The 211,603-nt window shown below is 68.2% G+C and carries 239 protein-coding genes, 8 tRNA genes and 1 pseudogene (1 of these 248 only partly in view); 167 read left to right on the forward strand and 81 right to left on the reverse strand.

Going from position 1 to position 211,603, the window contains the following annotated elements; translation table 11 throughout:
* On the forward strand, positions 1–2,119 hold the 3' portion of the coding sequence (locus tag ABFX45_RS12735; RefSeq protein ID WP_346129839.1) for a S8 family peptidase. Its footprint begins 248 nt before the window's first position; 2,119 of the gene's 2,367 nt are visible here — the last part of the coding sequence; its start codon lies off the left edge, out of view; its stop codon occupies positions 2,117–2,119.
* A 29-nt stretch (positions 2,120–2,148) separates the two neighbouring features.
* On the opposite strand, the gene ABFX45_RS12740 is transcribed toward ABFX45_RS12735, so the two are convergent.
* From ABFX45_RS12740 to ABFX45_RS12750, 3 genes are read right to left on the reverse strand one after another with little or no spacing between them, the layout of a single operon-like run.
* Entirely contained in the window at positions 2,149–2,622 is a 474-nt protein-coding gene (locus tag ABFX45_RS12740; RefSeq protein WP_346129841.1) for an NUDIX hydrolase, read from the reverse strand.
* 58 nt (positions 2,623–2,680) lie between these two features.
* A complete protein-coding gene (locus ABFX45_RS12745) occupies positions 2,681–3,385 on the reverse strand; it encodes an HAD family hydrolase (RefSeq protein ID WP_346129843.1) in 705 nt (234 codons plus the stop codon).
* Positions 3,382–4,224, reverse strand: a complete 843-nt coding sequence (locus ABFX45_RS12750; protein ID WP_346129845.1) for a GntR family transcriptional regulator — start codon at positions 4,222–4,224, stop codon at positions 3,382–3,384. The genes ABFX45_RS12745 and ABFX45_RS12750 overlap by 4 nt, the downstream gene beginning before the upstream one ends.
* Positions 4,225–4,418: 194 nt before the next feature.
* Between ABFX45_RS12750 and ABFX45_RS12755 the strand changes: the two genes are divergently transcribed.
* The 9 genes from ABFX45_RS12755 to ABFX45_RS12795 all read left to right on the forward strand — a co-directional run bounded on the left by ABFX45_RS12755 (position 4,419) and on the right by ABFX45_RS12795 (position 11,210).
* Complete coding sequence (locus ABFX45_RS12755; RefSeq protein WP_346129847.1) at positions 4,419–4,895, forward strand: hypothetical protein; 477 nt, start codon at positions 4,419–4,421, stop codon at positions 4,893–4,895.
* Positions 4,896–4,897: 2 nt separating this feature from the next.
* On the forward strand, positions 4,898–5,164 hold the full coding sequence (locus ABFX45_RS12760; protein ID WP_346129849.1) for a hypothetical protein: 267 nt from the start codon (positions 4,898–4,900) through the stop codon (positions 5,162–5,164).
* On the forward strand, positions 5,164–5,439 hold the full coding sequence (locus tag ABFX45_RS12765; protein WP_346129851.1) for a hypothetical protein: 276 nt from the start codon (positions 5,164–5,166) through the stop codon (positions 5,437–5,439). The genes ABFX45_RS12760 and ABFX45_RS12765 overlap by 1 nt, the downstream gene beginning before the upstream one ends.
* Positions 5,440–5,441: 2 nt before the next feature.
* Positions 5,442–5,906: a hypothetical protein gene (locus ABFX45_RS12770; RefSeq protein WP_346129853.1), complete on the forward strand. Its 465-nt coding sequence runs from the start codon at positions 5,442–5,444 to the stop codon at positions 5,904–5,906.
* Positions 5,907–6,436: 530 nt separating this feature from the next.
* Complete coding sequence (locus tag ABFX45_RS12775; protein WP_346129855.1) at positions 6,437–6,727, forward strand: hypothetical protein; 291 nt, start codon at positions 6,437–6,439, stop codon at positions 6,725–6,727.
* The gene (locus ABFX45_RS12780; protein WP_346129857.1) at positions 6,724–8,187 is read left to right on the forward strand and encodes an FtsK/SpoIIIE domain-containing protein; all 1,464 of its coding nucleotides are present in this window, start codon (positions 6,724–6,726) and stop codon (positions 8,185–8,187) included. Before ABFX45_RS12775 ends, ABFX45_RS12780 begins: the two co-directional genes overlap by 4 nt.
* Entirely contained in the window at positions 8,184–9,788 is a 1,605-nt protein-coding gene (locus tag ABFX45_RS12785) for a replication initiator (RefSeq protein WP_346129859.1), read from the forward strand. The genes ABFX45_RS12780 and ABFX45_RS12785 overlap by 4 nt, the downstream gene beginning before the upstream one ends.
* 16 nt (positions 9,789–9,804) lie before the next feature.
* Positions 9,805–9,999 carry a helix-turn-helix domain-containing protein gene (locus ABFX45_RS12790; protein ID WP_346129861.1) on the forward strand — a complete coding sequence of 65 codons (195 nt, stop codon included), beginning with the start codon at positions 9,805–9,807 and terminating at the stop codon, positions 9,997–9,999.
* Positions 9,999–11,210: a tyrosine-type recombinase/integrase gene (locus ABFX45_RS12795; protein ID WP_346129863.1), complete on the forward strand. Its 1,212-nt coding sequence runs from the start codon at positions 9,999–10,001 to the stop codon at positions 11,208–11,210. Before ABFX45_RS12790 ends, ABFX45_RS12795 begins: the two co-directional genes overlap by 1 nt.
* An 82-nt stretch (positions 11,211–11,292) precedes the next feature.
* On the opposite strand, the gene ABFX45_RS12800 is transcribed toward ABFX45_RS12795, so the two are convergent.
* A tRNA-Lys gene (locus tag ABFX45_RS12800) sits at positions 11,293–11,365 on the reverse strand.
* A 204-nt stretch (positions 11,366–11,569) separates the two neighbouring features.
* Here ABFX45_RS12800 and ABFX45_RS12805 point away from each other — a divergent pair.
* The 3 genes from ABFX45_RS12805 (at position 11,570) to ABFX45_RS12815 (ending at position 14,879) form a co-directional block, all read left to right on the forward strand.
* A complete protein-coding gene (locus tag ABFX45_RS12805) occupies positions 11,570–12,643 on the forward strand; it encodes an aldo/keto reductase (protein ID WP_346129865.1) in 1,074 nt (357 codons plus the stop codon).
* 98 nt (positions 12,644–12,741) lie between these two features.
* Positions 12,742–13,860: a serine hydrolase domain-containing protein gene (locus ABFX45_RS12810; protein WP_346129868.1), complete on the forward strand. Its 1,119-nt coding sequence runs from the start codon at positions 12,742–12,744 to the stop codon at positions 13,858–13,860.
* A complete protein-coding gene (locus tag ABFX45_RS12815) occupies positions 13,857–14,879 on the forward strand; it encodes a serine hydrolase domain-containing protein (protein WP_346129870.1) in 1,023 nt (340 codons plus the stop codon). Before ABFX45_RS12810 ends, ABFX45_RS12815 begins: the two co-directional genes overlap by 4 nt.
* Here ABFX45_RS12815 and ABFX45_RS12820 read toward each other — a convergent pair whose 3' ends face one another.
* Both ABFX45_RS12820 and ABFX45_RS12825 read right to left on the reverse strand, forming a co-directional pair.
* Positions 14,880–15,791, reverse strand: coding sequence for a CobW family GTP-binding protein (locus ABFX45_RS12820; RefSeq protein ID WP_346129872.1), 912 nt, complete (start codon positions 15,789–15,791; stop codon positions 14,880–14,882).
* 15 nt (positions 15,792–15,806) lie between these two features.
* Positions 15,807–16,601, reverse strand: a complete 795-nt coding sequence (locus ABFX45_RS12825; protein ID WP_346129874.1) for an LLM class F420-dependent oxidoreductase — start codon at positions 16,599–16,601, stop codon at positions 15,807–15,809.
* Between the two features lie 116 nt (positions 16,602–16,717).
* Here ABFX45_RS12825 and ABFX45_RS12830 point away from each other — a divergent pair, with 116 nt between their 5' ends.
* The 3 genes from ABFX45_RS12830 to ABFX45_RS12840 are packed head-to-tail and all read left to right on the forward strand — an operon-like array spanning position 16,718 to position 23,584.
* Positions 16,718–17,248 (forward strand): hypothetical protein, encoded by a 531-nt coding sequence (locus ABFX45_RS12830; RefSeq protein WP_346129876.1) that lies wholly within the window; start codon positions 16,718–16,720, stop codon positions 17,246–17,248.
* A 1-nt stretch (position 17,249) separates the two neighbouring features.
* Entirely contained in the window at positions 17,250–19,175 is a 1,926-nt protein-coding gene (locus tag ABFX45_RS12835; RefSeq protein ID WP_233439098.1) for a flotillin family protein, read from the forward strand.
* Entirely contained in the window at positions 19,172–23,584 is a 4,413-nt protein-coding gene (locus ABFX45_RS12840; protein WP_346129878.1) for a DNA repair ATPase, read from the forward strand. The genes ABFX45_RS12835 and ABFX45_RS12840 overlap by 4 nt, the downstream gene beginning before the upstream one ends.
* Here the strand turns inward: ABFX45_RS12840 and ABFX45_RS12845 are convergent.
* Both ABFX45_RS12845 and ABFX45_RS12850 read right to left on the reverse strand, forming a co-directional pair.
* On the reverse strand, positions 23,581–24,042 hold the full coding sequence (locus tag ABFX45_RS12845; RefSeq protein ID WP_346129880.1) for a hypothetical protein: 462 nt from the start codon (positions 24,040–24,042) through the stop codon (positions 23,581–23,583). The genes ABFX45_RS12840 and ABFX45_RS12845 overlap by 4 nt on opposite strands.
* 85 nt (positions 24,043–24,127) lie before the next feature.
* Entirely contained in the window at positions 24,128–24,574 is a 447-nt protein-coding gene (locus tag ABFX45_RS12850; protein ID WP_233442037.1) for a PPOX class F420-dependent oxidoreductase, read from the reverse strand.
* Between ABFX45_RS12850 and ABFX45_RS12855 the strand changes: the two genes are divergently transcribed.
* Both ABFX45_RS12855 and ABFX45_RS12860 read left to right on the forward strand, forming a co-directional pair.
* A complete protein-coding gene (locus ABFX45_RS12855; RefSeq protein WP_346129883.1) occupies positions 24,573–25,394 on the forward strand; it encodes an oxygenase MpaB family protein in 822 nt (273 codons plus the stop codon). The two genes, ABFX45_RS12850 and ABFX45_RS12855, sit on opposite strands and share 2 nt — an antisense overlap.
* Before the next feature lie 84 nt (positions 25,395–25,478).
* Positions 25,479–26,294, forward strand: a complete 816-nt coding sequence (locus ABFX45_RS12860; protein WP_109632850.1) for a glutamate ABC transporter substrate-binding protein — start codon at positions 25,479–25,481, stop codon at positions 26,292–26,294.
* Here the strand turns inward: ABFX45_RS12860 and ABFX45_RS12865 are convergent.
* A complete protein-coding gene (locus ABFX45_RS12865; RefSeq protein WP_346129885.1) occupies positions 26,291–27,433 on the reverse strand; it encodes a L,D-transpeptidase in 1,143 nt (380 codons plus the stop codon). The genes ABFX45_RS12860 and ABFX45_RS12865 overlap by 4 nt on opposite strands.
* Before the next feature lie 323 nt (positions 27,434–27,756).
* Here ABFX45_RS12865 and ABFX45_RS12870 point away from each other — a divergent pair, with 323 nt between their 5' ends.
* Positions 27,757–27,960, forward strand: coding sequence for a cold-shock protein (locus ABFX45_RS12870; protein ID WP_030473173.1), 204 nt, complete (start codon positions 27,757–27,759; stop codon positions 27,958–27,960).
* A 78-nt stretch (positions 27,961–28,038) separates the two neighbouring features.
* Here the strand turns inward: ABFX45_RS12870 and ABFX45_RS12875 are convergent, their stop codons facing one another.
* From ABFX45_RS12875 to ABFX45_RS12890, 4 genes are all read right to left on the reverse strand, one after another.
* Positions 28,039–28,338, reverse strand: coding sequence for a hypothetical protein (locus tag ABFX45_RS12875; RefSeq protein ID WP_109629158.1), 300 nt, complete (start codon positions 28,336–28,338; stop codon positions 28,039–28,041).
* A gap of 318 nt (positions 28,339–28,656) precedes the next feature.
* Positions 28,657–30,834, reverse strand: a complete 2,178-nt coding sequence (locus ABFX45_RS12880; RefSeq protein WP_109629156.1) for a heavy metal translocating P-type ATPase — start codon at positions 30,832–30,834, stop codon at positions 28,657–28,659.
* Positions 30,834–31,040, reverse strand: a complete 207-nt coding sequence (locus tag ABFX45_RS12885) for a heavy-metal-associated domain-containing protein (RefSeq protein ID WP_109629154.1) — start codon at positions 31,038–31,040, stop codon at positions 30,834–30,836. Before ABFX45_RS12885 ends, ABFX45_RS12880 begins: the two co-directional genes overlap by 1 nt.
* Positions 31,041–31,094: 54 nt before the next feature.
* Positions 31,095–31,355: a hypothetical protein gene (locus ABFX45_RS12890; protein ID WP_109629151.1), complete on the reverse strand. Its 261-nt coding sequence runs from the start codon at positions 31,353–31,355 to the stop codon at positions 31,095–31,097.
* A 154-nt stretch (positions 31,356–31,509) separates the two neighbouring features.
* Between ABFX45_RS12890 and ABFX45_RS12895 the strand changes: the two genes are divergently transcribed.
* The 5 genes from ABFX45_RS12895 (at position 31,510) to ABFX45_RS12915 (ending at position 32,916) form a co-directional block, all read left to right on the forward strand.
* The gene (locus tag ABFX45_RS12895) at positions 31,510–31,755 is read left to right on the forward strand and encodes a hypothetical protein (protein ID WP_109629149.1); all 246 of its coding nucleotides are present in this window, start codon (positions 31,510–31,512) and stop codon (positions 31,753–31,755) included.
* A 125-nt stretch (positions 31,756–31,880) separates the two neighbouring features.
* The gene (locus ABFX45_RS12900; protein ID WP_346129890.1) at positions 31,881–32,519 is read left to right on the forward strand and encodes a ScbR family autoregulator-binding transcription factor; all 639 of its coding nucleotides are present in this window, start codon (positions 31,881–31,883) and stop codon (positions 32,517–32,519) included.
* Positions 32,520–32,649: 130 nt separating this feature from the next.
* Positions 32,650–32,722 (forward strand) — tRNA-Glu (locus tag ABFX45_RS12905).
* 28 nt (positions 32,723–32,750) lie between these two features.
* A tRNA-Asp gene (locus ABFX45_RS12910) sits at positions 32,751–32,824 on the forward strand.
* Between the two features lie 18 nt (positions 32,825–32,842).
* Positions 32,843–32,916: transfer RNA gene (locus ABFX45_RS12915), tRNA-Phe, on the forward strand.
* 68 nt (positions 32,917–32,984) lie between these two features.
* On the opposite strand, the gene ABFX45_RS12920 is transcribed toward ABFX45_RS12915, so the two are convergent.
* The 15 genes from ABFX45_RS12920 to ABFX45_RS12990 form a co-directional block, all read right to left on the reverse strand.
* Positions 32,985–34,313 carry a tyrosine-type recombinase/integrase gene (locus ABFX45_RS12920; protein WP_346129892.1) on the reverse strand — a complete coding sequence of 443 codons (1,329 nt, stop codon included), beginning with the start codon at positions 34,311–34,313 and terminating at the stop codon, positions 32,985–32,987.
* A gap of 20 nt (positions 34,314–34,333) precedes the next feature.
* Positions 34,334–34,642 carry a helix-turn-helix domain-containing protein gene (locus ABFX45_RS12925; protein WP_346129894.1) on the reverse strand — a complete coding sequence of 103 codons (309 nt, stop codon included), beginning with the start codon at positions 34,640–34,642 and terminating at the stop codon, positions 34,334–34,336.
* Positions 34,643–34,787: 145 nt separating this feature from the next.
* Positions 34,788–35,753 (reverse strand): AAA family ATPase, encoded by a 966-nt coding sequence (locus ABFX45_RS12930; protein ID WP_346129896.1) that lies wholly within the window; start codon positions 35,751–35,753, stop codon positions 34,788–34,790.
* Positions 35,750–36,121, reverse strand: a complete 372-nt coding sequence (locus tag ABFX45_RS12935) for a DUF2493 domain-containing protein (RefSeq protein ID WP_346129898.1) — start codon at positions 36,119–36,121, stop codon at positions 35,750–35,752. The genes ABFX45_RS12930 and ABFX45_RS12935 overlap by 4 nt, the downstream gene beginning before the upstream one ends.
* Positions 36,118–37,068 (reverse strand): DNA cytosine methyltransferase, encoded by a 951-nt coding sequence (locus ABFX45_RS12940; RefSeq protein ID WP_346129900.1) that lies wholly within the window; start codon positions 37,066–37,068, stop codon positions 36,118–36,120. The genes ABFX45_RS12935 and ABFX45_RS12940 overlap by 4 nt, the downstream gene beginning before the upstream one ends.
* Complete coding sequence (locus ABFX45_RS12945; RefSeq protein ID WP_346129901.1) at positions 37,065–37,949, reverse strand: bifunctional DNA primase/polymerase; 885 nt, start codon at positions 37,947–37,949, stop codon at positions 37,065–37,067. The genes ABFX45_RS12940 and ABFX45_RS12945 overlap by 4 nt, the downstream gene beginning before the upstream one ends.
* A gap of 22 nt (positions 37,950–37,971) precedes the next feature.
* Entirely contained in the window at positions 37,972–38,283 is a 312-nt protein-coding gene (locus tag ABFX45_RS12950) for a hypothetical protein (RefSeq protein ID WP_346129903.1), read from the reverse strand.
* Positions 38,284–38,422: 139 nt separating this feature from the next.
* Complete coding sequence (locus tag ABFX45_RS12955) at positions 38,423–40,663, reverse strand: FtsK/SpoIIIE domain-containing protein (RefSeq protein ID WP_346129905.1); 2,241 nt, start codon at positions 40,661–40,663, stop codon at positions 38,423–38,425.
* Positions 40,663–41,556, reverse strand: coding sequence for a hypothetical protein (locus ABFX45_RS12960; RefSeq protein WP_346129907.1), 894 nt, complete (start codon positions 41,554–41,556; stop codon positions 40,663–40,665). The genes ABFX45_RS12955 and ABFX45_RS12960 overlap by 1 nt, the downstream gene beginning before the upstream one ends.
* Positions 41,553–41,828 (reverse strand): hypothetical protein, encoded by a 276-nt coding sequence (locus tag ABFX45_RS12965; RefSeq protein WP_346129909.1) that lies wholly within the window; start codon positions 41,826–41,828, stop codon positions 41,553–41,555. Before ABFX45_RS12965 ends, ABFX45_RS12960 begins: the two co-directional genes overlap by 4 nt.
* Positions 41,825–42,109: a hypothetical protein gene (locus ABFX45_RS12970; protein WP_346129911.1), complete on the reverse strand. Its 285-nt coding sequence runs from the start codon at positions 42,107–42,109 to the stop codon at positions 41,825–41,827. Before ABFX45_RS12970 ends, ABFX45_RS12965 begins: the two co-directional genes overlap by 4 nt.
* Positions 42,106–42,360: a hypothetical protein gene (locus tag ABFX45_RS12975; RefSeq protein ID WP_346129913.1), complete on the reverse strand. Its 255-nt coding sequence runs from the start codon at positions 42,358–42,360 to the stop codon at positions 42,106–42,108. The genes ABFX45_RS12970 and ABFX45_RS12975 overlap by 4 nt, the downstream gene beginning before the upstream one ends.
* Before the next feature lie 92 nt (positions 42,361–42,452).
* Positions 42,453–42,872 carry an RRQRL motif-containing zinc-binding protein gene (locus tag ABFX45_RS12980; protein ID WP_346129915.1) on the reverse strand — a complete coding sequence of 140 codons (420 nt, stop codon included), beginning with the start codon at positions 42,870–42,872 and terminating at the stop codon, positions 42,453–42,455.
* A complete protein-coding gene (locus tag ABFX45_RS12985; RefSeq protein WP_346129917.1) occupies positions 42,872–43,102 on the reverse strand; it encodes a hypothetical protein in 231 nt (76 codons plus the stop codon). The genes ABFX45_RS12980 and ABFX45_RS12985 overlap by 1 nt, the downstream gene beginning before the upstream one ends.
* Positions 43,102–43,332: a hypothetical protein gene (locus ABFX45_RS12990; RefSeq protein ID WP_346129919.1), complete on the reverse strand. Its 231-nt coding sequence runs from the start codon at positions 43,330–43,332 to the stop codon at positions 43,102–43,104. The genes ABFX45_RS12985 and ABFX45_RS12990 overlap by 1 nt, the downstream gene beginning before the upstream one ends.
* A 162-nt stretch (positions 43,333–43,494) precedes the next feature.
* On the opposite strand from ABFX45_RS12990, the gene ABFX45_RS12995 reads away from it, so the two are divergent.
* The 3 genes from ABFX45_RS12995 to ABFX45_RS13005 all read left to right on the forward strand — a co-directional run bounded on the left by ABFX45_RS12995 (position 43,495) and on the right by ABFX45_RS13005 (position 45,907).
* Positions 43,495–43,836: an XRE family transcriptional regulator gene (locus ABFX45_RS12995; RefSeq protein ID WP_346129921.1), complete on the forward strand. Its 342-nt coding sequence runs from the start codon at positions 43,495–43,497 to the stop codon at positions 43,834–43,836.
* A gap of 135 nt (positions 43,837–43,971) precedes the next feature.
* Positions 43,972–45,198 carry an NsdA family TPR-like regulatory protein gene (locus tag ABFX45_RS13000; protein WP_346129923.1) on the forward strand — a complete coding sequence of 409 codons (1,227 nt, stop codon included), beginning with the start codon at positions 43,972–43,974 and terminating at the stop codon, positions 45,196–45,198.
* Positions 45,199–45,214: 16 nt separating this feature from the next.
* Positions 45,215–45,907, forward strand: a complete 693-nt coding sequence (locus ABFX45_RS13005) for a hypothetical protein (RefSeq protein WP_346129925.1) — start codon at positions 45,215–45,217, stop codon at positions 45,905–45,907.
* Between the two features lie 521 nt (positions 45,908–46,428).
* Here ABFX45_RS13005 and ABFX45_RS13010 read toward each other — a convergent pair.
* A complete protein-coding gene (locus ABFX45_RS13010; RefSeq protein WP_325051007.1) occupies positions 46,429–47,133 on the reverse strand; it encodes a protein phosphatase 2C domain-containing protein in 705 nt (234 codons plus the stop codon).
* Positions 47,134–47,194: 61 nt separating this feature from the next.
* Between ABFX45_RS13010 and ABFX45_RS13015 the strand changes: the two genes are divergently transcribed.
* Both ABFX45_RS13015 and ABFX45_RS13020 read left to right on the forward strand, forming a co-directional pair.
* Positions 47,195–47,404 (forward strand): helix-turn-helix domain-containing protein, encoded by a 210-nt coding sequence (locus tag ABFX45_RS13015; protein WP_030473166.1) that lies wholly within the window; start codon positions 47,195–47,197, stop codon positions 47,402–47,404.
* Positions 47,401–47,928, forward strand: coding sequence for a Clp protease N-terminal domain-containing protein (locus ABFX45_RS13020; RefSeq protein WP_233442038.1), 528 nt, complete (start codon positions 47,401–47,403; stop codon positions 47,926–47,928). Before ABFX45_RS13015 ends, ABFX45_RS13020 begins: the two co-directional genes overlap by 4 nt.
* Here the strand turns inward: ABFX45_RS13020 and yczE are convergent.
* Positions 47,894–48,532 (reverse strand): membrane protein YczE, encoded by a 639-nt coding sequence (gene yczE, locus ABFX45_RS13025; protein ID WP_215732287.1) that lies wholly within the window; start codon positions 48,530–48,532, stop codon positions 47,894–47,896. The two genes, ABFX45_RS13020 and yczE, sit on opposite strands and share 35 nt — an antisense overlap.
* 61 nt (positions 48,533–48,593) lie before the next feature.
* Here yczE and yczR point away from each other — a divergent pair, with 61 nt between their 5' ends.
* Positions 48,594–50,030, forward strand: coding sequence for a MocR-like transcription factor YczR (gene yczR, locus ABFX45_RS13030; RefSeq protein WP_346129928.1), 1,437 nt, complete (start codon positions 48,594–48,596; stop codon positions 50,028–50,030).
* Between the two features lie 296 nt (positions 50,031–50,326).
* Here the strand turns inward: yczR and ABFX45_RS13035 are convergent, their stop codons facing one another.
* Positions 50,327–51,223 carry a hypothetical protein gene (locus ABFX45_RS13035; RefSeq protein WP_346129930.1) on the reverse strand — a complete coding sequence of 299 codons (897 nt, stop codon included), beginning with the start codon at positions 51,221–51,223 and terminating at the stop codon, positions 50,327–50,329.
* A 404-nt stretch (positions 51,224–51,627) separates the two neighbouring features.
* Between ABFX45_RS13035 and ABFX45_RS13040 the strand changes: the two genes are divergently transcribed.
* On the forward strand, positions 51,628–52,314 hold the full coding sequence (locus ABFX45_RS13040) for a S8/S53 family peptidase (RefSeq protein ID WP_146231341.1): 687 nt from the start codon (positions 51,628–51,630) through the stop codon (positions 52,312–52,314).
* Here ABFX45_RS13040 and ABFX45_RS13045 read toward each other — a convergent pair.
* The 4 genes from ABFX45_RS13045 to ABFX45_RS13060 form a co-directional block, all read right to left on the reverse strand.
* Positions 52,311–54,317, reverse strand: coding sequence for a CHAT domain-containing protein (locus ABFX45_RS13045; RefSeq protein ID WP_346129933.1), 2,007 nt, complete (start codon positions 54,315–54,317; stop codon positions 52,311–52,313). The two genes, ABFX45_RS13040 and ABFX45_RS13045, sit on opposite strands and share 4 nt — an antisense overlap.
* The gene (locus ABFX45_RS13050) at positions 54,314–54,685 is read right to left on the reverse strand and encodes a hypothetical protein (RefSeq protein ID WP_109629131.1); all 372 of its coding nucleotides are present in this window, start codon (positions 54,683–54,685) and stop codon (positions 54,314–54,316) included. Before ABFX45_RS13050 ends, ABFX45_RS13045 begins: the two co-directional genes overlap by 4 nt.
* Positions 54,682–55,170 carry an RNA polymerase sigma factor gene (locus ABFX45_RS13055; protein WP_170154681.1) on the reverse strand — a complete coding sequence of 163 codons (489 nt, stop codon included), beginning with the start codon at positions 55,168–55,170 and terminating at the stop codon, positions 54,682–54,684. The genes ABFX45_RS13050 and ABFX45_RS13055 overlap by 4 nt, the downstream gene beginning before the upstream one ends.
* 138 nt (positions 55,171–55,308) lie before the next feature.
* Positions 55,309–56,472: a pyridoxal phosphate-dependent aminotransferase gene (locus ABFX45_RS13060; RefSeq protein ID WP_346129936.1), complete on the reverse strand. Its 1,164-nt coding sequence runs from the start codon at positions 56,470–56,472 to the stop codon at positions 55,309–55,311.
* Between the two features lie 371 nt (positions 56,473–56,843).
* Here ABFX45_RS13060 and ABFX45_RS46435 point away from each other — a divergent pair, with 371 nt between their 5' ends.
* Both ABFX45_RS46435 and ABFX45_RS13070 read left to right on the forward strand, forming a co-directional pair.
* Positions 56,844–57,395 carry an RNA-guided endonuclease TnpB family protein gene (locus ABFX45_RS46435; protein WP_428834134.1) on the forward strand — a complete coding sequence of 184 codons (552 nt, stop codon included), beginning with the start codon at positions 56,844–56,846 and terminating at the stop codon, positions 57,393–57,395.
* A 158-nt stretch (positions 57,396–57,553) separates the two neighbouring features.
* Positions 57,554–58,750, forward strand: a complete 1,197-nt coding sequence (locus ABFX45_RS13070; protein WP_233439232.1) for a DUF445 domain-containing protein — start codon at positions 57,554–57,556, stop codon at positions 58,748–58,750.
* Here the strand turns inward: ABFX45_RS13070 and ABFX45_RS13075 are convergent.
* Entirely contained in the window at positions 58,723–59,220 is a 498-nt protein-coding gene (locus ABFX45_RS13075) for a CGNR zinc finger domain-containing protein (RefSeq protein WP_233439096.1), read from the reverse strand. The two genes, ABFX45_RS13070 and ABFX45_RS13075, sit on opposite strands and share 28 nt — an antisense overlap.
* 86 nt (positions 59,221–59,306) lie before the next feature.
* On the opposite strand from ABFX45_RS13075, the gene ABFX45_RS13080 reads away from it, so the two are divergent.
* The 3 genes from ABFX45_RS13080 to ABFX45_RS13090 are packed head-to-tail and all read left to right on the forward strand — an operon-like array spanning position 59,307 to position 62,748.
* A complete protein-coding gene (locus ABFX45_RS13080; RefSeq protein WP_346129941.1) occupies positions 59,307–59,831 on the forward strand; it encodes a PadR family transcriptional regulator in 525 nt (174 codons plus the stop codon).
* The gene (locus ABFX45_RS13085) at positions 59,828–60,502 is read left to right on the forward strand and encodes an ABC transporter ATP-binding protein (RefSeq protein WP_346129943.1); all 675 of its coding nucleotides are present in this window, start codon (positions 59,828–59,830) and stop codon (positions 60,500–60,502) included. The genes ABFX45_RS13080 and ABFX45_RS13085 overlap by 4 nt, the downstream gene beginning before the upstream one ends.
* A complete protein-coding gene (locus ABFX45_RS13090) occupies positions 60,499–62,748 on the forward strand; it encodes an ABC transporter permease (protein ID WP_346129945.1) in 2,250 nt (749 codons plus the stop codon). Before ABFX45_RS13085 ends, ABFX45_RS13090 begins: the two co-directional genes overlap by 4 nt.
* On the opposite strand, the gene ABFX45_RS13095 is transcribed toward ABFX45_RS13090, so the two are convergent.
* Together ABFX45_RS13095 and ABFX45_RS13100 are read right to left on the reverse strand one after the other, a co-directional pair.
* A complete protein-coding gene (locus ABFX45_RS13095) occupies positions 62,684–64,702 on the reverse strand; it encodes an NACHT domain-containing protein (protein WP_346129947.1) in 2,019 nt (672 codons plus the stop codon). The two genes, ABFX45_RS13090 and ABFX45_RS13095, sit on opposite strands and share 65 nt — an antisense overlap.
* 71 nt (positions 64,703–64,773) lie before the next feature.
* Positions 64,774–65,841, reverse strand: coding sequence for a methyltransferase domain-containing protein (locus ABFX45_RS13100; RefSeq protein ID WP_346129949.1), 1,068 nt, complete (start codon positions 65,839–65,841; stop codon positions 64,774–64,776).
* Positions 65,842–65,959: 118 nt separating this feature from the next.
* On the opposite strand from ABFX45_RS13100, the gene ABFX45_RS13105 reads away from it, so the two are divergent.
* The 5 genes from ABFX45_RS13105 to ABFX45_RS13125 all read left to right on the forward strand — a co-directional run bounded on the left by ABFX45_RS13105 (position 65,960) and on the right by ABFX45_RS13125 (position 68,609).
* Positions 65,960–66,337, forward strand: a complete 378-nt coding sequence (locus tag ABFX45_RS13105) for a helix-turn-helix domain-containing protein (protein WP_109629119.1) — start codon at positions 65,960–65,962, stop codon at positions 66,335–66,337.
* 5 nt (positions 66,338–66,342) lie between these two features.
* The gene (locus tag ABFX45_RS13110; RefSeq protein WP_325051006.1) at positions 66,343–67,002 is read left to right on the forward strand and encodes a hypothetical protein; all 660 of its coding nucleotides are present in this window, start codon (positions 66,343–66,345) and stop codon (positions 67,000–67,002) included.
* A gap of 120 nt (positions 67,003–67,122) precedes the next feature.
* A complete protein-coding gene (locus tag ABFX45_RS13115) occupies positions 67,123–67,398 on the forward strand; it encodes a DUF2516 family protein (RefSeq protein ID WP_346130139.1) in 276 nt (91 codons plus the stop codon).
* A complete protein-coding gene (locus ABFX45_RS13120) occupies positions 67,395–68,051 on the forward strand; it encodes an alpha/beta fold hydrolase (protein ID WP_346129952.1) in 657 nt (218 codons plus the stop codon). Before ABFX45_RS13115 ends, ABFX45_RS13120 begins: the two co-directional genes overlap by 4 nt.
* Positions 68,052–68,060: 9 nt before the next feature.
* Entirely contained in the window at positions 68,061–68,609 is a 549-nt protein-coding gene (locus ABFX45_RS13125) for a type 1 glutamine amidotransferase domain-containing protein (RefSeq protein WP_346129954.1), read from the forward strand.
* 27 nt (positions 68,610–68,636) lie between these two features.
* Here the strand turns inward: ABFX45_RS13125 and ABFX45_RS13130 are convergent, their stop codons facing one another.
* A complete protein-coding gene (locus ABFX45_RS13130; protein WP_346129956.1) occupies positions 68,637–69,395 on the reverse strand; it encodes a MerR family transcriptional regulator in 759 nt (252 codons plus the stop codon).
* 75 nt (positions 69,396–69,470) lie between these two features.
* Between ABFX45_RS13130 and ABFX45_RS13135 the strand changes: the two genes are divergently transcribed.
* Both ABFX45_RS13135 and ABFX45_RS13140 read left to right on the forward strand, forming a co-directional pair.
* The gene (locus ABFX45_RS13135) at positions 69,471–70,019 is read left to right on the forward strand and encodes a YbaK/EbsC family protein (protein ID WP_346129958.1); all 549 of its coding nucleotides are present in this window, start codon (positions 69,471–69,473) and stop codon (positions 70,017–70,019) included.
* A 189-nt stretch (positions 70,020–70,208) separates the two neighbouring features.
* Positions 70,209–70,382 carry a hypothetical protein gene (locus ABFX45_RS13140; protein WP_346129960.1) on the forward strand — a complete coding sequence of 58 codons (174 nt, stop codon included), beginning with the start codon at positions 70,209–70,211 and terminating at the stop codon, positions 70,380–70,382.
* On the opposite strand, the gene ABFX45_RS13145 is transcribed toward ABFX45_RS13140, so the two are convergent.
* Entirely contained in the window at positions 70,379–71,446 is a 1,068-nt protein-coding gene (locus ABFX45_RS13145; RefSeq protein WP_346129962.1) for an LOG family protein, read from the reverse strand. The genes ABFX45_RS13140 and ABFX45_RS13145 overlap by 4 nt on opposite strands.
* Positions 71,447–71,569: 123 nt before the next feature.
* Between ABFX45_RS13145 and ABFX45_RS13150 the strand changes: the two genes are divergently transcribed.
* The 8 genes from ABFX45_RS13150 (at position 71,570) to ABFX45_RS13185 (ending at position 77,061) form a co-directional block, all read left to right on the forward strand.
* Positions 71,570–72,544, forward strand: a complete 975-nt coding sequence (locus tag ABFX45_RS13150) for an aminotransferase class III-fold pyridoxal phosphate-dependent enzyme (protein ID WP_109629108.1) — start codon at positions 71,570–71,572, stop codon at positions 72,542–72,544.
* A gap of 54 nt (positions 72,545–72,598) precedes the next feature.
* Positions 72,599–73,042 (forward strand): hypothetical protein, encoded by a 444-nt coding sequence (locus ABFX45_RS13155; RefSeq protein WP_109629106.1) that lies wholly within the window; start codon positions 72,599–72,601, stop codon positions 73,040–73,042.
* Complete coding sequence (locus ABFX45_RS13160) at positions 73,039–73,443, forward strand: hypothetical protein (RefSeq protein ID WP_109629104.1); 405 nt, start codon at positions 73,039–73,041, stop codon at positions 73,441–73,443. Before ABFX45_RS13155 ends, ABFX45_RS13160 begins: the two co-directional genes overlap by 4 nt.
* 67 nt (positions 73,444–73,510) lie before the next feature.
* Positions 73,511–74,047, forward strand: coding sequence for a putative T7SS-secreted protein (locus ABFX45_RS13165; protein ID WP_346129965.1), 537 nt, complete (start codon positions 73,511–73,513; stop codon positions 74,045–74,047).
* Complete coding sequence (locus ABFX45_RS13170; protein WP_109629102.1) at positions 74,044–74,841, forward strand: ESX secretion-associated protein EspG; 798 nt, start codon at positions 74,044–74,046, stop codon at positions 74,839–74,841. The genes ABFX45_RS13165 and ABFX45_RS13170 overlap by 4 nt, the downstream gene beginning before the upstream one ends.
* 23 nt (positions 74,842–74,864) lie before the next feature.
* Entirely contained in the window at positions 74,865–76,235 is a 1,371-nt protein-coding gene (locus ABFX45_RS13175) for a PGAP1-like alpha/beta domain-containing protein (protein ID WP_346129968.1), read from the forward strand.
* Positions 76,232–76,654 carry a hypothetical protein gene (locus tag ABFX45_RS13180; protein WP_109629098.1) on the forward strand — a complete coding sequence of 141 codons (423 nt, stop codon included), beginning with the start codon at positions 76,232–76,234 and terminating at the stop codon, positions 76,652–76,654. The genes ABFX45_RS13175 and ABFX45_RS13180 overlap by 4 nt, the downstream gene beginning before the upstream one ends.
* An 8-nt stretch (positions 76,655–76,662) precedes the next feature.
* On the forward strand, positions 76,663–77,061 hold the full coding sequence (locus ABFX45_RS13185) for a YbaB/EbfC family nucleoid-associated protein (RefSeq protein ID WP_346129970.1): 399 nt from the start codon (positions 76,663–76,665) through the stop codon (positions 77,059–77,061).
* A gap of 4 nt (positions 77,062–77,065) precedes the next feature.
* Here ABFX45_RS13185 and purU read toward each other — a convergent pair whose 3' ends face one another.
* Genes purU through ABFX45_RS13205 form a run of 4 tightly spaced genes read right to left on the reverse strand, consistent with a single transcriptional unit; the run spans position 77,066 to position 79,963 of the window.
* Positions 77,066–77,917 (reverse strand): formyltetrahydrofolate deformylase, encoded by an 852-nt coding sequence (purU, locus tag ABFX45_RS13190; RefSeq protein WP_346129972.1) that lies wholly within the window; start codon positions 77,915–77,917, stop codon positions 77,066–77,068.
* 37 nt (positions 77,918–77,954) lie between these two features.
* Positions 77,955–78,680 carry a maleylpyruvate isomerase family mycothiol-dependent enzyme gene (locus ABFX45_RS13195; protein ID WP_233439092.1) on the reverse strand — a complete coding sequence of 242 codons (726 nt, stop codon included), beginning with the start codon at positions 78,678–78,680 and terminating at the stop codon, positions 77,955–77,957.
* Between the two features lie 9 nt (positions 78,681–78,689).
* Complete coding sequence (locus tag ABFX45_RS13200; protein WP_346129975.1) at positions 78,690–79,496, reverse strand: class I SAM-dependent methyltransferase; 807 nt, start codon at positions 79,494–79,496, stop codon at positions 78,690–78,692.
* Entirely contained in the window at positions 79,475–79,963 is a 489-nt protein-coding gene (locus ABFX45_RS13205) for a DUF2505 domain-containing protein (protein ID WP_211337100.1), read from the reverse strand. The genes ABFX45_RS13200 and ABFX45_RS13205 overlap by 22 nt, the downstream gene beginning before the upstream one ends.
* Between ABFX45_RS13205 and ABFX45_RS13210 the strand changes: the two genes are divergently transcribed.
* Both ABFX45_RS13210 and ABFX45_RS13215 read left to right on the forward strand, forming a co-directional pair.
* Positions 79,962–81,062: a UDP-N-acetylmuramate dehydrogenase gene (locus ABFX45_RS13210; RefSeq protein ID WP_233439091.1), complete on the forward strand. Its 1,101-nt coding sequence runs from the start codon at positions 79,962–79,964 to the stop codon at positions 81,060–81,062. The genes ABFX45_RS13205 and ABFX45_RS13210 overlap by 2 nt on opposite strands.
* A 76-nt stretch (positions 81,063–81,138) precedes the next feature.
* Positions 81,139–82,152 (forward strand): chymotrypsin family serine protease, encoded by a 1,014-nt coding sequence (locus tag ABFX45_RS13215; protein WP_109632821.1) that lies wholly within the window; start codon positions 81,139–81,141, stop codon positions 82,150–82,152.
* Here the strand turns inward: ABFX45_RS13215 and ABFX45_RS13220 are convergent.
* On the reverse strand, positions 82,106–82,837 hold the full coding sequence (locus tag ABFX45_RS13220; RefSeq protein WP_346129978.1) for an SDR family NAD(P)-dependent oxidoreductase: 732 nt from the start codon (positions 82,835–82,837) through the stop codon (positions 82,106–82,108). The genes ABFX45_RS13215 and ABFX45_RS13220 overlap by 47 nt on opposite strands.
* Positions 82,838–82,930: 93 nt before the next feature.
* On the opposite strand from ABFX45_RS13220, the gene ABFX45_RS13225 reads away from it, so the two are divergent.
* The 6 genes from ABFX45_RS13225 (at position 82,931) to ABFX45_RS13250 (ending at position 89,469) form a co-directional block, all read left to right on the forward strand.
* Positions 82,931–84,070, forward strand: a complete 1,140-nt coding sequence (locus ABFX45_RS13225; protein WP_109629085.1) for a L,D-transpeptidase — start codon at positions 82,931–82,933, stop codon at positions 84,068–84,070.
* A 43-nt stretch (positions 84,071–84,113) separates the two neighbouring features.
* Positions 84,114–84,878, forward strand: a complete 765-nt coding sequence (locus tag ABFX45_RS13230) for an alpha/beta fold hydrolase (RefSeq protein WP_346129981.1) — start codon at positions 84,114–84,116, stop codon at positions 84,876–84,878.
* Positions 84,875–86,122: a D-inositol-3-phosphate glycosyltransferase gene (gene mshA, locus ABFX45_RS13235; RefSeq protein WP_346129983.1), complete on the forward strand. Its 1,248-nt coding sequence runs from the start codon at positions 84,875–84,877 to the stop codon at positions 86,120–86,122. Before ABFX45_RS13230 ends, mshA begins: the two co-directional genes overlap by 4 nt.
* A 5-nt stretch (positions 86,123–86,127) precedes the next feature.
* On the forward strand, positions 86,128–86,607 hold the full coding sequence (locus tag ABFX45_RS13240; protein ID WP_346129985.1) for a type III secretion system chaperone family protein: 480 nt from the start codon (positions 86,128–86,130) through the stop codon (positions 86,605–86,607).
* Positions 86,608–86,645: 38 nt separating this feature from the next.
* Positions 86,646–87,506 carry a DUF4349 domain-containing protein gene (locus tag ABFX45_RS13245; protein ID WP_109629078.1) on the forward strand — a complete coding sequence of 287 codons (861 nt, stop codon included), beginning with the start codon at positions 86,646–86,648 and terminating at the stop codon, positions 87,504–87,506.
* Positions 87,507–87,903: 397 nt separating this feature from the next.
* Complete coding sequence (locus ABFX45_RS13250; protein WP_109629076.1) at positions 87,904–89,469, forward strand: 4-coumarate--CoA ligase family protein; 1,566 nt, start codon at positions 87,904–87,906, stop codon at positions 89,467–89,469.
* Between the two features lie 65 nt (positions 89,470–89,534).
* Here the strand turns inward: ABFX45_RS13250 and ABFX45_RS13255 are convergent, their stop codons facing one another.
* From ABFX45_RS13255 to ABFX45_RS13265, 3 genes are read right to left on the reverse strand one after another with little or no spacing between them, the layout of a single operon-like run.
* A complete protein-coding gene (locus ABFX45_RS13255; RefSeq protein ID WP_346129988.1) occupies positions 89,535–90,710 on the reverse strand; it encodes a hypothetical protein in 1,176 nt (391 codons plus the stop codon).
* Entirely contained in the window at positions 90,710–91,009 is a 300-nt protein-coding gene (locus tag ABFX45_RS13260) for a hypothetical protein (RefSeq protein WP_346129990.1), read from the reverse strand. Before ABFX45_RS13260 ends, ABFX45_RS13255 begins: the two co-directional genes overlap by 1 nt.
* A gap of 56 nt (positions 91,010–91,065) precedes the next feature.
* Entirely contained in the window at positions 91,066–91,698 is a 633-nt protein-coding gene (locus ABFX45_RS13265) for a TetR/AcrR family transcriptional regulator (protein ID WP_346129992.1), read from the reverse strand.
* A 60-nt stretch (positions 91,699–91,758) separates the two neighbouring features.
* Here ABFX45_RS13265 and ABFX45_RS13270 point away from each other — a divergent pair, with 60 nt between their 5' ends.
* From ABFX45_RS13270 to ABFX45_RS13335, 14 genes are all read left to right on the forward strand, one after another.
* Positions 91,759–92,202 carry a VOC family protein gene (locus tag ABFX45_RS13270; RefSeq protein ID WP_346129994.1) on the forward strand — a complete coding sequence of 148 codons (444 nt, stop codon included), beginning with the start codon at positions 91,759–91,761 and terminating at the stop codon, positions 92,200–92,202.
* A 5-nt stretch (positions 92,203–92,207) separates the two neighbouring features.
* On the forward strand, positions 92,208–92,954 hold the full coding sequence (locus ABFX45_RS13275) for a phosphoglyceromutase (protein WP_109629065.1): 747 nt from the start codon (positions 92,208–92,210) through the stop codon (positions 92,952–92,954).
* A gap of 176 nt (positions 92,955–93,130) precedes the next feature.
* The gene (locus ABFX45_RS13280; protein WP_109629063.1) at positions 93,131–94,303 is read left to right on the forward strand and encodes a sensor histidine kinase; all 1,173 of its coding nucleotides are present in this window, start codon (positions 93,131–93,133) and stop codon (positions 94,301–94,303) included.
* Positions 94,300–94,980: a response regulator transcription factor gene (locus ABFX45_RS13285; RefSeq protein WP_109629061.1), complete on the forward strand. Its 681-nt coding sequence runs from the start codon at positions 94,300–94,302 to the stop codon at positions 94,978–94,980. Before ABFX45_RS13280 ends, ABFX45_RS13285 begins: the two co-directional genes overlap by 4 nt.
* A gap of 27 nt (positions 94,981–95,007) precedes the next feature.
* Positions 95,008–95,988 carry a Ppx/GppA family phosphatase gene (locus ABFX45_RS13290; protein ID WP_109629059.1) on the forward strand — a complete coding sequence of 327 codons (981 nt, stop codon included), beginning with the start codon at positions 95,008–95,010 and terminating at the stop codon, positions 95,986–95,988.
* Positions 95,988–97,280, forward strand: coding sequence for a hypothetical protein (locus tag ABFX45_RS13295; RefSeq protein ID WP_346129998.1), 1,293 nt, complete (start codon positions 95,988–95,990; stop codon positions 97,278–97,280). Before ABFX45_RS13290 ends, ABFX45_RS13295 begins: the two co-directional genes overlap by 1 nt.
* Entirely contained in the window at positions 97,277–98,119 is an 843-nt protein-coding gene (locus ABFX45_RS13300) for a sugar phosphate isomerase/epimerase family protein (protein ID WP_109629056.1), read from the forward strand. Before ABFX45_RS13295 ends, ABFX45_RS13300 begins: the two co-directional genes overlap by 4 nt.
* Positions 98,120–98,152: 33 nt before the next feature.
* Positions 98,153–99,049, forward strand: a complete 897-nt coding sequence (locus tag ABFX45_RS13305) for a proline dehydrogenase family protein (RefSeq protein ID WP_109629054.1) — start codon at positions 98,153–98,155, stop codon at positions 99,047–99,049.
* Positions 99,046–99,828 (forward strand): thioesterase family protein, encoded by a 783-nt coding sequence (locus ABFX45_RS13310; protein WP_109629052.1) that lies wholly within the window; start codon positions 99,046–99,048, stop codon positions 99,826–99,828. Before ABFX45_RS13305 ends, ABFX45_RS13310 begins: the two co-directional genes overlap by 4 nt.
* Positions 99,829–99,851: 23 nt before the next feature.
* The gene (gene proC / locus ABFX45_RS13315) at positions 99,852–100,661 is read left to right on the forward strand and encodes a pyrroline-5-carboxylate reductase (RefSeq protein ID WP_346130002.1); all 810 of its coding nucleotides are present in this window, start codon (positions 99,852–99,854) and stop codon (positions 100,659–100,661) included.
* 117 nt (positions 100,662–100,778) lie between these two features.
* The gene (locus tag ABFX45_RS13320) at positions 100,779–100,991 is read left to right on the forward strand and encodes a helix-turn-helix domain-containing protein (protein ID WP_030477960.1); all 213 of its coding nucleotides are present in this window, start codon (positions 100,779–100,781) and stop codon (positions 100,989–100,991) included.
* Between the two features lie 120 nt (positions 100,992–101,111).
* Positions 101,112–101,213: a 30S ribosomal protein bS22 gene (locus tag ABFX45_RS13325; RefSeq protein ID WP_015105422.1), complete on the forward strand. Its 102-nt coding sequence runs from the start codon at positions 101,112–101,114 to the stop codon at positions 101,211–101,213.
* A gap of 267 nt (positions 101,214–101,480) precedes the next feature.
* Positions 101,481–102,518 carry an NAD-dependent epimerase/dehydratase family protein gene (locus ABFX45_RS13330; RefSeq protein ID WP_109629048.1) on the forward strand — a complete coding sequence of 346 codons (1,038 nt, stop codon included), beginning with the start codon at positions 101,481–101,483 and terminating at the stop codon, positions 102,516–102,518.
* 15 nt (positions 102,519–102,533) lie between these two features.
* Positions 102,534–103,493, forward strand: a complete 960-nt coding sequence (locus ABFX45_RS13335; protein ID WP_109629046.1) for a lysophospholipid acyltransferase family protein — start codon at positions 102,534–102,536, stop codon at positions 103,491–103,493.
* On the opposite strand, the gene ABFX45_RS13340 is transcribed toward ABFX45_RS13335, so the two are convergent.
* Complete coding sequence (locus ABFX45_RS13340) at positions 103,462–104,736, reverse strand: isocitrate lyase/PEP mutase family protein (RefSeq protein WP_346130007.1); 1,275 nt, start codon at positions 104,734–104,736, stop codon at positions 103,462–103,464. The two genes, ABFX45_RS13335 and ABFX45_RS13340, sit on opposite strands and share 32 nt — an antisense overlap.
* Positions 104,737–104,801: 65 nt before the next feature.
* On the opposite strand from ABFX45_RS13340, the gene ABFX45_RS13345 reads away from it, so the two are divergent.
* Positions 104,802–105,452, forward strand: coding sequence for an ArsR/SmtB family transcription factor (locus ABFX45_RS13345; protein ID WP_346130009.1), 651 nt, complete (start codon positions 104,802–104,804; stop codon positions 105,450–105,452).
* 1 nt (position 105,453) lies between these two features.
* On the opposite strand, the gene ABFX45_RS13350 is transcribed toward ABFX45_RS13345, so the two are convergent.
* Together ABFX45_RS13350 and ABFX45_RS13355 are read right to left on the reverse strand one after the other, a co-directional pair.
* Positions 105,454–105,690: a glutaredoxin family protein gene (locus ABFX45_RS13350; protein WP_109629040.1), complete on the reverse strand. Its 237-nt coding sequence runs from the start codon at positions 105,688–105,690 to the stop codon at positions 105,454–105,456.
* 3 nt (positions 105,691–105,693) lie between these two features.
* Positions 105,694–107,169, reverse strand: a complete 1,476-nt coding sequence (locus ABFX45_RS13355; RefSeq protein ID WP_346130011.1) for an AMP-binding protein — start codon at positions 107,167–107,169, stop codon at positions 105,694–105,696.
* A gap of 210 nt (positions 107,170–107,379) precedes the next feature.
* On the opposite strand from ABFX45_RS13355, the gene ABFX45_RS13360 reads away from it, so the two are divergent.
* The 3 genes from ABFX45_RS13360 to ABFX45_RS13370 are packed head-to-tail and all read left to right on the forward strand — an operon-like array spanning position 107,380 to position 110,018.
* Positions 107,380–107,952 carry a sigma-70 family RNA polymerase sigma factor gene (locus tag ABFX45_RS13360; RefSeq protein WP_233439087.1) on the forward strand — a complete coding sequence of 191 codons (573 nt, stop codon included), beginning with the start codon at positions 107,380–107,382 and terminating at the stop codon, positions 107,950–107,952.
* Between the two features lie 54 nt (positions 107,953–108,006).
* Complete coding sequence (locus tag ABFX45_RS13365; protein WP_346130014.1) at positions 108,007–109,080, forward strand: DUF5667 domain-containing protein; 1,074 nt, start codon at positions 108,007–108,009, stop codon at positions 109,078–109,080.
* A gap of 41 nt (positions 109,081–109,121) precedes the next feature.
* A complete protein-coding gene (locus ABFX45_RS13370; protein ID WP_109629031.1) occupies positions 109,122–110,018 on the forward strand; it encodes an HAD family hydrolase in 897 nt (298 codons plus the stop codon).
* Between the two features lie 4 nt (positions 110,019–110,022).
* On the opposite strand, the gene ABFX45_RS13375 is transcribed toward ABFX45_RS13370, so the two are convergent.
* A complete protein-coding gene (locus tag ABFX45_RS13375) occupies positions 110,023–110,385 on the reverse strand; it encodes a hypothetical protein (RefSeq protein ID WP_211337097.1) in 363 nt (120 codons plus the stop codon).
* 66 nt (positions 110,386–110,451) lie between these two features.
* Here ABFX45_RS13375 and ABFX45_RS13380 point away from each other — a divergent pair, with 66 nt between their 5' ends.
* The 16 genes from ABFX45_RS13380 (at position 110,452) to ABFX45_RS13455 (ending at position 123,750) form a co-directional block, all read left to right on the forward strand.
* Positions 110,452–111,921 (forward strand): molybdopterin-dependent oxidoreductase, encoded by a 1,470-nt coding sequence (locus ABFX45_RS13380; protein WP_346130017.1) that lies wholly within the window; start codon positions 110,452–110,454, stop codon positions 111,919–111,921.
* Positions 111,922–112,050: 129 nt separating this feature from the next.
* Positions 112,051–112,593: a fasciclin domain-containing protein gene (locus ABFX45_RS13385; protein ID WP_109629026.1), complete on the forward strand. Its 543-nt coding sequence runs from the start codon at positions 112,051–112,053 to the stop codon at positions 112,591–112,593.
* 165 nt (positions 112,594–112,758) lie between these two features.
* Positions 112,759–113,511: a redox-sensing transcriptional repressor Rex gene (locus ABFX45_RS13390; RefSeq protein WP_233439086.1), complete on the forward strand. Its 753-nt coding sequence runs from the start codon at positions 112,759–112,761 to the stop codon at positions 113,509–113,511.
* Positions 113,512–113,548: 37 nt separating this feature from the next.
* On the forward strand, positions 113,549–114,865 hold the full coding sequence (locus ABFX45_RS13395; protein ID WP_109629022.1) for a glutamyl-tRNA reductase: 1,317 nt from the start codon (positions 113,549–113,551) through the stop codon (positions 114,863–114,865).
* Positions 114,862–115,797: a hydroxymethylbilane synthase gene (gene hemC, locus ABFX45_RS13400; RefSeq protein ID WP_109629020.1), complete on the forward strand. Its 936-nt coding sequence runs from the start codon at positions 114,862–114,864 to the stop codon at positions 115,795–115,797. Before ABFX45_RS13395 ends, hemC begins: the two co-directional genes overlap by 4 nt.
* Before the next feature lie 18 nt (positions 115,798–115,815).
* Positions 115,816–117,348 carry a bifunctional uroporphyrinogen-III C-methyltransferase/uroporphyrinogen-III synthase gene (locus ABFX45_RS13405; protein ID WP_109629018.1) on the forward strand — a complete coding sequence of 511 codons (1,533 nt, stop codon included), beginning with the start codon at positions 115,816–115,818 and terminating at the stop codon, positions 117,346–117,348.
* A 71-nt stretch (positions 117,349–117,419) separates the two neighbouring features.
* Positions 117,420–118,394, forward strand: a complete 975-nt coding sequence (gene hemB / locus ABFX45_RS13410; protein ID WP_109629016.1) for a porphobilinogen synthase — start codon at positions 117,420–117,422, stop codon at positions 118,392–118,394.
* Positions 118,379–118,891 (forward strand): hypothetical protein, encoded by a 513-nt coding sequence (locus ABFX45_RS13415; protein ID WP_109629014.1) that lies wholly within the window; start codon positions 118,379–118,381, stop codon positions 118,889–118,891. The genes hemB and ABFX45_RS13415 overlap by 16 nt, the downstream gene beginning before the upstream one ends.
* A gap of 9 nt (positions 118,892–118,900) precedes the next feature.
* On the forward strand, positions 118,901–119,344 hold the full coding sequence (locus ABFX45_RS13420; RefSeq protein ID WP_109629012.1) for a hypothetical protein: 444 nt from the start codon (positions 118,901–118,903) through the stop codon (positions 119,342–119,344).
* Positions 119,341–119,739 (forward strand): hypothetical protein, encoded by a 399-nt coding sequence (locus ABFX45_RS13425; RefSeq protein WP_109629010.1) that lies wholly within the window; start codon positions 119,341–119,343, stop codon positions 119,737–119,739. Before ABFX45_RS13420 ends, ABFX45_RS13425 begins: the two co-directional genes overlap by 4 nt.
* On the forward strand, positions 119,736–120,482 hold the full coding sequence (locus tag ABFX45_RS13430; RefSeq protein WP_109629008.1) for a hypothetical protein: 747 nt from the start codon (positions 119,736–119,738) through the stop codon (positions 120,480–120,482). Before ABFX45_RS13425 ends, ABFX45_RS13430 begins: the two co-directional genes overlap by 4 nt.
* Positions 120,482–120,901 carry a DUF3093 family protein gene (locus tag ABFX45_RS13435; protein WP_109629006.1) on the forward strand — a complete coding sequence of 140 codons (420 nt, stop codon included), beginning with the start codon at positions 120,482–120,484 and terminating at the stop codon, positions 120,899–120,901. The genes ABFX45_RS13430 and ABFX45_RS13435 overlap by 1 nt, the downstream gene beginning before the upstream one ends.
* A gap of 5 nt (positions 120,902–120,906) precedes the next feature.
* Positions 120,907–121,263: a hypothetical protein gene (locus ABFX45_RS13440; protein ID WP_146231337.1), complete on the forward strand. Its 357-nt coding sequence runs from the start codon at positions 120,907–120,909 to the stop codon at positions 121,261–121,263.
* 11 nt (positions 121,264–121,274) lie between these two features.
* Positions 121,275–122,570 carry a glutamate-1-semialdehyde 2,1-aminomutase gene (hemL, locus tag ABFX45_RS13445; protein ID WP_346130024.1) on the forward strand — a complete coding sequence of 432 codons (1,296 nt, stop codon included), beginning with the start codon at positions 121,275–121,277 and terminating at the stop codon, positions 122,568–122,570.
* Complete coding sequence (locus ABFX45_RS13450) at positions 122,567–123,196, forward strand: histidine phosphatase family protein (RefSeq protein ID WP_109629000.1); 630 nt, start codon at positions 122,567–122,569, stop codon at positions 123,194–123,196. The genes hemL and ABFX45_RS13450 overlap by 4 nt, the downstream gene beginning before the upstream one ends.
* A 167-nt stretch (positions 123,197–123,363) precedes the next feature.
* The gene (locus tag ABFX45_RS13455) at positions 123,364–123,750 is read left to right on the forward strand and encodes a TlpA disulfide reductase family protein (protein WP_407656803.1); all 387 of its coding nucleotides are present in this window, start codon (positions 123,364–123,366) and stop codon (positions 123,748–123,750) included.
* A gap of 129 nt (positions 123,751–123,879) precedes the next feature.
* Here the strand turns inward: ABFX45_RS13455 and ABFX45_RS13460 are convergent, their stop codons facing one another.
* A complete protein-coding gene (locus ABFX45_RS13460; protein ID WP_346130027.1) occupies positions 123,880–124,869 on the reverse strand; it encodes a M64 family metallopeptidase in 990 nt (329 codons plus the stop codon).
* A gap of 140 nt (positions 124,870–125,009) precedes the next feature.
* On the opposite strand from ABFX45_RS13460, the gene ABFX45_RS13465 reads away from it, so the two are divergent.
* From ABFX45_RS13465 to ABFX45_RS13480, 4 genes are all read left to right on the forward strand, one after another.
* On the forward strand, positions 125,010–125,786 hold the full coding sequence (locus ABFX45_RS13465) for a cytochrome c biogenesis CcdA family protein (protein ID WP_112226688.1): 777 nt from the start codon (positions 125,010–125,012) through the stop codon (positions 125,784–125,786).
* Positions 125,787–125,827: 41 nt separating this feature from the next.
* A complete protein-coding gene (gene resB / locus ABFX45_RS13470) occupies positions 125,828–127,303 on the forward strand; it encodes a cytochrome c biogenesis protein ResB (RefSeq protein ID WP_109632813.1) in 1,476 nt (491 codons plus the stop codon).
* Positions 127,303–128,226, forward strand: coding sequence for a c-type cytochrome biogenesis protein CcsB (gene ccsB / locus ABFX45_RS13475; RefSeq protein ID WP_112226689.1), 924 nt, complete (start codon positions 127,303–127,305; stop codon positions 128,224–128,226). The genes resB and ccsB overlap by 1 nt, the downstream gene beginning before the upstream one ends.
* Before the next feature lie 103 nt (positions 128,227–128,329).
* Positions 128,330–129,652 carry a MinD/ParA family ATP-binding protein gene (locus ABFX45_RS13480; protein ID WP_428834140.1) on the forward strand — a complete coding sequence of 441 codons (1,323 nt, stop codon included), beginning with the start codon at positions 128,330–128,332 and terminating at the stop codon, positions 129,650–129,652.
* A 56-nt stretch (positions 129,653–129,708) separates the two neighbouring features.
* Here ABFX45_RS13480 and ABFX45_RS13485 read toward each other — a convergent pair whose 3' ends face one another.
* Both ABFX45_RS13485 and ABFX45_RS13490 read right to left on the reverse strand, forming a co-directional pair.
* Positions 129,709–129,876 (reverse strand): hypothetical protein, encoded by a 168-nt coding sequence (locus tag ABFX45_RS13485; RefSeq protein WP_086667950.1) that lies wholly within the window; start codon positions 129,874–129,876, stop codon positions 129,709–129,711.
* Positions 129,877–129,933: 57 nt separating this feature from the next.
* Positions 129,934–130,140, reverse strand: coding sequence for a BldC family transcriptional regulator (locus ABFX45_RS13490; RefSeq protein ID WP_030473853.1), 207 nt, complete (start codon positions 130,138–130,140; stop codon positions 129,934–129,936).
* 301 nt (positions 130,141–130,441) lie between these two features.
* On the opposite strand from ABFX45_RS13490, the gene ABFX45_RS13495 reads away from it, so the two are divergent.
* From ABFX45_RS13495 to ABFX45_RS13535, 9 genes are read left to right on the forward strand one after another with little or no spacing between them, the layout of a single operon-like run.
* Entirely contained in the window at positions 130,442–130,906 is a 465-nt protein-coding gene (locus ABFX45_RS13495; protein ID WP_109628987.1) for an Lrp/AsnC family transcriptional regulator, read from the forward strand.
* Between the two features lie 4 nt (positions 130,907–130,910).
* A complete protein-coding gene (locus ABFX45_RS13500; RefSeq protein WP_233439085.1) occupies positions 130,911–131,180 on the forward strand; it encodes a DUF4229 domain-containing protein in 270 nt (89 codons plus the stop codon).
* A 26-nt stretch (positions 131,181–131,206) separates the two neighbouring features.
* Positions 131,207–132,295 carry an L-cysteine desulfhydrase Cds1 gene (gene cds1 / locus ABFX45_RS13505; protein ID WP_109628983.1) on the forward strand — a complete coding sequence of 363 codons (1,089 nt, stop codon included), beginning with the start codon at positions 131,207–131,209 and terminating at the stop codon, positions 132,293–132,295.
* A gap of 55 nt (positions 132,296–132,350) precedes the next feature.
* Positions 132,351–132,656, forward strand: a complete 306-nt coding sequence (locus ABFX45_RS13510; protein WP_109628981.1) for a hypothetical protein — start codon at positions 132,351–132,353, stop codon at positions 132,654–132,656.
* Positions 132,653–136,036: a phage tail family protein gene (locus ABFX45_RS13515; protein WP_346130033.1), complete on the forward strand. Its 3,384-nt coding sequence runs from the start codon at positions 132,653–132,655 to the stop codon at positions 136,034–136,036. The genes ABFX45_RS13510 and ABFX45_RS13515 overlap by 4 nt, the downstream gene beginning before the upstream one ends.
* Positions 136,036–136,455 (forward strand): hypothetical protein, encoded by a 420-nt coding sequence (locus tag ABFX45_RS13520; protein ID WP_109628977.1) that lies wholly within the window; start codon positions 136,036–136,038, stop codon positions 136,453–136,455. The genes ABFX45_RS13515 and ABFX45_RS13520 overlap by 1 nt, the downstream gene beginning before the upstream one ends.
* Positions 136,452–137,426: a hypothetical protein gene (locus ABFX45_RS13525; RefSeq protein WP_109628974.1), complete on the forward strand. Its 975-nt coding sequence runs from the start codon at positions 136,452–136,454 to the stop codon at positions 137,424–137,426. The genes ABFX45_RS13520 and ABFX45_RS13525 overlap by 4 nt, the downstream gene beginning before the upstream one ends.
* Positions 137,423–137,872, forward strand: coding sequence for a hypothetical protein (locus ABFX45_RS13530; protein ID WP_109628972.1), 450 nt, complete (start codon positions 137,423–137,425; stop codon positions 137,870–137,872). The genes ABFX45_RS13525 and ABFX45_RS13530 overlap by 4 nt, the downstream gene beginning before the upstream one ends.
* The gene (locus ABFX45_RS13535; protein ID WP_346130036.1) at positions 137,872–138,273 is read left to right on the forward strand and encodes a hypothetical protein; all 402 of its coding nucleotides are present in this window, start codon (positions 137,872–137,874) and stop codon (positions 138,271–138,273) included. Before ABFX45_RS13530 ends, ABFX45_RS13535 begins: the two co-directional genes overlap by 1 nt.
* A gap of 3 nt (positions 138,274–138,276) precedes the next feature.
* On the opposite strand, the gene ABFX45_RS13540 is transcribed toward ABFX45_RS13535, so the two are convergent.
* From ABFX45_RS13540 to ABFX45_RS13555, 4 genes are all read right to left on the reverse strand, one after another.
* A complete protein-coding gene (locus tag ABFX45_RS13540; protein WP_109628970.1) occupies positions 138,277–139,149 on the reverse strand; it encodes a 1,4-dihydroxy-2-naphthoate polyprenyltransferase in 873 nt (290 codons plus the stop codon).
* A gap of 46 nt (positions 139,150–139,195) precedes the next feature.
* Positions 139,196–140,281 carry a hypothetical protein gene (locus ABFX45_RS13545; RefSeq protein ID WP_346130039.1) on the reverse strand — a complete coding sequence of 362 codons (1,086 nt, stop codon included), beginning with the start codon at positions 140,279–140,281 and terminating at the stop codon, positions 139,196–139,198.
* A 77-nt stretch (positions 140,282–140,358) separates the two neighbouring features.
* Positions 140,359–141,390 (reverse strand): o-succinylbenzoate--CoA ligase, encoded by a 1,032-nt coding sequence (gene menE / locus ABFX45_RS13550; protein ID WP_346130041.1) that lies wholly within the window; start codon positions 141,388–141,390, stop codon positions 140,359–140,361.
* The gene (locus tag ABFX45_RS13555; protein ID WP_428834142.1) at positions 141,390–142,292 is read right to left on the reverse strand and encodes a 1,4-dihydroxy-2-naphthoyl-CoA synthase; all 903 of its coding nucleotides are present in this window, start codon (positions 142,290–142,292) and stop codon (positions 141,390–141,392) included. Before ABFX45_RS13555 ends, menE begins: the two co-directional genes overlap by 1 nt.
* Before the next feature lie 19 nt (positions 142,293–142,311).
* On the opposite strand from ABFX45_RS13555, the gene menD reads away from it, so the two are divergent.
* The 5 genes from menD (at position 142,312) to ABFX45_RS13580 (ending at position 146,866) form a co-directional block, all read left to right on the forward strand.
* Positions 142,312–143,883, forward strand: coding sequence for a 2-succinyl-5-enolpyruvyl-6-hydroxy-3-cyclohexene-1-carboxylic-acid synthase (gene menD / locus ABFX45_RS13560; protein WP_346130043.1), 1,572 nt, complete (start codon positions 142,312–142,314; stop codon positions 143,881–143,883).
* Positions 143,884–143,938: 55 nt separating this feature from the next.
* Complete coding sequence (locus tag ABFX45_RS13565; protein WP_346130045.1) at positions 143,939–145,441, forward strand: M1 family metallopeptidase; 1,503 nt, start codon at positions 143,939–143,941, stop codon at positions 145,439–145,441.
* An 82-nt stretch (positions 145,442–145,523) separates the two neighbouring features.
* Positions 145,524–146,348: a YwqG family protein gene (locus ABFX45_RS13570; protein WP_346130047.1), complete on the forward strand. Its 825-nt coding sequence runs from the start codon at positions 145,524–145,526 to the stop codon at positions 146,346–146,348.
* 117 nt (positions 146,349–146,465) lie between these two features.
* Positions 146,466–146,597 (forward strand): hypothetical protein, encoded by a 132-nt coding sequence (locus ABFX45_RS13575; protein ID WP_346130049.1) that lies wholly within the window; start codon positions 146,466–146,468, stop codon positions 146,595–146,597.
* Between the two features lie 23 nt (positions 146,598–146,620).
* Positions 146,621–146,866: an SDR family oxidoreductase gene (locus ABFX45_RS13580; protein ID WP_346130051.1), complete on the forward strand. Its 246-nt coding sequence runs from the start codon at positions 146,621–146,623 to the stop codon at positions 146,864–146,866.
* Here ABFX45_RS13580 and ABFX45_RS13585 read toward each other — a convergent pair.
* Complete coding sequence (locus ABFX45_RS13585) at positions 146,863–148,095, reverse strand: isochorismate synthase (protein ID WP_109628954.1); 1,233 nt, start codon at positions 148,093–148,095, stop codon at positions 146,863–146,865. The genes ABFX45_RS13580 and ABFX45_RS13585 overlap by 4 nt on opposite strands.
* A gap of 78 nt (positions 148,096–148,173) precedes the next feature.
* Between ABFX45_RS13585 and ABFX45_RS13590 the strand changes: the two genes are divergently transcribed.
* The 7 genes from ABFX45_RS13590 to ABFX45_RS13620 are packed head-to-tail and all read left to right on the forward strand — an operon-like array spanning position 148,174 to position 152,920.
* The gene (locus ABFX45_RS13590; protein WP_233439084.1) at positions 148,174–148,605 is read left to right on the forward strand and encodes a DUF3592 domain-containing protein; all 432 of its coding nucleotides are present in this window, start codon (positions 148,174–148,176) and stop codon (positions 148,603–148,605) included.
* Positions 148,606–148,614: 9 nt separating this feature from the next.
* A complete protein-coding gene (gene paaA / locus ABFX45_RS13595; RefSeq protein ID WP_109628949.1) occupies positions 148,615–149,565 on the forward strand; it encodes a 1,2-phenylacetyl-CoA epoxidase subunit PaaA in 951 nt (316 codons plus the stop codon).
* Positions 149,562–149,846 carry a 1,2-phenylacetyl-CoA epoxidase subunit PaaB gene (gene paaB / locus ABFX45_RS13600; RefSeq protein ID WP_109628947.1) on the forward strand — a complete coding sequence of 95 codons (285 nt, stop codon included), beginning with the start codon at positions 149,562–149,564 and terminating at the stop codon, positions 149,844–149,846. The genes paaA and paaB overlap by 4 nt, the downstream gene beginning before the upstream one ends.
* On the forward strand, positions 149,843–150,727 hold the full coding sequence (gene paaC, locus ABFX45_RS13605; protein ID WP_346130055.1) for a 1,2-phenylacetyl-CoA epoxidase subunit PaaC: 885 nt from the start codon (positions 149,843–149,845) through the stop codon (positions 150,725–150,727). Before paaB ends, paaC begins: the two co-directional genes overlap by 4 nt.
* Positions 150,724–151,215, forward strand: a complete 492-nt coding sequence (paaD, locus tag ABFX45_RS13610) for a 1,2-phenylacetyl-CoA epoxidase subunit PaaD (RefSeq protein ID WP_109628943.1) — start codon at positions 150,724–150,726, stop codon at positions 151,213–151,215. Before paaC ends, paaD begins: the two co-directional genes overlap by 4 nt.
* Positions 151,216–152,256: a 1,2-phenylacetyl-CoA epoxidase subunit PaaE gene (paaE, locus tag ABFX45_RS13615; protein WP_346130058.1), complete on the forward strand. Its 1,041-nt coding sequence runs from the start codon at positions 151,216–151,218 to the stop codon at positions 152,254–152,256.
* Positions 152,257–152,299: 43 nt separating this feature from the next.
* The gene (locus ABFX45_RS13620) at positions 152,300–152,920 is read left to right on the forward strand and encodes a hypothetical protein (RefSeq protein ID WP_346130060.1); all 621 of its coding nucleotides are present in this window, start codon (positions 152,300–152,302) and stop codon (positions 152,918–152,920) included.
* On the opposite strand, the gene ABFX45_RS13625 is transcribed toward ABFX45_RS13620, so the two are convergent.
* The gene (locus ABFX45_RS13625; RefSeq protein WP_346130062.1) at positions 152,905–153,738 is read right to left on the reverse strand and encodes an inositol monophosphatase family protein; all 834 of its coding nucleotides are present in this window, start codon (positions 153,736–153,738) and stop codon (positions 152,905–152,907) included. The two genes, ABFX45_RS13620 and ABFX45_RS13625, sit on opposite strands and share 16 nt — an antisense overlap.
* A 145-nt stretch (positions 153,739–153,883) precedes the next feature.
* Between ABFX45_RS13625 and ABFX45_RS13630 the strand changes: the two genes are divergently transcribed.
* The 19 genes from ABFX45_RS13630 to ABFX45_RS13720 all read left to right on the forward strand — a co-directional run bounded on the left by ABFX45_RS13630 (position 153,884) and on the right by ABFX45_RS13720 (position 174,997).
* The gene (locus tag ABFX45_RS13630; protein WP_211337096.1) at positions 153,884–154,957 is read left to right on the forward strand and encodes a glycosyltransferase family 4 protein; all 1,074 of its coding nucleotides are present in this window, start codon (positions 153,884–153,886) and stop codon (positions 154,955–154,957) included.
* Complete coding sequence (locus ABFX45_RS13635) at positions 154,954–156,051, forward strand: glycosyltransferase (RefSeq protein WP_346130065.1); 1,098 nt, start codon at positions 154,954–154,956, stop codon at positions 156,049–156,051. The genes ABFX45_RS13630 and ABFX45_RS13635 overlap by 4 nt, the downstream gene beginning before the upstream one ends.
* A gap of 36 nt (positions 156,052–156,087) precedes the next feature.
* The gene (locus ABFX45_RS13640) at positions 156,088–156,798 is read left to right on the forward strand and encodes a demethylmenaquinone methyltransferase (RefSeq protein ID WP_109628931.1); all 711 of its coding nucleotides are present in this window, start codon (positions 156,088–156,090) and stop codon (positions 156,796–156,798) included.
* Positions 156,799–156,904: 106 nt separating this feature from the next.
* Positions 156,905–158,170, forward strand: a complete 1,266-nt coding sequence (locus ABFX45_RS13645; protein WP_211337095.1) for a geranylgeranyl reductase family protein — start codon at positions 156,905–156,907, stop codon at positions 158,168–158,170.
* A gap of 265 nt (positions 158,171–158,435) precedes the next feature.
* Positions 158,436–158,801: an NADH-quinone oxidoreductase subunit A gene (locus ABFX45_RS13650; protein ID WP_109628929.1), complete on the forward strand. Its 366-nt coding sequence runs from the start codon at positions 158,436–158,438 to the stop codon at positions 158,799–158,801.
* A gap of 7 nt (positions 158,802–158,808) precedes the next feature.
* A complete protein-coding gene (locus ABFX45_RS13655; protein ID WP_065915907.1) occupies positions 158,809–159,360 on the forward strand; it encodes a NuoB/complex I 20 kDa subunit family protein in 552 nt (183 codons plus the stop codon).
* Positions 159,357–160,100: an NADH-quinone oxidoreductase subunit C gene (locus tag ABFX45_RS13660; RefSeq protein WP_109628927.1), complete on the forward strand. Its 744-nt coding sequence runs from the start codon at positions 159,357–159,359 to the stop codon at positions 160,098–160,100. The genes ABFX45_RS13655 and ABFX45_RS13660 overlap by 4 nt, the downstream gene beginning before the upstream one ends.
* A complete protein-coding gene (locus ABFX45_RS13665; protein ID WP_109628925.1) occupies positions 160,097–161,470 on the forward strand; it encodes an NADH-quinone oxidoreductase subunit D in 1,374 nt (457 codons plus the stop codon). The genes ABFX45_RS13660 and ABFX45_RS13665 overlap by 4 nt, the downstream gene beginning before the upstream one ends.
* On the forward strand, positions 161,467–162,186 hold the full coding sequence (gene nuoE / locus ABFX45_RS13670; RefSeq protein WP_109628923.1) for an NADH-quinone oxidoreductase subunit NuoE: 720 nt from the start codon (positions 161,467–161,469) through the stop codon (positions 162,184–162,186). The genes ABFX45_RS13665 and nuoE overlap by 4 nt, the downstream gene beginning before the upstream one ends.
* Before the next feature lie 7 nt (positions 162,187–162,193).
* Positions 162,194–163,474: an NADH-quinone oxidoreductase subunit NuoF gene (gene nuoF / locus ABFX45_RS13675; protein ID WP_109628921.1), complete on the forward strand. Its 1,281-nt coding sequence runs from the start codon at positions 162,194–162,196 to the stop codon at positions 163,472–163,474.
* Complete coding sequence (locus ABFX45_RS13680) at positions 163,471–165,918, forward strand: NADH-quinone oxidoreductase subunit G (RefSeq protein WP_109628919.1); 2,448 nt, start codon at positions 163,471–163,473, stop codon at positions 165,916–165,918. The genes nuoF and ABFX45_RS13680 overlap by 4 nt, the downstream gene beginning before the upstream one ends.
* Positions 165,915–167,234, forward strand: a complete 1,320-nt coding sequence (nuoH, locus tag ABFX45_RS13685; protein ID WP_407656802.1) for an NADH-quinone oxidoreductase subunit NuoH — start codon at positions 165,915–165,917, stop codon at positions 167,232–167,234. Before ABFX45_RS13680 ends, nuoH begins: the two co-directional genes overlap by 4 nt.
* Positions 167,235–167,236: 2 nt before the next feature.
* Complete coding sequence (nuoI, locus tag ABFX45_RS13690) at positions 167,237–167,752, forward strand: NADH-quinone oxidoreductase subunit NuoI (protein WP_109628917.1); 516 nt, start codon at positions 167,237–167,239, stop codon at positions 167,750–167,752.
* Positions 167,749–168,597, forward strand: a complete 849-nt coding sequence (locus tag ABFX45_RS13695; RefSeq protein WP_428834146.1) for an NADH-quinone oxidoreductase subunit J — start codon at positions 167,749–167,751, stop codon at positions 168,595–168,597. Before nuoI ends, ABFX45_RS13695 begins: the two co-directional genes overlap by 4 nt.
* Positions 168,594–168,893 carry an NADH-quinone oxidoreductase subunit NuoK gene (gene nuoK, locus ABFX45_RS13700; RefSeq protein ID WP_109628915.1) on the forward strand — a complete coding sequence of 100 codons (300 nt, stop codon included), beginning with the start codon at positions 168,594–168,596 and terminating at the stop codon, positions 168,891–168,893. The genes ABFX45_RS13695 and nuoK overlap by 4 nt, the downstream gene beginning before the upstream one ends.
* A gap of 10 nt (positions 168,894–168,903) precedes the next feature.
* The gene (nuoL, locus tag ABFX45_RS13705; RefSeq protein WP_233439082.1) at positions 168,904–170,838 is read left to right on the forward strand and encodes an NADH-quinone oxidoreductase subunit L; all 1,935 of its coding nucleotides are present in this window, start codon (positions 168,904–168,906) and stop codon (positions 170,836–170,838) included.
* Positions 170,835–172,403 (forward strand): NADH-quinone oxidoreductase subunit M, encoded by a 1,569-nt coding sequence (locus tag ABFX45_RS13710; protein ID WP_346130072.1) that lies wholly within the window; start codon positions 170,835–170,837, stop codon positions 172,401–172,403. The genes nuoL and ABFX45_RS13710 overlap by 4 nt, the downstream gene beginning before the upstream one ends.
* Position 172,404: 1 nt before the next feature.
* On the forward strand, positions 172,405–173,976 hold the full coding sequence (gene nuoN / locus ABFX45_RS13715) for an NADH-quinone oxidoreductase subunit NuoN (protein ID WP_109628911.1): 1,572 nt from the start codon (positions 172,405–172,407) through the stop codon (positions 173,974–173,976).
* 55 nt (positions 173,977–174,031) lie between these two features.
* Positions 174,032–174,997, forward strand: a complete 966-nt coding sequence (locus ABFX45_RS13720; protein ID WP_233439230.1) for a polyprenyl synthetase family protein — start codon at positions 174,032–174,034, stop codon at positions 174,995–174,997.
* Positions 174,998–175,000: 3 nt separating this feature from the next.
* Here ABFX45_RS13720 and ABFX45_RS13725 read toward each other — a convergent pair whose 3' ends face one another.
* The 4 genes from ABFX45_RS13725 to rarD all read right to left on the reverse strand — a co-directional run bounded on the left by ABFX45_RS13725 (position 175,001) and on the right by rarD (position 177,256).
* Positions 175,001–175,123 carry a hypothetical protein gene (locus ABFX45_RS13725; protein ID WP_346130075.1) on the reverse strand — a complete coding sequence of 41 codons (123 nt, stop codon included), beginning with the start codon at positions 175,121–175,123 and terminating at the stop codon, positions 175,001–175,003.
* 45 nt (positions 175,124–175,168) lie between these two features.
* Entirely contained in the window at positions 175,169–176,068 is a 900-nt protein-coding gene (locus ABFX45_RS13730; protein ID WP_346130077.1) for an IS3 family transposase, read from the reverse strand.
* Positions 176,068–176,391 (reverse strand): transposase, encoded by a 324-nt coding sequence (locus ABFX45_RS13735; RefSeq protein ID WP_346130079.1) that lies wholly within the window; start codon positions 176,389–176,391, stop codon positions 176,068–176,070. Before ABFX45_RS13735 ends, ABFX45_RS13730 begins: the two co-directional genes overlap by 1 nt.
* A 64-nt stretch (positions 176,392–176,455) precedes the next feature.
* The gene (gene rarD / locus ABFX45_RS13740; RefSeq protein ID WP_346130081.1) at positions 176,456–177,256 is read right to left on the reverse strand and encodes an EamA family transporter RarD; all 801 of its coding nucleotides are present in this window, start codon (positions 177,254–177,256) and stop codon (positions 176,456–176,458) included.
* A gap of 145 nt (positions 177,257–177,401) precedes the next feature.
* Here rarD and ABFX45_RS13745 point away from each other — a divergent pair, with 145 nt between their 5' ends.
* Positions 177,402–179,672, forward strand: a complete 2,271-nt coding sequence (locus tag ABFX45_RS13745; RefSeq protein WP_346130083.1) for a LapA family protein — start codon at positions 177,402–177,404, stop codon at positions 179,670–179,672.
* A gap of 61 nt (positions 179,673–179,733) precedes the next feature.
* On the opposite strand, the gene ABFX45_RS13750 is transcribed toward ABFX45_RS13745, so the two are convergent.
* The 4 genes from ABFX45_RS13750 to ABFX45_RS13765 all read right to left on the reverse strand — a co-directional run bounded on the left by ABFX45_RS13750 (position 179,734) and on the right by ABFX45_RS13765 (position 184,163).
* A complete protein-coding gene (locus tag ABFX45_RS13750; protein WP_109628904.1) occupies positions 179,734–180,783 on the reverse strand; it encodes a 2-oxoacid:ferredoxin oxidoreductase subunit beta in 1,050 nt (349 codons plus the stop codon).
* 76 nt (positions 180,784–180,859) lie between these two features.
* A complete protein-coding gene (locus ABFX45_RS13755; RefSeq protein ID WP_109628902.1) occupies positions 180,860–182,698 on the reverse strand; it encodes a 2-oxoacid:acceptor oxidoreductase subunit alpha in 1,839 nt (612 codons plus the stop codon).
* Positions 182,699–182,909: 211 nt separating this feature from the next.
* Complete coding sequence (locus tag ABFX45_RS13760) at positions 182,910–183,650, reverse strand: enoyl-CoA hydratase (protein ID WP_109628900.1); 741 nt, start codon at positions 183,648–183,650, stop codon at positions 182,910–182,912.
* Positions 183,651–183,722: 72 nt separating this feature from the next.
* On the reverse strand, positions 183,723–184,163 hold the full coding sequence (locus tag ABFX45_RS13765; RefSeq protein WP_109628898.1) for an Lrp/AsnC family transcriptional regulator: 441 nt from the start codon (positions 184,161–184,163) through the stop codon (positions 183,723–183,725).
* Positions 184,164–184,310: 147 nt separating this feature from the next.
* Here ABFX45_RS13765 and ddaH point away from each other — a divergent pair, with 147 nt between their 5' ends.
* Complete coding sequence (gene ddaH, locus ABFX45_RS13770; protein ID WP_211337172.1) at positions 184,311–185,123, forward strand: dimethylargininase; 813 nt, start codon at positions 184,311–184,313, stop codon at positions 185,121–185,123.
* A gap of 274 nt (positions 185,124–185,397) precedes the next feature.
* Here ddaH and ABFX45_RS13775 read toward each other — a convergent pair whose 3' ends face one another.
* Both ABFX45_RS13775 and ABFX45_RS13780 read right to left on the reverse strand, forming a co-directional pair.
* Positions 185,398–185,688 carry a hypothetical protein gene (locus tag ABFX45_RS13775; RefSeq protein WP_346130086.1) on the reverse strand — a complete coding sequence of 97 codons (291 nt, stop codon included), beginning with the start codon at positions 185,686–185,688 and terminating at the stop codon, positions 185,398–185,400.
* A 79-nt stretch (positions 185,689–185,767) separates the two neighbouring features.
* Entirely contained in the window at positions 185,768–185,995 is a 228-nt protein-coding gene (locus ABFX45_RS13780) for a hypothetical protein (RefSeq protein WP_346130088.1), read from the reverse strand.
* Here ABFX45_RS13780 and ABFX45_RS13785 point away from each other — a divergent pair.
* The gene (locus ABFX45_RS13785; RefSeq protein ID WP_346130090.1) at positions 185,985–186,359 is read left to right on the forward strand and encodes a hypothetical protein; all 375 of its coding nucleotides are present in this window, start codon (positions 185,985–185,987) and stop codon (positions 186,357–186,359) included. The two genes, ABFX45_RS13780 and ABFX45_RS13785, sit on opposite strands and share 11 nt — an antisense overlap.
* Here the strand turns inward: ABFX45_RS13785 and ABFX45_RS13790 are convergent.
* Complete coding sequence (locus ABFX45_RS13790) at positions 186,356–186,766, reverse strand: hypothetical protein (RefSeq protein WP_346130092.1); 411 nt, start codon at positions 186,764–186,766, stop codon at positions 186,356–186,358. The two genes, ABFX45_RS13785 and ABFX45_RS13790, sit on opposite strands and share 4 nt — an antisense overlap.
* Before the next feature lie 8 nt (positions 186,767–186,774).
* Positions 186,775–187,287: an AAC(3) family N-acetyltransferase gene (locus ABFX45_RS13795; protein ID WP_487047086.1), complete on the reverse strand. Its 513-nt coding sequence runs from the start codon at positions 187,285–187,287 to the stop codon at positions 186,775–186,777.
* Positions 187,288–188,249: 962 nt separating this feature from the next.
* On the opposite strand from ABFX45_RS13795, the pseudogene ABFX45_RS46440 reads away from it, so the two are divergent.
* A pseudogene (locus ABFX45_RS46440) lies at positions 188,250–188,600 on the forward strand (transglycosylase SLT domain-containing protein); the annotation flags it as partial.
* Positions 188,601–188,747: 147 nt separating this feature from the next.
* The gene (locus ABFX45_RS13805) at positions 188,748–188,897 is read left to right on the forward strand and encodes a hypothetical protein (protein WP_156094437.1); all 150 of its coding nucleotides are present in this window, start codon (positions 188,748–188,750) and stop codon (positions 188,895–188,897) included.
* Between the two features lie 29 nt (positions 188,898–188,926).
* On the opposite strand, the gene ABFX45_RS13810 is transcribed toward ABFX45_RS13805, so the two are convergent.
* Positions 188,927–189,958, reverse strand: coding sequence for a LysR family transcriptional regulator (locus ABFX45_RS13810; RefSeq protein ID WP_109628879.1), 1,032 nt, complete (start codon positions 189,956–189,958; stop codon positions 188,927–188,929).
* A 225-nt stretch (positions 189,959–190,183) separates the two neighbouring features.
* Between ABFX45_RS13810 and ABFX45_RS13815 the strand changes: the two genes are divergently transcribed.
* The 4 genes from ABFX45_RS13815 to htpX are packed head-to-tail and all read left to right on the forward strand — an operon-like array spanning position 190,184 to position 192,447.
* A complete protein-coding gene (locus ABFX45_RS13815) occupies positions 190,184–190,594 on the forward strand; it encodes an NADH-quinone oxidoreductase subunit B (RefSeq protein WP_211337094.1) in 411 nt (136 codons plus the stop codon).
* Positions 190,591–191,118 carry an NADH-quinone oxidoreductase subunit C gene (locus ABFX45_RS13820; RefSeq protein WP_346130098.1) on the forward strand — a complete coding sequence of 176 codons (528 nt, stop codon included), beginning with the start codon at positions 190,591–190,593 and terminating at the stop codon, positions 191,116–191,118. The genes ABFX45_RS13815 and ABFX45_RS13820 overlap by 4 nt, the downstream gene beginning before the upstream one ends.
* The gene (locus tag ABFX45_RS13825; protein WP_112226727.1) at positions 191,115–191,567 is read left to right on the forward strand and encodes a 4Fe-4S binding protein; all 453 of its coding nucleotides are present in this window, start codon (positions 191,115–191,117) and stop codon (positions 191,565–191,567) included. Before ABFX45_RS13820 ends, ABFX45_RS13825 begins: the two co-directional genes overlap by 4 nt.
* A 19-nt stretch (positions 191,568–191,586) precedes the next feature.
* Entirely contained in the window at positions 191,587–192,447 is an 861-nt protein-coding gene (gene htpX / locus ABFX45_RS13830) for a zinc metalloprotease HtpX (RefSeq protein WP_109628873.1), read from the forward strand.
* Here htpX and rfbA read toward each other — a convergent pair.
* Both rfbA and ABFX45_RS13840 read right to left on the reverse strand, forming a co-directional pair.
* Entirely contained in the window at positions 192,444–193,316 is an 873-nt protein-coding gene (rfbA, locus tag ABFX45_RS13835) for a glucose-1-phosphate thymidylyltransferase RfbA (protein WP_109628871.1), read from the reverse strand. The two genes, htpX and rfbA, sit on opposite strands and share 4 nt — an antisense overlap.
* The gene (locus ABFX45_RS13840; protein WP_109628869.1) at positions 193,313–193,804 is read right to left on the reverse strand and encodes a YajQ family cyclic di-GMP-binding protein; all 492 of its coding nucleotides are present in this window, start codon (positions 193,802–193,804) and stop codon (positions 193,313–193,315) included. The genes rfbA and ABFX45_RS13840 overlap by 4 nt, the downstream gene beginning before the upstream one ends.
* A 119-nt stretch (positions 193,805–193,923) precedes the next feature.
* Between ABFX45_RS13840 and ABFX45_RS13845 the strand changes: the two genes are divergently transcribed.
* The 6 genes from ABFX45_RS13845 (at position 193,924) to ABFX45_RS13870 (ending at position 197,336) form a co-directional block, all read left to right on the forward strand.
* A tRNA-Tyr gene (locus ABFX45_RS13845) sits at positions 193,924–194,004 on the forward strand.
* Positions 194,005–194,165: 161 nt separating this feature from the next.
* The gene (locus ABFX45_RS13850; RefSeq protein ID WP_346130102.1) at positions 194,166–194,759 is read left to right on the forward strand and encodes a protein phosphatase 2C domain-containing protein; all 594 of its coding nucleotides are present in this window, start codon (positions 194,166–194,168) and stop codon (positions 194,757–194,759) included.
* Between the two features lie 10 nt (positions 194,760–194,769).
* Entirely contained in the window at positions 194,770–195,225 is a 456-nt protein-coding gene (locus tag ABFX45_RS13855; protein ID WP_346130104.1) for a hypothetical protein, read from the forward strand.
* 15 nt (positions 195,226–195,240) lie between these two features.
* Positions 195,241–196,095, forward strand: a complete 855-nt coding sequence (locus ABFX45_RS13860) for an NAD(P)-dependent oxidoreductase (protein ID WP_267900038.1) — start codon at positions 195,241–195,243, stop codon at positions 196,093–196,095.
* Positions 196,092–196,826 (forward strand): SDR family NAD(P)-dependent oxidoreductase, encoded by a 735-nt coding sequence (locus ABFX45_RS13865; protein WP_346130107.1) that lies wholly within the window; start codon positions 196,092–196,094, stop codon positions 196,824–196,826. Before ABFX45_RS13860 ends, ABFX45_RS13865 begins: the two co-directional genes overlap by 4 nt.
* An 84-nt stretch (positions 196,827–196,910) precedes the next feature.
* Positions 196,911–197,336 (forward strand): carboxymuconolactone decarboxylase family protein, encoded by a 426-nt coding sequence (locus ABFX45_RS13870; RefSeq protein WP_109628861.1) that lies wholly within the window; start codon positions 196,911–196,913, stop codon positions 197,334–197,336.
* Positions 197,337–197,453: 117 nt separating this feature from the next.
* On the opposite strand, the gene ABFX45_RS13875 is transcribed toward ABFX45_RS13870, so the two are convergent.
* Complete coding sequence (locus ABFX45_RS13875) at positions 197,454–197,663, reverse strand: hypothetical protein (RefSeq protein ID WP_233439080.1); 210 nt, start codon at positions 197,661–197,663, stop codon at positions 197,454–197,456.
* A gap of 165 nt (positions 197,664–197,828) precedes the next feature.
* A complete protein-coding gene (locus ABFX45_RS13880; RefSeq protein ID WP_346130110.1) occupies positions 197,829–198,623 on the reverse strand; it encodes a GNAT family N-acetyltransferase in 795 nt (264 codons plus the stop codon).
* Positions 198,624–198,654: 31 nt separating this feature from the next.
* Here ABFX45_RS13880 and ABFX45_RS13885 point away from each other — a divergent pair, with 31 nt between their 5' ends.
* The 12 genes from ABFX45_RS13885 (at position 198,655) to rplA (ending at position 206,647) form a co-directional block, all read left to right on the forward strand.
* On the forward strand, positions 198,655–199,407 hold the full coding sequence (locus ABFX45_RS13885; RefSeq protein WP_346130112.1) for a PhzF family phenazine biosynthesis protein: 753 nt from the start codon (positions 198,655–198,657) through the stop codon (positions 199,405–199,407).
* Positions 199,408–199,565: 158 nt separating this feature from the next.
* Entirely contained in the window at positions 199,566–202,172 is a 2,607-nt protein-coding gene (locus ABFX45_RS13890) for a putative bifunctional diguanylate cyclase/phosphodiesterase (RefSeq protein ID WP_109628853.1), read from the forward strand.
* A 74-nt stretch (positions 202,173–202,246) separates the two neighbouring features.
* A tRNA-Thr gene (locus ABFX45_RS13895) sits at positions 202,247–202,322 on the forward strand.
* 42 nt (positions 202,323–202,364) lie between these two features.
* Positions 202,365–202,437 (forward strand) — tRNA-Met (locus ABFX45_RS13900).
* A gap of 218 nt (positions 202,438–202,655) precedes the next feature.
* The gene (gene rpmG / locus ABFX45_RS13905) at positions 202,656–202,820 is read left to right on the forward strand and encodes a 50S ribosomal protein L33 (protein WP_015105301.1); all 165 of its coding nucleotides are present in this window, start codon (positions 202,656–202,658) and stop codon (positions 202,818–202,820) included.
* 71 nt (positions 202,821–202,891) lie between these two features.
* Entirely contained in the window at positions 202,892–203,341 is a 450-nt protein-coding gene (locus ABFX45_RS13910; protein ID WP_109628850.1) for a MaoC family dehydratase N-terminal domain-containing protein, read from the forward strand.
* A complete protein-coding gene (locus ABFX45_RS13915) occupies positions 203,338–203,757 on the forward strand; it encodes a MaoC/PaaZ C-terminal domain-containing protein (RefSeq protein ID WP_109628848.1) in 420 nt (139 codons plus the stop codon). The genes ABFX45_RS13910 and ABFX45_RS13915 overlap by 4 nt, the downstream gene beginning before the upstream one ends.
* Positions 203,758–203,996: 239 nt before the next feature.
* Positions 203,997–204,069: transfer RNA gene (locus ABFX45_RS13920), tRNA-Trp, on the forward strand.
* A 34-nt stretch (positions 204,070–204,103) separates the two neighbouring features.
* Complete coding sequence (secE, locus tag ABFX45_RS13925; protein WP_170154677.1) at positions 204,104–204,517, forward strand: preprotein translocase subunit SecE; 414 nt, start codon at positions 204,104–204,106, stop codon at positions 204,515–204,517.
* A 40-nt stretch (positions 204,518–204,557) separates the two neighbouring features.
* Positions 204,558–205,334 (forward strand): transcription termination/antitermination protein NusG, encoded by a 777-nt coding sequence (nusG, locus tag ABFX45_RS13930; RefSeq protein ID WP_109628844.1) that lies wholly within the window; start codon positions 204,558–204,560, stop codon positions 205,332–205,334.
* 88 nt (positions 205,335–205,422) lie between these two features.
* Positions 205,423–205,857, forward strand: coding sequence for a 50S ribosomal protein L11 (gene rplK, locus ABFX45_RS13935; RefSeq protein WP_109628841.1), 435 nt, complete (start codon positions 205,423–205,425; stop codon positions 205,855–205,857).
* Between the two features lie 79 nt (positions 205,858–205,936).
* Positions 205,937–206,647 carry a 50S ribosomal protein L1 gene (gene rplA / locus ABFX45_RS13940; protein WP_109628839.1) on the forward strand — a complete coding sequence of 237 codons (711 nt, stop codon included), beginning with the start codon at positions 205,937–205,939 and terminating at the stop codon, positions 206,645–206,647.
* A gap of 58 nt (positions 206,648–206,705) precedes the next feature.
* On the opposite strand, the gene ABFX45_RS13945 is transcribed toward rplA, so the two are convergent.
* Positions 206,706–207,680 carry a GlxA family transcriptional regulator gene (locus ABFX45_RS13945; RefSeq protein ID WP_109628838.1) on the reverse strand — a complete coding sequence of 325 codons (975 nt, stop codon included), beginning with the start codon at positions 207,678–207,680 and terminating at the stop codon, positions 206,706–206,708.
* An 84-nt stretch (positions 207,681–207,764) separates the two neighbouring features.
* On the opposite strand from ABFX45_RS13945, the gene ABFX45_RS13950 reads away from it, so the two are divergent.
* The gene (locus tag ABFX45_RS13950) at positions 207,765–208,637 is read left to right on the forward strand and encodes an NAD(P)-dependent oxidoreductase (protein ID WP_346130118.1); all 873 of its coding nucleotides are present in this window, start codon (positions 207,765–207,767) and stop codon (positions 208,635–208,637) included.
* On the opposite strand, the gene ABFX45_RS13955 is transcribed toward ABFX45_RS13950, so the two are convergent.
* Complete coding sequence (locus tag ABFX45_RS13955; RefSeq protein WP_346130120.1) at positions 208,617–209,381, reverse strand: methyltransferase domain-containing protein; 765 nt, start codon at positions 209,379–209,381, stop codon at positions 208,617–208,619. The two genes, ABFX45_RS13950 and ABFX45_RS13955, sit on opposite strands and share 21 nt — an antisense overlap.
* A gap of 16 nt (positions 209,382–209,397) precedes the next feature.
* On the reverse strand, positions 209,398–210,120 hold the full coding sequence (locus ABFX45_RS13960) for a hypothetical protein (RefSeq protein WP_346130122.1): 723 nt from the start codon (positions 210,118–210,120) through the stop codon (positions 209,398–209,400).
* Positions 210,121–210,362: 242 nt separating this feature from the next.
* Here ABFX45_RS13960 and rplJ point away from each other — a divergent pair, with 242 nt between their 5' ends.
* Positions 210,363–210,917, forward strand: coding sequence for a 50S ribosomal protein L10 (rplJ, locus tag ABFX45_RS13965; RefSeq protein ID WP_109628830.1), 555 nt, complete (start codon positions 210,363–210,365; stop codon positions 210,915–210,917).
* 56 nt (positions 210,918–210,973) lie between these two features.
* Complete coding sequence (rplL, locus tag ABFX45_RS13970) at positions 210,974–211,360, forward strand: 50S ribosomal protein L7/L12 (RefSeq protein WP_109628828.1); 387 nt, start codon at positions 210,974–210,976, stop codon at positions 211,358–211,360.
* Positions 211,361–211,603 lie beyond the last annotated feature (243 nt).

Below are 211,603 nucleotides of genomic sequence, written 5' to 3' on the forward strand. Positions count from 1 at the left end.
CGACAAGCGGTCAGAAGCGGTCCTGGTTGCTGTCAACGAGGGGCAAGCCCTTGTCCACCTACGCAGCGACTCTCGGGCGCTGCGTAGGAAGATCGAGCGGTACAGGGACACCAACACGAAGTATGGCGCGCCGGCAAATCAGCCGCTGATCGCGCGTATCGAAGACTTGCGGGTTCCGACACTGTCCGACCTGAGCCTTCGAGAGTTCAGCGAGGAAGACATTGAGGCTGGCCAGGTCTATTGGGTCGAGTTGTGGGCGCGCGGTGGGCGTCTTGAGTCTGATGAGGACCGTGCTCGGGTAGAGGACGAGATTCACTGGTTGGCACAGTTGGGCGGTCACCACGGTGTGCCCGCTCGATTTGAAGGTGTCGAGCGCGACATCTTCCTTACTCGGCTGTCCGGTGACGTGCTTTCAGAGCTACCTGGTCTGGTACCCGAGGTCTACGAGGTGCACCTCGCGCCAAGGGTGCGTTTGGTTGAAGCGCTGTTGCAAGGTGAGGAAACCGCTGCCCCACCTGTCGCCGTGGGAGAGGTCTCCGACGATGCGGCCGTCGTCGCCGTCCACGACACCGGCATCAGCTCGGGCCACCCGTACCTGCGTCCGGTCGTTTGCGGAGCGGCCAGTGTTATACCGGATGAACCGGACGTAGCTGACCGACATGGCCATGGAACCGAGATGGCCGGCATTGCGGTGTATCCGGACTATCTGCAAGGCGTTGCCTCTGGGCTGTTGCAACCGCAGAACCGAGTCGTCGGTGTTCGTCTGATTGCGACGCCCGGTCAAGGTCCTCAGGATGACGATCCAGGCTTGTGGGCAGCACGAACTGAGAACGCAGTGTTGGCTGCCGAAGAGCTAGCAGGTGACGCCACAGTTGTGCATAGCTTGAGCGTTGGCGCGGACAACCCAACTGGTGTGCGCACTGCGTGGTCGGTTGGTGTAGATCAGCTAGCTTGGAACGGTGGCGTCGGCAGATTGATCGTTGTTGCCGCAGGCAATCTCGGCGATGAGCGGATAGCTACACACGCTGATGACTATCCGGTGGCAAACCTCGGTGAGCCGATGGACCAGCCTGCACAGGCGTGGAACGTACTGACTGTCGGTGGTTACACCGCGCTGACCGGGCAACCGGCTACTGGAACAGGTAACTACCCGCCGGCACTTGCGCCGCCTGGTGGGCTTAGTCCTTATAGCAGCACAGATGTAGGTGGTGCGGGGCGTCCGATCAAGCCAGAGATCGTTAAGGAAGCTGGAAACACTGCGCCGGGTGGTGGTCTGCCGAACGTTGGTGCCGAGCACCTGTCGTTGTGGACAACTAGTCACCGCCATGCGAGCGGTAGGTTGAGCACACAGACTTGGGCAACCAGTCCAGCAGCAGCATCCGCAGCGGCCGATCTTGCTGTGCTCGCCCGCAAGCAACCCTCGATCGGCTTGTCCGCACTTCGCGCTCTGTACGTCCACAGTGCAAAGTGGACTTCGGCGATGATCAGCCAGTTCGCTGATCGGAGAGACCGATTTCGCGCAGTCGGCTACGGATTGCCGAATCTAAGGACAGCAAGCGGCGCGGACAGCAACCGTCCGGTGTTTGTGTATGAAGGTGAGCTTGCGCCCGCTGGTAGGCAGGTTCAGCTGCTTCAGATCCCCTTGCCTGAGCAAGTTCTAGCTGATCACGCGGAAAGTGGTGTGCGGCTGACGGTCACGCTTTCCTGCTTCGTTGAGGCGACGGAAAACCTTGACGGACGGCGCTACGCGGGTGGTCGGATCAAGTGGGAGATGCAGGGGCCAGCTGAGAATGAGGGGCAATTTAGGCGCAGGATCAACTCTCTTGCCCAGAAGCCCGAAGGAAGTCATCACAAGACCAGTGGGTACAACTGGAGCGTGGGGCCGCTGCTCCGAAGTCGTGGGACCGTGCAGCACGACTATGTCGAGCTATCGGCAAGCGAGCTGGCTGGCGACAGGTTGCTTGCGGTGTACCCAGTACTCGGGTGGTGGGAAGATCGCGAAGTAACCCGGAATCTGAAGATCCCGTACGCAGTAGTCGTCAGTGTCGATTTTGGCTCTGAGGATGTGGACATCTACGCGGCCATTGAGGCTGGTGTTGCGGCCTCCGTTAGTACCTGAGTGGGCAAAGCATGATGAACAGGAACCCGTCACACCGCGAAGTAGGGTGCTGATCGCGTCTCGAAGCCGTGCTGGATTCGGAGTCGGATCGATGGGTGGATGTTGAGCGCGTCGAGGTCCCCGCGGTTGACCCAGTGCACTTCGCTTGACTCGGTGCTCGTCCGCAGTTCCCCGCCGGTCGGTTGTGCTCGGAAGCAGATGGAGAACTGCTGCCGAACCTCGCCGTCGGTGTACGCGATGATGTGCTTGGGGTCTGAGTACACGCCGACTATGTCGACGGGTTCGACGTCAATCCCGGTCTCTTCCTTGACTTCGCGGATGACGGTCTGGCCGATGGTCTCGCCGACATCCTGCGCCCCGCCAGGTATCGAGTACAGGTCATTGTCGGTACGCCGGATCATCAACAGCCGGCCGTGCTCGTCCCGCACGAACGCGGTCACCGCCACGACGATGTTGGTCGCCTTGGGGGCGTTCGGGTCGTTGTAGTGATCAGTGCGCGCCATACCAATCTGCCTACCAGCTCTGCGGCTGCTTGCCGTCGCCCTACTGGTGGACCTGCGGTCAAAGCGCGTCCTTGAGCAGAGTCATGTCCGTGACGATGACCTGTGGACCCTTAGTTGTGAACAAGTCGGCCTTGCCGGGCCTGTTGGCGTAACCGATGACAGTTGTCCCGGCGGCATGGGCTGCCTGGATGTCGGTAAGCGAGTCGCCGACGAGCACGCACCGCGAGGGAGTGATCGTTAGCTGGTCGGTCGCCTGCCGCAGGAGGAACGGGTCTGGCTTCAGGCGCGCAGGATCCGAATCAGCGCGCGCAGACACGTAGTCGACGTACGTGCTCAGCTCGTGCAGGTGGAGGTACGTCTCGACGGCTGCGACGCTGTTGTTGCTGACGACGGCCACTTTGCGGCCGAGGTCGTGCGACGCCCGGATGAACTCGTGGGTGCCCAATGTGGGCTCGGCGCTGGCGACGGCCTCGACCTCGTGGGCGCGCATTGCGGCCTCGACATACTCGGCTTCATCGTCGCCAAGTGTTGCGGCGTAATAGAGAACTTCGAACGGGTCCTCGGTTTTCTCGATCTCGGCAGGCAGCTCGTCGTATCCACCCTCGGCCAGAACGCGGCGAAGCTGGTCCGCGACGAGGTGCGCGGGGAAGCCAGCGAAGACACCGCAGATCGGGCCGTCGAAGTCCAAGAGCAGGGCATCGGCATTGGCCAGGACGCCCCGCAGAACCTCGGGATCGTTGACCGGAACCCGTTCGGGGCTCACCGCTTGTACTCCGTGCTGATCGTGTTCCACATGCTTTCGAACCACGTGCGAGCCTGGTCGACGTACTGACTGCCGGTGCTGGTGTCATCGTCGGTGATCGAGTGCTGGAAGAGGATGGCGTCCTTGCCCATCAGGTCGTAGATCGCCTGCGGCTCACCGCCAAGAGACAGCACGTGCTCGCGAACCGGGTAGAAGCCGAAGAACGCTTCCTCGTTGTTGATCAGGTAGAGCTTGAACAGTGGAGCGGTCGGGTGGACGCGTACTTCCGCCGTTGCATCTTTGACGAGTCCAAGCGCTCCCAGCTCGGTGACGTTGTCGACGATCGCGAGCGTGTGCCGACGCATGATCTCCTCGGCGCGCTTGCGGAACGCCGGGCTGTCAGCGCGTTCGTCCACGGTGACTGGAACGGACCACGGCACGCCAGGGTCTGGAACGAGGATGCGCACGTGAATCGAGGCGGGGGTGAGTCGGCCGATGCGGATCTTGTCCAGCGGCTCTTGCATGATGCCGTGCAGCGTTTCGCCGGAGAAACCGGCGAAATCGATCGTCACGTGCTCGGCGTCGAACGCGCGCTCGATGTGAGGCCGGAGTCCAACCGGTCGTTCGGTGCGCTCACGGACGAACACACCGCTGCCTTGCCTGGACACGATCAGGCCTTCGTCGCGCAGTTCGCGCAGCGCGTTCTGCACGGTCATCGGCGCGACTTCGTACTTCTTCGCAAGTTCGGCGCGTGAGGGCAGCTTGTCACCAGGCTTGAAAACCTTGGTCAAGATCGCAGCGCGAAGGGCGTTCGCTACCTGCACATACGGCGGTCGTGGGTCATCTGGATCCAGTGCCATGTGAGAGCCGCTCCTTCATAACTTCGTCCCGATACGCGGACAAAGTTATGAGACATCGCGACACCTTGTCTAGCCCGCCTAGAGAGCTAGCTCACCTGCGCAAACGCCAACTTGCTTGACTTGGCTAGACAGGCTAGCTACGTTGTGACTTGTCTAACCCGGATAGCCGGGCTAGCAGAGCAGCGGAGGCAGTGATGGCGATTCCCTACGGCACGCGGTTCGAGACCTCGTTTGACCAGGTCTTTCCAATGGGCGCGCTGATGGTTGGGGAGGTTGTGGCGGACCTGGAGTACATGAGTCAGGAGGACCGGGCTCGTGGTCGACAGGCCAAGCAGAAGGTTGATGAGCGGTCAGGCAAGCGTCAGTGGAAGGTCGTGGTCACCGATCCGTCTGCGGAGAAGGAACGCGATGCGTCGCTAACGGTGACGGTGCTGGCCGAGGTGCAGCCCGTGCCACCGCACTCGGTGCAGGTCATGCCCGGCGTTGAGGTGCGGCCGATCGCGTTCGAGGGGCTGACGGTTGAGCCGCGCGTCATGGGCGACCGGTTCAAGTACCAGGGCTTCACGATCCGAGCGACGGGCATCACTGCGCCGCAGACGGGTGCGGCTCCCAAGCGGGAGAGCAAGCCCGCGGGTCATCAGAGCCAGACCGAGCAGAAGCCGGCGGCCTAACTGTGGCGCGGCCGTCCCGTGAGGCGGTCGCCCGGTGGAACACCGCGTATGCCGAGCAGACAGCTGCCCTGTTCGAGGCGTCCAGCACGGGCGACAAGAACGCGCTGATCCGCCTTGCTCTCGGCTACTCGGCTGTGGCGCAGGCGTGGCGAATCTTGGCCGCTGACTTGGCGGTGCCGCTTTGGGCTCGTCACGCCTGCTCCATCGCTGCCGAGGAGTTCGAGCGCCGCGCGCGGCTTGAACAGTCCCGTTTCGGGGAGGAGTCGTGATGTTGAAGCTCTTGGTCTCGCCGGGGCCGGAGGCGTCGGCGGACATCGTGCCGTGGCCTGATTTGACCGCTGCGGCTTACTGCCTGCGGTTGAACCTCGATCCGGCGCAGATCGCTATTCACATGCCGGACGGGCCAGATGGTCGGGAGCAGTTGGCGGCCTTCCTGCGGAAGTTGTCGCAGCACGCCGGCTTGTTGGCCGCGGTGCTGGACCCGGCGAACGGTGCTGGCTGGGTGGGCAACATGCCTGAGCAGCTCAAGAAAGAGCGGGGCTAGCCATGCTCGAAGAGGTCGATGAGCGGTTCGGCATCGTGCCCTACGAGATCGCCCGCGACACGACGTCGCAGCTCGTGCTTGTGGCCATGCTCGACGAGCCGTGGGGCAGGTGGAACGTGGCCACGCTGGCGGCGAAGCTCAAGCTGCCCATGCCGGACGTGCGGGAGAGCTTGAACGCCCTCGTTCAAGTTGCCGTGGTCGAGCGCATGTCGTTCGAGCTGGTGCGGACTGAGTACAAGGGGCGGGCGTTCTGCGTGGCTCCGTTCGGGCTGCGGGCGGCGCGCTGGATGATCCGGGCCAACTTCGACGCCCTGCACCCGCTTGCTGCGCAGCTCGGGTTGTCAGTGCGCAGGGCGCTGGGGTTCGGCTCGGTCCTCGACGGGCGCAGTTGTGACTGCGGTCGTTGCTGCTGCGGGCTTCCCGGCCCGTCCACGGTCGAAAGCGTGTCGCTTCGTCTGAAGCGGTGAGGCGATGTCTCCGCGTCCCCTGGCTCGGTTGATGTATGCGATGAACCTGACGGCCAAGCACCCGGTGACCGGGCGGGTCCGGATGGAGTGGCGGGACTGCTCGCGCTGCCTTGGCGGCGGTTGGTTCCGCAAGACAGAAAGGCGGCCGCTCTGCTCCTGGTGCAGGGCGCTCGCGAAGAAGCTCGCAGAGCACTGATCGACAACTGAACAACAAGTGTTGGTGTGTCGCACGGGAAACAGTCCAAGTCTTGGCGGGCCTCGACTGTTCCCCGGCGACTTACACCGACTCGATCAACCTTGCTTTCTTTGCGCCACAAGGAGATTCGAGCCATGCAAAGCGTATCGCCACACGTATGTGGCACGTCAAGTCGGGGTGGCCGTCCGTCTGAGTGGAAACTCCGGAACGGTCGTCAGTGCCAGTTCTGTCACCGGTTCGGTGTGTTCGCACCCGGACAGGTCAAGTGCTGCCGCTGCCTCGGATGGCTGCCGCTGATCTTCATCGTTCTCGTCGTAGACGGCGGTGACGCGCGATGAACACCGCAGAGAAGTACGCACGCTTCGTCGCGATGATCGCGGCCAAGCAGGACGTCGACCGGTACCGCGTCGTGCTCGACAACGGGCACGTGGAAGGGATGCTGCTGACCCTCGCTCAGGCTGAGGGCTTCGAGTGCCTGTCTTGCAAAGTGTTGTGCGGCACGGGAACCAAGGCGTTTCGTCCGGTCGGTCACGCCGAACCGCTTGGCTTCGATGCTCCGGGCGTCGGCAGGGTGTTCCGGTGCGTGGACTGTCTCGACGGTGTTCGGGGCGGTGAGGTGCGATGAAGGCGCACAGGTGGGTTGATCCGGCTCCGTTCGAGGGCTACCGGCCGCGCGTGCCCTGGTGGGCATACCTGCCGTGGTGGCTGAACCTCGTCATGCTGCCGTTCGCGCTCGCGTGGCTGTCGGTTCGGCTGGTTGTGCGGCTCGGACTTGTCGCGGTGCGCTACCCGGTGTCCGTGGTCGGTCTGCTGACGGGATGCTTGTTCTACGTCTACGTCGGATGGTGGGGAGTCGCCTTTCTCGTCCTCTCACTCGCCGGTGGCTTGACGATCTGGGCGGGCCTTCACCGCTCTTCTTTCCTTCGACACGGCTGGTACCGGCTGTTGACGGAGTGGCGGCGGCTCACGGTCTACGTGCCGCAGTGGCGCACTGTTATGCGTTTGGCTGAGCTGACGAAGGACAGCCGCGGGAGGGAGTACAGGCCGAAGCTGCGTCGCGTCCGTTCGGAGGGCTGGCGGGACAAGGTCCGCGTGCGAATGACCCCTGCACAGTCTCCGGAGCAGTGGGAAGCACGGCGAGACAACCTCGCGCACTCGTTCAACGCGCAGTCATGCCGAGTGCGTGTGATCCGGCCGAGCGTGCTTGAGCTCGACTTCATCCACTCTGACCCGCTGTCGCGTCCGGTCTCAGTTCCGCCGCTCGCCCAAGCAGGCGAAGTCGACCTCAAGCGCGTGGTCGTCGGTCGCACGGAGACCGGTAAGTCCTGGCGGCTGAAGCTGCTGGGCTCGCAGGTTCTCGTGGTCGGCGTGCCGGGTGCGGGCAAGGGCTCGGTGCTGTGGTCGATCGTCTGGCAGCTCGCCCCGGCCATCAAAGCCGGCCTGGTTCGCCTCGTCGGTATCGACCCGAAGGGCGGCATGGAGCTGGGCCAGTGCCCGGACGCATTCGAGAAGGTCGTCTACGACAACGGGCCGGAAGCCGTTGCCCTGCTTGAAGAAATCGCCGCAGAGGTCAAGGAGAGGGCCTCTCGCTATCGGGGCATCCGGCGGCTCTGGGCGCGTAGTACGGGTGAGCCGTTCACGGTTCTCATCGTGGATGAGCTGGCTGATTTGGTCGCTTACCAGTCGGACCGAAACCTCCGTGAGCGGGCGACGCGTGCCGTTCAGACGATCACTTCCCAGGGACGTGCACCCGGCTACGCAGTTGTCGGTCTGGTCCAGGACCCGCGCAAGGAGATCGTGGGCTTCCGGCATCTGTTCACGACCCGTGTGGCGCTTCGGCTCGATGAGCCGGTGCAGGTGGACATGGTCCTGGGCGATGGCGTTCGGCAACGTGGTGCGGCTGCTCACGAGATCAGCGAGAACACGCCCGGTGTCGCCTGGGGCAAGGAAGACGGGCAGCGCGAACCGGAGCGGGCGCGGGCCTTCAACGTCACGGACGCGGACTTGGTCGAGCTGGGCGTCTACCTCGCCCCGGCCACCGTGCACGAGTTCCCGGAGCGGTCTGAGGGGAGTGCGGCGGCATGACCGAGTACCTGAACCGCTCGGAGCGGATGAAGCAGCCGGCCGCGCTCGATGTCGCTCGGGCCGTTGCCACGGAGCACGGAGTCTGCGTGCGGCCGCTGGCCAAGGAACGGATCGACCTCGACACCGGACGCGTGGACATCGTGCCCGTGCCGTGTGGCTCGACGGTCGCGAGTGTGTGCCCGACCTGCGCTGAGAAGAACCGGCGCCTGCGGATGGCGCAGTGCCGTGAGGGATGGCACCTGACCGAGGAACCGGACTTCACACCGGACGCTCCGAACGAGGATCAACAGGAGTTGACCGCCTACCGGGCGGACCTGGTCAAGGCCTTCCGCCTGGCCCTCGATGAGGGTGACGAGGTCGGAGCGGAAGAGGTGCGTGACGAGGTCGCAGAGGTTGACGCAGAACTTCGGCAACTCGGAGTCCGCGGTTCGCTCCCGTCTCTGGAGATCCCGCTCAAGGCGGCTCGGAAGCGATCGACCAAGCGTCGCCAGGACGCTGCGAACCTGCCTCGCCGACCGGTCAGCAAGCGCACGGTGGGCAAGGTCTTCGGCGGCAAGTACCAGCCCTCGACGTTCCTCACGCTGACGCTCGACACCTACGGCAAGGTCCGAAACGACGGCACCCCGGTTGATCCAGTGACGTACGACTACCGGCGTGCTGCTCGGGACGCGGTGCACTTCGCGGCACTGCTCGACCGGTTCATGCAGAACCTTCGGCGCTGTGTGGGCTGGGACGTCCAGTACTTCTCTACGGTCGAACCCCAGCGGCGCCTTGCTCCGCACTGGCACGCGGCGGTCCGCGGAAGCATCTCCCGTGCTGAGCTGCGGGCGGTTGCTGAGGCCACGTACCACCAGGTCTGGTGGCCTGCGCATGACGAGATCAAGTACAGCGGCGACAACATGCCGTTCTGGGACGTGCGGGCCAAGTCCTTTGTCGATCCGCAGACGCGTAGGGCCTTGCCTAGTTGGGAAGACGCGCTTGATGAGGTCGAGCGTCCAGCTCACGTCGCCCGGTTCGGGGTGCAGGTGCACTCCAAGGGCATCCTCGGCGGCACGGAAGAGGCCGGCCGTCACATCGGCTACCTGACGAAGTACCTCACCAAGAGCATTGATGAGTGCTTCGAGGCCCAGACAGCTCGCCAGGAGGACCACGCCGAACGGCTGTGCGCTGAGCTGGCCGTGACGCCCTGCTCTCCGCAGTGCGCGGTGTGGCTGCTCCATGGCGTGCAGCCTCGCGGGGCTCGGCTGTCCACGGTGCCGGGCAAATGCAAGGGCAAGGCGCACAAGCGGACCACGCTCGGTGTTGCTGGGCGGCGGGTCCTGGTCTCGCGGAAGTGGTCGGGCAAGTCGCTGGCGGATCACAAGCACGACCGCAAGGCGTTCGTTCGGCAACTGCTCGCGGACGTCGGGATCAAGCCCGAGGACGAACCGCAACGGCTGGTCTGGAACAACCTCCAGCCTGGTGACCCAAACGTGCCTCCGCGGTCGCACCTGCTGTTGAGCGCTGTCGCGGAACGTCGCAGGTGGAAGGCCGAATACACGGCCGCACTGCTCGCATCCGCCGGACCGCCAGAAAGTTCGGCAACTCCGCAAGCTGCTTGATCTAGGGGGAGAAATCATGGAAGCACGCGAGTTTGAGCCACTGTGGACAGTCAGCGACGTTGCGGCCTACCTGAACGTCCCGGTTCACACGCTCTACGGCTGGCGAACGAAGAACTACGGCCCGCCTGCACGGCGGTTGGGCAAGCACTTGCGGTACCTGCCGTCCGAGGTGCGGAGCTGGTTCGAGCACCTGCTTGAGGAGGCTGCCTGATGGGACGGCCACCTCTCGACATCGGCACCTACGGTGCGATCCGTTGCTACCAATCGGAAAGCGGTTGGCGTGCCCAGACGAACTATCGCGACTACGACGGCCACACACGGCCGGTGCAGCGGCGCGGGAAGACCAAAGCTGAGGCTGAGCGGAAGCTCAAGAAGGCGTTGGCTGAGAGGAAGGCCCCTGTGGGTGATGGGCTTACGCCTGACAGCCGGTTCAAAGAAGCTGCCGCTCTGTGGTTCGGCAAGTTTCAGGCGCTCGCAGACGCCGGCAAGCGGTCGCCTGGCAGCGTCGACACGTACCGGAGCATTCTTGATCGGCACGTGCTGCCTGGCCTCGGTGAGCTGCGGATTCGTGAGATGACCGTGGCGCGGATCGACGCGTTCCTTCAGGCGTTGTGGCGGTCGGTCAGCGTCGACACTGCTAAGACGGCTCGATCGGTGCTCTCCGGGGCGCTGCGCATCGCGGTGAGGGACAAGGCGCTCGACACCAACCCGGTCCGCGAGACGGATCGGCTGGAGGCTGGGCGCAAGAAGAGTCCGCGGGCGCTCACTCTGGAAGAACGGATCTTGTGGCTCGAAATGCTGGAGTCGGATGAGCAGGCGGTGAAGTGGGACCTTCCTGACCTGTCGCGCTTCATGATGGCGACCGGTGTCCGGATCGGTGAGGCGTTGGCGGTCTACTGGGAGGACGTCGACTTCGAGGCCGGCACGGTGGCGGTGAACTACACCGTGATCCGGGCCAAGGGCATCGGGCTCATCCGGAAGTCCACGAAGACGGAGGCTGGAGAGCGCACGCTTCCGCTGCCTCGGTGGGCGCTGGACATGTTGAAGCGGCGGTATGCGGTGACCCTCTTCCCGAACGGGCCGGTCTTCCCCAGCAGCCTCGGCGGTCTGCGTGATCCGTCTAACGCTCGGAGGGACCTCCGCAAGGCTCGCGGCGGGGAAGAGTTCGCGTGGGTCACCTCGCACGTCTTCCGGAAGACGGCGGCCACCATCCTCGATGAGGCGGGGCTCTCCGCTCGACTGGTCGCGGATCAGCTCGGCCACGCCCGGCCCTCGATGACACAGGACGTCTACTTCGCTCGCAAGGTGGTGGACAAGAGGGCTGCCGACGCTCTTGAGGGCGCGCTCGACAAGCCGAAGGAAGACGCTGTCGAGGGCGAAGAAGACCAGGTCGAGGACGGTCCGCCTGATGCCGCAGCTTGAGAGTCAGAGGCGTAAAGCGTGCCAAAGGTGTGCCAGCGCTCCGGGCATGAGAAACGCCCAGGCCGTTGACCTGGGCGTTCAGTGGGCCGCCAGGGACTCGAACCCTGAACCCGAAGATTAAAAGTCTCCTGCTCTGCCAATTGAGCTAGCAGCCCTCGCCGCGACAGCCTACCGATCGTGGTCGGCGGGTGTCGCACGGGTTGCCAACCTCACGGTTGACGGATCTCGCCAACCCAAACGATCACGAGAGCGGCAGTGGGAGGATTAGGCAAGAACGAGAGCGGATGCAAGTACCGCTGACCACTCAGAACCGGCTTCCATTGGAGTACGCCAGCACACCGACTCCGAGGAGCCAGCACATGCCGCTCAACCACTACGTCACCCTGGGCCGATCCGGCCTCCGAGTGAGCCCGCTCGCACTGGGCGCCATGACCTTCGGCGAGGACCCGGGATCAGCCGGCTGCAGCGTCGAGGAGTCAGGGAAGATCCTCACCGCCTACCTCGACCGCGGCGGAAACTTCATCGACACCGCCAACTTCTACACCAACGGCCACTCCGAGAAGATCCTCGGCGACTACTTCCGCAGCCGCGGCAACCGCAACCGGGTCGTGCTCGCCTCCAAGTTCTTCTTCAACATGCACCCCGGTGACCCCAACGGCGGCGGGGCCGGGCGGAGTGCCATCCGCAAGCAGCTCGACGAGACGTTGCGGCGGCTGCGGACGGACTACCTGGACCTCTACTGGCTGCACAACTGGGACCGGAACACCCCGATCGAGGAGACCATGAGGGCCCTCGACGATCTGGTGGGATCGGGCAAGGTGCGGTACCTCGGGTTCTCCAACGTGCCGGCCTGGGTGACGGCCAGGGCGCAGACGATGGCCGAGCTGAACCGGTGGACGCCGTTGATCGCGTTGCAGGTGGAGTACTCGTTGCTGGCGCGGACGGTGGAGGGCGAGATTGCGCCGATGGCACGGGACACGGGGATGGCGCTGGTGCCGTGGAGTCCGCTCAAGAACGGGTTCCTCAGCGGCAAGTACAAGAGGAACGTGCAGGTCAGCGACTCGGCGAGGGTCAAGTTCGTCAATGCGCCCACCGAGGACGACTTCAAGGTCATCGATGTGGTCACCGCGATCGCCGAGCAGCACGGCACCACTGAAGCGGCTGTGTCGCTGGCCTGGCTCCGGGCGCGGGAGGGCACTGTGGTGCCGATCATCGGCGCGCGCAAGCTCGAGCACCTGGAGAGCAACCTCGAGGAGGTCACGCTCAGCCAGGAGCAGATCGACGTGCTCAACGACGTCTCCGCGCCTGACCTCAACTACCCCGCGCCGCTGCACGGCGAGCTCAGGGCCATGTTGCAGTTCGGCGGCACGACGGTGGACGGCGAGGCGTCGGGCGTCTACCCGCCGTTGCTCCAGAGCAGCGTTCGCTACTGAGGTAGAGCCTGCTCCACCTGATCAACGGCAGCGCACGTGACTGTGCGAGAAGCCCGCAGTTGGAAACCTGTGTTCAAGCCGAAAAGGGGAGGCACAGGATGAAGAAGACGCTGGTAGGAGTGCTGGCAGCGGCCATGCTGTTCACGGGAACGGCCATGGCCGCGCCTGCGACCACGGTGCAGAAGCAGCTTGACGGGCTCACCAAGCAGCACGAGTTTCCGGCCGCGCTCGCGACCACCACCGAAGGCAACGGCAGGACGACCGCGTACACGTCGGGCACGGCCGAGCTGGGCAAGAACGTGCCGGTGCCCAGGAACGGGCAGGTGCGGGTCGGGTCCAACACCAAGGCGTTCGTCGCCGCCGTGGTCATGCAGCTCGTCGCGGAGAAGAAGGTCGAGCTGGACGCGCCGGTCACGAAGTACTTGCCCGGCGCGATCAAGGACGAGCGGATCACCGTCCGGCAGCTGCTCAACCACACCAGCGGGCTCGCGAACTACACGCAGTACATGGGGCTCGACAAGTTCGAGGAGCTTCGGCACCGGTACTTCGAGCCGCGCGAGTTGCTGGACATCGGCAACGCGCACCCGCCCACCCACGAACCCGGTGCGAAGTTCAAGTACAGCAACACGAACTACGTGCTGCTGGGCTTGCTCATCCAGAAGGTCACCGGCCGGCCGGTGGCGGAGAACGTCGACCAGCGGATCGTCAGGAAGCTCAACCTCCGCGACACCTACTGGCCCGGCGTCGGCGAGCAGGACATCAACGGCAAGCACCCGCACGGGTATGCCAAGACCGGTAACGGTGTCGAGGACGTCACCGAGCTCGACCCCTCGTGGGGCTGGGCGGCCGGGCAGATCATCTCGACGACCAAGGACCTCAACGCCTTCTACCGCGGCCTGCTCAAGGGTGATCTGTTGCCGCAGAAGGAACTCGACGAGATGCGCAAGACCGTCGACACCGCGGGAGAGATGTGGCCGGGTGTCAGGTACGGGCTCGGCATCGCCAGCTTCTCGCTCACGTGCGGTGGCCAGTACTGGGGTCACGGCGGCGACATCCACGGGTACGAGACGCGGGGTGGTGTGACTGAGCAGGGCAGGGCGTTCGCCGTTGCCGTCACGGCATTGCCCGGCACGTTCTCGGACACGCCGGAAGAAGCGGCGAAGGCGCACGATGCGGTCCTGGCCACTGTGGACAGTGCTCTGTGCGGTGCGAAATGATGTTCGTAGCGGCACTGACAGCTCTGTCGCTGGCGATTCCCCAGCAGCTGGACCAGATCGTCCAGGAGGGCACGCCCGGCGTGGAGGCGCACGCCAACGGCCGCAACTTCGCCGCGGGCAACGCGCCGGTCAACGGCAGGGTGCGGATCGGCAGCATCACCAAGTCGTTCGTGGCGGTGGCGACGCTGCAGCTCGTGGCCGACGGCAAGGTCGAACTCGACGGGCCGGTCAACAAGTACGTGCCGCAGGTCAAGGACAGTCGCGTCACCGTGCGCCAGGTTCTGCAGCACACCAGCGGATTACCGGACTACACGCGAGCCCTTGGTGTCGCCAAGATCGGTGACGTGCGGAACGTGCACTTCGAGCCGCACGAACTGCTGGACGCGGGGCTGAAGCAACAACCGTCGTTCCAGCCCGGCGAGAAGTACGAGTACAGCAACACGAACTACGTCGTCGCCGGCCTCCTGATCCAGAAGGCGAGCGGGCGGCCGGTCGGCGAGGCGATCCAGGCCGTCATCAGCAAGGCCGGACTCGACCACACGTACTGGCCGAACCAGGGCGAGCAACGGATCCGGGGCAGGCACGCCCGCGCGTACGCGTTGAGCGACCTGCAGGACCCGAAGTCGGAAGTCGTCGACGCCACCGAGTTCGACCCGTCCGTCGCCTGGGCGTCCGGTGCGATGGTCTCCACGCCCGCCGATGTCGCCAAGTTCTACAAGACGCTGCTCAAGGGTGGTCTGCTGCCTGCGAAGCAGCTCGACGAGATGCGCAGGACCGTCGCCGTCGACGAGAAGAGCGCCTACGGGCTCGGCCTGGAGAGCACCAAGCTGAGCTGCGGCGGGGTCTCGTGGGGGCACGGCGGAGCGATCCACGGCTGGGCGTCGCTCGGTGCGGCCACCGACAACGGACGCAGTGCCGCGGTCACGCTCACCGCGCTGCCCGGCACGTTCGGCAAGGATCCGGCCAGGACGTACCAGCAGATCGTCCAGGTCATGGACACCGCGCTCTGCAAGAAGTGATCACTCGCGGGCGTACCGGAGCACCCAGAGCATGTCCTGCTCGGTGACCGGTTCGTCCGCGATGCACGCCCAAAGCCAGTCCGTCAGCGAGTCCGGATCGATGCCCGCCCCGATCAGCACCAGCTGAGTCGGGGCGTCGTCGACTCGGGTGAACGAGATGTACCCGCCGACGACGTGCAGCATGAACGTGCCGTGCTCGAACCGGGCGAAGCCCTTGGCGCGGAACAACCCCTCGGGCCGCGCCTGCAGGAAGTCCATGAACAGCTTGGGATGCAGGAACTCCGAGGACTCGAACGTCACGCTGTCGTAGGAAGCGTGCGCGTGCGTCGAGTGGTCGTCCAGATCGTCGAACGACAGCTGGCGCGGGCCCATGTCCGGTGGCCGCACCTCGAACAGCAACGCAGGGTCGATCCGCCCGTACGACACGGGCAGCACCGGCGCCTCGCAAGGCAGCGACGGCAACGAGTCGACCCGGTCGACCTTGTTCAGCACCACCAGATCTGCCAGCGCGAGGTCGCGGTCCAGATGCGGCACGGCGCCGAGCTCGACGGCGTCGACCACGTAGATCAGCCCGCCGTACTCGACGCCTGGCGCCTGCAGCACCATCCTGATCAGCGTCGACGGCTCGGCAAGGCCGGACGCCTCGATCACGATGACGTCGAGGTCCGCCGAGGCCAGCTTCACCAGCATGGCGTCCAGCTCGGTGCCGTCCACCGCGCAGCACAGGCAGCCGTTCGACAGCGACACCATCGAGTCGACCTGCGCCGACACCGCGAACGCGTCGATGTTGATCCGCCCGAAGTCGTTCACCACGACGCCGATCCGCGTGCCGCCTGACGTGCGCAGCAGGTGGTTGAGCAGGGTGGTCTTGCCGGAGCCGAGGAAGCCGGCGAGCACTACGACGGGGATCACGGCCGTCCAGGCTACCTACCGCAGCGCGATCAGCTTCGCCAGTGCCTCGTCCAGCGGCATGTCGGTCGCCGCGGGGAACACGATCAGCTGGTCCACGCCGAGGTCCTCGTACTGCCGCACCACCGACGCGTCCAGCGGAGCCGTCGCGACGATGTTGATGGCCAGTGCGCCGAGTTCGTCCGGTCGTTCGGTGACCGCGGAGAGCCGGCGGATGCGCTTCAGGTTCGCCGCGGTCTCCTCGGGGGTGCCGATGCCGATCCACGCGTTTCCGCGCGTCAGTGCACGTCGCAAGGCCCCGTCGGAAGCTCCGCCGACGGCGATCCTGACGTTGGAGGGCCGCGGGTGGGCGTCGATGCCGCTGAACGACACGTGTTTGCCCTCGAAGGACGGCTCGGGTGAGTGCCACAACGCCCGCATCGCGTCGATGTACTCGTCGGTGCGCTGGCCGCGGCCCGCGAACGGCACGCCGACCGCGGCGAACTCCTGGGGCAGGTAGCCCGCGCCGACGCCGAGCGTGAACCGGCCGTTGCTCAGCACGTCGAGCGACGCCACCTGCTTCGCGAGCACCACAGGGTTGCGCTGCGGGAGGATCACGATGCCGGTGCCCAGCTCGAGCCGGGTCGTGGCCGCGGCCACGAAACCCAGGCTGACCAGCGGGTCGAGCAGCGGCGTGTCCGGCTCCGACGGCGACGGGTCGACCCGCGGGCTCGGCAGCACGACGTGCTCGGACGTCCACCAAGACCGGTAGCCGAGCTGTTCCACCAGCTCCGCCAGGCGGAGCGTTTCGGCGGGGGCGATCGTGTCGCCCATGTTCAGTCCCTGAACCCCCATGTCCATGATCACTTCAACGCGATGGTGGCGTCGGTCATTCCCCCGGACTCAACAAATCCGCCTCACGAGGCATTGAGTCAGCAAGAAGGGGGGCGATGATGACCGAGTTCGTGGCTGCCGCGCTGGCTTTTCCGACGGTGTTGTTCAGCTTGCTGGTGCTCGTGGTGCTGGCGTACTGGCTCACGGTCGCGTTGGTGGGCCTGGACTTCGACGCCCCGGTGCTGCCGATCTCGATCTCGGTCTTCGTCGTGATCACGTGGTTCGCCGCGCTGGTCGGCACGGTGCTGACGCCGGAGGGCAAGCTCCGCTACGCCGTCCTCGCCGGCGCGCTCCTGGTGGGCGCGTTCCTCACCAAGATCGTCCTGATCCCGGTCAGGAACTGGGCGAAGCCGGAGAAACCCGCCTCCCGCAACGACTTCGTGGGCCGCACGGCGATCGTGAAGACGACGCGGGTCACCGAGAACTACGGCCAGGCAGAGGTCACCGCCGACGACGGCGGAACGGCTGTTGTGCAGGTGCGAGCCGCGAGCAGCACCGAACTGAAAGCGGGTGAAACCGCGCTGATCTTCGACTACGACGCGGAAGGCGAGTTCTTCTGGGTCGTGGACATCACCACAGGGGGCTGACATGGGTGCGATTTCAACGGGGCTGCTCGTGCTGATCGCGGTGATCGTCGTCGTGCTGATCTTGGCGATGATCACGCTGAGCAGGCTGTTCAAGAAGTGTGAGCAGGGCAAGGCGCTGATCGTCTCGAAGATGCGCAAGGTCGACGTGACCTTCACCGGCACGGTCGTGCTACCGGTGCTGCACAGATGCGAGACGATGGACATCTCGGTGAAGACCATCGAGATCCGCAGGGCCGGCAACGAGGGCCTGATCTGCCGCGACAACATCCGCGCGGACATCCGCATCACGTTCTTCGTGCGGGTCAACAAGACCGTCGAGGACGTCATCAAGGTCGCGCAGGCGATCGGCACCGAACGCGCGAGCCACGAGGCGACACTGCAGGAGCTGTTCAACGCCAAGTTCTCCGAGGCGCTCAAGACCGTCGGCAAGCAGCTCGACTTCGTGGACCTCTACACCCACCGCGACGAGTTCCGCGACCGGATCGTCCAGGTCATCGGCACCGACCTCAACGGCTACAGCCTGGAGGACGCGGCCATCGACTACCTGGAGCAGACGCCGCTCAAGCAGCTGGACCCGGCGAACATCCTGGACGCGCAGGGCATTCGCAAGATCACCGAGCTGACCGCGATCGAGCACGTCAAGACCAACGAGTTCACCCGCAACGAGGAGAAGGAGATCACGCGTCAGAACGTCAGCGCGCGTGAGGCGATCCTCGAGCTCGAACGGCGCCAGGCGGACGCGGAGATCAGGCAGAAGCGCGAGATCGAAACCGCCCGCGCGCAGCAGGAGGCGGAGACCCAGAAGGTCCAGGCAGAGGAACGCCTCAAGGCCAACACGGCGTTCATCCGCACGGAGGAGCAGCTCGGCATCCAGGCCGAGAACAAGGCACGCGAGATCGCCGTGGCGGAGAAGAACCGCGAGCGCGTGATCGCCGTCGAGACCGAGCGCATCGAGAAGGACCGCCTGCTGGAGGTCATCGCGCGTGAACGCGAGACGTCGCTGCGCATGATCGAGAAGGACAAGGAGCTCGAGCACGAGCGCCGCGCCATCGCCGACCTGGTGCGCGAGCGGGTCGCGGTCGAGAAGACCGTGGCCGAGCAGGAGGAGAACATCAAGCGGCTGCGCGCGGTCGAGGAGGCCGAGCGCGAGCGGCAGCAGATCGTGATCATGGCGGAGGCCGAGGCGCAGCAGTCGCTGGTCAAGGACATCAAGGCCGCAGAGGCCGCGGAACAGGCCGCGCAGCACAAGGCTCGCGAGGTCGTCGTGCTCGCCGAGTCCCGCCAGCAGGCCGCGGATCTAGACGCCCGCGCCAAGATCCGGCTCGCCGAGGGCATCCAGGCCGAGACCGCCGCGGCCGGCCTCGCGAACGTCCAGGTCAGGGAACGCGACGCCGAAGCCATCGAGAAGGTCGGCCGCGCCGAGGCCGTCGTCGACCGCGAGAAGGCCCTGGCCGACGCCGAGGGCATCAAGGAACGCCTCAAGGGCGAGGCGGAAGGCCTGTCGCACAAGGCGGAGGCGATGGCCGCGCTCGACACCGCGACCCGCGAGCACGAGGAGTACCGCCTGCGCCTGGAGGCCGAGAAGGAGATCAGGCTCAGGGGCATCGACGTGCAGCGCCAGATCGCCGAGGCGCAGGCGATGGTGCTGGCCGCCGGGCTGGAGAAGGCCGACATCGACATCGTCGGCGGCGACACGATGTTCTTCGACAAGATCGCCAGTGCGATCACCGCCGGCAAGCAGGTCGACGGGTTCGTCGGCAGCTCGGACGTCGTGCAGGCGCTCGGTGCCAAGTGGATGGACGGGTCGCAGAGCTTCCCCGAGGACCTGACCAGGATCCTCAGCTCGTTCACCACCGGTGACGCGCAGAACCTCGCGGCCGCGCTGGCCCTGACCCAGATGGCCAAGGTCAACGGGCAGAACGCATGACGCAACTCGACGCCGGCACCTACGAGGTGCTGCGGGCCCGGCTGGCCGAGCAGGCCACCGGGCTCGCCAGGAGCACCGAGGCGCTGAACGACCGGCGCGTCGAGACGTTCGGCAGCACAGCGCTCGAACTCGTTGCCACCGAACGGATTCGCACCGAGAACAACTGCGTACCGCGCGACATCGTGCCGCTCGGCGACCTGATGCTGTTCGGCTACAACGTGTTCATGGGTCTCAAGCCCGAGACGACGGTCAACGACGTCTTCGCGGTCCACGGCAAGGACTTCGGCGCGGTCGAAGCGGAGTTCCTGAACGATCATAGGTTCCGCAACGACTTCGCCGAGCTCTACCGGTACTACCGCGACACGCGGCTGCTCCAGCTGCGGATCGTCGAGTCACGGCTGCTCGCGGTGTTCCAGACCGGTGCGCGGATCGAGGACATCCGCGTGCTGCGGTGGGACATCGCGGTCGACGGCACGGTCACCTATCTCGACAACCGCGGCGACCGCGACCACGTGTTCCCGCCGTCGCACGACGTCACGTGGGTCGAGACCACCCGTGAGCAGCACGTGCTCGGCCGCCACCCGCACATCGCGATCGAGAACGAGGTCTTCGTCGAGACGGTCGGCGGCACGCTGACCGTCAAGATCGAGAACAACACCGAAACCGGCGAGGGCGTCTACGAGGAGCCCGTCGACGAGCCGCTGCAGAGCCTCGCGGACGCGGACGTGCACTACGCCCGCGTCGGTCCCCTGATCCTGCTGCGCATCCGCCCGTACAACGAGACGGTGTGGCGGCACCTGGTCTTCAACACCCGCACCAAGGCGGTGGCGCGGCTCGATGGCATCGGCCAGGCGTGCCAGCGGCTGCCGGAGGACCAGGGGATCATCTTCCCCGGCGGCTACTACCTCGTCACTGGCGCGGACAAAACGTTCGACATCGACACGAACGACCTGGAGTTCGAGCGGGTCATCCGGTCGGCGAACGGCGAGGACGTGCTGTTCGTCTACCACGCCCGCCGCGAGGGTCGCAGCTTGTTGTTGCCCTACAACGTGATCCGCAAGGAGGTCGCCACCCCGTTGGTGTGCCACGGCTACTCGCTCTTCGCCGACGGCACGCTGGTGATCTTCCGCGAGACCGGCTCCGAACCCGTGCGCGTGCACCCGATGCAGGTCTGGCGCACGCCGTTCCTGCAGGACGAGGTGCTGCCCGAGCAGAAAGGCCCCCTCGCCCGCATCGGCAACGCCGAACTCGTCCGCGGCATCTCGGACTGCCTGAGCATCACGCGCATGGCCGCCGAGATGACCCCGAACGCGCCGGTGTTCGAGGGCCTGATCGCCCTGTGCACCAGGGTGATCGACAGCGTCCACTGGCTGGCCGATTTGGGGCTGAGGGAAGACGTCCTGGCCGTCCGCGCCACCGCGGAACAGGTGCTGGACGAGTTCGAGGCCGTCCGCAAGCTCACCGAGCACGCCGCCGAGCAGCTCCGCACCGCTTCCGAGAAGCTCGCCTCGCTGGTCCGGCTGGCCAGGTCTGCGGCGCCGAGGAGTGCCGACGAGTGGGTCCGGCTGCTGGCCGACCTGCGGTCCGCCCAGGGCCGCCTGATCACCCTCAAGGACCTCAGGTACGTCGACCTCGGCGAGATCGACCGCCGCGAAGCCGAGCTCGTCGAGGAACTGGGCGCGTCAGCACGCCGCGCCGTCGCGTTCCTCAGCGGTGAGGGCGCGTTCACCCAGTACCACGAGGAGATCGACCAGATCGCGGCCGCGGAGCTGAAAACCGCCGCCGAGGCGAAGCCGTTGCACGAACGGCTCGCGCAGCAGCAGGCCGGCCTGGAGGTGCTGACCGAGGTCGTCAGCACGCTCGACGCCGCCGACACGACCACCCGCACGACGATCCTCGCGAGCATCGGCGAGGTCCTGGCCGCGGTGAACCGCGCACGCGCCACAGTGGACGGTCGCAGGGCTCAGCTCGCCTCGGCGGAGGGCCGGGCGGAGTTCGCCGCCGAGTTCGCACTGCTCGGCCAGGCCATCACCGGTGCGCTCGCGGCCGCGGACAGCCCGCAGCGCTGCGACGACCAGCTCGGCCGGTTGCTGCTGCAGCTGGAGAACCTGGAGTCGCGATTCGGCGAGTTCGACGACTTCCTCGCCCAGATCGGCTCCAGGCGCACGGACGTCTACGAGGCCTTCTCCGCCCGCAAGCAGACGCTGCTCGACGAACGGGCGCGCAAGGCCGACAGACTCGTGCAGTCGGCCGAACGCGTGCTCGGTACGATCCGCCGTCGCGTCGGGAAGCTCACCTCGACCGACGAGATCAACACGTACTTCGCCGGTGATCCCATGGTCGCCAAGGTCCGCAACGTCGCGAACGAGCTGCGCCGGCTCGGCGACGTGCGGGCGGACGAGCTCGACGCGAGTCTGCGCGATGCCCGGCAAGAGGGAGGCCGGGCACTGCGGGACCGGGCCGATCTGTACGACGGCGCGTCGATCGTGCTCGGTCGTCACCGCTTCCCGGTGACGACCGAGCCGATGAACCTCACCCTGGTGCCGCGCGACGGCCGGCTGTTCTACGCGGTCACCGGCACCGACTACCGCAGCGAGGTCACCGACCCGGAGTTCGCAGGGACGAAGAGGTTCTGGGACCAGCTGCTGGTCTCGGAAACGCAGGACGTCTACCGGTCCGAGCACCTCGCCGCCTGCCTGCTCGCCGAAGGCCGCACCGACGTCGCCAACGCCGCTGCCGAACGCTACGACGAGGGTTACGAGAAGGGCGTCCACGACCACGACGCCGCGAAGATTCTCGCGGTCCTGCAACGACTTCACGCCGGTGCCGGACTCCTGAGGTATCCGCCGGCGACCCGTGCGGCAGCGCAGATCTTCTGGTCCGAACAGCCGGAAGGCCAGCGGGCGGTGTGGGCGCGCAAGGCCGAGTCACTGGCGCGTGCGCGTACGATTTTCGGTGGCACCCATGGCATTCCGGAGCTGACAAGGCAGTTCGGCCTGGACGAACTGGCTTCCGAGTACCTGTTCGAGGAACTCGCCTGCGAGCCGAAGGGATTCGTCACCAGCAAGGCCGCCCGCGCGGTGATCGACAGATTCCGCGCGGTGGTGACCGAGGACCTGTCCGATCGCGACCTGATCGAGGCGTGGCTGCGGGCGTTCCTCGGAGACGAGGACTGCCCGGAGTTCCCCGAGGTCGTCGCCGTCCTCCTCACCGACCTGCCGCGCTACGACTCCAGCGCCGCGCTGACCGAGCCGGTCACCGGCCTGCTCGGCACGCATCCCAGGATCGAAGGTCAGTCGATGGAGCTCCGCCTGGACGAGACCCTGACCAGGCTGCGCCACTTCCACCGCGAACAGGTCCCCGCGTTCCGCGCCTACCAGCGGCAACGCGACGAGCTCATCGCACAGGAACGCCGCCGGCTCCGTCTCGACGACTACCGCCCGGCGGTGCTGAACACGTTCGTGCGCAACCGGTTGCTGAACGAGGTCTACCTGCCGTTGATCGGCGACAACCTCGCCAAGCAGCTGAACGACGGCACGGGCCTGCTGATGCTGATCTCCCCGCCCGGCTACGGCAAGACGACGCTGATGGAGTACGTCGCGAACCGCCTGGGCATGGTGTTCGTCAAGGTCAACGGCCCCGCGCTGGGCAGCGGCGTCACGTCACTCGACCCGGAGGAGGCACCGAATGCCACGGCCCGTCAGGAGGTCGAGCGGATCAACTTCGCGTTCGCCCTGGGCAGCAACGTTCTGCTGCACCTCGACGACATCCAGCACACATCGCCTGAGCTGCTGCAGAAGTTCATCTCGTTGTGCGACGCACAACGACGCGTTGACGGCGTGTGGGACGGCGAGGCACGCACGTTCGACCTGCGGGGCAAGCGGTTCGCGGTGTCGATGGCAGGGAACCCGTACACCGAGACGGGCCGCGCCTTCCGCGTTCCGGACATGCTCGCGAACCGCGCGGACGTGTGGAACCTCGGCGACGTGCTGTCCGGTCGCGACGCCCTGTTTGCGTTGAGCTACCTGGAGAACGCGTCCGCCGCCAACCCGACGCTGAACGGCGTCGACGTGGAACCGTTGGTGCGACTGGTGAACGGCGAGAGCGTCCGCCACGAGCACGAGACCGTCGAGCTGGAACGGATGCTGTCCGTGGTGCGGAAGCTGCAGAGGATCCAGGAGGTCGTGCTCAAGGTCAACCAGGAGTACATCGCGTCGGCGGCGAGCGGTGGCTCGTTCCTGTTGCAGGGCAGCTATCGCAACATGAACCGGATGGCGGCCAGGATCGTCCCGGCGATGAACGACGACGAGGTCGAGGCGTTGATCGACGACCACTACCTCGGCGAGGCCCAGCTGCTCGGCACCCGAGCGGAGGAGAACCTCCGCCGACTGGCCGAGTTGAAGAGCTAATCGCAGTCGAAGTCCAGCTCGTCGAGCTCGCGGCCCTTGTGGTCGCGAAAATCGATCAGGTGGTGGTTCTCGACGTACTCGCACAGCTCCTTCGGCGTGAGTGGCCACGGCAGGCAGCGCTCGAAGTACTTGTAGTCGCACCGCAGCAGGTCGAGGACGTCATGTGGCCGCGACGTCGTCGTCGGCACCGACGAGGTGGGCGCCGGCTTCTGCCGGGGAAGCGGTTTGGCGGCCACCGGAGGAGGTGGCGGTGTGGTGGTGGTGACCACCACAGGACCGACGGCGGAGACGGTCGTGGTGGCGGTGGCGGTGATGGTCTCCGGCGGCAGGGGTGGCGGAGCCACCAGCCGGATGTCCACCGGTTTGTCCGGAGGGGCCGCGAACAACGCCGCGACCAGGGCAGCGCCCATCACCGCCACCGCGGCTGCCAAGTAGCCGCGGCGTCTGACACGAGTCATCGCTTTCGCTCCCCAGGTTCCGCCTGCCCGGTAGCCGCCGTCCCCGTGGAATCGTTGCGCCCGCTAACGGTGTTACGGGTTTGGCTCAACCTGTCTTGTCCGGCCCCGCGCCGGTCAGCGAAATGCGCAGGATCACCCGTTGCTCGCGTTCCATCGCGGCCCGGTAGTCGTTCCAGTCGTCGTGCTCGCCGGAGACCGTCCGGTAGTACTTCACCAGCAGATCCATCGCCTCCGGCAGCGGAATGATCGTCGCCGTCCCGTTGATCTGGATCCACCGCCCGAAGAAGCTGTCCGGCAGCACGCACAGCGCGACGTTCGGATCGCGCTGGACCTGCTTGGTCTTGTAGGCCGTTGCTCGCGTGGAGACGAGCACATCACCGTTGTCGTCCAGCGCGACGAGCACCGGTGACATCGCCGGCGTGCCGTCCGACTTCAACGCGCAGAACACCGCGCGGTGCTGACTGCGGAGCACTTCCCGTGCCTGGTCCAGGTCCATGGCCATCATCTTCGCGAGACGGGACGATGTTCGCATGCTCGCGCCGAACGACCCGAACTCCGTGAGCTGGCAGATGTACGCCGACCCGATGATGTGGGTCGCGGGAATCTCCAGCCTCTATCTGCAGTCGCTGCACCCGAAAGCGGTCGCGGGCGTCGTGCAGAACTCCAACTTCAAGACCGACCCGTTCGGACGGCTGCGGCGCACGGCGGACTTCGTGGGACTCGGCGTGTACGGCACCGACGAGGCCATTTCCGCTGCTGCGGCGCGGGTGCGCGCCACGCACCGCGAGCTGCGCGGGGTCGTGGACGGCAGGACGTTCCGGGTGGACGAGCCCGAGTTGCTGCTCTGGGTGCATTGCTCGGAGGTCTACAGCTTCGAGACCGTTCTCGACCGTGCCGGTTATGGGTTAACGGACCGGCAGAAGGACCGGTACTACGCAGAGCAACGGTTCGCGGCGACGCTCGTCGGCCTGCACGCCGACGAGGTACCTGGTTCGCGCCGCGAGATGGCGGAGTACTTCGAGGAAGTCCGGCCTGCTCTCGCCAGGACGCAGGACTCCGAGCTGATCTACAACTTCCTGCACGGCCCGGCCACGCAGGGTGTTCTCCGCCACGGCATGCCGATCTACAGGGTGCTGGTGGGGCACCTGGCGTACTCGGTGCTGCCCGATTGGGCAATAGATCTGCACGGTCACGCCCCGTACCGGAACGCGACCCTTCGGCTGCGGATGCTGCGCCGAACAGCCCTGCTCATCCCGCCTGGCCTGCGCCGTTTGGTTCCCCCTGGACACATCCGCCGAGCCATTGCGCGTGAGGGCCGGCATGTGACACCAAGTAAGGCTCGCCTGCCGTAGTTGTCACACATCACAGTCGATCATCGCCACAGGTACGTAGCATTGCGCACGAATATCGAACAACCCTCCGGAAGGCCTGTCGTGATCCGTCGTGCTGCGCTCCTGACCGCCGTAGCGGTGCTTGCCACCGCCTGTGGGAGCGGTGACACGAGCACAGTCATCGGACGTGCCGAGTCCGGCAAGCTGACCATCGGCATCCGCTACGACCAGCCGGGCATGAGTCAGAGGCGCCTCGACGGGCGGTATGTCGGCTTCGACGTCGACGTCGCCAAGTACGTCGCGAACGAGCTCGGCGTGCCGGAAAGCGGTATCACGTTCAAGGAGGCCCGCGGCGCCGCCCGCGAGTCGATGCTCGAGAACCGCGAGGCCGACCTGATCGTCGCCTCCTACTCGATCACCGACGCCCGCAAGGAGAAGGTCGCGTTCGCCGGGCCGTACTTCGAGACCGGCCAGGGCATGCTGGTCCGCTTCACCGAGCAGTCCATCCAGGGTCCGGAGACCCTGAACGGCCGCAAGCTGTGCTCGGTCAAGGGTTCCACGTCCGCGCAGAAGGTGAAGACCGACTACGCCCAGGGCGTGCAGATCGTCGAGTACGGCCAGTACTCCGACTGCGTCATCGCGCTGATGGCCGGCAACGTCGACGCCGTCACGACCGACGAGGTCATCCTGGCCGGGTTCGCCGCGGAGAACCCCGAGCTGCTGAAGCTCGTCGGCAAGACGTTCTCCAAGGAGCGCTACGGCATCGGCGTGGCCAAGGGTGACAACAAGTCGCGTGACGCCGTCAACGAGGCCATCGAGAAGATGATTTCGAGCGGTGAGTGGAAGCGGGCGCTGGAACGCAACGTCGGCCCGTCGGGCTACGAGATCCCAGCGCCGCCCCAGATCACGGAGAAGTCCTAGCCCCGGACCGCGGACTTGGCGGTCCAGGCCGCCCAGTCCAGCGTCCAGTCCCAGTAGTCGAGGTCCTGCTGCCCGAGCGGGATCGAGGACCCGACGACCTCGACCGGGTCGCCCGCGATCGTGAGATCGTAGAAGATCTTCGCGTTGGGGCCGGACAGGTTCGCGCAGCCGTGCGAGACGTTCTCCTTGCCCTGCGAGGGGATCGTCTTGTTGTTCTCGTGCACGAACTCGCCGTTCCCGGAGATCTGCACCGCCCACGTGACCCGGACGTTGTACCCGAAGACCTGGCTCACCATCGGCCGCTCGGCCCACTTCGCCTGCACCACGTGGATGCCGGACCGGCTGATCGTGCGCTGGTCGTTCTCCGCGCCGTACGACGCCGGGAAGTCGTGCAGCAGCACGTTGTCGCGGTAGATCTGGAACCGGTGCGTCTGCGTGTTGGCCTTCGCGACCAGCGCGCGATCCGCGATCTTGAACTTCACGTGCAGGTCGGCAGCACCGTAGGCGCCGCCCCCGAACGGCACCCCGTACACGTTGACGTCAACGGAAACCTCGGTGTTCGGCTTCCAGTACTCGCGCGGCCGCCAGTGCGCCTCGGTGTCGGACAGCCACGCCCACGCACCCTCGGTGGGCACCGAAGTCGTGACGGTCATGGCTTTCTGCACGGCGGCCTTGTCCTGCACCGGCGCGCTGAACGTCATCTTGATCGGCATCGCGATGCCGTAGGTCTCGTTGTCACCGACGTTCGCCGACACGTTCGTGAGCCGCTGCGGCTTGAGCGTGCGGAACGACCCGCTGACGGGCACCTCCGCGCCGTCCTCGCCCTTCGCCGACCCGGACCACGTGTAAACCTTGTCGTAGCCCAGGTCCTCGGTGGCGACCCACTTGCCGGCGGTCAGCTCCCCCTTGACCACCGTGCCGTTCGCGCCCGTGAGCTTGACGGCGGTCAGCGAACCTCCGGTCACGCCAACCTCGAACGGACCGGCCGGGCTGATCCCCTCGCCCGACGCGGGCGTCACGGTCAGCACCGCCTTCGCCTTGTTCTCCACGACCTGTGCAGCGGGCGACGCCGGAACGTCAGGCGTGGTGCTGCAGGCGGTCAACCCCAGTAGTAAAGCCAAAGCCAGTGGCCGGAACACGCTCTCTCCCCAAGATCCCCTCGGTCAACGCACAAGAGACGCGCAGGGGTACAGACACGTTGCATGGGAGAACGCGATCACCCACCCGGACCAGCGGTTTCCCCCTATTGAGGCACCGAACTGGCCAGTAATGACCTGTAGTGCTATGACGCATCACACGTTAGGCTGACCCGCGCAGGCCGTGGTTTCTGTGTTCGTGCTTCACACGCTCGCGGAACGACACGCGGGCGTGCTGTGCGCTCTCACCGAGCGAGCTGAACGCCCCCGGGACGGCCGGGGTTGCACGGTGCAGCCCCAAGCTTTCCTGCGATGGAGGCAGGTACATGGCACAGGGCACTGTCAAGTGGTTCAACTCCGAGAAGGGCTTCGGCTTCATCGCCCAGGACAACGGCGGCGCAGACGTCTTCGTCCACTACTCGGAGATCCAGGGTCAGGGCTTCCGCACCCTGGAAGAGAACCAGCGCGTGGAGTTCGAGGTCGGACAGGGCACCAAGGGTCCGCAGGCTCAGAACGTCCGTGCGATCTGATTCGCCGCAAATCTAGTCGCACGTGAGAAGGACCCTCGGCCGGGCTCGGCCGAGGGTCCTTCTTGGTTCACGGGCTTTCTAGTGGCCGCGCTGACGCGCTTCCCACTCCAGTCGCTGCATGACCCACTCCGTGGCGAGCGCCTGCGGGGACGTCTGGCGCTCCGCAGCGAGCTCCTTGAGCTGTTCGTTCGCCATGAGCTGCAGTCGCAGCTGGTAAACCTGCGCGTTGCCGAAGCCGGAGGCGGTGGTCTCGTTGTCCGAGTCCGGGGCCAGCGCTGCGAGGTAAGAGGTCAGCTCCTCGTCGGGCAACGTCTCCTGCGGTTCGTCCGCTGGGCGGTGACGGCCGGACTTGGAGCGTCCGAGGGATCCGATAGGCACCGGGACACGATAACGGTTCGGACACGGAAGCCAAACACCTGTGACCTGAGTCACCCCAACGTGTACCTGCGGCGCAACGTGGTGTCCGGGGGCTTGCCCCCGGCTGGGGTCTGGGGGCTCGGCCCCAGGAGACACCCGCAGCGTCAGGCGGCGAGGCGTCAGCCGAGCAGGCTGACGCAGAGCTGCGGAGGCCCCCGCGCCAGGGGGAGGAACGCGGGGGCCGGAGGGGATCTCCACAGGCGCTGACCGGGGGTGTGTCAGCTACTTCGGATTGTTGCACGCGCACAAGGCAATTGGGGAGAGGTCCCAGGGAGATTCTTAAGCTGCCGATGGACGGAATCCCCGTAGTCGCAAGCTGTTGGTAACAACGAACACGCTGCTGAAGGCCATCGCGGCCCCCGCGATCATGGGGTTCAGCAGCCCCAGCGCCGCGAGTGGAAGTCCAGCGACGTTGTAGGCGAACGCCCAGAAGAGATTCCCCTTGATCGTGCCCAAAGTCTTGCGGGACAAGCGAATTGCATCCGCTGCCACGCGCAGGTCGCCGCGCACGAGCGTCAGGTCGCTCGCCTCGATGGCGACGTCGGTGCCGGTTCCCATGGCCAGCCCCAGATCCGCGGCGGCGAGCGCCGGCGCGTCGTTCACGCCGTCGCCGACCATCGCGACAACTCGGCCCTGCGCCTGAAGATTCCGGATGGCGTCGACTTTGCCGGCCGGCAGGACGTCGGCGATGACCTCGTCGATGCCGACCTCGGCGGCCACGGAGGCGGCCACTTCGGCGTTGTCGCCGGTCAGCAGCACCGGACGCAGCCCCAGTTCGCGCAGCGAGCGAATCGCTTGTGCCGACGTGGGTTTCACGACGTCCGACACGACGACGAGTCCGACAACCTTGTCATCAAAGGAAACTGCGACGACCGTGCCCTGTGCAACCGCGGCCTCGGTCAATTCCATCGGAAGAGAAACGTTCCGCAACCGGCCGACGACAACGCGTCGACCTTCGACCACACCGCTGACGCCAACACCGTCCGTGGAAACGAAGTCCGACACCGGCAGGAGTTCCGGAACCTCGCGGACGATCGCCGCGGCGATCGGGTGCTCGGACGCGTTCTCGACGGCCGCAGCGAACCGCAGCACCTCCTCCCGCGACACGCCGTCCGCGGGGATCACGTCGACCAGCGTCAACCGGCCGGTCGTCACGGTGCCCGTCTTGTCCAGCACGACGGTGTCCACGCGCCGCGTCGACTCCAGCACCTCAGGACCCTTCACCAGGATCCCGAGCTGGGCGCCGCGCCCGGTGCCCACGAGCAACGCCGTCGGCGTCGCCAGCCCCAGCGCGCACGGGCACGCGATCACGAGCACGGCCACCGCCGTCGTCACCGCGAACTCCAGCGGCCGCCCGGCGAGCAGCCAGGCCCCGAACGCCACCAGTGCGATCACCACGACGACCGGGACGAAGACGGACGACACCCGGTCGGCCAGGCGCTGCACCTCGGCCTTGCCCGCCTGGGCCTGCTCCACGAGCCGCGCCATGCGGGCGAGCTGGGTGTCCGCGCCGACGGAGGTGGCGGAGACGACCAGCCGGCCGCCCGCGTTGACCGTGCCGCCGACGACCTGGTCGCCGGCGCCGACCTCGACCGGGACGGACTCGCCCGTGACCATCGAGCGGTCCACGGCCGAGCTGCCCTCGACCACTAGGCCGTCAGTGGCGATCCGCTCACCCGGACGGACCACGAACTGTTCGCCGACCTGGAGTGCCGCCACCGGGATCCGCGTCTCCACGCCGTCCCGCAGCACGGAGACGTCCTTGGCACCCAGAGCGAGCAGTGAGCGCAGGGCGGCACCCGCGCTGCGCTTCGACCTGGCCTCCAGCCAGCGCCCGAGCAGCAGGAACACGGTCACGCCGACCGCGACCTCCAGGTAGATGTCACCGGAGGTGGTGGGACGCGGCAGCAGGCTGAACTCGTGCCGCATGCCGATCATCCCGGCCTCGCCGAACACCAGCGCGTAGAGCGACCACAGGTACGAGACCGTGACGCCCATCGACACGAGGGTGTCCATCGTGCTGGCGCCGTGCCGTGCGTTGATGGCGGCCGCACGGTGGAACGGCCAGCCGCACACCCACACGACCACGCTGGCCAGCGCCAGCGACACCCACTGCCAGGTGGGGAACTGCAGTGCCGGGATCATCGAGAACGCGATCACCGGCACGCCGAGCGCCGCGGCGAGGCCGAACCTCAGCCGCAGCTCACCTGCCTCGTCATCATCGGGAGCCTCGGGTGCGGGCTCCTCGGCGTCGTAACCGGCCGCGCGCACGGTCGACACCAGGTCGTCCACGCGCAGGTTGTCCGGGAACTGGACGCTGGCCTTCTCGGTCGCGTAGTTCACCGTGGCGGAGACGCCGTCGAGCTTGTTCAGCTTGCGTTCGATGCGCCGCGCACACGAGGCGCAGGTCATGCCGCTGATGCTGAGCTCGACGTGGCGAGGCTCGGTCGTGGTCATCAGGCGACCTGGTACCCGGCCTCGGTGACGGCGGCGACGACCTCGGCGCGGTCCAGTTCGCGGTCGCTGGTCACGGTCACCGCGCCGGTCTCCAGGGTGACGTCGACGCCGGTGACGCCGGCGACCTCGCCCAGCTCCTCCTTGACCGAGCTGACGCAGTGGCCACAGGTCATGCCGGTGACGGTGTAGGTGGCAGTGACGGACATCGGGGTCCCTTCCTCTCTACGGGACACCGATCATACCCCCCTGGGGTAAAGCGTCTACTGAGGACCGTCGGGTTTCGGCTGGTCCAGGTTCTGGATGTCCTGTTCGATCTTGTTGACCAGGTCGTCGAGGCCTTCGAGCATCTTGTCGAGCTCGGCCATCCTGGAGCCGAACGCGGACTCGATGTCGGCGTCGATGGTGTCCAGGTTGATGCCGCTGATGGCCTTCAGGATCTCCTGCGGGTCGACCGCGGGCGGTATCTGTTCCGCGTTTTGGCCCTCTGCATCGGGGGAAGGCTCCGGCGTGGGATCAGTCATCGGTCCATCTTCCCTTGGCGAGATCCCCACGCGACAAGCACCGCACCTGTACGGAAAGTAACGCTCGGTGGCGGTTGAATCACTCTGCGGGGGGCTGCGGTCGTTGTCCCAGGTCGCTTAGCCTCGCGCCAACCTCAAGTCGGGGAGGGCACTCATGAGCGGGTCGCTGGAAGTACGGAAGTTCCTGTTCACACAAGACGACGGCATGTCGAGGCAGGGTGGGCCGAACGTGCCGGCCCAGCGCAGCGGAGAACCCTCGCGGATCTCCGACGATCAGGTCCACCGGGCCAGGCTCGCCGTCGCACGGAGCGCCCTCGGTACCGAGGATTGCAGGATGCTGCTTGACATGCTGGGCCTGTCACCGGGCGAGGACGGCGGTGCGCCTCCCGTGCAGCGGTGACGTGATGCGAACGCGGTTGCGGCCCTGACTCCAGACGCGCACCCCCCGGAGCGCGTCTGCAGAACAGGGCCGCATCTCGAAACATACCCACGGGTCTCTTTACCGGCAACGGCTAACCTTCACCCATGCCCCAGCAGGACCGGGCGTATGCGACCCGCGAGGCGATACTCCACGCCGCGGCGGAGGAGTTCGACCGGCTCGGCTACGAGCGCACGTCGCTGACCGCCGTGCTCGCTCGCGCCGGGCTCACCAAGGGCGCCTTCTACTTCCACTTCGCTTCCAAGGAAGCGGTCGCCAGTGCGTTGATCGACCGCCAGAGCGAGCTGTGGACGCAGGTCAGGGAGACGTGGCGGGCACGCGGTGTCGACCCGCTGAGCGCTCTGCACGGCATGTTCGCCGAGTCCGCCGACCGGATGGCGGCCGACGTCGTGCTGCGCGCGGGCGTCCGGCTCGCCGCCGATCGCGAGATCGGCTATCCGGGCGTGCCCTCCACGCACATCATGTGGGAGAAGCTGATCGCTTCGTACGTAGTGGAGGCGGGTGAGCGCGGGGATCTGCGTCCCGGCGTCGATCCTGACGCGGTGGCACGGACGTTGTGCGGTGCCGCCCTCGGTGCCCGGCTGATCTCGTCGGCGACGACGGCGTGTGCGGACTTCCCGGCTCGGATCCGCGAGGTTCTGGGCTACGTGCTGCCGTGCGTCGCGGCTCCCGAGTGGAAGTTGTCTGGATCACAAAACACCGCTGACGGGGTCACGGAGGCGTGAACAGGCATTTGTCGATCTGACCGCATCGGGACCGGAGGTGGTTTGGGCAGGTCAGGGCATAAGTGGGACCCCCGTTTTGGAGGTGCGTGGACCTATGCCATATGCTTACGATGCTTCCAGAGACCAGCTAGTCCCCATCATCTAGCGGCCTAGGATCCCGCCCTTTCAAGGCGGTCGCGCGGGTTCGAATCCCGTTGGGGGCACGTAGTACAGTAAGATCTGCAAGAGCAAGGCCCAGTGGCGCAGTTGGTTAGCGCGTCGCCCTGTCACGGCGAAGGTCGCGGGTTCGAGTCCCGTCTGGGTCGCTTCACTTTAAGTTTCATGGCCAGGTAGCTCAGTTGGTACGAGCGACCGCCTGAAAAGCGGTAGGTCGGCGGTTCGACCCCGCCCCTGGCCATCCCTTCTTAGCAGGAAAAACAGAAGGCCCCCGGTTCGCCGGGGGCCTTCTGGGTCTCAAACGGGGTCTCAGTTGTTGCCCCAGAGCAGTCCGCCAAGTTGGTCCGCGACAGTCCTCCGCAGCCCTGCCGTGATGTGCTGGTACCGCTTGGCCATCGAAGAGTTGGACCAGCCCATGAGGTCCATCACGATCCTTTCCGGTACACCGAGGACGAGAAGCACTGTCGCTGCCGTGTGGCGCGCGTCATGCAGGCGAGCTTCCCGGATTCCGGCCTCCTGCAACGCTTCCTTCCACTCTTCGAGGTCTGCGCGCGGGTCAATCGGCTTGCCGTTCGGCTGCGCGAACATCCACCCTTCGTCGTGCCACATGTCGCCGGCCGCTTCGCGTTCGGCTTGCTGCGCCTTCTCGTGTTCCAACAGCATGTTGTAGACCTGATCGACCAGCGCGAGGCCACGACGTCCAGCGCGTGACTTCACATCGACTTCCACCAAGCCGCCGCCGTGGCGCTGTGGGCACCACCGGGCGTGGCTCTTGCAGTCGGACGGGCAGGGCGGCGGACACGGCTTTCGCTTGTGGCGCTTACAGGTTTCCTTGCAGGGCGACACCTTGTGGTACTTCGCGCCGCACTCGGTGGGGCTCTCGCATCCGTGCTTCCATGTGTGCCGCTGAAGTCCCTTCCTGATCCGGAGAGCCTTCGCCTTGCGGTCCAGTCGCGTCCACTTGAGACCGATCGTTTCGCCCTGCCGGGTGCCGTGCACAAGCGCGATGATGAACCGCACACCGTTGCGCCGCTTGAGGCACGTCTTGATGAGTAGCTGCACCTCGTCTACTTCGAAAGGCTCTACCTCCTCCTCTTCCACGCGGGGAGGTGTCGCCAGTGCGGCAGCGTTCCGTTTGATGATGCCGCCACGGCGTTCGGCCTGTCCCCAAGCACGGCGGGCCGTCCGGTGGACCTGGTGAGCCGTAGCGGGTTTCCTGCCGTTCGCGATGATCCGCGCGTACAGCCGCTCGAAATGATCGGGCTCTACGTTGTCCATCCACTGACCACCCAGCGCGGGAATCAGGTGGTAGTACACGGCCGTTTCGTAGGCCTTGTAAGCCTTGTACTTGAGGGACGGTTTGGCGATGTTTTCCAACCAGTGAACCAACCAGGCTTCAACTCGCCAACGCTCGCCGGGCTTCCGAACGTTGCCGCTGTCCCGCTCGTTTTCGAGTTCGCGAACGCGGTCAATGACAGCACTCTCTGACTTCCGCTTGACGTGGCGTCGATCCGGCTTGCCGTTGTCGAGCGTGCCCATCGTGACGCGCCCGTGCCAGTAGCCGTCAGCCTCGCTGTAGTAGATGCTGGACGCGCCGTTGGGTGCGCGCGTTCCTTCCTTGCGCGGTTTGCGCGGCATTTGGATCTCCTGGGTTTGAATCAAGCGGCGTTCTGGCTACGGACAAGGCGTGCGGCGTAGGCGTCGACATGGTCTACGTGGACGCGGCGCAGCCGTCCGATTTGGACGGACTCGACTTCGCCGTCTCCGATGAGTGCGTACATGCGGGTCCGGCTGATGCCGAGGCGTTTGGCGGCCTCTTCGACCTTGAGCAACTTCGGTTCGGGCATCGCACGCCGCGTCGGCACCTGCGGAGGTTCCTCGTCTGGCCGCTCCGCGATCAGTTCGGCGAGTCGGCCAAGAAGCGCGTGGATTTCAGCGGCGCGCAGGGGCTGCCTCTCCCAAGCCATGACTAGTTCCTCCCCGTTGGTGCCGGACAGGTGGGACAGGAATTCATGAGGCTGTCCCGCCTTGTTTGCACTGGTCAGGTGGTGTGTGCGGACAGGTGGGACAGGTGGGACAGCTCCGATGAGGTGGCCGCTGTCCCACCTGGGGTCATAGCGGCGCGAAGTAGCGGCCGGTGGCGTCCTTGGTGAGCTGGCCGGCCTCGTTCATGCGGGCGCAGGTGCGGCGGACGAGACCCGCGTCGATGCCAGTTGCGGCGGCGATGTCGCGCGGCTGCGTGCCTGCGTGGTCTCGCAGGTAGCGCAGGATGGTGGCTCGCGTGTCGCCGATGGTGTGGTCGATCGCGGGGCCGTCGAGGATCGACCAGGCGCCGCAGCTCGGATCGAACGCGAGCGCGTGGTCTGCCTCTTCGACGTCGCGGCCGGTCACGTGAAGGACGCCGTCCGCGTTGTTGCGCGCGCGTTCGAGCACAAGCACGGCGTCCGCCGCACCGGCGATGCCGTTGGTGCCGGAAACGGTGGCCAGGAAGTCCTCATGCACGGCCTTGCGGACGTGGTGCACCAACACGACCGCGATGCCGTAGTGATCGGCGATGCGCTTCGCGCGGCCAACGGCGAGGTAGTCCGCGTCGTACTGCTGGACGTTGCCCGGTTCGCTGCCCCGGACCTTGGCGAACACGTCGATCACCACTAGCCGCGCTTTGCGGTTGCGGTCCAGCCACCGGGCGATAGCCGTGTCCCCGCCCTGCGGAAGCGGCGGGCAGCTCGTAGCGAGCGTGAGCGCGGGTGGCGCGGCACCGAGGCCGAGCATCTTTCCCATGCGGGTCTTGAGTCGACGCGGCGTGTCTTCCAACGCGAGGTAGAGCACCGGACCGGCGGCGACCTCGATCGAGCCGAACGCCGGACGCCCGGACGCGATCGACAACCCGAGGCCCAGCGACATCCACGACTTTCCGACCTTGGGCGGACCGGCGAGCAGCGTCACGCCCTCGCAGAGGACACCGGGTACGGCCCACTTCGGGTCTGGGAACTCTGCGGCCATGAGGCGGTCAGCGGTCCAGACCTCGCCGAACGGGTCGACCTCGACCGCCGCCGGCTGTTGCTGCGGCTCAGTCATGACGCGCTACCTCCTTGGTGGATGCGGATGGTGCGGATGCCGGCGCGTTCGGCGAGCTGTGCGCAGTGGACGGAGCCGCGCGAGTCCGGCCGCAGGAACGCCACACACAGGACGGCACCGAGGCGGACCATGTGCCTGTTGCGGATCGGACCGGCGGCCCTCTTGTGGCGGTCCCAGTCAGCGGGGTGTGCCTCGGTGGGCAGGCCCCACGACCGCCAGATGCCAGCAGCAATGCGGTCAGCACCACGGCAGTTGCCGTGTACGAGCACGGCAGTCGGGTAGAGCGCGCGGACCACGGCGAGCATCCGCCGAACGCGGTTGACGTCGGTCCAGCGTCGACTACCGGTGATGAGGATGCGGTGGCTCACGCGGCCCACCCACCAACGTGGGCATCCGGCGCGTGAAGAGTCGTGATGGCGGCTGCGCCCTGCTGTGGAACGACTCCGTTGCCGAGCAACCGCAACTGCTGGCTCCGGGAGAGGCCAGGTACGTCGGTGATCCAGCCGGGCGGAAGGCCCATCAGCCACTCAACGAAGCGTGGGCTCAGGACTCGATTGCTGGTGCGGCCGGACTCGGTGGGTTCAGGAGCCGGCTGTCCAAGAACCTGCTCCCACCGCCGGATGGCTGCCTCGAACGGTCCCCAGGCCGTTCCTGCACTAGCGCCCCGTGGAGACAGGTCGTGTCGCCACGCTGGTTCGGTCCCTTGCCGTCCCTCGCCGTTGGGGTTGGCAACAGATGCTCGACCTCGTCCGCCAAGGTCGGACCGTGCCCACCCGCTTTCCGCTTGTCCGGGTGCTGCGAGCCACCGTTCACCGCGAGCTGAGCAGTTGGCGTCTTCAGCAACGCCAAACCATCGCTCCCTGCGGTGGGGCGCACCGACATCCGAAGCGCGTATGCACGTCCACCGCAGGTCATACCTGACCTCGGCCAGGTCGGCGGCGACTCGGTCAAGTCCTCGAACAAGGAGGGCTGAGACGTTCTCCAACACGACGAGTCGAGGTCGAAGTACGCGAAGGGCGTCAACGACGTGCGACCAGAGTCCACTACGTGCTCCCGTGATTCCGGCACGCCGACCGGCGTGGCTGATGTCCTGGCAGGGGAAGCCAGCAGCCAACACGTCCACCGGACGCACGGCGGACCAGTCGATCTCACTGACGCTCCCGAGGTTCGGCACGTCGGCGTGATGGTGAGCGAGAACCCGGCAGGCCCCAGGGTCGATCTCGCTGTACCAGGCCAGCTCGCCTCCTATCGCGGACTGGACCGCCATCGTGAGTCCGCCGTAGCCCTCGAACAGGCCACCGATGCGCGCGTTCACGCGGCCACCTGCCGAGGCCGCTTCGCGCCTGCCTTGAGGCCGGACGTGATGGTGGCGTCCACCTTGTACTGACGGCGGCCAGGATCAACGGCGATATAGCCAGCCGCAGCGCGGGTCAGCGTCCCCCGGACCTCGTCCTCAGTGAGGCAGCCGCCGGCGGCGAGCTGGCCGAGGGCAACCGCGGCGAGGTACAGCGCTTCGTTGCGCGCACCGGCGGTGGCACCTTCGACGCGAGCGACCTCCGCAGCGATCGCGGCGTCTAGGTACTTGCTCCGTCGATCCCCGCTCGGCAGCCGGATCGGTGCGGCTGGCGCTGGTGGCGGAGCTGGCCGCAACCGGTCTGCGATCCACGCGAACAGTTCGACCACGGGCGCGGCCTCGGTGACCTCGTACGGTTTGCCGTTGACGATCGAGCCAGGCGCGACCACGTAGCCGCCGTGAGCGCGGGTGTCGATGTGCCAACCGAGGCGGCCAGCGGTGTTGCGGTACTCGACATCGGCCGGTGCGGTGAAGTACAGGTGCAAGCCGCCGGACGGCGTCGCCACGGTGAAGGTCTCGGTGGGCAGCGGTTGGCCTGCGTCCTCGGCGAGCAGCGCCAGCACTTCGAGCCCGTGCCGGATGCCCGCGAGGTCCTGTCCGTCCGGCGCCTGCTCGCCGGGCTTCACGACGTCCAGGTCGATCACGACCAGACCGGCGGGGCCAGTGGCGAGGCCGATGTTGTACGGGCCTGCGGTCCAGCCCCGGCGGATGCGTTCAGGGTCGGTGGTGGCGCGCTGCTCCCAGTTCTTCACTGCTGGAGCCTTGCCGCCGATGACGAGGGGGAAGACAGGCCAGCCGTGTCCGGCGACGTCCAGCGCGGCGGCGAGCATGAGGTTCGACATGGGTGTCTCCTGTGGATGGTGGTCAGCGGGAGCGGCGTGAGCGGTGGCGGTTGATCGCGTTCCACACGTGACGGCCTGCGCGCAGCTGAAGACCGTTGCCGTCGCAGCGCTTGCAGAGCCGAATGCCGCCGAACACGCCGGACGTGTGCCGCCCCATGCCCCTGCAGGCGCGGCACTTCCGGTAGGGGAACGCGGCGCAGCCGAGGACGTAGCCGCCCGCGACCAGCGCGAGCAGCCCACCGGCGAGCGGCGAGGCCTGCGGCCAGACGTCACTGAATGTGACGATCGTGAGAAGTCCGACGATGACGCGAGCGGGAGTGACGATGGGGGTCACGAGTGCCCTCCGAGGCGATTTCAGGGTGTGCGAGGCCAACGCCGCTAGGTACTAGGGCGCTGATCAGCGGGTATGTGAGTCGCTAGCGGGGGCGCTAGGTCTAGCGGGGTGGGGTGCTAGACCTAGCGCCGATCGGCGGCTAGCTCACCGACCGATCACGGTTACGCTCCGCAAGCATTTCGGTGATGTGGGCACGTTCGATGCCGCGCCGGTTTGCTCCCTTGGTGGCGCCGGGGGCAGTGCCCCAGACCTGTCCGGTGCTGATGCCGTAGGGCTTGAGCGCGGCGGACAGTGCAGTGGCCTTGCCGGTGCCGTCCAGCTCTGCCCACTGGCCGTAGACGGCCGGCCGCAGCTCCACCAGCCTGTCCACCACGGTCTCGGACCAGATCTTGGGTTCGTCGGCACCGATGACGCCCGCGATGTCGGCGAGCAGCGTGTCCGCCTGGCCGCCGCCGGACGGCGTGGCCTCCTCACCAGCGGCGTGACCGGTGATGGTTCCCGCAGCCTCGCGCAGCGCACGGGCACGGTCGGCCACACGGTCCGAGGCTGGTCCGTCCAGGTAGGACGAACGAACGATCTGCGGATCGTCCGCCGCGCCCACGAGGTAGCCGATCCCCTTGTCAGACTGGGTAAACATCGTCGCGCGGACACCGTTGCGGTAGGCGGACGTGCCCAACACCATGTCGTTCTCCACCTGTCCCATCACCCGCAGGCAGAACCGGATGCCAACGTTCGCGGACACGCCGGTGGGCAGGCTGTCCTTGTCCGGGCGCTGCGTGGCCAGGATGAGGATGATGCCCATGGCCGGGCCGCGCTTGATGATGGCCGTGGCCAGCTCGCCGGCCTCCTTGCCCAACGTGGGGTGGGAGAACAACTCCTGACACTCGTCAATGGAGAACGCCATCGGGTGCAGACCGAGCTTGCGGTTGCCCGCGAGCTGCGGCGTGACCTTGTTCTCCGGGCAGATGTCCTTGGGCAGCTTGGAAATCGTCTTGGCGCGACGCTCCAGTTCCTTGTAGACCTCGCGCAGCGACTCCACGCACGCGGTGATCGTGGCGTCATCGGCACCCGAGGCGTAGTGGTGCGCGACCTTCTCCAACGGCGACAGGTCACCGGTGCCCTTGAGCTCGAACACGCGCATCTCCACGCGCGGGTCCAGCGCGAGGGCCAGGAGCAGCACGCGCAGTGCGAACGTCTTGCCGTAGCGAGGCATCGCGCCGATGAGGATGTTCGCGAACATCAGCAGGATGGACACCTGACGGCCGCGCTGGTCGTTGCCGAACGGCAGCGGCTTGAACACGTCCGCCTCACCGCCCTTGAGCAGCGGCCATGCTGGCTGCTTGGCCTTGCTCATCGGCTGGTCGCCGACCCACAGCACAAGTCGACCAGCGTGTTCCTCGTTCGCGGGTTCGGGCCACACACAGCCCAGCGGGCGACGCAGACCCGAGGCGAGCCGGTCACGACGTTCGATGATGTCCGTGACCGTGACGCCGTAAGGGAGATCCACATCGGACCGCCAGCCGGGGCCATCGCGAACGATGGGGGCAGGGAAGGTGATCGCGGTGCCGCGCGTGGGGTTCATGGCGGCGATGCCCAGCGAGGACAGTGCCCTGACCACGATGTCGCTGGTGAGCTTGCTGACCTGCGTGGACACCACGGCCTGCGACATGAACGGCTTGTCCGCACGTCGACCGGTGACACCGAGCGCGGCCGTACCGACGGCCACGAGTGCCCACAGCGCCCAGCGTGCCCACGACGGCACTGGGTCGGGGAGCAGGAACCAGCCGATGAGCACACCGAGCAGGGCGGACCCGAGCAGCCCCCAGCGGACGCGGATGCGGGCGTTGCGCTCGTTCACGAGACGCAGGTACCCGGTGGCGTCCTCGTCCCGGACGGCGGCTGCACGCAGCGGACGCCCTTCCGAGTCGGTGAGCCAAGCCCACGCGCTGCTGATGAACCGTGCCAGACCACGCGGTGCCTGCGCGAGCAGCCGCCAGCCGTAGAGCGGCATCCGCAGTGTGTGGAACGCGGCGGTGTGCGCGTAGTGCTTGCAGGTCCACGCGGCGGTGGCGTTGAACTCGTCCCACGAACGCAGCCAGGGGGCGATCAGCGGACGGCGCTTCGCGCCGCGCAACCCTTCCCAGACCGGGAGACTGCGGCCGGTGTCCGGCTGGTCCACCATCACGATTTCGCCTTCGAGTACTTCACCGGCGGGTTCGTGAACGGGCAGGCGGCGCAGCGGGACGACGTTCGTGGGCGCCGGTGCGGGCGTGGTTTCGTGAACGGTGTCCCCGTCGGTGGGGGTGGTGTTCATGAACGGGTCCTCGGGTCCGTCGCCGTCCGGCGTGCCGACAAGGGTGGTGGTCGTGGTCTCGGACATCAGGCGGCCTCGCTTTCGGGCGCGACGTGCGGGGTGGTGTCGAGTTCGGCCTTGAGTTCGGCGGCGACCTTCGAGGACAGGCCACGCGAGCAGTTGGTGACCTCACGGACCCACGCTGGCGTTACTGTCACGTCCGGTGTCCATGCGGCACGCGCCTCGGCGAGGAAGTCAGCGGCCAACTTGCGCGCCTGCGGCTTGCGCCGGCGAGCCGGGGCCTTGCGCGCCGGGCGGCGCGGTGCCGCCTCGGCGGCGGTCACCGCGTGCAGAGCGGTGGCTTCCTCGTTTGCGATGGCAGGTGCTGCCTCGGTGTTCGCCGGCGTGTTCACCGCTGGCGCCTCGTTGATGGGCGTCGCTGGCACGACGGACGATGCGCGGATGAACGCGCGCTCCACGGCCTCGGTGAGCTTGTCGCGCAGGTCGGTCACGGCCTCGGCGGCGACGAACACCACGACCGGTGGAACGGAGTGGAGCAGAATGAGCGCGGCGTCCAGTGCGCCCCAGGCTGTCCAGGTGTTCATGAGGTAGGTGGCGGTGAGGGTGGTCCACTTCGCGCGGCGCACCCACACGCCGGTGTGGACCTGGTAGCGGGCGGTGATCTGCTCCGCGCGGAGGATGGCGATCAGGACCAGCGAAACCATCGGGTCCAGCAGCCACGCGGCGGTCCAGGGCAGCGACCACGGCGCGGCGTCGCGGGCGGCGAAGTGCTGGACGTTGGTCATCGTGAACGCCAACCCGAGGATGATGCCGGTCCAGGTCAGCCGGTCCACCTGGGTGCGGATGCGCTCCACACGCAGCGCCACGACGTCGGGGTGGGTCTGGTAGGCGCGCAGCTGCGCGGCCTCGGACGCGTCGCGGACCAGTCGGTCCGCCTTGCTCACGGTCGGGGTGCTCACTGGTGGACCTCCTTGCGCCCGGCCGAACCGGTAGTGGCCGGCGCGGTGCGGTGGCCGTTGACAGGCAGCACCTTCGAGACGGCGTAGGCGGCGAGCAGCGCCGGGACCGCCAGGGCGACGAACTGAGTGGTCGTGTCCTCGGTGCTGGTGATTAGCACCCACTCAAGGCCGATGATCGCTCCGGCGGTGAGCAGCAGCTTCCACAGTGCGAGCACGGCGAGCACGGCGAGCGCCAGGCCGATCAGCAGGACGGGGGTGGGAACGGCGGTCATCGCTGCACCTCCCCGAGCGGCACGGGACGGAGGCCGGACGGCCACGGCGCGTTCCTGATCGCCTCTCCAGACTTCGTGCACCACTCCTGCGCGGCCTCGATGGCCTCCGGGGTGTTGGGCTCCACGTTGAAAGCGACGTCGTTCTCGTCGCAGCTCGCGGAGAACTCCACTACCGGTCCCGGTTCAGTGCCGTCCTCCGGAAGCGGTTCGCAGCCCGCGAGCAGCACGGCGGCCAGCGTGGCCACGGCGGCACGGCGAATCGTTGAGGCGTTCGTGGTCATCGCTGGTTCTCCTTGTCTCGCAAGGCGTTGGCGTTCTGCTTCGCGGTGCGCGCGAACGCGCGCGCCTGGTCGCGGTCGGGGTGGTTCGGGTCGTGGATGATCGGCTGGAGGAGGTCGACCTTGAGGTCGAACCACGCGATCAGCTCCGGGACGGGCGCGCCGGCGGATGGCGTCCGCTCCGCCCAATCGGCAAGCACTTCCGGCAACGACGGCCGGGCGGCCGTGTCGTCACGGTCAGGGGTGGTGGACACTGGTGTGGCCTTTCGGTCTGTTGATCGTTGGGTGGGTGAACCCGGACCGGTGGGGTGTCTGGCCGGACGGCCACCGGTTCGGGGCGCGGTCATCACGCGGCCTCCGCTGACTCGGCCTCCAAGCACGTCCAGCACTGCCGAGTGCTGGTCGGCACGACGTAGAGGCGGTCACGACCGCAGTCGACACAGATGCGGCGCGCGAGGTTGGCTTTCGCCAGCGCGGTCCACTTGGCCGGGGTCATCGGCCGGACCGGAGCGGCCGTCTCGATCAGGTACAGGGACGCGAACGAGACCTTCTTGGACGAGTTGTGCCGCACGTACAGCACGGCAACCGGGTCATTTCCGTTGGGGCGCAAGCCCATTGCCCGCAACTGTCGGAACGTGGCCAGCTTGTCGCGCGGCGCACAGCCGTATGACAGCAGCGGCAAACCGTCGTGCAATCCACGTGTCCACTGCGGACCGTCCGCCCACGGCACGGGCGTGAGCACCCACGGGAACGTCTTGCCAGCCATCACGCCACCGCCTCACGGGCGATGCGGCATGCCTCCGCGATGGCCTCACATGCCAACTCGCGTGCACGACGTGATTCGACGGCTTGAGCGTCGCTCGCGTCCGCAACGTCGATCAGCAATTCGGAGTGGTCGAACCACCACTCACACCGATCGGCAGCGGGCGCTGACGGCGACGGTTGCGTCATCTGGTGTGCCATCGCGGCCGACAACGCGGCGAAGTAGGTACTCATCAGGCTGCCTCCGTCCTGGCCGGAACGGAGACGGCGTGAACGCGCAGAACGCGCACGGTGCCGACCAGCGTGCGGCGCGTGGTCCGACGCCTACGGCGCTTGACCGCAGGCTCACCACCCAGCAGCTCCGGTGCCACTCCCAACTCGCCGGCGACCTCGTTGATCAACGCCTCAATCGCGGCCTCGTCCAGGCCGTCGGGGTAGTTCGGCGCTTCGTCGTGCGGTCCCATCGGGACTCCCTTCGGATCGGATGCGCTCAAGTGAACGCTCAAACGAGTGCTCACGCAAGAGGGTGTTGGGAACGCGGGGCAACCCGCGAGCGTTGGGGAAACTGGATGTAGGGCCAGATCGCGGTAGGATTTCCGCAGGTGAGAGGCCTACTAGGAGGTCAGGTGCCGAAGGACTGGCAAGCCGTCGCCGATGCCATCAACACCCGAATGGAGGAGTTGAAGATCTCGCAGAGGGGGCTAGCCGACGCAGCGCGCGTGGGCGTTGCCACGGTGCGGAGATTGCAGAAGGGGGAGCCAGCGGAGCGCGGCGCCGCGCTGCTGGCTGCGGTGTCCGCCGCGCTTCACTGGCCGCCCGGCCACCTTGAGTCGGTAGCCGCTGGCCAGCCAGTTCCGGTGGATCCCACGGCCGCGCTGCGGGACGAGGTGGCGCAGCTGCGAGACGAGGTTGCAGAGCTGCGCAGGTTGGTCGAAGAGGTGCGGTCCGGCGTACCGGCTGGCGGGTGATCCGTTCGCGTTCATGCCTAAACCATCGGGCCTGGAATCGTCGGCGAACAGGTGTCGCCCTGGTGTCACCGGCGCATCACCACCCGTGTCACCACCGAGTGTCAGACTGGACCTACCTGGTGAGGGGAGCGGCGCATGACGACGGAGCGACCTGACTGGGCCCGGCGTATCCGTGCCGAACGGGATGCGCGTGGCTGGTCGCAGAGCGAGGCGGTCCGCGCGCTTCGCGCTCACGCGCAGGAGGAACTACCGAGCGATTCGAGCTTGCTCCGGCGTTGGAAGGCGTGGGAGGCCGGCGACAACGCTCCCGATGACTTCTACAAGCCGTTGATCGCCAAGACGTTCGGCACGGTCACGCACGCGTTCTTCCCGAAGCCAGGTCGGCGTGATGGCGGAGCTGAAATCCTTGCTGTGACGGGGATGGACACGCTGGACATCTTGAGCCGGCTCCAACGGTCCGACGTCGACACGGCCACCCTGGACGCGCTGCGCATCACTGTTGATCGGCTCTGCTCCGAATACGCCTACATGCCGTCTGAACAGCTCGTTCAAGAGGGCCGAACCTGGCTGCGGCGCGTTGCAGAGTTGCAAGGCGGCCGGCTGACGCTGAGTCAGCACCGAGAAGTGCTCACCCTTGCCGGGATGCTTGCGCTGCTGGTCGGTTGCGTCGAGTACGACATGGGAGACCGGCGAGCGGCAGAAGCAACGCGGCGTGCTGCGTTGAACCTCGGTACTGAGGCGGGGAACGCCGATGTCATGGGTTGGGCATACGAAATGCGCGCCTGGTTTGGTCTGACCACCGGTGACCTTAAGGGGGTCATCGCAGCCGGTGAGGCAGGCACATTGGTGGCGAGTAACCATAGCGTCGCTGTGCAACTCGCTGCACAAGAGGCGAAAGCGTGGGCGAGGATTGGTGACCGGCGACAGACGGAACTAGCGCTCGAACGCGGGCGGCAATTGCTTGAGTCGCTTCCGTATCCGGAAAACCTCGATAATCATTTCGTGGTTGATCCGTCCAAATATGACTTCTATGTCATGGACTGCTACCGGAAGCTGGGTGAGCAGCGCATGGCGGAGACACTTGCCAACGAGGTTATTCGCGCGAGCACTGACTTTGACGGTACCGAACGCGCACCGATGCGTATTGCGGAGGCGCGGATCACCTTGGGTGTGGTGGCCGCACGCAACGGCGACTTGGAAGGTGCGATTGCGCAAGGAAACCTTGCGATCACTGGAGAGCGAAAGTCTCTGCCGTCTCTTCGCATGGTCTCGCAAGATCTCGGAGCGATCCTGTCCACGGATTTTGCGGGTGAGGCGGCTGCGCAAGAGTACGTTGAACGGCTGCGTCGGCTGTCTGAGTAGCTAAAGGTAAGGTGTCATGGCGTCCAATGGGACTGATCCGCACGAGGACTTCGACGTTGTCGAGTACGCGGATAGAGTTTCTCTTGTGGTTGTTCCTGCTGATTCGCAACTGGACCTAGAAAGTGAAACAGAGTGGCAGGTGACGAGCCTTGGGGCGGTGCGACTTGATTCTGTCTGGCTCGAAAGGCAGATACATGAGTTTGTGAGAGATATCCCTGCCGAGGGTCGTGGTTGTTCCGGCTCTCATGTCCCGTACTACACGAAGATAACTCGGGGTAGTTCTGATTGGGGCGCTTCAGGGGCGGTTATTGATGCGCTGCTCTTTATCGGTGTTGCGGGAGGCGGGGCCGCAGCTGCTGGGGTTGTGGGTAATGCGGCATATGACCTGCTGAAAGCCTTCGCTGGGCGCATAGCTGAGAGGGTTCGTCACCAAGGCTTTGGCAATCCCATCTCTGAAGAAGAGGCTTCGCGCGTAGTCGAACAGTTTATTTACAATCGGTACTCAGTGTCGCCGCACTTGCTTAAAGCGCGTCGCGTAAGTTCTGATCTTACTGCCGGAACTGTTGATATCGAGTATGTCGACGATCGAGGCGTGATTTACTCGTGTCAGGTTTACAGTCCGCCTGAAGGTACAGTGGCTGTTACACGAGTTTCGCGAGCCGCTGAAGATGGAAGTCAGCTTAAGATCCGGCGCTTGACAGACTCTTAGTTACGGTGGGAATCGTAACAACCGGCTAGGTCCTGTCTCACCTGTCCCGCCTGTCCGGCCACGCCGCGTGACCTGCGGGTTTCGGTGAGACAGTCGTGAGGGAACCTGTCCCGGCTGTCTCACCTTGAGGGGAAAGACGCTGGAACGGTAGGGGGTCCGGCTACTCGTGTCGGCGCCGGTCACGTCGCAGAAAGCCACACAGCGCGGCCTGAGTTGGCTGTAGAGCCGCGTTCCTTTGGTCGGTGGGGTAATGAGACCCTGGAACACTCTCACCCCCTACCGTTACAGCTGTTTGTACAGGTGAGGCGCGCGGAACGAGGGCTCAGTTTGGGTCTCAGTTCCACTCCGTTCCGTTCAGTTCAGGGCGGATGGAAACAGGCTCTGACCTGGCGGCGTGAACTGTACGAACGGCCCGGAACGCACACCCTGAGAACTGAAAAGCGGTAGGTCGGCGGTTCGACCCCGCCCCTGGCCATCCCTCTTCGAAAGAAGCCCCGCAGAACGCTGCGGGGCTTTTTTCGTCATGTGGTGAGCCGGGTGATGGCCTGGTCGTCATGCGTTTTGAAGCGCGGCCAACGCTTGCGTTCCGAATCACCGCGTTCGGCTTCACGGATTAGGTCGAGCGCTTCGCCCAACGGCATTTGTGCGAGCTCCTCCCACGTGAAGAGCTCGTACTCGGACACTCCACATGAGACGCCGTCCGTGGCCACGATCACTTTGCCGATCTCCGCCCGTGGCCAGCTCGCGGTCAGGGCCTGGTGTGCCGCAACGGGTTCGGCCTCGGCGACCCAGTAGCCGCCCGGCCTGTTCTTCCACCTGAGGATGTCCGGGTCCGGTCGCAGATCTTCGAGCCGGGTGTCTTCGAGCACGTGCGTCGAGTGTCCGAACGCGACCACCGGGGTGTCGCAGAGGACGAGTGCGTCGATCGTGTCCTCGGTCCACCGCACGATCGCGGCGGTCGAGGACGGGGAGTCGCCCGGCACGAGGTCGTGCTGCCGCACGAGGTTTGCGATGGCCAGGGCGAGCAGGTCCGCGAGCGGATCCGTGTCGTTGATCAACCGGGCGAGCTCGTCTGCGAGCTGTGTGGCGTACCAGCCGCCGTTGCGATTCGGTGGCCTGGTTCGTGAGGTGACGCCGTCGAGCACCACGACGGCGTTCGGCAGCACGCGGATCCGATCCTCGGTGACTCGCCCGGGAGCCCCCTGCTCAGCGGTCTCGATCTTCACGATCTCACCGTACGTGTCAACTTGCGTTGACATCCTCATGTTGTCAACGTACGTTGACAACATGACTGAAGCGACGGATCTCGCCACGGCGGCTGGAGACCGCGACCCGAAGGTCGGGTTGCGGGCCGTCAGCGCGCTGCGGCGACTTTTGGAACATCTGGAGGCCGCCCAGGTCCGCAGTGCGCGGGCTCAGGGCTGGTCGTGGCAGGACATCGCGGCGGAGCTCGGAGTGTCTCGCCAGGCGGTGCACAAGAAGCACGGGGGACGATGATGATCGCGGAACGGTTCACCAAGGAGGCCCGCGAGGCCGTGAAGGCTGCGGTGCGGGACGCGGAACGGGTCCACGCGGGTGAGGTCGGCGTGGAGTACCTGCTGCTGGCGTTGCTCGACGCGCCGGTGCTGGCCGGGTTCGACCTGCCGCGCGAGGAGCTGGAGGCGGCGTTCCGCGACTACCGGCGCAAGGGCGGGCTGACCAAGGCCGACGCGGAGGCGTTGCGGGGCTTGGGCATCGACGTCGACCAGGTGATCGACTCGGTGGAGCAGTCGCTCGGGTCCGGCGTGCTGCGGCCGGGACCGCGCCGGCGGTGGTTCGGCCTGCCGTTGGAGCCGGCGTTCAAGAAGACGCTGGAGAACTCGTTGCGTGAAGCCCGCGACCTCGGCCACAGCTACCTCGGCAACGAGCACATCGTGCTGGCTTTGTTGCAGAGCAAGGGAATCGTGGCCGAGGTGCTCAACGAACGCGGGGTCACCTACGGCGAGATCAGGAAGCGGGCTGCGAGCGCTCGCGCCAGGTGAGTGCTGGCAGGAACAGCTGCGCGAGCGGGCCGATGCTCACGGCGTAGAGGATCGTGCCGATGCCGACCGTGCCGCCGAGGAGCCAGCCGGTGCCGAGCACGAGGAGTTCGACGACGGTGCGGGTGAGGCGCAGGGAAACACCCGTGCGGCGGCAGAACCCGGTGACCATGCCGTCGCGCGGGCCCGGTCCGAGGCGTGACCCGACGTACGCGGCGAACGCGACCGCGTTCAGCACGATGCCCAGCACGAGCAGCACGATTCTGGGCAGAAGTTCCTGCGGTGCGGGGATGATCGCGAGCGTCACGTCGACGCTGATCGCGATCACCACCACGTTGGCGATGGTGCCGACGCCGGGCTTCTGCTTCAGCGGGATCCACACGAGCAGCACCAGCACGCCGGTGATCGCGGTGATCAGGCCGAAGCTCAGGCCGGTGCGTCTGGCCAGGCCCTCGTGGAGCACGTCCCAGGGATCGAGGCCGAGCGTCGAGCGGATGTGCATGCCCATGCTCGCGCCGTAGAGCCACAGACCCGCGAAGAGCTGGGAGAGACGACGGATGGGAGCGATCCTCACGGGGACCTGGTGGAGTGCGGTCAATGTGGCCATGTGGCCATACTGGGTTGTGATTGGCCTGGCAATCCATAGCCAATTCAGGATAATTGGCTTCATGCTCCCACCAGGTGGACGTATATCGGGACCTCGGCTGGCCCGGCTGCTCGGGTCGTGGCGCCGGGGTGGTGCGCGGCAGAGCTCGGCTGATCTCGCGGCTGCTCTGAAACTGCTGGTCATGGACGGCCGGCTGCCCGTCGGCACCCGGCTGCCGTCCGAGCGCGAGCTCACCGACTCGCTGCCGGTGAGCCGGACGACGATCACCGCGGCCCTCGACCAGCTGCGTACCGAGGGGGTGGTGGAGTCGCGGCGCGGGGCCGGGTCGTGGATCAACGGACCGGTCGGTACCGGTGGTGGCATCACCGGGTTCGACGACACGTTGATCGACCTGTCCCGGGCCGCGCCGCCCGCGTTGCCGTCGGTGCGGGCGGCGATGGAGGTCGCTCTCACCCAAATGCCGGAGCACCTGGCGTCGCACGGGTACGACGAGCGCGGGTTGTTGTTGCTGCGGCAGCGGATCGCGGATCGGTACGCGGCGCGCGGGCTGCCGACGTCACCTGACCAGATCGTGGTGACCTCGGGGGCGCAGCACGCGTGGGCGTTGGTGCTGCGGCTGTTCGTCGGCCCCGGTGACCGTGTCCTCGTGGAGCAGCCGAGCTATCCCAACGCGTTGGAGGCCGTGCGGGCGTCGTTCGGAATTCCCGTGCCGGTGCCGATGCTGGGCGATGGCTGGGACGTGGACGGGTACGAGGCCGCGTTGCGTCAGGCGGGCCCCCGTTTGGCCTATCTGATCCCGGACTTCCAGAACCCGACCGGGTTGCTGATGACTTCATCGCAACGGGAAACGCTTTCCACGGTGCTGCGCAAGGCCCGCACGCCCGTGGTCGTCGACGAGACGTTGGTGGAGCTCGGGCTGGACGTTCCCGCGCCGCCGTTGCCGATGGCCGCGTTCGGCGGGGATTCCGTGGTGACGCTGGGCTCCGCGAGCAAGTCGCACTGGGGCGGTCTGCGGATCGGGTGGATCAGGGCGTCTCTCGACATCGTGCACCGGCTCCTGTCGACGCGGGCGGCGATCGACCTGGGCACGCCGGTGTTCGAGCAGCTGGTGCTCGCGTCGTTGCTGGAGAATCCGGAAGCCGTTCTGCGGCAACGACGTGCGGAAGCTCTGGAGCAGCGGGACGTGGCCGTCGAGGCTCTGCGCGCGCACTGTCCACAGTGGAGCTTCTCGGTGCCTTCCGGCGGGCTCGGCGTGTGGTGCGCGCTCGACGGGCCGGTGAGCACACGAATCGCCGTCGTGGCGCAGAACCACGGCCTCCGGCTCGTGCCGGGCCCTCGGTTCGCGGTGCACGGAGGGTGTGAGCAGATGCTCCGAGTGCCGTACACGCAGTCGTCCGAAGTGCTGCGCGAAGCGATCGGCCGTTTGGGTGTGGTGGCTGCATCCGTTGCAGGAACAGGGTTTCCGGCGGATGCCGACGTCTCGGTGCCGGTCGCGTGAGACACGTCGGCCCGGTCTCCCACAGCGGTGGAGACCGGGCCGACGAACTTGCCACCGGATGGCCTGCGGCCGGGGAACGTCCCAGGGATTGACGTCCCCCGTCCGCAGGTTTCCCGTGCGGTCCGAGGCTGCGGGGGCAGCGCGGCACTCGGACCAGACCCGACCTGCCAGGGCGCGGTTGGCAGGTCAGGAAGACTGGGTTCCTTGCGTACAACGGGAAATGCGAGGAGGAGTTATGCGCGCGACGGAACTAGAGGGTCACAAATCGCGCAGAGGGCAGAGCTGTCCCGTCTGACTCAGTCGGGTGACGTGCTCGGCAGACCGGGAAGACTGCCCGGCGAACGACCGTCGCGGCGTTCCCCCACCGACCACGTGGAGGGCGGGAACAGCGAGTTGTGCGACGTCAGGACGGCGAGCACGCCGCGCGTGCCGCCTGAGTTGTCGGAGTGACCGGACGACGCTGAGGCCGTCGCGACCACGGGAGCCTGCTGCGGTGCGGGCAGCGGCATGTCAGGTCCGGGTGCGGTCCAGTTGTAGTCGCTCGTCGGCGCCGGCTCGGTCTTGACGGGGGCCGGTACGGGCAAATCGTGCAGTTGCGGCACGACCTTCTTGACCGGAACGACGGGCGGCGCGGGAGGAGGGGGAGGCGGGGGAGGCGGCGGCGGTGCTTGCGCTGCGGCCCTCGCGGCCTTGGCGGCGGCGCGGGCCTGAGCCTTCGCCTGCATCACCTCGGGCGGCGCCTGGTTCGTCACCGTGCCGGAACGCGTGTTGGTCTGCGAGCCACCGGTGAAGTCGAGCACCGGACCTTCGTCCTCGGGCTCTTCTTCCGGTTCCTGCGGCTTCGTCACCGCGGGCGGGGGCATGACCCTGGCCGGCTGGTGCCGTTCGAGCACGGTGTTCGTGAGCGCCTTCGCCCAGCCCGCCGGGTCTTCGAGCAGGCGGGGGTCTTCGAGCAGGCGGGGGTCTTCGAGCAGGCGGGAGGCTTCGAGCAGGCGGGAGGCTTCGAGCAGGCGGGAGGCTTCGAGCGGGCGGGAGGCTTCGAGCGGGCGGGGGGCCTCGATCGTGATCTCGGCGGCCGGCGGTTCCTCCGGGCTGGCGGACGCGTCGGTCCCGCCCAGCAACCAGGCGGCGGCGGTCAGCCCGCCGAGCGCAGCGGCCCGCAGCAGCAGTGCACCAGCTCCACCACCAGCCACAGGATCACCACCGTCCACCGTTCAGGTCACCGCCAACGCACAGCGCCGTCGGAGGTCGACGTTGAGCTATGTCTAGCACTGGTGAGTGAGTTTGCGAACCAACTCGGCACAAAACACTCGGAAGGGCGTTCGCGTGCGGCTGTCCGGGTTGCCCTGATCAGGCATGAACACCGTCTGTGTCGTCATCGGATCGAGTGACATTGCGCCTCGCTCCCCTGTGGACCGTGTCGCGCCGGGGGATGGTGTCCGATGTGGACGCGCCAAAGCAGGTCAACAGCCTTTCTGAGCTGGTCGATCACGCCTCCGCGGCCCTGGGTCCGGTGCATGCCCACGACCCGGAGGGCCCAAACGAGTGCTTGGTCCGTTCGGGGGAACTGATCGTCCTCCCGGCAGACGCACCCACTGTGCGCAAACGCTTGCGAGGCGTCTACTCCCACGAGGAGATCGCCACCGGAGCCATCCGGATGTACACGAAAGCTCCAGATCGCCTCCGTGTCGTTGACATCGCCCGCGAGGTCGGCGCCACCCCGAACCACGTGCACCTCGCCTGCCCGATCATGATCGGCACCTCCCGCCCGGTGGTGGGCGGCCACATCCCCGACCTCCTCGGCGAGGGCACCGTCGCGTTGCTCGACACCCCGCTGGACGCCCCGCACGGCGCGCTGGTGGCCGGCGTCCTGCGCCACCACGGCGCCCTGGTGCGCCCGTTCCCCGTGCTGACCGCCTCGGGCTTCGGCGACGACCTGACCCTCGCCGCCGCATTGCGCGCCACCCGTTCGCTGCCCGTCGTGCTGGTCGCGTCCGGCGCCTACTCGTTCAACGACGAATGCCCACCGGTCCTGGCCGCCGCCGGTCGCAACGTGGTGGCGTCGGCGGGCAACGGTGCCTCCTCACGCCCCTGGTGGCCGGCCGCCCTGCCCGCGGTGATCGCGGTGGGTGCCTCGGCTTCCTTCTCGGGTCGCGGCTCGTGGGTGAACGTCGTGGTCGATGGTGTGGACGTGCCTGCCACGGTGGGCTCAAGACAGGCGCTGTGCACCGGTACCTCGTTCGCCGCGGCCCTGCACGCAGCCACTTTGGTCCCGGTGCCTTAGCCGGCGCATGCGGGTGTGCCGTTGCCGTAGCAGCTGAAACCGAGGTGTGCGACGGCCGCCGCGGCCTCGGCAGGGTGGTCGAGGAGGCGGTGAACCTCGGCCATGGCCTCGCTCACCTGCGCATCCGGCACGGGCAACACGCTGGCGATCACGGCTCTGGTTCCGGCGTCGAGGAACGCGCGGGCCAGTCCTGACTCGCAGGCCGACAGGACCACGATCTCCGGTGGGTTCTCGATGCGGGCGATGTCGTAGCCGTAGAGCGGACCGTCTGCCAGTTCCAGGTAGGAGAACAACGGGTTGTCCACGTTCACCTCGCCGTGCGCGGCGATGTGCACGATGTGGGCGCCTTCCATCGCGATCAGCACGTCGTCGGCGACCGGTCTGACGCGGCGGCCACCGTGTTCTTGTTGCAGGGCGGGCACTTCATCGCGAAGAAGCCTTGGTCCCGTGATCCACACCCGCCCTCTCCCCCTGCCCGGTGTGCGCCAATGCCTGAGCGACGGGATGACGTGCACCCGGCCTCCGAAAGCCGCCCACGGCATGGAGTGCAGCACTCCGTCGGGTATCACGACCACTTCATCTGCGGCCGGAACGAGCTGCTCTCGTCCCGGAAGTTCCTTGCCCGCGGCAACAGCAAGCCGGGCCGACTGCACCAGGCAGGCGGCATCCCTGACCTCCCTCCTGCGAGCGCGGCCGTCGATGACCGTGACGGCGAGCATTCGTCCGTTGTGGAAGGTGAAGCTGACCAGCGGAAGATCGGGAAGTGCCGACCCGGCGCGCTGAGATCGCGGCGGAGTGGCCAGCGTCAGCCTGCGCACGTCCCGCTCCAGCGCGTCCAACGGCAGCCCGAACGCCCTGGCCCGCCTCAGTCGCGCGAGTGCCTGCGCGAGCTCAGGTTCCTTGGGAGGCAAGGGAACCGATGCGCGATGCTGCTCCGACCAGTGCAACACCTCGCGCGCTGTCCTGGCGAGCCCCAGTGCGTGCCCGGTCAGCTCGCGACGTGGCCAGTCGCCGAGGTGCTCGTCGAGAACCTTGAGCCCGGCCCGGCAAGCCGCCAGCGCGCCACGCCGGTCCGACCGGCGTGCCTGCGCGAGCCAGCCGAGCGCCCGCGTCTGCGCCGGTCCGCGAAACCGGTGCGCGGCAACAGCATCCAGCTTTCCAGCGGCGAGCATGAACTCGACGTCCGAGCCGCCCACTCGCAAGGCGGGCGCCGGATCCCCGTCGCGCAGCGCGCAGCGCGCACTCAGCACCGCCAGTTCCGGCACGTGCCGGTTGCACCTCCGCAGCAGCTCCAACGCCGGAGCCAGCACTCGCCGCGCCTCCGCCGTGAGCCCGGCGGCGAGCAGGGCCTCAGCCCGGTCGACCAGGGCCTCCGGCCGGCTCGTCGAGTCGAGGCCGGCCTTCGCCGCGTCCTCGTACCGCCGCAGAGCCAGCGGCAGATCACCGGCGAGCATCGCCACGAACCCCCGGTTGTGCAGGCACATCGCCGCACGTCCAGGTTCGCCGATGGCGTGCAGCAACGTTTGCGCGGACGTGAAGTCGGCATCCGCTTTGGCCAGCTGAGTGGCGTTGCACCGGGCAATCCCGCGGCCGACGAGCGCGTTGGCGAGCCACCGCTGATCGCCGTACCGCCGCAACTCCCTGATGACCGCGGTCAGCTCCGCGATCGCCAGCCGCGGTTCGGCCGAGTGGCAGAGGTGGAGCCCACGCAGGCATCGCGCCCTCGCCAGCTCCCGGCCCCGCAGGTGCGGCGTCGCGAGGTCGAGATGCTGCAGGCTCTGCTTCCGGCGCCCCCGGTCCAGGTCGATCCACGCGAGCGTCAGGTGAAACCGGGCCTCACCGGTGAGCCGCCACCCGCGCCGGGCGAACCGGGCGGCGACGTCGAGGCGCCCGAGCTCGACGTGGGCGATGCTGAGGTCGTGCAGGGCATCGGCACGCTGGGCCTTGGTGCCGCGCACCTCGGTGCTGTCGATGGTGGCCCGTGGATCGGCGCTCGCGCTCATGCGACGAACCACCCCGTCGTCAGCCCCAGCTCGGGGACGGTCACGCACAACGGGCCAGGCGCGACGTCGGCGCGGAACCAGCCCTCGGCGTCGGGGCGGAGCGCCTGAGCGGAGTCGGGCGACCGGACCTCGACGGAGACGCCCTTGTCGTCCAGCACACCGGTCAGCCGGAGCCCGGCCTGAGCAGCGTCGAGCTGCAGGTACATCCGACCGGCCCCGACGTGGAACACGAGCTGGCGGGAAGGGCCCCTGACCGGCTCGTCCACGGCCTTCATCGGTGCCAGACCGGTCGGGCGCGGCGTCAGGGCGGGCGGCGGCACGTCCGCGCTGAACAGGTCGGCGATCTCGTCGAGCAGCGGATCCCTCATCGCAGCGCCTCCAGCTTCCGGCGCAGCGCCGTCAGGCACCGGGCGCGGGTCCGCCCCACGCTCGACACCTTCATCCCCAGGGCTTCGGCAACCTGTGCACAACTCAGCTCAGGGCTGTGGGCAACGATCCACAGCAACCGCTGGCACCGCTCGTTCAAGGTCATCAACGCCGTCCACAACCGCCGCTGGCGATCGTTGGCGACAGCGACCTCGTCCGGCGTCGGCAGCGAAGACTCCGGCTCCCACCGGTCGAGCGAAACCTCACGCCCGCGGGTACGGAGCACCGCGATCGACTGGTGGGTGGCGGTACGGACCAGCCACACCCCGAGCGCCTCGGGTTGGCGGATGCGTGTCAGGTGTTCCGCCAGGCAGAGCCAGGTGCACTGGTAGACGTCGGCAGCGTCGGCGTGGCTCAGGCGGAACGATCTGGGCACCGACCAGACCAGGCGCGAATAGCGTTCGACCAAGGCGTCCCAGCCGCACACACCGGAACGCCATCCCGCGAGAACCTCAGTGTTCGAGTCCATGCCATTTGGAGTCGAACCCGCGCGTCAAGGCTCCACGCCTCACCCGAAAGAGGGTTGTCCACAGGTGTGGAGAAACTCATCCACACCTGTGGACAACTACAGCTTGTGGAGGCGCTCCACCGCTTCGTCGATCACCGCGTCCTGCTTGCAGAAGGCGAAACGGATCAGGTGCTGCCAGTCCGCCGGGTGGTCCGTGAACACCTGCACCGGCACCGCGGCGACACCGATCCGGGCCGGGAGGTCGCGGCACAACGCCCAGCCGTCGGTGTAACCGAGCGGGCGGACGTCAGCGCAGATGAAGTACGTGCCCTCCGACGACCGCACCTCGAAACCAGCCGCACGCAGCCCCTCGGCCAGACGCGCGCGCTTCGAGGCCAACGAGTCCCGCAACGACGTGACCCAGTCCAGCTCGGCGGTCAGCGCGTGCGCGACGGCGGGCTGGAACGGTGCCCCGCCCACGAAGGTCATGAACTGCTTGGCCGCCCGCACCGCGGAGACCAGCTCGGCGGGCCCGCACACCCAGCCGATCTTCCAGCCCGTGCAGTTGAACGTCTTGCCCGCGCCCGAGATCGACAACGTCCGCGCGGCCATCCCGGGCAGCGAGGCCAGCGGGATGTGCATCAGACCGTCGAACACCAGATGCTCGTACACCTCGTCGGTGATCGCGAGCAGGTCGTGCTCGACGCAGAGCGAGGCGATGGCCTGCAGCTCCTCCAACCGGAAGACGGTCCCGGTCGGATTGTGCGGCGAGTTGACCAAGATGGCACGAGTCTGCGGCGTGACCGCGGCGCGCAGAGCGTCGACGTCCAGAGCCAGCCGTCCGGAAGCGTCCTCGCGGAGGCCCACGGTCACGCGCGTGGCCCCGGCCATTGCCACGGAGGCGGCGTAGGAGTCGTAGTAGGGCTCGATGAGGATCACTTCGTCGCCGGCTTCGACCAGCGCCAGCAGCGAAGCCGCGATGGCCTCGGTGGCGCCGACCGTCACCAGGATCTCGGTGTCCGGGTCGTACGACATCCCGTACCGCGAGCGGTGCGCGGCGATCGCCCTGCGCAGCACCGGCATGCCGGGGCCGGGCGGGTACTGGTTCACACCCGACGAGATCGCCGAACGCGCGGCTTCCAGCATCGACTCGGGGCCGTCGGTGTCTGGGAAGCCCTGACCGAGGTTGACGGCGTCGTGCTGCACGGCCAGCGCCGTCATCTCCGCGAAGATGGTCGACGTGAACGGCTGCAACCGGGGGACTAGCGCTGGTACCCGCACAAGGCAGGATCTTCACCTGAATCTCGTGTCTAGGGAAGTCTGATCCTTCAGAGCTCGCGCAAGTCCACGTCGTCGGGTGCCCGGCGAGCCTTGAATCGAACGCATGTTCTACCGTGACCGTGGTGAAGGTCGTTCGACCTGCAGAAGTTGGTCTACGGCGAGATGCGGGAATCTGGGCTGGGGGCTCAGGCCGCAGTGCGCACGGTGAAGAAGGTCGTTGACGCTTACGCCAGCCTGCGGGCGAGTGTCCGAACCGGGAACCTGACCGGGCTGCGGCGAGCCAAGGCTGAAGGCAAACCGATCAGGTTCCGGGAGAACGCGGCGCAGCCTTTTGACGATCGCATGCTCTCGTGGCAGTACGACGCCGCGGGATGAACTTCCAGGGCGGCAGGTTGCGACGCTGTCGGCGTTGGCAGGCTCGAAAGCGCGCCGAGCTGAAGGCTCGGCATACCAAATCGGCAACCCGTCGTCTTCGCAGGCGTGTTCGTCGAGAACATCGCCATGCGACCCAGGTCAACCACATGATCGCCAAGAACCTGGTGGCTGTTGCGCAACGCACCGGACGCGGTATCGCCCTCGAGGATTTGAGCGGCATTCGTGGCCGGGTACGGCCTCGCCGCAACCAGCGAGCTGTCCACGCTTCTTGGTCGTTCCATCAGCTCGGCGCGTTCATCGAGTACAAGGCCAGGCGCGCCGGAGTGAGGGTGATCACTGTGGATGCTCGCTTCACGTCACAGTTGTGCCCAGATTGTGGGTACACAGCGCGCAACAACAGATTCAGTCGCGACGGCTTTGGTTGTCGCATGTGCGGCCTCGCTGGGCCAGCCGACCACGTCGCTGGGATCAACGTGCGCAACCGCGCACGGCTCAGTGTGGGTACCTGTCAACGTGCCCGGACCTGTCGCCTGAAGGCGGACGGTTGATGCGGCCTGTCCGCCAAGCCAGTGGCGTGCGGAGAACGCGCCCCGGCTTGAAGGAGTTTGAGCTGCGACTCAACCTCAAGGTCGAGAAGTTGACGGACAATGGCTGTGTGGAGCAACTCACCGCCGCTGACCAGCAGAAGCGCACAGACCTGCGCAAGATGAAGCTCGTCGCGGCGAGCTTCCTCGTCGGCGCGACGGTCATCTTCTTCGCCACACACGCGTTCGAGGGGCCCTGGGTCGGCTACGTCAGAGCCGCCGCCGAGGCCGGCATGGTCGGCGCGCTCGCCGACTGGTTCGCCGTGACGGCCCTGTTCCGGCGACCGTTGGGGCTGCCGATCCCGCACACGGCGATCATCCCCACCCGCAAGAACATGTTCGGTAAGACGCTCGGCGACTTCGTGGGCGTCAACTTCCTGAGTCCCGCGGTGGTTCAGGACAAGCTGCGGCGGGCGGGCATCGCGGAGCGGGCGGGTGCCTGGATCAAGGAGCCGGAGAACGCCCAGCGCGTCACCAACGAGCTCGCGAACGTCATCAAGGGCGCGATCACGGTCCTGAAGGACGAAGAGGTCCAGGCCGTCCTGGAGCACGCGATCGTCAAACGGCTCACCGACCAGCCCTGGGGACCGCCGCTGGGCAAGCTGCTCAACCAGGTGCTCACGGACGGCGCGCACCACAAGCTCGTCGACCTGATGTGCGACCGGGCCTACGAGTGGGTGCGGGACAACTACGACAAGGTGACCCTGATCGTCACGGACCGCGCGCCCACGTGGTCGCCCAAGTTCGTCGACTCTCTGCTCGGTGACAAGGTCTACACCGAGCTGGTCAACTTCGCGTGGGCGGTCAAGACCGACGTCAACCACCCCATGCGCCTCGCGGTGGACCAGTTCCTGCTCGAGTTCTCCAGTGACATGCAGACCGACCCGGCCACGATGCAGCGGGCCGAGCAGGTCAAGCAGCAGATGATCAACCACCCGGACGTGCAGAAGCTCATCAGCAGCGCGTGGGGCACGGCGAAGAAGATGCTCATCGACGCGGCCGAGGATCCGTCCAGCGAGCTGCGCAAGCGCGTCACCCAGGGGCTGATCACGCTCGGCACGAACCTGACGAGCGACGAGTCGCTGCGCGCCAAGGTCGACGGCTGGCTGGAGCAGGCCGCCGGGTACGTCGTGCAGAACTACCGCGCGGAGATCACCACGCTGATCACGGACACGGTCGAGCGCTGGGACGCCGAGGAGACCTCGCGCAAGATCGAGCTGCAGGTCGGCAGGGACCTGCAGTTCATCCGCATCAACGGCACGGTGGTCGGCGCGCTCGCCGGCCTCGTGATCTACACGGTGGCCAACGTGCTGTTCTGAAGCGTGTTCTGGGCCCGCGTTCGTTTTCGGAACGTGCGGGCCTTCTCCCGGTTGCCGCACACCTGCATCGAGCACCACGTGCGCGAGCGGTTGCGCGATCGGTCGAAGAACGCACGCAGGCAGTCGTCGGCCGGACAGATCTTGAAGCGTTCCCAGGAACCCAGCACGGCGAGCCGAGCGGAGGCCGCCAGCACCGCGCCGAGCGCGTCTGAGCTGGCCAGCATCGGAACGCCGTCGGTCAGCTCGATGTGGACGACGCCCGCAGCTGTCTGAGGGCCGGACGATCCTTCGATCGACGACCGCAGTGCCGCCCGCGCGGCGCGCGCCTGTGCGATTTCCCCGCTCCGCCCGAGGCCGCGTTCGGTCACCCACGCGCGCCAGGAGGCTTCACTGTCCAGTACGTGTCGAGTGTTCAGGAAGTCGAGCAGCAGCTCGACGTCGTGATCCCAGCCGACAGTCAGACCAGTCACCCCACCACTGTAGGCGCCACGGCGGTTGTGCGTCAGGACATCCGACGAATACACCGGGTGTATACACGGTGTGTATAGTGCCTCTCATGTCGATCGGACACGCACTGTTGGGCCTGCTAGAGGGCGGTCCACGGCACGGATACGACCTGAAGCGCGCCTACGACGAGCGATTTGGTCACGACCGGCCGTTGCACTACGGACAGGTGTATTCGACCCTGTCGAGGTTGCTGAAGAACGGCCTCGTGACCGAGGCGGGCGTGGAGGCGGGTGACGGTCCCGAGCGCAAGCGGTACGCGATCACGGACGCCGGGGTCACCGATGTGGAGCGCTGGCTCGCCACTCCGGAGAAGCCGGAGCCGTACCTGCAGAACACGCTCTACTCGAAGGTGGTGCTGGCCCTGCTGTCCGGCCGCAGCGCCACGGAGGTGCTCGACACGCAACGTGCCGCGCACCTCACCACGATGCGCGAGCTGACCAGGCGGAAGACCGACGGCGACCTCGCCGACCAGCTCATCTGCGACTTCGCGCTGTTTCACCTCGAAGCCGACCTGCGGTGGCTCGAACTCACCGCCGCCCGTGTCGACCAGCTGGCCGTGGAGGTCACGCGATGACCCTGTTGAGGGCCGAGGGCCTGGCCAAGTCGTTCGGCAAGACGCACGCGCTCGACGACGCCGGCATCACGATCCGTGCGGGCGAGGTCGTGGCGGTGATGGGGCCGTCGGGTTCCGGCAAGTCCACCCTGCTGCACTGCCTCGCCGGGATCCTGCCGCCCGACAGCGGCACGGTGCACTACCGCGACCGCGAGCTGACCTCGATGAACGACAGCGAGCGCAGCGAGCTCAGGCGCACCGAGTTCGGGTTCGTCTTCCAGTTCGGTCAGCTCGTGCCAGAGCTGACCTGCCTGGAGAACGTCGCGCTGCCGCTGAGGCTGAGCGGCATGAAGCGCAAGGATGCCGAACGCGCCGCGCGGGACTGGCTGGGCCGACTGGAGGTCGACGGCGTCGCGGACCAGCGCCCCGGTGAGACCTCGGGTGGTCAGGGCCAACGCGTCGCCGTCGCCCGCGCGCTCGTCACCGGGCCGACGGTGATCTTCGCCGACGAACCGACCGGCGCACTCGACTCGCTCAACGGCGAGCGCGTGATGCACCTGCTCACGACGGCGGCCCGCGAAACGGGTGCCGCCGTCGTGCTCGTCACGCACGAACCCCGTGTCGCCGCCTACTCGGACCGTGAGGTCGTGGTGCGCGACGGTCGTTCGCGTGACGTGGAGTTCGCCCGGTGAAGCGCCAACGTTTGGTCTGCGCAGCCAGTGACCTCGCCCTGGGAGTCCGGCTGGCCGTCGGGGGCAGCCGGAAGTCCTGGGCGAGGCTCGCGCTCCAAGGTGTCGGCATCGGCCTCGGCGTCGCGTTGCTGCTGTTCGCCGCGTCGCTGCCGAACGTGATCGACGCACGAGACGACCGTGAGTCCGCGCGCAGCATGGCGACCAAGGGCAACGGTCCGGCACCGCTGCTGGTGGAGGAGCAGGGCCACGCCTACCGCTCTGACTACGTCCGCGGCCTCTACCTCAAGGCGCGCACACCGGACGCCCCGGTGCCGCCGGGAATCGACCGGCTACCTGGCGACGGCGAGATCTTCGTGTCGCCCGCGCTCGGCAGGCTGCTCGAGTCGCCGGCGGGTGAGCTGCTCAGGCCGCGCTTCCCGCAGAAGGTCGTCGGCACGATCGGTCAGGCGGGCCTGCAGAACCCGAACGAGTTCCAGTACTACGCCGGTGACTCCTCGATCAAGGAGGGCGAGAACGCCGTCTACGGCTGGGGTGCCGTGCAGCACAGCCGTGGGATCAACTCTCTGCTGTGGCTGCTCAGCGTCGTCGGCCTGGTGGTGCTGCTGTTCCCCGTGCTGGTGTTCGTCGGGGTCGCCACGAGGCTCGCCGCGGCGCAGCGCGACCGCAGGCTCGCGGCGTTGCGGCTGGTCGGCGCGGCCGCGAGCCGGGTGCGGCTGATCGCGTCCGGTGAGTCGCTGGCCGGGGCGCTCGCCGGGCTCGTGGTCGGGTTCGGGATCTTCTTCGCGGTCCGGCCGTTCGTGGATCGGATCCCCATCTCCGAGCTGTCGGCCTTCCCGAGCGACGTCATGCCGACGCCGGCGCTGACGCTCACCGTGATCGTGGCGGTGCCGGTGCTCGCGGTGTTCACGTCGCTCCTGGCGATGCGCCGCACGATCATCGAGCCGCTGGGCGTGGTGCGGGACCAGAAGCCGGTCCGCCGCCGGGTGTGGTGGCGGCTCGTGCCGGTGGTCGCCGGTGCCGCACTGCTCCTCAGCCAGGTCGGCAAGCTCACCCCGACGGAGAAGCCGAACCAGGTTCCCGTCGTGCTCGGCATCGTGTTGCTGATGCTCGGCATCCCCGTGCTGCTGCCGTGGCTGGTGGAACGGGTCGTGTTCCTGATGAAGGGCGGCACACCGGCGTTGCAACTCGCCGTGCGCCGGTTGCAGCTCGACAGCGGCACGGCGGCTCGTGTCGTCGGTGGCGTGGCGGTCGTGCTCGCGGGCACCGTGACGCTGCAGATGATGCTCGCCGGCGTCGAGCAGGAGGTGCAGGGCAACGAGAAGAGGCAGGCGGCCTTCAACTACCTGAGCGTCAAACCGCGGCAGAGCGCCGACCTGAACGGAATCGCCGCGTCGCTGGAGAAGGCCAGGGGTGTCACCGGCCTGCACCGGATCGAGCAGGCCTGGGGTGAGCTGGACAGAGGTGGCTACGCGGTCATCAACATCGCCCCGTGTACGGCGCTGACCAAGCAGGCATCCATCCCGAACTGCACCGACGGCAAGGCGTACGCCGCACGGGAGTCCACCGGGCTGCCGGCCGCTCAGTCCGGTGACGTCGTGACGTTCCAGGAGTCCGGCGAGAAGTGGGCCGTGCCGCCGGTGGAGGTGATCGACGGACCGGGCAACATCCCCGGCCTCCTCGTCACCCCGGCCGCCGCACGTGGCCTGGTGCCGCTCAACGTGGAGTTCCTCGCCGAGCTCGACCCCGCGGTGCCCGATGCGGCGGAGCACGCCCGCAACGCCATGGCGAGCTACTCCTGGCAGCTGCACACCTACTTCGGCGGCCAGGACGACACCAACGAGGCGGAACGGGTGTTCGGCGTGATCCGCCGCGCACTGCTGGCCGGCTCACTGCTCACTTTGCTGGTCGCCGCCGCGTCACTGCTGGTCGTGGCGCTGGAGCAGGTCAGGGAACGCCGCCGCCCGCTCGCCGTGATGGCCGCGAGCGGGGTGCCGCGCGGCACGCTCGCCCGGTCGTTGCTGTGGCAGAACGCCCTGCCGCTCGCGATCTCCACCGCGGTGTCGCTGGCCACGGGCATCGGCCTGGGAGTGCTGGTGATGCGTGTGTTCGGTGCCGAGGTCGCCTACGACTGGGCGGGCATCGGCCTCGTCACCGGGATCGTGGTGGGCCTGACGTTCGCGGTCACCGCTCTGACGTTGCCTTCGCTGAGAAGGGCAACCGGAGCACTTGGGTTGCGGACCGAGTAGTCACCTCGTGCTCTGCCAGGCGGTCCTGCACCAGTCCGTGCCGGAACTGGTAGCAGGCTCCCGCCCGGCAGAGCACGCCCAGCTTGCGCGAGTCCTCGAGGAAGGCCATCAGCTCCCACGGCAGCTTTCCTCGCAACGCCAACCAGATCCGCGCGACGGTGAACCACCACCAGCGCAGGTGCAGCACCGCGAGCGCGAACCCGAGCATCAGCCCGGACGCGAGCCCCAGTCCGACCATGCCGGTCTGGCCGGGGCCGAACACCAGTGCGGCCGCCGAACCGAAGACCACCGCCAGCACGAGAGATCCGGTCCACACCGCGATCCGGTCGCGCGCCATCGTCCACTGAGGACTGGAAGCCTGCGACAGCTCGGTCGCGCTGGACAACGCGAACCGCAGGGCGACCGCGACGGCGAGCCCGAGACCGACGACCAGCCCGGCGGCAAGCCCGTACAGCGCACCGAAAACCAGTCCGGCGGCCAGCCCGAGCACACCGGGCACGAGCAGGAGACTGCGCCAGATCCCCAGGCGCGGCTTGGCCTTGCGCTCCTGCGACGCGGTCAGCGCGGTCGCCCCGACACCGATGCCCGCGACCAGGCCCGTGACCGGCGCGAGCGACGGCGTGATCGAGTACGCCATCAGCCACGCGACGCCGAACCCGCCGATCGCGCCCAGCACCAGCGCACCGAGAATCGCGAGCCAGGTGTTGCCGACGGATCGGCGCAGCTCCCACCAGGCCAGCTCGCGGATGCCGCGGTCGCGCATCTCGTGGGCGAGGAATTCCAGCCACCGGCGTGCCCTGTCCCGCGGCCAGACCTGCGTGGTCCTGGCGTGGTGCGCGAACGCCCTGTTGCCGAACGCCCGAGACACCAGCTCGTCGCAGAGGTGGTCGGAGATCGCCCGCGCGTCCGGGAAGCGGCCGCGGTCGAGCAGTTCGGTCGGCTCCGCCTCGCTGTCCGCGTAGACCATGCTGGCGAGCCACATCGTGAGCGGCGTCGACAACGCGTCCGCGAGCCTGCCGTCCGGTTCCTCGCGCAGCTGGATGAACACCGGCTCCCACCGCGCCGCGCCCACGGTGTCCGCGCTGGCTCGCAGGTAGGCGGCGACCTCGTCCAGGTCGAGCGGGGCCATCTCGACGACGTCCGCGCCCGGCAGCGGGCCGGCCAGGTGCACGGCCTGCTCGTACTCGGTGGTGCGGCAGGTCAGCACCAACGGCCGGCTCGCCGGGAACGCCTTCGCGATGCGCGAGAGAGCGTCCGCGCGCTGGTGGCCGGGGATGTCGTCCAGGCCGTCCAGCACGGGCAGCAAGCGATGCTGCTCGACCAGCAGGTCGCCGGCGTAGCTGCCGTACAGCTCGGTGTTGCGCAACGCCGGGTGGTCCTCGTACAGCCTGCGGGTGAGCCACGTACGGATGTCCTCGGCCGCCGGGTTCCACGTCGACAGCGGCAGCAGGACCGGGACCATGCCGCCGTCGTAGCGGTCCAGCAGGCCGCACGTCAGCAGCATCGCGACCGTCGTCTTGCCGGTGCCGGCCTCGCCGAGGAGGACCATCCTGTGGTTGATCTGCCGCTCGAGCGCGCCGACGACCGCGTCGCTGCGTCCTGGCGGCGCGTCCGGCTCGTCGCTCACGTCCAGCTCGGGCGCGGTCCAGTGCAGGTCGAGCACGTCCGGGTCGGTGAGCCCGCGCGAGCGGACCTCCTCGTTCCACTGCGCCTGCAGGCCGATCGCCAGCGCCCGGCACGCGGCGTCGAGGTGCTCGTCGCTGCTGAGCGCGGCGTTGTGCCTGCGCCGGACCCACGGGTCGAGTAAAGCCAGCAAGCCCAGGAACGCCAGCGCGAGGACGATCAGCCACACGTGCGGGTTGATGCCGTACTCGGTCACGAAGAGACCGGCCGCGGTGAGCAACGCGGTCAGCACGCAGCCGGCCAGCAGCGCCTGCTGACGGAATCTGGACATGCGTCGCATCATGACGCACCGCATCCGCCCGGTGTCGATTCAGTGACCCGTGTCGTGACGTTCGTTCTTGATCACAGCTGCCACCTCAGGTCGTCCAGCGTCAGGAACTGGCCGTCGCGCCCGACCGTGATCCCGAACTGGTGCCTGCGCGGTCTGCCCAGGTCGTGCCACTCGACCACCGCCTGCTCCGCGATGTCCCACAGGTGCCGCGGGCCTCCCTGGTCGACGTGCGTGCCGTGGTGGTGCAACCAGGAACCGTCCGGATGGGCCAACCAGTCCTGGCCCGCGACGACGCCGGGCAGCGCGATGCCGGCGAAGAACTCGAACGGGCTGGCCGGGTCGACCACGGTGTTCAGCGGCAACGTGGTGGCGCGGCGCTCGAACGCGCCGGAGCCCGCGTGTGTGGGCGGGTGGGCGTGCGCGCGCAACGGCATGAAACGGCCGTCCTCGACGAGCACGCGGCCCTCGCCGGTGCCGTCGCCGTTCGACACGATCTTGACCAGCCCGGCGCCGATGGGGCGGTGCAGCGTGGTGACGACCAGGCCGCCCGGCCGGACCTGCTCCAGCCAGGCGGGCGGGATGGTCGAGACGGAGCACGTGGCCAGCAAGCGGTCGTACGGCGCGCGCTCCGGATGGCCGAGCGCGCCGTCGCCCGCCACGCACGTCGGGTAGAAGCCGTTGTGGTGCAGGCGTTCCTGCGCTCGCCGGGAGATGCTCGGGTCGACGTCGATCGTCGTCACGTTCTCCGCACCCACGACGTGGCAGAGAAGAGCCGCGTTGTAACCCGTGCCGGTACCCACCTCGAGCACTGACTGTCCTCTGTGGACGTCCAGCGCCTCCAGCATGATCGCCATGATCGTGGGCATGCTCGACGAACACGTCGGTGTGCCCCCGGTCACCGTGTCGTCGCCGTTGAACTGGGTAACCCACACACGGTCGGCGTAGACGAGTTTCAGCCAGTCCGGGTGCTTCGCGGTGACCGGTTCCCAGTCACCGCTGTGCAGCTGGCGGTAGAAGCGCGGCAGGAACTCGTGCCTCGGGACTTCCCGGAAAGCCTTGAGCCACTTGGAATCGCGCAGCACGCCGTCACCGAGCAGGTGGTCCGCCAGCTCGGTGCGAAGGGCCCCGGCGTCGTTCATGTCACCCACAACGGTATCCCTGTGGCGGAGCACACGCAGCGATTGCTAGCAGGGTGCTTGCAAGAGTTAGCACCCGGGGCTAACGTAGTTGGTGGCACGAGGAACGGGAGCGGGAACAGTGGACAAGTCCATCGACAAAGCAGTCGCGGACCTCGGCCGCAACATCGGTGAGTACATCCGCGAGCAGCGCAACCACGCGAAGATCTCCTTGCGTGAGCTGGCAAAGCAGGCGGGTGTCTCCAACCCCTACCTCAGCCAGATCGAGCGAGGACTGCGCAAGCCGTCCGCGGAGATCCTTCAGCAGATCGCCAAGGGCCTGCGCATCTCGGCCGAGGTGCTGTACGTCGAGGCCGGGATCCTCCAGCAACGCGAAGGCGGTGCGTTGGCGGACGCCATCGTCGCCGCGACCGATCTGACCGAGCGGCAGAAGCAGGTGCTGCTCGATGTTTACGAATCTTTCAGGCGGGAGAACTCCGCCAAGAACAAGGAGGACTGATCTCCATGCCGAAGCTCACCCAGGACGACGTTCGCAAGGCCGCCGAGCAGGGCGCCCACGCCGCACGCCAGGCGCTGCTCGCCGCCCTCGGCGCCGGTGACCTCGCCGCCAAGGCCGTGGTCGAGGCGCTGAACAAGGCCAAGGTCCGCGCCGAAGAGGCCGGCACCAAGGCCCAGGACCTGCCGGCCGAGCTCAAGGACCTGCGCGAGAAGCTGCAGCCCGCCGAGCTCAAGAAGCTGGTCGACGCCTACACCGCCTCCGCGGTGAACCTGTACACCTACCTCGCAGAGCAGGGCGAGCAGACGCTGGAGCAGATCAAGGCCCAGCCGCAGGTCAAGCAGGCCGTCGAGCAGGTCGAGCACGCCGTCGAGGCCGCGCAGAAGCGCGCCGGGTCCGCAGCCTCCGACGCCCGCGAACTCGCGGACGACGTGCTCGGCAAGGTGACCCGCCGCACCCGCTCGGTCGGCGAGAAGGTCGCCCACGAGGTCGAGGAAGGCGCCGAGAAGCTGGCCGAGGAGATCGTCGAGGCCGGTGGCGAGGCCGCGCACGAGGTCCGCAGCACCACCCGCAAGGCCGCGAACCGCACCGCGCCGCGCAAGCCGGCGACGACCACCCGCAGCACCACCGCGGCCAAGAAGACGACCACGACGAACACCACCAAGTGAGTCGCTGAAGTTCAGTGAGAGGGGAGCAGCCCGCTGGGGCTGCTCCCCTCTCGTCGTACCGGCACGTAGTCTGGGGGCGTGTTCTACGTGCCGATCTTCAGCTTCTGGAACCTCGACGGCATCGTGTACTTCTTCGCCGACCTGGGGTTCACCATCGTCGGTCTGTTCGCGTTCTTCCACGCGCTGGCTCAGCGTGTCGACGCGTACACGGCCGCAGAGCGCATGACGAAGCCGGCATGGCTCGGCATCACCGGTGGTGGAGCGGCGGCGATGCTGCTGTTCTCGCCGGGCGGCTTCGGCTCGATCTTCTGGCTGGCAGGCCTCGTCGCGGTGCTCGTGTACATGGTGGACGTGCGCCCGAAACTGATCGAGGTCCAGCGCGGCCCCCGCTGGTGATCACGCACTCCCACGGCTCCGGCTCGCCCGTCACGTTGGTGGCGCACGGGCTCGGTGCCACGCCCGGTGAGGCGCGGATTCCCGCCTCCGGGCTGCCCGGTACCCGCGTCGTCGTGACGTTGCCCTCGCACGGGGACGCCCCGGACGCACCTGCGGGGTACTGGGACTACGGCCGGATCGCCGCCGATCTCGCGACTGTTCCCGCTGATCACGCCGTTGGTGTCTCGCTGGGCGCCGGGGCGTTGGTCCGGCTGCTCTCGCTCGAACCCGATCGTTTCCGGCGGGTGGCGCTGCTGCTGCCCGCGGTGCTGGACCAGCCGCGGCAGCCGTTCACGCTGCAGCAGCTGTCCGATCTGACCGTCGGGCCGCCCAACTACGTCGCTGAGCGTCGCGCCGCGTTGACCCGCCTGGAAGCCGCCGCTGAGCAGCTGCCGGGCCAGGTTGCTGTTCCCGATGCCTCGATGTTGGCTTCCGTGTCGGCTCCGGTGCTGGTCATCGGGGCTGTGGGCGATCCGCTGCACCCCGAGGACGTGGCCAAGGCGACCGCGGCGGCGTTCCCCGGCGGTGAGCTGTGGCTGATCGACTCACCGGCGCCGATGATCACGCACCGCGCCGAGGTGCGGCACAGATTGGTCGACTTCTTCGCTGGGTAGCCGAAGTGCATGGCTGAACAGAAGAAGATCGCATTCCTGGTCGACACGGAGGGCATCGAGCAGGTCGAGCTCACCGACCCGTGGACGCACGTCGAGAAGGCCGGCGGAGTGCCGCGCCTGATCGCGCCGAAACTCGGTGAGGTCCGCGGCTTCAACCACCTCACGCCTGCCGACTCGTTCCCGGTCGACACCACCTACGCCGATGCCTCCGTCGACGACTACGACGGCGCGGTCATTCCCGGTGGTGTGGCCAACGCGGACTTCCTGCGAATGGACTCCGACGCCGTTCAGCTGGTGAAGGCGCTGGTAGCGGCCGGGAAGCCGATCGCGGCGATCTGCCACGGGCCGTGGCTGCTGGTCGAGGCCGACGTTGTGCGCGGCAAGATGCTGACCTCGTTCCCGAGCCTGCGGACCGACATCCGCAACTCGGGCGGCGACTGGGCCGACCAGGAGGTCCGGGTCTGCGACATGAACGGGTGGACGCTCGTGACGTCGCGCAATCCCGACGACCTGCCGGCGTTCAACCGCGAGGCCCTGAAGGCCTTCGGCCTGGACTGAACGGGGTCTGCAGCCCCCGTTCAGTTTTTAGAGACGCGTCTGGGCGTAGTGCGCCATGGCGTCACGAACCCACTCGGCCATGTTGTCGCCGTTGACCTCGAAGTTCACCCGGAACTCGTCCGAGTCGACGTAGAGGTTGCCGAGGCCCGTGTAGGACTCCCGGTTCGGCGTCCAGCTGAGGCAGATCCAGCGGTAGTGGCGGTCGATGACCTCCTGCGTCTGCGGAGCGTCGATCGCCGTGCCCCCCGTGAACAGCGCACCGAGATCACGCGCGATGTCCTGCCACTGCTGCATGAAGTCGTCCGCGTCGGCACGCGTCCAGTTCTTCATCTTCTGCTTGCTCTCGGCGATGTGCTCCTTGGCACCCTCGCCGTAGCGCTCGACCAGCTCGGCCTCGTAGCGCTCCTGCTTCGACGCGTCGAAGCCGTCGAACAGCTCTTCCAGCTTCACCTCGTCCCCTCCTTCCAGTTCGGCAATCGTCCGCGCGACGGTTCCGGCGAGCCGGTCCAGCCTCTTGCGTTCCTCCTGCAGCCACCGGTGGTGGTTGCGCAGGACGGTCAGCTGGTCGTGCTTGCCGTTCAGCAGCTCCGCGACCGTGTCGAGGCCCAGGCCCATGTCGCGCAGCAGCAGGATCTGCTGCAGGCGGTGGACTTGCTCCTTCTCGTAGTAGCGGTAGCCGTTGTCACCGACCCAGGCCGGCGGCAGCAACCCGATCGAGTCGTAGTGCCGCAGCGTCCTGGACGTCACCTTCGACATCCGGGCCACTTGGGCGATCGACCAGGCCATTTCCGGTTCCCCCTTCGCGCTTGATTTCGAAGGTAAGGGTTGACGTAACGTCAAGGTCAAACCGAGTTTGGCAGGATGGTCGACGTGTGGACCATCGCTGGATCGTTGGAACCCGTACCCGTGCTCTCCCGCTTCCACCTGCTGGCCGAACCCGTCGCCGCCGCGGTGAAGGCGCTGCCTGATCCCGAACGCCTCGCGGTCGCCGAGATCGACCCGACGCTCGCGGACACCGCCGAGTTCTGCGCGCACTACGGCTCGCCGCTCGACGCCTCCGCCAACTGCGTCGTCGTCGCCGGCAAGCGCGGCGGTGAGCTCCGTTATGCGGCCTGCATGGTCATGGCGACCATGCGCGCGGACGTCAACGGTGTGATCCGCAAGCGCCTCGACGCGCGCAAGGCGTCGTTCGCGCCGATGGACGACGCCGTGTCGTTGACCGGCATGGAGTACGGCGGCATCACACCGATCGGACTGCCCGCAGGTTGGCCGATCCTGCTGTCGCCGGAGGTCGCCGCGGCACCGGAACTGGTGGTCGGCAGCGGCATCCGCGGCAGCAAGATCCTCGTGCCCGGCGACGTGCTGGCGAAGCTTCCGGGCGCCGAGATCATCGAGGACATGGCGCGCTGAGCCTGCTGATCACCAGCTCCGGGTCGAGCTCCCCACCTGATCACCCGCGGGTCCGGGCCGGACGACGTGAGGTCGCCGTCGGCGTCGAACAGCACGGTGTTCACCGGACCGGAGTGAGCGGTCGGCAGGGGGCGGCCCGCTGCTCGGACATGAGGTCCCACACCACGACGGCCGCGTCCTTGCAAGCTGATGCTTGCTCTGACCATGGCCATCACGGCCGCCATGAGCGTGCTGGTGCCGGGCACGGCTTTCGCCGCGCCCGACTGGGAGATCAACGAGGCGGTCAAGGGCACGCCGCCGTCGAACGCAGGCCCCAGCGGCAGCCCCAGGACCTACGACCGCGAGCACCCGTTCCAGAGCTAGGACTGGTACTTCACCAGTAGTTCCACCGCTTCATCGACATCGTCGGTGACGAGGATCCACTGTTCCGCCTCCCGGCCCGCCGCGAGCTTCTGCACCAGCGGTGCGGCCGGGACCTCGTCGGTCCAGAACGCCTTGCCCAGGAACACCATGGGGGCGGCTGGGCCGACGCTGCAGTAGTAGTTCTGCGTGAAGTCCTGGAAGACCTCCTGGACCGTGCCCGCCTTGCCCGGCGTGTAGACGATGCCGCCGGTCGCGACGGTCAGCAGGCCCTCCTCGCGCACCGAGTTCGCGAAGTACTTCGCGTGCAGCTCGCAGGCCGGGTTGGGCGGCTCGTGGCCGTAGAACCAGGTCGGAATGCCGATCGTGCGAGGTCTCTCGAAGCTGGGGATGTCCGGGAACGCCGCGAGCCACCGGCCGATCGACTCGTCGTCGTGGCCGAAGCCAGGGGCCTGCGCGATGGCGTCGAGCACGTCCTTGTCGGCTTCGCCGAGCCGGACGCCCAGCGGCACGGCCTCCATCGCGCCGGGTCCGCCGCCGGTCAGCACGGTGAAGCCGGCCTTGCCGAGCGCGCCGCCGAGCTCGACCGCGTTGCGGTAGCCGTCCGAGTCGCGGGCCAGCGCGTGCCCGCCCATGACCGCCACCGGCTGTCCGGTCAGCGCCTCGTCGAGCGCCTCGGTGATCGAGTGGTCGTGCAGGCGTTCGGCCAGCGCGTGCAGCGGGTCCGGGTGGTGGCCCTGCTGCTTGCTGTGCCGGTAGATCACCGCGTCGGGGGTGTCCGCGTACGATTTGGGGTCGGCGGGGTCGAAGCCCGCGAACAGCTCTGCCGGCGTGTAGAGCGACGACCGGTACACCTCGTACGGCAGGTCGGGGATGACCGGGAAGATCAACGCTCCCGCGGCCTCAGCCCGGCGCTGCATCGTCTCGCTGAGGGTGCAGCCGAGCAGCAGCGCCCCGTCCAGCGGGACCCGCACGTCCTCGCGGGTGAGGTCCAGCCCGATGATGACCGCTTTGCGCAGGTCGGACTCGGCTCTCAGCTGGTCCAGGTCGGTGATTTCGATCCGCACGGGAAAAAGCCTATGCCTCGGGCGAACCAACGCGCCGCCGAATCCGAATGAGTAGTGGGAACTGGTCCGCTCGTCGTCCGTCGAGCGGCCGCGGGCCGCGCTGCCCAGGAAAGGTTCCCCGCAATGGCTACCGAACAGCTGACCGGCTGCGCCGCACGTGGCGCCCGAGTGGTAGATCCCCACCGCGTCGAGTACCTGGACTGCGGCGGCTACGGAGTTCCTCTGCTCGGCCACGCCCACCCGGCGGTGGTGCAGGCCGTGGTCGGCCAGGTGCGCCGGCCGTCCCTGCTGGACCGCCTCATGCTCGATCTCGTCACCCCCAACGGTCTCGACCACGTGCACGTCTTCCCGTCGGCGTCGGAGGCCGCCCAGTTCGCCGTAGCCCTGGCTCAGGCCAACGGCCGCCCACGCGTCCTGACCACCGGCGAAGTCCCGTACGGCGGCATCGACTCGTTACGTGCCGTTCTAGCCTCCGGCCCACCGGCCTGCGTCCTCGTCGAACCGGTCCGCGCCGCCTCGTTCCCGCCCTCCGGCTACCTGCGCGCGATCGCCGAGGTGTGCCGCGAGCACGACGCGCTGCTGATCGTCGACGAAACGCGCACCGGCCTGGGCCGCCTCGGCGTGTGGTGGGGCTGCGACATCGACGGCGTGACCCCGGACATCCTCCTGGTGGGCGAGGGCCTCTCCGGCGGCGTGCTCCCGATAGCCGCCGTCGTGGCATCGGCGGCCGTCGAGGTGCCGTTGTGGCGCGGCCCGGAAGAGGTCTCGCCGCTGGCCTCCGCCGCCGTGAACGCCTGCCTGCGCGTCACCGCCGCCGACGGCCTCGTCGAACGAGCTTCAGTGCTCGGCGACGAGCTGCTGCTGGGCCTGCGCGCGGTCACCGCGGGCAAGGCCCACGCCTCCGGTCGCGGCCTGCTGCTCGGCGTCGAGCTGCCGGACAAGCACGCCGCCGACGTGTTCACCGGCGAGCTGCTGCGATCGCGCGTGCTCGCCGACTTCCGCGGGCGGACGGTGAGCTTCACCCCTCCTGCCGTCATGACGGCCGCGGACGCCGGGTGGTTGATCGAGGCCGTCGGGAGGGCCGCGGCCAAGATCTGAGCTCGCCCGGCACGTCCGGCGCACCCCTGCCAAGATCCAGGGTGGGGGTGCGCCGTGCTCAGACTTCTGCCGATCGTCATGCTGCTGACCGGATGCAGCGTGCTGGAAGGCTTCGATCCGGCGATCGACGCCGTCGGGAAGCAGATCGTGGCCGACTGGAAGCAACGCCAGGACGTGGCCGCCGCGCAGTACGAGTACCGGCACGGCCTCGACCAGGGCAACGTCCTGTCCGTCGAGGTCATGCTGCACGCGGACAAGATCACGGACGCCGCGGTCGACGAACTGGTGGAGATCGCCGAACGCGATTGCTGGCGCGCCGGGCCACGATGCTCCAGCCTCGGCTATGCCGTCCACACGACAGCCGACCCGCCGTACGCGGACAAGCCCGAATCCGGGAAGGCCGTGCGCACCGGCAAGATCGACTTCCACCGCGAGCAGGACTTGTCCGAGCTGGAGGCCAAGTACGGGCCGCGTCCGTCCGCGGAGGCCACCCGATGAGGCGCCTGACCGTCCTCGCGCTGCTCTGCTGCCTCAGCGCGTGCAGCACCAGCGACGACACGGTGGAAGATCTCGCCGACCGCATCACCGCCGACCTCGAAGCCCTGCCCGGCGCCAAGGCCGTGTCCGTCGAGCACAGCGCCGACATGGACCACCGGCAGCGCCTCCGCGTCAGCGCGACCGTTGAGGACAAGGCCAAGGCCGACGAGGCGATGGAGATCGTCAAGCGCGACTACTGGACGGGAACCGGTCGCCGGGTCGAGTTCCGCGTCCGCTTCACCAGCCCTGCCGGCGCGGAGCTCGTGAGCTCCGACGTCAGGTTCAAGCTCGGTGACTTGGTCGAGATGGAACGCAAGTACGGGCCGCGCTCGACGGCGGGTGAGCTGGATCCCGGCCGCTGAGTAGTTCCGCTCATCTTTCCCGGTCCGGGCTGCGAGTTAGCACCCCGTTGTGGTTCGCTCACTGCGAGTGAACGGGGGCTACGGGGTGTACGGAAATCCGGACGAGCTGGACCGCATCGCGAGCGAGATCGAAAAGCGCGCCGAGTCGGTCCGCACGCATGGCACCGAGATGAACGACAAGGCGCGGACGATGCACTGGAAGTCCGTGGCGGCCGATCGGTGCCGCGAGACCATCGAGGGCGACAAGCGCAAGCTGTTCCAGACCGCCGATGGCCTGGACGGCGCCGCTGCGGTGCTGCGGCAGCACGCCCAGGAGGTCCGCGAGATGATCGCCGCGATCAAGCGGATCGCGGAGGCCGTCACCGGCTGGTTCAAGAGCGCGATCGACACGTTCAACCGGGCCGTGGACGCGTTCAACAACGCCGTGAAGGACATCGCCAACGGCGTCGCCGACGCTCTCGGCTTCGGCGGTGGGCAGCCACCGCAGCCTCCCCAGCCACCGTGGACCGGCTGGAAGTGGGGCCCGGACAACCTGCCGCCGCAGGGCGACAAGGCGTGGCTCGAGGTCGGCGAGTACATGCGCGGTCAGGGCGTGCCCGCATGACCCCCGCGCCGCATCGGCTCGTGCTCTCCGCGCGGGAGTTCGCCTACCTGGTGGAGAAGACCGGCGTCGACCTGCCGCCCGACTGGATGCCCGCCGACGTCCAGATCGGCCCCGCCGAAGCAGACCTCACCAAGAAGCGCGTCGTGACCGGCGTCGGTGACGAGGCGGAGGTCCATCCGTCGGTGGAGCGCAACCTGCAGATCCTCGCCGGGCCTATGGTCATGCTGGACACCATCGCCTCTATCGGCGACAAGAGCTCGCACAGCGTCCACGCGGTCAACGGCCCGTTGGGCGCCTCGCTCTTCGCACTGGGCGACGGCGCAGTTGAGCTGTCCATGTTCGCGTCGACCGACCTCGGCAAGGAGCTGATCCGTGCCGTGCCGCAGGCAGACCGCGCCGGCGCGAGCCTCGAATCCCGGCTCGGCGGCAGCCACGAGGCAGAGCCACTCCGCGGCCGGTTGCCGTTGAAGGCGTTGCAGGAGATGGGTGCGGCCAGGCTCTTCCGCGCCGCCGACCCGGACGCCCCTGCCGCGGTGCTGGCCGAGCTGAAGCTGTCCGGTGCCGAAGCCTCTCTGGCGCAGAACGTCGCCGACCAGGCCGACGGCGCCCTGCGCTGCCTCGTCATCTCGGCCAACGGCACGTCGCAGGTCAACTGGGTGCACACGGCGGGCGGCTGGAGTGGCCTCGATCCGGAGCCGGACGGCTCGGGGCGCCGCATGGTGCGCATCGAACCGGCCCAACGCGAGGACCTCGGCACCTGGGTGGCGCCGGCGGTGGCGGGAGCACTGGCATGACGGAACCCGCAAAGCCCCCCGGCGTGACCAACGTCGACGTCTCCGGCGGCATGAAGAGCACGACCGTCCAGTGCGACGACCTGCTTGCGCTGAGCCGCCTCACCGACGAGGTCGGGGAGGACACCCTCAAGATCGCTGCGGCTGGCCACAAGTTTCTGGTCGAGCCCAACGTGCTCGCGTCGTCGTTGCTGAATCCCGGCGGCGTGGTGAAGTTCGAGGCGGCCATGGCTGTCGCGCTGGACGGACCGCACGGACTCACCGCCACGTCGGCGGGCATCAGGCTCCGTGGTGAAGCGCTGAAAGCCAGCAAGATCGCTTATGAGATGGCCGACGAGTTGGCGGCGAAGAGTCTCGAGGTTTCCCGGTGGTTCGCGGGCAAGGCGGTGACGGCCACTCCGACGGTCGCCGCCGCAACCGCCCTGCTCACCGGCGGTGCGATCGCAGCTGATGTCCACGCCAACTACGACGGCGACTGGATGAAGTGGTTGATGGACCACCCCGGCATGGTCGACAACCTGATAGGCATGACGCCGGGAATGATTTCCTCGCTCGGCATTCCGGTGGATTTGGCCACCACGCTCGACCTGCTGGCCGCCACCTACCCTGATGGCAACGCGGTCGTGACACCCTCTCGCAGCCACCCGCACGCTGATGTGCCCAAGGATCTGCACGACCTGATGGAAGGGCTTGCCATGCGCAACAAGCCCGATGTGCTTGAACCGAGAGGCAAGGATGAACCTGTCGATCCGGCCAACATCGACGTGCGCATCATCAAGAACGCACAGAATGAAGTGACCGGTTATGTGGTCGACATCCCGGGGACAAAGCACTGGAATCCGCCAGGTGTGGTGGAAAGCGCGAACGACACCGGTGTCAACGTGGACGCCATGGCGGGCAATCGAACCGTGTTGCAGAAGGGTATCGAAGAAGCGCTGCGCATGGCGGGTGCGACGGACGGGAAACCGGTGATGCTGCTCGGACACAGCCAGGGTGGCATCGTGGCTGCGCAGTCGACGCCGGACCTGGTCGCCAGCGGTTACAACGTGACCCATGTGGTCACCGCAGGGTCTCCGGTGGGCCGGATCGACGTGCCGGCCAACGTGCAGATGCTCTCCCTCGAGAATCGGAACGACATCGTGCCGCGGCTTGATGCCGCCGACAACCCGGACACGGCGAACCGGACCACGGTGAAGTTCGACCAGAACTACGGGGACTTCAAGAATCACAACATCGAGGAGAACTACTCGGAAGCTGCTCGGCAGCTGAGCGACCCCGGCTCGAAGACGTACCACGACCCTGCGGTGGCCAGATACCGCGACAGTCTCGGAGCGTTCACGAACGGTTCGCAAGCCGAAACTCGCACATATCGGGTGACTCGAGAGGGCGTCAATTGAAAATCGGGGGAAGGATCCTCGCGCTGGTCACGGCGTTGTCGCTCACCGCCTGCGGAATCACCGACCAGTACAACCAGGAGTACGACGAGCTCGGCAAGAAGGTGGTCGCGGAGGTCAAGCAGCAACAAGGCGTCGCCGATGCCGAGTACAGCTACGTGCACGGAATCGACCAAGGGCAAGGCATCAGCGTCAACGTCACGCTCAGCTCCGACGCGAATCCGGCGGACATGCCTGGAAAGCTGATGGAAATTGCGCAACGGAACTACTGGCTGGGCGTCACGCCTCCTGGTGGGCCGACGATGTCCGTGCGTGTGTGGAGCGCGGAGCCGTCACACCCACAGATCAGCCTGGAACAGGTGGACGTGAGCGATACGGCCGCGTTGGAGAAGAAGTACGGCCCCCGCCCGAAGAAGAAATGAGCACCACGATGACCCCAGACGAATGGCTCGCCGACTTCGAGGCCAAGACCGCCGAACTCCAGCGCAACGCCGCCGCCTTCCGCCGCAACCTCGAGTCCGCCGGCACGACCGTGACGACCGAGGACAAGTCCGTCACCGTCACAGTCGCCCCGAACGGCGCCCTGCTGGACCTCAAGATCGAGGGCAACACCGAGCTGGCCACCAGGATCCTCGCGCTCACCAGGACTGCTCGCGAGCAGGCCGCCACGAACGTGCTCGACGAGTTCCGCCACGTCACCGGCAGCCACGCGAACGAGCTGGACACCGACGTGTCCGTCCCCGGATCGCCGGCGCCCGAGCAGCAGAAGACCAAACCCGAGGACGAGGACTTCGCGGAGAAGGCGGTCTACCGCAAGGAGAGCTGGTGAAGACTCAGAAGATCACCGTCTGGTTCCCGTGCACCAGCACCCGGTCCTCCAGGTGCCACCGCAGCCCGCGCGCCAGCACGACCTTCTCGATGTCCCGCCCCTTGCGCACCATGTCCGCGACGGAGTCGCCGTGGTCCACTCGCAGCACGTCCTGCTCGATGATCGGCCCCGCGTCCAGGTCCGCCGTCACGTAGTGGCAGGTGGCCCCGACGAGCTTCACACCGCGGCGGTGCGCCTGGTGGTACGGCCGGGCGCCGATGAACGACGGCAGGAAGCTGTGGTGGATGTTGATCGTGCGGCCCGACCAGGCCGCGCAGAGCTCCGGCGGCAGGATCTGCATGAAGCGCGCCAGGACCACGGCGTGCGGGTCGTGCTTCTCCACGAGCTGGCGGAGCTGCGCGAACGCTGCCCGCTTGCCCTCCGGATCGTTCGAGGGGAACGGCACGTGGTGGAACGGGATGCCGTGGGCGCGGGTGATCTCGCCGAGCTCCGGGTGGTTGCCGATGACGGCGGACACCTCGACGTCCAGCTCGCCGGTCGCTACGCGGGCCAGCAGGTCGTAGAGGCAGTGACCCTCCTTCGACACCAGGATCACCACGCGCTTGCGGGCGCCCGTGTCGGTCACCGTCCACGTCGACTGCGCGCCCAGGGACGCCGCCACCTCCGCGAACCGGGAGCGCAGCTCGTCCACGCCGAACGGCAGGGAGTCCGCGCGGACTTCCTGGCGCGTGAAGAACCAGCTCGTCTCCGGGTCGGTGTGGTACGCGGCCTCGACGATCCAGCCGCCGTTCTCCGCGAGGAACGACGAGATCTTCGCGATGATGCCGGTGCGGTCCGGGCAGCCGAAGGTGATCACATAGCGACGCTCAGGCGATGACACGCCGCATGAGTATTCACGGCCTCGGCAGCGCCGCCAACAGCGACTCGTCGCCGGACACGATCGCGTGGCTCGGGCGGCCCCACAACCTGCGGTAGATCGCGTCGGCGGTGCCCGCGAGGGTGGCGTCGGAGTCGATGGCCGAGTCGTGCACGGCGGTGACGACCAGCGGCTCGCCCTCGGTCAGCCGCGCCTCCCACGTGCGGCCCGCGTCGGCGGCGTGCACCAGCAGTCGGCCGGTTCCGGAGATCCTGCGGCCCTTCTGCAGCTGCCGGGGCACCATCACGGTGAGGAACTCGTCGATGCCGTCGGCGGCGAACTCCGAGTCGAACAGCAGCGTCGGCACGTCGTGACCGGCGGCGAGTTCGGCGTCCAGGCGGTGGATCGACGTCTCGTGCGCCTGCCTGCGTGCCCACCAGCCGGCGCGGTTCGTGCCGTCGAACGTCCACGCCGGACGGTCCGCGGGTGTGTCGCGCAGCCGGGAGAGGAGCACGGAAAGCTCGTTGTCCCACCAGGTGAGCGCTTCGTCGAACTCCTGCGGCGGTTTCGGCCACTCCGGCAGGCCCGCCTCGGGCGCGGTGGCGATCGCCTTCGCCGCCCACGAGTGCACCGCGGCCTGGTGCCGCACGAGGTCCAGCACCGTCCACTCGGGACAGGGCGGGACCGCGGCGTCCTGGCCTGCCTCGACGGCGGCCGAACGCATCAACGAAGCCTGCTTCTCGATCTCCGCGACGAAGTCCACGACGAAACCCTACGGCGCGACTGCCGCCCATTCGAGCGTAATTTCGCCGAGCCGCCATCGGCGCCGGTCGTCCAGCACCGGCCAGCCCCGCGAAGCGAGCAACCGCGCCGACTCCACCCACCTCGCGCGAGGCCCGAAGGAGGCGAACGGTGCCGCGGTCGCCCAGCACGCGTCCAGCTCCGCCAGCAGCGCGTGCACGCGCTCGCCCGGCACGTTCTTGTGGATCAGCGCCTTGGGCAGCCGCTCGGCGAGGTCGGAAGGCGTCTCGATCCCGGACGGCTTGCACGCCAGCGTGAACCGCAAGGGACCGTCGGACGACAGCGTCACCCACGTGCACCGGCGGCCGATCTCGTCGCAGGTGCCCTCGATGATCAACCCACCGGGAGCCATGCGGCCGAGCATCGTGTCCCACGCCTCGAACGCCTGCTCCTCGGTGTACTGGCGCAGCACGTTGAACGCGCGCAACAACACCGGCCGCGCACCGGCCAGTTCGAAGCCACCGCGGCGGAAGTCCAGCCAGGGCGGGTCGGCCACCGCCTTGCCGGCCTCGACGCGGTCGGTGTCGATCTCCAGCCCGAGCACGCGCACGTCGGGACGCACCGTGCGCAGGCGCAGAGCCATCTCGACGGTGGTGATCGGCGACGAGCCGTACCCGAGGTCGACCACGAGCGGGTCGGCTGCCTCGGTCAAGAACGACGACAGCGTCCCGGTCATCCACCGGTCGACCCTGCGCAGGCGGTTCGGGTTGGTCGTGCCGCGCGTCGGCAGGCCGAGCGCACGAGCCCGGCCGGCCGCTAGCCGCGGTTTGCGAGCCATTCCGACGTGAACTCGCTCTCCTTGTCGAGCAGCACCGCGACCTGCTCGGCGATCAGCTTCTCGAGCTTGCCGCCCATGAGCGGGATGCTGACCTTGACCTCCCCCGTGAGGGTGACCTTCGAGCCGGAACCGTTGTCCGTGATGGTGAACGCACCGTCCAGCCGGCCGGGTACGCCGTTGAGCGTCACCTCGACCGTGCCCGCGCCCGCCGCCCAGTTCTCCATGCGCTGGATCACGAGGTCGCCGCCCAGCAGCGACTTGGCCATCGACGGCAGGTGCTCCGCGGGCACACCCTGCTTGAGCTGGTAGGACGTCTTCCCGTCCACGGACGAGAACGTCACGAGCTCGGCGTCGTTGCCGCCGATCGCGGCCAACCGGTCCCGCAGATAGGTCTCGTCGACCATCGCGCCGAAGACCTTCTCCGCCGAATGGGGTGACGTGGTGTGGTGCTCGATGCGGCGTGCCATGTCGCGGAGGCTACCGTTGACGCCTGTGACCACCACGCAGTCCGTACCTCTGGCCGAGCGCACCACGCTCCGACTCGGTGGCCCGGCCGCGCGGTTCGTCCACGCCACGACCGCAGCCGAGCTGGTCGAAGCCGTGCGAACAGCCGACGCCGACGACGACGAGAAGGTCCTCGTGCTCGGCGGGGGATCGAACCTCGTGATCTCGGACGGCGGCTTCGACGGCACCGTGGTGCACGTCGCCACCAAGGGCTTCCGGCTCGACCCGCTGGGCGGCGGGATCGTCCAGTTCACCGTCGAGGCCGGCGAGGAGTGGGACGCGGTCGTCGCAGAGGCGGTCGCGCAGGGACTCGGCGGCCTCGAGTGCCTGTCGGGCATCCCCGGTCTCAACGGCGCGACGCCCGTGCAGAACGTCGGCGCGTACGGCGTCGAGATCTCCCAGGTGCTGCAGTCGGTGGATCTTCTGGACCGGCGCAGCGGCAAGGTGCACCAGGTGCCCGCTGCCAAGCTGGGCCTCGACTACCGCACCAGCGTGCTGAAGGGCACGGACAACGCTGTCGTGCTGCGCACCAGGTTCTCGCTCACCGCCGGCGGCATGTCCGCCCCGATCCGCTACGCCGAGCTGGCGCGCGTTCTCGGTGTGGCGCAAGGTGATCGCGTTCCGGCCGACGAGGCCCGCAAGGCGGTGCTGGAGCTGCGCCGCGGCAAGGGCATGGTGCTCGACCCCGCCGACCACGACACGTGGAGCGCCGGCTCGTTCTTCACCAACCCGATCATCGACGACGCCACGTTCGCCGGCGTGCTGATCCGGATCGCCGAACGTCTCGGCGCCGACGTCGACGTGCCGACCTACCCGGCGGGGCAGGGCTTCAGGAAGCTCTCCGCCGCGTGGCTGATCGAACGTGCGGGCTTCCGCAAGGGCCACCAGGGTCCCGGCGGCCGGGTGGCGCTGTCCAGCAAGCACACGCTGGCGCTCACCAACCGCGGCGGCGCGTCCACCGAGGACCTGCTCGACCTGGCGCGCGAGGTGCGCGACGGCGTGCGGGCGGCGTTCGGCGTGGAACTGCACCCGGAACCGGTCTTCGTAGGCGTTCAGCTCTAGGGCTGTTCGGGTGACTCCGTGTGACCAACCGCTACCCGGCGTGTTTCATTGAGGTAGGGGTGGAATGGAGGTCGCCATGAGCTACCTCGACGACAACGCGCGAGAGGTCGTCCGGCCGATCAAGCGCCTGGTCGAAGACGAGTTCCTGTCCCGGCCCGGCGTGATCGGCGTCGACATCGGCGAGAAGTACACCGGCGGACGCCCGACGGGCCGGGTCGCGATCGTGGTCTACGTGTGTGCCAAGGGACCTGACCATCCGCAGCAGATACCGGCGGAGGTCAGCGGCGTCCCGACCGACGTCGTGGCGGAGTCGATCGTGCTGCACCGCGCCAGGATCACCCGCGCCGCGGACGTGCGACCCGTTGGGGTGGAACGGCATCCGGTGCTGCGCGGCGGCATCAGCATCGGCCCGGCCCGGTCGTTCAGGGTCGTGCCGCCGGAGGTGCCCACAGCCGGTGAGTACGTGATCGCCGGCACTCTCGGCGCGTTCGTGGTGACCAACGACGAACCCGGGAAGGTGCTGGGGCTCACGACTTTCCACGTCGGCTGCGTGGACGACTCGTGGTCGGTGGGCGACGAGTTCGTGCATCCGTCCAGAGTGGACGGTGGTATTCCCGGTGCCGACCAGGTCGCGGTGCTCGACCGGGCGGCGCTCGCGGGATCGGTGAGTGCGGCGGGCCTGAGGATGGGCGCCCGGCCGTTCCGCGCGGAGATCCTCGACATCGGCGCGGTCACCGGCACGGCGCGAGCCACGATCGGCTCGACGGTCCGCAAACGCGGCCGCACCACGGAACTCACGTACGGCGTGATCGCGTCCACGGACGCGACCCTGCGCCTGGACTTCGGCGACGGCCTTGGCGTCAGGACGTTGCGCGACCAGGTCCGCGTGCACTCGTCCGAACGCTTCGGCGACCAGGGCGACAGCGGCGCGGTGCTCGTGGACGCCGACAACCGCGTCGTGGGCCTGTACGTCGCCGGGTCGGGCTCGACGGGATTCGCGAACCCCATCGAGCCCGTCCTGCGTCAGCTGGACGTGGAGCTGCTCACACCCGGTGTACCCGAGTCGCGGAAGCCTGAGCCCGCGGCTTGAGCACGATCTCGTCGAGGTTCACGTGGGACGGCCGGGTGACCGCGAACGCGATCACGTCCGCCACGTCGTCGGCGCTCAGCGGTGTGAGGCCCTCGTAGACCTTCGCCGCGCGCTCGGTGTCGCCGCCGAAGCGGTTGGCCGAGAAGTCCGTCTCGACCATGCCCGGCAGGATCTCGGTGACCCGCACCGGCTGGCCGAGCAGCTCGCCGCGCAACGTCCGGTGCAACGCGGACTGCGCGTGCTTGGCGCTGGTGTAGCCGGAACCGTTGTCGTACGCATCACGTGCGGCGACGGACGTCACAGAGACGATGTGCCCGTCGCCGGACGCGATGAGCTTCGGGATGAACGCCTTGGTCACCAGCAGGGTGCCGAGGACGTTCGACTCCCACATCCAGCGCCACTCGTCCGGATCACCCTCGGCCACGGTCGACAGCCCCCGCGCGCCACCCGCGTTGTTCACGAGCACGTTCGCCTCGGGTACCCCGTCGGCGAAGGCGGCGACGGAGGCCTGGTCGGTGACGTCCAGCTCGAGCGCGGTTCCGTCGATCTCCTTCGCGATAACGTGGAGACGGTCCAGGCGACGTGCGCCGAGCACGACGTGGAAGCCCTCGGCGGCCAGCCGCCGGGCGGTGGCCTCACCGATGCCGGCGCTGGCTCCGGTCACTACTGCGACAGGTCGATTCACGGCTTCGATCGTAGGCTCCCGCACCGGGTGTGACCGACGTCACTCGCACCGTCACGTGGTCCTGAACGTCCACCATGGTGGGAGGTCGAAACCGTGAAGAGAACACTTGTCGCGCTGGTCGCCGGGCTGACGCTGCTGACCGGTTGCTCGAGTGTGGTGGCGGGCTCACCGAACTCGGACACCTCGAAGCCGGACGCGAAGGTCACCCTGTCCCCGGCGGACGGCACCAAGGACGTGCAGGTCACGTCCCAGGTCCAGGTCACCGTGGTGGACGGGACGATCGAGTCCGTCGCGCTGAAGTCGGCTGAGGGCAAGGACGTCAAGGGCACCCTCACCGAGGACAAGTCCGGCTGGACCATCGCCGAGCCGCTGGGTTACGGCAAGACGTACAGCTACTCAGGCAAGGCCGTCGGCGCCAACGGCAAGCCGGTCGAGCTCAAGGGCTCGTTCACGACCGTCGCACCCGGTTCGCAGACCCGCGCGACGCTCTGGCCCGGCGACAACCAGACCGTCGGCGTCGCGGCGCCGATCATGGTCAAGTTCGAGGCACCGGTCCAGGACAAGGCGACCGTCGAGAAGGCGCTCAAGGTCACCAACTCGGCGAACGTCACCGGCTCGTGGGCCTGGCTCAACGCGCAGGAAGTGCACTACCGGCCGGAGAAGTACTGGCCGGCGAACACCCAGATCAAGGTCGAGGCCAAGCTCTACGGCGTGAACTACGGCGGCGGTGCGTTCGGCAAGGCCGACGTGACCAGCGAGTTCACCATCGGCCGCAACCAGGTCGTGAAGATCGACAACCCGACGCACCAGCTCGTGGTGCTGCGCGACGGCCAGCAGGTCGCCTCGTACCCGGCGTCGTTCGGCAAGGACGCGGACCCGGAGCTGACCACGCCGAACGGCACGTTCGTGGTCATGTCGAAGCACGACACGTGGTCGTTCGACAACCCGCGCTACGGCTACACCAACGTCGTGAAGAAGTGGGCCGTCCGGTTCTCCAACCACGGCGAGTTCATCCACGAGAACAACGACAACGCGTCCAACATCGGCAAGAACAACACCTCGCACGGCTGCGCGAACCTGCTGGAAGCCGACGCCAAGGCGTACTTCGACTCGGCGATGGTGGGTGACCCGGTCGAGGTGACCGGCTCGATCACCACCCTGCCGGCGCAGTTCGACTGGTACGACTGGCAGATCCCGTGGGACCAGTGGAAGAGCAAGTCCGCGGTGAAGTAGGACCGGCGGGAATGCGTCCCCCGACCAGGTCGTTTGCACGTGTGTGCAGCTGACACACGTGACGGCGGCCGGCGGGGGACGACTGGCCGTCCGTGAGGCAGGACCTCCTGACGCGCCGCCGGTGGTGCTCGTCCACGGCTGGGCGCAGACAGGGGCGGTCTGGGACCTTCCCGATTTCCGGACTTACGCCGTTGACCTGCGCGGACACGGCGAGTCCGACGACTTCGGCGACTACCGCGACTCCGCGCAGTGGGCTGCGGATCTCAACGCCGTGCTGGAGCACACCGGGCCCGCGACCGTCGTCGGGTGGTCGTACGGCGGGCTCGTGATCACCGACTATCTGCGTGCGCACGGCACCGCGAAGATCAACGCGCTGGTGTTCGTGAGCGCGATCACCGAGATCGGCCGCGGTCGCCGGGGAGGCGAGACCGGGCGGGTCATGCGCGCCGCTCTGCCGGCGGCCATCACCGACGACGGGGCGATGGCGGACTTCTGCCGGGCCATGGCACCCGCGCTACCAGCTGAGACGGTCGGCGAACTCACAGCCGCGGCGACCGCCGTGAGCCATAAAGTGCGAGGTGAGCTGTTCCGCAGGGATGTGGGCAGCGCTGACGTGTTGTCCGCCGTCGACGTGCCGACCCTGGTGGTGCACGGAACTCAAGACGAGGTGGTCGCCCCTGCTGCCGCCGAGTACTCCGCCGCCCTGATCCCCGGAGCCGAGTTGAGCCTGTATCCCGACACCGCGCACGCACCGTTCCTGGAACGGCCGGAGCAGTTCGCCGCCGACCTGAAGCGGGTGGTCCGATGAAGCGCGTCGCGGTGCTCTCGGTCCACACGTCGCCGCTGGAGCAGCCGGGGACGGGTGATGCGGGCGGGATGAACGTGTACATCGTGCAGACGGCCACGCGGATGGCCCAGCGGGGCGTCGAGGTGGAGATCTTCACCCGTGCCACGTCGTCGGAGCTGCCGCCGGTCGCCGAGCTGGCACCCGGCGTGCACGTCCGGCACATCGCGGCAGGGCCGTTCGAGGGCCTGGGCAAGGAGGAGCTGCCCGGCCAGCTCTGCGCGTTCACCGCCGGTGTCCTGCGCGCCGAGGCGCGGCACGAGCCCGGCTACTACGACGCCATCCACTCGCACTACTGGCTGTCGGGGCAGGTGGGCTGGCTGGCGCGGGAACGGTGGGGCGTGCCGCTCGTGCACACCGCGCACACGCTCGCCAAGGTCAAGAACCTGGCGCTGGCCGAGGGGGACGCGCCGGAACCGCGGATGCGGGTGATCGGCGAGGAGCAGGTGGTGGGCGAGTCGGACCGGCTCGTGGCCAACACCGACATCGAGGCCAGCGAGCTGATCAAGCTCTACGACGCGGACGCCTCGAAGGTCGTCGTGGTGCCGCCCGGTGTCGACCTGGACAGGTTCACACCCGGCGACCGCGCCAAGGCCAGGCACTGGGTCGGGATCGCCCAGGACGCGATCGTGCTGGCGTTCGTGGGGCGGATCCAGCCGTTGAAGGCGCCGGACGTGCTGCTGCGCGCGGCCGCGGAGATGCTGGTCCGCGACCCGGGGCTGCGCTCGCGGCTGGTCGTGCTGATCGTCGGCGGACCGTCCGGTTCCGGGCTGGAGCAGCCGAAGGCGCTGGAAGAGCTCGCCGTGCAGCTGGGGATCACCGACGTGGTGCGGTTCCTGCCGCCGCAGCCGGGGCCGGCGCTGGCGCAGGTCTACCGGGCGGCGGACCTGATGGCGGTGCCGAGCTACAACGAGTCGTTCGGGCTGGTGGCGCTGGAGGCCCAGGCGTGCGGGACGCCCGTGGTCGCGGCGGCCGTCGGAGGGCTGCCTGTCGCCGTCAACGACGGTGTGTCCGGAGTGCTCGTGGACGGGCACGAGCCGGACGCGTGGGCTACGGCGATCGGATCAGTCGCGTTACCGCAGAGGGAGCACCTGGCGAGCAACGCCGTGGGGCATGCGCGACGCTTCTCCTGGGACCGCACGACTGATGCCCTGCTGGCGGGGTACCAAGAGGCGGCAGACGTGTTCCGCCGGGAGGTTTTCATTTGAGCGGCTTGATCCTTGACGATGTGATCAAATCTTTTTTGGACGAACGCGAGCTGAAGTACGACCGTCGTGAAGAGGGCAAGTTCTTCGTGACGCTGCCGGGGACCAAGAAGCTGCAGACCAACGTGTGGCTGGTCGAGACGGCGCACGCGCTGGTGGTCGAGGCGTTCGTGTGCCGGCGTCCCGACCAGTCGTTCGAGGAGGTCTACCGGTTCCTGCTGCGGCGCAACGCCCGGCTCTACGGCGTGCACTACACGATCGACGCCGAGGGTGACATCTACCTGGTCGGACGGGTCGGCAAGCACGCGGTGACCGCGGACGAGCTGGACCGGGTCCTCGGGCAGGTGCTGGAGGCGGCCGACGGGGACTTCAACCCGCTGCTGGAGATCGGGTTCGCCGACGCGATCCGGCGGGAGTGGGCCTGGCGGGTGTCGCGCGGCGAGTCGCTCGCGAACCTTCAGGCTTTCCAACATCTCGTTTCGGACTAGGCGGCAACCCCTGGTCCGTTCAGGACCGTCAGACGTGCATGGGCAGACCAGTGCTGTGGGTGGGAGTCGCGTTGCTGGCCCTGGTTTCGACGGGGTGCAGCGCCAGCAAGAACACGGGCGGGGCGAGCTACGACGCCGCGTCACCGCAGGCGGCGCACGAGAAGGTGGCGCCGCCGCAGCAGAAGCCGGGTCAGGAGAACACGCCGGCGGCCGTGCAGCCGGTGCAGCAGCAGGAACGGCAGCTGGTGCGCACGGCCAGCGTCGACCTGCGCAGTGACGACGTGCTGAAGGCCATCAGCCAGGTGAAGGACAAGGCGCAGGCCGTCGGCGGGTTCGCCGGGCAGGAGAACTCGACCAAGGACCGCGGCACGGTCACCGTGCGGGTGCCGTCGAGCGAGCTGGACCGTGTGGTGAAGGACCTCGCGGGGGTCGGCGAGGTCACGCGCAGCGAGGTGCGCAGCGAGGACGTCACGGACCAGCTGGTCGACGTCGAGGCGCGGATCGCGACGCAGAAGGCCAGCGTGGAGCGACTGCGGGTGCTGTTCGAGCGCGCGGGGACGACGTCCGAGATCGCGCAGATCGAGGGTGAGCTGACCAAGCGGCAGAGTGAGCTCGAGTCGATGCAGCGGCGCAGCGAGTCGCTGAAGGGCAAGGTCGCTCTCGCGACGCTGACCGTGCAGGTCAGCACTGTTCCGATCGCACCACCCGCGCCGGTGGAAGCCGGGTTCGGCTCGGCGTTCCTGTCCGGGTGGGACGCGGTGGTCGCGGTCCTCAAGGCGATCACCGTGGTGATCGGCGCGGTGCTGCCGTTCGTGCTGGTGCTCGCGTTGCCGGTGACGGCGCTGATCTACCTGCTGCGACGCCGGAAGCGTGTCACTCGAACGAACGAAGCAGCATGATCAAGTCTACTGAGAGTGGCCCTTTGTGAAGCGCGGAACGGCTCGGGAGAGAGGGGGAGTCGCTTCGAGCCGTCCCGCGTCAAAGGTCCCCGCTGCATGGGTCCGTGGACGGGGGGAGCCTCCGGATCCCAAGCGGGCCACGCGATCCGACGGGGATGACGAACCGCGCGAAGTGCCTCTCGCTCGTCGAGTAAGCGTGGGAGCCGACTCGCGGAGGCGGTATCAACTTCCCAGATACATCCTTGCGTTCACAAGTGCTTGTATTACTCCATTCGAGTGTAATTAGACGCGCTAAGTAACGTATCTGTAGCGATTGAGCGGTCCTTGACCTGTTCAGTGGGCTGGATCACGATGAGCCGCACAGGCTGGGTGTTCAGCGAGTGAATGAGGTCGCCGCATGGTCTTTCGCAGTCCGTTCCCCGACGTCGAGATCCCTGATGTGTCGCTGCACCAGCTGTTGTTCGGCGACATAGCCGACCGGGTGGACCGGGTTGCGTTGATCGACGGCATGTCCGGTGCCTCGCTCACGTACGGCCAGCTCGCCGGTGCCGTGGACCGCATGGCCGCGGCACTCGCCGCGCGCGGTATCGGCAAGGGCGACGTGGTGGGCATCCTCAGCCCGAACACTCCGTACTACGCCGTCGTGTTCCACGGCATCCTGCGCGCGGGCGCCACCGCGACCACGATCAACGCGCTCTACACGCCCGACGAGGTCGCGCACCAGCTGCACGACGCGGGCGCGAAGATGCTCTTCACGGTCTCCGTCCTGCTTCCGAACGCCGCTCCCGGCGCCGCGAAGGCCGGCGTCACGGACGTCGTGGTGCTGGACAAGGCGGAGGGCTACCCGTCGCTGGGCGAGCTGCTCGCCAACGACCACCCGGTGCCAGAGGTCGAGATCAACCCGGCCGAGGACATCGCGGTGCTGCCGTACTCGTCCGGCACGACCGCGCTGCCCAAGGGCGTGATGCTGACGCACCGCAACCTGGTCGCGAACCTCGTGCAGTGCCAGCCGATCCTGTCCGACGTCGGCCCGCACACCCGGATCCTCGCCGTGCTGCCGTTCTTCCACATCTACGGCATGCAGGTCCTGATGAACAACGGCCTGTACATCGGGGGTGTCGTCGTGACGCTGCCGAAGTTCGAGCTGCCGGAGTTCCTGCGCGTGATCGCCGAGCACAAGACCGACCGCGTCTACATCGCGCCCCCGGTCGCCGTCGCGCTGGCGAAGCACCCGATCGTCGACCAGTACGACCTGTCCGCCATGAAGACCCTGTTCTCCGGCGCCGCGCCGCTGGACGTCGAGCTCGCCGACGCGGTGCGCAAGCGCCTCGGCTGCCGTGTGTCGCAGGGCTACGGAATGACCGAGATGTCCCCGGTCAGCCACGCCATCCCGGACAGCCGCGACGACATCTCGGTCGGCACGGTGGGCGTGATCATCCCGAACCTGGAGTGCCGCCTGGTCGACCCGGCCACCGGCGCCGACGTCGGCGTGGGCGAGCGCGGCGAGCTGTGGTGCAAGGGCCCGAACATCATGAAGGGCTACCTGAACAACCCGGACGCCACCGCCGCCACCATCGACGACGAGGGCTGGCTGCACACCGGTGACGTCGCGGTGATCGACGCCGACGGCATCGTCTCGATCGTCGACCGCGTCAAGGAACTGATCAAGTACAAGGGCTACCAGGTCCCGCCGGCCGAGCTCGAAGCCGTGCTGCTGACCCACGACGAGATCGCCGACGCGGCGGTCATCGGCGTGCGGGACGCCGACGGCGAGGAGGTCCCGAAGGCCTTCGTGGTGCGCCAGCCGGACTCCACGATCACCGAGGAGGCCGTGATGGCGTTCGTGGCCGCGAACGTGGCGCCGCACAAGAAGGTCCGCGTGGTCGAGTTCATCGGGGCGATCCCGAAGTCGGCGGCCGGCAAGATCCTGCGCAAGGACCTCAGGGCTCGCGAACAGGCCTGACCCACAAGGCGAACGCCCCCAGCGAGATCGCTGGGGGCGTTCGGCGTGGTGTGTCGCTGCGCGGGTCAGCCGTAGACCGTCCAGCGGCCCTCCACGCGGTAGTCACCGCCGTGCCCGGTGAACCGCATCTTGGTGGTCGGCAACTGGTGGTTGGTCCAGCCCGCGTCTGCGGGGTTGTTGTACATGAACGCGTACGGAGACGGGAGATGGACAGCTGTCGCGTGGGCGTCGAACAGGTCGTCCTTGAACCAGTTGGCGATGAACTCCACGGCGTCCCCGACGAGGAACCCGATGACCTTGCCGAGCATTTCACCGATTGCGGCGCCCACGTACTCGGAAGCCCACTCGCCGACCGCTTCCTTGATCTTCTCGCTGATGTCGTCGCGGACCTTGAGCCACGCCTGGTTCACGGCATCCGCGAAACCACCGGAGTCCTCCTCGGCCATCATCACCACGGACACGAAGCTGCGCGGCCACGGGTCGGCCTTGGGCATGCCGAAGAGGCCGAACTTGTGGCCGGGGGCGGGGTAGTTGACGACCTCGCCGGCGTCGAAGTCGTCGGACACCTTCCAGGATTTGATCTTCCTGGTGTAGCCGGTGTGGAAGGTCTCCATACCTCCCAGCAGAATCTCGTCGGAACCCCACCCGCTGGTCTCCTCGACCGCCTTGACCTGCTGGATCCGGAAGTCCAAAGCAGTCAACTTCGGCTGGGTGGAGAGGTCCAGGCCGAGCCTCCTGGCCGCCTTCTCCGCCTCGGTCTCAGCCTTCTTCTCCTCCTGCTTGAGCGCCTGGGCCCGTTTGTTCACGGCGGCCTTCAGCTTCGCCGCGTCGATCTGCACCGTGTCGAACGCACCCTTGAAGCCGATGGCCCGGAACTGCGTGGCGGTCAGGCGGCCGTGCCTGCCCCACGGCGAGGCCGGGTTCATCGCTGCGGTCAGGTTGTTCGGCGAGACCTTCACGGCTTCCTTGGCGGCCGCGACGAACTTGTTGCGCTTGGCCACGGGCAGCGACAGCAGGCCCTGCTTGAGGTCTGCCTCGACGGTGCCGGCGGCGTAGGACCTGTCCAGGTCGTCCGCCACCGCCGCCAGGGAGTACCGCAGCGCGTCGCCGGCGTCCTTGGCGAGTGCGTAGGCCTCCGGGTTGCTCAGGTGCAGCGGAACCGGCGCTGGAATCAGCGGGCCCAGTGGCTCAGCGGCGGCCACTGCCTGTCCCTGTCCCGCGAGCGTTGCGGCGACCACCATCAGCGGCACGGCCAAGCCGCGGAGCGCTTGACAGGAACGAAGTCGGCGTCACCGGATTCGGGGTCGCCACCGGTCGCGGTGTCGCCTTCGACGGCGTAACGCACCGTGCCGACGGGATGGCAGCCTGGATCCGCCGTCGCCACCAACTTGAAGACGAGGTCCCAGGCTTCGTGAGTGCCCTCATAGCGATTGACGTCCGCGGCCGCTACCCGCGCAGGCGAGCAGTCGGCGGCATGGGCGGCGGACACGGGGACTGCAATTCCGCTCGCGACCGCCACCGCGAGCACGAGTCTCATCATGAACTTCATGGTGGGAGGTGTAGAGGCCGCGGGTTGTGGTTGGGTTGTACCGCAGGTCAGGGCCTGAGCAACGAGGATGTGAGCGTGTGCACCAACCAGGTGCGATAGCGCTCGGCCGGCCACCCGAGCAGTTGGTGCACGTGCGGCGACAACATCGTCGTCAGCACGTCCGCCACGGCATCGGCGTCCATGCCGTCCCGCACCTCGCCGGTCGTGACCAGCGCGGTGGCCAGCGCGAGGCAGTTCGCCCGCATCGCGTGCTCGCCCTCGTCCGAGATCCGCCGCATGTCCGCGTCGGCACCGGACGACTCGATGCCCGCCATGATCAACGAACCCGCGCGCTCCAGAATCAGGCCGTTCCGCCGCACCATCTCGGAGATCATCTCGGTGGCCGACGGCGTGCCGAGGACCTCCTCGAACTCCGGCCGGTCCCGCATGGCGACCGGCTCCTCGTCACCGGCGATCGCCACGTTCAGGGCGTCCTGGAAGATCTCGACCTTGTTCTTGTAGTGCGTGTACACGGTCCGCTCGGACACGCCCGCCTCGTACGCGATCTTCTTGATCGACGTTGCCACGAACCCGTCCCGTGCGAACAACCGGTGGCCCGCGTCGCGCACCAGCAGGCGCGTGTAGGCGGCTCCCTGCTCCCGCAGCGGTGAGCTGTACGAACGCTTGACTTCCTCACTCATCGAGTTCAGTCTAGCTGCATTCGTTGCAGCATGTCTGCACTCAAATTCTGGAGACCCGCGATGGCGAGGATCAGAGGCATCAGAGGTGTGAAGATCCCGGTCAGCGACCTGGCGCGCAGCATCGAGTGGTACCGCGAGGTGTTCGGCTACGAGGTCGCGTGGGAGTTCGCGGACGCGGATGGCGTGGTCCGCGGCGTCGCGGGCTGGGTGGGCGGCGGTGCGGCGGGGCTGAGCCTGCGGCTCAACCCGGAGAAGGCGAAGGCGCTCGCGGGTTTCGACCCGGTCAACTGGGCCGTGGAGACCCGCGAGGACCTCCGGGAGTGGATCGAGCACCTCGACGGGCTGGGCATCCCGCACTCGCCGGAGATCGAGGCGAGCATCGGGTGGCTGCTGGTCTTCAACGACCCCGATGGACTGGAGATCCACGTCTACACCGACGAGGAACATGGCGCGGATCACGGCGACCGGCCGGGGTACGGCAGGAGGGTCGGCATGGCAGGCTAGCTGCCATGTCTGTCGGAACCTTGGTGCTGCTCCGCCACGGCGAGAGCACGTGGAACGCGGAGAACCTGTTCACCGGCTGGGTGGACGTTCCCCTGTCGGAGAAGGGCGAGCGGGAGGCCCGCCGCGGCGGTGAGCTGCTGCGCGAAGCCGGTGTGCTGCCGGAGATCCTGCACACGTCGCTGATGCGCCGGGCGATCATGACCGCCAACCTGGCGCTGGACGCCGCCGACCGGCACTGGATCCCGGTCCGCCGCGACTGGCGCCTCAACGAGCGCCACTACGGCGCGCTGCAGGGCAAGAACAAGAAGCAGACGCTGGACACCTACGGCGAGGAGCAGTTCATGCTCTGGCGCCGGTCCTACGACACCCCGCCGCCGCCCATCGAGCCCGGCAGCGAGTTCAGCCAGGACGCCGACCCCCGCTACGCGGACCTCGGGCCGGACCTGCCGCTGACCGAGTGTCTCAAGGACGTCGTCGCCCGCATGCTCCCGTACTGGGACGAGGCGATCGTGCCGGACCTGCGCACCGGTAAGACCGTTCTCGTGGCCGCGCACGGCAACTCGCTGCGCGCGCTCGTGAAGCACCTCGACGGCATCTCCGACGAGGCCATCGCCGGGCTGAACATCCCGACCGGCATCCCGCTGCGCTACGACCTCGACGAGGACCTGAAGCCGCTCAAGCCGGGTGGCGAATACCTCGACCCGGATGCGGCGAAGGACGCCATTGCGGCAGTGGCCAACCAAGGCCGCTGACCAATTGACCGGAAAGCGCACCTGCTGTTCGGGTGCGCTTTTCGCGTCTCAGGACACGGTTGGGTGAACGAGGGCTGACCAGGGACGGAACAACCGTCCACTGAGGTGTCGCGGGTATCACGGTTCACGCTCCCGTACTAGGCCAAGACACCTCCGAGCTGCTTACCATTCGCTTCGTGACCACAACGGGTTACCTCGCTGTGTCGATCGGCGTCGCGCTCATCGGCGTGATCGCCGCTTTCTTCGTTGGCAGGTTCACCGCTCCAAGACATCCGCGGAAGCCCGACGGGCTCACCGTCGGCGACCTGATCCAGCGGATCGTCCAGGATTCCCACGACGGCATCGTGGTGCTGAACAGCTTCGGCGACGTGGTGCTGCACAACCCGCGGGCCGAGGAGCTCGGGGTCGTCCGCAACAACCGCATCGACGACCGCGCGCGCAAGGCGGCGGAAGCCGTCCGCAACAGCAACGAGGTCGTCTACGTCGACCTCTCGCCTCTGGAAACCCAGCGCGGCGGGCGTCAGCCGGAGGCCGTGCACGCCGAGGTCCGGCAGCTCATCGAGGACTTCATCGTGGTCGACGCCACCGACGAGTCCGAGTCCGTGCGGCTGGAGAAGACGCGGCGCGACTTCGTGGCCAACGTGAGCCACGAGCTCAAGACCCCGGTCGGAGCCCTCGCCCTGCTGGCGGAGGCCGTGCTCGACGCGAGCGACGACCAGGAGGAGGTCCGCCGCTTCAGCGCGAAGATCATGCAGGAGGCCACCCGCCTCGGCACGCTCGTCACCGAGCTGATCGCGCTGTCCCGCCTGCAGGGCGCGGAGAAACTGCCGGAGCTGTCCGACACCGAGATCGACGTCGTGATCAACGAGGCGCTGTCGAGGTCCAAGCTCGCCGCCGAGTCGGTCAACATCTCGATCACCACCGACGAGCCGAGTGGCTTCGTCGTGCCGGGCGATCGGTCGTTGCTGGTCACGGCGCTGACGAACCTGCTGGACAACGCCGTCGCGTACTCGCCGCCCGGCAGCCCGGTGAGCGTCAGCCGCCGGCTCGTCGACGGGCACGTCGAGATCGCCGTGACCGACCGCGGCATCGGTATCGCAGAAGACCAGCAGCAGCGGGTCTTCGAGCGGTTCTACCGCGTCGACAAGGCCAGATCGCGTGCGACCGGGGGCACCGGCCTCGGGCTCGCGATCGTCAAGCACGTCGCCGCCAACCACGGCGGCGAGGTGAAGCTGTGGAGCCTGCCAGGAACGGGTTCCACCTTCACGCTGCGGATTCCCGCCGCGGCGACCGAACCCAACCCGACCCTCGTCCCCACCGGCGCGGGTGACACTGGAGGAGAGCTGTGACCAGGGTGCTCATCGTGGAGGACGAGGAGTCCTTCGCCGATCCGCTCGCCTTCCTGCTGCGCAAGGAAGGGTTCACCGCGGCGCTCGCGGCCACCGGCCAGGAGGCGCTGGAGGAGTTCGACCGCAACGGTGCCGACATCGTGCTGCTCGACCTCATGCTGCCCGGCATGAGCGGCACCGACGTCTGCAAGCAGCTGCGGCAGCGCTCCGCCGTGCCCGTGATCATGGTGACGGCCCGCGACAGCGAGATCGACAAGGTCGTCGGCCTCGAGCTCGGTGCTGACGACTACGTCACCAAGCCGTACTCGGCGCGCGAGCTCATCGCCCGCATCCGCGCGGTGCTGCGCCGCGGCGGCGAGTCGGAGGACCTGCTGCCGCAGATCCTGGAGGCCGGCCCGGTGCGGATGGACGTGGAACGCCACGTCGTCACCGTCAGCGGCCAGGACATCAGCCTGCCGCTCAAGGAGTTCGACCTCCTCGAGTACCTGCTGCGCAACGTCGGCCGCGTCCTCACCAGGGGTCAGCTGATCGACCGCGTGTGGGGTGCCGACTACGTCGGCGACACGAAGACGCTGGACGTACACGTCAAGCGGCTTCGGTCGAAGATCGAACCTGACCCGTCGGCACCGCGGCACCTCGTGACCGTTAGGGGTCTCGGTTACAAGTTCGAGTCCTGACGGACACGACCAGGTACCGTTTCCGGCGTGCGCCTGGGCGTTCTCGACGTGGGTTCCAACACCGTCCACCTACTGGTGGTGGACGCGCATCGTGGTGCCCACCCGATTCCGATGACGTCCGAGAAGACGATCCTGCGCCTGGCCGAGCAGCTCGATCCCAAGGGGCTGCTCACCAAGGCGGGCTCTGACCAGCTGGTCCGTGCGGTGGCGGGCGCGAAGGCGTCGGCCCGCAAGTCCGGCTGCGAGGATCTGATGGCGTTCGCGACCTCGGCGGTGCGCGAGGCGGGCAACTCCGCGGAGGTGCTCGACCGGGTGCGCACCGAGACCGGGGTCGATCTCCAGGTCCTGTCCGGCGAGGACGAGGCCAAGTACACCTTTCTCGCGGTCCGACGCTGGTACGGCTGGTCCGCGGGCAAACTCCTGTGCCTCGACATCGGCGGCGGCTCGCTGGAGCTGGCTGTCGGTCGCGACGAGAACCCCGACATGGCCTTCTCCGTGCCGCTGGGCGCGGGCCGGTTGACGAGAACCCGGTTCAAGAAGGACCCGCCCCGCCGCTCGGAGGTCCGCGAGACCACCGACTGGCTGGCAGAGCAGCTCGCGCCCGTGGCGCGGAAGCTGAAACGCGCGGGTGAACCCGATCGGGTGGTTGCGACCTCAAAAACCTTCCGAACGCTGGCGCGGCTCACCGGGGCCGCGCCATCGTCTGCCGGGCCCAGGGCACGTCGCGTGCTCACCGACGCGGGCCTGCGGCAGCTGATCGCGTTCATTTCCCGGATGTCGGCCAGTGACCTCGCGGAGCTGGAAGGTGTGAGCACGTCGCGCGCACACCAGCTCGTCGCGGGCGCCCTGGTCGCGGAGGCAACGATGCGAGCCCTGTCACTCACGCAGCTGGAGATTTGCCCCTGGGCCCTCCGGGAGGGTGTCATCCTCCGACGGCTGGACCACACTGATGGGACGGACCAGAGCGATACTGGACGGACTGGCCAGACCGGGGCACGGTGGAGTTGATGAGTCGAGAGAGCGGATCGGACCAGACGCAGCGCACAGTCGCTGAGCTGCTCGCCCAGTACGGCGGCAGTTCAGAGGCTGCGCCACGTCGGCGACGCCGCCGGGCTGCTGACGACGAGGACGACGTCCAGCAGCCGGAGACCGCGCCCCAGACGATCATCGAGCGGGTCCTGTCCGACAGCGGCCGGCTGATGGCGATCCGCGACGACGACGCGGCTCCGTCCGGTCGTCGCGCGGCCCCGGAACCTCCGGCCGCACCGCCTCCTGTCGCACCGCCGCCCGTCGCCGAGCGCACGGCGTACCAGCCGAAGCCGCCGCTGGCACCACCCGCCCAGCCGCCGCAGGTGCGCAGACCCGGCCCGACACCTCCGCCCGCGGCCGCCGCGGAGCAGACCCGCCAGGTGCCGCCGGTGCGCGACCAGCCGTCGCGGTCCGACCTGCCACGCCCGGAGATGCCGTCCCGCGCGGACCTGCCGCGACCCGAGGCCGTGAGCTCCCGCCTGGACGCCGGTGCCCCGCCCGCGCCCGCGCCGTCGCGCACGAACATCACCCGGCCCCCGAAGCCGGGTCCCCCGCCAGGGCCACAGCCGGTGCCGCCGGTGCAGCTGCCCACCCCGGCGCAGAAGCCGGGTCCGCAGGGCCTGCCGCCGCGTGAGGCGATGACCGAGCAGCTCCCGCGCATCCCTGCCAAGGCGCCGGTGGACCAGATCGCCGCGCTCGAGACCGAGTCCGTGCTGATCGTGCCGCCCGCTCCGCCGAAGCTGCCGGAGCCGTTGCCGAACAACCAGCCCGACGCGTGGTTCGGCGACGACGAGGCGGACGTCCAGACCGACCTGTCCATGGCTCCCATGGAGTCGACCGCGGCCCACCCCGGCCCGTACGTGGACGACGACGACTCGCAGGAGTACGCCGTCTACCGACCCGAGGACGACTACCTCGCGGACGAAGAGGCCGCGGAGGACGAGGGTCCGGCCGGCCTCGACGACGCCGACGAGGTCACGGAGGAGCCGGAGGACGCAGCCCAGCGCTCGCCGGGCAAGGAATGGCTGATCATGATCGGCCAGCTCGCCGTCGGTGTGCTCGGCGGCGCGGCGCTGTGGCTCGCCTTCAACTTCTTGTGGCGTACACAGGCGGTGGCCGCACTCGTCGTGGCGCTGGCCGTTACCGTGGGCCTGGTGTTGCTGGTTCGAAAGATCCGCCGGGCGGACGACCTCCAAACCACCCTGCTCGCCATCCTCGTAGGCCTCATCGTCACCGTCTCACCAGCGGCGATGCTGCTGGTGAAGAGTTGACGGGCCGCATCCCGGTCGGGCTTTCCACGGCGTCGGTCTACCCGCAGCCCGCCGGAGCGGCGTTCGAGATCGCCTCCGAACTGGGCTACGACGGCGTCGAGCTGATGGTGTGGGCCGACCCGGTGTCGCAGGACATCCGGGCCGTCGACCGCCTGTCGTCCCGATCGGGCATGCCGATCCTGGCCGTGCACGCGCCCTGCCTGCTGATCTCGCAGCGGGTCTGGTCGCCGGACCCGGCAGAGCGCCTGCGCAAGTCCGTGCAGGCCGCCGCCGACCTCGGCGCGCCGACAGTGGTGCTGCACCCGCCGTTCCGCTGGCAGCGCAAGTACGCGGACGGGTTCGCCGAGCTCGTCTCGTCGCTGGAGGACGAGAGCGGCATCGCGATCGCGGTCGAGAACATGTTCCCCGTGCGCCGGCCGTTGGGCCGTGGGCGTTCGGTGCAGATGACGGCGTTCAAGCCGTCCATCGACCCGACCGACGTGGGGCACCGCAACTACACGCTGGACCTGTCGCACTCGGCCGCCGCGCACATGGACGCGCTGGAACTGGCCAAGCGGATGGGCGACGGGCTGCGGCACATCCACCTGGCCGACGGATCCGGAGCGCCGAAGGACGAGCACATGGTGCCGGGACGCGGGTCGCAGCCGTGCGCGGAGCTGTGCGAGATGCTGGCTCAGGCCGGGTTCGACGGACAGGTCGTGCTGGAGGTCAACACCCGTCGCGCGGGATCGCCGGCGGCCCGGCGGGAGATGCTGGCCGAGGCGTTGCTGTTCGCGCGGCTGCACCTGGACTGGCCGACCGAGGGCGGCGTCGGCAGGGGACGTTCGGCCTTGTCCTGACGGTGAGCCGACCGGCGAGTTAGGGTTCGTGGTGTGAACCCGCTGCGAGCGTTGATCATGGCCGCGTCTCGCAACGAGACTGTCCGCCACCTCGTCGCCAACGCGCCCATCAGCCGAGATGTGGTCAAAAGATTCGTCGCGGGCGAGTCGACGGCCGACGCCGTCGAGGTCGTGCGGAACCTCGGCCTGCCGGTGACCCTCGACTACCTGGGCGAAGACACCACGGACAAGGCCCAGGCCGAGAAGACGGTGCAGGCCTACCTCGAGCTGCTCGACGCCCTGCACGCCGCCGGGCTGGCCCAAGACGCAGAAGTCAGCGTCAAGCTGTCCGCGGTCGGGCAGGCGCTCGACGAGTCGCTCGCCCTGACGAATGCCAGCCGGATCTGTGCAGCGGCGGAGCAGTGCGGGACGACCGTGACGCTCGACATGGAGGACCACACCACGACGGATTCGACGCTGCGGATCCTGCACGAGCTGCGGCGCACCTGGCCGTGGGTGGGCGCGGTGCTGCAGTCGTACCTGCACCGGACGCTGGACGACTGCAAGCAGCTCGCGGGTCCGGGCAGCAGGGTCCGGCTGGTCAAGGGGGCGTACGCGGAGCCGCCGGAGGTGGCGATCCAGGACCCTCACGAGGTGGATCTGAACTACGTGCGGTGCCTCAACGTTCTCCTCGCTGGAGAGGGGTACCCCATGTTCGCCACGCACGACCCGAGGCTGATCGAGATCATCGGCGAGCGGGCTCGCTGGTATGACAAAACCGAGTTCGAGTACCAGATGCTGTACGGCGTCCGGACGGAGGAGCAGCGGCGCCTCGGAGCTCGCGTTTATGTTCCTTATGGCGAGCAGTGGTACGGATATCTCATGCGGCGACTTGCAGAACGGCCTGCCAACGTGACTTTCTTCCTGCGGTCGCTGGCCAGCAGCTCATGACCTTCACCAAGTCCAGCGCGGTGCGTTCGCTCGGTGACGGAACCTTCACCGCGTCCCTGCCGGCCGAGTGGACCGTCGGGCCCAAGCCCCACGGCGGGTTCCTGCTCGCCGTGATGACGCGTGCGGCAGCTCAGACCGCGGACGGTGATCCGCTCGCGGTCTCCGCGCAGTTCCTCAGGACACCGGAGATCGGGCCGGTGCTGATCAGGACCGACGTCCGCAAGAGCGGGCGCACGGCCACGGTCGTCGCGGTGTCGCTGGAACAGCGCGGTCAGGTGTGCGTGGAGGCGAGCGTGACCACGGGGCGGATCCCCGAGCACCGCGCCGACTACGTGAACCTGCCGGCGATCCCCGCCGCGCCGCCGCCCGGTTCGGTGGAGCTGGCGACGTTCCCGACCGGTGGTGCCTACAAGGTCGGTGGCCTGTGCGACCTGCGGGTGGACCGGGAGAGCGCGGCGTTCCTCGACCGGCGCACGGACGGACCGCTCACGTTCAAGCTGTGGGCGCGGCCGATCGACGAGCAGCCGGACCCGTACTTCGCGTTGCTGGCCGGCGACCTGTCGATGCCGGTGACGTTCAACCTCGGGCGTTTCGGCTGGTCGCCGACGGTGCAGCTGACCGCGTTGCTGCGGGCCCGGCCGGCGCCGGGGTGGCTGCGCATCCACGTCACCTGCCAGGCGGTGCACGGACAGTGGTTCGACGAGGACGCGACGGTGATCGACGCGGCCGGCCGGTTGGTGTGCCAGGCGAGGCAGCTGGCGTTGACACCAGCTGTCTGAGAGCACTGTGTGAGACTTGACCGATGACGAAGATCGCGGTGCTCGGCGCGGGCAAGATCGGTGAGGCGCTGCTGTCCGGGCTTCTGCAGGGCGGCCGCGCGGCCGCCGATCTGATGTTCACCGAGAAGCACGAGGCACGTGCGCGCTCGCTCACCGAGCAGTACGGGTTCGAGGCCGTCACGGTCGCCGGGGCGGCCGCGAAGGCCGACGTGCTGGTCGTGGCGGTCAAGCCGCAGGACATCGAGCCGTTGCTGGCCGAGCTCAGGCCGGTGCTGAGGCCCGGGACGCTGATCGTGTCGCTGTGCGCAGGTCTGCCGACCGCCCTCTACGAGCGCAGGCTGCCGGAGGGCACGCCGGTCGTGCGGGTCATGCCGAACACGCCGATGGTCGTCGGTGAGGCCATGAGCGCGGTCTCCGGCGGCTCCAACGCCACGCCCGAGCACCTCAAGGTCGTCGAGGAGCTCCTCTCGACCGTGGGCAAGGTCGCGGTCGTGCCGGAGTCGCAGCAGGACGCGGTGACGGCGCTGTCCGGCTCCGGTCCCGCCTACTTCTTCTTCCTGGTCGAGGCGATGATCGACGCGGGCATCCTGCTCGGCATCCCGCGCGACCTGGCGTCGACGTTGATCATCCAGTCGGCGGTGGGTGCCGCGACGATGCTCGCAGAGGGCACGTCGCACCCGGTCATCCTGCGTGAGGCGGTCACCTCACCCGCGGGAACGACGATCATGGCGATCCGGGAGCTGGAGAAGCACGGCGTCCGTGCGGCGCTGCTGGCTGCCATCGAATCGGCGCGTGATCGTTCCATCGAACTGGGTAAGCAACACGAGGACTGACCAGTCGGACGTCGCAGGAGTCACACCAGTCCCGCTACTCTCAGGAGAGCACGTGCGTGTCGAACCGTCGGTGGGGAAGACCGACGGCACGACACGTGTCGAAGGATGCGGTGATACATGCCTGCGAAGGAGAACGAACGAACAGGTCTCGCTCAGGTCCAGTTCCTGACCGTGGCCGAAGTGGCCTCGATGATGCGGGTCTCGAAGATGACCGTGTACCGCTTGGTGCACTCCGGTGAGCTGCCCGCTGTGCGGGTCGGCAAGTCGTTCCGGGTGCCCGAGAAGGCGGTGCACGCCTACCTCGAGAACGCGTACTTCGACGCTGGCTGAAGACTGGCGAACCCCGCCGGGTAGACTGGTAGGCCGATCGTGCTTACCGGCGCGCCGTGCTTGACACGGCCAAGGCTGGGGCGCGCCAGTCAAAGCAACGTCTAGAGCTAAGGAACCCGCATGGGCTCGGTCATCAAGAAGCGCCGCAAGCGCATGTCGAAGAAGAAGCACCGCAAGCTGCTGCGCAAGACCCGTGTCCAGCGCAGGAAGCGCGGCAAGTAAGCCCGTGTGCGCTCTCACCGCCGCCGGTCTCCTCTCGCAGGGGTCGGCGGCGGTTGCGTTTCCCGGGGCCGTCATGAGGTGCTTGCGGCAGCACGGATATCACCCTGTGGGACGGCGGCCGGGAAACACGGGAACGGTCGCCGCCGATCGGGTGATTAGCCGGTAAAGCGTTCGTGACCTGCGTCAAGGCGGCGTTCCGGCCTCCTCCGGTTTCACATCTGCCTTGTAGCATCGACCAATCGCAACACCCCTCCTGCTTGGAGTCGCATGACGCCCAAGGTCGTCCTCGTCACCGGAGTCAGCCGCTTCCTCGGCGGCCACCTCGCCGCGCGCTTCGCCGCGAACCCGGACATCGAGCGCGTGCTCGGCGTGGACACCGAGCCGCCGCCACGCGACCTCCTGCGCCGGATGGGCAGGGCTGAGTTCGTCCGGGCCGACATCCGCAACCCGCTGATCGCCAAGGTCATCTCCACCGCGAACGTGGACACGGTCGTCCACGCCTCCGTCACCGCCAACCCGGCCGGGCCCACCGGCCGCACGGTGATGAAGGAGATGAACGTCATCGGCACCATGCAGCTGCTGGCCGCGTGCCAGAAGTCGCCGAAGGTGCGCAAGCTCGTCGTGAAGTCCACCAGCGCCGTGTACGGGTCCAGCTCGCGCGACCCGGCGGTGTTCACCGAGGACATGGGCCCGAAGGACCTGCCGTCGTCCGGCTACGCCAAGGACGCGGTCGAGGTCGAGGGGTACGTGCGCGGGTTCGGCCGTCGCAGGCCGGACGTGAACGTCACCACGCTGCGCTTCACGAACTTCATCGGCCCGCGCATCGACACGGTGCTGACGCGCTACTTCGCCCTCCCGGTCGTGCCCACCGTCCTGGGCTACGACGCTCGTGTGCAGCTGTTGCACTCCGAGGACGCCCTCGCTGTCCTCGAACGCGCGACGCTGCACGACCTGCCCGGTGTGTTCAACGTGGGTGGTGACGGCGTGTTGCTGCTGTCACAGGCCATTCGGCGGGCGGGCAGGCTGAACCTGCCGGTGCCCAGCGTGGCCGTGCCCACGGTCGGCGGCTTCTTCCGGAGCGCCCGGCTCGTCGACTTCTCGCCGGACCAGATGAGGTTCCTCAACTGGGGGCGCGTGATCGACACCACCCTGCTGAAGAAGGACTTCGGGTTCACGCCGCGGTGGACCACCCAGCAGGCGTTCGACGACTACGTGAGCGGACGAGGCCTGAAGCCGCTCATCGACCTGGAGACGATTGAGGCGGCGGAACGGGGAATCCTCGACGCAGCCGCTCGTTTCCGCTGATCTTTGTCTGAGGAGATGAACGCAGTGGCAGGAGCACGCGTTATCCCGCTGCACGATCCGGAGCGTGACGCAGCGCGCAGATCGCGCCACGTCGAGGTGGTTCCCGAGCCCGCGCAGCAGCAGTCCGAGACACCGGACTGGGAACGCAGGCTGGCCGACCTGCTGTCGTTCGCGCGCAGGCGGATCGCCGGCGACTACCAGATCGACGAGTTCGGTTTCGACCGCGACCTCACCGAGAACGTGCTGATGCCGCCGCTGAAGCCGTTGTACGAGAAGTGGTTCCGGGTCGAGACGATCGGGCTGTCGAACATCCCGATGGCCGGTGGCGCGCTGATCGTGGCGAACCACTCCGGCACGTTGCCGCTCGACGCGCTGATGACGTCCTACGGCATCGCGGCCGAGCACCCGGCGCAGCGGCACATGCGCATGCTCGGTGCCGATCTGGTCTTCCGCACGCCGCTGCTGGGCGCGCTGGCCCGCAAGTCCGGCCAGACGCTCGCGTGCAACCCGGACGCCGAGCGGCTGCTGTCGTCCGGTGAGCTCGTCGGCGTGTGGCCGGAGGGCTTCAAGGGGATCGGCAAGCCGTTCAAGGACCGCTACAAGCTGCAGCGCTTCGGCCGCGGCGGCTTCGTCTCGGCGGCGCTGAAGACGGGCATGCCGATCATCCCGTGCTCGATCGTCGGGGCGGAGGAGATCTACCCCATGATCGGCGACATCAAGGCGCTCGCGCGGCTGTTCGGCTTCCCGTACTTCCCGGTGACGCCGTTCTTCCCGCTGTTCGGGCCGCTGGGCGCGATCCCGTTGCCGTCCAAGTGGTACATCGAGTTCGGCGAGCCGATCCGCACCGACGTGTTCGGCGAGAACGCGGCCGACGACCCGATGCTGGTCTTCAACCTCACCGACCAGGTCCGCGAGACGATCCAGCAGACGCTGTACCGGCTGCTCACCCAGCGTCGGAACGTGTTCCTGGGCTGATCAGCTCCTGCACCTCGGCGTAGCTGAACGCTTGTGGGACTCCACCGTCGCGCACCGCTTTCGCGGTCGCGACGGTGTGCTGGAGCGCGGCACGGAACAGCAGCGAGCCGGTGCTGATCCGCTTGACGCCGAGGTTGCCGAGCTCGGCCGGTGTGCGCTGCTGGGCGAGCACGTTCAACGGCGCCAGGCTCGCCAACGCCTCGATGTCACGAGGTTCGGTCAGTCCCGGCACGAAGATCCCGTCCGCACCCGCGTCCACGTACCTCTTCGCGCGATCTGCGGTCTCGGCCAGCGCGATGCCCTGCCAGTGGGTGTCGACGCGAGCGTTGAGGAACACACCGGGCGCGTGTTCCTTCACCGCGCTGATGAGCTTCACCTGCTCTTCCGGTGTGGCCAGGCCGTGCGGGCGGCCGTCCTCCAGGTTCACGCCGGCCGCGCCGAGACCTGCCACCAGCTCCGCCACCTCGGCCGGTGCGGCACCGAAGCCGGACTCCAGGTCGACGGTCACCGGGCACGGCAGGTCTGTCAGCAGCCACGCCAGCGCCACCGTCTGCTCGCCGGCCAGGCCCATGCCGTCCGTGATGCCGTGCGCGGCGGCGACGCCGAGGCTGGTCGTGCCGATCGCGCGGAAACCTGCGGCGTGCAGAGCGGCCGCGGAGGCGTAGTCCCAGGCGTTGGGGAGCACCAGCGGCTCGTCCTGGTGGTGCATCGCCCGGAACGCCATGTTCTTGGCGATCGTGGTGGCCAGCTGCTGACCGGGGCAGGCGCGCGGGCCGTGTCCGAACGGGTGGCCGGCCAGGCTGACCTCGATCACGCCGTCCTCAGTGGCCCTGCGCGTGATCGGGACGGGTGGGGCCGGGTTCCCGGTGCGGAGGTGCTCGGCGAGCGCGTGAGTGGCCGACCAGGCCTGCACGAGCAGCCCGATCCTGGCCGCGGTCTCCTCGTCGTGGCGGTGGGCGAGGCGTTCGACGGCCGCGTCGGCCGCCTCGGTGACCGGCTCGTGCGGCTGGTAGCTGGGCGCGATCAGCGCGATGTCGTCGAGCGAACCGGGCAGGTTCAGCGCGTCGGCGAGCTCGCCGAGCGTGGTGGCCCGGACGTTCTCGATGAGCTTTGTCGTGAGCGCGCGCCTGCGAGTGTGCTCGGTGTCGTTGCTGAAACGGACGACAGTGGCTCGCAGCCAGGACACGCCGCGGTCGCCAGCGGGCACGTGCGGGACGGGAAGGCTCAGCAGCTCTTCGGTCATGACTCGACGCTAGGGCGCTGACGTTTCGGCGCGGGCCGAAGTGTTCCGGCCGCAGAATGACTGGCATGGAGGCACTGGCCCAGGTCGCCGCGCTGCTGGCGGACAAGACGCGAGCGGCGTTCTGCCAGGCCCTGCTCGACGGCAGGGCCTGGACGGCCAACGAACTGGCGGCGCACGCCCGCGTGGCACCGTCGACGGCCAGCGAACACCTCACCCGCCTGATCAAGGGCGGTCTGCTCGTGGAGCACCGCCAGGGCCGGCACCGGTACGTGGCGTTGGCGGGACCGCACGTCGCCGAGCTGCTGGAGACGATGACCGCGTTCGCCGGGCCGGACCCGAAGCCGCGCGGGCTGCGGGCGGCTTCCGCGTCGGAGGCGATGGCACGCGGCCGGACCTGCTACGACCACCTGGCGGGCAAGCTCGGGATCGCGCTGAAGTCGGGGCTGCTGGACCTGGGCGTGGTGACCGGCGACCTCGCGGTCACCGAGCCGGGCATCGTGTGGCTGAAGGAGCTCGGCTTCGAGCCGTCGAAACGGCAGGTCAGCAGGGCCTGCCTGGACTGGACCGAGCGCGTGCCGCACCTCGCGGGAGCTGCTGGGGCGCACCTGTGCGAGGTGTTCCTCGAGCGCGGGTGGATCCGCCACATCGGCACTACCCGCGCTGTCGTGCTCACGCCCGCCGGTGCCGAGGGCTGGCGTGAGCTCGGCCTGACCTGAGCTACTTGCTCAGGGCCGCCCGCAGGCGGTCTTCCTCCACCTGCCAGTAGCCGTGCTCGACGCCGTCGACCAGGAACACCGGCACCCGGTCGCCGTACTCGGCGCGCAGCTCCGGGTCGGCGTCCACGTCCTCGACGGACCAGGTCGCGCCCATCTCGCCGCAGATCCGCTCGATCTCGGCCTCGGCGACGTGGCACGAGTGGCACGTCTCGCGGCTCATGACGGTCACGTGGTGCATCGCTCAGGCTCCCAACGGCTTGCGCAGGACGCGGCGAGCCAGCTTGCCGGTCGGCGAGTGCGGCAGCGCCGGGGCGAACTCCACCGACGTCGGCACCTTGAACTTCGCCAGCCGGGTCGCGCAGTGCGAGACGACGTCCTCCGGCGACACCGAGGCGCCGTCGCGCAGGACCACGACGACCTTCACCGACTCGCCGGTCTTCTCGTCCGGCACGCCGACCGCCGCGGCCTCCACGACGTCCGGCATCTCACCGATGACCTGCTCGACCTCGTGCGGGTAGACGTTGAAGCCGTTCACGATGATCAGGTCGCCCGCGCGGTCCACCAGGTGCAGGTCGCCGTCTTCGTCGATGTAGCCGACGTCACCGGTGCGGAACCAGCCGGACGCGTCCGGGCCGTGGGCGCCGTCGGGCCAGTAGCCGCTGAAGAGGTTGTCGCCCTTCGCGGACACCAGGCCGGTGCCGGGCTCGTCCTCGTCGAGGTCGAGCACCGAGCCGTCGGTGTCGACCAGGCGGATCTCGACGCCCGGCAGTGCCTGACCCACCGAGCCGGGCTTCGGCACGCCGCCGACCAGCGTGGACGTCAGCACCGGGCCGGTCTCGGTCAGGCCGTAGCCCTCGAAGACGGGGATGCCGATGGCGGTGCGCATCTCGTTGATGACCTCCGCCGGGAGCGGGGCGGCACCGGACGTGAAGAGCCGGACCGTGGCGAGCTTCTCGCGCAGCACCTCGACCGGGTGCGCCAGCAGTGCCCGGTACATGGGCGGCACGCCGACCATCGTCGTGACGCGGTGCTGCTCGATGACGTCCAGCACCGTGTCGGCGTCGAAGCGCTCCAGCAGGATCGCGGTCGCGCCGGCGCCCGCCACCTGCAGCAGACCGGGCCCGAGGCCGTAGACGTGGAACAACGGCAGCGCGAGCAGCACCCGGTCGCCCGCGGTCACGGGTGCGGGGCGCAGCGAGGCGCACTGCGAGACGTTCGCGAGCAGCGCCCGGTGGGACAGCATCGCGCCGCGCGGCACACCGGACGTGCCGGAGGTGTAGCCCAGCACGGCGAGGTCCTCGCCGCTGCGCACGGCCTCGAACGGCTCAGCGGTGGCCCGCACGTCCGGAAGCTCGAGCACCGTGGCGTCGGACCCCTCGCCGTCGCCGACCAGGAGCGTCGCGCCGGAGTCGGCCAGGATGCGCTGAAGCTCACGCGGCGGGTTGCCGGGGCCGGTGGGCACCACGACGCCACCGGCGCGCAGGATTCCGAAGACGGCGACCACGAACTCGGGGCTCGTGGGCAGCCGTACCGCCACTCGGTCGCCCGGTTCGAGTCCGGAATCGGCCAAACGGCGGGCGAAAGCGTCGGTCGCACCGTCGATGGTTTCCCAGGTGAGGCTCGAACCGCTCGCGACGTCGACCAGAGCGACGTGGCTGGGCCCCCGCTGTGCCGAAGCACGGACCAGATCTGCGACATTGCGAGCGGAAGTCAACATGGCCTCCTCATGAACAACTGAACGCTTCGAGCAGTCTTCCACGCGTGGCGCGCGTCACGAAGCCGTGGTTCGCACGTCTCCACATCGCAACCCGTCAACTACCTACTACGGAGTAACAACACGTATGCTGCCGCCACGGCGACTCTGTGGAGGTGCCGCCAGCCGATGACTGCACGGGCACGACCGAACACGATGAGGACCACCCGGACCATGACGGGAGGTCAGCACGACGACGCCGACGAGCCGTGGCAGCTCGTCAAGGCCGCCCAAGAGGGTGACACCGATGCGTTCGGCGTGCTCTACGACAAGTACGTCGACATGGTGTTTCGCTATGTCCTCTTCCGGGTGGGCGGCGATCGCGCGTTCGCGGAGGACGTGACCAGCGAGACGTTCCTGCGCGCGCTGCGCAGCATCGGATCGGTCAGCTACCAGGGCCGCGACGTGGGTGCGTGGTTCGTCACGATCGCCCGCAACATCGTGTTCGACCACGTGAAGTCGAGCCGCTACCGGCTCGAGGTCACCACGGCGGAGCTGCAGGACAACCGCGAGGAGACGAGCGGTCCCGAGCAGGAAGTGATGACCGAGGCGACCAACGCGGAGCTGCTCCGCTGCGTCTCCCAGTTGGGGGACGACCAGCGGGAGTGCATCGTGCTGAGGTTCATCGAAGGCAAGTCGGTGTCCGAGGTGGCCCAGCTCATGGACCGCAACGAGGGCGCCGTGAAGGCGTTGCAACACCGGGCCGTCCGGCGGCTCGCGCAGATTCTTCCGTCGTGGTTGCGGTGATCGTGATCGCAGAGGCGTAACCCAAGGCAGATCAACTTCGTTACTCGGGCTGAGATGGACGGTAAGGGAAGCACACCGCGGTGGCGGCACACAGAGCACGAGCGGTTCGCTCGTGCGGTGGAAGGCGGTCCGCAGCCGGTCGGCAGGGACTCCGATCTCGCCGACGACCTGGCGATCGTCGAACTGCTCAGGGGCATGGACGTCGGCCCCGACGCCGAGACCCGTGCGCGCATGAAACAGCGCATCCTGACCGCGCCCCCGCCGGAGAAGCCGCTGGTCCTCTCGTCGGTAAGACGCGTGGGAGCGCGCGCACGATTAGCAGTCGCAGCGGCCGCCGTGCTCTGCCTGCTGATGTCGCTCGGAGGCATGAGTGTGCTGCTCAGCCGTGACGCGCTCCCGGGAGACCCGCTCTACGGCGTCAAACGCACCACGGAAAGCGCCTCGCTCGGCCTGACCTTCGACGACGAGTCGCGCGCTTTGAAGCACCTGGAGTTCGCGGCGTCCCGGGTCACCGACATGGAGACGCTGGCCGACCGCGCGTCCGGCGAGTCCGCCCAGCTCACGGCCCTGGCCGACCTGAACACCGACGCGGTGGAGGGCGCCCGCCAGTTCACGACGTACGCGACCTCGTCCGACGAGAAGGCGCTGCCGGCGCTGCGCGACTGGGCGCTGGCCCAGTACGTGAAGCTCGGCACGCTGCGCCCCCGCCTGCCAGGAGAGGCCGGACCGCACGCCGACACCACGATGTGGCTGCTTGCGAGCATCGCCCAGCGCGCCCACGACCTGGCCGCGCGCTCCGGCTGCGCCTCCGTGGTCAGCGGTTCCTCCGACACGCTGGGCCCGCTGCCGTCCAAGGACGAGTGCGCCTCGGTGGTGACGGACCCGAACTCGTCGTCCCGCCGCGACCCGTCCTCGGTCGCGCCGACGCCCTCCGGCCAGCCCGCTCCGTCGACCGTGCCGTCCGGCCAGCCCGCGCAGCCGGTGCAGCCGGGCACCCCGGTGCCGCCGTCGTCGCAGCCGGGCACGTCCACGCCGCCGACCTCCGGCAAGCCGGAAATCACGATTCCGCTGCCTCTGCCGCTGCCCACCATCTCGCTGCCGTTGCTGCCCGGCATCAGCTTCGGCTGAGTCGAGGGTTTCCGGTCCGGCCTGATCGCTAGGCTTGTGACATGGCAAGCAAGCGTGAGGTGGAGACCGACCGGCTGGCCGTGCTGGCCGGCGAGGCATCGGCTGAGGCGGCGGTGCAGGCTGCCGCCGCGGCGCCAGAGCTCGAAGCCTCACTCGCGGTGCCAACAGACCTGACCGCGGCCGCGTTCTTCGACGTCGACAACACGATGATGATGGGCGCGTCGATCTTCCACTTCGCCCGCGGCCTCGCCGCGCGCAAGTACTTCTCGTCGTCCGACCTGGCGGGCTTCGTGTGGCAGCAGCTGAAGTTCCGCGTGGGCGGCCGCGAGGACCCGGAGTCGGTCAAGGCCTCCCGCGAGCAGGCCCTGTCCTTCGTGGCGGGCCGCAGCGTCGCCGAGCTGGTCTCGCTCGGCGAGGAGATCTACGACGAGCTGATGGCCGACCGCATCTGGAAGGGCACCCAGGCCCTGGCGCAGATGCACCTCGACGCAGGTCAGCGCGTGTGGCTCGTCACCGCCACGCCCGTCGAGCTGGCTCAGATCATCGCCCGCCGCCTGGGCCTCACGGGCGCGCTGGGCACGGTCTCCGAGTCGGAGAACGGCGTCTACACCGGCCGTCTCGTGGGCGACCTGCTGCACGGCAAGGCCAAGGCGCAGGCGGTCCGCTCGCTGGCCGCCAAGGAAGGTCTCGACCTGCGCCGGTGCACGGCCTACTCGGACTCGTCGAACGACGTCCCGATGCTCTCGGTCGTGGGCACGGCCGTGGCGGTGAACCCGGACTCGCAGCTGCGGGAGATCTCGCGCCGCAAGGGCTGGGAGATCCGCGACTTCAGAACGGGGCGGAAGGCGGCCAAGATCGGCGTGCCGTCGGTGCTGGGCGCGGGTGCGCTGGCGGGGGCGGTGGCGGCGACGCTGGCGTACCGCCGCCGGGTGAAGTAGCAGGTCAGGTGCCGCGCAGCTTGCGCCGTAGCGCGTCCAGCTCGGTCGCTGTCGGCTGCGGCACGCTCTCCGGCGCGATGTACCCGGGGTAGTCCGGCGGCGGTTCCGGCACCGGATGCGTGCGCCAGCACGGGTGGTCGCAGTCGGCCATGATCCGTTCCATCGCCCACTTCCAGGCGAGATCGTGGAACACGAGCCCGCGAAACGGCGCGTCCGGCGCCTCGTACTCGTAGAACTCGGCCGCCGCCTGCCGGGCCTCGTCCGCGGGCAGGCCGCCGTAGTGCTGCATCGCCCACGCGAAGTGCGCCCGCTCGGTCTCCAGGTACTCCAGGTACTCGCCCTCGTCCCAGGCGGGCCAGTCGGTCACGTGAACTGATTACCAGGGCCTTACAGCTCAGGCGAACCAAGGGCTCATCGGTGTCGAATTAGAGGCATGAAGCCCGCCAAGGCAGCACTCGCCGGTCTGCTCGCGATCGTCGCCGCGCTGGCGGCCGGGCACCTGGTGGCGGCCTTCGTGGGCCTGTCCGCCTCCCCCTACCTGGCCGTGGGCAACGCCGCGATCGACCTCACCCCGTCCTGGCTGAAGGACTTCGCGGTCAGCACGTTCGGCACCTACGACAAGCTCGTCCTGCTCATCGGCATGGCGGTCGTCCTCACGGGCGTCGGCGTCGCGGCAGGCCTGGCCAGCCGCACGACGCCCACCCCCGGCACCGTGGTCGCGATCGTGCTCGGCCTGGTGGGCGTCGTGGCCGTGCTGAACAGGCCGGACGCCGGACAGCTCAGCGTTCTCGCACCGCTGGCGAGCCTCGCCGCGGGCGTCTTCGTGTTCCGCCACCTGCACAAGGAGACCGAGGAGAGCGAGACCCGGCGCGACTTCCTCGTCACCGCCGGCCTCGCGGCCGTGGCGGGCATCGCGGGCCAGGTCTTCGGGAGCCGCACCGACGTCGAAGGGTCGCGCCAGGCCATCGGCGAGTTGAAGCCGGCGACTCCGGCACCCGAGGTGCCGATCAACGCCGACTTCGTCAGGGACGGCACCCCGAGCTTCATCACGAGCAACAAGGACTTCTACCGCATCGACACCGCGCTCAGCGTCCCGCGCATCCGTGCGGAGGAGTGGGCCCTGAGGGTCCACGGCATGGTCGAGCGGCCGACGGTCCTCACGTTCGACGAGATCCGCCGGCGCGACCTCGTCGAGGAGACCGTCACGCTGACCTGCGTCTCCAACGAGGTGGGCGGGCCGTACATCTCCACCGCGAAGTTCATCGGCATCAAGATCGGTGACGTGCTGCGGGAAGCCGGGGTGAAAGCCGGCGCGGACCAGCTGTTCAGCACCAGCGACGAGGGCTTCACGGCAGGCAGTCCGCTCGATTACGTCCTCGAGCGCGGCCTCATCGCGATCGGCATGAACGGCGAACCGCTCCCGGCGGAGCACGGATTCCCCGCGCGGCTCGTGGTGCCGGGGCTGTACGGCTACGTTTCGGCGACCAAATGGGTGACCGATCTCAACGTCACCACGTTCGCGAAAGAGCAGGGCTACTGGATTCCGCGTGGGTGGGCAACGAGGGCGCCGATCAAAACGATGTCGCGAATCGACCGGCCCAAGGGACTGGGCAAAGTCCAGGGCAGGACTGTCGTCGCGGGCACGGCGTGGGCGCAGCCGAAGGGCGTGGCCAAGGCGGAGGTCCGGGCGGACGGCGGGCCGTGGCAGGAAGCCGAGCTGGGCGCGGACGTCAGCGACAGCACGTGGCGGATGTGGCGGATCGAGCTGGACTTGAAGCCCGGTAGTCACACGGTCGAGTGCAGGGCCACCGACAAAAGCGGTTATACCCAGGATCAGGCGCGGCTGGACCCCGTTCCGGATGGCGCCACCGGGTGGCATTCGATTTCTTTCACCGTCGGTTAGAACCAAATCCGGATCCACTCCGAATGTTGGGCAGACAGGTCCAGAACATTCAGGGAGTGATCGAAAGTGCGAAAGACCCTCGCAGGTGTATTTGCGATAGCAATCGCGGGTCTGGCGGCCTGCAGCGGCATGGACCAGCCCAGCACGGCGACGAACACCCCGACCACCACGAGCGAAGCCGCCATGGGCATGACCAGGACGAGCGACGTCTTCGGTCCCGGATGTGCCGGTGTTCCGCAGGACGGCAAGGGCTCGCTCAACGGCATGGCAGAGGACCCGGTGGCCACGGCCGCGAGCAACAACCCGCTGCTCACCAAGCTGGTCGCGGCGGTCAAGGCGGCCAACCTGGCCGACACGCTGAACTCGCAGCAGGCGATCACCGTGTTCGCGCCGGCCGACCCCGCCTTCGCCGAGCTGGGCGACGCCAAGTTCCAGGAGCTGGCCGGCAACCCGGCGGCTCTCACGCCGATCCTGCAGTACCACGTCGTGCCCATGCGCTACGACGCGAAGGGCCTGGAGGCCGCGAAGACCGTCAAGACGCTCGCAGGTCAGGACGTCACCATCGCGGGATCCGGTGACAACCTCACGGTGAACGGCGCGCCGGTGCTGTGCGGCAACATCCCGACCAAGAACGCCACCGTGTTCGTGATCGGCAAGGTGCTCACTCCGTAGTGATCAAGAGCCGTGACAGCGCTGGTCACGCCCTGTGACCAGCGCTGTCACTGGTCTCGGGGGTCGAAAGCGCCGACTTTGTGCATGCGTTCACAAGCGGTACGGTGTGGGTATCACCAACGCCGCGGGGTCCCTGCGGTGAAGCACACCCGGAGGTCGGAGAGCGTGGCATCACAGCGGGGCGAAGGTGAGACGACCGCCACCCCTCTGGAGCCTGCCGACAGGGAGCGCGCCCGCGCGATCCCCGAGGCGGCCGTGGCCAGGCTCGCCGTGTACCTCCGCGTGTTGTCCGGCATGGCCGACCAGGGCGTGACGGCCGTCTCCAGCGAGGAGCTGAGCCAGGCCGCCGGCGTCAACGCGGCGAAACTCCGCAAGGACCTGAGCTACATCGGGTCGTACGGCACGAGGGGTGTCGGGTACGACGTCGAGGTCCTCGTGAGCCACATCGAGCGCATCCTCGGGCTCACCCGCAACCACTCCGTCGCGGTCGTCGGCATCGGTAACCTTGGTCACGCTCTGGCCAACTACGGAGGGTTCCCCGGCCGCGGCTTTCCGGTCACCGCTCTCTTCGACGTCGACGCCGATCTCATCGGAGTGCCTGTTGGGGGCATTCCGGTCAGTCACATCGACGACATCACCGCCGTTTGCCTGGAGCGCGAGGTCTCGATCGGCGTGATCGCGACGCCGCCGCCCGCCGCTCAGTCGGTTTGCGACCGTTTGGTATCTGCGGGCGTCCAGTGCATTCTGAACTTTGCACCGGTTGTCCTTCAGGTTCCAGACAACGTCGAGGTGCGCAAGGTTGACTTGGCGGTTGAGATGCAGATCCTGTCGTTCCACGTCGCTCGACGTGCGGACGAGGCTGCCAGCGTCTCGGTCGGCAACGGACTCGGTGTGGACGGGATGGTGATTCGCCCGTGAGCGTGAGCCAGACGGCTCCGGCAGACGTGGTGAGTGCATGAGTGTGCTCGTAGTCGGTCTGTCGCACCGCACCGCCCCGGTCCCGGTCCTCGAACGCGTCACCGTGGCCGAGTCGAACCTGCCCAAGGTTCTCGGTCAGCTCCTCGCCGCCCCCAGCGTCTCCGAGGCGATGGTCCTGTCGACCTGCAACCGGGTCGAGGTCTACGCCGTCGTCGAGTCGTTCCACGGCGGTATGTCCGAGGTCGTCGACGTGCTTGCGCAGCACGCCCAGGTCGACCCGCAGTCGCTCTACGAGCACTTTTACGTGCATTACGCCGCCGCGGCCGTGGAGCACCTGTTCTCCGTCGCGGCGGGCCTCGACTCGATGGTCGTCGGCGAGTCCCAGATCCTCGGCCAGCTGCGCGGTGCGTACGCGGCGGCGGACGAGGCGGGCACCGTCGGCAGGACCGTCCACGAGCTCACTCAGAACGCGCTGCGCGTCGGCAAGCGCGTGCACACCGAGACGGGCATCGACCACGCGGGCGCGTCGGTCGTGTCCGAGGCGCTCGGCGACGCCGAGGCCGCGCTGGGCACCCTCGTGGGCAAGCGCGCGCTGCTCGTCGGCGCCGGTGCCATGGGTGGCCTGGCCGCCGCGCACCTGCGCAGGGCGGGCATCGGCGAGGTCGTCATCGCCAACCGGACGCAGGCCAACGGTGTGCGGTTGGCCACGTCCCTGCAGGCCGACGGTGTCCCCGCGACGGCCGTCGACCTCGGTCACCTGGCCGGCGAAATCGATCTCGCGGACATCGTCTTCGCGTGCACCGGGTCGGTCGACACCGTCGTCCGCGCGGACATGATCAGCACGCGGTCGCGCCCGCTCGTCATGTGCGACCTCGGCCTGCCCAAGGACGTCGACCCGGCCGCGGCCGAGCTGGCGAACGTTCGTGTGGTGGACCTGGAAACGCTCCAGCGGCGCCTCTCGGACGCCCCGGCGGGCCACGACGCGCGGCTGGCGGCCCAGCTGGTCGCCGACGAGGTCAAGGCCTACCTCGCGAGCCAGCGCTCCGCCGAGGTCACCCCGACCGTCACGGCGCTGCGCAAGCGGGCGGCCGAGGTGGTCGACGCCGAGCTGCTCCGCCTTGATTCGCGACTCCCCGAACTGGACGCCGCGACACGCGGTGAATTGGCCAAGACGGTGCGCCGCGTTGTAGACAAGCTCCTGCACACGCCGACCGTCAGGGTGAAGGAGCTCGCGTCCTCGCCCGGTGGTACCGGCTACGCGGAGGCTCTCCGCGAACTGTTCGGGCTCGACCCCCAGACGCCTGGGGTCGTCAGCCAGACCAAGAAGTCTTCAGTGGATGGTGAAACGCGGTGACCCGCACCCTACGGATCGGTACCCGTGGCAGCGCACTGGCGCTCGCGCAGACGGGGACCGTCGCCGAGGCGTTGAAGGCTGCCGGAGCACAGGTCGAGATCGTCGTCATCAAGACGCCGGGTGACCTCTCCGACGCGCCCATCGCCCAGATCGGCATCGGCGTTTTCACGTCCGCCCTGCGCGACGCGCTGGCGAACGGTGAGATCGACGTCGCCGTCCACTCCTACAAGGACCTCCCGACGGCGCCGGACCCCCGTCTGGTGCTCGCGGCGGTGCCCCAGCGCGAGGACCCGCGTGACGCCCTCGTGGCGCGCGACGGCCTCACGCTCGGCGAGCTGCTGCCGGGGTCCACTGTGGGCACCGGGTCCCCGCGCCGCGCCGCCCAGCTGGAGGCGCTCGGCCTCGGGCTGAACGTCGTTCCGTTGCGCGGCAACGTGGACACCCGCATCGGCAAGGTCCGCAGTGGAGAGCTCGACGCCGTGGTGCTGGCCCGTGCCGGCATCGCGCGCCTCGGTCGCGCTGACGAGATCACCGAGACGCTGGAGCCCATCCAGATGCTTCCCGCGCCCGCACAGGGCGCGTTGGCAGTCGAGTGCCGGGTCGACGACGTCGACGCCGAGCACCTGATCCAGTCCACTTTGGACGATTCGGCCAGCCGGGCCGCTGTGACCGCTGAGCGCGCCATGCTGGCGGCGCTCGAGGCGGGCTGCAGCGCGCCGGTCGGCGCGCTGGCCGATGTGGTGGAAGACCTCGATGATGATGGGAAGGTCGTGTACCGGCTTTCTCTGCGCGGGGTCGCCGCGACGCCGGAGAACGATCTCCTCCGTGCGTCCGCCACCGGTGACTTGACCGAAGCTGAGGGACTCGGCCGGGCGCTGGCCGCCGAGTTGCTCGACCTCGGGGCCGCAGTGCTCAGCGGCCCAGAGGCGTAATCGATGGGGAGTGCCCTGATGACCCGCGCACGCAAGACCCCCGGACGCATCGCCTTCGTGGGCTCCGGCCCAGGCGACACCGGGCTGCTCACGGTCCGGGCCCACGACTTGCTCACCCGTGCGGAGCTCGTGGTCACCGACCCGGACGTCCCTGCGGACGTCCTCGCGACCGTGGCCGAGGGAGTCGAGGTCCGCCCCGCCGTCGGGGAGTCCGCCGACGTGGCCAAGGACCTGGTGACGGAGGCGAAGAACGGGGCGGTCGTCGTCCGCCTCGTCGCGGGTGACCCGCTCACTCTCGACTCGGTCGTGAAGGAGGCGCAGGCCGTCGCGAAGTCGACGATCCCGTTCGACGTCGTTCCCGGCGTGCCCTCCGGCACCGCTGTCCCCGCCTACGCGGGTGTGGCGCTCGGTGGTGTGCACACCGAGGTCGACGTCCGCGCGGTGAGCGACTGGGCAGGCCTCGCGGCCTCGCCGGGCACGCTCGTGCTGCACGCGACCGGCTCGCACCTCGCGGAGGCCGCGTCGAACCTCGTCGAGAACGGTCTGGCGCCGCAGACGCCGGTCGCCGTGACCGCCGAGGGCACCGGTTTCCAGCAGCGCACCATCGACACCACGCTGGCCTCCGTCGCCGCCGACGCCGGCGAGCTGAACGGCCCGCTGGTCGTCACGGTCGGTGCCGCCGCTGCCGCTCGCTCGAAGCTCTCCTGGTGGGAGTCGCGGGCGCTGTACGGCTGGCGCGTGCTGGTCCCGCGGACCAAGGAGCAGGCCGGCGCGATGAGCGAGCGTCTGCACTCGCACGGCGCGATCGCCGTCGAGGTGCCGACGATCTCGGTCGAGCCGCCGCGCAGCCCCGCGCAGATGGAGCGCTCGGTCAAGGGCCTGGTCGACGGCCGCTACCAGTGGGTCGTCTTCACCTCGACCAACGCCGTCCGCGCGGTGTGGGAGAAGTTCCGCGAGTTCGGTCTGGACGCCCGTGCGTTCTCCGGCGTGAAGATCGCCTGCGTCGGCGAGGCCACGGCCGCGAAGGTGCGCTCGTTCGGCATCATCCCCGAGCTCGTGCCGTCCGGTGAGCAGTCGAGCGAGGGTCTCCTCAACGACTTCCCGCCCTACGACGACATCCTCGACCCGGTCGACCGCGTGCTGCTGCCGCGGGCGGACATCGCCACCGAGACGCTGGCCGCGGGCCTGCGCGAGCGTGGCTGGGAGATCGACGACGTGACGGCGTACCGCACCGTGCGTGCGGCCCCGCCGCCCGCCGAGACCCGCGAGATGATCAAGTCCGGTGGCTTCGACGCGGTGTGCTTCACCTCGTCGTCGACCGTGCGGAACCTGGTCGGCATCGCGGGCAAGCCGCACGCCCGCACGCTCGTCGCGTGCATCGGCCCGCAGACCGCCGAGACGGCGCGGGAGTTCGGCCTCCGGGTCGACGTGCAGCCCGAGGAGGCGAACGTGCCCGCGCTGGTCGACGCGCTGGCCGCCCACGCCGCCCGGTTGCGCGCCGAGGGAGCGCTGCCTCCTCCGCGCAAGACCAAGCGTCTGCGCCGCAGCTAGTTCATGAAGCCGTTGGGGCCGTCCGAGATCCTGGGATGGCCCCTTCGACTCTCTCCACAGGGAGTCCCGCCGTGTTTCCACTTCACCGGCCGAGGCGTCTGCGCACGACGCCCGCCATGCGCCGCCTGGTCTCCGAGACCGAGGTGCGCCCGAGGCAGCTCGTGCTGCCCATGTTCGTCAAGGAAGGCCTGGCACAGCCCGCCGAGATCGGCAGCATGCCCGGCGTCCTGCAGCACACCCGTGACTCGCTGCGCAAAGCCGCGGTCGAGGCCGTGCAGGCCGGTGTCGGCGGCATCATGCTGTTCGGCGTGCCCGCCGAGCGCGACGCCGTCGGTTCCGGAGCGACCGACCCGGACGGCATCCTCAACGCCGCGCTGGCCGACCTCCGTTCGGAGCTCGGCGACAGCACCGTGCTGATGTCGGACTGCTGCCTCGACGAGTTCACCGACCACGGCCACTGCGGCGTGCTCGCCGCCGACGGCACGGTCGACAACGACGCCACGCTCGAGGTCTACGGCGAGATGGCCGTGGCCCAGGCGCGCGCCGGTGCTCACGTCGTCGGTCCCAGCGGCATGATGGACGGCCAGATCGCCTTCATCCGCAACGCTTTGGACCAGGCGGGCCTGCACGACACCGGCGTCCTCGCCTACTCGGCCAAGTACGCCTCGGCGTTCTACGGCCCGTTCCGCGATGCCGTGGAGTCGCAGCTCGCCGGTGACCGCAAGACCTACCAGCAGGACCCCGCGAACGGCCGTGAGGCGATCCGCGAGGTGCAGCTGGACCTCGCCGAGGGCGCGGACATGGTCATGGTCAAGCCGGCGCTGCTGTACCTGGACGTGCTGCGTTCGGTGGCCGAGATCTCGGACGTTCCCGTTGCGGCGTACCAGATCTCCGGTGAGTACGCGATGATCGAGGCCGCTGCCGCGAACGGCTGGATCGACCGCGAGCGTTCGATCCTCGAGTCGCTCACGTCCATCCGGCGTGCCGGTGCGGACATCGTGCTGACCTACTGGGCAGTGGAAGCCGCCCGGTGGCTGGACCGCTGACACCCGCACCCGTACCGAAGCTGATCAACGTCGCGCGCTGGCTGTGGATCGCCAGCGCGGGCATCGGCGTGGTGCGGTTCGTCGCGCAGCTCTTCGACCGCGAGACGCTCATCGCCGAGGCGCGCAGGCAGAACCCGGCGCTCGGCCAGGACCAGATCGACGCGGGCGTCAACGGCGGGATCCTGTTCGGCCTGCTCATCGCGACCGCGATCGTTCTCGCGTACACGCGGCTGGCGAACACGATGGCGCGCGGGCGCAACTGGGCGAGGATCGTGCTGACGGTCCTCGGTGCCGCGTCCGTCGCGTTCGGGCTGTTCCGGCTCGTGGCGTCCGGCAGCGGGATCGCCGCTGATCTCGGGGTCGCGATGCAGCCGGTCGACCTGGCCGTCACGGTCGTCACGACGGCGCTGGACGCGACCGCGATCGTGCTGATGTACCGCGTGTCGGCGCACTTCAGGACGCGCGTCACGGTGGACAGCGCTTCCCAGCGGTCCTAAGTTCCGACCGTGACGTCTCCGAAGGAATCGGGCACTCCCGGCACGATCGTCGCGGGCTACTGGCTCGTCGTTGCCGGCGTGGCGCTCAGCGTGCTCGCGTCGATCTTCCTGCTCGCCAACAAGCAGGACGTGGTCGACGCCGTCAAGAGCAGGAACACCGACCCGAAGCTGACCGGGGAGATGATCGAGACGTCGGCGACGGTGACGCTCGTCGTCGCGCTGGCCATCAGCGTGCTGCTGGCCGCGCTCGCCGTGTGGTTCGCGGGCAAGGTGAAGGCGGGGACGAAGAAGAGCCGCACCGGGCTGATGATCGTGGTGCTGCTCAACCTGTTCTTCCAGCTCATCGCGAACGGGTACGCCGTCGTCGCGGCGCTGGTCGCGATGGCGGGTCTGGTGCTGCTCTACTTCCGGCAGTCGACCGACTACCTGACCGAGCGCGAGCAGCTGACGTGAACGACGCTCCCCGGTCCGTGCGGATCGCGGTCGGCCTGTGGCTCGCGATCGCCGTGTTCGTGCTGTTCACCACTGCCGGTCTGTGGTTCCAGCGCGGTGAGATCGAGCGGCTGAGCGGCAGGCCGCCCGCCGACGTGACGAACTTCCTGGTGGCGCTGACCGTCGTGGCAGTGATCTTCGCGGCGCTGTACGGCCTGCTGACGCGGCTGTTGGTCAAGCGGAAGAACTGGGCGCGCGTCGCGTTGTCGGTCGTTTCGATCGTGCACATGATCTGGCTGCTGCTCGTGGGGGTCTCCACGGCGAATCTGGTCGTTCTGCTGCTCATCTGTGTCGCGATCGTCTTCACGTGGCAGGCGCGTACGGCACAGTGGCTGGCGGAGGTGCGTGAGCCGTGACCGATCCGCAGAACCCCAGTCCGTGGCAGAACCCGGACAACCCGCAGTCGCAAATCCGGCCGGGCTACGACGGCGCGTCGTCCGGCACCTACGAGGTGCAAGCGATGAACCAGATGGGTCTGCCGATGCCGCCCGCACCCGAGCCGGCGCCACCACTCGACCACGCGCAATGGCAGAACCCGCAGACGGCCTCCTACCAGAACGTGGGTGCGTCGCACGGCACCTACGAGGTGCAGGCGGTCAACAACATGGGCTTTCCCATGCCGCCGCTCGCGCCCGCGCAGCCGCAGGAGATGTCGGCACCGCGGCCCGCCACGATCACCGCCGCGATGTGGATCTGGATCGCGGGTGCGGTGCTCTCCGTCGCCGTGTTCCCGGTGCTGTTGCTCACCAACGCCGAGTTCCTCCTCAGCCAGGACGAGTCGCTCGTCACCGCCGAGGACCGCATGGCCGGCGAGTTCGGCGTGCGGGCCATGGCGTTGATGTTCGGCTTCGCGATGCTCGTGGCCGCGGCGCCGTACGTCGCGTTCGCGGTCGTGCTGCGCAACGGTCAGAACTGGGCGCGCATCCTGCTCACGATCCTCGGTGCGCTCGGCTTCCTGTCGATGGTCGCGATCATGTTCTTCGCGCTGGCGGCGGAGGTCTGGCAGCCGGGCGTGGCGATCAGCATCGTCGTGATGGGGCTGATCGTCGCGGCCGTGGTGCTGCAGTTCCTGCCGCCGTCGAACAAGTTCGTGCGGTAGTGCTGTACCGCGAATCCGGCAGCAGCTGGTGGCCGCTCCTGTGGGGACCAGCGTTCGCGGTCGCCGGCTACCTGGTCGAGCTCATCACCGGGCCCGCGTCCGTCGCGCTGTGGACGATCGTGGGGCTCGGGCTGACCCTCGGCGCTGTCCTGTGGGTGTACGGCAGGGTCAAGACCGGCAGCGTCGCGCTCACGGCCGAGGAAGCCCAGTTCGGGCGGGAGAAGCTGCCGGTCGCGATGATCGAGGCCTGTCAGGACGTCGGTGCGCCGACCGGTGCGCGGGTGCTCGGCGGCGGCTGGTCGGTGCCGAAGGGGACGACGGCGGTGCCGCTGCGCCTGCTCGACGGCACGGTGGTGCTGGGGTGGGCGCGTGATCCGGAAGCCTTGCTCGCAGCCCTGCGCCGGGTCGTGAGAGGGTGAGCAACGTGACAGAGGCCGTGACTGAGCCGGAGTCGGAGACCGTGGTGGAGGAGCCGGAGCCCGCCCCGCCCGCCGGCCCGAGCCTGCACCAGCCCAAGCGGTGGCTCATCGCCGCGGGCGAGGTCGTCGCGATCGTCCTGCTGACGTGGGCCGCCGTGTGGTGCTGGAACCGCGGCATCGTGAAGCTCGCGTACCCGGTCGACGGCCGCGAGCCGCTGATCTCCACGCGCTACCACGGCAACTGGCTCGGCACCGCGGCCGGCGCCGCCACACTGGCCGTGATCCTCGCACTCGACGCCGTGCGCCAGGTCGTGCTGGCCCTGCGCACCCGGCCGCAGAAAGCCGCCGAAGCCGACGTGTGAGACTGGGGTACGTGACTGCGAGTCGATCCCAGGCCCTGTTCGAGCGCGCCTCCACGCTGACCCCCGGCGGGGTCAACTCTCCGGTGCGGGCGTTCCACTCAGTCGGCGGCACCCCGCGCTTCATGGTTCGTGGCGAGGGACCGCACCTGTGGGACGCAGACGGCAACCGGTACGTCGACCTGGTGGCCTCGTGGGGCCCGATGATCCTCGGGCACGCCCATCCGTCCGTGGTCGAGGCGGTGCAGAAGGCGGCGGCGTCCGGGCTCTCGTTCGGCACGCCGACCGAGGGTGAGATCGAGCTCGCGGCCGAGATCGTCGACCGCGTCGAGCCTGTCCGCCAGGTCCGCCTGGTCAACTCGGGCACCGAGGCCACGATGAGCGCGATCCGCCTCGCGCGCGGCTTCACCGAGCGCCGCAAGATCATCAAGTTCGCCGGCTGCTACCACGGCCACGTGGACGCACTGCTGGCCCAGGCGGGCTCTGGCGTCGCGACGCTGGGCCTGCCCACCTCGCCCGGCGTCACGGGCGCGCAGGCCGCGGACACCCTGGTCCTGCCCTACAACGACATCGAGGCCGTGAAGGCGGCGTTCGCGGAGAACCCCGGCGAGATCGCCTGCGTCATCACCGAGGCCGCGGCGGGCAACATGGGCGCGGTCGCACCGCTGCCCACCTTCAACGCCGAGCTGCGCGAGATCTGCGACGCCTCCGGTGCGCTGCTGATCATGGACGAGGTCATGACCGGCTTCCGCGTCTCCCGCGCCGGCTGGTTCGGCCTCGAGCGCGTGCGCGGCGACCTCTACACGTTCGGCAAGGTCATGTCCGGCGGCCTGCCCGCGGCGGCGTTCGGCGGCCGCGCGGACGTGATGGCTCGCCTCGCGCCCTCCGGCCCCGTCTACCAGGCGGGCACGCTGTCCGGTAACCCGGTCGCGGTCGCGGCCGGCCTCGCGACTCTCCGTGCTGCGGACGAGGAGGTCTACCAGGCCCTCAACCGCAACGCCACGCGCCTGGGCTCGCTGTTCACCGCGGCCCTGACCGAGGCGGGCGTCGAGCACCGCGTGCAGTTCGCCGGGAACCTCGTGAGCGTCTTCTTCGGTTCTTCCGAGGTGAAGGACTACGCGGGCGCCCAGGCGTGCGAGACCTGGCGCTTCCCGCCGTTCTTCCACGCCCTGCTGGAACGAGGCGTCTACGCCCCGCCGTCGGCGTACGAGGCGTGGTTCGTCAACGCCGCCATGGGTGAAGAGGAGTTCGCCGTGATCGCCGACGCGCTGCCTGCCGCGGCTCGCGCTGCCAAGGAGGCTCGCCAGTGACCCGCACCGTCGTCCATCTGCTCCGCCACGGTGAGGTGCACAACCCCACGGGGATTCTCTACGGCAGGATCCCGGGGTTCCGGTTGTCCGAGCGCGGGCAGAAGCAGGCTTTGACCGTCGCCGAGCACCTCGCCGACCACGACATCGCGCACGTCGTGGCCTCGCCGTTGGATCGGGCACAGCAGACTGCGGCTCCGATCGCCGACTCGCATCGGCTGGAGCTGGCCACGGACGAGCGGTTGATCGAGGCCGACAACCAGTTCGAGGGGCTGAAGGTTGCCGTTGGCGACGGGGCGTTGCGGTCGCCTCAGCACTGGCCGAAGCTGGTGAACCCCTTCAGACCGTCCTGGGGGGAGCCGTACATCGAGATCGCCCACCGGATGCTCGGGGCGGTGCAGAAGGCTCGGGCTGCTGCTGAGGGGCACGAAGCGGTTTGTGTTTCGCATCAGTTGCCCATTTGGACCGTGCGGCGGTTCTTGGAGGGGAAGCGGATGTGGCACGACCCCCGTCGCCGGGAGTGCTCGCTCGCCTCGTTGACCTCGTTGATCTTTGAGGGGGAGCAGCTGGTGCGGATTGCTTACTCCGAGCCGGTCGGCGCTACCAATCCTCGGGTGACCGGGGCATGAAGCGGCTGCTTGTCCTGTTGCTCCTTCTTTCCGGGTGCACCGTTGGGAAGGATGCTGCGCAGGTCGGGGGTGGGGACTTTTACCTCGTTGCTCCTGGAGGGCAGGTCAAGATTCGGTATGCGCCTTCTGAGCGGAAGCCGCTTACCGGGCTTGAGGGGGAGTCCCTGATGGAGGACGGGAAGATCATTCGGCTGTCTGACTATGCGGGCAAGCCTGTGGTGATCAACGTTTGGGGGGCCTGGTGCGGGCCTTGCCGGACTGAGGCTCCCGAGATGCAGAAGCTGTTTGATGCTGGCACGCAGGTTATTGGTGTTGATGTCAAGGAGACTGACAAGAGTCATCCGCAGGATTTCATGCGGGATCGGTCGTTGACTTACCCGTCCATCTATGACGGGTCTTCTCGTAGTTTTATCAATGTGTTCAAGGGTGTGCCGGCCAATACTGTTCCCTCCACCTTTGTGGTGGATAAGCAGCATCGGGTTGCGGCTGTGTTTTTGGTGGCTGTGCTTGCTTCCGATGTTCAGCCGGTTTTGGATGAGCTTGCCAAGGAGTGAGGGCTTCTCCTTCGCGAGAGGGCTGTTGTGGCGTATGCGAGTACTACCAACACATGATCGAAACGCCGCTGACGACCGCCAACATGTCAAGGGCCCCGGCTGGAGTGCGCCGGGGCCCTTTTGTGACGGCTAGTTGCCTGCTGGCGGCGTGGGCGGTTGGTTCAGCGACGGGATTCTGGCCTTGAAGGCCTTGATCATGGCGTCGCGGCCGATCGAGTTGAACTCCTTGCCCAGGGTTCGCATGATCGAGTTGGCGGTGGGGCGGTACAAGCCCGTTTTGTAGTAGCGCGCACCTTCCACCGGGGCGATCACGCCGCCGTCCGGAGACGGCTGGCCCAGGTATTCGCCCCACTTTGTGCCGGCGGGGTCCGTCGTTACGTTGAATTCCTTGGGTTCGGCGCCTGTGTAGTTGGCGTACGGGTAGTCGTACTCGTCGGCCAGGCCGCCGATCGAGTGGCCCAGTTCGTGGATCGCGATTTGACCCGCTTGGGCGTTGGCGCCTGAGGCGGTGGCCACCGAGCCGCCAGCGCCGCCGTACTTGGTGGTGTTGCCCAGGGCGATCACCTGGTCTGCCTGGGGGGCCAGGGCGGCGTATTCCTTCGCCTTGGTCTCGTTCACGCAGAGGAGGCGTTCGGTGTTGGCGTCTCGGCCCTGGCACCAGAAGCCCATGTCCAGGGCGGTGTCCTTGAGCAGGCCCTTGGTCGGGTCGTGGTCCACGCCGGACTCGGTGGAGATGACGTTGACCTGCCAGACGTTGAAGTACGGCTTGTAGGAGGCGAACGGCTCTACGGCGGAGAGTTCGGCCCACTTGCTCTGGACGTTGGCGGTGTAGGCCGCCATGTCGTCCGAGGTGTAGCCGTCGCCCACGAAGACCAGGTCGAAGGCGTCGGACGAGTCTCGGTCGCCGTGGATTTTCGTCACTTCGGCGGCGGCGAGGAGGCGGAGGCCCGTTCTTTGCTCGGCTGGGGCCCTTGGCGTGAGGGTCTGGGTGATGGAGCCGTCTTCGTTGAAGACCTCTCGCCACTCCATCGCCGGGGCAGCGCCACCGGCCGGCACCTGGGCGAACAGAGCCAGCGCGGTGACTGTGAGCGCCGGGAGGATCAGCCGGGAACGATGCATGCGCTGACGCTAAGCAACCGTGATGTCACCCACAAGGCGGCAATCGTCGGTACTTCTGTCGCAGTTCAGCGGGGGCGGTTGCACACGGAAAGGCCATGCCGGTGGTCGCGTGATCTGGGCAACTACCTAGTCTGAGGTGTGTGAACCCCACCGATCTGGCGATCTCCGGGCCGTTGCTGCTGGCCACCGGGGTTGCTTTGCTCGCTGGTTTCATCTCGTTCGCTTCGCCGTGCGTGGTGCCGCTCGTACCCGGTTATCTGGCGTACCTCGCGGGGCTGGTCGGGGCTGAGGCGCCTCGGGTCGAGGCGAACGAACCGGCCGCGCAGGGGCGGTGGCGGGTGGCTGGGGCCTCGCTGCTGTTCGTGCTCGGGTTCACGGTGGTCTTCGCGTTGGCCTCGATGGCGATTCTCGGGGCGTCGGACGCGTTGTTCCTCAACGCCGATCTGTTCCAGCGGATCGGTGGTGTCGTGACGATCCTGATGGGGCTGGTGTTCATCGGGCTCGTGCCGGCGCTGCAGAAGGACCTGCGGTTCCACGCCAAGCCCAGGGCCGGGTTGTTCGGGGCGCCGTTGCTCGGGGCGGTGTTCGCGCTCGGGTGGACGCCGTGTCTCGGGCCGACGCTGGCCGGGGTGCTCGCGGTCGCGCGCAGCACCGAGGTCGGGTCGTCCACGGTGCGCGGGGCTGTGCTGGTGCTGGCCTACTGCCTGGGGCTCGGGTTGCCGTTCGTGGTGCTCGCGCTCGGCGCGCGGTGGGCGCTGGGGGTGACCAAGTGGCTGCGCTCGCACGCTCGGCAGGTGCAGATCTTCGGTGGCGTGCTGCTGATCCTGGTCGGGATCGCGCTGGTCACCGGGCTCTGGGGTGAGTTCGTCGGGTGGCTGCGCTACTCGTTCGTCGACGTCGTGAGGCTGCCGCTCTAGTGATCGCCTTCCTCCGCAACACGTGGCGCGGGCTCACCTCGATGAGGACCGCGCTGACCCTGCTGTTCCTGCTCGCGCTCGCGGCCATGCCCGGTGCGTTGCTGCCCCAGCTGTCGTTGAACGCGCAGAAGGTCGACGAGTACGTCGCGCAGCACGGCTGGTGGGGGCAGTTCCTGCTCAAGCTCGGGTTCTTCGAGGTCTACGCCACGCCGTGGTTCGCGGCGATCTACTTGCTGCTGTTCACGTCCCTCGTCGGGTGCCTGCTGCCGCGCACGTGGGAGTACTTCAAGCAGATGCGCGCGAAGCCGGTGCTGACGCCGCGCAACCTCTCGCGAATGCCGCATCACGCGCAGGCCGTGCTCGACGTGACGCCGGAAGAGGCTGTGGGGCGCGCCAAGAAGGCCATGCGCGGCTGGCGGATGGACGCCGGTGAGGACACGGTCAGCGCCGAGCGCGGGTTCCTGCGGGAGACCGGCAACCTGGTCTTCCACTTCGCGCTGCTCGGGCTGCTGGTCTCGTTCGCGCTGGGCAAGATGTACAACTACGAGGGCCAGGTCATCGTCCAGGCCAACGGCGGCCAGTTCTGCAACGGCGGCATCTTCAACTACGACCAGTTCCGGCCCGGCCTGCGGGTTGACGGCACCGACCTCACGCCGTTCTGCGTCGAGATCGGCAAGTTCTCCGCCGAGTACCTCGAGAACGGCCAGCCCGTCGGCTACCAGGCGGACATCCGCTACCAGTCGGGCGAGGACCTCACCACGAACACGTGGCGGCCCTACACCCTGCAGGTCAACCATCCGCTGCGCACCAGCGGCGACCGGCTCTACCTGCTCGGCCACGGGTACACGCCGACGTTCACGGTGACGTTCCCCAACGGCGAGAAGCGCACGCAGGGCATCCAGTGGCTGCCGTCGGACCAGCTCACGCTGGCCTCCGAGGGTGCGACGAAGTTCGACCCGCCCGGCGTGACGGACTCCGAGCAGCGGCGCAAGAACCAGATCGCGGTCACGGGGCTGCTCGCGCCGACGCCGTTGCTGCACGGCAGCATCCTGAACTCGAAGTTCCCCGCGCTGAACAACCCGATGGTCGCGGTCGACGTGTACCGCGGTGACCTCGGCGTGGACGACGGCCGCGGCCAGTCGATCTTCTCGATCGACATGAAGATGGTCGAGCAGGGCCGGTTGCACAAGGTCGCGCGCAAGAACCTCGCGCTGGGTGAGGAAATCGCGCTCGACGACGGCACCAAGGTGCGGTTCGACTCTGTGAACGACTGGGTGTCGTTGCAGGTCTCGCACGACCCGACCCAGGGGTACGTGCTGGTGTTCGCCATCCTGATCATCCTCGGCCTCGGGGTCTCGCTGACCGTCAAGCGCCGGCGGGTGTGGGTGCGTGCGACCCCTCAGGACGACGGGCGTACGTTGGTCGAGGTCGGTGGGCTTGCCCGCACTGACCAGGCAGGATACGGCGAGGAGTTCACGCGGCTCGCCCGCGCGGTCTTGAACGAGGAGAAGTCCTGATGCCGGTCAACGAGACCCTCGCGACCTACAGCGACTGGCTGTACCGCAGCGCGCTGGGCGTCTACCTCTTCGCGGTTCTGCTGTACGCGGTCGAGCAGGCGTTCGCGCGTGCCCCGCGCAAGGCCGAAGCGCTGGTCGGCGCGGGTGCGCCCGTGCCAGGGCTGGTCGAACCGCAGGTCAGGACCGAGCTGAGCAAGCCGGAGCGCATCGGCCGCATGGGTGCCGCGCTGACCGTCCTCGGCGCGCTGCTGCACCTGGGCTCGCTGGTGATGCGCGGTCTCTCCGCCGGGCGTGCGCCCTGGGGCAACATGTACGAGTACATGTCGCTGCTGTGCCTCGCCGCGGTCGTGACGTGGCTCGTGCTGATGGTGAAGTTCCCGATCCGCCGCCTCGGCGCGTTCGTGCTGACGCCGATCCTGGTCCTGCTGTTCCTCGGCGGCACCGTCCTCTACGCCGAGTCCGCGCCCGTCCAGCCGGCGCTGCGGTCGTACTGGCTGGTGATTCACGTCTCGGTGATCTCGATCTCGTCCGGCGTGCTGCTGATCCCCGGTGTGACGTCGATCCTCTACCTGCTCAAGGCGAGCAGGCCCGACCGCTTCCCGAAGCTGCCGTCCGCCGACGTGCTCGACCGGATGTCCTACCGCACCACCGTGCTCGCGTTCCCGCTGTTCACCGCAGGCATCATCTGCGGCGCGATCTGGGCGGAAGCCGCGTGGGGCCGGTTCTGGGGCTGGGACCCCAAGGAGACCGTGGCGTTCGTCTCGTGGGTCGTCTACGCGGCGTATCTGCACGCACGGGCGACGGCCGGTTGGCGTGGCCGTGGGGCCGCTTGGATCAACGTCGTGGGCTTCGCGCTGAACGTGTTCAACCTGTTCTTCATCAACTTGGTCACCAGCGGGTTGCATTCGTACGCGGGTCTCTAACGAGTTAAGCCCCCAGGTCGATGGAACCGGCGTCGGTTGCGTACCGTCGCAACCCGGGGGTCGGGGAGGTCTCGATCCTCCTTGCTCAGGGAGGGCCACAGCGGTGAACTGGCAACCACCGGGTGAGGAACAGGGCACAAGCCCGCAGTACGTCGACTCGCAGACGGCCTACCTCGACCCGCAGCAGTCCGGTCCGCAGCACGTCAGCGGCGGTCAATCGGGTCCGTACAACCTCGGCGGCCCCCAAGCGGCGGACCCGTACCAGGTCCCCGGCAACGCGTCCGGCCCCTATCAGGTGCCCGGCAACGCCTCTGGTCCCTACCAGGTGCCCGGTTCGCAGTCCGGCGCGTACGCCGTGGACGGCTCCGGTCCGTACCAGGTGGGCGGCGGCCAATCGGGTGCTTATCAGGTCGGTCCCGGGCAGTCCGGACCCCACAACACGGCCCAGTACGGCCAGTTCGCCGGGGCGCAGTACCCGAACAACTTCCCGCAGCAGCCTTACCGCTCGCAGGCGCAGGAAGTCTCGTCGCAGCAGCTGCTCAAGAAGGAGAAGCGCCCGCCGGCGTCCGGCTGGCGCAAGTCGCTGCACGCGGTGACCGGTGGCGTGCTCAACCTCGGGGAGAGCCCTGCCGACATCCGGCGCCGTGAGCTGATCGCGCGGATCAACCAGCCGCTGCGCGGGTGCTACAAGATCGCGATGCTGTCGCTCAAGGGCGGCGTCGGCAAGACCACCACGACGACCACGCTGGGCTCGACGTTCTCGTCGCTGCGCGGTGACCGCGTGATCGCGGTCGACGCGAACCCCGACCGCGGCACGCTGGCGTTGAAGATCCCGCGGGAGACCACGGCGACAGTGCGGCACCTGCTGCGCGACGCGTCGCGGATCACTCGGTACAGCGACGTCCGCGCCTACACCTCACAGTCGCCCGCGCGCCTCGAGGTGCTGGCGTCCGAGCAGGACCCCGCGGTGTCGGAGGCGTTCAGCGAGGACGACTACCGGCGCACGGTGGCGTTGCTCGAGCACTTCTACAACATCGTGCTCACCGACTGCGGCACCGGCCTGATGCACTCCGCGATGAAGGGCGTGCTGGACGAGGCCGACCAGCTGGTGCTGGTGTCGTCCGGCTCGGTCGACGGCGCGCAGACGTCGGCGGCGACGCTCGACTGGCTGGAGGCGCACGGCTACGGCGACCTGGTCGCGAAGTCCGTGTGCGTGATCAACTCGGTGCGCCCGAAGTCGGGCAAGGTCGACCTCGACAAGCTCGCCGCGCACTTCCAGCAGCGGTGCCGCGCCGTGGTTCGCCTGCCGTTCGACGAGCACCTCGAAGAGGGCGCGGAGATCGCGCTGGACCGGCTCGCGCCGGAGACCCGGCTCGCGTTGCTGGAACTCGGGGCCGTGGTGGCCGGCGACTTCCCCAACACCTGACCGGGCAAGTTCTCACTCGGCGAAAGGGGCCCCGCGAGTTGGGGCCCCTTTTCCGTTCACTCGTCGCGTTTGCGCTGCTCGTCGAGCTTGCGCAGGAACTCCGGGTCGTCGTCAGGCGCGATCACCTTGCGGCCCGGGGTGTACTCCGAATGCTGTGGGGCGAACGCTCGCCACACGAGCACAGCCACGGTGAGCGCACCGATCACCGCCAGCAGGTAGATCATCTGGTCGCCACCTCCCTTTGCCACGAGATTACCCGCGGCACAGGGATTACTACGGTTTCAGTGCCGAACGGGTTCAGTCGCCTCGGTCGTGAGCTCCGACAGCAGAGCCTTCACCTCGGTCTCACGGAACCTGCGGTGTCCTCCAGGCGTGCGAATCGAGCCGATGCGACCTGCGGTGGCCCATCGGGTCACGGTCTTCGGGTCGACCCGGAACAGATTGGCGACTTCCCCGGGCGTCAACAGGCGCTCAGTGGCTGCAGTCACGCGTCCTCCTCAGATCAGACGTTCAGGTCTGATCGTGGCATCTCACCCTTCGGGTACTCGAACGCTTGTTTTTTGGTAAAGAGGTAGTAAGGGACGACCGGGGCGAACCGGACATGTGCTGCGCCCGTGGCCGCTGCTCCGCAGACGACGGCGAGTTCGCCAGGAAGTCGGTCGTCCGGCCACCGCTTCGCCGCAGATTGGGCTTCGCCGAATCCGCGACGAAGGGGCGACCGGACGACCGACGCGAACTCGCGAACGGCACAGAAGGTCCCGCGTGCGGGCAGGGCATAGGGTGTCGCGGGTGGATGCTCTTGATCGCCAGATCATCGCCGCGCTGCGTGCCAACGGCCGGGCCACGTACGCCGATCTCGGCAGGCAGGTCGGCCTGTCCGCCTCCGCCGTGCACGAACGGGTCGGCAAGCTCGAGTCCAGCGGCGTCATCGTCGGGTATCACGCGGTCGTCGACCCCAGCGCGGTCGGCCTGGGCGTGACCGCGTTGATCGGCATCCACCCCACCGACATCGCGGACGACAACGAGGTCGCGGACGCGCTGAGCGAGCTCGTCGAGGTCGAGTCCTGCTACCGGGTGGCGGGCGACGAGTCGTTCATCGTGAAGGTCCGCGTGGCCACGGTGGACGACCTGGAGCGCTCTCTCGGGCGGCTGCGGCGCATCCCCGGTGTTGCCCGTACGCGCACGACCGTGGTGCTGTCCACGCGCTTCGAGGGGCGGCCGAACACCGGTGACGAGGAGAGCGACGTAACCTGAACGGGTGCTCGCTCGAGATGTGACGCTCTACGTCCTCGCCCGGCTCGGTCTCGTCGCGGTGGTGACGGGCGCGCTCATGCTGTTCAACGTTCCACTGCTTCCCGCGCTGGCCGTCGGCGTGGTGGTGGCGCTGCCTGCCTCGTTGTTCATCTTCAAGGGCCTGCGGCAGCGCGTGGCTGTCGGTCTGAACGAGCGCCAGGCGGTACGTCAGGCGGAGCGGGACAAGCTGCGCGCCGAGCTGCGTGGTGACGAAGGTCCTCTCACCCAGGCATAGGACCTCTGCGCGGTTATCGTGCCGCTGTGAGTACCTCCGTTGACCGTTGTTGCAGCAGGACCAGGCACTGGGTGTGCGAGGCCGTCGGGATCATCGAGGCGGACGCGAACCGCAGTGCGGACACGCACCTGCTGCGCTATCCCCTGCCGCTCGACTGGGGCATCGACCTCTACCTGAAGGACGAGTCGACGCACCCCACGGGCTCGTTGAAGCACCGGCTGGCGCGGTCGCTGTTCCTCTACGCGATCTGCAACGGCTGGATCACCGGTGGCACGCCCGTGATCGAGGCGTCGTCGGGGTCCACCGCGGTCTCCGAGGCGTACTTCGCGCGGCTGCTGGGACTGCCGTTCATCGCGGTGATGCCCCGCTCGACCTCGGCCGAGAAGGTCGCGTTGATCGAGCGGCAGGGCGGCAGGTGCCATTTCGTCGACGAGCCGTCGGCGATCTACGACGAGTCGCGGCGGCTGGCGAGTGAGCTCGGCGGCCACTTCATGGACCAGTTCACGCACGCCGAGCGCGCGACGGACTGGCGCGGCAACAACAACATCGCCGAGTCGATCTTCGACCAGATGAAGCTGGAGCCCTCGCCGGAACCCGACTGGGTTGTCGTGGGCGCCGGCACGGGCGGCACGTCGGCGACGATCGGCCGGTACATCCACTACCAGAAGCTGACCACGCGTCTGGCCGTGGTGGATCCCGAGTTCTCGGTGTTCTTCGACGCGTGGCGGGACAGCACGCCGGAGCTGGTGGGCACGCGCGGCTCGCGGATCGAGGGAATCGGGCGGCCGCGGGTGGAGCCGTCGTTCGTCGGTCAGGTGATCGACCGCATGATCAAGGTGCCGGACGCGGCGTCCGTGGCGACCATCCGGTACGTGGAGAACCTGCTCGGACGGCGGGTCGGCGGTTCGACCGGGACGAATCTCTGGGGAGCGTTCCAGATCGTCGCCGAGATGAGGCAGTCGCGCACGCGCGGGAGCGTGGTGACCTTGCTGTGCGACGGCGGCGAGCGTTACGCGAACACCTACTACGACGACTCATGGGTATCCGCACAAGGCATGGATCTCGACCCGTGCCTGGAACGGCTGAACAACTTCCACCGCACGGGGAACTGGTGACGAGAGTCGTGCGTCACAGCGTGACCTGAGCACTTGAGTCCTGCAGGGGGGACCTGTGTCGTCGCTGTTCACCGACGCCGCCGAGCTGCGCGCGTACGCCGAGTATCTGCGCACCGAGGCGCAGGAGTTCGAGACGATCCGCAAGTACGTCCACACCACGGCGTGCGACAAGGCGGGCTTCACCGGCCTGCTGACGTTGCTGCAGCCGGGCGTGGACATCGTGCGCGCGCTGTTCGACGAGACGCTCGACTTCGGCAAGTCGAAGCTTGAGGGGACGGCGTGCGCGATGGACTCGACCGCTCAGGTCTACGAGACCGTCGAGCGCGCCCAGCTGGCGATCTTCAACGGGATCCTGAAGTGACGACCGCGTACCGGGATCCGCGCCCGGTCTCCGCGTCCCTGAAGCAGCCGGAGGTCGACACGGCCTCCCTGAACGACGTCCTGGCCGACCAGGGCTGGGGCGTGCAGGCGGTCAACTGGGTGTTCGAGGCGGTGACCGGCGAAAGCCTGGTCGCCACGATCATCACGCCGATCACCGGTGACTGGTCGAAGATCCGTGCCGACGGCGACGCGTGGCGCATGGTCGGCAACGCGATGAACGACGTCTCGTACAACCTCACCGATGCGGTGGGCAAGGTGCGCGAGCACTGGGACGGCGACGCCGCCCGTGCCCACGAGCGGTACATCGCCCTGGGCTGGAAGGCCGCCCTGTTCGCCGAGATGGGCGTCACCCAGCTCATCGCGAAGGGCTTCGACACCGTCGCTTCCGGCGCCGAGGCCCTGGGCAAGCAGGCCGCGCGCCTGCTCGACTACCTCGTCAACAAGCTGCTCGAGGCCGCCGCCACCGTCTGGCTCCCGGTGGCCGGCTGGATCAAGGCCGCCGAGATGGTCTGGAACGCGTACCAGATCTACCGGCGCGTGATGGACATCATCGACACGGTCAAGAAGCTCATCACGGACGTGAAGGCCCTGTTCGACGCCGTGGGCCGCGTCTTCTCGGCCATCGGCAAGCTGAAGGACGCCGACTCCCTCGCCGAGGCCATGAACGCCACCCAGGAGGTGGCCGAGGCGGGCCGAGACGTCCGCAACGCGGTCAACGACATCCGCGACGACATGACGTCCATCAAGGAATCCGCCACCGAGATCGCCGACCGCGGCCAGGACATCGGCTCCAAAGTCCGCGAGGTCTACACCCCGCCCGGTGCCGCCGACGGCACCAAACCGGCTGCCGTCACCTCCGTCGCTCCCGGCGGTGCCCCGGTCTCCGCTCCCCCGACGTTGCAGGGCGGCCCGGACACACCCGTCACGCACGCCGCGACGGCTGCGGGCCCCACGGTGTCCGCCCCGCCGACGCTGGGTGCGGGTTCCGGCGGCGGTCCCGGCGGTGCGCCCGTAGGTGGTCACAGCGGCGTACCGAGCGGAGGTCCCGGTGGCCCAGGGGCTCCCGTCCCGCGCCCCGACACCACGCACACGGCCGGCGCGGCCCCGGCAGCCGCACCGCCGTCGCACCACCAGACCCCGATGGGCGGCGCGATGCCCATGGGCGCAGCTCCGATGGCGGGCGGCGGCGATTCCACGCGCAGCTCCGGCTCACGGCCGGGCTCGTCCGCGGGCTCGGCCTGGCCCACGACTCCCGCAGGCTCGCCAGGCCAGGCAAAGCCTCCGGCCGGCGGCCTCCCGTCGCCTCCTGGCCACGCAAGCCCCGGCTCGGGTCTGCCCACCCCGCCCGGCCACTCGAACACCGGCTCCGGCGCAGGTGGACCCGGCGCGGGCAGCTCCCGGCCAGGTGGTGCGGGCCTGCCCACGCCGCCGTCGGGCACGGGCTCTCCCACACACGCCACTCCGGGCTCTCCCACGCACCCGACTCCGGGCTCGCCGGGATCGCACCCGGCTCCGGGTACGTCCGGCTCGCACCCGACCCCCGGCTCGCATCCGACTCCGGGTTCCGGCGGCGGCCTGCCCACGCCTCCCAGCGCCGCCTCTGGCACGGCAACGGCCCCGGCTCCCGCAGGTACGGGCGGCGGCCTTCCGTCCCCGCCCGGACACTCGACCCCCAGTGGTGGCGGCTTGCCGTCGCCTCCGGGGCACCCGTCCCCGAGTTCTGGTGGCGGCCTGCCGTCGCCTCCGGGGCACCCGACGCCGAGTTCTGGCGGTGGCCTGCCCTCGCCTCCGGGGCACCCGTCTCCCAGCACTGGTGGTGATCTGCCGTCGCCTCCGGGGCACCCGTCCCCGAGTTCTGGTGGCGGCCTGCCGTCGCCTCCGGGGCACCCGACGCCGAGTTCTGGCGGTGGCCTGCCCTCGCCTCCGGGGCACCCGTCTCCCAGCACTGGTGGTGATCTGCCCTCGCCTCCCGGACACCCGAGCCCCAGCACGGACCACTCGTCGCCCAGCGGCACGCCCTCGACCCCGTCCGGCACGACGCCTCACGACGGCGGCGCTCGTCCGCACGACACGACGCCCAACGGCTCGACGGACACCAAGCCGCACGACGCGCCGGCCGGCACCAAGCCGCACGACACGACTCCACAGGACTCCGGCACCAAGCCGCACGACGCGGACAGCCGACCCGACTCCGACGCGAAGCCTCACGACTCCGACGCGAAGCCTCACGACACCGACGCGAAGTCGCACGACGCGGACGCCACGCCTGGCGACGGCAAGCCGCACGACACCGACACCAAGCCCGACGACACCAAGCCCGACGACACCAAGCCCGACGACACCAAGCCCGACGACGCCAAGCCCGACGACGCCAAGCCCGACGACGCCAAGCCGAACGACACCGACGCGAGCGGTGCCGAGGATGTCAGGCCGCACGACCCCCAGCCCGACCACGACAACACCCCGACCGGCCAGGACCCCGACCCCAAGCCCACCGACGACGCGTCCACCGGCCACGACACCCAGCAGGACAACGGCAGCACCCCCGCCCCGACCGGCCCCGACCTCAAGGGCCACTTCGACGCCGCCGCGATGACCGCGCAAGGTCAGGGCTACCAGCACCAGCTGGAGCAGATCCTGCCCAACCAGGCCGACCGCGACCGGTACGTCGAGCTGAGCCAGAAGCTCTCCACCGAGCTCAGCGCGGACGAAGCGCAGCACGTGGCCGACGTCCGCAACCAGATCAAGGTCGACACCGGCGACATCGTCACCAAGGCGCTCAACCAGGGTGCGCTCAGCACCTACCTGCCCGACCAGCCGCACGCGCCGGGCTCCAGGCAGGCTGACTGGCAGAACCAGATGGGCGGTTCGATCGCCAGGGGGCAGGACGTCGCCCCCATCAACACCCCCGCGGGGCTGCGCGACGGGCTGGCGCTGGACGACAAGGGCAGGGGCTGGACGCCGATCCCCGAGAACGCCCAGTCCGCGATGCAGTTGCGGTACCAGATCACCGACCAGAACGTCGGCAACCACAACATCCCGTTCGGCGGGCCGAAGAAGGACGTGCCCGACTTCAACACGTTCGGGCCGCGGCAGGAGAGTGAGTACCAGTCGCCGCAGGAGCAGGCCCACTACGAGGCGAGCCAGAAGCAGATGGCGGCAGCGGGCGGCTCGACCAAGGTGTACGACGGCTACGACCCGTTCACCGGCACCGGCTCCACGATGGGTGGTGTGCCGGAGTGGCGGGTCGACGGCGGCACGCCGTTGCCGGATCGTGCCGAGATCTGGCAGGTGAACGAGGACGGCACTGAGAGACTGCACGCCGTGTACGACCGCAAGTTCGGCTGGACGAAGCTCTGATGACCAAGTACTCGCAGGAGATGGCCGAGTACCGCGGCGAGGTGTTCTACGCGGGCGGTGAAGGGGACCGGCACGTCTGGATCCGCAAGCTGCCCGGGGTGGCCTACGTCAACGACGAGGGCTTCCAGAACTACAACGGCCGTGAGCTCAAGACGGTCGCCGTCGAAGACCTCGACGCCTGGTACGTCGAGAAGATGACGGCGACCTGGCGCGGGCAGCCGTTCAACGTCATCTCGGTGGAGAACGGCAAGGCCGAGGCCGGGTACGCGGGCGGCGAGTACGTCTGGGCCGCGCAGAACGGTCTGGAAGGCGACCAGTACAACGGCTACCGGGCCACGCTCGACGTCGGCGAGCTGGCGGACGTGCAGGTCGACCGCACCGACTACCTGGCGCGGTGGAAGGAGAAGAACCCGGGATGAGCACCCCACAGGCCGTGCGCAAGGCGGCCGGCATCGGGCCGGAGACCATCCTGCAGAAGATCGTGCACCCCGCGATCGCGCAGCTCTACCTGGGCAACGTCGTCGTGCCGGGCAAGTTCGAGCCGCACCGCGCCGCCGGGTTCGTGACGCGCGGGCAGGACTTCCCGCAGGGCACCTCCGACCAGTTCGCGGAGGCGTTCGGCGTCGACAAGGTGGCGGACTGGCCGAAGGGCACGCAGTACCTGCTGCGGTTCCTGGCCCACACCACGGAGATCTTCGACACGAGCTTCGGCGGCCCGACGCTCGAAGGCGCGCAGAAGATGGGCACGACCCGCGTCTACCCGCTGCCCTTCACCGGCACCGGCTACACGCCGAGCGCGCAGCCGATCCCCGAGTACGTCATGGAGCTCACCGAGCTCCCGGCGGGCACCGAGCTGTGGCGGTTCGAGCCGGACGGCGAGGCGCGCAGCGTCGGCAAGTACCTCAACCGGCAGACCGGCTGGATCCCCACGGGTGACGTCGGCTTCGGGCCGGGGAGGTACTGGCAGGCACCTGTTCCGCTGCGGCCGACCGTCCGGCGTGGACTCTGCGGCCGGTATCGCGGCCAGGACTTCGACGTCGACTTCGGTCCCGCGCCCGGCTCCGTGCTGCTGCACCCGCTGGCCGGCCAGCCGGCGCCGCCGGACTTCACCAACGGGGTCCTGGAGGTTCCGGACGCGGTGGTCGAGGATCTCGGCCTGCTGCGCAAGCTCTGCACGTTCCGCGGTGCCGAGTTCGAGATCCTCGGCATCATGGGTGACAACGCCGTACTGCACTTCCTCGGCGAGAACTACCAAACGGCACAGGAGCTCGGTCTGTCCGAAGTAGACTTCCGGCAGTGGCGCACCCTCGCGGCGCGCGGCGAGCTGACCGACGTCCGCGACGAGATCAGGCCGATCCAGCGGGGGCTTTTCGCGAGGGAGAACGGATGACCACGCCGAACGACAGCTGGAAGACGCCTGAGCTGCGCGCGGCGGAGGCCCAGGTCGACGCGCGCTTCAAGGAGGCGCAGGACCTCGCCAACCGGCTCAGGGACACGCCGCTGCCGCCGATTCCGCCGGTCGACTTCAAGGCGATCGCGCAGCAGGTCGAGCGGGCCGCGCAGGAGAAGGACGCGCCCGAGCAGCTGAAGGCCTTGAAGCGCAAGGTGGACGCGGGCGAGTTCACGTGGGAGGACGTCGTCTCCGGCAAGGCGGCGCAGGACCCCGACGTGCAGGCCATGCAGCAGGAGAACGTCAAGAAGATGAAGCAGGCGTTCCAGATGCTGCAGGAGGGCACGACCGTCGAGGAGATCATGAACGCGCAGGGTCCGCGCAGAGGCCGGGGTGACGACGGCGACGAGAACGACCCCGACATCTTCGCGGAGGACAAGTGGTGATGACGGCCTGGCGGACACCGGACATCCACGCGGCGGAGGACTTCCTGACGAGCGCCGTCGCCGAGGCGGACCGTGCCATGCGGTCCGCCGAGCAGAACCTCAAGGGCAGGGAGCCGTCCGCTGAGGACGTTCGCAGGGTGATGCAGTTCGCCAAGTCGAGCGACGCGTCACCGGCGATGCGCCAGCTGGCCGACCGCATCGCCCGCGGTGCGGGACTCAGCTGGCGTCAGGTCCTCACCGGCGAGGCGTCGCACGATCCCCTTGTGCGCCAGGCACTCGAAGCCGACCGCGCGACGCTCAACGAGTTGATCAGGGGAGAGACGGCACCTCCTCCGCCTCCGCGCAGGCCCGCGCGCACCGACGACGACGAGCCGACCCAGTTCACCGAGGACGCCTGGTGAACGTCAGTCGAGGAACAACCCCGCGCTGATCAGCACCGCCCAGGCCAGCATCGCGAACCCGGTGAACTGCAGCACCGGGATCAGGTCACGGCCACCGCGCCCGGACGCCACCCGGCGCACGGCGGGCAGCAGCACCGGCGCCGCGAGGAACCCGAGCAACGCGTAAGGCACCCGCACGGTCATCCCGAGCGCGATCAGGAACGGCACCGCCACCAGCGCGAGGTACAGCCTGCGGGTGTCCTTGTCGCCCAGCACGACGGCCAGGGTTCGCTTGCCCGACACCGCATCCGTCGGGATGTCCCGCAGGTTGTTCGCCACCAGCACGGCGGCCGAGATCGACCCCATCGCGATGGACGCGCCGATGCCGATCCCGGTGATCTCCCCGGTCTGCACGTACAGCGTGCCCAGCACCGCGGCCGGCCCGAAGAACAGGAACACCGCGATCTCGCCGAGCCCCGCGTAACCGTACGGACGCTTGCCGCCGGTGTAGAACCACGCCCCGGCGATGCACGCGGCGCCGAGCCCGAGCATCCACCAGTACCCGGACAGCACCACGAGCGCGATTCCTGCCAGCGCGCCGACGCCGAGCGAGATGAACGCCGCCAGCCGGACCTTCGCGGGCTCCGCGGCACCGGAACCGGTGAGCCGGAACGGTCCCACCCGGTTGTCGTCGGTGCCGCGGATGCCGTCGGAGTAGTCGTTGGCGTAGTTCACGCCGATCTGCAGCGCGACCGACACCACGAGCGCCAGCACCGTGTGGAGCGGTTTGAACTCGTCGATGTGGTGCGCCGCAGCCGCGCCCACGATCACCGGAGCGATCGAGTTCGGCAGGGTGCGCGGGCGGGTCCCCTGGATCCACTGGACGACTGAGGCCATGCCTCCATCCTCCGCCATGGCTACTGAGGACCAGCAAACGGGTGTATCAGCAGCTAGTCGCGCCGGACACACCGGCCACATAGGCCTTGGCGATGTGCTTGCCGGACGCGATGCGGTACCAGATGTTCGAGGTGCCCTGCGTACCCGTCACCGACTCGCCCGTCAGCTGGCAGGTGACCCTGACCTGGGCGTAGTTCGCGGCCAGCCCGACCTGCGAGGTGGAGGAGTTCGCGCCACTGCGTACGTTCACCGTGCCGTTCGCCGCCGACGTGCGGACCGTCCCGACAGGACCGGAGCCGGTCCACAGGTACGTCACGGTCACCCACGAGTTCGTGGTCAGCTTCAGTCCGTCCCAGAACGTGCCGTCGGCGAGGTCGATGCCAGCGGGGTTGGCGACCTCACGCCCGAACTGGTCCTTACCGCCGTTGTAGTTGTCCTGATACGCGGCCTGCGCCTCGGGCTTGCCCTGCGGCAGGTCCTTCCACATCTCCCGCGTGCTGGACGGGTTCCAGTAGTCGTCCTTGGTGTTCCACGGGCCGACGTCCCACACCGGCGCCCACTCGCAACGGCCGTTCGACGCGCACACCTGCACGCTGTAGCTGCCGGAGTTGTTGGGCGCCAAGCCACGCCGCGACGGCAGCGCGACGAAGTGGTCGCGCGAACGGATCGTGTGGCCGTTCGCCGTGGTGCCGCCGACGAGGCCCTCGCGCGTCGCGTAGACGCGGTACGAACGTCCAGCGGCAGCAACGGAAACATCTTCCGTAGCGGCCACCCGTGAAGCCATCAGCTTGACTCGCGATGCCTTGCCACTGCTGAGAACAACGCGCGTCTGGATGGTGGACGTGGTCACCGGCAACGTGGCCGGCGCCTCCAGCCACTCGGTCCACTGACCGTCCGGACGCAGACCGCGCACGTCCACGACACCATCGCCGGTCACCGCCGCCGTGACCGCGTTCGCGGGCTGAGCGAGTCTGTGCGAGCCGAGCTCGATCAGACCCGTGCGCGGGGAGCCGCCCCACGTGACGGCGTGGCCGCTCACGTCGGCGGTCCACTCGTTGGAGGCTGCCTGGGCAGGGGACGCCAGTCCGACCGTCAACGCGGCTCCGGCGACCAGCGGTAACAGGTAGCGCATGAAGAAACCCCCATCGCTAACGCGCGCGGCTTGGGTCCGCACGCTTCGCGGGGAGAGTTGTCCTCAGCGGTAAAGGTTCACCTAAAAGAGTCGGCGACTGCCGTTCGGTCGACCTTGCCCGGTCCGCGCAACGGCAGCTCGGACAGGAACCGCACGAGCTTCGGGACCGCCGCCCGGCCCACGGCGTCCAGAACCGCCGCCCTCAGGTCTTCGAGAGAAGGCTCGTCGCCGCGCACGACGACTGCCGCTGCCACGACCTGACCCCACTCGTCGTCCGGCACGCCGACGACACACGCCTCCAGCACGCCCTCAACGGTCGCCAGAGCCCGTTCCACCAGCACCGGCGGCACCTTCTCGCCACCCGTGACGATCACGTCGTCAGCGCGGCCCAGCACCTCCAGCCGCCCGTCGCGCAGCCGGCCGAGATCACCCGTGCGGAACCACTCGCCGAACGGTTCCGCGCTGCCGCGGTAGCCCAGTGCCAGCACGGGTCCGCTGATCTCGATCACGTCATCGGTGCGCAGCCGGACGTCCCGCAGCGGCTCACCGTCGTACACACACCCACCGGCCGTCTCGCTCATGCCGTACGTGGTGACGACCTGCACGCCGAGCGCGCGCGCCTGCTGCAGCAGCTTCGGCGGGGTGGCGGCCCCGCCGATCAGCACGGCGTCGAACTGCCGCAGCGCCCAGAGCCCCGGCCCCTCGCCCACGACGAGCCGGGAGAGCTGCGTCGGAACCAGCGCGGTGTAGTGACGTCCCGGCTGGGCGAGTACCGGCTGGGCGGCCTGCGCGAACCCCATGGCGCGGAAGCCCTTCGACATGTCGAGCACGCCGGGCGTGGTGCCGGCGACGATCGACCGCACCAGCACCTGGATCCCGGCGATGTGGCTGGTGGGCAACGCCAGCAGCCACGTGCCGGGCCCGCCGAGCCGCTCGTGGGTGGCCTGCGCCGACGTGGTCAGCGCGTCGGCGTCGAGCAGCACGGTCTTCGGCTCGCCCGTCGATCCGGAGGTGGGCACGCCGAGCACGGCCCGCTTCTCCCAGCCGTCGAGCGGGCCGTCGACCAGTGGCTCTCCGCCGGCGAGCGCCGCGCGCAGCTCGTCGATCATCAGAAGTAGTGCGGGTAGTTCGACCAGTCGGGGTCGCGCTTCTCCAGGAACGCGTCCCGGCCCTCGACGGCCTCGTCGGTCATGTACGCGAGCCGGGTCGTCTCACCGGCGAACAGCTGCTGTCCCACCAGTCCGTCATCGATCAGGTTGAACGCGTACTTGAGCATCCGCTGGGCGGTGGGCGACTTCCCGTTGATCTCGCGGGCCCACTGCAGCGCCGTGGTCTCCAGCTCCGCGTGCGGCACGACGGCGTTGACCGCGCCCATCCTGTGCATCTCCTCGGCGGAGTACGTGCGGCCGAGGAAGAAGATCTCGCGGGCGAACTTCTGGCCGACCTGCCGCGCCAGGTACGCCGAGCCGTAGCCGCCGTCGAACGAGCCGACGTCCGCGTCGGTCTGCTTGAACTTCGCGTGCTCCTCGCTCGCGAGCGTGAGATCGCACACCACGTGCAGGCTGTGGCCACCACCCGCGGCCCAGCCGGGCACGACCGCGATGACGACCTTCGGCATGAACCTGATCAGTCGCTGGCACTCCAGGATGTGCAGCCGCCCCGCCCGTGCCGGATCCACCGTGTCGGCCGTCTCACCGGAGGCGTACTGGTAACCACTGCGCCCGCGAATCCGCTGGTCACCGCCACTGCAGAACGCCCAGCCGCCGTCGCGCGGGGACGGTCCGTTGCCGGTCAGCAGCACGCAGCCGACGTCGGACGACATCCGCGCGTGGTCGAGCGCCTGGTACAGCTCGTCCACGGTGTGCGGCCGGAACGCGTTGCGCACCTCGGGGCGGTTGAACGCGATGCGGACCGTGCCCTGGTCGATGGCGCGGTGGTACGTGATGTCGGTGAAGTCGAAGCCCTCGACGGACTTCCACAGCGACGGGTCGAAGAGCTCCTGATCTGCCACGGTCTGAGACTCTAGGCGCATGAATCCGTCCACGGCGCAGGCGAGGGTGATCGTCGACGAACTGGTCGGCAACGGCGTGCGCCACGCCGTGCTGTGTCCCGGTTCGCGCAACGCCCCGCTGTCGTTCGCACTGCATCAGGCCGAGCAGAAAGGCCTGCTCACGCTGCACGTGCGGATCGACGAGCGCAGCGCGGGCTTCCTCGCGCTCGGCCTGGCCAAGACGGGCACGCCCGCCGTCGTCACCTGTACGAGTGGCACGGCCGTGGCGAACCTGCACCCCGCCGTGATCGAGGCGCAGCTGACCGGCGTGCCGTTGATCGCACTGACCGCGGACCGCCCGGTCGATCTGTACCGCACCGGCGCGAGCCAGACGATCAACCAGTACGACGTCCTCGGCCTCCCCACCCTGCACCTGCCGGAGGCCGCCGACGAGCCGACCACGCGCTCGTTGATCTGCCGCGCGATCGCGACTCCCGGCCCGACGCACGTGAACGTGCCGTTCCGGCCGCCGCTCACCCCGGACGACTCCTCCTGGCCCTCGTCCGACCGCACTCCGTGGACCGCCACGGACCGCACGTTCACCGTCGAGACCAGGCCGTCGGACCTCCCGCCCCGCACGCTCGTGCTGCTCGGCGACGACCACCCGGACCGGCTGCGCGGAGCGTCAGAGCTCGGCTGGCCGGTGATCGCCGAGCCGACCGCGCCCGGTGGCCTGCGCCACGGATCGCTGCTGCTCAACGCCGGTCTGCCCGCGCACCTCCAGCCGGACGCGGTGCTCGTCGTCGGCCGGGTCACCCTGTCGCGGGGCCAGCAGGCACTGCTGCGGCAGACGAAGATCGTGCACGCCGTCGGCGACCAGGCGAAGTGGCCGGACGTGCAGTTCACCGCCAGCCGGGCGTCGACCTGGCTGCCCGAACCGGCCGAGCTCGACGGCGAGTGGGCTCAGGCGTGGCAGAGCACGGTGAAGAACGTCAGCGACGCCGTCGACGAGCTGCTCGATGCCGAGCCGTGGCCGACCGGCCTGCACGTCGCTCGCGACCTCACGCAGGCGATGCCATCGGGCTCGCTGCTGTTCGTCGGCTCGTCCAACCCGATCCGCGACGTCGACCACGTGGGCGAGCGCCGTCCGGACATCACCGTGCACGCCAACCGCGGTGCCGCGGGCATCGACGGCAGCGTGTCCACGGCCGTCGGTCTCGCCGTGACCCATCAGGGTCCTTCATACGCGCTGATGGGAGACCTGACTTTCCTGCACGACATCAACGGCCTGCTCGCCGACCACCGGCCGGATCTCACGATCGTCGTGCTCAACGACGACGGTGGCGGGATCTTTTCGTTGCTGGAACAAGGTGCGCCCGAGTACGGCGGTAGTTTTGAAAGAATCTTCGGCACTCCGCACGGCACGGATCTGGCCGCTTTGTGCGCGGGCTACCGAATTCCTCACTCCACAATGGACGGCCAGGAGGAGTTCCGTAGCGCACTTGCGCGCCCGGAGGGCCTCCGAGTGGTGGAAGTGCAGGCAAAACGACACGGGCTGAGGACGTTGCACCAGAGTCTCAAGTCGACTGTGTCAACCATTTTCGCCAGGTAGGAAACATACGTAAGTCGGTGGCTCAAACGTCAAATGTGTGGATAGCGTCCCGCGCATGTCGATCAGATCCAAGGCGACGACCGCGGTCGCGTCCGCGGCTGCGATGACGCTCTTCGCGGGGACGGCGCTAGCCGCGTCCCCCGGTGCACCCGGCGCCGGTGACCCGTACTTCCCGGAGTACGGCAACGGCGGATACGACGTCTCCCACTACGACATCAGGCTCAACTACAACCCGAACGGCGACCAGCTGTCCGGCACCACGACGATCCTCGCCAGGGCCACCCAGGACCTGACGCAGTTCAACCTGGACTTCCTGCTCAAGGTGAAGTCGGTCCGGGTGAACAACGCGCCGGCCTCCTTCGTGTCCGACGACGGCGAGCTGACCCTCACCCCGCGCGGAGGCGTGCGCAAGGGCCAGGACCTGACCATCGTCGTCACGTACGCCGACACGCCGTCCGCCGTGAAGGACCGCAACGGCATCACGCCGTGGACGAAGACTCCCGACGGCGCCCTCGCCATCGGTGAGCCGGAGATCTCCTCCTGGTGGTACCCGTCCAACGACCACCCCACGGACAAGGCGACCTTCGACGTGAACGTCGCCGTCCCGAACGGCGTCGAGGCGATCTCGAACGGGACGTTCGTCGGCCAGACCCGCCAGATCAACGGCTGGACCCGCTGGAACTGGCGCAGCACCAAGCCGCAGGCGACCTACCTGACGTTCCTGGCGATCGGCCAGTTCGAGATCCGTCTGTACGCGGCGCCCAACGGCCAGCCGGTCGTGAACGCCTACTCCGAGCGCCTCGGCGAGCACACCGACGCCGCCAAGTCGAGCATCGAGCGCACGCCCGAGGTCACCGAGTTCCTGGTGGAGAACTTCGGCCCGTACCCGTTCGAGGCGCAGGGCGGCGTCGTCACGCCGGACCTCGGCTACGCACTCGAGAACCAGACCCGCTCGACCTACGACGACGCGTTCTTCCGTCGCGGCGCCAACACCTACGTCGTGGCGCACGAGGTCGCGCACCAGTGGTTCGGCGACTCGGTGTCCGTGCACCACTGGCGCGACATCTGGCTGAACGAGGGCTTCGCCTCCTACGCCGAGTTCCTGTGGTCCGAGCACGTCGGTGAGGGCACGGCTCAGGAGAACGCCGACTTCATCTACGACTCGTACCCGGCCGACGACGAGTTCTGGCAGGTCCTGCCCGGCGACCCCGGCCCCTCGAACGTCTTCCACGGCGCCGTCTACGACCGCGGCGCGCTCGCCGTGCACGCGCTGCGCGTGGCCGTCGGCGACGAGAAGTTCTTCGAGATCCTGAAGACGTGGCTGGCCGAGAAGCGCTACGGCGACGCCACGATCGAGGAGTTCATCGCGCTCGCCGAGCGGGTGTCGGGGCAGCAGCTCGACCAGCTGTTCCAGACGTGGCTCTTCACCAAGGGCAAGCCGGCGGAGGCGCCTGGCCGTCCTGCGGACGCGGCCAAGTCGCTGTCGGTGAAGGCGGAGCCGAAGTCGCGCGCCAAGATCCAGCTGACGCACGAGCTGCTGGGCGCGCACAAGCACTGAGTGTCAGACCGGCTGAGTACGTTGTGACGCAGGGGTTCCCAGCTCAGGGGGACCCCTGCGTCAGCTCGGGGGGAGCGGGAGAATGGGCACCAAACCGACCGACAACGGCCGCGAGATCCCGTGGCTCGACAACATGGTTCGCCCTGTCGTCCGCCTCCACCCCGCACCAGGCCCGGCCGGGCCGACCGACAGTCACCTCGGCGGCCCGATGCTGTGGCCGCGGCACGAACCCTGGCCGCAGTGCGACGGCGCCGGGCACCGGGGCAGCCTCGACCTGACCGACGAACAGGTCCGCGGCCTGCCCACGCCCTTCGCCGCCGGTGTGCAGCTGTACCGGCACGACTTCCCGGAGTTGCCGTTCCCCGAGGGCACCGACGTGCTCCAGGTGTTCTTGTGCCCGCTCGTGCACGACGGCCACTGGGGCCCGGACATCCGCCTCGTGTGGCGCGCGGCCGGCCAGGTCACCGACCCGCTGGCGGACCAGCCCGTCCCGGTCCTGGTGGACCCGATGTACGCGTTCCGGCCGTGTGTGTTCAACCCGTGTCGTGCCAACGAGTACCCGATGATGTGCGACGTCCCGCGCGAGCTGTTGTACGAGCTGGAGTTCGCCAAGGCCGACGGCTTCGACCACGCCAACCACGAGACCTGGCCGTGCCTCGGCGACGCCACCAAGATCGGCGGCTGGACCCGGTGGTTCGCCAGCGATCCGTACGACATGGACTGTCCCGACTGCGGCGCCACCCGCGTGCAGCTGCTCGCGCTTGCGGCACATGAGGACGAGTGCACCGGGTGTGACCAGCCGACGGGCGGACACGTGGGCTGGGAGTTCATCGGGGGCAGCGGTGCGTTGAACGTCTTGGTGTGTCCGAAGGACGTCCACCACACCATGAAGCTGCAAATCGAGTAGCGAAGCCGTCCTGGACCGGACCGAATTCGCGGAGCAGACCGTGAACCAGATCCGCGCAACCGGCGGCCGAGCCATCGCGGTCCAGGCCGATGTCAGCGACTGCGCGGCAGCTTCCTCATGCTCAAGGCCACCGCCCCGGCGATGCGCGAAGCCGGCTGGCGCCGCATCGTCAACATCTCCAGCATCTCCGCGCTGGTCGACGACGACCGGGCCGACTACGTCGCCGCCAAGGCCGGTCTGGAGGGCTGACCAGAGCCGCAGCCCTCGACCTCGTGCCGCACGGCATCACCGTGAACGCGGTCGGGCCGGGCGTGGTGCGGGCGGGGATGACCGACGTGAGCGCCGCCCGTGCGGGACGGACGATGGAAGAGCACTTACGGGCGCAGGCGAAGTCGATCCCGCGCGGCCGGATCGGCACGACGCGCGACATCGCACGCGCCGTCCTGTTCTTCACGGCCGAGGACGCCGACTTCGTGACGGGCCAGGTCCTCTACGTCAGCGGCGGACCGCACGGCTAGAGGCCTTCCAACGCCTCTCGCATCGGCCGCATCTTGGCGTGCGCCTCCTGCACCTCGATGTCCGGATCCGAATCCGCAACGAGCCCACACCCCGCGAACAACCGCGCGGTCGACCCGGTGATCTGCGCGCACCGCAGCGCGATCCCGAGCTCGCCGTCGCCGTTCCCGTCGATCCATCCGACCGGCCCGGCGTACCGCCCGCGATCCATGCCCTCGAGCTGGCCGATCAACGTCGTGGCGTCCAGCCGGGGCGTCCCACCCACCGCCGCCGTCGGGTGCACCGCCTCGCCGAGGTGCAGCAACGACACGGAAGAGCTCAACGTGCCGATGACGTCGCTGGACAGGTGCGACACGTTGGGCAGCCGCAAGACCGAAGGGCCCTCGACCGACATCGTCGTGCAAAAGGGACGCAACGTCTCCGCGAGAGAAGTGATCGCGTAGTCGTGTTCTTCCAGGTTCTTCTCCGACGACATCAACGCCGCGGCGAGCTCCTCGTCCGAAACCCCGTCGTGCGGCCACGTCGTGCCGGCCAGCACCCGCGAGTCCACGACCGCCCCGGTGCGGCGCAGCAGCAGCTCGGGCGTGGCACCCACCAGACCGTCCACCGCGTACGCCCAGCACTCCGGATAGCGACGGGCCAGCCCTTGCAGCACGAACCGCTGGTCGAGCCGCCGATCCGTCACCGCGACCAGGTCGTGGGCGAGCACGACCTTGTCCAGCTCGCCGCCCCGCATGCGTGCCACGGCCTTGCGGACGGCCTCGCGATACTGCGTGACCGGCAGCTGGCCGTTCGCGTACCGGACGGTCGAGGGACGGGAAAGCGGCGCGACCTCGGGATCGGTGTCACCGGCGCCGATCGTGGTGATCCACTGCTGACCGTTGCGGCGGCCGACCACGACCTCGGGGACGATCAGCACCGAGTCGCCGGGCGAGTCGGCGAAGGCCATCGAGATGAACGCCACCGGGCCGCTGCCCGGCACGCCCAGCTCGTCGTCGACGTCGAGGTGGGCGCAGAACTCGCGCCACCACTTGTCGGCCTGTGCGAACCTGTCCGGGCCGCTGACCTCGAGCCGTGCGGCCTCACCCCAGCCGACCAGGCCGGAACCGTCGCGCACCCAGGCCAGCGCGTGCTCCGGGTCTGGCAGCAGTCCGAGCAGGTCGCCGGCGGCGTCCTGCCTCGACCGGACGCGGATCCGCTGCCGTGCTCGCGATGTGGGTGCTGAGGTCACTCTCCGACTGTATGGACCTCAACCTGAAAGCGCGGCACCCGCCCGGCTCTAGACTTCTCAGTTGTGGTGGAGGACGCAGTGACCAAGCCGCCGCTCGGCGTACGCGTCCGCCGTGCGGTGAGCCGCGCTTTGCTCGTGGTCGGCGGGGTGGTCACGCTCGTCTGCGTGCTGCTGCCGATCGCCTGCTGGCGGGATGACGTGGCCATCGAGCGGAACATGGGGCAGGCGGTCGCGCAGGTCGACTCCGTCGCCTTCAACAGGACGGTTGTGCGCTACGCCACACCGGACGGTCGCGTGATGATCCCGTCGCAGGGAGTGCTGTACCCGTCCGGGCTGAACGTCGGGGACAACGTGCGGGTCGAGTACGACCAGACGAACCCGGAGCTGACGCGGGTGGCGGGGCGGAGCGCGGTTCTCAGCCTGTTGCCCGTCGGCACGTTCCTCGTGGCCGTCTGGATCGCCATCGCGGCGGTTGTGACAGTTCTGCGCAGATTCGGCACGCAGGTGTAACATCGGTGCATGGCGGATGACCTGGAGCTGCGCTTCGAGCGCACCGTGCAGGCCGACGCGCGCATCGAGCCGCGCGACTGGATGCCCGACGGCTACCGCAAGACCCTGATCAGGCAGATCGCCCAGCACGCCCACTCCGAGATCATCGGGATGCAGCCGGAGGGCAACTGGATCTCGCGCGCGCCCTCGCTGCGGCGCAAGGCGATCCTGCTGGCGAAGGTGCAGGACGAGGCCGGGCACGGCCTGTACCTGTACTCGGCGACCGAGACGCTCGGCGCCGACCGCGAGGACCTGACGCTCAAGCTCATCGAGGGGCGCCAGAAGTACTCCTCGATCTTCAACTACCCGACGCTGACGTTCGCCGACGTCGGCGTGATCGGCTGGCTCGTCGACGGCGCCGCGATCTGCAACCAGGTGCCGCTCTGCCGCACCTCCTACGGGCCGTACGCGCGCGCCATGATCCGCATCTGCAAGGAAGAGTCGTTCCACCAGCGTCAGGGCTACGAACTGCTCATGACGATGATGCGCGGCACCCAGCAGCAGCGCGACATGGTGCAGGACTCGGTGAACCGGTGGTGGTGGCCCGCGCTGATGATGTTCGGCCCGCCGGACTCGGAGTCCACGAACACCGAGCAGTCGATGGCGTGGCGGATCAAGCGCGACACCAACGACGAGCTGCGGCAGAAGTTCGTGAACATGAGCGTGCCGCAGGCCGAGGCGCTCGGCGTGACGTTCCCGGACCCGGAGCTCAGGTGGAACGAGGAGCGCGGGCAGTACGACTTCGGCCAGCCGGACTGGGACGAGTTCTGGCAGGTCGTCAAGGGTGGCGGTGTCTGCAACGCGCAGCGCATCGCCCACCGTCGCAAGGCCCACGAGGACGGCGCGTGGGTCCGTGAGGCCGCTGCCGCGCACGCCCAGAAACAGGCACAGAAGCAGGCTGTGAAGGAAGGTGCCGCGTGAGCACGTCTTGGCCGCTGTGGGAAGTGTTCGTGCGGGGCAAGCGCGGCCTGAACCACGTGCACGTCGGTTCGCTGCACGCGCCGGACGCGGAGATGGCGTTGCGCAACGCCCGTGACGTCTACACGCGCCGCAACGAGGGCGTGTCGATCTGGGTCGTGCCCGCGGCCGCGATCACGGCGTCGTCGCCGGACGAGAAGGACCCGTTCTTCGCGCCGTCGGGCGACAAGGTCTACCGGCACCCGACGTTCTACTCGATTCCCGAGGACGTGCCGCACCTATGAGCTTCGACAACGCCTACGAGTCGCTGCTGGGCCACGAGGACTCGCACTGGGCTTTCGGGACGGGCTTCTCGGAGGCTCTCACCGGTGTGAACCGCGAGTTCCCGGCGGGCGTCGATCGCGAGGACATCGCCGCGTACTGCCTGATGCTCGGCGACGACGCGTTGATCTTCTCGCAGGGGCTTTCCGAGTGGTGCTCGCGCGCCCCGGAGCTCGAAGAGGACATCGCGCTCGCCAACATCGCCCTCGACCTGCTGGGCCAGGCCCGCATGCTGCTGACCCGCGCCGGCGAGGTGCTCGGGAAGTCCGAAGACGACCTGGCCTACCTGCGCGACGAACGCGAGTTCCGCAACGTGCACCTGGCCGAGATCGACTGCGGTCCCGGCCCCGGCGGCGACTTCGGCACGACCATCGCGCGCCTGCTGGTGTTCTCGTCGTGGCGGCTGGCCCTGTTCTCACGGCTGCGCGGCTCGGCGGACCCCGTGCTGGCCGCCGTGGCCGAGAAGGGCCTGAAGGAGTTGGCGTACCACCGCGACCACGCCGCCCAGTGGACGGTCCGGCTCGGCGACGGCACCGACGAGTCGCACCGCCGCATGCAGGCCGGCCTGGAGCGCGTGTGGCCGTTCGTGGACGAGCTCTTCGCCACCCACGCCGTCGAAGCGCGCCTGACCGGCGTGGCGGTCGATCCCGCCTCGCTGAAGTCCGAAGTGGACGGTGTGCTGGAGGTCGTGCTCGCGGCCGGCGGTCTTTCGCGTCCTGCCGACACCCGTGCCGCGCGCGTCGCGGGCATGGCGGGCCGCGACGGCGTGCACACCGAGGCCATGGGCTTCCTGCTCGCCGAGATGCAGCACCTGCACCGTTCGCTGCCGGGGGCGGTCTGGTGACGACGGCACTGGAGGTCGCGTCGGCCGTGCGGGACCCGGAGCTTCCGGTCCTCACGCTGGCGGACCTCGGCGTGCTCCGTGACGTGTCCGAAGAGGACGGTCGCGTCGTCGTGACCATCACCCCGACCTACTCGGGCTGCCCCGCGATCGACGAGATGGGCGCCGACCTGCGCCGTTCGTTGAAGTCCGCCGGGTACTCGGAGGTCGAGGTGCGCCTGTCGCTCTCGCCGGCCTGGACGACGGACTGGATCAGCGCCGAGGGCCGTTCGAAACTGGCTGCCGCCGGCATCGCGCCTCCCGCGCGGATCGGCCCTTCGGTCGCCGGCCCGGTGCCGCTGAACCTGGTGCCGCCGTCGCGTCAGGTCGCCTGCCCGCAGTGCGGTTCGCCCAACACCTCGGAGATTTCTCGGTTCGGCTCGACCGCGTGCAAGGCCCTGCGCCGCTGCAACGCCTGCGCCGAACCGTTCGAGCACGTCAAGGAGATCTGAGTGGCTCGCCGCGCTGCCTTCCACAAGCTGACGGTCGCCCGCGTCGACCGCCTCTGCGACGACGCCGTGGCCGTCACCTTCGACGTGCCGGCCGACCTCGCGGAGGACTTCGCCTTCGCCGCCGGCCAGTACCTGACCCTGCGCCAGGGCGACGAACGCCGCTCGTACTCGATCTGCGCACCCGCCGGCGCCGCACCGCGAATCGGCGTGCGCCGCGTGGACGGCGGCCAGTTCTCGACGTGGCTCGTAGACCGCGTGTCTCCCGGTGACGTGATCGAGGTCCTGCCACCTCTGGGCAAGTTCAGCCCGACCGGCGCCGGCACCCACCACGGCTTCGTGGTGGCGGGCTCCGGCATCACCCCGGCCCTGTCGATCGCCGCGACAGTCCTCGCAACCGGCGCCCGCGTGACGCTGCTCTACGGCAACCGCCGAACCGACACGGTGATGTTCGCCGACGAACTGGCCGACCTGAAGGACCGCTACCCGGCCACGTTCCAGCTGATCCACGTCCTGTCCCGCGAACCGCGCGACGTGGAGCTCTTCTCCGGCCGCCTGAACGCCTCGAAGCTGACGGCGCTGTTCGACACCGTCGTCCCGTTCGACGGCATCGATGAGTGGTGGCTCTGCGGTCCCTACGAGATGGTCCAGGACGCCACCGCCGTGCTGCGCGACCGCGGCGTTCCTGCCGAGCGCGTCCACCACGAGCTCTTCTACGTCGACGAGCCCCCGCCCCCGCCGCGCCGGACCGAGGCGGTGGTGGAGTCCGCCGCCACCGTGACGGTGATCCTGGACGGCAAGTCGACCACCCTGCCGCTGCCCGCCGACGAACCGATCCTGGACGCCGCCCAACGCGTCCGCGCCGACCTGCCGTTCGCGTGCAAGGGCGGGGTGTGCGGCACGTGCCGGGCGATGGTCACCGAGGGCAGCGTCGAGATGCGCCGCAACTACGCGCTCGACGAGTCCGAGGTGGCGGCCGGGTTCGTGCTGACCTGCCAGGCGTTGCCGACGAGTGAGTGCGTGACGGTCGACTTCGACGCCTGAGTTTCCCGACGAACCCACGGCGAACGTGGCACGATCACTGCCCATGGGGGTAGTCGTCCGCTCAGCGCTCTGGGGCCTAGGTACCGGCTCACTGCTCATGGGCGCCCTCGTGACCCTCATCGAGCTCACGAGCAAGAGCGACTCCCCGTCCTCCGGCGTGATCACCGTCCTCGCGATCCTCATCTTCGCGGTGACCTTCGGCGGCATCCCCGGTGTCGTGATCGGCACCGGCGTCGGCTTCATCCGCCGTTCGATCCAGCGCCCGAGGCTTCACCCCAGGCCGATGCACCCGCCCATCCCGCAGCAGCCCTACGACATGTGGTCCGAGCTGGTGGAGCGCTGCGCCGAGTCGACGAGGCGAGTCGCGGCGGCCGTCCAGACCGTGCCCAGGTCGGCCGCCAAGGACTGGCTGCAGAGGATCAGCGAGCAGCTCACCGAGGAGCTCGACGACGTGCGGGGAATCGCGCAGCTCGGCAGGGCGCTGGGTGCGGTCGACCAGCAGCACCCTGTCTACCAGCGGCTCCTCAAGGCCGCGCAAGACTTCCGGCAGTTCGAGAACGAGGTCGGCAGGGTCGCGCTGCAGATGTTCGACCACCCCGAGCTGGACGAGGCGCGCACCCACCTCGAGGTGCTCGAGAAGCAGCTGCCTCAGCTGTCGACCTGAAGCGCCGACTGCCACCAGCCCAGCACCTCGTCCGCGGCCTCTGGCGCGGCCACCAGCAGTCCGTCGAGCGGCAGCCGGGCATCCTCACCACGTCTGTCCAGCACGACCGCGCCGGACTCCACGGCCAGTGACACGGCTCCAGCGACGTCCCACTCGTGGTAGCCGTGCAGGACCGCGGCGGCGACGTGTCCCAAAGCCACCTGCGCCACGGCCAGGCACTTCGAGCCGAGCACACGCACGCCGGTGCCGGCGATCGCAGCCGTCGAGATGAACTCACCCATTCCCTGCCACGGTCCGGTGCGGGTCATCTCCGTGCACACAACCAGCGAGTCGCCCTGGCGTTCGGTCAGGCGGACCGGTGTGCCGTTCGCGCGCATGCCCCGGCCGCGGGCGGCGGCGTAGATCTGGGAGCGGTACGGGTCCGCCACCACGCCGACCACCGGGCCCCAGCGGTCCACCAGCGCGAGGCTGTAGGCGCACCAGGGCATGCCCGCGGTGTAGTTCGCGGTGCCGTCGACCGGGTCCACCACCCAGCGGAACTCGGAGTCGTCCGGCACGTCCACGTCCGAGTTCTCGCAGAAGACGGGGATCGACGGGAACTCCGCGGTCAGGACGCGGCGGGTGTGGCGTTCGAGGGTGCGGTCGGTGTCGGTCACCCAGTCGAACGGCGACTCGTCGGTGTCGGGACGCACGCCGCGACCGGCGGTGGCCATGATGACGTCCGAGGCGTCGTTCGCGAGGTGACCGGCCACTTCCAGCGCGATGGACACCAGTCCGGGGTCGGCCGGGTGCGCGGGACGGGACGACAAGACGGTCATGCTGGCCTAGTTTCACCGCGTCGGGTGACCGGGAACCGACGCGAAGATGACTAACCGACGATCACCTGGCCACGACGTGAGGTGTTCTGACCGCGTCAAATTACGTGTCACGCGGACTTCACACTGGCACTCCAGTGTGGCCTTCGTGCGCGTAGCGATCGTGACCGAGAGCTTCCTGCCCCAGGTGAACGGGGTCACCAACTCCGTGCTTCGCGTTCTGGAGCACCTGCGCCGCAACGGACACCAGGCGATGGTCGTCGCCCCCGGTGCCGGCGCGGAGGACCACCACGGCACGCCCGTCGTCAGAGTTTCCGCGGTCGACGTGCCCATGGTGACCAGCCTGCCCATCGGTGTCCCGAGCCCGAGAGTGCTGCACGAGCTGGCGGACTTCCAGCCGGACGTCGTGCACCTCGCGTCGCCGTTCGTGCTGGGCGCGTACGGCCTCAGAGCCGCGCGCAAGATCGACGTCCCGACCGTCGCCGTCTACCAGACCGACGTGGCCGGGTTCGCGGGCAACTACGGACTCGGGCTCACCAAGCGGGCGGCGTGGCGGTGGACGAAGCGCCTGCACACGCTGGCCGACCGCACGCTGGCGCCGTCCAGCTCGGCGGTCGAGGCGCTGGAGCGGCACGGGGTGCCGCGCGTGCACCGGTGGGGCCGCGGCGTCGACGTCGACCTCTTCCACCCGCGTACGAAGCACAACGACGAGCTCACCGTGGGCTACGTCGGACGCCTGGCGCCCGAGAAGCAGGTGCACCGGCTCAAGGAGATCCACGACCTGCCCGGCGTGAAGCTGCGGATCGTCGGCGACGGGCCCGACCGCGAGCAGCTCGAACACGACCTGCCGGACGCCGAGTTCCTCGGCTTCCGGACCGGCCAGGCGCTCGCCGAGGCCTACGCCTCGCTCGACGTCTTCATCCACACTGGACCGCACGAGACGTTCTGCCAGGCCGTCCAGGAGGCCCTCGCTACAGGGCTGCCGGTGCTCGCGCCGAACGCCGGTGGCCCGCGCGACCTCGTCGCACACGGCCGGACCGGGTACCTCTTCGACGACGACATCGCGCAGTACGTGGACCTGCTGCGCGACCCGCTGCGGCGCAAGCGGTTCGGGCTCGCCGCTCGCAAGTCGGTGCTCACCCGCACCTGGCCGGCGATCTGCGACGAGCTGATGGGTCATTACGCCGCGGTGATCGGACTGACTCACCAGGCGGCGGCTTGAGGATCATCCAGCTGGCCAACTTCTACGGACCGAAGTCCGGCGGGCTTCGCACGGCGCTGCACCACCTCGGCACCGGCTACGTGCAGGCGGGCCACGAGGTGGTGCTCGTCGTGCCGGGCGACCACCGCGCGGACGAGGTGCTGCCCGGCGGGGTCCGGCGCATCACGCTGCCCGCGGTGAAGATCCCGTACACCGGTGGTTACCGCGTCGTGGACCCGTGGCGCGTCAAGTCACTCCTGGCACACCTGAAGCCGGACCGGCTGGAGGTCTCGGACCGGCTGACGTTGCGCGGCATGGGCAGCTGGGCGGGCGAGCGCGGCATCCCGAACGTGGTGATCTCCCACGAACGCCTCGACCGGCTGCTGCGGTTCGTGCTGCCGGAGCCTCCCGCCGTCACCGCCGCCGACTGGGCCAACCGCCGCATGGCCGCCTCCTACGACACGGTGGTGTGCACGACGGCTTTCGCACGCGAGGAGTTCGACCGCATCGGTGCCCGCAACGTCACCCAGGTGCCGCTCGGTGTCGATCTCGCCACGTTCACCCCGCACCGCCACTCCGTCGACCTGCGGCGGGATCTCCTGCAGGGCAAGGAGAACCTGCTCATCCACTGTGGACGGTTGTCGCCGGAGAAGCACGTGGAACGCTCCGTCGACACCCTGGCCGAACTTCACGAGCAGGGCCACTCGGCACGCCTGGTGATCGCCGGTGACGGCCCGCGCCGCGCCTTCCTGGAGAAGCGCGCGAACGGCCTGCCGGTGACGTTCCTGGGGTTCGTGAAGTCCCGTTTCGACGTCGCCGCGCTGCTGGCCTCGGCCGACCTCTCCCTCGCTCCCGGTCCGCACGAGACCTTCGGACTGGCCGCCCTCGAGGCCCTCGCCAGCGGCACCCCGGTCGTCGTCAGCCAGAGCAGCGCGCTGAAAGAAATCGTCCAGCCGTCCTGCGGCGCCGCCGTCGACGACCACGCCAAGGCCTTCGCGAGCGCCGCTCAACGCCTACTGGAAAGCGGCTCACGGGAGGCCGCGCGGGCACGTGCGGAGGAATACCCGTGGCACGCCGCCGTGGACGGCATGCTGACAGCTCTGAAGGTGCCCTGAAGATGATCTCAGCGGGTCTGACCTAGTCTGAAGAACATGTCGCGAGCCGGCTTGGACAAGAACCCCCGCGAGGTCGCCGAGATGTTCGACGGCGTGGCCAAGGGCTACGACCGCACGAACTCGGTCATGACGCTGGGCTTCGACCGCCGCTGGAGGGAGTGGAGCAGGCGCGTGCTCGACGCCCGCCCCGGCGAGAAGGTCCTCGACCTCGCCGCCGGCACCGCGGTGTCCACCGTCGCGTACGCCGAGTCCGGCGCCTGGTGCGTCGCCGCCGACTTCTCCGTGGGCATGCTCGCCTCCGGTGCTCACCGCCGCGTGCCGAAGGTGGCCGCCGACGCCCTGCGCCTGCCGTTCAGGGACAACTCCTTCGACGCCGTCACGGTGTCCTTCGGCATCCGCAACTTCAACGACACGGTCCTCTCCCTGAAGGAGATGGCCCGCGTCACGAAGCCGGGCGGCCGCATGGTGATCTGCGAGGTCTCCACCCCGGTGTGGAAGCCGTTCCGCTTCGTCTACATGCGCTACCTGCTCAAGCTCCTGCCGTTCATCGCGAAGTTCGTCTCGAGCAACCCGGTCGCCTACTCCTACCTGGCCGAGTCCATGGCCACCTGGCCCGACCAGCGCGCGCTCGGCGAACTCATCGCCAAGGCCGGCTGGGAGGACGTCGCCTGGTTCAACCTGACGGGCGGCATGGTGGCTCTGCACCGCGCGACCAAGCCGAAGCCGAAGGCCGCGGAAGAGGCCTGATCAGCCCACCGCGCCCCGATCTGAGGAAGCGCCTGGCAGCTCTGGTCTCAGCGACCGCCGGTTAGAGTCGCGAGTGAGCTGTGACCGGTACACGTAGGGAGTCTGGATGAGCAGGCGTGGGATCAACGAGGACGCCGACGTCATCGTGGTGGGGGCGGGACCGGCGGGCTCGACCGCGGCGACCTACCTGGCCAGGGCCGGCCTCGACGTCCTCCTCCTCGAGAAGAGCTCCTTTCCCAGGGAGAAGGTCTGCGGCGACGGTCTGACCCCGCGCGGCGTCAAGCAGCTGATCGACCTGGGCATCGACACCCGCGAGGAGAACGGCTGGCTCCACAACAAGGGGCTGCGGGTCGTCGGCGGTGGCGTCACGCTGGAGCTCGACTGGCCCGAGCTGGCCACGTTCCCCAACTACGGCGTCGTCCGCCCGCGCATGGACTTCGACGAGATGCTCGCGAACACGGCCAAGCAAGCCGGCGCGCGCATGCACGAGAACACCACGGTCACCAAGGCCATCATCGAGAACGGCCGGGTCGTCGGCGTCGAAGCCAAGCAGGGACCGGAGAAGAACCCGGTCACCTACCGCGCTCCGATCACGGTTGCCTGCGACGGCGTCTCAGCGAGGCTCGCCCTGTCCGTCGGCCTGCAGAAGGACGACGACAAGCCGATGGGTGTCGCGGTCCGCCGTTACTACGCGAGCCCGCGCACCAAGGACGACTACCTCGAGTCGCACCTCGAGCTGTGGGCGCCCGACGGTCAGCTGCTGCCCGGTTACGGCTGGATCTTCGGCATGGGCGACGGCAGCGTGAACGTCGGCCTCGGCATCCTCAGCACGTCGAAGGCCTACGGCACCACGGACTACCGGGCCCTGCTGCGCAGCTGGCTCGACGGCACGCCGGAGGAGTGGGGCTTCCGCGAGGAGAACGCGACGAGCCGCATCGGTGGCGCCGCGCTGCCCATGGGCCTCAACCGCAAGCCGCACTACCGGGCGGGCCTCGTGCTCGTCGGTGACGCCGGCGGCATGGTCAACCCGTTCAACGGCGAGGGCATCGGCTACGCCATGGAGTCCGCCAGGATCGCGTCCGAAAGCGTCGTCCAGGCCCTCGCGCGGACCGGCGTCAACCGTGAACGCGCGCTGCACGGCTACCCGGTTCGCATCGAACAGGCGCTCGGCAGTTACTACCGGCTCGGGAACGTCTTCTCGAAGCTCATCGGGAACCCGGCGGTCATGCGGACCGCAACGAAGTACGGAATGCCGCGAAAGCGCCTGATGAAACTCGTGCTCAAGCTACTTGCGGGCCTCTACGACCCCAAGGACGGCGACGCAATGGACCGCCTGATCGTGGCCGCCACGAAGCTCGCGCCAACGGCGTAAATTACTCCGAATAGGTGATGGCACCGGCTCAATACGAGCCGGTGCCGTTTCGTATGTCAACACCAGGTTAAACGGCCTGGTCAGACCCTGTGACCTAGGTCATTTACAGGCGTTCTACACTGGCGATCGACCTTGTGAATCACTTCACAACAGTGTGCACAAGCTTGTGAACTGTTTCACAAGCGTTTGTTAGGTTCGCCTAACAAACGGGTCGCAGAACATCACCCTTAGGGTGCGGTCGACCGCGAGGAAAGGACGACGGAGCGTGCTTGACCCTTACCTCCCCCTCGTATTGATGTTCGCGCTAGCCGGGGCGTTCGCACTGTTCTCGGTGACCGCAGCGCCCTACATCGGACCCCGCCGCTACAACAAGGCGAAGCTCGACGCGTACGAGTGCGGCATCGAGCCGAGCCCGCAGCCGGTCGTCGGTGGCGGGCGCATGCCGGTCGCCTACTACCTGACGGCGATGCTCTTCATCTTGTTCGACATCGAAATGGTGTTCCTCTACCCGTTCGCCGTCGCTGCCGACAAGCTCGGCCTGTTCGGGCTGGTGGAGATCGTCCTGTTCGTCGCAACGGTCGGCTTCGCGTACATCTACGTGTGGCGCCGCGGCGGCCTCGACTGGAACTGAGGAAGTCATGGGTCTCGAGGAGAAGCTCCCGAACGGCATCCTGCTGGTCAGCGTCGAGAAGCTGGTCAACTGGACCCGCAAGTCCTCGCTGTGGCCTGCCACCTTCGGCCTGGCCTGCTGCGCCATCGAGATGATGACGACGGGTGGTCCGCGTTACGACCTCGCCCGCTTCGGCATGGAGGTCTTCCGCGCGTCACCGCGCCAGGCGGACCTGATGATCGTCGCGGGTCGTGTCACCAACAAGATGGCGCCGGTGCTGCGGCAGATCTACGACCAGATGCCCGAACCGCGCTGGGTGCTGGCGATGGGCGTGTGCGCCAGCAGTGGCGGCATGTTCAACAACTACGCGGTGGTGCAGGGCGTCGACCACGTCGTGCCCGTCGACATGTACCTGCCGGGCTGCCCGCCGCGGCCGGAGATGCTGATGGACGCGATCCTCAAGATCCACGCCAAGATCATGGACGAGCCGCTGAACGCCGTGCGCGCCAAGGCACTCGCCGACTCGGGCTACCGCACCGATCTCATCCCGTCCTCCGAGCGTTTTGCGAGGAAGAAGTGACCGAGCCAGGGGGAGAGCACTCCAGCGCCGACCGCGCTGTCGAGGGCCTCGAAGCCACCAACGGAGCAGCCGAGAAGGCGCCGATCTTCGCGGGCAAGGAGCGCAAGGGCCTCTTCGGCGTCTCCGGCTCCGGTGACACGTCGGGCTTCGGTGGCCTGCGCCTGCCGGCCCACGTGGCCGCGCCCGCCGAGCGCCCGTTCGGCGGCTGGTTCGACGAGGTCGCCGACGAGCTGTTCGCCGCGATCAGCGACAGGGGTTTGCCCGCCGACACGGTGCAGCAGGTGACGGTCGACCGCGGTGAGATCACCTTCTACCTCAAGGCGGAGACGTTGCTGGAGGTCGCGCGCATCTGCCGCGACACCCCGTCGCTGCGCTTCGAGCTCTGCAGCTCGGTGTCCGGTGTCGACTACGGCGCCGAGGTGCCGCAGCGCCTGCACTCGGTCACGCACCTGACGTCGATGACCTACCGCCGCCGCATCCGGCTCGAGGTCGCGGTCGACGTCGAGAACCCGCACGTGCCGAGCCTCGTCGAGGTCTACCCGACGGCGGACTGGCAGGAGCGCGAGACCTGGGACATGTTCGGGATCATCTACGACGGTCACCCCGGACTGACCCGCATCCTCATGCCGGACGACTGGGACGGTCACCCGCAGCGCAAGGACTACCCGCTGGGCGGCATCCCCGTCGAGTACAAGGGCGCGGAGATTCCTCCGCCGGACCAGAGGCGGTCGTACTCATGACCGAGCGACTTTCCGACGTGACCACCGGAACCGACACCAGCGCGGCCGGCCGGGACAGCGCTCCCGAGGAGGTCGCGGAGTCCCGCAGGACCACCGAGGGCACCGTCTACACGGTGACCGGCGGCGACTGGGACGAGGTGCTCGCGGACGCGGTGCACGACGAGCGCATCGTCATGAACCTCGGCCCGCAGCACCCGTCGACGCACGGTGTGCTCCGCCTGGTCCTGGAGCTCGAGGGCGAGACCGTCACGCACGCCCGCAGCGTCATCGGCTACCTGCACACGGGCATCGAGAAGAACCTCGAGTACCGGAACTGGGTCCAGGGCGTCACGTTCATCACGCGCACGGACTACCTGGCGCCGCTGCACCACGAGGCCGCGTACTGCATGGCCGTCGAGAAGCTGCTCGGCATCACGGTTCCGGACAAGGCGCAGGCGATCCGCGTGCTGCTGATGGAGCTCAACCGGATCAGCTCGCACCTCGTCGCACTCGCCACCGGCGGCATGGAGCTCGGTGCCCTCACCGGCATGACCTCCGGCTTCCGCGAGCGCGAGGAAGTGCTGCACCTGCTGGAGCACCTCACCGGTCTGCGCATGAACCACGCGTTCATCCGGCCCGGTGGTCTCGCGCAGGACCTGCCGGACGACTCGATCGAGAAGATCAACGCGTTCGTCAAGATCATGGAAAAGCGGCTGCCGGACTACGACAAGCTGCTCACCGGTCAGCCGATCTGGCGCAACCGCCTCGCGGGCGTGGGCTACCTGCCCGTCGACGCGTGCCTCGCGCTCGGCATCACCGGCCCGATCCTGCGCTCCGCGGGCCTCGCCTGGGACCTGCGCAAGATCGAGCCGTACTGCGGCTACGAGAACTACAACTTCGACGTGCCGACCTCGAACGCGGCGGACTGCTTCGCGCGGTACCTGCTGCGCCTCGAGGAGATGCACCAGTCGCTGAAGATCATCAAGCAGGTCGTGAAGAGCCTGCCGACGGGTCCGGTGATGGTCGAGGACGCCAAGATCGCGTGGCCCGCGCAGCTCACGATCGGCAGCGACGGCATGGGCAACTCGCTCGAGCACGTCCGCAAGATCATGGGCCAGTCCATGGAGTCCCTGATCCACCACTTCAAGCTGGTGACCGAGGGCTTCAAGGTGCCGTCCGGCCAGGTGTACGTGCCGGTCGAGTCACCGCGCGGCGAGCTGGGCTACCACGTCGTCTCCGACGGTGGCACCCGCCCGATGCGCGTGCACCTGCGCGAACCCAGTTTCGTGAACCTCCAGTCGATGCCCGCGATGTGCGAGGGCGGCATGGTCGCCGACGTGATCGCCGCCGTCGCCTCGATCGACCCGGTGATGGGTGGTTGCGACCGATGACGCATGCCAAGGAAGAGACCGTGTTCGACCAGTCCACCGTGGACCGCGCGCAGGCGATCATCGCCCGCTACCCGCAGGCCCGCAGTGCGCTGCTGCCGATGCTGCACCTGGTGCAGTCGGTCGAGGGCTACGTCTCGCAGGAGGGCATCCGGTTCTGCGCCGGGCAGCTCGACCTGTCCGAGGCCGAGGTCAGCGCGGTCGCGACGTTCTACACGATGTACAAGCGCCGCCCGTGCGGTGAGCACCTGGTCAGCGTGTGCACGAACACGCTGTGCGCGGCGCTCGGTGGCGACGACATCTACTCGGCCCTCAAGAGCCACCTCGGTGTCGGCCACGAGGAGACCGCGGGCGAGCCGGGCACGCCGGGCTCGATCACCCTGGAGCACGCCGAGTGCCTCGCCGCGTGCGACCTCGGCCCGGTTCTCCAGGTGAACTACGAGTTCTACGACAACCAGACGCCGGACAAGGCGCTGCAGCTCGTGAAGGCACTGCAGAACGGGGAGCGCCCGGCCCCGACCCGCGGTGCCCCGCTCACCGACTTCAAGCAGGCCGAGCTCCAGCTCGCCGGGTTCTTCGAGGGGCGCGACGCCGACCTCGACGGCCCGTCGGCGGCGCCGGAGACGTTGCGCGGCGCGCAGATCGCCGAGGACCGCGGCTGGGACGCACCGAAGATGCCGTCCAACGCCGAGTTCCCGCCGATCCCGGAAAAGAAGTAGGGAACCAATGGCAAACCCGCTGACTCCCGTGCTCACCAAGCGCTGGACCGAGCCCAGGTCCTGGACCATCGAGACCTACGAGCGCACCGGTGGCTACACCGCCCTGCCCAAGGCGCTGAAGGCCCACCCGGACCAGCTCATCCAGCAGTGCAAGGACTCCGGGCTGCGCGGCCGCGGCGGCGCGGGCTTCCCCACCGGCATGAAGTGGGGCTTCATCCCGCAGGGCGACGGCAAGCCGCACTACCTCGTCATCAACGCCGACGAGGGCGAGCCGGGCACCTGCAAGGACATCCCGCTGATGATGGCGGACCCGCACTCGCTGATCGAGGGCGTGATCATCACGTCGTACGCGATCCGCGCGAACTTCGCGGCGATCTACGTCCGCGGCGAGGTCCTGCACTGCATCCGCCGCCTCAACGCGGCGGTGCGCGAGGCGTACGCCAAGGGCTACCTGGGCAAGGACATCCTCGGCAGCGGGTTCGACCTCGACGTGGTGATCCACGCCGGCGCCGGCGCGTACATCTGCGGCGAGGAGACCGCGTTGCTCGACTCGCTGGAGGGCCGTCGCGGCCAGCCGCGGCTCAAGCCTCCGTTCCCCGCGACCTCGGGCCTCTACGCGTCGCCCACCGTCGTGAACAACGTCGAGACGATCGCGTCGGTTCCCTTCATCGTCAACGGTGGCGCGGACTGGTTCCGCGAGATGGGCCGCGACCGCTCACCCGGTCCGAAGATCTTCTCGTTGTCCGGCCACGTCACGAACCCCGGCCAGTACGAGGCGCCGATGGGCACCACGCTGCGCGAGCTGCTGGACCTGGCCGGTGGCATGAAGGACGGCATCCCGCTGAAGTTCTGGACGCCGGGTGGCTCGTCCACCCCGCTGTTCACGGCGGAGCACCTCGACGTGCCGCTGGACTTCGAGGGCTGCGCCGAGGCCGGCTCGATGCTGGGCACCACGGCGCTGCAGATCTTCAACGAGACCGTGTCCGTGCCGTGGGCCGTCATGAAGTGGACGGAGTTCTACAAGCACGAGTCGTGCGGCAAGTGCACGCCGTGCCGCGAGGGCACGTACTGGCTCGTGCAGATCCTGCAGCGGATGGTGCGGGGCGAGGGCACGGCGAGCGACATCGACACGTTGCTCGACGTCTGCGACAACATCCTCGGCCGCTCGTTCTGCGCACTCGGTGACGGTGCGGTCAGCCCGATCACCAGTGGCATCAAGTACTTCAAGGACGAGTTCCTGGCTCTGTGCGACCAGAACTCCAAGGTGCTGGCTGGAGCGAACGCATGACCATCGCCCCTGACAAGTCCACCGCAGAGGTTGCGGTCCCCGAGGGTCACGTCAAGCTGATCATCGACGGCGTCGAGGTCATCGCGCCCAAGGGTGAGCTGCTGATCCGCACGGCCGAGCGCCTCGGCACGGTCATCCCGCGCTTCTGCGACCACCCGCTGCTGGAGCCCGCCGGCGCCTGCCGCCAGTGCCTCGTCGAGGTCGAGATGGGCGGCCGGCCGATGCCGAAGCCGCAGGCCTCCTGCACGATGACGGTCGCGGACGGCATGGTCGTGAAGACCCAGCTGACCTCGCCGGTCGCGGACAAGGCCCAGCAGGGTGTGATGGAGCTGCTGCTCATCAACCACCCGCTGGACTGCCCGATCTGCGACAAGGGCGGTGAGTGCCCGCTGCAGAACCAGGCGATCGCGCACGGCCGCGCGGACTCCCGGTTCCACGAGCACAAGCGGACGTTCCCGAAGCCGATCAACATCTCCACCCAGGTGTTGCTCGACCGCGAGCGCTGCGTCCTGTGCCAGCGCTGCACCCGGTTCTCCGCGCAGATCGCCGGCGACCCGTTCATCGAGCTGCTGGAGCGCGGTGCGCAGCAGCAGATCGGTGTGGCGGCGGAGAAGCCGTTCCAGTCGTACTTCTCCGGCAACACCATCCAGATCTGCCCGGTCGGCGCGCTGACGTCGGCCGCGTACCGGTTCCGCGCCCGGCCGTTCGACCTCGTGTCGACGCCGAGCGTCTGCGAGCACTGCTCCTCCGGTTGCGCCGAGCGCACCGACTGGCGGCGCGGCAAGGTGCAGCGCAAGCTCGCCGGCGACGACCCGCAGGTCAACGAGGAGTGGATCTGCGACAAGGGCCGGTTCGCGTTCCGCTACGCCACGGCCGACGACCGCATCACGCGGCCGCTCGTACGTGACGAGGAGACCGGTGAGCTGCGCGAGTCCTCCTGGACCGAGGCGCTGCAGGTCGCGGCGGCGGGTCTGGCGGCGGCACGGGACGCGAACGGCGTCGGCGTGCTGACCGGTGGCCGGCTGACCGTCGAGGACGCCTACGCGTACTCGAAGTTCGCCCGGATCGCGTTGCGCACCAACGACATCGACTTCCGCGCCCGGCCGCACAGTGCCGAGGAGCTGGAGTTCCTGTCCGGCACCACGGTCTTCACCAACCCGGACAACGGCGTCACCTTCCAGGGCATCGAGTCCGCACCGGCCGCGCTGCTGGTCGCGTTCGAGCCCGAGGAAGAGGCGCCGATCGTCTTCCTGCGCCTGCGCAAGGCCGCTCGCAAGGGCACCACGAAGGTCTTCCACCTCGGCCAGTTCACGACCCCGGCCGTGGAGAAGACGTTCGGCACGCTGCTCGCCTGCGTGCCCGGTGCCGAGGCCAGCGCGCTGAACGCGTTGCCGGAGCACGCTTCCGACGTCGTCGAGCTGCTGTCCAAGCCCGGCGCGGTGATCCTCGTCGGCGAGCGAGCCGCCGAGATCCCCGGCGCGTTCACCGCGGTCGCGCGGCTGGCGGAGCGCACCGGCGCCCAGGTCGCGTGGATTCCCCGCAGGGCCGGTGAGCGCGGCGCGCTCGCGGTCGGCGCGGTGCCGAACCTGCTGCCAGGTGGCCGCCACGTCACGAACACGGCGGCGCGCACCGAGGTCGAGCGGACCTGGGGTGTCGAGGAGGGAACGCTCCCCGCGACGCCGGGACGCGACACCAACGGGATTCTCGAGGCGGTCGCGAACGGCGAGCTGTCCGGCCTGGTGGTCGGCGGCGTCGACCCGTTCGACCTGCCCGACCCCGCGCTGGCGGAGAAGGCGTTGTCCGAGGCCGGGTTCATCGTCAGCCTCGAGCTGCGGCCGAGCGCCGTGACCGCGAAGGCGAACGTCGTGCTCCCGATCGCCCCGGCGGTCGAGAAGTCCGGCAGCTACCTCAACTGGGAGGGCCGTCGCCGCGAGTTCGGCACGACCCTCGAGGGCACCGGCGCGCTGCCCGACTGCCGCGTGCTCGACACCCTCGCGGTGGAGATGGACGCGGACCTGTTCACGCAGACGCCCGCCGCCGCGGCCGCCGACCTGGCCCGCCTGGGCGAGGGCACTCCGAGCGGTTCCTCGCTCAACGTCGCCCCGCCGCTCACCGGTCCCGCCGGCGCCGGCAAGGCCGTGCTCGCCACGTGGCACCGGCTTCTCGGCAACGGCTCGCTGCAGGTGGACGAGCCGCACCTGGCAGGCACCGCCCGCCCGGTCGTCGCGAAGGTCGCCGAGGCCACCGCGCAGCAGTTCGGCCTGACCTCCGGCGGCTACGTGACGGTCTCCACCGACCGCGGCGCGATCACGCTCCCGGTCGAGACCGACGACCTGCCCGAGGGCGTCATCTGGCTGCCCACCAACTCGGGTGACGTGACCGTCCGTGCCACGCTCGGCGCGGGCCACGGCTCGATCGTCTCCGTCAGCGGAGGGAAGTCATGACGAAGTACTTCGCGGCGGAGATCGGCGACACCGCCAAGGTCCTCGCGGACGACCCGATCTGGCTGGTCCTGATCAAGGTCGTCGGCATCTTCGCCTTCCTCGTGGTCATGACCCTGTTCATGATCAACTGGGAGCGCAAGGTCGTCGCGCGCATGCAGCACCGGCCCGGCCCCAACCGGGTCGGCCCGAACGGCTGGCTGCAATCGCTCGCGGACGGTCTGAAGCTCGCGTTCAAGGAGGACATCCGCCCGGTCCTCGCGGACAAGTGGGTGTTCTTCCTCGCCCCGGTGATCTCCTGCATCCCCGCGTTCCTCGCGTTCTCGGTGATCCCGCTCGCGGGCGAGGTCAACATGTTCGGCGAGCAGACCGCGCTGCAGCTCGTCGACCTCCCGGTCGGCGTGCTGGTGGTGCTGGCCTGCTCCTCGCTCGGCGTCTACGGCATCGTGCTGTCCGGCTGGGCCTCCGGCTCGCCGTACCCGCTGCTCGGCGCGCTGCGCTCAGCGGCGCAGGTGATCTCCTACGAGATCGCGATGGGCCTGTCGATCGTCGCGGTGATCATGTTCACCGGCTCGATGTCGACCGGTGACATCGTGGGAGCCCAGGCGCACACCGTGCTCGGGTTCGCCCCCGCCTGGTTCGGCCTCCTGTTGTTCCCGAGCTTCGCGATCTACGTGGTGTCCATGGTCGGCGAGACCAACCGCGCGCCGTTCGACCTCCCAGAGGCCGAGTCGGAGCTGGTCGGTGGCTTCCACACCGAGTACAGCTCGCTGAAGTTCGCGCTGTTCTTCCTCGCCGAGTACGTCAACATGGTCACCGTCTCGGCGCTCGCGACCACGCTCTTCCTCGGCGGCTACCACGCCCCGTGGAGCGGTGAGTTCATGAACACCGGCTGGTGGGGCCTGCTCTGGTTCATCATCAAGACGCTGGCGTTCCTGTTCCTCTTCATCTGGCTGCGCGGCACGCTGCCCCGCCTGCGCTACGACCAGTTCATGAAGCTGGGCTGGAAGGTGCTGGTCCCGACCAGCCTCGTCTGGATCATGGCCGTCGCGGTCATCCGCACCGGCGCCATCCAGCAGCTCTCCACGGCACAGCGGCTCATCGCGCTCGGCGTGGTCGTCGGCCTCGTGCTGCTGGTCTCGTTCCTGCTGCCGGACAAGAAGGTCCAGGACACCAAGGGCGTGCCGCTCGCGGGTTCCGGCTTCCCCGTGCCGCCGCTCGACCTCGCCGTCCCCAAGTCAGCGCCCAAGCGCAAGGTCAAGGTCGCCAACCTCCCCAAGGAGACGGCAGCCGTCACCACCGGTAAGGAGGCTGAGTAGGGATGTTCGAGTCCCTGAAAGGCTTCGGCGTCACCTTCGGCACCATGTTCAAGAAGGTGGTGACGGAGGAGTACCCCGAGGTCAAGAAGGTGACCGCGCCGCGGTTCCACGGCCGTCACCAGCTGAACAGGCACCCGGACGGGCTGGAGAAGTGCGTCGGCTGCGAGCTGTGCGCGTGGGCCTGCCCGGCGGACGCGATCTTCGTCGAGGGTGGCGACAACACCGAAGAGGCGCGTTACTCGCCCGGTGAGCGCTACGGCATGGACTACCAGATCAACTACCTGCGGTGCATCGGCTGTGGCCTGTGCATCGAGGCGTGCCCGACCCGTTCGCTCACGATGACGAACGAGTACGAGCTCGCCGACGACAACCGGCAGGACCTGATCTTCACGAAGGAGGATTTGCTCGCCCCGCTGCTGCCCGGCATGGAGCAGCCGCCGCACCCGATGCGGCTCGGCAACAACGAGCAGGACTACTACGTGAACGGCCCGCAGCTCGCGAAGGAGGCCGGGCAGTGAGCCTCCTGACGTTCCTGGCCCAGCAGCCGGAACCGGTGCAGCGCGTGGTCGACACCGTGACCACCGGCGAGGCCATCGCGTTCTGGGTGCTCGGCCCGCTCGCGCTGGCCGGTGCGCTCGGCATGCTCTTCGCGCGCAACGCGGTCCACTCCGCGCTGTGGCTCGTGGTGACGATGCTCAGCCTCGGTGTGCTGTACATGATCCAGCAGGCGCCGTTCCTCGGTTTCGTGCAGATCATCGTCTACACCGGCGCGATCATGATGCTGTTCCTGTTCGTGCTCATGATGGTCGGCCGCGACAGTTCGGACTCCGTGGTCGAGGTCATCCGCGGCCAGCGGCTCGCGGCCGCGTTGCTCGGCATCGGCTTCGCCGTCCTGATGGTCGGCTCCGTCGCCCGCGCGCTCACCTCGGTGGACTCGAAGGGCCTGGCGGAGGCGAACACCACCAACGGCGGCAACGTCGGCAACATCGGCACGAAGCTCTTCACGGACTACCTGTTCCCGTTCGAACTCACCTCGGCGCTGCTGATCGTCGCCGCCCTCGGCGCGATGATCCTGGCCTTCGTCGGCAGGGACGGGAAGCCGGCCAAGAAGACGCAGAAAGAACTCGTCGAGGAGCGCTTCCAGTCCGGCAAGCGGGTCGGGTCCATCCCCGGTCCCGGCGTCTTCGCCACCGCGAACTCGGTGGCCACCCCCGCACTGCTGCCCGACGGCAGCGTCTCGGAGGAGTCGCTGTTCGAGGTCATCGAGGCGACCGACAAGGACACGCTCTCGGACGACGTCGCCGAGGTCGCGGGCACCGGGCACCAGCCGGATCCGCACGCGCTCAAGGGAAGTGAGTCGTGACTCCCACGTACTACCTGCTGCTGTCGGCACTGCTGTTCAGCATCGGCGCCGTCGGCGTCCTGGTGCGCCGCAACGCCATCGTGGTGTTCATGTGCGTGGAGCTCATGCTCAACGCGGTCAACCTGACCCTCGTGACGTTCGCGCGGATCAACGGCTCGCTCGACGGTCAGGTGATGGCGTTCTTCGTGATGGTCGTCGCCGCGGCGGAGGTCGTCGTCGGCCTCGCGATCATCATGTCCATCTTCCGGACGCGTCGCTCGGCCTCGGTCGACGACTCGAACCTGCTGAAGTACTGAGGGGTCACCGGTGACGGAACCAGTTGCCGCCAGCGGGATCGCTTCTCTCGCCTGGCTTTTGTTGGCGCTGCCCGCGTTCGGCGCGGCGGTGCTGCTGGTCGGTGGCAAGCGCACCGACAAGTGGGGTCACCTGCTCGGCTGCGCCACCGTCCTCGGCGCGTTCGGCTACGGACTCGCGCTGTTCTTCTCGACGCTCGGCCTGTCGCCGGAAGAGCGGGTGCAGAACGTGCACCTGTTCAACTGGCTCGACGTCAACGCGCTGACCGTCGAGTTCGGACTGCGGCTCGACCCGCTGTCGCTCACGTTCGTGCTGCTGATCACCGGTGTCGGCTCGCTGATCCACATCTACTCGATCGGCTACATGGCGCACGAGGAAGGCAGGCGGAAGTTCTTCGCCTACCTGAACCTCTTCGTGTCGGCGATGCTCCTGCTGGTGCTGGGCAACGGTTTCGTGACCCTGTACTTCGGCTGGGAGGGCGTCGGTCTCGCCTCGTACCTGCTGATCGGCTGGTACCAGTACAAGCCGGATGCGGCGTCGGCGGCCAAGAAGGCCTTCCTGATGAACCGCGTCGGCGACCTCGGTCTGGCCATCGCGATCTTCATGATGTTCAACCGCCTCGGGACCACGCAGTACACCGAGGTCTTCAGCCGGGTGAGCGAGTTCTCGTCCGCCGAGGTTCTCGCGATCACGCTGCTGCTGCTCCTGGGTGCCTGCGGCAAGTCCGGCCAGTTCCCGCTGCAGGCCTGGTTGCCGGACGCCATGGCCGGTCCGACCCCGGTGTCCGCCCTGATTCACGCGGCAACGATGGTCACCGCGGGTGTGTACCTGATCGCCCGCGCCAACCCGCTGTACAACCTCAGCGCGGACGGCCGCCTGGTCGTGATGATCATCGGTGGTGTCACGCTGCTGATCGGTTGCATCATCGGTTGCGCCTACGACGACTTCAAGAAAGTCCTGGCGTACTCGACCGTTTCGCAGATCGGTTACATGATCCTCGCGGTGGGCCTCGGCCCGATCGGCTACGCCCTCGGCATCATGCACCTGCTGACGCACGGTTTCTTCAAGGCGGGACTCTTCCTCGGTGCCGGCTCGGTCATGCACGGCATGAACGACGAGGGCAACATCCGCAGGATGGGCGGTCTGGCCAAGTTCCTGCCGATCACCTTCGTCACCTGGACGCTCGGCTACCTCGCGCTGATCGGCATCCCGCCGTTCGCCGGCTACTTCTCGAAGGACGCCATCATCGCGGCGGCGTTCGGCGCGGAGGGCTGGCGCGGGTACGTCTTCGGCGGCGTCGCACTGCTGGGTGCCGCGCTGACCGCGTTCTACATGACGCGCCTGCTGATCCTCGTCTTCCTGGGCAAGCCCCGCTGGAAGGAACTGAAGTCCGAGGACGGCCGGGACTACCACCCGCACGAGTCGCCGCTGTCGATGACCGTTCCGATGATCATCCTGGCGGTCGGTTCGGTGGCGGGCGGCTGGTTCCTCTCCTCCGGCGGGCGTCTGGCGGGATGGCTGGAGCCGTCGCTGGGCAAGCTCGAGGAGTCGCACGGCGTTCTCTCGCACGGCATGGTCGGGATCCTCACCGTCGCGCTCTCGCTCGTCGGTGCCGGTCTCGCGTTCCTGCTCTTCGGCCGAGGCACGCAGCCGGTCGAGCGGCCGGCGCGGGTGTCGTTCCCGGTGCGCGCGGCTCGTGCGGACCTCTACGGCAACGCACTGAACGAGGCCCTCTTCGCGCGGCCGGGCACCTGGCTCACCCGCGCGCTGGTGTTCCTCGACCTGAAGGGCGTCGACGGTCTGGTCAACGGCACGGCGGCGCTGCTCGGCGGTAGTTCCGGCCGGTTGCGCAGGCTGCAGACCGGGTTCGTCCGCTCCTATGCACTGTCCATGCTGCTGGGCTCGATCTTCGTGCTCGGGGCGCTCCTGGTGGTGAGGTTCTCGTGAGCTGGGTTCTGATCGCACTGCTGGTCGTGCCGCTGGTCGGCGCGCTGGTGGTGGCGTTCCTGCGCAAGGACGACACGAAGGCCAAGCTCGTCGCACTGGCGTTCTCGCTCGTCGAGCTGGTGCTCGCCGGACTGCTGTGGGCCGCCTACGACCCGGACGGCGACCGCATCCAGCTCGCCGCGGGCGTGGACTGGATCCCGGCGTTCGGCGTGCGGCTCGCGTTCGGCATCGACGGCATCGCGCTGGTGATGATCGCGGTGATCGCACTGCTGATCCCGCTGGTGATCGGTGCCGGCTGGACGGAGAAGCTGCCGGCCGGCCGTTCCCAGGGCGGGTACCTCGCGCTGATCCTGGTGCAGGAGTCCGTGACGGTCGCGGTGTTCGCCGCCACCGACGTCTTCCTGTTCTACGTGCTGTTCGAGGTCATGCTGATCCCGATGTACTTCCTGATCGGCGGCTACGGCGGCGCGCGCAGGCAGTACGCGGCGGTCAAGTTCTTCCTGTACTCGTTCCTCGGCGGCCTGATCATGCTGGCCTCCGCGATCGGCGCCTACGCGATGGCGTCGGACGAGCTGGGCAAGGGCACGTTCGACTGGGCGGCCCTGGTGACCGTGGTCCGCGACGCCGACCCGACGACGCAGACCTGGCTGTTCCTCGGCTTCTTCCTGGCGTTCGCGATCAAGGCGCCGCTGGTGCCGTTCCACACCTGGCTGCCGGACGCGGCCGCCGAGGCGCCGATCGGCGTCACGGTGATCGTCGTCGGCATCCTGGACAAGGTCGGCACGTTCGGCATGCTGCGCTACCTGCTGCCCATGTTCCCGGAAGCGTCGAAGAACCTGGCGCCGTACATCCTGGTGCTCGCGGTGGCCGGTGTCCTTTATGGATCGCTGCTCGCCACGGGCCAGCGGGACATGAAGCGGTTCCTCGCGTACGTCTCGATCGCGCACTTCGGCTTCATCGCGCTCGGCATCTTCGCGTTCACGTCGCAGGCCGGCGTGGGCTCGGTGTCGTACATGCTCAACCACTCGATCTCCACCGGCATGCTGATCCTGGTGATCGGCATGGTGATCGCCCGCGGTGGTTCGTCGCAGATCTCCGACTACGGCGGCATGTCGAAGGTGGCGCCGCTGCTCGCCGGCATGCTGCTGATCTCCGGTCTGACCACGCTGTCGCTGCCGGGCACGAACTCGTTCGTCTCCGAGTTCCTCGTGCTGATCGGCTCGTTCCCGACGCAGCCGGTCGCAACGATCCTCGCGACGGTCGGCATGGTGCTCGCCGCGCTCTACGTGCTCTGGCTCTACCAGCGGATGATGACCGGCCCGCTGCGCGGCGACGCCCTCGTGGCTGCTGCCGCTGGTCCGGGCGCCGTCGGCGACCCGGAGAAGAAGACGGCCATCGGCGACCTGACCAAGCGCGAGATCGCTGTTCTGGCCCCGCTCGTCGTCATCGTGCTGGCACTCGGCTTCTACCCGCAGCCGGTGCTCGACGTCATCACCCCGACTGTCGGGGCGACGCTGACCGAGGTCGGCGTGACCGACCCGGTCTCCGTGCAGGAAGGCAAGTGACGTGAACCTTCTCGTCGCTCAGGCGCAGCAGATCGAGGCGCCGGAGATCCATTACGGTGCCATCGCGCCGGTGCTCATCGTGCTCGGCGCGGCGTGCATCAGCGTGCTGCTGGAAGCGTTGCTCCCCAAGCACCAGCGGTGGGCGGTGCAGCTCGTGCTGTCGCTCCTGACGCTGGTCGGGGCCACCGGCGCGTTGATCCTCTACGCGGTCTCGGAGCGTCCTGAGCAGGGCGTGGCGACGCTGGCGGGCACGGTCGCGGTCGACTCGCCGTCGCTCTTCCTGTGGGCCACGTTGCTGGTGCTGGCGTTCGGCTCGGTGTTGCTGATCGCCGACCGCTCGGTGGAGCCCGGCGGCGCGTTCGTGGCCCAGGCCGCGATCCGTCCCGGCACCATCCAGGACCGCGCTCAGGCGACGAAGACCGGCATGCAGACCGAGGTCTTCCCGCTCACGCTGTTCGCGCTCGGCGGCATGATGACGTTCGTCGCGTCGAACGACCTGCTGACCATGTTCATCGCGCTGGAAGTCATGTCGCTGCCGCTGTACCTGCTGTGCGGCCTGGCTCGCCGCCGCCGCCTGCTCTCGCAGGAAGCGGCCGTGAAGTACTTCCTGCTCGGTGCGTTCGCCTCCGCGTTCTTCCTGTACGGCGTGGCTCTGCTGTACGGCTACGCCGGCTCGGTGAAGCTCTCGTCCATCGCCGCGGCGGCGGCCGGTACGGACCGTTCCGACACGCTGCTGTTCGCGGGCTTCGGCCTGCTGGTGGTGGGCCTGCTGTTCAAGGCGGCGGTCGGCCCGTTCCACGCCTGGACCCCGGACGTGTACCAGGGCGCGCCGACGCCGGTGACGGCGTTCATGGCCGCGTGCACCAAGGTCGCCGCGTTCGGCGGCATCCTGCGCGTGATCACGGTGGCGTTCGAGAACACGCAGTGGGAGTGGCGCGGCGTGCTCTACGGCGTCGCCGTCGTGTCGATGGTGATCGGCGCGGTGCTGGGCCTCACGCAGACCGACGTGAAGCGCATGATCGCGTACTCGTCGGTGGCGCACGCGGGCTTCCTGCTGATCGGTTCGATCGCGCTGGTGCCGGACGGCGAGGGCGTGAGCGCGACCATGTTCTACCTGCTGGCGTACGGCTTCACCACGATCGCCGCGTTCGGCATCGTGTCGCTGGTCCGCAACTCGGACGGCGAGGCGACGCACCTGTCGCAGTGGGCGGGTCTCGCGAAGCGGTCGCCGATCGTGGCTGGCGTCTTCACGTTCCTGCTGCTGGCGCTGGCCGGCATTCCGCTGACGTCCGGCTTCATCGGCAAGTTCGTCGTGTTCAGCGCGGCGATCGAGGCCGGCCTGACCCCGCTCGTCGTGATCGCCCTGGTGGCCTCGGCCGTCGCGGCGTTCTTCTACCTGCGGGTGATCGTGCTGATGTACTTCAGCGACCCGGCGCCGGACGGCCCGACCGTCAGCGTGCCCGGTGCGTTCACGACGATCGCGATCACGCTGGGCGCCGTCGTGACCCTGGTGCTGGGTTTGTGGCCCACGTTCGTGCTCGATTGGGCGGGTACCGGCACCTTCCTCAGCTAGGTGTACGTAGTCTGCTGGTGTGACCAGTAGCGAGCATGAGGGACCGGGGTTCGCGTTGGTGGACCCCGTGCTCACCGAGGTAGTCCAGGACGGTCTGGCCGAGGTGGAGCGCATCCTGCACGACGTCGTGCAGAGCGAGTTCCACCCGGTGACGGAAACCTCGCTTCACCTTGTGGAGGCGGGCGGAAAGCGGATCCGCCCGCTCTTCACACTGCTGGCCTCCCAGTTCGGCGCCGAGTGGGACCGCGAGAAGGTCATCAAGGCGGCCACTGTGGTCGAGCTCACGCACCTCGCCACGCTCTACCACGACGACGTCATGGACGAGGCGACCATGCGGCGCGGCGCGGTGTCCGCGAACGCCAAGTGGGACAACAGCATCGCGATTCTGACGGGCGACTTTCTCTTCGCTCACGCGTCACGGCTCACCGCTGATCTGGGGACGGTGGCGGCGCGGATCATCGCGGAGACCTTCTCGGTCCTGGTGACCGGCCAGATGCGGGAGACCGTCGGCCCCCAGCCGGGCGAGGACCCGATCTCCCACTACCTGAAGGTGATCGAGGAGAAGACCGGTGTGCTGATCGCCACCGCGGCACGGTTCGGCGGCATGTTCTCCGACGCCACCGACGAGCAGATCGACGCGCTGCGCGCGTACGCCGAGGTGATCGGGGCGGCGTTCCAGATCTCCGACGACGTCATCGACATCGCCTCGCCGTCGGTCGAGTCCGGCAAGACGCCCGGCACCGACCTGCGCGAGGGCGTGAAGACGCTGCCGATGCTCTACGCGCTTGCGGACCCGTCCGAGAAGCGGCTCGCCGAGCTGCTGGCGGGGCCGATCACCGACGACGCGCTGGTGGACGAGGCGCTGTCGTTGCTGCGTGCGTCGTCGGGCATGGACCGCGCGCGGGAGACCCTGGACGAGTACGCGGACCGGGCCCGCACGGAGCTGGGCAAGCTGCCGCCGTGCGCCGCGAGGGACGCGCTGGAGGAGCTCGCCACCTACGTGGTGGCCCGTTCCCGCTAGGGGTTACTCGACCGGCGCGAGCAGCTGCTTGCGCCGGTTCCGCACCGCGTCGACCGTGAAGATCGCGAGGGCGAGCCACACGAGGGCGAACCCGATCCACCGGCTGGGCGGCATGGGTTCCTTCACGACGAATGAGGTTCACCCCGAACGGTGGACAGGGGCGTAAGAAGTTCAGGCAGCTGCTCGGAGTGACTTCTCAAAGTCGCGGGGACTGCGCATCCCGAGCTTGGAGTGCCGCCGCGTACTGTTGTAGAAACGGATCCAATTGTCAACTGCGGCAACAAGTTCCGTCTTGGTGCCGTAGACGTGCCGGTAGTAGTGCTCATGCTTGAACGTCGACCAGAACGACTCCGCGGGGCTGTTGTCCCAGCAGATCCCGGTGGCGCCCATCGACCGGCGCAGCCCGTGCCGGAAACACGCCTGTGCGGTCAGGTTCGCCGTGTACTCGCCGCCGCGGTCGGAATGCAGGACCGTGCCACGACAGTCACCGCCGCGGGCGGCCACCGCGGCCTCGATGGCGGTGGTGACCATCTCGGCGCCGATGTGGTCAGCGACGCTGTAGCCGAGCACCCTGCGGGAGTGCCCGTCGCGGATCGCGCACAGGAACATCTCGCCCTCACCACAAGACAAGTACGTGATGTCGGTCAGCCACACCGCGTCCGGGCGGCCCTGGTCGAACCGGCGGTCGACGAGATCCGGCGGGAACGATGCCGCGGGATCGGCGATCGTCGTTCTCACCTTGAACGTGCGCGGGCTGATGCCCTCGATCCCGATGTCGGCCATGACCTTGGCGACGGTCTTGGCGCTGACCACCTCGCCCTGATCCCGCAACTCCGCGGTGATCCGCGGCGACCCGTAGGTCCCGCCAGAGTCCTTGTGCGCCTGGACGATCTTCACCTCCAGGTCCGCGCGGCGCTGCTGACGTGGTGTCAATTCCGTTGCGGCACACCGTTTCACGTGCGCGTAGTAGCCGGAGGTCGAGACCTCCAGCAGCCGCGCCATGCGCCGGACAGCGAACCGCTCGCCCTCGGTCACGCCGGCGATGTCATCAGAACCGGCGTACTTGGCCATCAGAGCGAACCGGGCCGGTTCTTCTGCATCGCGGCAAAGTACGCCGAGGCTTTTACCAGGAACGCGTTGTCCTTCTCCAGCTCGGCGACCTGTTTGCGCAACCGCTGCAGCTCGGCCCGCTCGGCCGCCTCCAGAGGTTTCTCCTCGTGGGCCTCGGCCGCGGCGATGCGGCGCCGCTCGTCTTTGACCCAGACGCTCAACATTCCCGCGTCGATCCCCAGCTCGCGGGCAACCTCGCTGATCGTCCGACCGGAATCGATCACACGATGCGCAGCCTCGACCTTGTACTCAGCCGTGTACGACCGGCGCTTACGAGGAGGCATACGGACATCCTTCCAGCAGAACCCTCGGTCCTGCTAACTCGGTGTCCACTGTCCGGGGTGAACCTCAGAACACGCCCCAGGCGAACTGCAGGACCGGTGCGAGGTACTGCAGCATGCCCATGGTGATCAGCGGAACCCGTTGCGCGCCGGCTCCGAACAGCACCAGCGGCACCGCCGTGACGATGCCGGTGCTGAGGATCAACAGCGTGTGTCCGGTGCCTTCGGTCGTGAAGGTGTTGGCGCTGCCGAGCACGAGCAGGTAGACCACCGCGATCGGGGCGATCACCGCGCTCTCCGCGGTGAGGCTGGAGATGGCGTCCAGCGGCACCTTCTTCTTGAGCAGCCCGTAGATGCCGAACGAGCCGGCCAGGACGAGCGAGATCACCGGCAGCCTGCCGTAGTCGACGGTGAGCACGATCACAGCGACGACGACCACGCCGATCGCGACGATCTGCGGCAGCCGCAGCCGTTCCTTCAGGAAGATCATGCCGAGGGCCACGGTGACCAACGGCGTGATGAAGTAGCCGAGCGCCGACTCGACCACGTGCTGGCTGTTGACGGCGTAGATGTACGTTCCCCAGTTCACCGTGATCAACACGGCGGCGGCGGTAACGATGAGCCAGCCTTTTCCTGATAAGTCAAGGAAAGGACGCCACCGCCGGAGGATCGCGACGGCGATGGCGAGCGTTACGAACGACCAGACGATCCGGTGTGCGAGCACCTCGACCGGCTGTGCGGGCACGAGGAGTGGCCAGTAGGCCGGGAACAGGCCCCAAAGGACGTAGGCCAGTGCGCCGTACGTGACGCCTCGCCCCTGGGTGTGAACTTCTGGCGAACTGATGGAAGAAGTCGTCAGAGGGGGCACAAAATGCCACTCTACGCTGGCGTTTCCTCCGCTTGTTTGCGCTGAACGGCGTAGTGACGGAGCATCATCAAAGGCACTGTAGTTTGGCCATGCTCACCCTTCCGAGTGAGTGGGGTCGGAGCGTGGTCGTAGAAGGGGCTTACCCGTGAATGTCTTCGGGCAGGTCTGGCTGTGGAGCTTGCTCGCGTTCGTCGCGGGAGTGCTGCTCACCTGGCTGGTGATGGTCCGGCCCGCGCGCAAGCAGGTCGCTGACCTCGAAGATCAACTTCTGGACGCGCGCCGGTCGGCGGCCCCGATCCCGGCGCCCGTCCCCGTCGACGACTTCGAAGTGGACGAGTGGCACGACACTCCGCCGCGTTCGCTGAGCGACGAGGTGCTCCCGCCGCCCGCGCCCGCTCCTTACGTGGAGCCGCCTGCCTACTTCGGTGAGCCCGTGCAGGCTCCCGTTGCCGAGGAGCCGCCTGCTCCGGCCGAGGAAGAGCCGGTCGAGCAGGAGCCGGTCACCCCGGTCCGCCAGTACATGGAGGCGGACGAGGCGCAGCGCCGGTTCGAGGAGCAGCTGGCCGAGCAGCAGGCACTGGCCGACACCGACGAGGACGACCGCCCGCGCTCGCTGTTCGAGCGCCTCTCCCCGGAGCCCGCTCCGGAGGAGACGCCGGCCGAGATGACCACGGTCTTCCCGCGCTCCGGCCTCGAAGCCGCCGACTTCGACGACGAGCCAGAGCTCCCTGCCGAGCAGACGTCGTTCGTGCCCACCGTGGCGCCGACCGCCGAGGTCGCGCCGCCCGCGCACGAGCCGACCGCGCCGCCGGAGGTCGACGAGCACGTCGACGACTTCATCTACCAGCCGCGCGAGGTCTGGGCGGAGCAGGAGCAGGAGGCGTTCCTCGACGAGGCCGCCGAGCAGGAGGACGACGAGCCCACGGGTACGCGCTCCGAGCAGACGACGTACATCGCCGTCGAGGAGAGCTCCTGGCCCGCCAACGACCTCACCGGCGAGTACCCCGGCCTGCGCGACGAGATCTCCGGCCAGCTGGACGGCTTCGCCGAGCCGGAAACCCCCGCCGAGCAGACCATGGTCGAGCCGCTCGACCTGGACGCGCCGCACGTCCGCAACGGCGTCTTCGAGTCGACGCTGGCCGAGGAGCCCGGCTTCACGGAGCCGGAGCCCGAGACGGCGCCCGCGCACGCCCGGCGTGAGCCGGAGGAGCGCGAGGAGTTCGAGCCGGAGCCCGAGTCCTTCCACGAGGAGCCGCAGCCCTCGTCGCACGCGGGGCCCGGATTCCGCGACGAGCCGCAGTTCAGCAGTGAGACTCAGCAGTCGTTCGAGGCCGAGCCCCAGCCTTCGTACGAGGCCGAGCCGCAGCCGTCGTACCAAGCTGAGCCGTTGCCGTCGCGCAGCCAGGAGCCGCAGCCGACGTTCGACGCCGACCCCCAGCCGGCGTACCAGGCCGAGCCGCAGCCGTCGTACCAGGCTGAGCCGTTGCCGTCGCGCCAGCCGGAGCCGTCGTACCAGGCTGAGCCGCTGCCTTCGCGTCACCCGGAGCCACAGCCGGCGTACCAGGCCGACCCGCTGCCGTCGCGCCACCCGGAGCCCGTCGCCGAGCCGGCCGCCTACGCCCAGCCCTTCAGCGCCCCCGGTGCCCCCGCCCCCGCGCCGTTCTCGGCGTTCGGCGCACCGGCGGAGACGGAGATGGAGACCACCGGGCGCCAGCCCCGTGCCGTCGCCGCCGCCTTCGACCACGCCGTGGAGGCACCGAAGGCCCCGGCCGAGCGAGAACCCGTCGCCGACCGTCCGCGCTCGCTGTTCGAGCCGCTGCTCGACGCCGACGAGCCGCTGCCCCCGCTGGGCCAGACCCGCCAGCTCCCGGAAGCACCCAGCGACGACCAGCCGTTCGTGCCGAAGTTCGTCCCGAGCGACGAACCCCTGCTCGCCGCGCCGCCGGAGCCGGAACCCGAACCGGAGCCGACCGACCTGCCGCAGCGCGTCACCGAGGCCGGCCTGCCGATCCGCGAGGCTCGCCGCACGACCCAGCAGCGGCAGCAGAGCTTCGCGGCGTTCGCGGCCTTCGAGTCGCCGAAGCAGGAGGCTCCGCCCGCACCCGCAGCAGCCCTGCCGTCCCGTCCGCGCCCCGTCGGCTACTCGCCGTCCACGGGCGGACGTCCCAACGGCGCTCCCGGCTCGTCGCGGTTCCAGCAGCCGGAGGGCTTCAACCCGCGCTCGCCGTTCGGTCCCGGCTCGGTGCTGCCGAAGTCGGACGGCCTGGCGCCCGCGGCGGACTTCGCGGTGAAGGCGACGCTGACCGGTCGCCGGTACTACACCGAGGGCTCCGCGAACTTCGTGGAGACCCGCGCCGACGTGTGGTTCCGCACCGAGGCCGACGCCGAGAAGGCGGGTTTCCGCCCGGCGCCCTGACCCTTGACGCGAAAAAGGCCCGCCAGCAGCGCGCTGGCGGGCCTTTTTCGCGTAGTCCGGGTCAGCCGACCACGGTCCAGGTGTCCTTGCCGTGCAACAGCTTGCTCAGGTCCGCGGCCTTCGTGGCCTTGGCCTCGTTGACCTGTGCCCGCGCGCTGTCGTCGTACGTGGGCCGGTCCGCCCGCCGGAACACACCGGTGACGGTGTGCGTGAGGTCCTGCGTCGACAGCCGCGAGAGCGCGAACGACAGGTTCAGGTCCGACGCGTCGTGGATGACGATGTCGCTCGCGTCCACGTCCGCGGACTTGGCGACCGCGAGCCCGAAGCCCTCGCGGATCACGCAGTACTCGCCCTCACGGCCGAAGCGGATCGGCTCGCCGTCGACGACGTTGATGATCCGCCGCTGTGCCTCGTCCGCGTCCTTCAGCACGTCGAACGCGCCGTCGTTGAAGATCGGGCAGTTCTGGTAGATCTCGACGAGCGCCGAACCGCGGTGCTCTGCCGCCTGGCGCAGCACCGAGGTCAGACCGGCCTTGTCCGAGTCGATCGCGCGACCGACGAACGAGGCCTCCGCGCCCAGCGCCAGCGACACCGGGTTGAACGGGTGGTCGAGCGACCCGAGCGGGGTCGACTTGGTGACCTTGCCTTCCTCGGAGGTCGGTGAGTACTGGCCCTTGGTGAGGCCGTAGATCCGGTTGTTGAACAGCAGGATCTTGAGGTTCACGTTGCGCCGCAACGTGTGGATCAGGTGGTTGCCGCCGATGGACAGCGCGTCGCCGTCACCGGTCACCACCCACACGCTCAGGTCCGGCCGCGCCACGGCGAGACCCGTGGCGATGGCCGGCGCACGGCCGTGGATGGAGTGCATGCCGTAGGTGTTCATGTAGTACGGGAAGCGGGACGAGCACCCGATGCCCGAGACGAACACGATGTTCTCGCGCTTGAGACCCAGCGACGGCAGGAACGACTGCACGGCGTTGAGCACCACGTAGTCACCGCAGCCGGGGCACCAGCGGACTTCCTGGTCCGACTTGTAGTCCTTGGCCGTCTGCTTCTCGTCGGTGGTGGGAACTCCGGTCAAACCCGGAATCCCGAGGTCGATCGCAGTCATCGGGCCTCCTCGCTACGCTCGTCGGAACGCTGACTGCGCGGCAGTACTGTGTTGATCGGCTCGCTCGCAAGCTCGCTCACGACGACACCCCCTTGATCACGTCAGCGAGCACGTCCTGCAGCTCCTCCGCCTTGAAGGGCAGGCCCTGCACCTTGGTGTACGACACGGCGTCCACCAGATACTTCGCCCTCAACAGCAACGCCAGCTGGCCCAGGTTCATTTCCGGCACGATCACCTTGTCGTACTTCCGGAGCACCTCACCCAGGTTCTTCGGGAACGGGTTGAGGTGCCGAAGGTGCGCGTGCGCGACCGGCAGGCCCAGCTTGCGGACCCGGCGTGCCGCGGCGCCGATCGGGCCGTAGGTCGAACCCCAGCCGATGACGAGCACTCGGGCGTTGCCGTCCGGTTCGTCGACCACGACGTCGGGAACCTCGATGCCGTCGATCTTCGCCTGGCGCAGGCGGACCATCCGGTCGTGGTTCTCCGGGTCGTAGGAGATGTTGCCGGTGATGTCCTGCTTCTCCAGACCGCCGATGCGGTGCTGCAGACCAGGAGTACCGGGCACCGCCCACGGCCGGGCCAGCGTCTCGGGGTCGCGCGCGTACGGCTGGAACGTCTCCGGGTCCGTCGCGAACTCGACCGACAGGTCCGGCAGCGAGTCGACGTCCGGGATCAGCCACGGCTCGGAACCGTTCGCGACCGCGCCGTCGGAGAGGAACAGCACCGGCGTGCGGTACTTGAGCGCGATCCGTGCGGCGTCGACCACGGCGTCGAAGCAGTCGGACGGGGACTGCGGCGCGACGACCGGCACCGGCGACTCGCCGTTGCGGCCGAACATCGCCTGCAGCAGGTCGGCCTGCTCGGTCTTGGTCGGCAGACCGGTGGACGGGCCACCGCGCTGCACGTCGATCACCAGCAGCGGCAGCTCGGTCATCACCGCGAGGCCGATGGTCTCGGACTTCAGCGCGATGCCTGGCCCCGACGTCGACGTCACGCCGAGCGCACCGCCGTAGGACGCGCCGAGGGCGATGCCGATGCCCGCGATCTCGTCCTCGGCCTGCACCGTGGTGATGTCGAAGTTCTTGTGCTTGCTCAGCTCGTGCAGGATGTCCGACGCCGGCGTGATCGGGTACGTGCCGAGCACGACGGGCAGCTTGGAGCGCTGCGCCGCCGCGACGATGCCGTACGCCGTCGCCGTGTTGCCGGTGATCTGGCGATAGGTGCCGACGTTCAGCTTCGCGGGCGCCACCTCGTAGGTGACGGCGAAGGCTTCCGTGGTCTCGCCGTAGTTCCAGCCGGCGCGGAACGCCAGGACGTTGGCCTCGGCGATGTCGGGCTTCTTCGCGAACTTCTCGCGCAGGAACCGTTCCGTGCCCTCGGTGGGCCGGTGGTACATCCACGAGAGCAGACCGAGCGCGAACATGTTCTTCGCGCGCTCGGCGTCCTTCTTGCCGAGCCCGGTCTCCTCCAGCGCGCCGATGGTCAGCGTCGCCATGGCGACCTTGTGCACCTGGAACTTGTCGAGCGAGTCGTCCTCGAGCGGGTTCGAGTCGTAACCGACCTTCGTCAGGTTCCGCTTCGTGAACTCGTCGGTGTTGACGATGAGGATGCCGCCGTCCGGCAGGTCGACGACGTTCGCCTTGAGGGCAGCCGGGTTCATCGCCACGAGCACGTCCGGCCGGTCGCCCGGCGTCAGGATGTCGTAGTCGGCGAAGTGGAGCTGGAACGACGAAACGCCGGGGAGGGTGCCCTGGGGCGCGCGGATCTCGGCGGGGAAGTTGGGCTGCGTGGCGAGGTCGTTGCCGAACGCCGCCGCTTCCGACGTGAACCGGTCTCCGGTGAGCTGCATGCCGTCACCGGAGTCGCCGGCGAAGCGGATCACGACGCGATCCAGCTTGCGGGTCTCAGTGCTCATTCCTACGCCGATACCTCTCTCCAAGGGTGGCTGTGCCCCACATCGAGGGTAGTCGCCAGGACCGCCCGCCAGACCGGCCGTGTACCACCAGGCGAGACAAACGGTCTCATCTGCCGCACCGGGTTCTTAACTAAACGGTAAGCACAGCACTACCAGCGGATACCCGAATGCGGCAGACGTCACCCTCGATACCTGTTACCCAAGGTAACACCTAACGTCCGCTGATCCGAGCCTTCATCGCGGCAAGCCTCGCAGCGAACTCTGGAGTGTCGATCGAAGCGACCTGTGGCAGCAGCTCGGTCTCAACCGCTTCCGCGTGGTCGTGCATTGCATCGGTCGTCCGCATGGTCGCCTTGATGGTCCGCACGAGTGCTGCCGGAGCCTCAGCAGCCGCTTTGGCCAGCTCTTTTGCTACTGCGAGTGGGTCTTCGGCCTTCGCGTACGCGAGCCCTTTCGCGACCGCCTCGTCGGCGTCGAGGATCTGCCCGAAGAGCGTCATGGCGGTCGCGGTCTGCCGGTTGGTGATCTTCTGCAACATCCACGTCATCCCGCCGCCGGGGTGGATGCCGAGCTGGAGGAACCGCGCGTCGAACCGCGCTTTCGGCCCCGCGACCCTCAGATCGGCCGCGAGCGCGAGGTTCAAGCCGGCCCCGACCGCGGCCCCGTTGACCGCCGCGATGGTGGGGATCGTGGCGTTGGCCACTGCCAGGAATCCCTTGTAGATCAGGCGGAGGCCTTCGTCCTTGGAGTTGCCGAGCTGCGTGAGGTCCGCGCCGGCGCAGAACGCGGGCGGCGCTCCCGTGATGATCAGCGCGTTGGCCTCGCGCTCCGCCTCCGCGACCTTGTCCGCGAGCTCCTGCGACAGGTCGACGGTCAGTGCGTTGCGCCGGTCCGGATCGTTGATCGTGATCACGGCGACGGAATCGTTGTGCTCGAGCAGAACCTCAGCCATGGCCCCGGACTGTAGTGCCGCGATGCACCCGTCTGACCGGCGAATACGGGGCAAAGGCTGACGGCCACGGCACTACGGTGCCAGCGGCCGGTCCAGGAGCCGGGACAGCACCACCGTCGACACGGTCCGGTCGATGATCTCGACGGCCCTGAGCCGTTCCAGCGCGGTCTCCAGGTGATGGATGTCAGCGGCCCGGAGGTGCACGATCGCGTCCGCCGCCCCGGACACCGTGTAAGCAGCGCTCACCTCGGCCATCGGCTCCAGCCGGTGCTGGATGTCGTGCGGCGCGACGTTCCCCTTGCAGTGCACCTCGACGAACGCCTCGGTACCCCACCCGAGCGCCTCGGGGTCCACAACGGCCGTGAACCCCCGCAGAACCCCGTTGTCCAGCAGTTTGTCCACCCGCCGCTTCACCGCGGGCGCACTCAGCCCCACCTCCTTGCCGATCTCCGCGTAGCTGGATCGAGCGTTGGCCATGAGGCACGAAATGATTCGCTGGTCGATGCTGTCCACACGCAACATTCTGCCCTAGTTCACGCAATATCGCGGCGTTGTTCGAGGGTCCAGCTCACCTTTACATTTCGATCCATGACCGTATCCATCTCCGGGCCCGGCGAGCCGATCACGCTCGACATCGCGCAGCCCCTCGCGCCGACGCGCATGCCGACGACCCGTCGGTACCTCATGTGCCCGCCGACGTACTTCACGGTGGAGTACGCCATCAACCCGTGGATGGATCCCACCCAGCCCACCAGCACGACCCTGGCCGTCGAGCAGTGGACCGCCCTGAAGGAGACCTACGAGCGCCTCGGCCACGAGGTCAACGTCATCGACCCGATCCCCGGCCTCCCGGACATGGTCTTCTCCGCCAACAGCGGAACCGTCATCGACGGCCGAGTCCTGGGCTCCCGCTTCCGAGCCGCCCAGCGAGCCGCCGAGGCCGACCACTTCCGCCGCTGGTTCCTCGCGTCGGGCTACAAGTCCGTCGTGATGCCCACCGCCGTGAACGAGGCCGAAGGCGACTTCACCTGGACCGGGCAGCTCCTCCTGGCCGGCACGGGCTTCCGCACGGACCCCGGTGCGCACTCAGAGGCCCAAGAGGTCCTGGGCGTCCCGGTCGTCTCCCTGCAGCTGGTGGACCCGCGCTTCTACCACCTCGACGTGGCCCTGTTCATGCTCGACGACCAGTCTCCTTCTCCGCTGGTCGCCTACTACCCGGAAGCCTTCTCACCGGGCTCCCAGCAGGTGCTGCGCCGCCTGTTCCCGGATGCCGTGATCGCCAACGACGACGACGCGGTCTGCCTGGGCCTGAACGCCGTGTCCGACGGCAAGCACGTCGTCATGCCGGTCGAGGCCACTCACCTGGCCGAGCAGGTGGCACGCCGCGGGTTCGAGCCCGTGTTCGTGGACATCTCGGAACTGCGCAAGTCGGGCGGCGGCCCGAAGTGCTGCACGATGGAACTTCGGGGCTGATCGGTCGCTCTTCGTAGTTCTTGATCTGCGCTGGTCGGAGGCTCAAAACTGGCCTTGACCAGCGCAGATCTGTGTCCTCTGTTGGAAGGTGTCCGTCACTGACCGGCACTGAACGACGGTGGTTGTCACGCTCCACGGGACAGTCACCCGTCAGAAAAAGCCCCCGCCGATGATCACCGAGGACTCTCTGACCTGCACGAACACTCTACCTCTTACTCGTCCAACGCTCCGTCAACCTTGTCGTTGAACGTATCTCGCTGACCGTGTGGCGGGGTCAGTCGCCGATGAACCACAGATACAGATGAAGCCCGCGCTCGACGACATGGCACAACTCGCGCGCCTGCGCGACCCAGTCGCCACCACAGGCAGCGGGGAGCCTGTCGAGTTCCGCAAGCAGCAGCGGCATCTGCCGCTCGTTGAACATGGCGTCCCCGTACGGGGTCAGAGCCCGGAGCATCGGGAAGGCCGCCGGGTCCAGTTTGGCAAAGGCATCTGTCCACTTCACGCCGGCATCGGCGCTGGCCACGATGTTCCCGTCGTCACCGCGCACCGCCATGTTGATCACTTGGCGAGTTTATCTGCGCCGTGGTTGTCGCGTGAGCAGTCGCATGACAGACCCCTGAAATGCGCGAATGACCTGCATGTTACTCGTCCAACGTTCCGTCGATCTTGTCGTTGGACCTGTCTCGCTGTCCGTCGAGCACCTTCGCGTAGACCTTCAACAGGACGTCGACTGTGTGGCCCGTCCGCTCCGCGACCTCAGCCGCGGGAACGCGCCTGCCGTGAGCCAGGTCGAGACGTTCGCTCTCCAGCGCCTTGGAACGGGTCCGGCCGAATGATCTACGGCGTAGCGTCGAGAGAGTGCCCAACATCCTCGTGATCGGCTTCGACCCACACACCATCCCGGGCTTCGACCCGGCGCCCGTCGCCGCGGCCATCGAGCAGGGCAGCAAGGCCTTCGCCGAGCTGGGCCTCGCCGAGGACCTCTTCCTGATCGACTTCGCCGAACTGGGCGGCGCCGCCGAAGCCAAACTCGTCGAGCGGCTCCAGCAGCGGCAGTACGACGCGGTGGTGGTCGGCGGCGGCATCCGCAAGCCCACGGAGTTGCTGGAGTTCTTCCAGACCGTGGTCAACCTGGTGCACTGGCACCAGCCGCAGGCCGCCATCGCGTTCAACTCCGGCCCGACCGACAGCGCGGACTGGGTGCTCAAGGCGCTGGAGCAGAAGCGCGCCTAGAACAACACGTAGGGCACAACCCACAGCGCGACGAAGCAGAAGGCGATGACAGCGGTCATCGCCAGCCGTCCTCGTCTGCGGTCGCGGAAGAACTCCACGCCGCCGAACGTCAGGAACGCCACGGCGGCCGCGATCAGCACGCCGGTCGGCACCGGGGCGGTCTGCCAGGCCCACGACCCCAGCATCCAGACCGCGAGCACGAAGACCAGGGCCACCAAGCCCAGTAGCACCTCGAACGCGCCCTCACCCAGTTCGCGTCCCCACCACTTCAGCGAGCGCCAGAACCGGGACGGCAGCGAGATGAACCACGCGAAGAGCCGTCGCTGCCACCACGGGCGCTCGGCCTCCAGACGTGCCTGCACCACGGCTTCCCGCGCCGCCCGGCGCCGTTCCTCACGATCTCCCACGAGCGGCATCATGCCGAGGCGAGGAGCTCGGTCAACCGGCGAACGGCGAACTCCCGGAACGGCCGCATGGGCAGAAGCCGGCACTCCGCCCCACCCACCATCCGCGGCTCAACCCCGAACGCCTCCTCGAACTCCCGCTCCACGACGGGAAAGAACCGCCCGTAGTCCCCAGCCACGTCGTCCACCACGAGCTCCGGCCCGATCGTCCGCTTCTGCAGCCGCAGCGACGGCGTGAGCGCCTCGCAGTGGTGCAGGAAGCTGTTCCGCGTGTGATCAACGCCGATCAGCAGGATCTGCCCGCCCAGCGAGTGCAGGACGTCGAACGGCGACCCCGCCCCCAACGCGAACGCCAACGGCTGCGTCCGGACGATCGCCGCGGCATCGGGGCCGACCGCCGCCACCGGCACGACCGGGTGCGAGGACAGCAGCGCGGAAGGCATCGCTTCGACGTACGCCGAAACAGCGCCCATCGGGGCGTTGCGGAACGCCGGAACGACGAGCGTCGGGGTTGCGGCCAACAAGCTCTGAACCACGGTGGCCGCGCCTCCGTACACCTCTCCGAGACGGGAAAGCGACGAATGCACGATCAGGGGAACGTCGCCAACCGTGCCACAAGCACGCCATCCAGCGATCAAGTTCTCGCAGGTCAGCGCCATGTCCCCATTCGCAACTACAGAACGTGACCACGTCACTCGATCGCGTGGTCGTCCAGCTAACCCATAACAACCGCCGGGCTTACGCCGAACTAACAGACAGCTTCGCCAGTTCGTCAGGAGGCAACGATGAACTTACGCATGGAGCAAGCGGCTCGCTGACTGTCTGTTAGCAGCGGATAGCCCAACTCATCGGAAACGTGACGAGAGTCACCCAACGGGCGCTCAGGCTTGCCTGCGCTCGTGACGCGAGGTTACGTTCTCGCCCGCCGATAACGGTTTGGTCACCGGCAGGACACAGGAACCGCAGTACGCAGGGTCCAAAGTCCCCAGGGGTCCCCCGCCCGGGTTTGCCGGAGACCAAGCTCCCCGACGCAGGAGGCTCCCCCTTGGCCCGGCACAGCAAGGCTGCCGGCCGAACCGTGTACACGGTCGTGCCCAAAGCAGAAGTGAAGGCCGGCGCGCATCGCGCCGAGGACGACAAGGTCCCGCTTGCTCACCGTGTGAGCGCCATCGTCGTCGCAGCAGGTGTCGCCGCCGGCACCGCAGCCATCGCCAACGCCGCCACCAGCGGTTCCTCCAGCGAGCTCGCTGCGGGTGCCGAGTTCGGCGCGGTTCCGGACCAGCAGCCGAAGGCGGTCCAGACCATCCACGACGTGAACCCCGGTGGAGAGGTCGGCCGCCTGCTGCAGTTCCAGCAGATGTACGCCCAGCAGGCCTTCGAGCAGGCGACGAAGCTTGCCGCGGACACCCACGCCCAGCGTGAGGCCGCCGCCAAGGCCGAGGCCGAGCGTCAGGCGGAGATGCGCAAGCCGGCCAAGCAGCGCGAGATCGAGGGCTGGATCAAGGAAGCCATCAAGGTCCTGCAGGCCAACGGCACGAACATCGACAACAACAGCATCGATGAGATCTACACGATCATCATCAAGGAGTCGAACGGCAACCCCAACGCCGTCAACAACTGGGACTCCAACGCGCTGCGCGGTACGCCGTCCAAGGGCCTGATGCAGTGCATCGACCCGACGTTCCGCGCGTACAAGCTGCCCGGTTACGACAACATCCTCGCGCCGGTCGACAACATCATCGCGGGCGTCCGGTACACGTACGCGCGCTACGGCGGCTTCCACAACCACCCAGGGTTGGTCAGCATGAACCTCGGCGGCGGGTACCGGGGGTACTAAAGGTGTCAGTTTCGCCGTCTCGGGGTGCGTGAAACCCATCGGCGGGCGATGCTGTCAATCAGGTTCACCCACAAGCATGGCGGCCCTAGCGGGCGCACGCCCGGTAGTGCTCCCATCGAAGCGATCCCCGAACGCAGGGAGTGGCCGATGAACGAGCAACAGGCACGCGACGACGAGCTGGCGAAGATCCGCTCGGAGGCGACGAACTGGCTGGCCAAGATGGCCAAAGCCCAGCAACGCCCCAAAGTCGAACAGCGGCGGCCTGAGCACGACGCCATGACACCCGCGAAGAAGTAAAGGACAGCAAGAACAGGGGAGCGCCTCGGCTACGGCCGGGGCGCTTCTGCTTTGAAGGCCGACCACAGCAGGTTCAACGGGTGATCCGCCGGATGCTTCGACAGCTCGTCCGTTCGGGCGAAAACGCCCACAAGCCGCTCCAGCGAGTCATCTGAGAGCTCGACGACGCGGAGCCCGCCTCCCTCCCTCAGCTCGTTGTTCGACGCCACCACGCCCAAACCAGACGTCACGATCATGGCTCCCTGGACGAGGTTCGAGCGCAGCAGCGAGATGCCGTACTGGATCTCATCGATCTCGGCCGCGATGTCGAGCCCCTGCCGGTAGTCGGGCCCGAACCAGCCGCGCAGGAACTCCGCGATCAACCCCGCCCCCGGCACCACCAACGGGATCGACCGGAGCTGAGGTACCCGCACGCGGGTGCCGACAACCGTCTCCGGCAGGTTCGTCAGCAACGCCAGGCCGCCGCGCCGCCACTCGATCACGTCGAACTCGGGGCGCTCCCAGCCCGCGCCGGCCCGCGTCACGACGCTGCCGCACACGAGGTCGACCTCCTGCGTCTCCAGCTTCGTCCAGATGTCCTTCGTGCGGATGTGCACGACCTTGAGGTCCACGTCGCGCTCGCGGAACTCGTCGGCCACGTGGTGCCACGCCTTCGCGAGGGTGTCGAGCATGTATCGCGTGGTGCCGACGGTGACGGTCGTGCCGAGCTTGCGGCGGCACTCGTGAATTCCGTCGAGCCACTCCGCGAGCGTGTCGCGCGCCAATTCGACGAGCGACTCACCAGTCGGCGTGAACAGCACGTCTTTTCCCCGTCCCTGCTTCACCACGAGCGGTTCACCGCACAGTTGCTGGAAGTTCCTGTTCAACGTGTCCAGCTGCTTCTGCACACTCGACTGCTCGCGCCCCAGTGCTCGCGCCGCCCGCAGCGCCGATCGGGTCTCGTGAACGGTCAAGAGCGTCCTGAGCTGGTCCATCGTGGTATCCAGGAGAGCGCCGGGCATGTTCAGCAGACGGTGCAGGGAGGTGCTCGTGGGAAGCACCAACTGGGACGAGCCGGACATCGGAACCCTCTCTGGTGTTCTACCGATCAGTTGAACTGAACTTGACCGCATTTCGCAGGGAAATTATCTGCAGATCCTGCCCGCAAATCTCTGGACACTTATCGCGGGGTGTACAAAACTATCCGCGGCGACCACGCGTGGGAGCCGATTCCGGGGGGAATCATTGGGGGGTGGGGGTCCGCCAGGCGCAAGCTGGTGGACCCCCAAGTATTACCCTCGCTGGTTGTGACCGTTTCCGCTCGCCTGGACTGGGGCACCACCTACCAGGTCACCGTCCTCGAACTCGGGCTCGCCTGCTGCGGAGTCGAAGTGATGGCAGCTCTCGACCGCCTTCCCGACCTCGGCGTCACGCCGGTCGGCGACGCGGGCGAGGCGCACGTTCTCGTTGTCTCCGGCACCGTCACGGACGCCATGTTGCCCGCTGTGATCCGCAGTTACGAGGCCATGCCCGAACCTCGCTACGTGATCTCCGTGGGCGCCTGCAGCAACACCGGCGGCCCGTACTGGGATTCCTACAGCGTCACCAAGGGCATCGACCAGGCCCTGCCGGTCCACGTCGCCGTGCCCGGCTGCCCGCCTCGCCCCGAAGCGCTGCTCGAAGGCCTCAAGGCGCTGCACGGACTGGTGAACTCGTGAGCACCGCGAAGACCGCCTTCGGGCAGACCGTCCACCACGTCGAGCTCGCCGACTGGCTCACCACGGCGGCCGAACACCACCGGAACGGCTGCGTGATGTTCGACTGGCTCGGTGTCGAGGACGCGGGCCGACCGGGCGCCGCCGGACAGCGCCACGCGGTGTTCCTGCACGTCATCGACCCGCAGACGCGTGAGGGCGTGATGCTGCGGACCGAGGTCGGCGAGAGCGAGTCGCTGCCGAGCGTCGCCCACCTCTGGAAGGGCGCGCACTGGCACGAGCGCGAGGCCGCCGAGATGTTCGGCATCACCGTCGACGGCGAGCCCGAGCACCTGCTGCTGCCCGACACCTTCCAGGGCCACCCGCTGCGCAAGGACTTCGTGCTGGCCTCCCGTGTCGTGCGCCCGTGGCCGGGCCGCCTCGAACCGGGCGAGGACAACACGAGTGCCCCGAGCCGCCGCCGCACCGCACCACCGGGCGTGCCCGACCCGTCCTGGGGTCCACGCCGTGAAGAGGAGCAGTCGTGACGAACCTTCCGCCGCGTACCAGGGGCGTCATCGCGCTGTTGGAGGCCAACTGCACGGTCTGCATGATCTGCGCGCGCGAGTGTCCTGACTGGTGCATCCACATCACGAGTCACACCGAGGTGGAGCAGCAGCCGGGGAGTGCCCGCCCGCGCAGCCGCAACGTGCTCGACCGGTTCGCGATCGACTACGGCCAGTGTCTCTACTGCGGCATCTGCGTCGAGGTCTGCCCGTTCGACGCCCTGCACTGGGCGCCGGAGTTCGGCTATCCGGGCACGGGCTCGATCGACGGCGAGGGTGCCGTCGCGGAGCTGGTCCACGAACGGGACGTGCTCGCCACGTGGGTCGAGAAGGTGCCGCCGCCACCACCGCTCGACCCGGCCGCGGAGGCCGCGCCGGAAACGGCGACAGGAACCGGCAGGAGGCCTGGTTCGTTGAGAGGTAGGACGTAACAGACCCGGAGGCGTAACCGTGCACAAGCACTTCAACGGGTTGAAGACGGCCTTGCTGCTCGGCGGGATGAGCGCGCTGATCATCGTGATCAGCGGGCTGTTCGGCCGGACGGCACTGGTCATCGGCCTGGTGTTGGCCTTGGGCGTGAACGCCTACGCGTACTTCAACTCGGACAAGCTCGCGCTGCGGGCGATGCGGGCGATACCCGTGTCGCAGGTGGAGCAGCCCGTGCTCTACGCGATCGTGCGTGAGCTGTCGCAGAAGGCGCGCCAGCCGATGCCGAGGCTGTACCTGAGCCCGACCATCGCACCGAACGCGTTCGCGACCGGCCGCAACCCGCGCAACGCGGCCGTGTGCTGCACCACGGGCATCCTGGACCTGCTCGACGAACGTGAGCTGCGCGCCGTGCTGGGCCACGAGCTCGCGCACGTCTACAACCGCGACATCCTGATCAGCTGCGTCGCCGGCGCGCTCGCGGGCGTGATCACGATGCTCGCGAACCTCGCGATGTTCGCCGGCATCTTCGGCGGCGGCGATGACGACGACGGCCCCGGTCCGCTCGGCCTGCTGCTGATCGCGCTGCTCGGCCCGATCGCGGCCACCGTGGTGCGCCTGGCCGTGAGCCGGTCGCGCGAGTTCCAGGCCGACCAGTCCGGCTCCGAGCTCACCGGCGACCCGCTGGCACTGGCGAGTGCGTTGCGCAAGATCGAGCTGGGGACGCGGGCGGCGCCGCTCGCACCGGAGCCGGAGGTGGTGTCGCAGAGCCACCTGATGATCGCGAACCCGTTCCGCCAGGGGGAGCAGTTCGCGAAGTGGTTCTCGACCCACCCGCCGATCGCCGACCGCATCCGCAGGCTCGAGGAGATGGCCCGTCGTTAACGGGTGCCCTTCGCCACGGCCATGAGGTACTCGCCGTACCCGGACTTGCCGAGCTTCTCACCGAGCGCGTAGCACTCCTGCGCGGAGATGAAGCCCATGCGCAGCGCGATCTCCTCGGGACACGCGATCCGCACACCGGTCCGGTGCTCCAGCACCTGCACGAACTGCCCGGCCTCGAGCATCGAGTCGTGCGTGCCGGTGTCGAGCCACGCGAACCCGCGGCTCAGGTCCACGAGGTGCGCCCGGCCCTCGCGCAGGTACGCGAGGTTGACGTCGGTGATCTCCAGCTCGCCGCGCGGCGACGGCTTGAGGCTGCGGGAGATGTCGACCACACCGTTGTCGTAGAAGTAGAGCCCGGTGATCGCCCGGTTCGACTTCGGCTGCGCGGGTTTCTCCTCGATGGAGAGGAGCTTGCCGTTCGCGTCGACCTCGCCCACGCCGTACCGCTCGGGATCCTTCACCTGGTACCCGAACAACACGCAGCCATCCAAAGTGGACGCGTGGTGCTGCAGCGTGCTGGAGAAACCCTGGCCGTAGAAGATGTTGTCGCCCAGCACCAGCGCGACGTCGTCGTCACCGACGAAGTCCGCGCCGATGATGAACGCCTCCGCGAGCCCGTTCGGCGCGGCCTGCTCGGCGTAGGCGAAGCTCATGCCCCACTGGGACCCGTCGTCCAGCAGCCGCCGGAACAGCGGTAGGTCCGTCGGCGTGGAGATGATCAGCACTTCCCGGATGCCGGCCAGCATGAGCACCGACAGCGGGTAGTAGATCATCGGCTTGTCGTACACCGGCAGCAGCTGCTTGGAGACCGCCTGCGTGATGGGGTGCAGGCGGGTCCCGCTGCCACCGGCGAGGACGATGCCCTTCACCGGTAGTTGGTGAACTGGAGGGCGATGCCGAAGTCGTTGCCCTTGAGCAGGGCGATGACGTCCTGCAGGTGGTCCTTCTTCTTGCCGGACACCCGCAGCTGGTCACCCTGGATCTGCGCCTGAACGCCCTTGGGCCCCTCGTCGCGAATCTTCTTGGCGATCTCCTTGGCCTTCTCCGACGAGATGCCCTGCACGAGGTTTCCCGTGACCTTGAACACCTTCCCGGACACCGCTGGCTCGCCCACCTCGAACGCCTTCATCGAGATGTTGCGCTTGACCAGCTTCTCCTGGAAGACGTCGATCGCCGCCTTGCAGCGCTCCTCGGTCTCGGAGGTGAAGGTGATCGCCTCCTCGCCGGCCCAGGCCACTGTGGTGTTGGTCCCGCGGAAGTCGAAGCGCGTGCTCAGCTCCTTGGCCGCCTGGTTGAGCGCGTTGTCGACCTCCTGCCGGTCCACCTTGCTCACCACGTCGAACGACGGGTCCGCCACGACTTCACTCCTCAACGATCTCGGGGTCACAGCCAGCGTCGATGCTACTGGGGTACCCCGATTTGGGGCCTCCCGAAGGGGTTATGTATTGTTCTGCCCGCACCGTTACGGCGGTGTGGGGCGGGTTGCCCGAGCGGCCAATGGGAGCGGACTGTAAATCCGTCGCGAAAGCTACAGAGGTTCGAATCCTCTACCCGCCACAGCAACGATGGGCCTCTGACCAAGCTGGTCAGGGGCCCATCGTCGTACATCGGCTGTTGTTGCAGAGGGGGACGCTGTGCGCACGCAGATGGCAACCGAAGCGGGAAGATCGACGGCGCCCAGCGAGGACCGCGCGATCGTGGGCCCGAACCTCCTCGCCGTGCTCGACGGCGTGACGGCGAAACCGGAGACCGGCTGCGTGCACAGCGTCGGCTGGTTCGCCGACCAGCTCGCCGCGGAACTGCTGCGGTTCGCGCACCTCGACCCGGCTGCGTCGCTGGCAGAGGCCATCAAGCAGACCGGCGAGCTGCACTCGGACAGCTGCGATCTCGATCATCCGGACAGCCCCAGCGCGGCCGTGGGCCTCGTTCAGATCAAGGACGACGTGCTGCGGTACCTGGTGCTGGGTGACGCCACCGTCGTGGTCGACACCAAGCGCGAGTTGCACGTCGTGAGCGACACGAGCACCAACCGCACGGCTGGCGCGGACCCCGGCGCCGTCTCGCACGCGCTGACGGGTGAAATCCCGCTGCCGGACGTCCGGCGGGTCGCGATCCTCTCCGACGGCGCCGCGCGGGCGGTCGAGCTGTTCAATCTCTTCGAATGGCCCAAGGCGCTCGAACTGATGGCGGAGAACGGCCCGGACGATCTCATTCGCAAAATGCGTCAGGTTGAAAAGGAAGACGTCAAGGCTGTCGATTGGCCGCGCAAGAAGGTTTCTGACGACGCGACGATCGTCTATCTGGACCGCTAGCCCTGGTTCGATGGCGGCTGAGCTTTCCGCGCTGGACGTGGTCCTGCGAAACGCGTGCCACGTCCGGCTCGTGGAGGTCCGCGCGTCCAGGCGTGCGATCGTCGTGGACCTGACGGAGTCCGAGCGCGATCGCCTGCGCAAGGCGATGGCGGTGAGGTCGTTGCCCGGCATGGTGTGCGCGTGCATGGGTGACGTGCGGTTCGAGGTCCTCGACGCGCGACGCGAGCGCCTTGCCGTGGTGCTCCTCCACCACGGGATCACGCTGGCCTGGAGTGACTGGGACGGTCACGGGGTCCTCGCGGACGGCAGGGTGTTGCTGCGCTGGCTGCACGAGCACGGCTTGACGCAGCGGCGGATCGGGAAAGCCGAAGCTCCCAGCTGGGACGAGGTCGCGGACCGCCTGCTCAATGCTCAGGAGCCGGGCCGCGCCGCTGTGCTGGATCCTTACCAAAAAGTGCGTACCTGACAAAATAGTAGGTACTTGTCGCGTCAACAGTGGCGAACCGAGTATTGCCGCATGGCGGAGATCAAGAAAGTGAGCGTGCTCGGCCTCGGCCGGATGGGCAGTGCGCTCGCCGCGGCCCTCGTCGGAGAGGGCCACGACGTGACGGTGTGGAACAGGACGCCGAAGACGCTGCCCGGCACGAAAAGCGCTGCCACGCCGGAAGAAGCGTTCGAGGCGGCGGATGTCGTCGTCACGTGTCTGACCACTTACGACGTTCAGCAGCCGTTGCTGAGCAAGAACATCAAGACGTTGGTCAACCTGACCTCCGGCACACCGGAGCAGGCCCGCGCCACCGCGCGGTGGGCGCAGGACAACGGCGTCGAGTACGTCGACGGCGTGATCATGGCTGTGCCGCAACAGATCGGCACGCCGGGAGCGAAGATCCTGTACAGCGGCCAGCGGGAGCACCACGTCCTGCACGCGTTCGGTGAGCCGGTCCACCTGGGCGAGGACGCCGGGATGGCCGCGCTCCACGACCTGGCCCTGCTCGGCGTCATGTGGTCGGCGTTCGCCGGCTACCTCCAGGCCGTCGCGTTGCTGGGCACGGAGGGCGTCACGCCGCAGCAGTTCACGCCGATGGCCGTGAAGTTCTTGAACGAGATGGGCCTCCTGCTGCCCGAGATGGGCGAGGAAACCCAGCACCGCGTCTACGAGACCGACGTGTCCGCGGTGGACATCAACGTCTCCGGCCTGCGCATGCTCGCCGACACCGCCGCGCAGCAAGGTGTCGACGCCGCCCTGCCGGAGGCACTGCACGACCTGTTCCGGCGCGCCCAGCAGAAGGGCCACGGCGCGCACAGCATCGCGAGCGTCATCGAGGTGATCCGATGAAGTACCTGGGGAAGAAGGCCGTCGTCACCGGCGGCACGCACGGCATGGGCCGCGCGGTGGTGGACAAGCTGGTCGAGGGTGGCGCCGAGGTCGTGCTGACCGGCCGCAAGATCGAGCTGGCGGAGGGGATCAAGGCCCACGCCATCCGGTCCGACGCGGCGAACCTCGACGACATCACCAAGCTCAAAGACGAAGTCGCACAACGGTTCCAGGAGATCGACCTGCTCTTCATCAACGTCGGTCACGCGACGCTGCACGAGATCCACGAGGTCACGCCCGACGACTACGACCGCACGTTCGACGTGAACACCAGAGGTGCGTTCTTCACCGCTCAACAGCTGGCGCCGCTCATCAAGGAAGGTGGCTCGATCGTCTTCACCACGTCGATCGCGCAGACCGGCGGCGCCACGGGGATGAGCGTCTACTCCGGTGCCAAGGCGGCGGTCCGGTCGTTCGGGAGGTCGTTCGCGGCTGAGCTGGCGCCCAGGAACGTCCGGGTCAACGTCGTCAGCCCCGGCTTCATCGACACGCCGTCCATGGGCGTGACCGGTGTGCCGCAGGACGTTCTCGAAGCCTTCAAGCGGGAGGGCGACGAGATCACGCCGCTCAAGCGCCACGGCAAAGCGGACGAGGTGGCCGACGCCGTGCTCTTCCTGGCGTTCGAGGCCACCTTCACCACCGGTGCCGACCTGCCGGTCGACGGCGGTCTCGGCCAGGGGATCAGCGCCTGAGAAAAAATCTTCGAAGAACCTGTCACACCTCCGTCGCGCCTCGGGTCAACAGGGCAGAAGACGACGAAGACAGGGAGAACGAAGATGAGGATCGCCAACCCGATCATGTCCTTGCCCGGCGCGATGAAGGCCCTGCTGGACCTCTCGGCGTCCGCCGCCAACACCGGGCTGGACGCTGATCTCGTGGAGTTGATCTGCCTGCGGGTCAGCATCATGAACGGCTGCGGGGCCTGCATCGACTACCACAGCAAGTTGCTGCGCAAGGCGAACGTGACGGACGAGCGGATCTACGCCGTCGCCGGCTGGCGTGAAGTGCCGTACTACACCGACGCGGAGAAGGCGGCGTTCGCACTCGCCGAGGAGATGACGCGCGTGCACGTCAGCGACGCCGTGTGGAACGAGGCGGCGAAGCACTACAGCGAGGACCAGCTCGCGGGACTCACGATCGCCATCGGCGCGATCAACCTGTGGAACCGGATCAACGTGGCCACGCAGCAGAAGGTGGCCTGAGTCCGAAGAAGGTTGAAGCCGGCGCGCAAGAGCTTCCTCTCTCTTGCGTGCCGGCCTCAGCGCGCAGCATACCCCATGTCGAACAAATGTTCGATCACTGGGCGATCAGCACGCCGATCAACTGGCAGCGAGTGCCGCCCGGCCGTCGTCGGTCAGTTCCGCGCAGACGCGCCGGCCGAACGAAGTGGGCTGCGTTGGGCGCAGCAGTCCCGCGCGCACGAGGTCGTGCGTCGCCATCTGGTCGCAGCAGGGCAGCCCGTCGACGTACAGCTCGGGTTCGACCCCGCCTGTGACCTCGGCACGGCCTGCCTCGACAGCCCTCAGCATCGACCGTGCTCTTCCGCTCAGTTCCATCTCGACCCCCCAGCAGTGGTGTCCGAATCCGCTAACCCCTTTGTCGATATAGAGGTCGGATTCGTTCCACAAGTACGGCGTCGTTTGGGTTCTTCACTTGTGCGAACGAGGCAAGCATGGCTCACTAGGCCGTTCGGGTCACGAAGACACGCCGGGGAAAGAGCGCAAAGCAGGGCGACGGACCCAGAGCGTCCAGCCGGGCCGATACCCGTGCGAGTACCAGAACGGCGTAGAGCGCGGGTTCGGCAAAGCGTGGTGGAGCAGCGTCGATGCCACCCCGGAGCGGTCCAGAACGGCGTGCACGTGCGCCACGAGCGCGCTGCCCGCTCCACTGCGCCGGGCGTCGGGTCGTACGCCGAGATGCCCGAGATACGCGAACGGGCGGCCGGTCGCGTACCGCTCGATCCAGAGCGTGTCCTCCGGCATGTCGACGTAGACCATGCCGACGGGCGTGTCGCCGCGAACCGCCAGCCACATCGACTCGGCGGGGCGGTCCAGCACGGCGGCCAGTGCGGTGCGCAGGTGCTGAGCGCTGTTCGGGCGTTCGGAGACCATGCCGAACGCGGAGTCGTACCTGATGGTCTCGAGGTTGAGCTCGACCGCGACGTCCAGGTCGGCGTGCGTCGCCGGACGGACTCGCACGTCCGGACGCCGTGGCGGAACGGGATGACCGGCGCGTCGTTCGGCGATCACGACCAACGGCGCGAAACCGTGCCGGATCAGAGGAAGCGCGTCGGCGGTCTCGTGGCTCGGCAGCGTCACGATCGCCGCGGTGTCCGGGTCGTCCACGCCGGTGAGCCGGGTCTCCCACTCGTCGAGCAGCGCCGGCAGGTCCCAGCCCGGCCGCCAGTCCAGGCCGTGCACCCGCAGGGCTGACCAGGTCGGCAGCAGCGAGTCCTCAGCCACCTCGCGGTACGAGAAAATCTCGGTCACGGCCTCATCTGAACATGGCAGGGTCGGACAGGTGGAGATCTTCGTAGTGGATTCGTTCACCGACCGGCCCTTCGCGGGCAACCCGGCCGGCGTCGTGCTCCTGACGGAACCCAGGGACGACGCCTGGATGCAGAACGTCGCAGCCGAGATGAAGCACGCCGAAACGGCGTTCGTCACCCCCGACAACCACCTCCGCTGGTTCACGCCGGAGGTCGAGGTGGACCTCTGCGGGCACGCCACTCTCGCCACCGCCCACGTGCTGGGCGGGGAGCAGAAGTTCACCACGCGTAGCGGCGTCCTCACATGCGTGAAAGACGATGGGTGGATCCGGATGGACTTCCCGGCGGACCCGCCAGAGTTGATTGACCCGCCAATCGGACTAGCGGAAGCGCTGCCACATGCGACGATCAAGTCCGTGGCGCGTGGGCGCTTCGACTACCTGATCGAGTTGGAAAGCGCGGCCGAGGTCCGTTCCTTGCGACCTGATGTCCAAGGACTGACACAGATTTCGTCACGCGGTGTAATCGTTACCGCCACTGGAGACGGCGATGTGGACGTCGTGAGCCGATGCTTTTATCCGGCCGTCGGCATCCCGGAGGACCCCGTCACCGGTTCAGCCCACTGCACGCTGGCGTCCTATTGGGTGCCTCGGCTTCAGCGCGCTGACCTGCTGGCGGAGCAGGCGTCGCCGCGAGGAGGGGTCGTCAGGGCGACCCTCGCCCAAGATCGCGTACTGCTCTCAGGGCAAGCCGTGACCGTGCTTCGGGGGCACCTGGGCGTGTAACCACGTCTGGGTGAATCGACGTCACTAGGGGTGCTCGACCTGCCATTTCGTCCCCCGAGCGGGGTACATTGGTGCCCCTGGAGGGGTCCTGATCGCCAAGTGCGGGACCCCTCAGTCACGCCTAGAGGTCCCCCACCCCAGGCCGACGAGGAGGCTGGATGTCCGACCGAGCGTCGGCCCCCGTGTCGGACTCGGCCGCCTGGTCGGCCAAGTCGACCAACCGCGCGTTCAGCGCGTTCGCCGTCACCCTCCTGGTGGCCGGCGTCGTCTGCGCGGGCATGGTCGCGGCCTGGCTTCCGGACAAAGAGACCACATCTCTCCTCTGGATCGGCCCGCTGCTCGTCGTCGGCTTCCTGCTGGCCGAGCAGCTCGCGATCAACGTGGACGTCCGCAGCGGCGTCGCGTGGACGATCTCCTTCACCGAGATTCCGCTGGTGCTGGGGCTTTTGGTGGCCCCGTTCGAGGTCGTGCTCGCCGCGCACGTGGTCGCCGGTGTGGGCACGTTGCTCGGCAGGCGGATCCTGGACCGCGCCGTCTACAACGCGGGCCTCATGTTCATGGAGATCTCCGTCGCGTTCGCCGCCGCGGAAGCCGTGAAACGGATGATCGGCGAGGGCGGGCCGTTCTGGGCGGGCGCGTTCGTCGGCACGATCACCGTGCCGCTGCTCGCGAGCGTGCTGGGCCTCTGCGCGTTGCGGCTCATGGGCAAGTCGATGCGCGTCGGCAACAGCGTCCGTCTCGTGCTGCAGACGCTGGTCGTGGCGCTGCTGAACACCTCGGCCGGCCTCGTCGGCTACCAGATCGTCGCCACCACCGCGTGGGGCGGCGTCCTGATCATCCTGGTGCTCGCGGGCATCGTGGCCACCTACCTCGCCTACTCCGGACTGTTGCGCGAGCAGCGCGACCTCGAAGCGTTGAGCGAGGTCAGCCTCCGTGTCGCGAGATCGGGACAGCACGGCACCGGCCCGCGCCAGCCGGACGACGACCTGACGACGGGCGTCGAAGAGGACGAGTGGCAGCAGATCGCGGAACGCATCCGCGAGCAGCTCAACGCCAACCGCGTCGTGCTGCGCCTGCGCACCGACCCGCAGGAAGCCATGATCACCCTCGTCGCCGGCGAACCGCTGCCGGACGAGATGACGGCGACCGACCCGCGGGCCGTGCGTGAGGACCCGATCCTGCAGCTTCCCGGCACGCACGTCCGCTACTACCGCGTGGCCGACGCGACCGAGGACGTCACCGAGGCCCTGCTGCGCCGCGACGCGCAGGAGGCGCTCGTCGTCCCCTTGCGCGGCGCCACTCAACTGCTCGGCGCCGTCGAGGCGCACGACCGGCTGTCCCGCTGGCGCGGCTTCGGCAAGGCGGACATCCAGCTGTTGCGGACGCTGGCCTCACACCTCGCGACGGCCGTCGACAACCGGCGCCTGCTGGCCCGGTTGCGGCACGACGCCTACCACGACCCGCTGACCGGCCTGCTGAACCGGCCGGGCTTCCGCGAGGCGTGCGCGGAGCCGTTGCGCGACTCCCAGAGCGGAGTGGTGCTGCGGATCGACCTCGACATCTTGTCGACCGTGTCCGATGCGCTGGGCCAGGCCTGGGGCAATCGGATGGTCGTCGCCGCCGGACGCCGGCTGCGTGACGCTCTCGGCGCGGACGTGCCGCTGGCGCGGTTGGAGGGTGGCGCTTTCGCGGCGTACCTCGACGACGCGCGTGCCGCCACCGCGCACGAGACGGCGGAGAAGCTGCGGGCTGGCCTTTCCGTGCCGTACCCCGTCGATCGGCTCACGGTCGAGGCTTCCGCGGTCGTCGGTTACGCGTCCAAGGCGGACTCCGAGACCGAGGACCCGGACCCGGACGCGTTGCTGCAGCGGGCGGACGTCGCCGTGCGCGCGACGTCGGAAGGCACACCGGTCAAGGCCTACGCGCCGAGCATGGGCCAGATCTTCCTGCGCCGCTTCCAGCTCGTGACGCAGTTCCGCCAGGCTGTCGAGACCGGCCAGATCTCGGTGCACTACCAGCCGAAGGTCGCCCTGCCGTCGCGTCAGGTCGTGGGCGCGGAAGCCCTGGTGCGCTGGACGCATCCGGAGTTCGGCCGCGTCGACCCGGACGAGTTCGTGCCGGCCGTCGAGGCCACCGGTCTCGTGGACGTGCTGACGGACTTCGTGATGGACCGCGCGCTCGAACGGGTGCGGCGCTGGCTCGACCGCGGGCTGCGGATGTCCATCGCGGTGAACCTGTCCGTGCGGACGCTCGCCGACGAGGACTTCCCGAACCGCGTGGCGGACGCCCTCGCGCGCCACGACGTGCCCTCGGGCCTGCTGACCTTCGAGCTCACCGAGTCGGGCGTCATGGCCGATCCCGAGCGCGCTCTGCCGGTGCTGCGGCGCCTGCACGCGATCGGTGTCGTGCTGGCGGTCGACGACTTCGGCACCGGCTACTCGTCACTGGCGTACTTGCGGCAGCTGCCGGTGGACGAGGTGAAGATCGACAAGTCGTTCGTGCTCGGGATGGGCACGGATCTGGGCGACATGGCCGTGGTCCGGTCGATCGTGGAGCTCGGGCACTCGCTCGGTCTCGTCGTTGTGGCGGAGGGCGTTGAGGACGACGCGGCTCGCGACCAGTTGGTCGGGATGGGCTGCGACGTGGCTCAGGGCTACCTGATCTCGCGTCCCCTGTCCGAGGACCGCTTCGAGGCGTGGCTGCGCGCACGAACGGTGCAGGTCAGGGGTGCCCGCGATGAGACGGTGCTCACGCTGGTGCACTAGAGGCACCCCCTGATTTCGTTCTTCGCCAAGGGATGTTGTAGAGTTCTCCTCGCTCGGCAAGAACGAAAGAGCAAGCCCCTTTAGCTCAGTCGGCAGAGCGTCTCCATGGTAAGGAGAAGGTCTACGGTTCGATTCCGTAAAGGGGCTCCACTACTGGCCGCGGTGCTGAGCATCGCGGCTGTGGTGTGTTAAAGCGGTGTAGCTCAGTTGGTAGAGCAAGCGGCTCATAATCGCTGTGTCGCCGGTTCAAGTCCGGCCACCGCTACGTGAGTGGGTGAGGTGTGCTGGCGGAGAGCGCCAGCCCTTCTCACTCCGCAGTAACATTCCCTGGGGGCTGCGCCCCCAGACCCCCGGCCTCGCGCTCGGTGAGCAGGTTGACCCGGGGGATCAGGAATCGGGCAGCAAGTTCGTTGCCCACCCCCGCCAGGCGGTAAGCCCGTACTGGGTTCTCGGGGTCCATGTGCTCTCAGGAAGGCAAGGACCGTGGCTGCAACCGACGTACGCCCGAAGATCACCCTCGCGTGCGAGGAGTGCAAGCACCGGAACTACATCACCAGGAAGAACCGGCGCAACGACCCGGACCGCCTGGAGATCAAGAAGTTCTGCCCGAACTGCAAGACGCACCGCGCGCACAAGGAAACCCGCTGAGCGCGTAGCGAGCTTTCGCACGAGGCCCGTCCCACACCTGGGGCGGGCCTCGTCGCATATAGGCTCTTCGGGTGCCTCTTGACCCCTCCTTCATCGGACGCAGCTATCCGCCGTCGCAGCCCTACGACGTGAGCCGCGAGAAGATCCGCGAGTTCGCCGACGCCATCGGCGCCACCAGCCCGGCCTACCGCGACGCCGAAGCCGCGAAGGCGCTGGGGCACGGGGACGTCATCGCGCCGCCGACGTTCGCGATCGTGGTGGCGATGAAGACGAACGAGACGGTCATGTTCGACCCCGAGCTGAAGCTCGACTACAGCCGCGTCGTGCACGGCGACCAGAACTTCACCCACCACCGCCCCATCACCGCGGGCGACCAGCTCGTGAGCGTGGCGCACATCGACGCCATCACCTCCCGCATGGGCAACGACATGATCACCGTGCGGACCGAGATCAGCACCGTCGAGGGCGAGCCCGTCACGACCGCCAAGTCGATGCTCGTCGTGAGGGGAGAAGACGCGTGAGCCCGACGATCGTCACCGAAGTCGGTACCGAGCTGCCGCCGCTGTCCGTGCGTCTCACGCGCGCCGATCTGGTGCGCTACGCGGGCGCCTCGCTGGACTTCAACCCGATCCACTGGAACGAGAAGACCGCGAAGGACGTCGGCCTCCCGGACGTCATCGCGCACGGCATGCTCACCATGGCCGTGGCGTCGCGGATCGTCGCCGAGTGGATCGGCGACCCCGGCGCGATCGTCGAGTACGGCTGCCGGTTCGGCCGGCCGGTCGTGGTGCCCAACGACGACGAGGGTGCGCTGGTCGAGGTGACCGCGAAGGTCACCAAGGAGCTCGAAGACGGAACTGTGAAGGTCAACATCAACGCGAGTTTTGACGGCAAGTCGGTGTTGACGGGCGCCTTCGCCCGCGTGCGCGTCGGTTGATCATGTGATCAAGCACACCGCCGGGTGTCGGGGTCCGGTGGTGTTTGCGGTGCTCACGCCGGATTCGGGGCCGGGTCGTTGTGCAGTTGCACGACCCTGATTCGTGTTCTCGGCACTCGTGTGGGTAGGCTGTGCGACAGGCCGCTCGACAGATGCTTGGGCGGTCTGGTTGGAGTGGTCCGGGCAGGCTCCCGTACACTTCCAATGTTGTGGCCAGGGGATCTCTCTCGGGATCCCGAAGGGGCGTAGCTCAACTGGCAGAGCAGCGGTCTCCAAAACCGCAGGTTGCAGGTTCAAGTCCTGTCGCCCCTGCTGTCGAAGCGTCATGGGTGGAGTGGAGGACGGCATGAGCGAGGGCCGCGAGCAGGACCAGCCGGAGGAGCGCGAAGGCGCTGTCCGGCCGTCCACTGCTGCGGCGCGGCGTGAACGTCGTGCCTCCTCTCGCCCGGCCGCCCGCAAGGACGGCAGCAGCGCTGAGTCGAAGAAGAGCGTCGTCAAGTCCGACGAGTCGGACGAGGACGCGAAGAAGGGTCGCCCGACGAAGGCCCGTGACGGACAGGAGAAGCGTCCCTCGCTGATCGGGCGGGGCTTCCGCTACATCCGCGAGGTCATCGGCGAACTCCGCAAGGTGATCTGGCCGACGCGCAAGCAGCTCGTCACGTACACCGGTGTCGTGCTGGTCTTCGTGATCTTGATGACCGCGATGGTGTGGGCTCTCGACCTCGGCTTCGGCGCGGCTGTTTTCGAGCTGTTCGGCTGAGCCGGACAGCTGCCGCTGCAATCAGGAAGCGAGATCCACAGTGACCTCCGATAACGGCGTCGACGCCCAGGAGCTGACCGACCTCACCGACGACGAGGTGTCCGAGGACACCGCGGTCGACGAGACGGTCGAGTCGGAGGACACCGAGGCCGCCGAGTCCGAGGACGTCGACGTTCTCGCGATCGACGAGACGCCGATCGACGAAGAGATCGCCGACCCCGCCGAAGAGCTGCGTCAGGCCCTGCGCCACGCGCCCGGCGACTGGTACGTCGTGCACTCGTACGCCGGTTACGAGAACAAGGTCAAGGCGAACCTCGAGACTCGTATCCACACGCTCGACATGGAGGACTACATCTTCCAGGTCGAGGTGCCGACCGAAGAGGTCACCGAGATCAAGAACGGCCAGCGCAAGCTGGTGCAGCGCAAGGTGCTGCCCGGCTACATCCTGGTCCGCATGGAGCTCACCGACGCGTCCTGGAGCGCCGTCCGCAACACGCCGGGCGTGACCGGGTTCGTCGGAGCCACCTCGAAGCCCTCGCCCCTCACGATCGACGAGGTGCTGAAGTTCCTGCTCCCGCAGCAGGAGCAGAAGCCGGCCGAGGGCAAGAAGGCCGCTTCCACGGCCGCGCCGAAGCCGACCATCGAGGTCGACTTCGAGGTCGGCGAGTCGGTCACCGTCATGGATGGCCCGTTCGCCACGCTGCCCGCGACGATCAGCGAGGTCAACGCGGACGGCCAGAAGCTGAAGGTCCTGGTGTCGATCTTCGGCCGGGAGACGCCGGTCGAGCTGTCGTTCAGCCAGGTCTCCAAGATCTGAGCGATCCCCTCCTCGGGAGGGGGTCGATCGGCCACGCTGCGGCTGGCAGGGCCGCGCGCGGACACCGCAATAACAGGAAGTACGGACAATGCCACCCAAGAAGAAGAAGCTGTCAGCGATCATCAAGCTGCAGATCAAGGCTGGTGCCGCCAACCCGGCGCCGCCCGTTGGTCCCGCGCTGGGTCAGCACGGCGTCAACATCATGGAGTTCTGCAAGGCCTACAACGCCGCGACCGAGTCGCAGCGCGGTCAGGTCGTGCCGGTTGAGATCTCCGTGTACGAGGACCGTTCGTTCGACTTCAAGCTCAAGACCCCGCCGGCCGCGCGCCTTCTGCTCGCCGCCGCTGGTGTCGACAAGGGCTCGGGCGAGCCGCACCGCGTCAAGGTCGCCAAGGTGACCATGGAGCAGGTGCGCCAGATCGCCCAGACCAAGATGGTCGACCTGAACGCGAACGACGTCGACCAGGCCGCGAAGATCATCGCCGGCACCGCCCGCTCCATGGGCATCACGGTCGAAGGCTGATCACACCCTCTTTAGCAAGCGTGGGAGAGCCGAGCGCGGCTCATTCACCACGAACTGATCCACGGTTAGGACAGAAGTTATGAAGCGCAGCAAGGCCTACAAGGCCGCCGCCGAGCTGGTGGACCGGGAGCGGCTGTACTCGCCGCTGGAGGCCGCCAAGCTCGCCAAGGAAACGTCCAAGGTGAAGCTGGACGCCACCGTCGAGGTTGCAATCCGCCTCGGCGTCGACCCTCGCAAGGCCGACCAGATGGTCCGCGGCACCGTGAACCTGCCGCACGGTACGGGCAAGACCGCCCGCGTGATCGTCTTCGCAACCGGTGACAAGGCCGCTGAGGCCGAGGCCGCCGGTGCGGACGCCGTTGGCTCCGAGGACCTGATCGAGCGCATCCAGGGTGGCTGGCTCGACTTCGACGCCGCGATCGCGACCCCCGACCAGATGGCGAAGGTCGGCCGCATCGCCCGCATCCTGGGCCCGCGTGGCCTGATGCCGAACCCCAAGACCGGCACCGTGACCCCCGAGGTTGCGAAGGCGGTGAACGACATCAAGGGCGGTAAGATCAACTTCCGCGTTGACAAGCAGGCCAACCTGCACTTCGTCATCGGCAAGGTGTCGTTCGACCCCGAGAAGCTGGTCGAGAACTACGCGGCCGCGCTGGACGAGGTGCTCCGCGCCAAGCCGTCCGCGGCCAAGGGCCGGTACGTCAAGAAGGTCACCGTCTCCACGACGATGGGCCCCGGCATCCCGGTCGACCCGAACCGCACCCGCAACATGCTGGTGGACGAGGCCTGAGCCTCCGGTTCTGGCTAGCTGAGAAGGGCCCCCGGTTCGCCGGGGGCCCTTCTGCTGTTCAGCGCCGGGAAAACGCCTGCCGGTAGTCGCTGGGCGAGACCCCGACGTGCTTGAGGAAGTGGTGACGGAGGTTGTTCGCCGTGCCGATGCCGCTCAGTCCCGCGATCTTCTCCACGGACAGACCGGTGGACTCCAGCAGCGCCTGCGCTCGCGCGATGCGTTCGTTGAGCAGCCACTGCAACGGCGTCGTGCCGGTGGTGGCGTGCAGCCGGCGGTAGAAGGTTCGCGGACTCATGGCGGCTCTGCGGGCGAGGTCCTCGATCGTCAGCGGCTCGTCCAGGCGGGCGCGGGCCCAGTCGAGCACCGATTCCAGGCTCTGGTGGTCGTTCGGCGGGACCGAGAGGTCGATGACCTGGCTGCGGCCGCCGGGACGGTGTCCCGGCACGATCATCCGGCGCGCCAGCTGGTTGGCGACGTGAGCGCCGAGGTCGCGGCGCACCAGGTGCAGGCAGAGGTCGAGTCCCGCCGTCATGCCCGCGCTGGTCAGCACGTCACCCTCGTCGACGTAGAGGACCGAGTCGTCGACCTGGATCTTCGGGTAACGCTCTGCCAGCAGGGCGGTGTGCATCCAGTGCGCGGTCGCCCTGCGTCCGTCCAGGAGGCCGGCTTCGGCCAGAGCGTAGGCGCCGACGCACTGCGAGACGATGCGCGCGCCGTTGTCGTGGGCCTTGCGCAGGGCTGCGACCAGTTCGGGTGGAACTGGCGCGTTGCCCTCGATGACCTCCTCCGGCACCCATGACACGAAGACGGTGTCCGCGTTCACGACGTCATCCAGGCCGTGTGTGGTGTGCAGGGTGAACCCTGGGCCCGTACCTCGTGTGTCGCTCCCGGTTCCGCACAGCCACAGCTCGTACCAGGGGTCGGCGAGGTCCGGTTGCGGCGTGCCGAACACCGCGGCGGGGATGCCCAGTTCGTAGAGGTCGGCCACGCCGAAGTCGGTGGGAACGATCAGGGCGACAGATCCGGCGCTCATGAGATCCAGCCTATGGCAGGAATTTGGTGAAGGTGGTCATTCCGGTCACTGGTTGAGTTGATCACTCGCGGCGAAGCTGGAGGCATGACATCTGAAGCGATCACCGTCCTCGGCCTCGGCAACCTCGGACGCGCGCTGGCGGAGACCTTCCTGCGCCAGGGGCATTCCACCACGGTCTGGAACCGTTCTGCCGCAAAGGCTTCTGGCCTCGCCGCGACCGTCGCGGCCACACCGGCCGAAGCGGTGGCCGACGGCGACCTCGTGGTCGTCGCCGTGCTCGACAACCAAGTGGCACAACAGGTTCTGCGCGGTGTGGACATGCGTGGACGAGCGCTGGTGAACCTCACCTCAGGCACTCCCGACGAGGCGCGCGAACTGGCCCGCTGGGCGGAGGACAACGGTGCGAAGTACCTGCACGGCGCGGTGTACGCGGTGCCCCAGACGATCGGCACCGCCGAGTCCTCCATCAACTACAGCGGTTCCCCGGCGGTGCACGAACGCTGGCAGAAGCAGTTGGCGCTGCTCGGGAAGGTCACGTTCCTGGGTGAGGACGCCGGCCGCGCCTCCGGGTACGACGTGGCGATCCTCTCCGGGATGTACGGGCTGATCGGCGGCTTCCTGCACGCGGCGGCGCTGGCGCGGGCAGGTGGCATCAAGGCTGCCGAGCTCACCCCGATGATGTTGTCCTGGCTGACGGACATGCACCCGGCGCTGGTCACGTTCGCCGAGGAGATCGACAACGGGAACTACGCCGGCGGCGAGTCGAGCCTCGCCATGAACCAGTCCGGGTTGGCCATGCTCATCCGGGCCGCAGAGACTCAGGGCGTGCCCTTCGCCGCGCTCGACGAGCTCAAGGCGCTGGTTGACCGGCAGGTCGCCGACGGGCACGGCGAGGAGAGCCTCGCCCGCGCCGTCGAGTCGTTCAGGGGTGTTGCGTCACAGCGGCTTGCGGGCTGACAGCAGGAACATCAGCGGTGCGGCCAGGAAGTCGCCCTGCTGGAGCTCGGCGAGCCACCGTTCACCGTCCGCGCGTTCGATCGCACCCGCCCTGATCGCTCGTTCCGTGTTGCGGGTGAGAGCGAAGATGTTGTCCGCCAAGGCGAAGTCGTGGAACACGGGCGACACGGTGTGCACGGCCTGGACCTCGAAGCCCGCGCTGTGGGCCAGGCGTGCGAGCTGCCGGCCGATGGTGGCGTTGCGGACCATCGTCGAGCAGACGAAGCGGTTGAAGGCGCGGTTCATCTCCAGGTCGCCGTCGACGACCAGCGAGTCCCAGTCCGGTTCGCCGATGCGCAGCAAGCCGCCCGGCTTGAGGACGCGGTGCAGTTCCGTGAGCACGGTGGCGGGGTCCGCGACGTGCTGCAGCGCCCGGTCCATCCGCGCCCGGTCGAAGGTGGCGTCCTCGAACGAGAGCGCGAGGCCGTCGCCGAGGCGTATCTCGACGTGCGGGTGGTCGTGGAACCGGCTGGTCGCGGCCTCCACCATCTTCGGGTCGATGTCGACACCGACGACGCGGCCGGACGTCGTCACCGCGTCCGCCATGGCCGGGACGTCCTCGCCGGGGCCGCAGCCCAGGTCGAGGACGGTCAGGCCGGGTTCCAGTTCGAGCAGATCCAGCAGTTGCCGCTTGTAGTCACCGGCCGCCGCGGCGACGTCCGCCATGTACGCGACCTTGTCAGGACTCGGCACCCCCCAGCGCATTTGCCATGCACCCCGATCAACCACAGGCGCTGGGGGACCAGTCGGTGATGACCCAGCCTGCGTTGACCTTCTCCACGACGAAGGTGCCCAGGCGAGGGCCGCCCTCGACGGTCAGGGCGCAGGAGTCGATGGTGACCTTGGTGGTGGCCGGGGTCTTGAGCATGTCCGGCGGGAACATGACCTGCTGGTACTTGTCCACGCTGGTGACCTGGGCCTTGAGGGTTTTGACGGCTGCCGCGCAATCGCTTGCGCCGTAGGCGTTGGCGAACTTCTGACGGACGTCGTCACGCAGGAAGAGCGTGCAGGCGCGGGTCGTGTCGGCGAACGAGACGTGCTTGTAGAACATGCCGACCGTGCCCTGGAGCCCGGCGGGCGCGGAGAGGCCCTGGGCCGGGCCGGTGACGCCGCCGCTGTCCTGGGCGATGTCGCCGGGGTCGTCCGTGCCGAAGTAGTGGTTGTAGGCCCAGAGGGCGGCGATGACGATGAACAGGAACGTCAACGCGCGCCAGAAGATCCGGCTGCCGAGCACGACGAGCCACCAGCGCTTGCCCTGCGGCTTCGGCGGCTGGGGCGCCTGGCCCGTGGCCTCCTGGTAGCGCTGGTACTCCTGGAAGCGCTGGAACTCCTGGAACTGCCGCAGCTGCTCCGGGTCGATCGGCGGCTCTGGAGGCTGCGGGATCTGGGGAGCGGGAGGCTGCGGCTGGCGGGGCGCGAGGTCCTTGCCGGGCTCGTCGGTCACAGGTCACATCATGCCGATTTGGATCGGCGGACACGACTCGCGTAGTCTCTACTGCGGTTCTACCGAAGACCGCTGGTTTTCTCCGCGAGGAGAACGAAGGCCCCGTTGCAACACGGGCGGCCCGCGCAGGGAGGACGAGGCTAGCTTCTTGTTACGCCCCGTGCTGCTGTGCGCGAGGGCGTTTTTGTTGTTTCGGAGCCTTCTCGGCTGGCGGTCTAACCCAGCCCAGAGAGGAGGCGATCATGGCGAAGCCCAGCAAGGTTACGGCGGTCGCTGAGCTCGCGGACCAGTTCCGCAGCAGCTCGGCAGCGGTTGTCACCGAGTACCGTGGCCTCTCCATGGCGCAGCTCACCACGCTGCGTCGCGCTCTCGGCGCGGGCACCAAGTACACCGTCGCGAAGAACACGCTGGTCAAGCTGGCCGCTGCGGACGCCGGCATCGAGGGCCTCGAGGCCCTTCTGGCCGGTCCGACCGCCATCGCGTTCGTCGAGGGCGAGCCCGTCGACGCCGCCAAGGCGATCCGCGACTTCGCGAAGGACAACAAGGCCCTGGTCATCAAGGGCGGCTACATGGATGGCCGTCCGCTCTCGGTCGACGAGGTCACCGCTATCGCGGACCTCGAAAGCCGTGAGGTGCTGCTCGCGAAGCTCGCGGGCGCGATGAAGGGCAACCTGGCCAAGGCCGCGGGTCTGTTCAACGCCCCGGCTTCCCAGGTCGCTCGCCTGGCTGCTGCCCTGCAGGAGAAGAAGGCTGACGCGGCTCCCGCCGCCGAGGCCGACGCTCCCGCCGAAAGCTGATCACCCGAAGACACGCCCGACGCTTTCGCGCGGGAGACTAGAAAGGACCGCCGATCATGGCGAAGCTCAGCACCGAAGAGCTGCTCGACGCGTTCAAGGAGATGACCCTCCTCGAGCTGTCGGCTTTCGTGAAGCAGTTCGAGGAGACCTTCGAGGTCACCGCCGCGGCTCCGGTCGCCGTTGCCGCCGCCGGCCCGGCCGGCCCGGCTGCCCCCGCCGAGGAGGAGAAGGACGAGTTCACCGTCGTCCTCGAGTCCGCTGGCGACAAGAAGATCCAGGTCATCAAGGTCGTCCGTGAGGTCGTCTCGGGCCTGGGCCTGAAGGAGGCCAAGGAGCTGGTCGAGGCCGCTCCGAAGCCGCTCCTCGAGAACGTGGCGAAGGACGTTGCCGACGCCGCCAAGGAGAAGCTCGAGGCTGCTGGCGCCAAGATCACCCTCAAGTGATCTGGGCCCCTTTGGGGGCTGGCGCTTTGTGCCTTGTAGTGCCTGAAACGGGCGTGCACCTTTCAACGGGGGTGCACGCCCGTTTTTTGTGTTTTGGGGGTCCTGGGGCTCCGCCCCAGGGTTCCGGCAAAGTCGTGTTGGTGCTGGTCAGGGGTGGATTCCGAGCAGGGTGAGTGGTCGGGTGAAGTCTCGGCTGGTGTGACGCAGGCCGGTGGCGATGCGTGTGTGACCGGCTAGGCGTAG

It is taken from the genome of Lentzea roselyniae (genome assembly GCF_039537795.1).
Lineage (GTDB): Bacteria > Actinomycetota > Actinomycetes > Mycobacteriales > Pseudonocardiaceae > Lentzea > Lentzea atacamensis.

Excerpts from the sequence above, each read along its gene's own strand:
- ABFX45_RS12740 (WP_346129841.1), bottom strand. The coding sequence starts at position 2,622 with ATGGCGCGCACTGATCACTACAACGACCCGAACGCCCCCAAGGCGACC.
- ABFX45_RS12750 (WP_346129845.1), bottom strand. The coding sequence starts at position 4,224 with ATGGCACTGGATCCAGATGACCCACGACCGCCGTATGTGCAGGTAGCG.
- ABFX45_RS12755 (WP_346129847.1), top strand. The coding sequence starts at position 4,419 with ATGGCGATTCCCTACGGCACGCGGTTCGAGACCTCGTTTGACCAGGTC.
- ABFX45_RS12765 (WP_346129851.1), top strand. The coding sequence starts at position 5,164 with ATGTTGAAGCTCTTGGTCTCGCCGGGGCCGGAGGCGTCGGCGGACATC.
- ABFX45_RS12770 (WP_346129853.1), top strand. The coding sequence starts at position 5,442 with ATGCTCGAAGAGGTCGATGAGCGGTTCGGCATCGTGCCCTACGAGATC.
- ABFX45_RS12775 (WP_346129855.1), top strand. The coding sequence starts at position 6,437 with ATGAACACCGCAGAGAAGTACGCACGCTTCGTCGCGATGATCGCGGCC.
- ABFX45_RS12780 (WP_346129857.1), top strand. The coding sequence starts at position 6,724 with ATGAAGGCGCACAGGTGGGTTGATCCGGCTCCGTTCGAGGGCTACCGG.
- ABFX45_RS12785 (WP_346129859.1), top strand. The coding sequence starts at position 8,184 with ATGACCGAGTACCTGAACCGCTCGGAGCGGATGAAGCAGCCGGCCGCG.
- ABFX45_RS12790 (WP_346129861.1), top strand. The coding sequence starts at position 9,805 with ATGGAAGCACGCGAGTTTGAGCCACTGTGGACAGTCAGCGACGTTGCG.
- ABFX45_RS12795 (WP_346129863.1), top strand. The coding sequence starts at position 9,999 with ATGGGACGGCCACCTCTCGACATCGGCACCTACGGTGCGATCCGTTGC.
- ABFX45_RS12805 (WP_346129865.1), top strand. The coding sequence starts at position 11,570 with ATGCCGCTCAACCACTACGTCACCCTGGGCCGATCCGGCCTCCGAGTG.
- ABFX45_RS12810 (WP_346129868.1), top strand. The coding sequence starts at position 12,742 with ATGAAGAAGACGCTGGTAGGAGTGCTGGCAGCGGCCATGCTGTTCACG.
- ABFX45_RS12815 (WP_346129870.1), top strand. The coding sequence starts at position 13,857 with ATGATGTTCGTAGCGGCACTGACAGCTCTGTCGCTGGCGATTCCCCAG.
- ABFX45_RS12825 (WP_346129874.1), bottom strand. The coding sequence starts at position 16,601 with ATGGGCGACACGATCGCCCCCGCCGAAACGCTCCGCCTGGCGGAGCTG.
- ABFX45_RS12830 (WP_346129876.1), top strand. The coding sequence starts at position 16,718 with ATGATGACCGAGTTCGTGGCTGCCGCGCTGGCTTTTCCGACGGTGTTG.
- ABFX45_RS12835 (WP_233439098.1), top strand. The coding sequence starts at position 17,250 with ATGGGTGCGATTTCAACGGGGCTGCTCGTGCTGATCGCGGTGATCGTC.
- ABFX45_RS12840 (WP_346129878.1), top strand. The coding sequence starts at position 19,172 with ATGACGCAACTCGACGCCGGCACCTACGAGGTGCTGCGGGCCCGGCTG.
- ABFX45_RS12845 (WP_346129880.1), bottom strand. The coding sequence starts at position 24,042 with ATGACTCGTGTCAGACGCCGCGGCTACTTGGCAGCCGCGGTGGCGGTG.
- ABFX45_RS12855 (WP_346129883.1), top strand. The coding sequence starts at position 24,573 with ATGCTCGCGCCGAACGACCCGAACTCCGTGAGCTGGCAGATGTACGCC.
- ABFX45_RS12850 (WP_233442037.1), bottom strand. The coding sequence starts at position 24,574 with ATGCGAACATCGTCCCGTCTCGCGAAGATGATGGCCATGGACCTGGAC.
- ABFX45_RS12870 (WP_030473173.1), top strand. The coding sequence starts at position 27,757 with ATGGCACAGGGCACTGTCAAGTGGTTCAACTCCGAGAAGGGCTTCGGC.
- ABFX45_RS12880 (WP_109629156.1), bottom strand. The coding sequence starts at position 30,834 with ATGACCACGACCGAGCCTCGCCACGTCGAGCTCAGCATCAGCGGCATG.
- ABFX45_RS12885 (WP_109629154.1), bottom strand. The coding sequence starts at position 31,040 with ATGTCCGTCACTGCCACCTACACCGTCACCGGCATGACCTGTGGCCAC.
- ABFX45_RS12890 (WP_109629151.1), bottom strand. The coding sequence starts at position 31,355 with ATGACTGATCCCACGCCGGAGCCTTCCCCCGATGCAGAGGGCCAAAAC.
- ABFX45_RS12895 (WP_109629149.1), top strand. The coding sequence starts at position 31,510 with ATGAGCGGGTCGCTGGAAGTACGGAAGTTCCTGTTCACACAAGACGAC.
- ABFX45_RS12900 (WP_346129890.1), top strand. The coding sequence starts at position 31,881 with ATGCCCCAGCAGGACCGGGCGTATGCGACCCGCGAGGCGATACTCCAC.
- ABFX45_RS12920 (WP_346129892.1), bottom strand. The coding sequence starts at position 34,313 with ATGCCGCGCAAACCGCGCAAGGAAGGAACGCGCGCACCCAACGGCGCG.
- ABFX45_RS12925 (WP_346129894.1), bottom strand. The coding sequence starts at position 34,642 with ATGGCTTGGGAGAGGCAGCCCCTGCGCGCCGCTGAAATCCACGCGCTT.
- ABFX45_RS12930 (WP_346129896.1), bottom strand. The coding sequence starts at position 35,753 with ATGACTGAGCCGCAGCAACAGCCGGCGGCGGTCGAGGTCGACCCGTTC.
- ABFX45_RS12945 (WP_346129901.1), bottom strand. The coding sequence starts at position 37,949 with ATGTCGAACCTCATGCTCGCCGCCGCGCTGGACGTCGCCGGACACGGC.
- ABFX45_RS12955 (WP_346129905.1), bottom strand. The coding sequence starts at position 40,663 with ATGTCCGAGACCACGACCACCACCCTTGTCGGCACGCCGGACGGCGAC.
- ABFX45_RS12965 (WP_346129909.1), bottom strand. The coding sequence starts at position 41,828 with ATGACCGCCGTTCCCACCCCCGTCCTGCTGATCGGCCTGGCGCTCGCC.
- ABFX45_RS12970 (WP_346129911.1), bottom strand. The coding sequence starts at position 42,109 with ATGACCACGAACGCCTCAACGATTCGCCGTGCCGCCGTGGCCACGCTG.
- ABFX45_RS12980 (WP_346129915.1), bottom strand. The coding sequence starts at position 42,872 with ATGGCTGGCAAGACGTTCCCGTGGGTGCTCACGCCCGTGCCGTGGGCG.
- ABFX45_RS12985 (WP_346129917.1), bottom strand. The coding sequence starts at position 43,102 with ATGAGTACCTACTTCGCCGCGTTGTCGGCCGCGATGGCACACCAGATG.
- ABFX45_RS12990 (WP_346129919.1), bottom strand. The coding sequence starts at position 43,332 with ATGGGACCGCACGACGAAGCGCCGAACTACCCCGACGGCCTGGACGAG.
- ABFX45_RS13000 (WP_346129923.1), top strand. The coding sequence starts at position 43,972 with ATGACGACGGAGCGACCTGACTGGGCCCGGCGTATCCGTGCCGAACGG.
- ABFX45_RS13005 (WP_346129925.1), top strand. The coding sequence starts at position 45,215 with ATGGCGTCCAATGGGACTGATCCGCACGAGGACTTCGACGTTGTCGAG.
- ABFX45_RS13015 (WP_030473166.1), top strand. The coding sequence starts at position 47,195 with ATGACTGAAGCGACGGATCTCGCCACGGCGGCTGGAGACCGCGACCCG.
- ABFX45_RS13020 (WP_233442038.1), top strand. The coding sequence starts at position 47,401 with ATGATGATCGCGGAACGGTTCACCAAGGAGGCCCGCGAGGCCGTGAAG.
- yczE (WP_215732287.1), bottom strand. The coding sequence starts at position 48,532 with ATGGCCACATTGACCGCACTCCACCAGGTCCCCGTGAGGATCGCTCCC.
- yczR (WP_346129928.1), top strand. The coding sequence starts at position 48,594 with ATGCTCCCACCAGGTGGACGTATATCGGGACCTCGGCTGGCCCGGCTG.
- ABFX45_RS13045 (WP_346129933.1), bottom strand. The coding sequence starts at position 54,317 with ATGAGCGCGAGCGCCGATCCACGGGCCACCATCGACAGCACCGAGGTG.
- ABFX45_RS13050 (WP_109629131.1), bottom strand. The coding sequence starts at position 54,685 with ATGAGGGATCCGCTGCTCGACGAGATCGCCGACCTGTTCAGCGCGGAC.
- ABFX45_RS46435 (WP_428834134.1), top strand. The coding sequence starts at position 56,844 with ATGAACTTCCAGGGCGGCAGGTTGCGACGCTGTCGGCGTTGGCAGGCT.
- ABFX45_RS13070 (WP_233439232.1), top strand. The coding sequence starts at position 57,554 with ATGAAGCTCGTCGCGGCGAGCTTCCTCGTCGGCGCGACGGTCATCTTC.
- ABFX45_RS13080 (WP_346129941.1), top strand. The coding sequence starts at position 59,307 with ATGTCGATCGGACACGCACTGTTGGGCCTGCTAGAGGGCGGTCCACGG.
- ABFX45_RS13085 (WP_346129943.1), top strand. The coding sequence starts at position 59,828 with ATGACCCTGTTGAGGGCCGAGGGCCTGGCCAAGTCGTTCGGCAAGACG.
- ABFX45_RS13095 (WP_346129947.1), bottom strand. The coding sequence starts at position 64,702 with ATGTCCAGATTCCGTCAGCAGGCGCTGCTGGCCGGCTGCGTGCTGACC.
- ABFX45_RS13100 (WP_346129949.1), bottom strand. The coding sequence starts at position 65,841 with ATGAACGACGCCGGGGCCCTTCGCACCGAGCTGGCGGACCACCTGCTC.
- ABFX45_RS13110 (WP_325051006.1), top strand. The coding sequence starts at position 66,343 with ATGCCGAAGCTCACCCAGGACGACGTTCGCAAGGCCGCCGAGCAGGGC.
- ABFX45_RS13125 (WP_346129954.1), top strand. The coding sequence starts at position 68,061 with ATGGCTGAACAGAAGAAGATCGCATTCCTGGTCGACACGGAGGGCATC.
- ABFX45_RS13130 (WP_346129956.1), bottom strand. The coding sequence starts at position 69,395 with ATGGCCTGGTCGATCGCCCAAGTGGCCCGGATGTCGAAGGTGACGTCC.
- ABFX45_RS13135 (WP_346129958.1), top strand. The coding sequence starts at position 69,471 with ATGGTCGACGTGTGGACCATCGCTGGATCGTTGGAACCCGTACCCGTG.
- ABFX45_RS13140 (WP_346129960.1), top strand. The coding sequence starts at position 70,209 with ATGCTTGCTCTGACCATGGCCATCACGGCCGCCATGAGCGTGCTGGTG.
- ABFX45_RS13150 (WP_109629108.1), top strand. The coding sequence starts at position 71,570 with ATGGCTACCGAACAGCTGACCGGCTGCGCCGCACGTGGCGCCCGAGTG.
- ABFX45_RS13160 (WP_109629104.1), top strand. The coding sequence starts at position 73,039 with ATGAGGCGCCTGACCGTCCTCGCGCTGCTCTGCTGCCTCAGCGCGTGC.
- ABFX45_RS13170 (WP_109629102.1), top strand. The coding sequence starts at position 74,044 with ATGACCCCCGCGCCGCATCGGCTCGTGCTCTCCGCGCGGGAGTTCGCC.
- ABFX45_RS13185 (WP_346129970.1), top strand. The coding sequence starts at position 76,663 with ATGACCCCAGACGAATGGCTCGCCGACTTCGAGGCCAAGACCGCCGAA.
- ABFX45_RS13200 (WP_346129975.1), bottom strand. The coding sequence starts at position 79,496 with ATGGCTCGCAAACCGCGGCTAGCGGCCGGCCGGGCTCGTGCGCTCGGC.
- ABFX45_RS13210 (WP_233439091.1), top strand. The coding sequence starts at position 79,962 with ATGTCGCGGAGGCTACCGTTGACGCCTGTGACCACCACGCAGTCCGTA.
- ABFX45_RS13205 (WP_211337100.1), bottom strand. The coding sequence starts at position 79,963 with ATGGCACGCCGCATCGAGCACCACACCACGTCACCCCATTCGGCGGAG.
- ABFX45_RS13215 (WP_109632821.1), top strand. The coding sequence starts at position 81,139 with ATGAGCTACCTCGACGACAACGCGCGAGAGGTCGTCCGGCCGATCAAG.
- mshA (WP_346129983.1), top strand. The coding sequence starts at position 84,875 with ATGAAGCGCGTCGCGGTGCTCTCGGTCCACACGTCGCCGCTGGAGCAG.
- ABFX45_RS13245 (WP_109629078.1), top strand. The coding sequence starts at position 86,646 with ATGGGCAGACCAGTGCTGTGGGTGGGAGTCGCGTTGCTGGCCCTGGTT.
- ABFX45_RS13250 (WP_109629076.1), top strand. The coding sequence starts at position 87,904 with ATGGTCTTTCGCAGTCCGTTCCCCGACGTCGAGATCCCTGATGTGTCG.
- ABFX45_RS13255 (WP_346129988.1), bottom strand. The coding sequence starts at position 90,710 with ATGGTGGTCGCCGCAACGCTCGCGGGACAGGGACAGGCAGTGGCCGCC.
- ABFX45_RS13260 (WP_346129990.1), bottom strand. The coding sequence starts at position 91,009 with ATGATGAGACTCGTGCTCGCGGTGGCGGTCGCGAGCGGAATTGCAGTC.
- ABFX45_RS13265 (WP_346129992.1), bottom strand. The coding sequence starts at position 91,698 with ATGAGTGAGGAAGTCAAGCGTTCGTACAGCTCACCGCTGCGGGAGCAG.
- ABFX45_RS13270 (WP_346129994.1), top strand. The coding sequence starts at position 91,759 with ATGGCGAGGATCAGAGGCATCAGAGGTGTGAAGATCCCGGTCAGCGAC.
- ABFX45_RS13275 (WP_109629065.1), top strand. The coding sequence starts at position 92,208 with ATGTCTGTCGGAACCTTGGTGCTGCTCCGCCACGGCGAGAGCACGTGG.
- ABFX45_RS13295 (WP_346129998.1), top strand. The coding sequence starts at position 95,988 with ATGAGTCGAGAGAGCGGATCGGACCAGACGCAGCGCACAGTCGCTGAG.
- ABFX45_RS13310 (WP_109629052.1), top strand. The coding sequence starts at position 99,046 with ATGACCTTCACCAAGTCCAGCGCGGTGCGTTCGCTCGGTGACGGAACC.
- proC (WP_346130002.1), top strand. The coding sequence starts at position 99,852 with ATGACGAAGATCGCGGTGCTCGGCGCGGGCAAGATCGGTGAGGCGCTG.
- ABFX45_RS13320 (WP_030477960.1), top strand. The coding sequence starts at position 100,779 with ATGCCTGCGAAGGAGAACGAACGAACAGGTCTCGCTCAGGTCCAGTTC.
- ABFX45_RS13325 (WP_015105422.1), top strand. The coding sequence starts at position 101,112 with ATGGGCTCGGTCATCAAGAAGCGCCGCAAGCGCATGTCGAAGAAGAAG.
- ABFX45_RS13330 (WP_109629048.1), top strand. The coding sequence starts at position 101,481 with ATGACGCCCAAGGTCGTCCTCGTCACCGGAGTCAGCCGCTTCCTCGGC.
- ABFX45_RS13335 (WP_109629046.1), top strand. The coding sequence starts at position 102,534 with ATGAACGCAGTGGCAGGAGCACGCGTTATCCCGCTGCACGATCCGGAG.
- ABFX45_RS13340 (WP_346130007.1), bottom strand. The coding sequence starts at position 104,736 with ATGACCGAAGAGCTGCTGAGCCTTCCCGTCCCGCACGTGCCCGCTGGC.
- ABFX45_RS13345 (WP_346130009.1), top strand. The coding sequence starts at position 104,802 with ATGGAGGCACTGGCCCAGGTCGCCGCGCTGCTGGCGGACAAGACGCGA.
- ABFX45_RS13350 (WP_109629040.1), bottom strand. The coding sequence starts at position 105,690 with ATGCACCACGTGACCGTCATGAGCCGCGAGACGTGCCACTCGTGCCAC.
- ABFX45_RS13355 (WP_346130011.1), bottom strand. The coding sequence starts at position 107,169 with ATGTTGACTTCCGCTCGCAATGTCGCAGATCTGGTCCGTGCTTCGGCA.
- ABFX45_RS13360 (WP_233439087.1), top strand. The coding sequence starts at position 107,380 with ATGACGGGAGGTCAGCACGACGACGCCGACGAGCCGTGGCAGCTCGTC.
- ABFX45_RS13365 (WP_346130014.1), top strand. The coding sequence starts at position 108,007 with ATGGACGGTAAGGGAAGCACACCGCGGTGGCGGCACACAGAGCACGAG.
- ABFX45_RS13370 (WP_109629031.1), top strand. The coding sequence starts at position 109,122 with ATGGCAAGCAAGCGTGAGGTGGAGACCGACCGGCTGGCCGTGCTGGCC.
- ABFX45_RS13380 (WP_346130017.1), top strand. The coding sequence starts at position 110,452 with ATGAAGCCCGCCAAGGCAGCACTCGCCGGTCTGCTCGCGATCGTCGCC.
- ABFX45_RS13385 (WP_109629026.1), top strand. The coding sequence starts at position 112,051 with ATGGACCAGCCCAGCACGGCGACGAACACCCCGACCACCACGAGCGAA.
- ABFX45_RS13395 (WP_109629022.1), top strand. The coding sequence starts at position 113,549 with ATGAGTGTGCTCGTAGTCGGTCTGTCGCACCGCACCGCCCCGGTCCCG.
- ABFX45_RS13405 (WP_109629018.1), top strand. The coding sequence starts at position 115,816 with ATGACCCGCGCACGCAAGACCCCCGGACGCATCGCCTTCGTGGGCTCC.
- ABFX45_RS13455 (WP_407656803.1), top strand. The coding sequence starts at position 123,364 with ATGGAGGACGGGAAGATCATTCGGCTGTCTGACTATGCGGGCAAGCCT.
- ABFX45_RS13460 (WP_346130027.1), bottom strand. The coding sequence starts at position 124,869 with ATGCATCGTTCCCGGCTGATCCTCCCGGCGCTCACAGTCACCGCGCTG.
- resB (WP_109632813.1), top strand. The coding sequence starts at position 125,828 with ATGAGGACCGCGCTGACCCTGCTGTTCCTGCTCGCGCTCGCGGCCATG.
- ccsB (WP_112226689.1), top strand. The coding sequence starts at position 127,303 with ATGCCGGTCAACGAGACCCTCGCGACCTACAGCGACTGGCTGTACCGC.
- ABFX45_RS13485 (WP_086667950.1), bottom strand. The coding sequence starts at position 129,876 with ATGATCTACCTGCTGGCGGTGATCGGTGCGCTCACCGTGGCTGTGCTC.
- ABFX45_RS13520 (WP_109628977.1), top strand. The coding sequence starts at position 136,036 with ATGACCAAGTACTCGCAGGAGATGGCCGAGTACCGCGGCGAGGTGTTC.
- ABFX45_RS13525 (WP_109628974.1), top strand. The coding sequence starts at position 136,452 with ATGAGCACCCCACAGGCCGTGCGCAAGGCGGCCGGCATCGGGCCGGAG.
- ABFX45_RS13530 (WP_109628972.1), top strand. The coding sequence starts at position 137,423 with ATGACCACGCCGAACGACAGCTGGAAGACGCCTGAGCTGCGCGCGGCG.
- ABFX45_RS13535 (WP_346130036.1), top strand. The coding sequence starts at position 137,872 with ATGACGGCCTGGCGGACACCGGACATCCACGCGGCGGAGGACTTCCTG.
- ABFX45_RS13540 (WP_109628970.1), bottom strand. The coding sequence starts at position 139,149 with ATGGCCTCAGTCGTCCAGTGGATCCAGGGGACCCGCCCGCGCACCCTG.
- ABFX45_RS13545 (WP_346130039.1), bottom strand. The coding sequence starts at position 140,281 with ATGCGCTACCTGTTACCGCTGGTCGCCGGAGCCGCGTTGACGGTCGGA.
- menE (WP_346130041.1), bottom strand. The coding sequence starts at position 141,390 with ATGATCGACGAGCTGCGCGCGGCGCTCGCCGGCGGAGAGCCACTGGTC.
- menD (WP_346130043.1), top strand. The coding sequence starts at position 142,312 with ATGAATCCGTCCACGGCGCAGGCGAGGGTGATCGTCGACGAACTGGTC.
- ABFX45_RS13565 (WP_346130045.1), top strand. The coding sequence starts at position 143,939 with ATGTCGATCAGATCCAAGGCGACGACCGCGGTCGCGTCCGCGGCTGCG.
- ABFX45_RS13570 (WP_346130047.1), top strand. The coding sequence starts at position 145,524 with ATGGGCACCAAACCGACCGACAACGGCCGCGAGATCCCGTGGCTCGAC.
- ABFX45_RS13575 (WP_346130049.1), top strand. The coding sequence starts at position 146,466 with ATGCTCAAGGCCACCGCCCCGGCGATGCGCGAAGCCGGCTGGCGCCGC.
- paaA (WP_109628949.1), top strand. The coding sequence starts at position 148,615 with ATGGCGGATGACCTGGAGCTGCGCTTCGAGCGCACCGTGCAGGCCGAC.
- paaC (WP_346130055.1), top strand. The coding sequence starts at position 149,843 with ATGAGCTTCGACAACGCCTACGAGTCGCTGCTGGGCCACGAGGACTCG.
- ABFX45_RS13620 (WP_346130060.1), top strand. The coding sequence starts at position 152,300 with ATGGGGGTAGTCGTCCGCTCAGCGCTCTGGGGCCTAGGTACCGGCTCA.
- ABFX45_RS13625 (WP_346130062.1), bottom strand. The coding sequence starts at position 153,738 with ATGACCGTCTTGTCGTCCCGTCCCGCGCACCCGGCCGACCCCGGACTG.
- ABFX45_RS13640 (WP_109628931.1), top strand. The coding sequence starts at position 156,088 with ATGTCGCGAGCCGGCTTGGACAAGAACCCCCGCGAGGTCGCCGAGATG.
- ABFX45_RS13645 (WP_211337095.1), top strand. The coding sequence starts at position 156,905 with ATGAGCAGGCGTGGGATCAACGAGGACGCCGACGTCATCGTGGTGGGG.
- ABFX45_RS13655 (WP_065915907.1), top strand. The coding sequence starts at position 158,809 with ATGGGTCTCGAGGAGAAGCTCCCGAACGGCATCCTGCTGGTCAGCGTC.
- ABFX45_RS13665 (WP_109628925.1), top strand. The coding sequence starts at position 160,097 with ATGACCGAGCGACTTTCCGACGTGACCACCGGAACCGACACCAGCGCG.
- nuoE (WP_109628923.1), top strand. The coding sequence starts at position 161,467 with ATGACGCATGCCAAGGAAGAGACCGTGTTCGACCAGTCCACCGTGGAC.
- nuoF (WP_109628921.1), top strand. The coding sequence starts at position 162,194 with ATGGCAAACCCGCTGACTCCCGTGCTCACCAAGCGCTGGACCGAGCCC.
- ABFX45_RS13680 (WP_109628919.1), top strand. The coding sequence starts at position 163,471 with ATGACCATCGCCCCTGACAAGTCCACCGCAGAGGTTGCGGTCCCCGAG.
- nuoH (WP_407656802.1), top strand. The coding sequence starts at position 165,915 with ATGACGAAGTACTTCGCGGCGGAGATCGGCGACACCGCCAAGGTCCTC.
- nuoI (WP_109628917.1), top strand. The coding sequence starts at position 167,237 with ATGTTCGAGTCCCTGAAAGGCTTCGGCGTCACCTTCGGCACCATGTTC.
- ABFX45_RS13730 (WP_346130077.1), bottom strand. The coding sequence starts at position 176,068 with ATGGCCAAGTACGCCGGTTCTGATGACATCGCCGGCGTGACCGAGGGC.
- ABFX45_RS13735 (WP_346130079.1), bottom strand. The coding sequence starts at position 176,391 with ATGCCTCCTCGTAAGCGCCGGTCGTACACGGCTGAGTACAAGGTCGAG.
- ABFX45_RS13750 (WP_109628904.1), bottom strand. The coding sequence starts at position 180,783 with ATGACTGCGATCGACCTCGGGATTCCGGGTTTGACCGGAGTTCCCACC.
- ABFX45_RS13755 (WP_109628902.1), bottom strand. The coding sequence starts at position 182,698 with ATGAGCACTGAGACCCGCAAGCTGGATCGCGTCGTGATCCGCTTCGCC.
- ABFX45_RS13760 (WP_109628900.1), bottom strand. The coding sequence starts at position 183,650 with ATGGCTGAGGTTCTGCTCGAGCACAACGATTCCGTCGCCGTGATCACG.
- ddaH (WP_211337172.1), top strand. The coding sequence starts at position 184,311 with ATGCCGACGACCCGTCGGTACCTCATGTGCCCGCCGACGTACTTCACG.
- ABFX45_RS13780 (WP_346130088.1), bottom strand. The coding sequence starts at position 185,995 with ATGTTGGGCACTCTCTCGACGCTACGCCGTAGATCATTCGGCCGGACC.
- ABFX45_RS13805 (WP_156094437.1), top strand. The coding sequence starts at position 188,748 with ATGAACGAGCAACAGGCACGCGACGACGAGCTGGCGAAGATCCGCTCG.
- ABFX45_RS13810 (WP_109628879.1), bottom strand. The coding sequence starts at position 189,958 with ATGTCCGGCTCGTCCCAGTTGGTGCTTCCCACGAGCACCTCCCTGCAC.
- ABFX45_RS13855 (WP_346130104.1), top strand. The coding sequence starts at position 194,770 with ATGGCGGCTGAGCTTTCCGCGCTGGACGTGGTCCTGCGAAACGCGTGC.
- ABFX45_RS13865 (WP_346130107.1), top strand. The coding sequence starts at position 196,092 with ATGAAGTACCTGGGGAAGAAGGCCGTCGTCACCGGCGGCACGCACGGC.
- ABFX45_RS13870 (WP_109628861.1), top strand. The coding sequence starts at position 196,911 with ATGAGGATCGCCAACCCGATCATGTCCTTGCCCGGCGCGATGAAGGCC.
- ABFX45_RS13875 (WP_233439080.1), bottom strand. The coding sequence starts at position 197,663 with ATGCTGAGGGCTGTCGAGGCAGGCCGTGCCGAGGTCACAGGCGGGGTC.
- ABFX45_RS13890 (WP_109628853.1), top strand. The coding sequence starts at position 199,566 with ATGTCCGACCGAGCGTCGGCCCCCGTGTCGGACTCGGCCGCCTGGTCG.
- secE (WP_170154677.1), top strand. The coding sequence starts at position 204,104 with ATGAGCGAGGGCCGCGAGCAGGACCAGCCGGAGGAGCGCGAAGGCGCT.
- rplK (WP_109628841.1), top strand. The coding sequence starts at position 205,423 with ATGCCACCCAAGAAGAAGAAGCTGTCAGCGATCATCAAGCTGCAGATC.
- rplA (WP_109628839.1), top strand. The coding sequence starts at position 205,937 with ATGAAGCGCAGCAAGGCCTACAAGGCCGCCGCCGAGCTGGTGGACCGG.
- ABFX45_RS13945 (WP_109628838.1), bottom strand. The coding sequence starts at position 207,680 with ATGAGCGCCGGATCTGTCGCCCTGATCGTTCCCACCGACTTCGGCGTG.
- ABFX45_RS13950 (WP_346130118.1), top strand. The coding sequence starts at position 207,765 with ATGACATCTGAAGCGATCACCGTCCTCGGCCTCGGCAACCTCGGACGC.
- ABFX45_RS13955 (WP_346130120.1), bottom strand. The coding sequence starts at position 209,381 with ATGCGCTGGGGGGTGCCGAGTCCTGACAAGGTCGCGTACATGGCGGAC.
- rplJ (WP_109628830.1), top strand. The coding sequence starts at position 210,363 with ATGGCGAAGCCCAGCAAGGTTACGGCGGTCGCTGAGCTCGCGGACCAG.
- rplL (WP_109628828.1), top strand. The coding sequence starts at position 210,974 with ATGGCGAAGCTCAGCACCGAAGAGCTGCTCGACGCGTTCAAGGAGATG.